Here is a 225415-nt window from a genome sequence, read left to right as displayed (position 1 = left end):
GTGCTCGGGCAGGCGGCATCCGCGGCATCCGTACTGCTCGCCGCCGGTGCACCCGGCAAGCGGCTCGCGCTTCCGAACGCTCGCGTGCTCATGCACCAGCCGGCGATGGGCGAGGCAGGCCACGGCCAGGCATCCGACATCGAGATCCAGGCCAAAGAGATCCTGCGCATGCGCACGTGGCTCGAGGAGACCATGGCCAAGCACACCGGCAAGCCGGTCGAGCAGGTCAACAAGGACATCGACCGCGACAACATCCTCTCAGCGCAGGAAGCGCTCGAGTACGGCATCGTCGACCAGGTGCTCACAACGCGCAAGCGCGCCTGAGCCTCTGTCTCCATGCCGAGACCCCGTCTTCGCGTCGACACCCCGTCGTAGTAACCGAACTACGACGGGGTCTCGGTGAGAGGACGGGGTCTCGACGTTCGTGCGCGTGCGCGCATGTGGGTGGAGACGCCGTCTGACTGCTCATGTGAGCACACAGATGCGCGCGCGCGTGCTCGTGCGTACGCTGGTGGAGACGAAAGGGGGATGCCGTGGACGAAGATCTGCTCACCGTGCGAGTTGCCGAGCTCTACTACGACGAAGCCAAGACGCAGGACGAGATCGGCGCCCTCCTCAAGGTCTCGCGCTGGAAGGTCGGCCGCCTGCTCACACAGGCGCGCGAGAAGGGCATCGTGCGGATCGAGATCGTGCACCCGCGCGCCCGCCGCCTCGGCCTGGAACGAGAGCTCGTCGAGCGGTTCCGTCTTTCGGATGCCGTGGTCGTCCCCGTTCCCGACGACGACGGAGCGGTGCTCGAACGCGTGGCTCAGGCCGCGGCCGACCACCTCGCAGCCGTCCGCCCCGTGCCGCGCACGCTCGGGGTCAGCTGGGGTCGCACCCTCACCGCCGTGGCCGATGCGCTGCCAGAAGGCTGGGCGACAGGCGTCGGCGTCGTTCAGCTCAACGGCGGCGTCAGCCTGAATCGCCGATCAGGGGGAGCGGCGAGCCTCGCGATGACCATCGCGCAGCGCGCCGGAGGCCAGGCGACTCTGCTGCCGAGTCCCGCCATCCTCGAGCGCGTCGAGACGAAGCAGGCGATCGAAGCCGATCGCACCGTAGCCGGCATCCTGGATCGGGCAGCCCACGCGCAGACCTACCTGTACTCCGCCGGCCCTGCCGACGCGTCGTCGGCCCATGTCGAGAACGGGTACCTGAAGCCCGCCGACGTGGAGGAGCTCGCCCGTCGCGGTGCCGTCGGTGACGTGCTCGGCCGTTACATCGATGCGGACGGCAACATCGTCGACCCGCAGCTCGACGCCCGGACGGTCGGAGTGAGCCTTGACCACCTGCGCACAGCTGAACAGGCCATTTTCGTCACCGCGGGGAGCGCCAAACACGACATCGCGCGTACAGTCGTGACCAGCGGCCTGTGCAGCGTTCTGGTGACCGATGAGACCACAGCCCGAGCATTGTTGGAGGAACGATGACGACCACAGAACTGACCCGCCGCACCGCGGTGGACGTGCTGGGCGGTGAGCCAGACGACGCCACGCTCAGGCGCTTCCTGCACGGCCTTCCCGGCGTCGACGCGACCGGACTCGAGCAGCGTGCAGCAGGCCTCGGCACCCGCTCGATCAAGACCACATCCAAGGCGTGGGCGATCGACAAGATCATCTCGCTGATCGACCTCACGACGCTCGAGGGCGCCGACACCCCCGGCAAGGTGCGCTCGCTGGTCGCGAAGGCCAAGACGCCGGATGCCGCCGACCCGTCGACCCCGCTCGTCGCTGCCGTCTGCGTCTACGGCGACATGGTCGGCCACGCCGTCGAGGCGCTCGGTGCTCTGCATGGCGACCCCGACGATGGCAGGATCTCGGTCGCGGCCGTGGCCACGGCCTTCCCGAGCGGACGCTCGTCGCTCGCCATCAAGCTTGCCGACACCGCAGAGGCCGTCGCCGCCGGTGCGGATGAGATCGACATGGTGATCGACCGCGGCGCATTCCTCTCCGGCCGCTACGGCCTCGTTTTCGACCAGATCGCCGCCGTCAAGGAGGCATGCCGCCGCGAGGACGGCACGTACGCATCGCTCAAGGTGATCCTCGAGACCGGAGAGCTGAACACGTACGACAACATCAAGCGGGCATCGTGGCTCGGCATCCTGGCAGGGGGCGACTTCATCAAGACGTCCACCGGAAAGGTGCAGCCCGCGGCAACGCTGCCGACGACGCTGCTCATGCTCGAGACCGTGCGCGACTGGTACCGCGGTACTGGCGAGAAGATCGGCGTGAAGCCGGCCGGTGGCATCCGCACCTCGAAGGACGCCATCAAATACGTCGTCACGGTCGCCGAGACCGCGGGGGAGGAGTGGCTGCAGCCGCACCTGTTCCGCTTCGGGGCGTCGAGCCTCCTCAACGACGTGCTCCTGCAGCGTCAGAAGCTCACGACCGGCCACTACTCCGGCCCCGACTACGTCACGATCGACTGAGGGAAACAGAAACATGTCATTCCTGGAATACGCTCCGGCGCCTGAATCCAAGGCGATCCTGAACCTGCGTGACAGCTACGGTCTGTTCATCGACGGCGAGTTCGTCGATGGCTCGGGCAAGAGCTTCACCACCATCTCGCCTGCCGACGAGTCGCACATCGCCGAGATCGCCGGCGCCTCTGACGACGACATCGACCGCGCCGTCACAGCCGCCCGCCGCGCCTACGACAAGGTGTGGTCGAAGATGAGCGGCCGCGATCGGGGCAAGTACCTGTTCCGCATCGCCCGTCTCGTGCAGGAGCGCGCTCGTGAGCTCGCCGTCGCAGAGAGCCTCGACAACGGCAAGCCGATCAAGGAGAGCCGCGACGTCGACGTTCCGCTCGTCGCATCCTGGTTCTTCTACTACGCCGGATGGGCCGACAAGCTCGACTACGCCGGCCTCGGTGCGAACCCGCGTGCACACGGCGTCGCCGGGCAGATCATCCCGTGGAACTTCCCGCTTCTGATGCTGGCGTGGAAGATCGCTCCCGCCCTCGCGGCGGGCAACACGGTGGTGCTGAAGCCCGCCGAGACCACGCCGCTCACGGCGCTGATCTTCGCCGAGATCCTGCAGCAGGCAGACCTTCCGGCCGGCGTCGTGAACATCGTCACGGGCGCAGGTGCCACCGGCGCGACGCTCGTGCGTCACCCCGAGGTCGACAAGGTCGCCTTCACCGGCTCGACCGGCGTCGGCCGCGACATCGCCAAGGCGGTCGCCGGTACGAACAAGAAGGTCACGCTCGAGCTCGGCGGCAAGGCGGCGAACATCGTCTTCGACGACGCGCCGATCGACCAGGCCGTCGAGGGCATCGTCAACGGCATCTTCTTCAACCAGGGCCACGTGTGCTGTGCAGGCAGCCGTCTGCTCGTGCAGGAGTCGATCCACGACGAGGTCATCGATCGGCTGAAGACCCGCCTGTCGACGCTGCGCCTGGGCAACCCGCTCGACAAGAACACCGACATCGGCGCGATCAACTCCGCCGCCCAGCTCGCACGCATCCGCGAACTCAGCGACATCGGCGAGGCCGAGGGTGCAGAGCGCTGGACCGCGGACTGCGCGATCCCCGACAAGGGCTTCTGGTTCGCCCCGACGATCTTCACCGGCGTCGAGGCATCCCACCGCATCGCCCGCGACGAGGTCTTCGGGCCCGTGCTGTCGGTGCTCACCTTCCGCACTCCGGCCGAGGCGATCGCCAAGGCGAACAACACCCCGTACGGGCTGTCCGCCGGCATCTGGACCGACAAGGGCTCGCGCATCCTCGCCGTCGCCGACCGGCTTCGCGCCGGCGTCGTCTGGGCGAACACCTTCAACCGATTCGACCCCGCCAGCCCGTTCGGCGGCTACAAGGAGTCCGGATACGGCCGCGAGGGCGGCCGCCACGGCCTGACCGCCTACCTCAAGGGAGCCGCAGCATGAGCAAGCGACTGACTGTTCCGAAGACCTACAAGCTCGCGATCGGCGGGGCCTTCCCTCGGAGCGAGTCCGGCCGCACCTACGAGGTGCTCTCCGCCAAGGGGGCGTTCCTCGCGAACGCCGCGAAGGGCTCCCGCAAGGACGCTCGGGATGCCGTCGTGGCAGCGCGCGCGGCCGTCAAGGGCTGGTCCGGCGCCACCGCGTACAACCGCGGCCAGGTGCTCTACCGCGTCGCCGAGGTTCTCGAGGGGCGTCGTGCGCAGTTCATCGACGAGATCACCGCTCAGGAGGGCGTCTCGGCCGCGGCAGCAGCGTCGCAGGTCGACGAGGCGATCGACCTGTGGGTCTGGTACGCGGGCTGGTGCGACAAGTACGCGCAGGTCGCCGGGAATGCCAACCCGGTCGCCGGTCCGTACTTCAACATCTCCGTCCCGGAGCCCACCGGTGTCGTCGCGATCGTCGCGCCGCAGGACTCGGCGCTGCTCGGGCTCGTCTCCGTCGTCGCCCCAGCGCTGGTGGCTGGCAACACCGTGGTAGTTGTTGCCAGCGAGAGGTACCCGCTGTCTGCCATCAGTCTCGCCGAGGTGCTCGCGACCAGCGATGTGCCAGGGGGAGTGGTGAACGTGCTCACCGGATCGCCTGCCGAGATCACGCCGTGGCTGGCTTCGCACGCCGACGTCAACGCCATCGACCTCGCCGGTGCCGGATCTCTGGAGTGGATCGACCTGCAGATCGCGGCGGCCGACACGCTCAAGCGCGTGCTGACGCCCGGGGACGTCACCGCGTCGCCAGAGCGCATCGCGGCGTTCACCGAGACGAAGACGGTCTGGCACCCGAAGAGCATGATCTGATCGAACGGATCTGATCCGACCGCGCCCAATGCGGCTGAGTGTCCGAGGGAGAGGTTAGGCTCGAATATGTCTCTCGGACACTCCAAGGAGGATGCGCATGGCCAGAATCGGTGAAAGCGCTGACCTGTTCAAATGCTCGTTCTGCGGGAAGAGCCAGAAGCAGGTGCAGCAGCTCATCGCCGGCCCCGGCGTGTACATCTGCGATGAGTGCGTAGAGCTGTGCAACGAGATCATCGAAGAGCGCATGGCGGAGTCGTCCGCCGATGGCGTCGCGGATTTCGAACTGCCCAAGCCGCGTGAGATCTATGCCTTCCTCGAGGAATACGTCGTCGGGCAGGAACAGGCCAAGCGCTCGCTGTCGGTGGCCGTGTACAACCACTACAAGCGCGTTCGCGCGCACGGCACGCTGCAGCTCGCTGAGCAGAAGGCCGAAGAGGTCGAGATCGCCAAGAGCAACATCCTGATGATCGGCCCGACCGGCTGCGGCAAGACGTACCTCGCGCAGACGCTCGCGAAGCGCCTGAACGTCCCGTTCGCAGTTGCGGATGCCACGGCGCTGACCGAAGCCGGCTACGTCGGCGAAGACGTGGAGAACATCCTCCTCAAGCTCATCCAGGCCGCTGACTACGACGTGAAGCGTGCCGAGCAGGGCATCATCTACATCGACGAGATCGACAAGATCGCCCGCAAGTCGGAGAACCCATCGATCACCCGCGACGTCTCTGGCGAGGGTGTGCAGCAGGCGCTGCTGAAGATCATCGAGGGCACGGTGGCCTCGGTGCCTCCACAGGGCGGTCGCAAGCACCCGCACCAGGAGTTCCTGCAGATCGACACGTCGAACGTCTTGTTCATCGTCGCCGGCGCCTTCGCGGGCCTTGAGGACATCGTCTCGTCGCGTGTCGGCAAGCACGGTGTCGGTTTCGGCGCGCCGCTGCACGACAAGACGAAGGATCTCGACCTGTTCAGCGAGGTGCTGCCAGAAGACCTGCACAAGTTCGGCCTGATCCCCGAGTTCATCGGTCGCCTGCCCGTCGTCGCCTCCGTCACGCCGCTCGACCAGGACGCGCTGATCGACATCCTCACTGGTCCCCGCAACGCGCTGGTCAAGCAGTACCAGCGCATGTTCGAACTCGACGGTGTGGAGCTCGACTTCGAAGAGGACGCGCTGCGGTCCATCGCCGACCTCGCAGTCGAGCGCAAGACCGGTGCCCGCGGCCTCCGAGCGATCCTCGAGGACGTCCTCGGGCCGATCATGTTCGAGATCCCCTCCGCGGAGGACGTCAAGAAGGTCGTCGTCACCCGCGCCTCGGTCGACGAAGGCGCCCCGCCAACGGTCGTGATGGAGCGCAAGCGCAAGAGCGCCTGACGTGCGTCCCGCTCCGTGGACGGTCAGCGACAGTGAGATCATCGTGGCAGACCGCTGGATCCGATTGCGCGCCGACACGTGTACGGATGCCGCGGGTCGGACGATCGCGCCGTACTACGTGCTCGAACCGGGGGACTGGATCTCCGTCCTCGCGCTGACTCCTGAGGGTGAGGCGATCGTCGTCGAGGAGTACCGGCACGGTGCCGGCGTCGTCGCAATCGGTACGATCGGCGGAGCGGTCGAACCCGGGGAGACTCCGGTGGATGCGGCAGCGAGAGAGCTCCGCGAGGAGACCGGTTGTCAGGCAAGCGAGATCCTCGACCTCGGAGCGACCTGGGCGAACTTCGGCAACCACTCCAATCGCGTGCACCACTTCCTGGCGCTCGACTGCGTTCGTGTGGCAGACCAGTCGCTCGACCCGAGCGAAATGATCGCTGTGCATGTGATGCCGGTCGAGGGGCTCGGCGAGCACCTGTCGCAGAGCTTCCACCAGCTAACCTGGTACAAAGCGCTCGCGCGCCTCTGAGCACGCCTGACCCGCGCCGGCACGACGCAGAATGACACGAATCTCGCAGCGAATTGTGAGATCTCTGCGAAGTTCGCGCTTTCCCGCGAAGTTCGAGCGGCGCGTCAGCCGAGCCCGCGGCGCTTGAGCAGGGGAGTGATCTCGGCATCCCGCCCGCGGAAGTCGCGGTAAGCCTCCAGGGGGTCCTTCGACCCGCCCACGCCCAGCAGCCGAGCACGGAACCGGTCGCCGTTCTCACGCGTCAGTCCGCCGTTCTCACGGAACCACTCGACGGTGTCGGCGTCGAGCACCTCGCTCCAGATGTACGAGTAGTAACCCGCGCTGTACCCGCCGGAGAACACGTGGGCGAAGTAGGTCGACGAGTAGCGCGTCGGCACCGCGGGGTTGTCCAGCCCGATCTCAGCCAGCGCCTCGGTCTCGAACGCGACGACATCGGTCACGGCATCCGATGCTCCGATCCGATGCCACGCCTGATCCAGCCATGCCGCAGCCAGGTACTCGCTGGTGTCATGCCCTTGGTTGAAGGTCTCGGTCCCGCGCAGCCGCTCGACGATCGCGGCGTCCAGCGGCTCGCCGGTCTCGAAGTGGCGGGCGTAGTTGTCGAGGACTTCGGCCCACAGGATCCACATCTCGTTGACCTGGCTGGGGAACTCGACGAAGTCGCGGAACACGTTCGTCCCGGCGAAGTGCGGGTAGTTCACCGTGGCGAACAGGCCGTGCAGCGCGTGACCGAACTCATGGAACAGAGTGGTGACCTCGTCCAGCGTCAGCAGCGTCGGCTGGCCGTCTCCGGGGCGCGCGACGTTGAGATTATTCACCACGACGGGAGCCGTGCCGCGCAGCGCCGACTGGCTGACGATCGGGTTCATCCACGCGCCACCGCGCTTGGAGTCGCGGGTGTACAGGTCGAGCACGTACAGTCCGAGTGCCGAGCCGCCAGGGTTGAAGACCTCGAAGACGCGAGCGCCGGGGTGATAGGCCACGAGGTCGTCGCGCTCGGTGAACGTCACGCCGTACAGCTGCGTGGCGGCGTAGAAGACTCCGTCCTGCAGTACGCGCTCAGCCTCGAACCACGGGCGCAGTGCCGCGGTGTCGATGTCGTACGTCGCTGAACGCACCTTCTCGGTGTAGAACGCCCAATCGTGCGCCTCGAGTGCGAACGGCTCCGCCTCGGTGTCGTCGATGATCGCCTGGAGGGCCGCCTGCTCCGCGCGAGCGTTGGATGCCGCGGCCGGAGCGAGACGGTGGAGAAGATCCGCGACGGCTTCCGGAGTGCCCGCGGTCTCATCGGCGGTCACGTACGCCGCGTGCGACGAGTAGCCCAGAAGAGCCGCGCGCTCGGCGCGCAGGGACACGATCTCGGTCAGCACGGTGCGATTGTCGTTGCTGTTCCCGCGCGTCGCGCGCGAGCGGGACGCCTCCATGATGCGTCGACGGCTCTCGCGGTTCGTGAGAGAGGCGAGATACGGATGCCCCGTGAACAGCGGCAGCGTGATGAGGAAGCCGGTCTGATGACCGCGATCGGCCGCGGCGCGAGCTGCGGCTGACAGCTCCCCGTCGGCGAGGCCATCGAGGTCCTCTGCGGTCTCGAAGTACACGGCCAGGTCGTTGGTGTCGGCCAGGAGGTTCTTCTCGAAGGCCGTGGTGAGCGTGGAGAGCTTCTGGTTCAGGGCCGTGAGTCGCGACTTCGCGTCGTCGTCGAGCCCAGCGCCTGCGTGGGTCATCTCGCGGAAGTGGCGCTCGACGAGGTACCGGCTCTCCGGATCGAGGGAGAGGTCGCCGAGCTGCTCATGCACGGTCTTGACCCGCCAGTACAGCTGGGCGTCGAGTCGGATCGCATCGTCGTGCGCGGCCATGAGCGGCGCGAGCTCTTCGTCGATCTCCTGTATCTCGGTCGTGGCATCCGCGGAGCTCACCGTGTAGAAGGCGTGCGCGACGCGATCGAGCATCGCACCTGCCTGTTCGAGCGGAACCACCGTGTTCTCGAACGTCGGCATCGACCTCACCCTGGTGACCGCGGAGATCTCGGCCAGGTGCTCCTCGAACGCGAGCTGGAACGCCGGAATGTAGTGCTCGGGGCGTATCGCCGCGTAGTCGGGAAGTGCGTAGGGGAGAGCGGAGGGCGAGAGGAGCGGGTTCGCGGCTTCGGTCATCCCCCGAGCCTAGGGCCGGCTTCTGAAGTTCACAAAGAAACACTTGCAAAGAAAGCTTTGCAACGATATCTTTGCACTATGACCGAGAACGAGAAGGCCGCCGCGAGAGAACGTCGCGTTCTGGATGCCGGGGCACTGCGTGCCCTGTCGCACCCGCTGCGCGTGCGGATCTTCGACATCCTCGCGAATGAAGGGCCTCAGACGGCAAGCACCCTCGCCGAGATCCTCGGGGAGTCTTCTGGCGCCACGAGCTATCACCTCAGGGCTTTGGCCCGGCAGGACCTGATTCGAGAGGTCGAGGGGGAGCGCAGCGGGCGCGAGCGCTGGTGGGAGCGGCCTGAGGGCGGCATCGTCTACGACTCGCGCGCAGTGCAGGGGTCACCAGCCGGCGAGGCTGCTCTGCAGGTCGCCGTCGCCGAGATCCACCGTCGGCGCCACGAAGAGCTCATGGAGTACTTCAGCGGGCGCATCGACAAGGAGCCGGAGGAATGGGCTGACGCCAGTTCATCGATGACGAGCGGCATCAGCATGACGGCCGAGCAGACCACAGCTCTGATCGAGAAGCTCGAGGCCGTGATCGATGAGGCCGCAGACACTTACCGCGGCCAGAAGGGGGAGGGCGTCCGCCGCATCAGCGTGCGCGCCGATGTCTTCCCCCTCGCCAACCACACGAACACGAAGGAGACCGCATCATGAGCGCAGTTGCCATCACGCGCACGTATGCCGTACCGCGCGGCGCGACAGCACTCGAGCGCTGGTCGATCAGGATCGCGGGAGCCGTCACCCGTTGGGCGACGGCACGCGCCGAACGTCGGCTGGATCGCCATGAAGCCATGCTCGCCGCCATCCAGGCCGAGCAGACGCAGAAGGCAGATCCGCGTGCGGCGGACCGGATGCTGGCGCAGATGGGCGCGCCGCGGCGCTGAGTCAGTCCTGGAACTCTCGGGCGATGACCTCGCCCGCGGCGTCCTGCAGGACTTCCCAACCGGCATCCAGCTCGGCGATGGGGCGGCCCTCGAGCCAGGTCAGCGTCCAGTAGCCCTCGACGCCGCGACTCTCGACCTCCGCGATCGCAGGCAGCAGCGCGGCGGGGACGGATGCCGGAGCATCCGCTCCCGCCGCCCAGCGCGTACCCAGCTGCATCAGTTCTCCTCCACCGGGGCCAGCACGATCTCCGTGACGGCGAACTCGTCGCCCTCCACGATCTCGAGCTCCGCGATGCGGCCGACCGCGCTGAGGTCACCGGCGGCCGCGCGAAGCGTCTCGAGCGAGTCAGCAGGGACCGCGATGACGGCACGTGAGACCGGAGTCTTCTGCGATGCCTTCGCCTCGGTCTTCGCGCGGCGGATGCCGATCAGGGCGGCGCTGGCTGTGGAGAGCACAGCCGGGTCTCCGCCGGCGAGCGAGCCGGCCTCTGGCCAGGCGGCCGTGTGGATCGAGCCCTCCTCGAACCAGCTCCAGGCCTCTTCGGTCGCGAACGAGACGACGGGTGCGAGCAGACGCAGCAGCGTCGACAGAGCGATCCGCAGGGCGAGGGCCGCCGACGGTTGTCCGACGTCCGTCTGGTCGTACGCGCGTTCCTTGACGAGCTCCAGATAGTCGTCGCAGAAGGTCCAGAAGAAGGACTCGGTGACCTCCAGCGCGCGGGCGTGGTCGAACGCGTCGAACGCCTTCGTCGCCTCGGCCACGACCCCGTCCAGGGCGGTGAGCATCGACGCATCCAGAGCATGCGTCACCTGCGCGCCCTCGGGCACGGGGAACGACAGCACGAACTTCGCGGCGTTGAGGATCTTGATCGCCAGGCGGCGACCGATCTTCATCTGCGTCGGGTTCTGCGGATCGAACGCGGCATCCACGCCGAGACGGCTGGAGGCTGCCCAGTAGCGCACCGCATCCGAACCGTGCTTCTCGAGGATGTCGGCCGGGGTCACCACGTTGCCCTTGGACTTCGACATCTTCTTGCGGTCGGGGTCGACGATGAAGCCGGACACGGAGGCGTGCTTCCACGGCGACCGCGCGTCCTCGAGGGTCGACCGGAGCATCGTCGAGAAGAGCCAGGTGCGGATGATGTCCTGACCCTGTGGGCGCACGTCGAAGGGGGCGACGAGGTTCCACAGCTCCTCATCGCGCTGCCAGCCACCGGCCAGCTGCGGGGTGAGCGACGACGTCGCCCAGGTGTCGAGAATGTCGACCTCGGCCTCGAAGCCGCCTGCGACGCCACGTTGGTCCTCGGTGTACCCGGCCGGCACGTCGATGGTCGGATCGATCGGCAGCTGCTCGGGCGAAGCCATCAGAACGCGGTCGAAGTCGCGCTCACCGTTCTCGTCGAGTCCGTACCAGACCGGGATCGGAACGCCGAAGAAGCGCTGACGCGACACGAGCCAATCGCCGGTGAGGCCGCCGACCCAGTTCTCGTAGCGCACGCGCATGAAGTCGGGGTGCCACTGCAGCTCACGGCCGTGAGCGATGAGCTGATCGCGCAGATCCTCGTCACGGGCGCCGTTGCGGATGTACCACTGGCGCGTCGAGACGATCTCGAGCGGGCGATCGCCCTTCTCGAAGAACTTCACCGCGTGGTTGAACGGCTTCGAGACCTCGAGCAGCTCGCCGGACTCCTCGAGCAGCTCCACAATGCGCTTCTTGGCGCTGAAGACGGTCTTGCCTGCGAGCTCTGCATAGGCGGTCCTCCCCGCCTCCGACTCGATCGCCTCTGGGGCATCGGCCACGACGCGACCGTCGAGGCCCAGGATCGTCCTGATCGGCAGGTCGAGCTCGCGCCACCAGACCATATCCGTGACGTCGCCGAACGTGCAGACCATGGCGATGCCGGAGCCCTTGTCCTGCTGGGCGAGGTGGTGGGCGCGCACGGGCACCTCGACGTCGAACAACGGCGTACGGACGGTCTGACCGAAGTACGGCTGGTAGCGCTCGTCGTCGGGGTGTGCCACGAGCGCGACGCAGGCTGCGAGCAGCTCGGGGCGGGTCGTCTCGATGTGGATGTCACCGGATCCATCGGTCTTGTGGAACGCGATGCGGTGGTACGCGGCCTGCTGGTCGCGGTCCTCGAGCTCTGCCTGGGCGATCGCCGAGCGGAAGTCCACGTCCCACAGGGTCGGTGCCAGCGCCTGGTACGCCTCGCCGCGCTCGTGGTTGCGGATGAAGCCGAGCTGGCTCTGCCGGATGGTCTCGTCCGAGATGGTGCGGTAGGTCTGGGTCCAGTCGACGCTCAGACCCATCTGGCGGAAGACGTCCTCGAACTGCTTCTCGTCCTCGATGGTGAGGCGCTCGCAGAGCTCGATGAAGTTGCGGCGGCTGATGGGCTGCTGGTCTGCGGCTTTCAGGCTCTTCGCGTCGCCCTGGAAGGGAGGGGTGAACTCGGCGTCGTAGGGGAGCGTCGGGTCGACGCGCACACCGTAGTAGTTCTGCACGCGGCGCTCCGTCGGCAGGCCGTTGTCGTCCCAGCCGATCGGGTAGAAGACGCTCTTGCCGCGCATGCGCTCGTAGCGCGCCTTGACGTCGGTGTGCGTGTACGAGAACACGTGGCCGATGTGCAGAGATCCGGATGCCGTCGGCGGAGGCGTGTCGATCGAGTACACACCCTCACGACCGAGCTCGGCTGCGCGCAGGCGATCGAACAAGTACGTGCCCTGCTCGGCCCAGACGCCGTCCCACTTCGCTTCGAGACCTTCGAGGACCGGCTTGTCGGGAATCTGGTTCGGTGCGGACGCAGCCATGAAGGTCTCCTTGAGCGATGTATGCGGCACGGTGTGTACGTGCCTGAGTGTGTGGGATGTGCTCAACAGTCTACCGATCCGCCTTCTTCACCGCGTGATCCGTAAATCGACCGCGTCCAATAACCACCGGTAGACTGGACGGACCCCCTTTCACCTTCCTGAGGACTCGCATGCCCACTTCGCTCGTGCGCCGTATTCTGCCCGTGACCGCCTTCGTCGCGGCATCCGTCCTGCTGCTCAGCGCATGCGCCGGCTCAGCGGGCGACTCCGCCGACGGCGATGGCACGGGCGAGGTCGTGTGGGCGATCGAGGGCGCGAACCTCGCCGCCGGTCACATGGACCCGCAGACCAGTCAGCTCGACGTCTCCGGCATGGTGCAGCGCGCGGTGCTCGACTCGCTCGTGTTCCAGGAGGCGGACGGCTCGTTCTCGCCGTGGCTCGCGAAGAGCTGGGAGGTATCGCCCGACAGCACGACGTACATGTTCGAGCTGCGCGACGACGTGACCTTCCACGATGGCGAGCCGTTCAATGCCGAGGCTGTGAAGGCGAACTTCGACCGGATCGTCGCCCCCGAGACCGCCTCCAAGCAGGCCGCCAGCATGCTCGGCGCCGACTTCTACGAGGGCACCACCGTGAAGGACGAGTACACCGTCGAAGTGCAGTTCAGCCAGCCGTACTCGCCGTTCCTGCAAGCCGCGAGCACCGCGAATCTCGGCTTCTACTCGCCGAAGGTGCTGGAGGAGTCGGCGGACCAGCTCGCAGCCGGCGGCCCGGACATCAACGTCGGCACCGGACCTTTCGAGCTCACCGAGTACACGCCGGATCAGGAGCTCGTGTACACCCGCAACCCCGACTACACGTGGGGTCCGGACGGTGCGGCTGCTGCGAAGTTCGAGACGCTGCGCGTCGAGCTCCTGCCCGAGGCATCCGTGCGCGCCGGCGTCGTGGAGAGCGGCGAGGCGGACCTCGCCAGCAACATCCCGCCGAACCTCGCCGTCGACATGCCGGACACGCTCACCGTCGACTCCGTCGAATACCCGGGGCTCCCGTACTCGCTGTACCTGAACGAGAAGTACGGCGTCTTCTCCGACGAGAAGGTGCGGCAGGCGTTCGCCCGCGGCATCGACATCGACGCGGCGGTGGAGGAGATCTACTTCGGGCAGTTCCCACGGGCATGGAGCATCCTGGGCTCCACCACACCCGGCTACGACGCCTCGCTCGAGGACTCCTGGCCGTTCGATCAGGATGCCGCGAACGCGCTGCTCGATGAGGCCGGTTGGACCGACCGCGACAGCGACGGCATCCGGATGAAGGACGGCAAGCGCCTCTCGGTGCGCTGGATCGCCTGGACCCCGGTGCCCGACGACAAGGCGGCCCTCGGCAACGCCATCCAGTCCGACCTCGCTCAGATCGGTTTCGAGGTCAAGCGCGAGGTGCTCGAGCCCGGCGCGTACAACGCGCAGTACGAGCCGAAGACCTTCGATCTCACGGACTGGGGCTTCTCCGGCGTCGACGCGGATCTGCTGCGCAGTCACCTGCACACCGATGGCTTCCAGAACGCCTCGCAGGTCTCCGACCCGCAGATCGATGCGCTGCTGGAGGAGGGAATCTCCACCAGCGACGTCGACGCGCGGGCCGCGATCTACCAGCAGCTGCAGGAGTGGAATGCGCAATACACTGCGATCGTGCCGCTCTACAGCCCGTCGCTGATCACCGCCTCGAACGACACGATCTCAGGGCTCGAGTACGACCTGTACGGTCGCCCGCTGTTCTATGAGGTCTCGGTCGGCTGATCCGGTCGTGAAACCGCTTCTCGTCCGGATCGCGGGGCTCGCGGCATCCGTCGTCATCGTCCTGTGGGGAGCCGCGACGCTGGCTTTCCTCGCGTTCCGGGTGATCCCCGGCGACCCGGTGTCGGTGATGCTCGGGCCGCAGGCTCAGGTGAGTGAGGCGGTCAAAGACGGCATCCGCGCCGAGTTGGGGCTCGACCGTCCGCCGTTCGAGCAGTATCTCTCGTATCTCGGCCAGCTCGTGCAGGGAAACCTCGGCGAGTCCTACCAGCTCCGGATGCCGGTGGGCGAGGTCATCGGGCGACAACTGGGCTCGACGCTGCAGCTCACGGCGCTGGCGCTGGGCATCGCCGTCGTGCTCGCCCTCGCCGTCGCGCTGTTCGTCCGTGGACGGGTGGGGCGCGGCGTGGTGGCCGGACTCGAGCTCATCGTGCTGTCGTCTCCCGTGTTCTGGATCGGACTCCTGCTGCTCAGCGTGTTCGCGTTCGGTCTCGGGTGGTTCCCGGTGTCCGGCACGCGCAACCCCGCGACGATCGTGCTGCCGGCGGCGACTCTCGCGCTGCCCGTCGCCGCCCTCCTCGGGCAGGTGCTGCGCGATGGCATCGAGGCTGCGGAGCGTCAGCCGTTCGCGACGACGGTGCGGGCGCGCGGAGCCGGTCAGGTACGACTGACGGCTCACCACACCCTGCGGCACGGGGCGGCCGGTGCTCTGACGCTGACCGCCTACCTGGTCGGGTCCCTGCTCGGCGGCGCCGTGCTCGTCGAGACCGTGTTCGCGCGGCCTGGGCTCGGGCGTGTGACGCTCGCGGCGATCTCCGACCGAGACCTGCCCGTGATCACCGGGATCATCCTGTTCAGCGCACTCGTCTTCGTCATCGTCAATGTGATCGTCGAGCTGCTGCATCCGGTGCTCGATCCCCGTCAGCGGCGCGCCGCACCCGCTGCGCCGGAGCTGCGCCGATGAGCATCGCACGTCGCATATTGTTCTGGGCAGCGTTCCTCCTCCTGGCGGTGGTCGCCGCGATGGCGCTCGTGCCGGGCATCATCGCCCCGGCCGACCCGCTGCAGACCGATGTGCGGGCGGCGCTGCAGGCTCCGAGCGCCGCGCACTGGTTCGGAACGGATCAGAGCGGTCGCGACGTGTTCGCCCGTGTCGTGCACGGGGCTGCGCGCTCGGTCGGGATCGGCCTGCTCGCAACCGGCCTCGCGCTGATCGTCGGCCTGATTCTGGGGTCGTTGTCGGGGATCGCTCCGCGCCCCGTCGACGCTGTCGCCATGCGCGTCAACGACGTGCTGATGGCGTTCCCGGAATTCCTCGTCGCCTTGGTGGTGGTCGCGATCCTCGGCCCCGGTCCTGGGAAGGTCGCTGTGGCGGTGACGATCGCAGCCGTCCCCGTGTACGTGCGGTTCGCGCGGGTGCAAACGCGCACGCTCGCGCTCGCCGAGCACGTCGAAGCCGCGCGCATCCTCGGAGTGCCGAGAGCGCAGGCGTTCACCCGGCACGTGATCCCCGGCGTGCTGGGATCGCTCAGTGTCCTCGCGACGATCGGCATCGGTTCGAGCATCCTCGCCGTGGCAGGGCTGAGCTTTCTGGGGCTCGGGCCCACCGAACCGGTTCCGGAGTGGGGACTCATGCTCTCCGGTGGGCGCAACGTGCTCGGCACCGCGTGGTGGATCGCCGTGTTCCCGGGGATCGCGATCACGCTCACGGTCATCGCCGCGACGATCGTCGGGCGCACCCTGCGGGCGCGGGCAGAGGGGCGGACGTCGTGAGTGCGCTCTTGGTGCAGGACCTGTCCATCTCGATCGGCGGCCGGATGCTCGTCGACGGGGTGTCGTTCGAGGTCTCGCCCGGGGAGTGCGTCGCGATCGTCGGCGAGTCGGGCGCCGGCAAGTCGCTGACGGCATCGGCGTTGCTGGGCCTTGCTCCTGGGCACGTTCGGGCGGCTGCGCTCACGGTGGACGGCGTCGACGTGCGTCGCTTCTCGGAGTCGCAGTGGCGTGGAGTCCGCGGCGATCGGATCGGCCTCGTGTCGCAGGACGCCCTGGTCTCGCTCGACCCGCTGCGGAGGGTCGGCGCGGAGGTCACTGAGCCGCTCGCCATTCACTCGCGACTGTCACGGGCCGCGCGCCGCGCGCGGGCGCTGGAGCTGTTGGAGGCGGTGGCGATGCCGTCACCAGCTGAACGTGCGGCGCAGTACCCGCACGAGTTGTCCGGGGGGCTCCGGCAGCGCGCTCTGATCGCTTCGGCGCTCGCGGGAGAACCCGCCGTACTCATCGCGGATGAGCCGACCACCGCCTTGGATGCCACCGTGCAGGCGCACGTGCTCGCTCTGCTGCGAGACATCGCGGATGCCGGTACCGCCGTGGTCTTCATCAGCCACGACTTCGCCGCGGTGCGCCGTGTCGCCGATCGTGTGCTCGTCATGCGCGATGGTCGCGTGATCGAGCAGGGAACGGTGGCGCAGGTGCTCGAAGAGCCGTCGGAGGACTACACGCGAGAGCTCATCGCCGCCACGGACCACGAGCCGCGCGGCGACCGGTTCGGTCTGGGCGAGGCCGTGCTCACCGGGATCGGGGTGTCGAAGTCGTTCGCGGGCGTCCCGGCTGTCGTGGATGCGTCATTCACCCTGCTGCAGGGGCAGACGCTCGGCATCGTCGGCGAGTCCGGCTCGGGCAAGACGACGCTCGCACGGATGATCGTCGGCGTAGAGCGACCGGATTCCGGTGCTCTCCGGTGGGCGGGGGAGCACCGCGTGCAGCTCGTGCATCAGAATCCGCTCGGGGCGTTCGACCCGCGGTGGACGATCGGCCGCTCGCTGCGCGAGGCCCTCGAGGCCGGACAGGTGCCGCGAGCTCAGCGTGCGGCGCGGGTGGCTGCACTGATGATCGAGGTGGGTCTCGCGCCGGAGCTCGCCAAGCGTCGCCCTTCCGAGCTCTCCGGCGGCCAGCGGCAGCGTGCGGCGGTCGCGCGGGCGCTCGCCGCCGAGCCGGATGTCCTGGTGCTCGACGAACCGGTGTCAGCCCTGGATCCGTCGGTGCGCGAGAAGGTGCTGCAGTTGCTCGGGCGTCTGCAGCGCGAGCGGGGGCTGACGATGATCTTCGTCTCGCACGATCTCGGTGTGGTCGCCGCGGTCTCCGATGACGTGCTCGTCATGCAGCACGGCGAGATCGTCGAGCAGGGGCCGGTCGCCGCTGTGTTCGCAGCTCCCCAGCATCCCTTCACCCAGGAGCTGCTCGCCGCCGGCCGCTAGGCCTCGCGTCAGTCCAGGATCTGGATTCCCAGCCCCGTGGCGATCACCGGCGCGAGCTGCTGCACCTGGAACGTCGTCAGCGTCGTTCCTCTGAGGCTGTTCGCATCGGTGAAGGCGATCGCATCCAGGCCGCGCAGGTCGACGTCGGTCGCTCGCAGCCCGCGAGGATCCACCTCATCGCTGCGGCAGCCCTCGAAGCCCACCCGCGTGAGCTCGGCCTGCGGCATGTCCAGAGTGCGGATCTGACAGCCGGCGATCAGCACGTCCGTCGCTTTCGCCCCGCCGACGTTGAGGTAGTCGACGCGCAGGTCGCGCAGCTCGAGCTCGTCGATGCGCGCGCCGCTGAGGTCGAGCGTGCCGATGCGTCCGCCGGTGATGCGGAGCCGGCGAAGGCTCGCCTTGCGCATGGGCATGGATGCCGCGCGCACGTCGCGGATGTCGACGTCGAGGAGCGTGGCTCCGGTCAGATCGAGCAGATCGACGTCCGCGGCGATCACGCACTGCTCGAGCGTCGAGTGGGCGAGGTCGGCGGTTCCTGCGAGCTCGAGGCGGGCGGCGATCAGGTCGGCCCCTCGTCGGGGATCAGCGCTCGCGAACTCATCCGGAAGGTCGGGAGGTGAGACCCGAGGGGCCGTGGGGGAGCCTGTGGTGCGAGCCATGTCTTCGAGCGTAACGGTTCGGGATGCTATATTGCTAGCATGCAAGCATCCGAGCCGAGAAAGGCGCAGTTCAACGTGTATCTGCCCGCCGACATCATCCGGGCGGTGAAGCACCGGGCGATCGATGAGGGCACGAGCCTGTCGGCGCTGGTCGAGGCGGCCCTGCGCGGTTACCTGGAGGAGCGGTCATGACTGTCGTTCAGCAGATCCTGTACACCGAGCAGCCTGAGCGGTGGTGGCCTCTCGCAAAGGCGCTCGGTTTCGTTGCACCGTTCGCTCCGACGCCGGAGTGGGGTGAGTTCCACGCCGACGGAGTTCTCGCGGTGCACGGCGCGACGCCGGAGCATCGCCCTGGAGGCGTCGACGTCCATCTCGTCGTCGCAGACCTGGATGCCGCAGCATCCGCCCTCGCGTCATTCGACGTCGAGCGCGCCGTGATGGACGGCGTGGGCGAGATGCTCATGGTGCGCGCAGCATCCGGCATCTCGATCACGGTGTCCGAGGGTGCTGTCCAGGCCGGAGTCGGCGCCATCGCCGTGCAGCCGATCTGGTTCCAGGAGGACCTCGCGGAGCCGCGGGCGATTCTGGAGGCACTCGGATTCCGCGCCGGGATCACATCTGATCGCCCTGGCTGGGTCGAGATGCTCGGCGACGGCGGATCCATCGGGCTGCATACCGGCGAGCCGCGTATCGGTCTGTCGTTCGAGGCGCGCGGTGATCTCGACGCGCTGGCCGCTCGCTTGCAGGATGCCGGATTCGAGGCATCCGTCGTCGATGAGGCGTTCGCGCGCACCATCCGCATCCCCGATCCCGATGGAGGGGACGAGATCTGGATCAACGGCGTCCAGGACGACCTGCACGGCTACCACCGGGAGGGCTGAGCTCGACGTACGACAGCAACTCGCAGGACAACCGTAAGTTCGCAGGAATACCGCTGAACTCTGCGAAATTCGTGGCGTTCTGCGAACTCACGTCCTGTGCCGACCTGTTCTGCACAGCAAGACCTCGTACCGGGCTTCGCACTATCCGCGTGTTCTCGGCACCTGGCAGGATGTGCGCGGTGGCACTCTCGGCGGATGCATCCACGATCAGAACAGGGAGTCGCTGAATGCGTCGGCGAGCTCGGCGGCGTCGCACGCGTCGCCGCACTGCACGACCGGGGGCATCGCCGTGCCGAGATCGAACGGGCTCTTCGTGATGGAGCCCTCACGCGGATCCGGCAGGGGTGGGTGGCGACGCCGGATGCTTCGCCTCAGCTCGTCTCAGCCGCGCAGCACGGTGTCGTGCTTTCGTGCGTGACCGCGGCCCGGCGCCTCGGGATCTGGGTGCGCGAGCAGAACCCGGGTGCGCACGTCGGCGCGACACCGGGCAGCGCGGGAGGGAAGCCGGAGAGCGTGCGCGTGCATTGGGCGAAGCCGCTCGTTCCTCGGCATCCGGATGCTCTTGTGGACCCGATCGAGAACGTGCTGGCGATCGTGGCAGAGTGCGCGCCGTTCGAGCAGGCGCTCGGAACATGGGAGTCCGCGCTCAACAAGGAGCTGGTCACCCTCGAAACCCTGGCGAACCTGCCGCTGCGACCGGCGGCGAGGCGTTTGCTCGCCGAAGCCCAGCCGTTCGCGGATGCGGGTCTGGAGACCTACTTGCGTCCTCGGCTGCGGTGGCTCCGCATTCAACTGACCATCCAGACATGGATCGCCGGTCATCGGGTCGACGCGCTCCTGGGCGCGCGGCTTGTGCTCCAGATCGACGGCAAGCACCACGTCGGTGCGCAGCGCAGTGAGGATATCCGGCACGACGCCGAGCTTCGCCTCATGGGCTACCACGTCATTCGCATCAGCTATCCGCAGATGATGTTCCAGTGGCCGCAGGTGCAGGATCTGATCATGAGGGCGGTCGCTCAGGGTCTGCATCGCGCAGTTCGACGCGCGTGAGGCATGACTGGCGCGAGGTCTCGCAGTGACGCAAGCGCTCACAGGGGCGCAGCACGTCGCAGCAATGCACTTTCTTCGCAGAGTCTCCGCGCAGATCTGCGAGATAGGTGCTGTTCTGCGAAGTTCCTGCCGGCGGGAGGATGCCGCGTACAATGGACGCACCAGCTTTGATCCGGCCATCACCGGGGAGCTCTCGGAAGAACGGCCGTGAGGCCCAGTAGAACCGAGCGGGGCAGGCCCGTCATCGCCGCAGTGAGAGTGGTTGTCGATCCCTGAGCATGTCGAAGGGTCGGCAGCACGCGAGGTGGTACCGCGGTCCTTGTGGAACAGAGGATCGTCCTTGCAAGCAGCATCCGCCCACGACACTGCGAGCTATAGATGACCTACCCCCGCAACACCTCCGCCTTCGGCCCAGCAGCCTCCCCGCGCTTCCCCGAGATCGAGCGCGAGGTCCTCGACTTCTGGAAGAGCGACGATACCTTCCGGGCATCCATCGCGCAGCGCGACGGTGCAGACGAGTGGGTCTTCTATGACGGCCCTCCGTTCGCCAACGGTCTGCCGCATTACGGCCACCTGCTCACCGGGTACGCCAAGGACCTGTTCCCGCGCTTCCAGACCATGCGCGGCAAGAAGGTCGATCGCGTCTTCGGGTGGGACACGCACGGCCTCCCGGCAGAGCTCGAGGCGATGAAGCAGCTCGGCATCACCGAGAAGAGCGAGATCGAAGACATGGGCATCGACGTCTTCAACGGCAAGGCCCGTGACTCCGTCCTCGCGTACACCGAGGACTGGAAGGACTACGTCACCCGCCAGGCGCGCTGGGTGGACTTCGACCGCGGCTACAAGACACTCGACCTCGGCTACATGGAGAGCGTCCTCTGGGCATTCAAGACCCTCTACGACAAGGGCCTCGCGTATGAGGGATACCGGGTGCTGCCGTACTGCTGGCGCGATGAGACCCCGCTCTCCGCCCATGAGCTGCGCATGGACGACGACGTCTACCAGGACCGGCAGGACCCGTCCGTCACCGTCACCTTCCCCCTCACCGGCGTGAAGGCAGAGACTCTCGGCCTCACCGCGGTGCGGGCTCTGGCCTGGACGACCACGCCGTGGACCCTCCCGACCAACCTCGCCCTCGTCGTAGGCCCCGACATCCAATACGTCGTGATCCCCGCCGGCCCGAACGGCGCCGCCGACATCATCCCCGGCGATGATGTCGCTGAAAGCGACGCGCATCGGTACCTGATCGCTCGTGACCTCGTCGGCGGCTACGCCAAGGACCTCGGTTACGAGTCGGCTGACGACGCGCTCGCCGCGGTCTCGGCATCCCACCGCGGAGCCGACCTCGAGGACGTCACCTACGACCGCCTCTTCGACTACTACGCCGACGCCGAGACGTGGGGCACCGAGAACGCCTGGCGCATCCTCGTCGACGACTACGTCACGACCACCGACGGCACCGGGATCGTCCACCAGGCTCCGGCCTACGGTGAGGACGACCAGCGCGTCACGAACGCGGCCGGCATCCCGACGATCCTCTCGCTCGACGACGGCGGCAAGTTCCTCTCCAGCGTCACGGACGTCGCCGGCCAGCTGTGGATGGACGCGAACCGTCCGCTCATCCGCCTCCTCAAGGAGAACGGGCGGATGCTGCGCGAGCAGAGCTACGTGCACTCGTACCCGCACTGCTGGCGCTGCCGGAACCCTCTGATCTACAAGGCCGTGTCGAGCTGGTTCATCCGCGTCACCGACATCAAGGACAAGATGCTCGCGAACAACGAGCAGATCACCTGGGTGCCGGAGAACGTCAAGGAGGGTCAGTTCGGCAGGTGGCTCGAGGGCGCCCGCGACTGGTCGATCAGCCGCAATCGCTACTGGGGCTCACCGATCCCGATCTGGAAGAGCGACGACCCCGAGTACCCGCGCGTCGACGCCTACGGCTCGCTGGAGGACCTCGAGCGCGACTTCGGCACGCTGCCGCGGAATCCCGAGGGCGAGATCGACCTGCACCGTCCGTACATCGACGATCTGACTCGGCCGAACCCGGACGACCCCACGGGCCAGAGCACGATGCGCCGCATCGAGGACGTCTTCGATGTGTGGTTCGACTCCGGCTCGATGCCGTACGCGCAGGTGCACTACCCGTTCGAGAACCAGGAGTGGTTCGACTCGCACTCGCCGGCGGACTTCATCGTCGAGTACATCGGCCAGACCCGCGGCTGGTTCTACGTCATGCACGTGCTCTCGACCGCGCTGTTCGACCGCCCGGCGTTCACGGGTGTCAGCTGCCACGGCATCGTGCTCGGCAACGATGGCTACAAGATGTCGAAGTCGCTGCGCAACTACCCCGATGTCTCCGAGGTCTTCGACCGCGACGGCTCTGACGCCATGCGCTGGTTCCTCATGTCGAGCTCGGTGCTCCGCGGCGGAAACCTCGCCGTCACGGAAGAGGGCATCCGAGCGGGCGTGCGCGAGTTCCTGCTGCCGCTGTGGAGCTCCTGGTACTTCTTCGCCACGTACGCGAACGCGTCCGGCGAAGGTGGGTACGAGGCGACCTGGCGCACCGACTCCACGGACGTGCTCGACCGGTACATCCTGTCCCGCCTCGGCGAGCTCGTGCGGGACGTGGCATCCGACCTCGAGGGCCTCGATTCCACGACGGCGGCCGCTCGCCTGCGCGACTTCGCCGAGGTGCTGACGAACTGGTACATCCGTCGCTCGCGTGACCGCTTCTGGGTGGGCGCAGAAGGCGGCACAGACGCCTTCGACACGCTCTACACGGTGCTCGAGACGCTGACCCGCGTGGCAGCGCCCCTCGTGCCGCTGGTCAGCGAGCGCATCTGGCAGGGCCTGACAGGTGGACGCAGCGTGCACCTGACCGACTGGCCGGATGCCGATGCGTTTCCTGCGGCGGACGACATCCGCGATGCGATGGATGCCGTCCGCGAGCTCTCCAGTGTCGGCAACGCGCTGCGCAAGAAGGAGAAGCTGCGCGTGCGCCTGCCGCTCGCGCGCTTCACGGTCGTCTCGCCCGTGGCCGACCAGCTCGGCCAGTTCGAGGACATCCTGCGCGACGAGCTCAACGTGAAGTCGGTCGAGCTCGCGCAGCTCACAGACACGACGGCGGCGGAGTACGGCATCAGCCACCGTCTCAGCGTCAACGCCCGCGCGGCAGGTCCGCGCCTCGGCAAGCAGGTGCAGCACGTGATCGCCGGCGCTCGCGCCGGCGTCTGGGAGGAACAGAACGGCGTGGTCGTCGTCGACGGCATCGCCCTCGAGCCGCAGGAGTACGACCTCGTGCTCGAGACCGCCGGGCGCCCAGAAGGCGAGGCTCTTGCTGTCGTGCCCGGTGGCGGGTTCGTGCTGCTGGACACGCAGACGACGCCGGAGCTCGAGGCCGAGGGCATGGCGCGAGATGCGATCCGCGTGGTGCAGGAGGCGCGCAAGAACGCCGGACTCGACGTGAGCGATCGCATCGTGCTCGCACTGAACGTCTCGACGGAGAACGCCGAGGCGCTGCAGGCCCACGCCGAGCTCATCGCGGGGGAGACCCTGGCGGTGGCGTTCGCCGTGCAGGCGACGGACGAGATGGACGACCTCGTGAAGGACGTCACGAGCCCCGACGACGGAGTGTTCCGCACCGGCGCCACCGCGCTCGGCTCTGACAAGGCCCCGATCATCGTCACGATCGACTCCAACCTCGAAGGAGTGAGCAATGTCTGACCGCGACCGCGCGGATGCCGTCTACGAGAACCTGCTCGAGCGGGCAGGGGAGCGGTGGGTGCAGCCTCGGAAGGAGCGCACCGCCCGCATCCTCGAGCTGCTCGACGACCCGCAGAAGACGTACCGCGTCGTCCACATCACCGGCACGAACGGCAAGACCTCGACGGCCCGTATCGTCGAGAGCCTGCTGCGCGCGCACGGGCTGCGCACCGGCCTGTTCACCAGCCCGCATCTCGAGCGCTTCACCGAGCGGATCATGATCGACGGCGAGCCCATCGCGGATGCCGCGATCGCCGACGCGTGGGACGAGATCGAGCCGTTCGTCGGGATCGTGGATGCCGAGCTCGAGAAGACGGGCGACGCACCGCTGACGTTCTTCGAACTGCTCACGGTGCTCGCGTTCGTCGCGGCATCGGATGCTCCGGTCGACGTCCTCGTGCTCGAAGTGGGCATGGGCGGTGCGTGGGACTCCACGAACACGGCCGACGGTGACGTAGCCGTGTTCGCCCCGATCGCGATCGACCACGCCGATCGTCTGGGCGACACGATCGAGAAGATCGCCGAGGTGAAGGCCGGCATCATCAAGGAGGGTGCCGCTGTCGTCTCCGCTCAGCAGCCGGTCGAGGCAGCCGAGGTGCTGCGCCGCGTCGCGAGCTCGAAGAACGCGACGATCGCATTCGAGGGCGACGAGTTCGGCCTCGCCGAGCAGAAGCTCGCCGTCGGAGGGCAGCTGCTGACGATCCGCGGGCTCGCCGGCAACTACGTCGAGGAGTACCTGCCGCTGTACGGCGCTCACCAGGGTCACAACGCCGCACTGGCGGTCGCCGCGGTCGAGTCGCTCATCGGCGCCGGCTCGCAGCGCATCGCCGACGACATCGTCACGGACGGACTCCAGGGCGCGACGTCCCCCGGGCGGCTGCAGCTGCTCGGCATCGCACCGACCGTCGTGGTCGACGCCGCCCACAATCCGCATGGGGCCAGGGCGCTCGCGCAGTCGCTCGACGACAGCTTCGATTTCGACGAGTGGGGTCTCGTGCTCGGCATCCTCGCCGACAAGGATGCCGCCGGCATCATCGCTCAGCTCGCGCCGGCCGCGGCCCACGTGTTCGCGACGGCGCCCGAGTCCGACCGTGCGAACGACGCCGACGCCATCGCCGATCTCGTCGAGAACGCCGGCTTCCGTGCGACCGTCCACCCGTCGCTCGCGGATGCCGCGGATGCCGCTCGCGAGTGGGCGGCATCGTCCGATCGGCGCGCGGTCGTGATAGCGGGCTCCGTCGTGCTCGCCGGTGAGGCGATCGCGCTGTCCGAGGAGGAGGACTGGAAGTCGGGGTGGCGCGCATGAGCGAAGCATCCGCGGCCCGTCACGCCCGTGCCCCTCGGACGCTCGTGCAGAAGCTCGCGCCCATCGTCCTCGGCTTCGAGGCGATCGTCGTCGTTCTCGCCGGGCTCACGATCTTCGGCCTGAAGTCCCTTCCGGAGGACATCCCGCAGTGGTGGGCGATCATCGGCGGCCTGATCGTCGCGGTCGCCATGATCGCGCTCGCCGGCCTCATCACAAAGCCATGGGCGATCCCGGCCGGGTGGGTGCTGCAGGCGATCGTCGCACTGTCCGCGATCTTCGTTCCGGCCATTCTGCTCGTCGTGCTGGTTTTCGGAGGCATGTGGGCGTATGCGACGATCGTGGGGGCCCGGGTGGATGCACGACGTCCATCCGATGCGAATCCGCACGGCCCAGCCACCGATCCACACACAGAGAGCGACTGACATGGCCACCGAAGAAACCCTCGTCCTCGTCAAGCCCGACGGCGTCGCCCGCGGCCTGACCGGCAGCATCCTCGCCCGCATCGAGGCGAAGGGATACGCGCTCGTCGACATCCGCCTCGTCGAGCCCGATCGCGACCGCCTCGCGGCTCACTACGCCGAGCACGAGGGCAAGCCGTTCTACGAGCCGCTGCTCGAGTTCATGATGTCCGGTCCGTCCGTGGCGATCCGCCTCGCCGGCAACCGCGTCATCGAGGGCTTCCGCTCGCTCGCCGGGACCACGGACCCGACCACGGCCGCCCCCGGAACGATCCGCGGCGACCTCGGTCGCGACTGGGGCCTCGCCGTCCAGCAGAACCTCGTGCACGGCTCGGACAGCCCCGAGTCCGCCGCACGGGAACTGGGTATCTGGTTCTCCTGACCCAGACATGCGAAACCCGCCGGTCCTTGTCGAGGCCGGCGGGTTTCGTCGTCTTCAGAAGAGGATCCGAGCCATCTCGCCGAGGAAGTCGATGCCCTTGAGCTGGGCCATCAGCACGATGATCGCGTAGGCGATGATCGTCGCCAGCGGCACCCAGGCCATCAGGCTCCCGGCGCGTGCCTGGACTTTCTCGGAGCTGCTGAACGTCCCGTTCCGGAACAGATGCACCACGGTCGCGAAGAAGGTGGGGATCGTGACGGCCCAGGTCACCATGCACCACGGGCACAGCACGATCAGGTCGTAGATGCTCTGTCCGATCAGCCAGCACACGAAGCCGAACGCGAAGAGGATGCCGGCGCCGAAAGCCGCCCAGAACCAGCGGGGGAAGCGCGCGCCGGCGAGCACAGCGACTCCCACCACGATCGGCGCCATCCAGCCGGTGAGTCCGATGATGGGGTTCGGGAATCCGAACGCCGAGCCCTGCCACGAGTTGAGGTTCGTCCCGCACTGGATGAATGCGCTGAGGTCGCAGCTGAGCGACGCATCGGGGTCGCCCAGCAGCACGAACTTCTCCAGAGTGAGCTGGAACGCCGCCCACCAGCCGACGACGCCGGCGATGATCAGCCAGACGGCGTAGAAGACGGGGCGGGTGCGCTGCTCGCTCATATCCGGATTATCTCAGCGTCCGCTATGGATGTGGCGTGAGCGGGCTCGTCAAAAGGCCACGAGTGCGCCGGATGCCACGAACTCGCCCACATGGTGCGATAATGGCGTGTGATGCACTACGCGGCCAGACCGCGGAACGCATCGACGCAGACTTCGGGGCCCAATGCCCCTCGCGATCAGAGCCATGAGCCGGTCGCAGACCGATTGAGTTCGCGGCACCCGCGGGTGCCGCACGAGATTTCGCGGCACTCAGTGCCCGCGCAGGGAGTACGCCAGAGATGGCCGATGAGACGAATGACAACAACACCCCTACCCTCGACGCGAATGAAGCGGTTCCGGTCGCACCGGAATCCGCTGATGCGCCGTCGGACGTGACGGCTCCGTCGGAGGCCCCGGCCGGAGCCGATGCTCCGGTCGAGGTGGACCGCGCGGCCGATTCCGCCCCCGACACGGATGATGCTGAGAAGCCCGAGGTATCCGAGGCGTCCGAGCAGTCCGAGCAGTCCGAGGAGTCCGAGGCGCCCGCCGAGCCCGAGGCGTCTGAGAAGCCTGAGGCGTCTGAGAAGCCTGCGGCGTCTGAGAAGCCTGCAAAGCCCGCACAACCGGCCGAGCCGGAGCCTCTGACTGCCGCCGGCCTCGGTCTGATCCCCGAGGTGTTCGTCTCCCGGGTGTCGACCCAGCTGCACTTCTACGCCCCCGAGATCACGCCGCTTCCGGCGCGACCGGGACGTGACCGCGATCGCGACGGCTCACGCGACAACGACCAGGACGATGCGCCGAACGCTCGTCGCGGACGCCGCCGCCGCGGCTCCGACTCCGACGAGCAGCGCGACGAACCGCGTCAGCGTCAGCGCGCGGTCGAGTACATCACCGAACCCAAGGCGATCAAGGGCTCAACGCGTCTCGAGGCCAAGAAGCAGCGCCGCCGCGACGGTCGCGATGCAGGGCGTCGTCGCCCCGTTGTGACCGAGGCGGAGTTCCTCGCCCGGCGCGAGTCCGTCGACCGCAAGATGATCGTTCGCTCCAAGAACGGCCGCACGCAGATCGGCGTCCTCGAGGATGCCGTGCTGGTCGAGCACTACGTCGCTCGCAACCAGGACGCCTCCCTGATCGGAAACGTCTACCTCGGCCGTGTGCAGAACGTGTTGCCGAGCATGGAAGCGGCGTTCGTCGACATCGGTCGCGGCCGCAACGCTGTTCTGTACTCCGGCGAGGTCGACTGGGACGGCGTCGAGACCGGCAACCAGCCCCGTCGCATCGAGCTGGCGCTGAAGCCCGGCGACCGCGTGCTCGTCCAGGTCACGAAGGATCCGGTCGGCCACAAGGGCGCCCGCCTCACCAGCCAGATCTCGCTCCCCGGCCGCTACCTCGTGTACGTGCCCGGCGGGTCGATGAACGGCATCAGCCGCAAGCTCCCCGACAACGAGCGCGCCCGACTGAAGCGCATCCTCAAGGAGGTGCTTCCCGAGTCGAGCGGCGTCATCGTGCGCACGGCGGCCGAGGGCGCCACCGAAGACCAGCTGACGCGCGACGTCCAGCGGCTCACCTCCCAGTGGGAACACATCCAGAAGCAGGTCGAGAGCCAGCAGGCGCCGGCCCTTCTGCACGCAGAGCCCGACCTGCTGGTCAAGATCGTCCGCGACGTCTTCAACGAGGACTTCACGAAGATGCTCATCCAGGGCGAGGAGTCGCAGCGGACGATCCGTGCGTACCTCGAGAGCGTCGCCCCCGACCTGCTCGAGCGCGTCGAGTCCTACGAGGACGACACCGACCCGTTCGATGCCTTCCGCATCACCGAGCAGATCGAGAAGGCTCTCGATCGCAAGGTCTGGCTGCCCTCCGGCGGTTCGCTCGTCATCGACCGCACCGAGGCGATGACCGTCGTCGACGTCAACACCGGCAAGTTCGTCGGTTCTGGTGGAAACCTCGAAGAGACCGTCACCAAGAACAACCTCGAGGCCGCTGAGGAGATCGTCCGCCAGCTGCGGCTGCGCGACATCGGCGGCATCATCGTCGTCGACTTCATCGACATGGTGCTCGAGTCCAACCGCGACCTCGTGCTGCGCCGTCTGGTGGAGTGCCTGAGCCGCGACCGCACGAAGCACCAGGTCGCCGAGGTCACCTCGCTCGGTCTTGTGCAGATGACCCGCAAGAAGCTCGGCCTCGGTCTTCTCGAGACCTTCAGCGAGGCGTGCGAGGTCTGCGCCGGGCGCGGCGTCATCGTGCACCACGATCCGGTCGTCAAGCACCGCTCGAACTCGGGCGGCGGTCAGTCGAACAACCGTCGTCAGCGCGGCGGAAACGGTCAGCAGAACCAGAGCCCGCAGCAGAACAGCGCCGTGGCGCACGGCATCCCCGAGGGGGCCAAGACGGCGCTTGCGCAGATCGCGGCGTCCACGCTCGCACCGACGACCGAGCCCGTCATCGAGGTGGCGACCGTCGTCGAGACCGAGCAGCCCACGGCGCAGGAGCGTCCGAAGAAGCCTCGCCGCAAGCGCGGCGGCGACCGGAACGCGCCCAAGACCGAGGCCGAGCAGTTGCTCGATTCGGTGCTGGATGCTCTGCCGGAGCCGAAGGCCCCCGGTCAGGGACGCAACCGCCGCCGCGTGACGACGGCCGCGCTCACGGGCACCCCGGTCTCGGTCAACGTCTCATCGTCGACGGTCGCGAGCGGGGACACGGAGTCCTGAGGCGATCAGCCTGCGCACCAGCTCCTTGCCGCCGACGTGCTCGGCGCCGGCGGCGATGAGTCGGGGCAGGGCGTCTTCCGGCACGTCGTAGTGGTCGAGGTCGAACCCTCGAGGCGGCAGGTCGTTCCGGAGCGCGAAGTCGTGCAGTTCGTCCAGGCTGTGATCGCTGACCAGGTGGGCCCAGAGGCGTCCGTGTGCGGGCCAGATGGGGTCGTCGATCAGTACGGTCACTCCGCGATCCTACGGCGGAGCGACACGGGTGCGGCTCGCTTTGCGAGAGCGTGGTCGATCCGGTAAAGTAGTCCCTTGGTGCGTGAGCTGAGTCGTCCCCAGGGGGCGACGAGCCGAGGCCTTGTGCTCGTACCCGTCAGACCTGCGACGAACGCAGGCACAGTCTTCCCGTGAGATTTCCGGAGCTTTCCGCTCCCCAACGAAACAGGTATCAAGTGGTTTACGCAGTAGTGCGCGCCGGTGGACGGCAGGAGAAGGTCGAGGTCGGCACGATCGTTCAGCTCGATCGTGTTCAGGCTGCCCAGGGCGAGAAGATCGAGCTGCCCGCAGTGCTCCTCGTCGACGGCGCCACGGTGACCACCGACGCCGACAAGCTGGCCAAGGTCAAGGTGACCGCCGAGGTCATCGGCAACCTCCGCGGCCCGAAGATCATCATCCAGAAGTACAAGAACAAGACCGGCTACAAGAAGCGTCAGGGCCACCGCCAGGAGCTCACGCGCGTCAAGATCACCGGCATCAAGTAAGCAGAAAAGGCTCAGGACATGGCACACAAAAAGGGCGCAAGCTCCACCCGTAACGGTCGTGACTCCAACGCTCAGCGACTTGGGGTCAAGCGTTTCGGTGGCCAGCAGGTCAACGCCGGCGAGATCATCGTCCGCCAGCGCGGCACGCACTTCCACCCCGGCGTGAACGTCGGCCGTGGCGGCGACGACACGCTGTTCGCTCTTGAGGCGGGCGCGGTGCAGTTCGGCGCGAAGGGCGGCCGCAAGGTCGTCAACATCGTCGCCGCTGCTCAGTAACAGCAGCACAGCAGACATCCGGTTCGGGGCGGGCTTCGGCTCGCCCCGTCCGCGTATCCAGGAGAAACAACATGGTCACGTTCGTCGACACGGTGACGCTGCATCTGCGCGCCGGCAAGGGCGGCAACGGCTGTGTCTCCGTTCACCGCGAGAAGTTCAAGCCGCTCGGCGGTCCTGATGGTGGCAACGGCGGTGACGGCGGCGACATCGTGCTCGTGGCCGACACGCAGACCGGCACGCTGCTCTCGTACCACCACTCGCCGCATCGCTCGTCGGGCAACGGCGGGTTCGGCATGGGCGACCACCGCTCCGGCTATGAGGGTGAAGCGCTCGAGCTTCCGGTTCCTGTCGGCACGGTCGTCAAGAACACCGACGGCGACGTGCTGATCGACATGGTCACGCCCGGCGAGAGGTTCGTCATCGCAGAGGGCGGTCGGGGAGGCCTCGGCAACGCTGCCCTGGCGAGCCCGAAGCGAAAGGCTCCCGGTTTCGCCCTGCTCGGCACTCCCGGCTACGAGGGCGACGTCGTCCTCGAGCTGAAGACCGTCGCGGACGTCGCGCTGGTGGGCTATCCGTCCGCCGGCAAGTCGAGTCTCATCGCCGCGATCTCGGCGGCTCGTCCGAAGATCGCCGACTATCCGTTCACGACGCTGCACCCGAACCTCGGTGTCGTTCAGCAGGGCGACTTCCGCTACACGGTCGCCGATGTTCCCGGCCTCATCGAGGGCGCCAGCGAGGGGCGCGGTCTCGGACTCGAGTTCCTGCGCCACGTGGAGCGCTGCTCCGCACTGCTGCACGTGCTCGACTGCGCGACTCTCGAGCCGGGCCGCGATCCGATCTCCGACCTCGACGTGATCCTCGCCGAGCTCGCAGCCTATGACGTGCCGGAGGGGCAGACGCCCCTGCTAGAGCGTCCTCAGCTCGTCGCGCTGAACAAGATCGATGTCCCGGAGGCGCGCGATCTCGCCGACCTGGTCCGCCCGGAGCTCGAGGCACGCGGCTTCCGCGTGTTCGAGATCTCGACCGTGTCGCACGAGGGGCTGCGTCCGCTGACCTTCGCCCTGGGCGAGATCGTCGACAAGCACCGTACGGAGGCCGCTGTCGAGGTGCCAGCCGAGCGCGTCGTCATCCGCCCCAGGGGTGCGCAGAAGCCGTTCACCATCCGTGTCGAGGGCGGCTCGTACGGCACGTACTACCGCATCCTCGGTGAGAAGCCCGTTCGGTGGGTGCAGCAGACCGACTTCCAGAACGAGGAGGCCGTCGGATATCTCGCCGACCGCCTCGAGCGTCTCGGAGTCGAGGACGAGCTGTTCCGCGTCGGGGCGACCCCCGGCGCCACCGTCGTCATCGGCGAGGGCGAGGGGCTCATCTTCGACTGGGAGCCCTCCATGCGCTCGGCCGCAGAACTCGCGACCGCGCCGCGCGGCACCGACCCGCGCCTGGCCCCCAACGCTCGACGCACCACTGGCGAGCGTCGCGAGCAGTACTACGAGCGGATGGACGCGAGAGCGGCCTTCCGCGCCGAGGAAGACCAGAAGCGCCGTGCGACGGCGGGGCAGGACTTCGACGGGGAAGACGCGTGACCGCGACGGCTCGCGCCGAGCTCGCGTCAGCCGCGCGCATCGTCGTCAAGGTCGGCTCCTCGTCGATCAGCGGCGAGTCCTCGTGGCGCATCCCGCTGATCGTGCACGCCCTCGCCGGCGCGCACGCTCGCGGATGCGAGATCGTGCTGGTGTCCTCGGGTGCGATCGCCACCGGCATCCCGTTCCTCGATCTGGATGCCAGGCCCACCGACCTCGCGACGCAGCAGGCCGCGGCTGCGGTCGGCCAGAACGTGCTCGTCTATCGCTACCAGGAGGCGCTGCGCCCGTTCCGCGTGACGGCCGGCCAGGTTCTCCTCACCACAGGCGACCTCGAGAACCCGACCTCGCGCAGCAACGCCCGCCGCGCGATGGAGCGACTGCTCGGACTGCGCATCCTCCCGATCGTCAACGAGAACGACACAGTCGCCACGCAGGAGATCCGGTTCGGCGACAACGACCGGCTCGCGGCGCTCGTCGCGCAGCTGATCGGAGCGGACGCCCTCGTGCTGTTGAGCGACATCGAGTGTCTGTACACCAAGCCGCCCACTGACCCCTCTGCGGAGCCGATCGACGTCATCGCCGCCGATGCGGATCTCGCCGGGCTGGAGTTCGGTGCGACTGTCGTCAACAGCGTCGGCACCGGGGGAGCGGCGACCAAGGTGTCCGCCGCTCGACTTGCCGCAGCATCCGGAATCGGGGTGCTCGTCACCAGCGCCGATCTCGTGGACCGCGCGCTGCAGGGTGACGAGATCGGCACCTGGTTCGAGCCCGCTGTCATCTCGCCCGCCTGACCGCACCGGTCTCGTAAGCTGAGCGGATGACCACCGCATCGCCTCAGGACCGTCTCGCGCGCGCCAAGGAGGCGTCGCGCGCCACCGCCCGTCTCACGAGCGACGAGAAGGCCAGAGCGCTCGAAGCCATCGCGAGTGCCGTCGAGGGGAACGCGGCGGCGATCATCGCCGCCAACGCCCGCGACATCGACGAAGGACGTGCGAACGGGATCGGCGAGTCGCTGATCGATCGGCTGCGCCTGGATGCGAAGCGCGTGAGCGCTCTGTCCTCGGCTGTGCGGCAGATCGCTGCGCTTCCCGACCCCGTCGGGCAGGTCATCGGCGGACACCGGATGCCGAACGGTGTGAACCTCCAGCAGGTGCGGGTGCCGTTCGGGGTCGTGGGTGCGATCTACGAGGCACGCCCCAACGTCACAGTCGACATCGCCGCGCTCGCGCTGCGCTCCGGCAACGCGATCGTGCTGCGCGGCGGGAGCGCCGCCCGCGAGTCCAACACGGTGCTCGTCCAGGTCATGCGCGATGCGCTGGAGAGTGTCGACGTCACCCCGGAGGCGATCCAGACCGTCGACGAGTTCGGACGCGACGGCGCGAAGGCGCTCATGCACGGGCGCGGGTTCGTCGACGTCCTCGTCCCTCGGGGCAGTGCAGCGCTCATCGAGACGGTCGTCACCGAATCGACCGTGCCGGTCATCGAGACCGGAGCGGGGAACGTGCACATCGTGCTCGACGAATCCGCACCGGACGACTGGGCGCGCGAGATCGTCGTCAATGCCAAGGTGCAGCGTCCGAGCGTGTGCAACGCCGTCGAGACGGTGCTCGTGCTGCGTCAGGCTGCTCCCCGGCTCGTACCCCTCGTGGCCAGCGCCCTGCAGAGCGAGGGGGTGGCTGTGCACGGCGACGACATGGTCGCAGGGCTCATGAGCAATGTCATCCCGGCGACCGAGGAGGACTGGGCGACCGAGTACCTCAGCCTCGACGTGGCGATGAAGGTCGTCGACACCCTCGATGATGCTCTCGCGCACATCCGGAAGTACAGCACCGGCCACACCGAGTCGATCATCACGACCGATTCGCGCAACGCGGAACGGTTCCTCGCCGAGGTCGATTCGGCTGTCGTCATGGCGAACGCGTCGACGAGATTCACCGACGGCGCCGAGTTCGGCTTCGGCGCGGAGGTGGGCATCTCCACTCAGAAGCTGCACGCCCGCGGTCCGATGGGGCTTTCCGAGCTGACCAGCACGAAGTGGCTCGCGCGTGGGGCGGGGCAGACGCGCGCCTGAGCGATAGGATGGGTGAGCCTCTTCTCGCACCCGGTCACGAAACGGAGACAGGATGAACCTCGTCGCACAGATTGCGATGGCAGCCGCTGAAACGGAGCACCACGGAAACGTGGCCCTGGAGACCCTCATCTTCGGGCTCATCGCCGCTGGGCTGTTCGCCGTCCTCGGTCTCGTCACGTTCTCGTACCGTCACGTCGCCAACCGGCACTCCGCCAAGGCCGAGGCCTGGGCTCAGAAGCACGGCGCCGACGCCCACGGGGCAGGGCACGGCCACTAAGGCGCATGGAGAAGACGACCACGCGTGCCCCCCGCATCGGAGTGATGGGCGGGACGTTCGATCCGGTCCACAACGGGCACCTGGTCGCGGCAAGCGAAGTCGCGCACTCCTTCGATCTGGACGAGGTCGTCTTCGTTCCCACCGGGCGACCCTGGCAGAAGGCGAACGTCACCCCGAGCGAGCACCGCTACCTGATGACCGTGGTGGCCACGGCTTCGAACCCGCAGTTCACCGTCAGCCGGGTCGACATCGACCGCGAAGGCCCCACATACACGATCGACACCCTTCGAGACCTGAAGAAGGAGCGCCCTGGAGCTGAGCTGTTCTTCATCACCGGTGCGGATGCCGTAGCGCAAATTCTCAGTTGGAGGGACCATGATGAACTGTGGGAGTTGGCCCACTTCGTCGCGGTCTCCCGCCCAGGACATGTTCTGAGCACCGACGGCCTCCCGAGCGACAACGTCAGCCAGCTCGAGGTCCCCGCGCTGTCGATCTCATCCACCGCGTGCCGTGAGCGCGTGCATGACGATCAACCCGTGTGGTACCTCGTTCCCGACGGAGTCGTTCAATATATCGCGAAGCATCATCTGTATCGGAGCAAGGCATGAGCACATCGGATCAGCAGGGCAACCAGCCGCTGACCCGCAAGCAGCTGCGGGAGATCCGCCTCACCGGCGCGACGCCGGTGATCGGAGAAGACGAAGCCGCCGCAGACGCTGCGAAGAAGACGCCCCCGACCCCTGCCGCCCCTCTTGCCCGTCCGGCCGAACCTGCCGAGGTCGCCCCGGCTCCGGCCGACGTCGACATCGATGAGGACTCGGGAGCGCCGCTGACCCGTCGTCAGGTTCGTGCGCTCGAGCGCATGCGGACGGCATCCGTGCCCGTCATCGAGCCGGACGCCGAATCCGAGGATCAGAAGGACGAGGATCAGAAGGACGAGGCGGCGTCCGCCGACGCGGACGACGAGGTCGACTCCGAGGACGTCCCCGTGCCCGTCTCCGCCGCGGCGACCGACGAGGTCGTCTCGGGCATCCCGGTGTTCAGCACCGCCCGTGACGAGGATGCGCAGAGCGCCCGGTCCTTCGACGACGACGGCGACGACGACAACGACGACGATGACGCGGAAGGCCACGAGGACGGCGTCGATGAAGAGGTCGCCGAGCGGCCCATCGTCAGCCCGACGTTCGGCGAGCAGGTGCTCGGCGAGCAGACCGAGGTCCCATCGTTCGCCCCGTCGTTCGACGAGCTGATCACGTCGGACTCCGGCGGGTCGCACCGCGCGCCGAACACCCTGATCTTCACCCATCCGGGCGGAGGCTCCCTCTCCGGCCCTGTCGCGTCGACGGGCGAAGTGCTCATCACCGGCACCTACGAGCTCCCTGAAGGACTGGGCTCGCGGGGTCACGCGCGCGGCACCACCGACGGCAAGGACATCGATGCGGTGCTCATCGATGGTGAGCTGCCGCCGGCTTCCTCGCCGACACCCATCGCGGCGAGCTCTGCCGTAAGCACGATTCGCCCCGCGGGCGAAGTCATTCGCCCTCCCGCACCGGAGAAGGGCAACAAGCTCATGCTGACCTTGGCGATCACGGCGGGCGGGCTCGCGCTCGCCCTGGCTGTGGCGCTCATCGCAGCCTTCACCCTGAATGTGTTCGGATGATGCAATCACCTGAGAATGCCCAGACCATGCTGCAGATCGCAGCCGAAGCCGCCGTGTCCAAGGGCGGTGAAGACCTCATCGCGCTCAACGTCTCTGAACCGCTGCCGCTGGTCGACATCTTCCTGCTGGTCACCGGCAACAGCGAGCGCAATGTCGCCGCGATCGCCGACGAGATCGAGGATCGACTCATCGAGGCGGGCCACAAGCGCGTGCGTCGGGAGGGCCGTGCCGAGGCGCGCTGGGTCCTGATGGACTTCGGCGACCTGATCGTGCACGTCTTCCACGGCGAAGAGCGTGTGTACTACGGCCTGGAGCGGCTCTGGAAGGACTGCCCCGTCGTCCCGATCGAGCTCACCGAGGCCGCAGAGCGTCCCTGATGCCTGTGCATCTGATCACCGGAGCCGGCTCCGGCATCGGTGCAGCGCTCGCCCGGCGCCTCCACGACCGCGGTGATCAGCTCGTACTGCTGGCACGCGATGCCAGTCGGGCGCGGGACTTCACAGCTCATTACCCGGGTGCATCGACGCTGGTCGGCGATCTCGCACAGCCGGGGCGCCTGTCATGGGCGTTCTCGAAGCAGCACCTCCCTGAGCGGATCGACACACTCGTGCACGTCGCGGGCATCGTCGACCTCGGGCGGGTCGCCGACCTTTCGCCGACCGTGTGGGAGCAGCAGCTCGCCGTGAACCTGGTGGCTCCGGCAGAGCTCACCCGTCTGCTGCTGCCGGTGATCCGCGTCTCCCGAGGCCAGGTGCTGTTCGTCAATTCCGGCGCCGGACTGCGCGCCAACGCCGAATGGGGCGCGTACGCGGCATCCAAGCACGGCCTGAAGGCTCTCGCCGACGCCCTGCGCGCCGAAGAGGCGGGGAACGGTGTGCGCGTGACCTCGGTGTTCCCTGGGCGCACGGCGACGCCGATGCAGCAGAAGGTGCATCACCAGGAGGGCGCGGAGTACGTCGCCGACCGGTTCATCGACCCCGCGTCCGTCGCGACGACGATCCTCACGGCCATCGACTTGCCGCGCGACGCGCAGATCACCGACCTGTCGGTGCGACCGGGCGTCTGAACAGGTTCACCCGCGCAGCTGGTACCGCAACTCCGGTCTGCCGACGCCACCGTAGGTCGGGGAGCTCGCCGCGAGACCAGACTCCACGAGTCGCTCAAGATACCGGCGGGCGCTGACCCGTGACATCCCGAGCGCCTCGGCGAGCTCTGTCGCCGACAGCGGGCGCGCGTGGCTCTCCATGGTCTCGGCGACCCGTTGCAGCGTGACCCGGGAGACGCCCTTGCGGTTACTCGCCAGGGCGACGGCATCCCGCCGCATGAGCGCATCGACGGTGACCTGGTCGAGTTCGCCGGTGTCGCCCACCTCAGCATCCCGGGCAAGGACCCGGCGCACGTCGTCGAGCCGTTCGTGCAGCGTCTGCATCGGGAACGGCTTGACGACGTAGTGGTGAACTCCGTGCGCGCGTGCGCGCCGGACGGTCTCCAGGTCGCGGGCAGCCGTGACGGCGATGACCTCGACGTGCGCTCCGGCCGCGCGCAGCCGCCGCAGCACGTCGATTCCGGACACGTCCGGAAGGTACACGTCCAGCAGCATGACCTCGGGACGCAGCTCCGAGACCGCACGCAGCGCGTCGCCACCGGTCGGGGCGACGCCGACGACCTCGAAGTGCGGATGCCGCTCCACGAAGCCGCGCGTCACATGGGCGACGGCGAAGTCGTCTTCGACGATGAGCGTGCGCAGACGGCTCATGCGGTGACTTCCGCGAGTTCGGCGACCGGCAGGCGGATGGCGAACCGCGCTCCGCCGATCGCAGCAGGGGAGAGTTCGATGCTGCCGCCGCGCCGTTCGACGATGCGTGCGACAAGGGTGAGTCCGTACCCGCGCTGGCGGTCGCGGCTCTTCGTCGAGAAGCCCAGGCGGAACACATCTCCCCGGTTCTCGATCGGGACACCAGGGCCGTCGTCCTCGACGCAGATCACGGTGTCACTGCGCGCATCCCGCTCGATCGCCACGACGACGTGACCGCCTCGGCCGGCGGCATCCAGAGCATTGTCGATCAGGTTGCCGACGACCGTGCTGAGGTCGCCGTCAGCGGGGCCGGCAGGCAGACTCGCGTCCGAGATGTCGAGCCCGACACCGAGTTCGCGCGCACGGGCTCGCTTGGCGAGCAGGATCGCGGCAAGCTCGATGTCCTGGACCGCGTCCGGAGCATCCAGCCGGCTGAGGGCCCCACCGTCTCCCGCTCGCTCGATCACGCGACGGGCGGCATCGAACTCTTCGAGCTCGATCAGCCCGCCGATCGTGTGCAGGGTGTTCGAGAACTCATGCTGCTGCGCGCGGAGCCCCTCTGTGAGGCTCTGCGCGCCGGCGAGATCGCGCAGCGCGTGGTCGAGCTCGGTGCGATCCATCAGCGTGACGACGGTGCCGACCCTGCGCTTCTGCACGCGCACCGCCGCCGCTCTGGCGACGAGCACTCGCTCGCCGGAGAGCACGAGGCGCTGCGGAGTGGATTCGTCGACGTGAGAATCGGCGATCAGCATGGTGAGGTCGTCGAGCAGTTCGGATGCGGGCTTGCCGATCGCCTCGGCGGGGGAGTCGAGTCCGAGCAGGCGTGCGGCCGAGTCGTTGCACAGTGAGATGTCGCCGCGCTCGTCGAGGGCGAGCATGCCCTCGCGGATGCCGTGCAGAGTAGCCTCGCGCGTCTCCAACAGGCTCCGGATCTCATCCGGCTCGAGGCCGTAGATGCGGCGGCGCACGATGCGAGCGACACCGGTGGCGGCGATCACGCCGACAACCGTCGCAGCTCCCAGCGCGAGCAGGAATCCGGTGATGTCGCCGAGGAAGTCCTCGCGCAGCGCCGACTCGAGAATGCCGACGGAAACCTGCCCCATCACAGCACCGGAGCTGTCGAAGACGGGCACCTTGACGCGCCACGACTCGCCGAGGGTGCCGGTCTGCGTGCCGACGTACATGGCACCGGAGAGGGCGACGCTGGGGTCCGTCGACACCGGCTCGCCGATGCGGTCAGGATTCGGGTGCGAGTATCGGATCCCCTTGTCGTCGGTCACGACGACGTAGGCGACGTTCGACGCATCGCGGATCAGCTCGGCGATCGGCTGAATGGTCTTCGCCGGATCGGCGTCGTCATACGCTTCGATGATCGTCGGCAGTTGGGCGACCGACTGGGCCACGCCGATCATGCGCTCCTGTGATGCCTCGCGGATCTGCCGCTCCTGCATGAGCATCGCGGCGAGGCCGACGGTGAGGACGACGGCGAGCACGATGAACACCTGCAGCAGCACCAGCTGCGTGCGGAGCGTCATCGCTTTCACCACGTTCCCCATGATATTCGAGCGCAGAGCGGGCGATCAGGGTACGAAATGACCAAAACCTCCGGTACTGAACTCAACCGGTCTGCGGATTCGGGTGCGTCATAGGCTCACGACACCCGCACCCCGGCATCGACGCCGGAACGAGAACTCGAGGAGGAGTTCATGACACAGCACATCCGTACCCGAGGCCGCCTGGCCGCCGCAGCCGCGCTCGGCATCGCAGCCCTGACCTTGGCCGCCTGCAGCGGAGCATCGGCTCCCGCCGGCGACAGCGGAGACGGCGAGGCAGCCGCGAGCATCAAGAGCGTCGCCGTCGTCGCCCCGGCCGATCCCGGTGGAGGATGGGACCAGACCGCACGCGCGTTCGCGCAGGCGCTCAGCGATGAATCCCTCGTCTCGTCGGCACCCGTGACGAACATCGGCGGTGCCGGAGGCACCGTCGGACTCGCCTCGCTCGCGACCGAGACCGACCCGAACACGCTCATGATCACCGGCAGCGTGATGGTCGGCGCCGTCGAGACGAACGCGTCGGACGTGCGCGTCGACGACATGACCCCCATCGCCAAGCTCACTGAGGAGCCGCTGGTCCTCGTCGTCCCCAAGGACAGTCCGTATGACACGATCGACGACTTCGTCGCCGACTGGGTCGACAGGGGCGCTGACATCGCCGTAACCGGCGGTTCGGCCGGCGGCATCGACCACATCCTCGCGGCGCTTCTGCTCACGGATGCCGGCGTCGACGCGGCTGACGTGCCGAAGAAGCTCAACTACATCGCCAACTCGGGCGGTGGCGAGGCGCTCACCCTGCTCCTCGGCGGTCAGGTGCAGGCCGGCATCTCCGGCGTCGGCGAGTTCGCGCAGCAGGTGGAAGCCGGCGACCTGAAGGCGCTGGCGGTTTCGTCCGGCGAACCCGCGCTGCTGCTGCCCGACGTGCCCACGCTCAACGATGAGGGGATCGATCTCGTCGTCACCAACTGGCGCGGACTGATCGCACCGGGCGGCATCTCGGATGCCGAGAAGAAGGCGTTGGAGGAACTGGTCACCTCCGTGCACGACAGCAAGACGTGGACAGGCATCCTCGACAAGAACGGCTGGACCGACGCATTCCTCGTCGGCGACGAGTTCTCGAGCTTCCTCGACGGTGACATCACCACCACGCAGGAGACGCTGAAGACGATCGGTCTCGTCGAATGACAGATCAGTCCATCGCGGGGGCGCAGGCATCAGCCGGAGCCCCCCGGTCGCGCAAGATCGGCGAGCTCGTCTTCGTCGGGGTGATCCTCGTCTTCTCGGTGGTCGCGCTGGTGATGACCGGTTTCATCCGTGAGCCGCTCGGCTCATCGAACGTGCTCGGCGCGCGCGTGGTGCCCTACGCCGTTACCGGTCTGATGCTGCTGTCGTCGCTCGGCGCGCTCATCGCCGTGCTGCGCGGCGACGTCGGAGCACCCGATGAGGGCGAGGACATAGACGACGAGGCGAAGACCTCGTGGAAGACAGTCGTGCTGCTGGCGCTGTCGTTCGCGTCGCTGATCATCGTGATCCCGCTCGCCGGCTGGCCGGTCGCGGTCGTCGTCCTGTTCACCGGCGCATCGCTCGCGCTCGGGTCGACGAGCTGGTGGCGCGCGCTGCTGCTCGGCCTCGGGCTCGGTGTGCTCACGCAGCTGCTGTTCGGCACGCTGCTCGGTCTGTCGCTGCCGGTCTGCGGCACAGTCCTCCCGGGTCTGATCGGGGCATCGGGGGTGTTCGGTGGATAGCCTGCAACTTCTCATGGAGGGATTCGCGACCGCGCTGCAGCCGCAGTATCTACTGTTCGCGTTCGTCGGAGTCCTCCTCGGCACTGCCGTCGGCGTGCTGCCCGGCATCGGTCCCGCCATGACCGTGGCACTGCTGCTGCCGCTGACGTACACGCTCGACGTGACCAGTGCGATCATCATGTTCGCCGGCATCTACTACGGCGGTATGTACGGCGGATCGACCACGTCGATCCTGTTGAACACACCGGGGGAGTCCGCGTCGATAGTCACAGCGCTCGAGGGCAACAAGATGGCCCGGATGGGGCGTGCAACGGCCGCCCTCGCCACCGCGGCCATCGGCTCGTTCATCGCGGGCACCATAGCCACCGCGCTGCTCACGCTGTTCGCCCCGATCATCGCCGACTTCGCCGTGACCCTTGGGCCCGGCGACTACTTCGCGCTCATGATCGTCGCCTTCCTCACGGTCGGCGCCCTGCTCGGTGCGAGCCCCATCCGCGGCATCGTCTCGCTATCGATCGGCCTGTTCCTCGGGCTCGTCGGCACGGACACGCTCACCGGCCAGTCCCGCTTCACGTTCAGCATCCCGAACCTCGGCGACGGCATCGATGTCGTCATCGTCGCCGTCGGACTCTTCGCCGTCGGCGAGGCCCTCTACGTCGGCTCACGCCTGCGCACCGGCGCACTGCCGATCATCCCGGTGTCGGGAAACTGGCGCTCCTGGATGAAGAAGAGCGACTGGAAGCGCTCATGGAAGCCGTGGCTGCGCGGCACGGCGATCGGATTCCCGATCGGATCGATCCCGGCTGGCGGCGCGGATGTCGCGACATTCCTGTCGTATGCGGCCGAGAAGCGCCTCGCGAAGGACCCGTACCGCAAGCAGTTCGGCAAGGGCGCGATCGAGGGCGTGGCGGGACCGGAGGCGGCGAACAACGCCGCAGCGGCCGGCGTGCTGGTTCCTCTGCTGACGCTCGGACTGCCGACCACGGCGACCGCGGCGATCATCATCTCGGCGTTCCAGACCTACGGCATCCGCCCTGGACCGCTGCTGTTCGACAGCCAGCCGGCACTGGTGTGGGCGCTCATCGCGAGCCTGTACATCGGCAACGTCGTGCTGATCATCCTCAACCTGCCGCTGGTGGGCATGTGGGCGAAGGTGCTGCAGATCCCACGGCCGTATCTGTACGCCGGGATCCTCGTGTTCGCGGGGCTCGGCGCGTACGCGGCGAACTTCACGGTCTTCGACATCGGCGTACTGCTGCTGCTCGGGGTGATCGGGTTCTTCATGCGCCGGCACGGATATCCGGTCTCGCCGATGGTCGTCGGCGCGATCCTCGGGCCGATGGCGGAGGAGCAACTGCGTAAGGCCATGGCGATCAGCCAGGGCAACCCGCTGTACCTCGTGCACAGCCCGGTCTCGATCGTGATCTATTCGGCCATGATCGTCATCATCGTGCTCGGTGTCTGGCTCAAGCACCGCCAGGCGCGGTTCGAGGCGGACCTGGCCGAGATCGACACCGCGACCCTCCGGACCGTGGACGAGGAGATCGCCGAGCAGTTGCGCGATCGCTGAGGTCGCGACAGCCGGCTCCGCTCAGACGGAGCGGCGCACCGTCAGAAGGAAGACACTGTCTTCTCGCGCGAGGACGCTGTGCCGCTCCGGAGGGATCGGGATGAGGTCGCCGACGGCGAGCTCCCATGAGCGGCCCTGACCGGTCAGACGCAGGTGTCCGCCGAGCACCTGCAGCGTCGCCTCCGGCGGGCTGTCGTGCTCCGGAAGTTCGGCCTCCTCGAGCAGGGCCATCGCGGTCTGCCGCAGCACCGCATCCCGGCCGCCGTAGACGGTTTCGGCCGCTCGTCGAGACGAGGACTCGCGTGCTTCGGCGAGCAGCTTCGTCTGGAGTTCTTCGAGATTCGTTCGCGTGGGCGCGGACCCGGTCATGACCTGCTCCTATCGCTGGATGCTCCCGCCATCCTCGCATCCCCGGCCCAGAACGCAACAGGGCGGCACCCGGCCACCCGGATGCCGCCCTGTTGTCGGGCGTCAGATGATTTGACGCCCCTCCTTCTTGGCCTCACGGGCGTCCTTGGTGAACGCGCGGATGATCACGGCGAGCACGCCGATGACGACCACTGGCCACACCAGCACGTATGCGGTCATGAGGATGATCTCCATCACTTCTCCTTTCCGGTGAAGGCGGCATCGGCGGTGCGCACGACGCCTTCGGCCGCGCTGATGACCTCGGTCTCGGCGGTGTCGAAGTCGCCGGTGCGGTGCCGGATCACCGAGAAGTCGAACCGCTTGTCCTTATTGAACATGGTGATCGCGACGCACACGATCGTGCTCACCGCGTAGGCGACCAGCGAGCCCGACAGCACCGGATAGGTGTGCAGGAATCCGATCGCGAACGGCGCCGATGTAACAGATGCCACGGCGCCGACGACGACGGCGACCCGCAGCCCGAAGAAGCCGAACGACATGAGCCCGAGCACCACACCGATGCCGATCACCGAGAAGACATCGCTGACGATGCCCAGTCCGCCCGACAGGTCGACCCATTCGAAGCGCACCGGCAGGAATGCCGCAAGGGCTGCGACGACCGCGACGCTGAACGCCGCATTCGTCACCCGGTTCCAGTAGAAGCTCGCGATCACCGGGAAGACCAGGGCGCCCCACAGAGCACCGACGAACACCAGCAGGTCGAGGATGTTGAACTGCATCGACGCGAAACCGAGAGCTGCGGCGGTCGCCCCGACCATCGTCAGGCGTCCGACGAGCAGCATCGTCTTCGGGTTGGCGTTCTTCTTGCCGGCGATGTTCTGGCCGTAGATGTCGGCCATCATGATCGACGACAGTGCGGTCATGTCAGCATCCGCCGTCGATGACAGCGAACCGATGATCATGACGAAGAAGACGCAGATCAGGATCGGGCTGAGGTAGGTCGCGGCCATCTGCGGGATGAGGTTGTTGACATCGCCGCCCATGGGCTCGATGCCGGCGTACAGGGCGATGACGCCCAGCATCCCGACACCGATGATCGTCGCGCCGTACCCGATCGTCGCCGTGACGAAGGTCTTCTTGATCAGGTCCTCGCGGACGGCGAACAGGCGCTGCGCGATGGTCTGGTTGCCGATCGCGTAGGCGAGCACGGCCGCGATGTACGGCGCTCCCTGGTTGAAGAACGCGTCGGAGGAGAAGAAGTCGCCCTGCTGCGGGGTGAGGTTCTTCGCACCTTCGACGAACAGGTCGGGGCCGCCAGCGGCGAAGAAGATCACCGGGATGATGATCGCCACCGCGCCCAGCATGGCCAGAACCTGCGCGAAGTCGGTCAGCACCGAGGCGCGGAAGCCCGACCAGAGGGTGTACGCGAGCACACCGATCGCGATTGCGACGATGCCCTGCGTGAACGTGAACGGCGACAGCATCGAGATCAGCGCCCCGCCGGCGATGAGGTTGGAGGTCAGGCTGATGAGGCTGCCGAGCACGTTGGAGCCGGCGAGCATGAGCTGGCTCGAGCGGCCGTGCCTGGCGAACATCACCTCGGCGATCGTGTGCGCCTTGGGTGCGACCTTGCGGATGCGCCGGCCGAAGGGGTAGATCAACAGGATCATCAGTGCGCCCCACAGCCCGTAGTGGATCGGGCCGGAGATGCCGTACGTGTAGCCGGATGTCGCCGATGCGTACATCGAGGATGCCCAGATCCAGGTCGCCGTCATGGATGCGGCTGAGATGCCGAAGCCGATCTTGCCGCCGCCGGTCATGTAGCCGTCGGCATTCTCCTTCTTGCGGGAGATGCGAATAGACATGTACAGGCTGCCGCCGAAGAAGATCAGCATGAGCAGGACCGTCACTGGCCCTGAGAGTGTTTGGAGGTCGCCCACCGGATGGTTCTCACTTTCTCGTCGTGATGCGGCTGGAGCCGCCGGTCGAAGGAGAAAGTGCTCGCTAAGTGGGGGAGGGAACGCGGGGGAAGTAGATGGACATCGGGCGATCTGAAGCTGTCAGCATGGCGAACGAACCTGGATCACTGAGGCGCATGACAGCGCACAGACGAGAGATCCGGGGTGCGGCTCCTTTCGGTTCGGTCGCGTTCGGCACGCCTGACGTCGGCGCATCCTCAGCGGGATTCGAGGGATTGCGATCGCGCGCAGTCGGGCGCGCGGCTCGCGAGAGCGCACAATGCGCTCGATGCTCATTCATGCACGAGCATGTTCTCCACCATAGCAAACTCCCAGCGAACTCCCCGGGGAGTGCCGGTCAGGAGAACAGCACGATGAGGTAGACGGCGAACAACGCCAGGTGCGCCCCGCCATGCATCGCGGTCACGCGCCGGGCAGCGAACGTGGCGACGGACAGCAGCAGCGTCCCTCCGAGCAGCAGCAGATCGGCCGGCGTCTCGGCGAGGATCACGCCCTTGCCGGTCGCGGCCCCGATGACGAGCACAGCGGGGATCGTGAGGCCGACGGTCGAGACCAGGGCGCCGTGGCAGAGATTGACGACACGCTGGACCTCGCCGCCGAGCGCAGCCCGGATCGCCGTGATCGACTCGGGCAGGAACACGATCGCGGCGATGAGCACACCGGCCAGAGCCGGGGGAGCGCCGAGCCGACCCAGCCCGTCATCGAGGAGAGCTGCCATGTCGTGCGAGAGCAGCACGATCGGGATGACGGTGACGACGAGCAGGGCGAGACGGACGACCACTTCGGTGCGGTGCGTGCGGAGTGTGTCGCGGATGCTGTGCGCCGAGGCATGCGGGTCGGTCGCGCGCTCGATGCGCACCCGCTCGTCGACCTCGGTGAAGTCGGATGCCTGCGCGCCCATCTGACGGAACAGGAAGAAGCCGTAGAGCACGAGCGTGAGGATCACGACGGGGATCGCCTGCGCAGCGGTGTACGCGCCGTCCTGGCCGATCAGGACGGGGAAGCCGAACGCGACGGCGACGAGGACGACGAGCATCGCCAGGTATGCCGAGGTGCCGGTTCGGTTGTGCGCCATGCCGCGGTGCCGGATTCCGCCCATGAGCAGGGCGAGCCCGATCACGAGGTTCAGGATGATCATCGACACCGCCATGACCGAGTCGCGCGCGATCGTGGGATGCTCGCCGGGGCCGAGCATGACGGCGGAGATGAGCACCACCTCGATGAGCACGATCGACAGCGTCAGCACCAGGGAGCCATACGGGTCGCCGAGGCGGTGCGCGAGCGCCTCGGCCTGCTTCACGACGCCGAATGCGCACACGAGGATCACGGCGACGATGACGACGAGGGCCACGACCAGCACCGGCGCGGGAACGGGGGCTGCGAGCAGTGGATGAGCGAGCAGCAGGATGCCGAACGCTCCCCAGCCGAGCGCGATCCTGACGATGTCGGATGCGGCGACGAATGCTCTCGGGCTTCGCGTGGTTGTCATGACCGGGACTCCTTGCGGGGCCGTCCCCTGGTGCGAAGTCCGGTGAGGGTCGTCCCCCGCGGTGTGATCGATTCTAGCCGAGGGGGCTGATCGGCAGTCCTAGACTGACCATTCATGGGAACCATCGCATCTCGCGCATTCGGACCACTGGGGCTCGTCCGGATGTCGGGCCGGGACTCGCGAGAGGCTCATCGCGCGGCGAGTCCGCTGGAGCTCTTCTTCGACCTGGTCTTCGTCGTCGCCGTCTCGCAGGCTTCGCAGGGTCTGCACCACGGCATCGCGGAGGGCGAAGCGGGCGCAGCTGTGCTCGGGTACGGCATGATCTTCTTCGCCATCTGGTGGGCGTGGATGAACTTCACCTGGTTCGCTTCGGCGTTCGACGTCGACGACTGGCTGTACCGGCTGACGACGATCGTGCAGATGGGCGGCGTGCTGGTGCTCGCCACCGGAGTGCAATCGGCGATGGCAGAAGGAGAATGGGCCGTCGTCACCTGGGGATACGTGATCATGCGGCTCGCGATGGTCGCGCAATGGGCGCGCCTCGCGATCTCCGACCCTGAGCAGCGTTCGGTCGCGATCCGCTACGCGCTGGGCATCGTCGCCGTGCAGCTGCTCTGGCTCGCGCGACTCCTGTTCTCGGCCGACGTGCAGTTCTGGAGCTTCTGGCCGGCCGCCATCCTCGAGATGCTGATCCCGGTGTGGGCGGAGCGGGCGCGGAACACGCCGTGGCATCCGCATCACATCGCGGAGCGCTACGGATGCTTCACGCTGATCGTCCTCGGCGAGAGTCTGCTCGCCTCGAGCAATGCCGTGATCCCCGCGCTGGGTGCCGGCGAGCACACCGCGGCGCTGGTCGGCCTCGCCGTCGCCGGCATCGTGATCGCGGCAGGGATGTGGTGGGTCTACTTCAGTCGCGAGCAGGGCGAACGGCTCGGCGCGTCGCCGCGAGCCTTCGCCTTCGGTTACGCGCACTACTTCGTCTTCGCCTCAGCCGGTGCGGTGTCTGCCGGCATCGAAGTCGAACTCGACCTGCTCGAAGACGCTCATGGCGTGTCTACCGCATCTTCGGCGCTGGCGTTCACCCTGCCGGTAGCGGTGTTCCTGGTCGCGATCTGGCTCGTCATGCTGCGCGGCCGGATCTCAGAGCCCGCGTCGGCGATATTCCTGATCGCGGCTGCGCTGGTTCTCGCCTGCGGCGTTCTGCCGGTGCTCACGGTCGCAGGCACCGCCGTGTGTCTGGTCATCGCTGTGGTGACGCTCGAGTGGGACCGGCTGAGATGAGAAGAAGCCCTCGGCGTGTGCCGAGGGCTTCGCTTGGTGGACCTGAGGGGACTCGAACCCCTGACCCCCTGCATGCCATGCAGGTGCGCTACCAGCTGCGCCACAGGCCCATCTCGCTTCCCCGGGTGAGTGGGGCAACTTGAAAAGAATACAACACCGTCAGCGGTGCGCGCGAATCGGTGCGCCGCCGGGCGAGTTAGTGGGAACACTTCCGCAGATGCATGCGTTGTGATGGACATGGAGATCAGGGAGAGCATCGTCATCGGCGCAGGCCAGGCAGGGCTCTCGACCTCCTTCCACCTCAGGCGACTCGGAATCGACCATCTAGTCCTGGACGCGAACGACAGGCCGGGCGGCGCGTGGCAGCACCGGTGGGACGCGCTGACCATGGACGATGTCCACGGCGTGGCGGAGCTGCCGGACGCCCACGCGCCCGCTCGGGATCAGAAGCGCGCGAACGTGGTGGTGCCGGCATCCTTCGCCGACTACGAACGAGAGCACGACCTGCCCGTCATCCGCCCGGTGCACGTCGACCGCGTGCGCGACGACGACGGCATCCTCGTCGTCCAGGCGGGGGAGCGGGAGTGGCGCGCGCGGACGATCGTGAACGCGACGGGCACCTGGACGCAGCCGTTCCTGCCGCACTACCCGGGGATGGAGACGTTCCTCGGGGAGCAGCTGCACACCGTCGACTATCCGGGCCCTGAGCACTTCCGCGGCAAGCGAGTCCTGGTGGTGGGCGGCGGCGCCTCCGCGGTCCAGTTCCTCGGCGCGCTCGCACCGATCACCGACACGCTGTGGGCCACCCGTCGTGAGCCGATCTGGCGCGACGACGACTTCACCCCCGAAGCCGGCGCCGCAGCCGTCGCGCTCGTCGAGCAGCGCGTCGCACAGGGCCTTCCGCCGCAGAGCGTGGTCGGAGTCACCGGGCTCATGCTGCGACCGCAGGAGCGTGAAGCGCAGCGGCTCGGGGCGTACGCCGACCGGCGGCCGATGTTCCAGCGCATCGAACCAGACGGTGTCCGGTGGGCCGACGGATCGTTCGAGCGCGTCGACGTCATCCTGTGGGCCACAGGGTTCCGACCGGCGATCGCCCATCTCGGTCCCTTGCATCTGCGCAGTGACGCCGGCGGCATCCAGCTCGACCGTGCCGGGCGCGGCACGACCGCCGTGAAGGATCCGCGCATCCAACTCGTCGGGTACGGCCCATCGGCGAGCACGATCGGTGCCAACAGGGCAGGGCGAACGGCCGCCATCGGTGTTCAGCGCGCCCTGCAGGCCGTCTCCGATGGCCGTGCCGTGACCGTCTCGGCGGGTTAGCCTGGAGGCATGTCCCGTGTCATCGTCTTCGGCGGCCACGGCCGCATCGCCCTCCTGCTCGCACCGATCCTCGTCGCCAGAGGCGATGAGGTCACCTCGGTGATCCGCAACCCCGAACACGTGGCCGAAGTCGAGCAGACCGGAGCGACCGCGCTGGTCGCCGACGTCGAACAGCTGGGCACCGCCGCGATCGCCGAGCTCATCCGCGGTCACGACGCCGCGGTGTGGTCGGCCGGAGCGGGCGGAGGGTTGCCGGAGCGCACGTACGCCGTCGATCGCGATGCCGCGATCCGGTCGATGGATGCCGCGGCATCCGCCGATGTGAAGCGCTACATCATGGTGTCGTGGCTCGGCTCGACCGCGGATCACGGTGTGCCGGAGAGCGATTCCTTCTTCGCGTACGCCGACGCGAAGTGGGCAGCAGACGAGCACCTGCGCGGCACCGACCTGGACGGCACGATCCTCGGCCCCGGCACGCTCACCTTTGACGAGCCCACCGGACTCATCGACCTCGAGGCACCCGACCGCGGCCGCGTGTCGCGCGCCGACGTCGCAGCGGTCATCGCCGCTGCTCTGGTCGAACCCCTCACCATCGGGCGCACCGTCCGCTTCGGAAACGGCACGGCCGACAGCGCCGAACCGATCTCCGTCGCCCTCGCGCGCTGACCGCCATGCGCCGGTGGATGCTGCTGGCCGTCGCGACGCTGATCTGCGGTGCGCTGGGCGGCGGCGCCGTGGGCGGCAGCGCGTCTTCGACGCACGCACCGTCCGTTCGACCCGTGAACGCCGCCCTCGCCGCGGCGCAGCCGGTCGTCAGCGGCCCGGCCGCCGAAGCGGCGCGTCTGGTCGGGGAGATGACCACGGCCGAACAGGCCGCGAGCATCGTGATGGGGCACATCCCTACCGTCGATCCTGCGGCCCTGGCCGACTACATGAGCGCGACGAGCATCGGCGGGTTCATCCTCATGGGAGCGAACGTGCCGGCCACCGAGGCCGGTCTGCGTGCCGTGACAGCAGCCCTCGCCTCCGAGGCGGACGTTCCCCCGCTGATCGCCATCGATCAGGAGGGCGGTGACGTCTCGCGCCTTCCCTGGGACGATGGCGCATCGTCCAGCACCCTCAAGTCGCGTCCGACCGCCGAGACCTCGGCGGCGTTCGCAGCGCGCGCCGCGCTGGTCGCCCGCGCCGGAGCGAGCGTGAACTTCGGCGTCATCGCCGACACCACCGGCGACGCGTCCTCGTTCATCTACCGACGCTCACTCGGCGCCGATCCCGCGTCGGCGGCCGATCGAGTCTCCGCCGCCGTCGCTGCCGAGGAGCCGATGGTAGCCTCTACGCTCAAGCACTTCCCGGGGCACGGTGCGGCTCCGGGCGATTCGCACCAGCTGATCCCGAGCACCGGGAAGTCGCTGGACGAGTGGCGTCGCACGGATGCCGTGCCGTTCGAAGCCGGCATCGACGCCGGCGCGCGGCTCCTCATGTTCGGGCACCTCTCCTACACAGCGGTCGATCAGAAGCCGGCTTCGCTCTCGCAGCGCTGGCACGAGATAGCCCGCGACGATCTCGGCTTCAACGGGGTGATCGTCACCGACGACCTCGGGATGCTGATCTCCACCGGCATCCCGGAATACGCGGACCCCGTCGCCAATGCCGTCGCAGCCGTCGCAGCGGGAAGCGACCTCGTGCTCATGGTGGCTCACTCCACGCCTCAGACCGCGGCACAGATCACTGGCGGGATCGCGGAAGCGGTCGAGCAGGGCTCACTCCCGGATGATCGGCTTCAGGATGCCGCGGAGCGCGTCATGACGCTCAGGCTCGAGCTTGCGGCATCCGCTGCCGTGTGGGCGCCCTGCGGCGACTGCGAACCGGTGTCCTGACCCCGATCCCCACCCAGCCACGCGTCGAGCATCCGCTCGCGGAGCGCCGTCCCGCGCTCTGCGAACTCGCGCTGGCGGCGCACGTACTCGCTCTTTCCTTCTGGCGTCTCGATGGGGACGGGCACGACGTCCCAGTCAGACAGGTCGTACGGCGCTGCTTCCATGTCGAGCAGCCGGATGTCGCCGGCGAGCTCGAACGCGTCCAGCAGCAGGTCACCGGGGATGAGCGGGCCGAGCTTCATCGCCCACTTGTACAGGTCCATGCCGGCGTGCAGACAGCCGGGCTGCTCGAGCGCCGGCTGATCCGCGCGGGTCAGCGGCGTGCGGTTGCGCGGCACGGCGTCCGGTGTGAAGAATCGGAACGCATCGAAATGCGTGCAGCGCAGATCGTGCGACTCGACGACGGCATCGGTGCCGGACTGGCCGAGGCGGAGCGGAGCGGGATGCCGGTGCTCATCCTCGCGGTAGACCATCGCCCATTCGTGCAGGCCGAAGCACCCGAACTGGCCGGGGCGTGCGGCGGTGCGGCGCAGCATCCGCTCGATCAGATCGGCGAGCGGCGCCTTCTCGCGCGCGAACGCCTCGGCGTCCGGGGCGACGGAATCACGGTCGGCCCCTATCGCGTACCAGCGCCAGCCCCCTCGCTCCGGAGCATCCAGAAGCTCGACGCCCGCGCCCGGATGCCAGCGCCGCAGCTGCGACGGCGAATACGAGTAATAAGTGAACAGGAAATCCCAGACCGGGTGCTTCTCGCCACGCGCGGCCCGAGCGCGGTGGGCAGCGGTGAGCGCGTCGGCGCGCTCCTGGTGGGCGCGCTCGCGCTCTGACCAGGTCGATCGATCAAGGCTCGTCATTCCAGCTCGTCACTTCACGTCTGTCGATGCAGGATGCCGACGTCGGTGAGCCGCTCGCGGAGACCTGCGCCGTCGGAGGCCGCGACCCACGGTGCTGTGTCCTCCGAGTGGTCATCCGAGGTCGCGCGTCCACCGGCGAGCATCGCCTCGGTGGTGGAGAGCTGCCTGATCGCGACGCCGGCGACGGAGGCAGGGTGGTCGATCATGAACTCGGTGTAGATCGCCTCGTCGTGCTGGCCGTCGTCGCCGATGAGCAGCCACTTCACCCGGGGGAACTCCTCGGCGAGGCGGCGCAGGTTGGTGAGCTTGTGCTCGCGTCCGCTCCGGAACCAGCGCTCGTGCGTCGGACCCCAATCGGTGAGCAGCATCGATCCCAGTGGGAACAGGTGCCTGCCCATGAACCGGCTGAGCGTCGGAGCGACGTTCCAGGCCCCGGTGGACAGGTAGATCATCGGAGCGCCCGGATGCTGTCTCATCAGCTGCTCGAGCAGCACCGCCATGCCGGGCACGGGGATGCGGGCGTGCTCGTCGACCACGAAGGAGTTCCAGGCGGCGATGAACGGGCGGGGGAGCGCGGTGACCATCACGGTGTCGTCGACGTCCGACAGCACGCCGAACTCGACGTCGTCTGCGACGATGAACGCCGTCGCCTCGACGGGCTCCTGCCCTTCGACGGACATCGTGAAGCGCTGCCACCCGGCTGCGAGCTCGGCGTCGATGACGGTGTCCACCACGCCGCCTCGATCCGCGATCACCTCGTGGGTGCGCCCGGCGATCACGATGGTGACCTTGGCGAAGCCCACAGGGATGCCGACGAAGCTTCGCCATCCGCGCACCGACTCGTACTCGCCATCCGCTCCGCGGCGCCGCGGCGGCACGATCAGCACCCGGCCGAGCACGCGGACCCAGCCCGTGCCCCCGTAGCCGGCGAACGGCAGGACCGTGGCGGTGCGTCCTCGGCGGCGCGCGCGGCTCTCCCGCCACACGTGCAGGCGGTGCTCGAGGCGCGCGAACCAGTGGATCCGGGGCTTCTTGGCGGTGTCTTCAGACATCGCCTTCAGTCTTTCATGTCGGAGGTGGGAGTCTCGTCGGTCTCGGCCGCGCGCATGTGGCGCGCTTCCCACTTCTCGAGCAGCTTCTTTCCGAGGAGCACCAGCAGGGCGAACACCACGATCACGCCGACGAACACGTAGCCCGCGAAGTGCACGCGGTCGACGAGTTCGCGGAAACCGCCGGCAGCGAGAGACGTGACGCTCACGTAGGCGGCGGCCCACAGGAGGCACGCCGGCGCCGTCCAGGCGAGGAAGCGGCGGTAGGAGTAGCTGCTCATGCCCACGGTGAGGGGGACGAGCGAGTGGAGCACCGGCAGGAAGCGGGAGAGGAAGATCGCGAGCCCGCCGCGGCGCTCCAGGTACAGTTCGGCACGCGTCCAGTTCGCCTCGCCGATCCTCCGGCCGGCCCAGGACCGGCGGATACGAGGGCCGAGCCAACGGCCGAGCCAGAATCCGATGCTCTCGCCGATCAGTGCGCCGACGACCACGGCGACGACCATAGCGATGGCTTCGACCGGACCGTCGACGCCCATGGACGCGATGATGACGATCGTGTCGCCGGGGACGATGAGGCCGATGAGGATGCTGGTCTCGAGCATGACGGCGAGCCCGGCGATGAGAGTGCGGGCGATCGGATCCACCGCCTGCACGGCGTCCAGGATCCACAGCAGGAAGTCGTCCACGCAGACGAGAATACGCACCCTACGCTGAGATCGTGCTCCGTGAACGGTTCGACCTGCAGCAGCGCTTCCGCGCGCTCGCGGCCGAGCATGCGAACGTTTTCTGGTTGGATGCCGGTGCCGGAGCCGCGGAGGGGTGGAGCTTTCTCGGTACGGGGCTTCCGGATGCCGGGGGACCGGGGCATGTGCGGCTCGATGTCACGGTTGCCTCTGATGACGGACCACCGTTCCGCAACGGCTGGATCGGCTGGCTCGACTATGAGTCGGGGGCGCAGCGGGCCGGGGCACCCGCTGCTGCGTCAGAGGGCGGGCCGGCATGGCTCCGCGTCACCTCGGCCGTCGCCGTGGATCACTCCAGCGGTGCCGTGTGGCAGTTGCAGGATGCGGAGTCCGAGTGGCTTCGACTCCCCGGGTCGGTGAGCGAGCGAAGCGAGACGAAACGCGTTGAGCGAGCGGAGCGAGTCGAAACGTTCACGCCGACCGCAACGGCATCCGCCCGTCACACGCCGGACGAGTACGCGGACCTGATCGAACGCTGCCGGCACGCCATCCGCGCCGGCGACGCATACCAACTGTGTCTGACGACGCGATTCGATGTACCGGGCGCCCACGACCCCGTCGACGCGTACATCCGCCTGCGCGAAACGACACCTGCACACCATGGCGGCTTCGTGCGGATCGGAGGACGGGCGCTGCTGAGCGCGAGCCCGGAGACGTTCCTCCACGCCTCGGGCGGAGTGATCCGCACTCGTCCCATCAAGGGCACTCGTCCTCGGGGCGCAGATGCGGCATCGGACGCCGCGCTCGCGGCCGAACTCCTCGCGAGCCCCAAGGAGCGCGCAGAGAACGTCATGATCGTCGACCTCATGCGCAACGACCTGTCGCAGGTGTGCCGGCCGGGATCCATCCATGTCGACGCGCTCTGGGCGGTCGAGTCCTATCCCGCGGTCCACCAGCTCGTGAGCACGGTGAGAGGGGTGGCCGTCGAGGGTCTCACGACGGAGGCGCTGTGGGATGCCGCCTTCCCCGCAGGCAGCATGACAGGAGCGCCGAAGCTGTCGGCCATGACGCTGCTGCACGCCTTCGAGGCCGGCGGGCCGAGGGGGATCTACAGCGGTTGCTTCGGCTACGTCGGCGCCGACGGCGCCGTGGATCTGGCGATGGTGATCCGCAGCATCGTTGTCGACGACGCCCATGCTGTCGTCGGCGCCGGCGGCGGCATCACCTGGGGATCGATCGCGGCCGATGAGATCGACGAGGTCGCGACCAAGGCCAGGGCGCCCCTCGCGGCGCTGGGTGCGGAGCTTCCGGAGGCCTGGCGCCGCAGGCGATCCGATATCCTGGAAGTTCCTGACTTTCCCTGAGATTGGCCATTCGTTGTCTGAATTCTCCGCTGCCTCCGCCGAGCCCGTCGACGAGTCGTCGACGCCGCACGCCATCCAAGCCAAGTGGCAGAAGTACTGGGCCGACAATGACACCTTCCTCGCGGGGGGAGCGGACGACCGTCGACCGCGCAAGTTCGTGCTGGCGATGTTCCCGTACCCGTCCGGCGACCTGCACATGGGCCACGCCGAGAACTACCTGTACTCCGACATCGTGGCGCGCTTCTGGCGTCACCGCGGCCACAACGTCCTGAACCCGATCGGGTGGGACTCGTTCGGTCTGCCGGCCGAGAACGCGGCCATCCGCCGTGGCGCCGACCCGCGCGAGTGGACCTACCAGAACATCGATCAGCAGAAGACGGGCTTCAAAGCGTACGGCGTCTCGTTCGACTGGACGCGTGAGCTGCACACGTCCGACCCCGAGTACTACCGGTGGAACCAGTGGCTCTTCCTGCAGCTGCACGATCGAGGGCTCGCCTACCGCAAGAAGAGTCCGGTCAACTGGTGCCCCAACGACCAGACGGTGCTCGCGAACGAGCAGGTCGTCGACGGGCGCTGCGAGCGCTGCGGCGCCGAGGTCATCAAGAAGAAGCTGACCCAGTGGTACTTCAAGATCACGGAGTACGCCGACCGTCTGCTCGATGACCTCAATCAGCTCGAGGGTCGCTGGCCGCACAAGGTGCTGCAGATGCAGCGCAACTGGATCGGCCGTTCGATCGGCGCCGACGTGGACTTCCGCATCGAAGGCCGCGACGAGCCGGTGACCGTTTTCACGACGAGGCCCGACACGCTGCACGGCGCGACGTTCTTCGTCGTCGCCCCCGATGCAGACCTGGCTTCAGAACTCGTGGCCGACGCGTCCGATGAGGTGCAGGAGCGTTTCCGGAGCTACCTCGCCGACGTCCAGAAGACCACCGACATCGACCGGCAGTCGACTGATCGCCCGAAGACCGGCGTATTCCTGGAGCGCTTCGCAGTCAACCCGGTCAACGGCGAGAAGCTGCCGATCTGGGCTGCCGACTACGTGCTCGCCGACTACGGCCACGGCGCCGTCATGGCGGTGCCGGCGCACGACCAGCGCGACCTCGACTTCGCGCGCGCCTTCGACCTGCCGGTCAAGGTCGTCGTCGACACGACTGCTCCCATCACCGGCGCGATGCCCGTGATCGACGTCGACGAGGACGGCGTGCCGATCGAGCCCGCTGAGGCTCTCGACGAGCAGCACCCGGCATCCACCGGTGTCGCCCTGTCCGGCGAGGGCCGGATGATCAACTCCGGCGATCTGAACGGCCTGTCCAAGCGCAACGCCATCGCGCGCGCCATCGAGCAGCTCACCGCTGCAGGCACCGGCCGCGCGGCGAAGAACTACCGTCTGCGCGACTGGCTGATCTCGCGTCAGCGCTTCTGGGGCACGCCGATCCCGATGCTGCACCATGAGGACGGCGCCGTGACCCCCGTCCCCGCCGACCAGCTGCCCGTGAAGCTGCCGAGCGTCGAGGGACTGGACCTGTCGCCGAAGGGCTCATCGCCGCTCGGAGCAGCCGAGTCGTGGGTGCGCACCGTCGATCCGGCGTCCGGTGAGCCGGTGCTGCGCGACGCGGACACGATGGACACGTTCGTCGACAGCTCGTGGTACTTCCTGCGCTTCCTGTCTCCGAACAGCGAGGAGTTCGCGTTCGACCCGGCCGAGGCGTCGCGCTGGGCTCCCGTCGACAGCTACATCGGCGGCGTCGAGCACGCGATCCTGCACCTGCTTTACGCGCGATTCATCACGAAGGTGCTCTTCGACATGGGGCTGATCGACTTCACCGAGCCGTTCAGCAGCCTGATCAACCAGGGCATGGTGATCCTCGACGGCGCGAAGATGTCCAAGAGCAAGGGCAATCTCGTGCTGTTCCAGGAGGAACTCGACAAGTACGGCGCCGACGCGCTGCGTGTCGGACTCGCCTTCGCCGGCCCTGTGGAGGACGACAAGGACTGGGCGGACGTGTCGACCACTGGCGCGCAGAAGTTCCTCGCCCGCGCGCTGCGCCTGAGCCACGAGGTGTCCAGCCCGGTCGACGTGCTGTTCAAGGACGGCGATGCCGCGCTGCGCCGCGGCACGCACAAGCTGCTTGCCGAAGCGCCAGCGCTCGTAGAGCAGACGAAGTTCAACGTGCTCGTCGCACGCCTCATGGAACTGGTGAACCTCACGCGCAAGACCGTGGACACGGGCGCCGGCGCTGGAGACCCCGCCGTCCGGGAGGCCGTGGAGACCGTCGCCGTCATGCTCGACCTCATCGCCCCGCACACGGCGGAGGAGATGTGGGAGACGCTCGGTCACGAGCCGTCCGTCGGTCTGGTCACGTGGCGTCAGGCGGATCCAGCGCTGCTCGTCGAGGACACCATCACCGCTGTCGCACAGGTGAACGGCAAGGTGCGGGCACAGCTCGAGGTGCCGGCCAAGATCACCGCCGACGAGCTCGAGGCGCTGGCTCGCGCCGATGAGCGCGTCATCCGGTCGATCGGCGACAAGGAGATCGTCAAGGTGATCGTCCGCGCGCCGAAGCTGGTGAACTTCGCCGTCAAGGGCTGAGGGCCCTGCAGCGGAGCCGCTCTGCACATCCGGCACGAACCACGGGTTCTTCACCGAACCGGCTGTTCACGGCATCCGACGATTCCTGACCCGTCCTAGCGTTGCGGGGTGCCAGCGACTGAAACCGCGTCCGCTCCACGTGCGCGTCTGCGGCTGAGCATCGGCGCGGCCGTCGTGCTCGGCCTCGTCGTGCTGTCGGGTGCCGTGGGGCTCGGGATCATGCGCGGGCAGGCGCAGCCGACGCAGACCGTGCAGATCGACGCATCCGACGGCGAGGTCACCGCGGGCGGCGAGCTGTACGTGCACGTGCTCGGGCAGGTTTCGCATCCAGGATTGTACGTACTCGAGCCCGATGCCAGGGTCGTCGATGCGCTTGCAGCTGCCGGAGGCACGCTCGACGACGCCGATCTTCAGGCGGTGAACCTCGCGCGTCTGCTCAGCGACGGCGAACAGCTCGTCGTCCCGGTGGCCGGAGCAGTCGAGGACGGAGGCGGATCGGAACCCGTCGGCGATGGACTCATCGACCTCAACAATGCCGACCAGGCCGCGTTGGAGACGCTGCCGCGCATCGGGCCAGCCATAGCCCAGCGCATCATCGACTGGCGGGAGACGAACGGACGGTTCGGTTCCGTCGATGACCTGCTCGCCGTGCCGGGGATCGGCGAGAAGCTTCTGGCAGGCTTGCGCGATCTGGTGCGGGTGTGAACGGCGCGACGCGGGTGCGCGACCTGCGGCTGGTGCCGCTCGCCCTCTTCGTGTGGGGTGTCGCCCTGGTCTGCGTGTTCGTGCCGCAGGCGTCCTGGTGGTGCGCCGGTCTCGCGCTGGTCGGCGGGCTGTGGACGCTGTTTCTGATGTTCCGGCGGGGGCGAACGCGGGCACGCGGCGGCCTCGGGGCGGTCATCGTGCTGGGCATGGCCGCAGCCGCGATGACAGCGGGCTTCGCCGTGCCGCAGCGAGACGCTGCAGCAGAACTCGACGGACGCGTGATCGAGATGATCGGCGAGATCACCTCGTCGGCCTCGGTAGGCAGCGACGGCCGACTGTGGTTCGACGTGCAATCCGTCAGGGCGGGCGCGCTGGGGTCACCGGAGTCGCTCGCTGTGCCGATGCGGGTCGGGGTCGAACCGGAGCCGGGGTTCGACCTGGGAGCGGTCATCCGCGTCACCGGGGATGCGATGGCGACGGATGCGGGCGAGCGGGCTGCCGCGGTCGTGTTCGGGATGCGGGTGGAGATCCTGCAGCAGGCTCAGGGTGTCTTCGGCATCGCCGCGCGGGTGCGTGAGGACTTCGTGGAGCGCGCGACGCGGCTGCCCGAACCGGGCGCCGGCCTGTTGCCGGGGCTCGCCGTCGGCGACACGCGTGCGGTGTCGGAAGAGCTCGGCGCGGCGATGCTCACGAGCGGGCTGAGTCACCTCACCGCCGTCTCCGGGGCGAACTGCGCGATCGTCGTCGGTGCCGTGTTCTGGCTGGTGGGACTGTGCGGCGGCGGACGAGGATCGCGCGTCGTGCTCGCGCTGACTGCTCTGACCGCGTTCGTGGTGCTCGTGACACCGGAGCCGAGCGTGATCCGCGCTTCGGTGATGGCGGCTCTGGCGATGCTGACGCTGCTGTGCGGCAGACCGAGTGCCGGCATCAGCGTGCTGTGCCTTGCCGTGACAGGCATCCTCGTCTCGGATCCGTGGCTCGCGACGACGCCGGGCTTCGCGCTCTCCGCGGCAGCCACCGCTGCGCTCATCGTTCTCGCCCCGCCGCTCGCGCGCGGGATGTCGCGGTGGATGCCGCAGCCCCTCGCTCTCGCCGTCGGGATCCCCGTGGCGGCGCAGCTCGCATGCGGACCGATCATCGCCCTGTTCGCCGAGCAGCAATCGATCATCGGCATCCCGGCGAACATGCTCGCCGACCCCGCCGCTCCCATCGCGACCGTGGTCGGTCTGCTCGCCTGTCTCGCGGCGCCCATTCCTCCGCTCGCGGATCTGTTCGCGGCATCCGCCTGGCTCCCAGCGGCCTGGATCGCGACGACCGCGACCGTGTCGGCCGCCGTCCCCGGCGGTACCGCCCTCGTCGTCCCCGGTATCGGCGCTGCGCTCCTGGTGGCCGTGCTGAGCACGGCGATCGGCGTCGTGCTCGCCGGCCCCACCCCGTTCCAGGGGGCAGTCGGGCGCTGGTCGCGGCCGGCGTCGTTCGTCGTTCTCGTCATCGCCGGCGGACTGCTCGGTGCGCGGTTGCTGCTCACCGGGCCTCTGGTGGGAACCACGGTGCCGGATGACTGGTCGATCGCAGCGTGCGACGTCGGACAGGGGGATGGCCTCGTCGTGCGCTCGGAGGGTCGGATCGCGCTGATCGACACCGGCATGGAACCGGAGCCGATTCGATCGTGCCTCAGTGCGCTGGGAATCGAGCGCATCGACCTGCTGATCCTCACGCACTTCGACGCCGATCACGTCGGCGCCGCCGGGGCGCTCGTCGGGCGGGTCGACGCCGTGCTGCACGGCCCCGTCTCGGCACCGGATGAAACACGGCTGCTCGACGAGCTGCATCGCGGCGGGGCGGAGGTCATCGGCGCATCCACCGGCATGCAGGGGTCCCTCGGCAGAGCGCGATGGCGCGTGCTGTGGCCGAGACCGAACTCGGCCGCGCTCCCCGCCGGCAACGACGCCAGTGTCGTCGTGGAGTTCGACGGCGGGGGCGTGCCCCGATCGCTCTTCCTCGGCGATCTGTCCGCAGTTCCGCAGCGGATGCTGGCACAGCAGCTGCGCGGCGCTTACGCGGTGGTGAAGGTGGCGCACCACGGGAGTGCCGACCAGGACCCTGCCCTGTATGCGCAGATCCGAGCGCGCATCGCGATCTTCAGCGCCGGCATCGACAACGACTACGGTCACCCGCGGCAGGAGACGATCGCCCTGACAGAAGCCGCAGGAGCGTTGAGCCTGCGCACGGACCTGCAGGGACGCATCCTGATCGGGCTCGATGACGATGAGCTCGTCGTCTGGACCGAGCGTGCAGACGCCCCCGCCGAGACGGCCGATGTCGACGACCCCGAGTAGGCTCGTATCCATGGCCGCTCCTCGTACCTCATCCCGTGGCGGCGCCGCACGGGGAGGCGCCAAGGCCACCAAGATCCCGCAGGTGCCATGGCGAGAGCCGCGACCCGCTCCGATCGTGCTCGTCTCCGGCCCGGAGGAGGTCTGCGCTGAGCGCGCCATCGCCGGCATCCGCGACTATCTGCGGGCGGAGGACCCGGCACTCGAGGTCAGCGACGTGCGCGCCGACGACTACGCGCCGGGCACGCTGCTGGCGCTGACCTCGCCCTCGTTGTTCGGCGAGCCGCGCCTGGTGCGGGTGGCGGGCGTCGAGCGCTGCACGGATGCTTTCATCCAGGAGGCAGTGTCCTACCTCGATCATCCGCAGGAGGGCGCGACGGTCATCCTCCGCCACACCGGTGCGAGCGTCCGCGGCAAGAAGCTGCTCGACGCCCTCCGATCCGGAACAGGCGGTGGCATCGAGATCGCGTGCCCGACGATCAAGCGGGACGGCGACCGCGTGGACTTCGCCGCGGGGGAGTTCGCAGCCGCCCGTCGCCGCATCGCGCCGAACGCTCTCCGTGCCCTGGTCTCAGCATTCGCCGATGATCTCACCGAGCTCGCCGCCGCCTGCCAGCAGCTCATCCGCGATGTCGAGGGCGACATCTCCGAAGACACCGTCACGAAGTACTACGGCGGCCGGGTCGAGATCTCAGCTTTCGTCGTCGCGGACACGGCGATCGCCGGTCGTTACGGCGAGGCGCTCGTCGCTCTGCGGCACGCGCTCGACTCCGGTGCCGACCCCGTGCCCATGGTCGCGGCATTCGCGATGAAGCTGCGCACGATGGCGCGAGTCGCAGGGCAGCGCGAACCGAGCCGCAGTCTCGCGCAGCGCCTGGGCATGAAGGATTGGCAGGTCGACCGCGCGCGCCGCGATCTCAGCGGTTGGAACGAGCGGTCCCTCGGGCTCGCCATCCAGGCGACCGCCAGGGCGGACGCCGAGGTCAAGGGTGCCGCGCGTGATCCGATCTTCGCGCTCGAGCGCATGGTCACCGTGATCGCGACCCGCGCTCCCTTCGGGGAGTGACCTCCCGCACAGCATCCTGGGCCGACGGACCGCCGCTTAGGCTGGCGGTATGCGACTCCTTCTGATCCGGCACGGCCAGACCCCCAGCAACGTGATCGGAGCCCTCGACACCGCACGCCCTGGTGCGGGCCTCAGCGCCCTCGGTCAGGCACAGGCCGCGGCGATTCCGCGAGTCCTCGAGAGCGAGCGGATCGACGGGCTGTACGCCTCCGTGCTGACACGGACTCAGCTCACAGGTCGGCCTCTCGCCAGGGCCCGTGGCCTCGACATCCGAGTCCGCGAGGGGCTCGAGGAGATCTCGGCGGGCGACTTCGAGATGCGCAACGACGCGGAGGCCGTCCAGGCGTACGTCACGGCGGGGTGGAGTTGGATCCGGGGTGATCTCGCGCACGCGGTCTCCGGCGGCGAGACGGGGCACGATTTCTTCGCCCGCTACGACGCGGCGATCGCGGAGATCGCAGAGCAGCACGAGACGGCTGCTGTCGTCAGCCACGGTGCGGCGATCCGTGTCTGGGCGGCACGGACAGCCGCGAACGTCGATGATGAGACCGCCGCGCACCGGCGACTGCACAACACCGGCATGTGCGTTCTCGAGGGCGACCCGGACAGCGGCTGGGAGCTGCGCGAGTGGCGCGAAGACCCTCTCGGAGGCATCGACCTCGAAGACCAGCTCGCCCACGACGTCACCGGCGAGCCGGAAGAGGCCGAAGCGGTGATCGAGTCGCAGTCCTAGGAAACACTGGAGGCCCGCCCCGCGAACGGGACGGGCCTCCAGGGATGACTTCAGCTCAGAGAGCGGCGACCTGCTTGGCGATCGAGGACTTGCGGTTCGCAGCCTGGTTCTCGTGGATGACGCCCTTGCTGACGGCCTTGTCGAGCTTCTTCGAGGTGACCTTCAGCGAAGCCTCTGCGGCGGCCTTGTCGCCGTTGGCGATGGCCTCGCGAGTGCTGCGGACGAGGGTCTTGAGCTCGGACTTCACAGCCTTGTTGCGGATGCGAGCCTTCTCGTTGGTCTTGTTGCGCTTGATCTGCGACTTGATGTTTGCCACGCGTGGAAGCTTTCGTTCAGTGATGGATGGGAAGTGTCGTGGGCAGGAAGAGGGCTGCCGTCCGACGGTCGTGAGGGACGAACCCACACGCAAGCCAAGAATCGAGTCTACCAGGTCTGCGCGCGATCCATTGCGCGTCGCTCGCGCTGGGCGATTCGGATGCGGCAAGCTGGGCGTACCCGAGCGAAGGAGCTCCGAATGGCGGATGCGTCGACCCTGAGTCCCCGTGTGCCCCCTGGGGTGCGATGGTCAGCCGCCACGGCGGCGTTTCAGATCGAAGGCGCCCGCGCAGCGGATGGCCGCGGCCGCTCGATCTGGGACGACTTCGTCGAGACCGCAGGGCGGATCCGAGACGGTTCGACGGCCGAACCAGGGCCGGACAGCTATCACCGCAGCGACGAGGACATCGCCCTGCTGCGCGATCTCGGAGTCGATCGGTACCGGTTCTCGATCTCGTGGGTGCGGGTGCAGCCGGACGGCGTCGGACCGGCCTCCGCGCCCGGCCTCGCGTACTACGACCGCCTGGTCGACGGTCTGCTGGAGGCCGGGATCACGCCGTTCCCGACGCTCTACCACTGGGATCTGCCCGTCGACCTCGAGGTGCAGGGCGGTTGGCTCGTACGCGACACAGCCGAACGTTTCGCAGCCTACGTCGATGTCGTCGCAGCGAGCCTCGGCGATCGGGTGAAGAACTGGTACACGATCAACGAACCCGTCTCGACGACGCTGCAGGGCTACGCGATCGGAGCGCTCGCGCCGGGTCGGCAGCTGCTGTTCGACTCCCTCCCCACCGTGCACCACCAGCTGCTCGCACACGGCCGCGCCGTCGCCGCTCTCCGCGCACGAGGAGCCGAGTCAGTGGGCATCGTGAACAACCACACCGAGGTGCGCCCGGCATCGGAGTCGGACGCGGATCTCACGGCAGCGCACGTGTACGACCTCATCCACAACCGTCTGTTCGCAGATCCGGTTCTCACGGGGGAGTACCCCGATCTCTCAGCGCTCGGCGTCCGGATGCCGATCGGAGACGGCGATATGGACGCCATCGCCACGGCATCGGACTTCTACGGGGTGAACTACTACAACCCGACCACGATCGCCGCCGCACCCGAAGGGTCGCCGGTGCCGTTCGCACAGGTCGCGACGCCCGGACTCGAGCACACCGGCTTCGGCGAGCTGTGGCCGATCGCACCCGAGGGTCTCACCGCGTTCCTCGTCGACGCCGGACAGCGGTACGGCGATGCGTTGCCGCCGATCATCATCGGTGAGAACGGCGCCTCGTTCCCCGAACCCGATCAGGTCGACGGCCCGCTCGACGATGACCGGCGGATCGCCTATCTCGCCAGGCACATCGATGCCGTGGGGGATGCCGTCGCTCAGGGTGTCGACGTCGAGGAGTACACGGTGTGGAGCCTGCTCGACAACTTCGAATGGGCAGACGGCTTCACGCAGCGGTTCGGGCTCGTGCACGTCGATCACGCGAGCTCCCGACGCACGCCGAAAGCGTCGTTCGGCTGGTACCGCGACCTGATCGCGGGTGCCCGGTGAACGCCCTCGCGCCGCGCGGCGGACGCGTGGACGGACTCTGGCTGACGCTGTTCGGCGTGGCCTGGCTCGCCGTCTGGACGGTGCAGCTCACGCCGGTGCAGCTTCTGCTGCCTCTGCAGCTGGACACGCCTGGCGGGCCGAGTGACTGGATCACCGGAGTCATCTGGTCCGGACTCATCCTCTCGATCGGAGGCCTGGCCGGTGTGATCGCCGGCCCGCTGGCCGGGATGCTGTCCGACCGGACGACGTCGCGCTGGGGGAGGCGGCGCCCGTGGGCGATCGGGGGAACGATGCTGACCGCCGCCTCTCTTCTGCTGACCGGCGCGGCGAGTGACCCGGTTGGCGTCGGTGCAGCCTGGATCGGCGTGTCCGTCGGCATCGCCGTGCTCTCAGCGGCGTTGACGGCGATGATCGCCGATCAGGTGTTCGCGCAGCGCGGCACGGCATCTGCGCTGGTCAGTTCGGCGCAGGCCGTCGGCATCGTCGTAGGCGTCGGCGCCGTCGTTCTGCTCGGCCTCGGCATCGGCGCGAGCTATGTGGCGCTGGCGGGCTTCATCCTCGTCATCGGCGTCGGCACCGCGCTGATCCTGCCCGATCCGCAACCCGCAGTGCGGGTTGCGTCCGCCCACGCTGGCGCGGAGCGACCGACATGGCGACACCGGCTCGGCGCCCTGCAGGACAGGGACTTCGGATGGGTGCTCGCCAGCCGCCTGACGGTGAACCTCGGAAACGCCCTGGGAACGGCGCTGCTGTTGTTCTTCCTGCTCTACGGCGTCGGCTCTCCGGCCGAGAGCGCCGAGGACGACCTGCTGGTGCTCATCGTGATCTACACGATCTTCGTGGTGGTGGCATCCCTCATCGCCGGAGCGATCTCGGACCGCACGGGCAGACGCAAGTCCATCGTCATCATCGCCGCGCTCATCCAGGCGCTGTCGGCGGTCATGATCCTGGTGTCTCCCACGTTCATCGGCACCGCGATCGCCGCCGCCGTCATGGGCGTCGGGTACGGCGCCTACATGGCGGTGAGCCTGGCGTTCGCGACGGATCTGCTGCCGCGTCCTGAGCACCACGCCCGCGACCTGGGAGTCGTGAACGTCTCGGCGAGCCTCGGTCAGCTGCTCGGGCCGCTGCTCGGTGCGGGCCTTGTCGCACTCGTCGGCGGATTCTGGCTGCTGTTCCTGGCAGCCGGTGTGCTGTCGGTGCTCGGTGCGATCATGACGGTCGCGGTGCGTCCTGCACGGGCGCCTTCTGATCCAGCGTCGCGATCGCCACATCCAACAGAGCGTTGAACACGCGGGGCCGCATGGCCGTGACGAGGTGTGAGGTCCGTGGCACCACGATGAGCTCGGAGTGCGGGGCGAGCCGACGGAACAGGCGCTCCTGCATCCGCAGCTGATCGAACTGACCGTTGATCCACCACACCGGCATCGTCAGGCGCTCAAGGTCCGCGGCCAGGTCCAGTGCGCCCAGACTCCCGAGAGCGATGTCCTGGGCATCCAGCGCGTAACCGCCTGCCGCGAAGTCCGGCCGCGTCGCCTCGGGGATCGTCGCCCGGAGCACGCGGTTGGTGAGCCACATGCCACGGTCCGGCAGGGAGTCGAATGCACGCGCGAGCGTGCGATAGGTGGCAAGGCCCGCACCGCGGGGGAACGCCGTGCACGATGCGCCGATGAACGCGGACACCGGGGGAGCGGCCTCCGATCCGGCGTACGCCACAGACACCAGGCCGCCCATGGAGTGCCCTGCGAGCAGCACGGGGCCTCGCGTCGCGGCATCCCGCACCGCATCGTCGATGGTCGTGAACGCGCCGTCCAACGTGAAGGTCTCGGCCATGCGCGAGCCGTGTCCTGGCAGATCCACCGCTTCCGCAGAGATGTCCCGTTCGGCGAGGTGGGCGAGTTGCGAACGCCACATGGTGCGCGACGTGCGGATGCCGTGCACGAGGACGACCTGGACGTTCATGGTCACAGCATACGAAGAAGCGGGGCCGCAGGAAGAACCTGCGACCCCGCCTCTTCTGTCAGAAGTGCTTACTTCTCCCAGCCCACGTTCTCCACCGGCTGGACGCCGAAGCCGTCCAGGCCCACGTAGGGCTCAGGGGTGAGGTTCGCAAGACCGGTCTTGACTGCCGAGATCGACGGACCGTTGTAGAGCGGGATGAGGCCCCACTCCTGGAAGATCTCCGCCTCGAGCTTCATGGCCGCAGCCGTCTGCTCGTCAGCGGTCGGCAGGGACTCGACCTCATCGTGGATGCGCTGGTCGGTCTCCTCGTTCTGAACACCCGAGAGGTTCAGGCCCATGTCCATGCAGTACAGCTGGCAGAACCAGGCGGCACCGAACGGGTCGGACGAGGTGAAGCGCAGCGACGAGACGTCCCAGTTCTTCGAGGTGTAGTCGGCCGAGAAGTCGGTCGACGGGCGGATGTCGATCTGAAGGTCGATGCCGACCTCCTTCATCTGCGCCTGCAGAGCCTTCGCGAGCGCCTCAGCGGTCGCGTCGTCGCTCCACACGGGGTAGACGACGGAGAGCTTCTCGCCGTCCTTCTCGCGGACACCGTCCTCGCCCTCGGCCCAGCCGGCGTCATCGAGAAGCTTCTTGGCTGCGTCGGGGTCGTACTTCCAGCCGGCCTCTTCCAGCGCGTTGGAGTAACCGGGCTGGAACGGGAACAGCGTGAGGGACCCTGCGGGCTCCTCTTCATAGTCCAGACCGTTCCAGGCGATCTCCTTCTGCTGGTCGATGTTGATCGCCTTGAAGAACGCCTCGCGGACCTTGACGTCCGAGAACTGCGGCTTGTCGGCGTCGACCTGGATCAGCGTGTTCGCGGTCTGCGTGGCACGGTAGATCGTGATGTCATCCATGTCCTTGACCTGCTCGAGGCGGTCCTTGGTGTTGACACCGACCATGTCGATCTCGTCAGCCTTGAAGGCGTTGATGGAAGCAGCGGCGTCCATACCCTGGAAGGAGACCTTGTCGAGCAGCGGCTCGTTGCCCCACCACTCCTCGTTCGGGACGAACGAGATGTAGTCGGAGTTCGCGTCGAACTCGTCGACCTTGTACGGACCGGCGCCCCACTCGGGGTGCGGGTTGTCGATCATGGCCGTGTTGAAGGTCTCGGGGTCGGCCAGGGCGGGGTGGATGATGCCCGTGAGGAACGGCATCTCCGGCCATGCGAACTCGCCGTCGAACGTCACGATCGCCGTCTTGGCGGAGTCGCCCTGCTCGACCGAGGTGATGGCCTTGTAGCCGTCGGTCGCGTTCGGGTTGAACGCCTCGTCGGTGCCGTTGTTGGCCTTCCACGTGGCCTCGATGGCGGTCCAATCCATGTCGGTGCCATCGTTCCAGTGCGCCTCATCCGTGAAGGTGAAGGTGATCTGGGTGTTGCCGTCGACCGTGTCGATCTTCCACTCGTCGAGGTACGCGTCGTTCTTGTACGGCGTTCCATCGGCTTCCTGCAACAGGATCTGCGGGGTGTACCACGCCGCGACGCGGGCAGTGTCAGCAGAACCGTCTCCGTTGAACGCGTTCAGCTGCTCCGGGATCTCGTTGATCGGGAAGCGAACCTCTCCGCCCGTCTGGAGCGCGTCGCGCTCCTGCGGGTTGTAGTCCGCCGCCTTGGTCTCGACGGGCTCATTGCCGCTGTCACCGTTGTCGTCTCCGGTGCCAGCTGCACAGCCCGCGAGGGCAAGTGCGAGGGCTCCGCTGAACGCGATCGCCCCCATCAGCTTGTGCTGCTTCATGGTGCTCCTTTCGCCTTTCGGCGTGTCATAAGGCGAGAATAGTTCGCACGGTCGCCGAAATGGCCTGCGCAGAGTGAATCGCGCCTAACTGTTATCGGACGGTGACCGAGCGTTACTGGCCGTTAACAATCTCAGTGCGCGACGGGCTCGGCCTGCATCGTGTCGGCGTTGAAGATCAGTCGCTCGCGGCTGCGTTCGATGTCGGGATCGGGCACCGGGATGGCCGAAAGCAGGGCCTGGGTGTACGGATGCTTCGGATTCTCGAAGATCTCGTCCACATCGCCGTGCTCGACGAAGTCGCCCAGGTACATGACTGCGACGCGATCGGCGATGTGCCGGATCACGGACAGATCGTGCGCGACGAACAGGTAGGAAAGGCCCAGCTTGACCTTCAGCTCGTCGAGAAGGTTGATCACGCCGGCCTGGATCGACACATCGAGAGCAGAGACCGGCTCGTCGAGCACGATGATCTTCGGGTTGGTCGACAGGGCGCGGGCGATGCCGATGCGCTGGCGCTGACCACCGGAGAACGCACCGGGGAAGCGATCGATGTGCGCCGGGTTGAGGCCGACGATGTCCATCAGCTCCTTGACGCGGCGGTGGACCTCGTCCTTCGGCGTGCCGATGGCGCGCAGCGGCTCGGCGATCACATCGGCGACGGTCATACGAGGGTCGAGGGCGCCCATCGGGTCCTGGAACACGATCTGGATGTCGCGTCGCACCTGTCGCTCGATCTTCCGGCTGGTGATGTCGTTCACGCTGGTGCCGTTGATGATGATGTCGCCGTCGTTCTGCTTGACCAGATCCATGATCTGCAGCAGGGTCGTGGTCTTGCCCGAACCGGACTCCCCGACGATCGCCATCGTCTCGCCTTCGCGGACATCGAAAGTGACGTTCTTGACAGCGTGGACCTCGCCCACCTTGCGCTTGAGGAACGCGCCCTTGAGAAGCGGGAACGACTTGTTCAGGTTGCGCACGTCGAGGGTGACCGGACGCTGCTCGCGCGGCGTGCGGGTCAGAGCGCTCTCGGGTGCCTCGCGGACCGGGTACACCGGCAGACCGCCGATGATGCCGCCGTCGGTGATCTCGTCTGCACGGATGCACGCCACCTGGTGTGCGGCGCCTGTGCCGGTGGCGACCTCGACGAGGTCGGGCTCGCGGGTTCGGCACGCGTCGATCGCGATCGGGCAGCGGTCGGCGAACGGGCAGGCGTCGGGGAGATTGATCAGCAGGGGAGGGTTGCCCTTGATCGGGACCAGCGGCTCCTTCTCGACCGTGTCGACGCGAGGGATGGCGCCGAGCAGACCGATCGAGTACGGCATCCGCGTGTGATGGAACAGCTCGCCGACCGGCGCGTGCTCGATCGGCTTGCCCGCGTACATCACCATGACGTCGTCCGCCATGCGCGCCACCACGCCCATGTCGTGGGTGATCATGATGGTCGCGGCGCCCGTCTCCTGCTGCGCCTTCTCGATCAGATCGAGGATCTGCGCCTGGATGGTGACGTCGAGAGCCGTGGTCGGCTCGTCGGCGATGATGAGCTTCGGATTGTTCGCCATCGCGATGGCGATGACCACGCGCTGGCGCATACCGCCGGAGAACTCGTGCGGGAAGCCCTTCATGCGCTTCTCCGGCTGCGGGATGCCGACGAGCGTCAGCAGCTCGATCGAGCGATCCCAGGCCTGCTTCTTGGTGAGGCCGCGGTGCACGGTGAGCGCCTCGATCAGCTGATCGCCGATCGTGAACACCGGGGTGAGCGAGGTCAGCGGGTCCTGGAAGATCATCGCGAGGCCGTTGCCGCGGATGACCGACATCTGCTTGTCCGACTTGCCCAGGAGCTCCTGGCCGTCGTAGATGATCGAGCCTGTGACCTTGGCGTTCTCATCGAGGAGGCCCATGATCGCGAGCGAGGTCACGGACTTTCCGGATCCGGACTCGCCGACGATGCCGAGGGTCTTTCCCTCTTCGAGGTCGAACGAGACGCCGCGGACGGCATCCACTCGTCCTGCTTCCGAGGCGAAGCTGACCTTGAGATCGCGAACCGAGATGATGGCGCTCATGCGCGGCCTCCTGCAGCAGAGGTGGGATCGAGGGCGTCGCGCAGACCGTCGGACACGAGTGCCATCGAGACGGTGAGCAGCGTCAGCGCCGCAGCGGGGAAGTAGAAGAGCCAGGGTGCGCTCGTGATGGTGTTCGCGCCGGAGCCGATCAGCGAGCCGAGCGACACATCGGGGATCTTCACACCGAAGCCGATGAACGACAGCCCCGTCTCGGCCATCACGGCCCCGACGATGCCGAGCGTGAAGTTGATGACCAGCAGAGAGCCGATGTTCGGGATCAGGTGGCGGAGCACGATCTTGAAGCCTCCCACGCCCATGTAGCGCGAAGCGTGCACGTACTCGCGCTCGCGCAGGGAGAGCGCGGTGGTCCACACGACGCGGGCCGGGAAGTACCAGCCCGTCACGAAGATCATGATCAGTGCGATCACTCGCCAGTCACCACCGGAGCGGTTGGAGAGCAGCGAGAGGATGAGGAAGCTGGGGACCACCATCATGAAGTGGATCACCAGGAGGGTGATCTTCTCGGTGCGGCCGCCGAAGTACGCGGCGGCCGTGCCGATGATCGCCGAGAGGATCGTCGTTCCCAGCGAGACCGAGACGGCGATCATGAGCGAGCGCTGCAGGCCGATGGCGACCTGGGCGAACGTGTCGTTGCCCGAGGCCGTCGTGCCGAACCAGTGCTCCGCCGACGGCGGACTTCCCAGGTTCAGGAAGTCGAGCTCGATGTGGTCGTACTTCGCGATGAGCGGTCCGACGATCGCGAAGACCACGAGCAGCAGGAAGATGATGATGCCGCCGACGGCGGGCTTGTTGCGCATGAAGCGCCGGGTGTACAGCGTCCACTTCGACAGCGGCTTGCCGCCCGAGGTCTTCTCGGGCGCGGGGTCTGCGACGGTGACGGTGGGGTCGATCATCTCACTCATGCTCAGCTCACCCTCACTCGCGGGTCGAGGACCACGACGATGATGTCGGAAAGGATCGCGCCGATGGCGACCATGACGGCGCTGAACGCGGCGACAGCCACCACACCGTTGATATCGCTCTTGACGATCGTCTCGATGAAGTACTTGCCCATGCCGTTCCAGGCGAAGATCGTCTCGGTCAGGATCGCGCCGGTGAAGATTCCGGGGATGCTGAACGCGACCTGGGTCGCCACCGGGATGAGCGACGTGCGCAGCGCGTGCTTGCGGATGGCCTGCTGCTTGGTCAGGCCCTTCGCGCGTGCGGTGCGCACGTAGTCGGCGTTGATGTTGTCCAGCAGCAGGGTGCGCTGCAGGAAGTGCGTGCCGGCGTAGCCGGTGATCACCAGCGCGATGGTCGGCAGCGTGACGTGCTGAAGCTTGTCTATGAGGACCGGGAAGAAGCCCTCCACCCCCTTGCTCGAGGAGCCGGTGACGAAGAAGATGCGCGCGTCGAACAGATCGTTGATCGCGATCGCCAGCAGAACGAGGCCGAGGGCCGCGACGATGACGTTGATGTTCATCGTGATGATCGAGGTCGCCTGGCCGATGCGGTCGGCGAGCTTGTACTGGCGGGATGCGGTGTAGACGCCGAGCGCGATGCCGAGCACGGTCATGATCACCGTGGCGCCGAGCACGAGCTCTGCGCTGACCCACATGCGGTAGCCGATCTGCTCGTTGATCGAGCCGCCGGTGGGGCTCACGCCCCAGTCCCAGCGGAAGAGGATGGAGCTGAACCAGTTCCACCATCGCTCCCAGATCGGGACGGTGTCACTGAGGTTGCGTGGCTTCAGGAGGTTGACGATCTGCTCTTCGCTGAGCGGAGGGCGTCGACCGACGAAGTTGTTCCGGGGGTTGAGGAAGCCCCAAGCCAGGAAGAACGTGATGTTGGTCGCCACCACGATCATCAGCAGCCAGCCGAGGAATCGGCGCAGGAGATACTTGATCAAGGGTGATGTCTTTCTCTTTGCAGGCGCGCTCGGGATCGGCCGACGCAACGCTGAGTCGGATGTATTCAAACACCTCAGACTCGATTGTGCGAATGATCCTGCCGGCGACTGGCACGGAGTCGGGTTGCAACTGACACTCGGTTTCGCCGATCTGTGCAGGGCAACCTCGCGAGACTATCACCGGTTTTCCACGAATCGAGCATCAGGGTCCCCTGACCGTAGACTGCAGGAGACATGTCTCCACGCGCTCTCACTCCGCTCTCGCCTGCCGCGACGCCGCCGGCTCAGATTCGGAATTTCTGCATCATCGCCCACATCGATCACGGCAAGTCGACCCTCGCGGACCGCATGCTTCAGATCACCGGGGTGGTGTCCGACCGCGACATGCGCGCCCAGTACCTCGACCGGATGGACATCGAGCGCGAGCGCGGCATCACGATCAAGAGCCAGGCCGTTCGGATGCCGTGGGCAGCCGATGGCGAGACGTTCGCGCTGAACATGATCGACACACCCGGCCACGTCGACTTCACCTACGAGGTCTCGCGCTCTCTCGCCGCCTGCGAGGGAGCGATCCTCCTGGTGGACGCGGCGCAGGGGATCGAGGCGCAGACGCTCGCGAACCTCTACCTCGCACTCGAGAACGACCTCCACATCATCCCGGTGCTGAACAAGATCGACCTCCCTGCCGCCGACCCCGACCGTTTCGCCAAGGAGCTCGCAGACCTCATCGGCGGCAAGCCGGAGGACGTGCTCCGCGTGTCGGGCAAGACCGGCGTCGGCGTCGAGGAACTGCTCGACCGCATCATCCAGGACATCCCGGCACCGGTGGGGGACGCCGATGCTCCGGCGCGTGCGATGATCTTCGACTCGGTCTACGACGCGTACCGCGGTGTTGTGACCTACGTGCGCATGATCGACGGCAACCTCTCGCCGCGAGAGCGCATCCAGATGATGTCGACCCACGCGAACCACGAGCTTCTGGAGATCGGGGTGTCCAGCCCTGAGCCGATCCCGTCGAAGGGACTCGGCGTCGGCGAGGTGGGCTATCTCATCACCGGTGTGAAGGACGTCCGCCAGTCGAAGGTCGGCGACACCGTGACGACGAGCCGCGACGGCGCGACTGAGGCACTTGCCGGCTACACGGACCCGAAGCCCATGGTGTTCTCGGGCATCTATCCGATCGACGGCAGCGACTACGCGGAGCTGCGCGAGGCGCTCGACAAGCTGAAGCTGTCCGACGCCTCGCTGCAGTACGAGCCGGAGACCTCGGTGGCGCTCGGCTTCGGCTTCCGCTGCGGGTTCCTGGGACTGCTGCACCTCGAGATCATCACCGAGCGGCTCAGCCGCGAGTTCGGCCTCGACCTCATCACCACCGCGCCGAGCGTGATCTACGAGGTCACGACCGACACGGGTGAGGCCGTCACCGTCACGAACCCGAGCGAGTACCCGGACGGGCGAGTCGCTTCGGTCTCGGAGCCGATGGTGAAGACCGCGATCCTGCTGCCCAAGGACTATGTCGGCACCGTGATGGAACTGTGCCAGTCGCGTCGCGGGTCGCTGCTCGGGATGGAGTACTTCTCCGAGGAGCGCGTCGAGCTGCGGTACATGATGCCTCTGGGCGAGATCGTGTTCGACTTCTTCGACCACCTGAAGTCCAAGACGCAGGGCTACGCGAGCCTCGACTACGAGCCCGCGGGTCAGCAGGCTGCTGATCTGGTGAAGGTGGACGTCCTGCTGCAGGGCGACAAGGTCGACGCGTTCAGCGCGATCGTGCACCGCGACAAGGCCTACGCGTACGGCACTCTGATGACCGAGCGGCTGCGCAAGCTCATCCCTCGGCAGAACTTCGAGGTGCCGATCCAGGCCGCCATCGGCGCTCGGATCATCGCCCGCGAGACCATCCGCGCGCTCCGCAAGGACGTGCTCGCCAAGTGCTACGGCGGTGACATCAGCCGTAAGCGGAAGCTCCTCGAGAAGCAGAAGGAGGGCAAGAAGCGGATGAAGATGGTCGGTCGCGTCGAGGTCCCTCAGGAGGCGTTCATCGCAGCGCTCTCGGGCGACGTCGACGGCAAGGACAAGAAGTAGGGCGCGCCCCGTCCGGGGCGGCGTTCAGGTAACGCAAGTAGTCTGGATCTCATGCGGCGCGGGACTTTCCGAGACGACACGGTCGACTATGCGGCCGTCGGGGCAACGCATGCCCCTGACCTGATGCAGTATCCGCCGGAGCGCAGCATCCCGGCCGAGGAGACCTGGCGACTGGGCAGCGGCGAGGAGCGATTCCGCACCGCCGGCGACGCCCTCCTGTCGTGGACGGCGCAGCGTGCGGCGGGCCTGTCGGTCGAAGACGTGCGACCCGCGTCGGGTCCGGCCTACTCCGGTGTCGACTTCGACGCCGAGGGGAATCCGATCGCCCCCAGCAGGCGCGAAGTCGAACAGCGCTTCGACGCCGAGGGCACACCGTTCGCCGGCCCTGGCATGACCCTGCATCTGCGCGGCAGGATCTCCGGAATGCGCGCCGACGCGGAGCTGCGGGTGATCTCGGTCACGGAGGAAGCACGACGCATCGGCCTCGTGCTCGGAACCGTCGGCGGTTCGGTCGTGAGCGGCGAAGAGCTGTTCGACATCGCGTGGCATGAGGACACGGACGAGGTCTGGTTCACCGTTCGCGCCTTCGACGCGCCGAACTCCGTGACATACCGATTCCTGCCCTGGCTCATCAAGCGGCGCCGCAAGGAGCTGTTCGCACGCTATCTGCGTGCGATCTCTCCGCTGTACGCGACTCCGCTCTGATGGCCGGACCACTTCCGATCGGGGATCCGGCGCCGGTCGACGGCCGACTTCCGGTGGACCTCCCCGTCGACGCGAGCGTGCCGTTCTCGGCTTACCTGCATGTGCCGTTCTGCCGGGTCCGCTGCGGATACTGCGACTTCAACACCTACACGTCCAGTGAGCTGCGAGGAGCTCGGCAGGACGATTACGCGGATACTCTCGCAGCCGAGATCGAGCTCGCACATCGGGTGCTCGGGGAGGCCGGTGCGCTGCGCCCCATGGACACGGTGTTCTTCGGCGGCGGGACGCCGACTCTTCTGCCCCCGGGGGACCTCGCTCGGATGCTTGATGCCGCAGTCTCGGCGTTCGGCATCGCCCAGGGCGCAGAGGTGACGGTCGAGGCGAATCCCGACACGGTGACGCCGGCAGTCGCCAGGACGCTGGCGGATGCCGGTGTCACGCGGCTCTCGGTCGGGATGCAGTCGGCCGTGCCGCACGTGCTCGCCGCGCTCGACCGCACTCACCAGCCGGGCAACGTGCGCACGGCGGTGGATGCCGCGAAGGATGCTGGTCTCGCCGTCAGCGTGGACCTCATCTACGGGGCGCCCGGCGAGTCGCTCGCTGACTGGGAGGCGTCGTTGGATGCCGCGACCGGGCTCGAGTCCGATCACATCTCGGCGTACGCGCTCATCATCGAGGACGGCACCAAGCTCGCCAGGCAGATCCGCCGCGGCGAGGTGCCGGCGCCGGACGACGATCTGCAGGCGGACATGTACGAGCTGGCCGACGAGCGGCTGGCAGCCGCCGGGTTCGACTGGTACGAGGTCAGCAACTGGGCGCGCACCGTCGACCAGCGCTCGCGCCACAACCTGGCGTACTGGCGGGGGAGCGACTGGTGGGGCTTCGGTCCTGGTGCCCACAGCCACGTCGCAGGACTCCGCTGGTGGAACGTCAAGCACCCCGCGGCATATGCTCAGCGGCTCGCGGCATCCGAATCACCTGCGGCGGGCACGGAGCGGCCCGACGCCGAGTCGCACCTGCTGGAGCGCGTGCTGCTGGAGACACGACTCTCGGACGGCATGGCGATCGTCGATCTCCCGGAGGCGAATCGCACACGCGTGGCCGGCCTCATCGCCGACGGTCTCGTGGATGCGGGCGCGGCCATCTCGGGCCGGATCCGGTTGACCCTGAAGGGGCGGCTTCTCGCCGACGCCGTCGTCCGTGAGCTCACCGATTAGGTCAGCGAGTAGAATTGGCACTCGAAAGCTTCGAGTGCCAGCAGAGAGGAGTGCATGATGGTCAGCGAACGTGGGCTTCAAGTGCTCCGCGCGATCGTGCAGGACTACGTCGAGACGCACGAGCCCGTCGGCAGCAAGTCGATCGTCGACAGGCACTCCTTCGGCGTCTCGGCCGCGACCATCCGCAATGACATGGCGCTCCTCGAGGACGAGGAGCTCATCACGGCGCCGCACACGTCATCCGGTCGTGTGCCGACGGACAAGGGCTATCGCGTCTTCGTCAACCATCTCGCGCAGCTGCGGCCGCTCTCCGGCGCGCAGCGCAGTGCGATCGAGTCCTTCCTCGCCGATCCAGCCGATCTCGACGACCTCATGGTGCGAACCGTCCGGGTGCTCACACAGCTGACGGGGCAGGTCGCGCTCGCCCAGTACCCGTCGTTCGCGAGGGCGAACCTCACGCACATCGAACTCGTCCAGCTCGCCCCGAACCGCGTTCTCGTCGTGCTCGTCACCGACGCCGGCGGAGTCTCCCAGCGGATCGCCGTCCTGCCCGTCGACATCGACGACACGGATGTCGCCCTGCTCCGAGCCCGGCTGTCGGCGCTTCTGACCGGACAGACGGTTCGCGAGGCGACCGATCGGGTGCAGGCGCTCCTCGACGGGCCGGATGGCACAGCCACAGACAAGGCGATCCGACAGCTCGCCGGCATCATCGGCGAGGAGCTCGCCGAGTTCCGGCAGGAGCGTCTGGTGATGGCGGGCGCTGCGACTCTCGCCCGCCGGGAGCAGGACTTCCGCGGCAGCATCCATCCTCTGCTCGAGGCGATCGAGGAACAGGTGACGCTGCTGCGTCTCATGAGCGAGATGGTGACGGACGAACACGGACTGGCGGCCAGCATCGGCGCCGAGAACGAGGCGTTCGGCCTGCCGGAGGCATCCATCGTCGCCAGCAACTACCTGGCCCCAGGCGGCACCGCACGCGTCGGCGTGATGGGGCCGACGCGCATGGACTACCCGAGCAATCTCGCGGCAGCGCGGGCAGTGGCCCGCTACCTGTCACGACTGCTCGACGAAGACGAGGCGAGCCGCTGACCGGCTCCCGACAGAAGCACGCACACGCAGGAAGGTGATTGTGGCGGACCACTATGAGGTCCTCGGAGTGTCACGTGACGCATCGACGGACGAGATCAAGAAGGCGTACCGCAAGCTCGCACGCCAACTCCACCCCGATGTGAACCCGGGCGAGGACGCGGCCGAACGGTTCAAGCTCGTGACGCACGCCTATGACGTGCTCAGCGACGACGATTCCCGTCGTCGCTACGACATGGGCGGTGGAGACGGCGCAGCCGGCGGCGACTTCGGAGGATTCGGTGGCTTCGGCGACATCTTCGAGACGTTCTTCGGAGCCGCCCAAGGCGGCGGCCGCGGTGGTCGTCCGCGTTCGCGCAGAGAACGAGGACAGGACGCCCTGGTCCGCGTCACACTGGACCTGGGCGACGTCGTCTTCGGCGCCCACCGCGACATCGAGGTCGACACAGCTGTGCTGTGTCAGACGTGTCAGGGATCGTGCACGCAGCCGGGCACTCAGCCGGTGACGTGCGACATCTGCGGCGGCACAGGGCACGTGCAGCGTCAGGTTCGCAGCCTTCTCGGCAACGTCGTGACCTCGCAGCCGTGCGGCAGCTGCCAGGGCTACGGCACGGTCATCCCGCACCCCTGCGGCACATGCAACGGCCAGGGCCGGGTGCGCTCGCGCCGCACCGTCTCGCTCGACATCCCCGCGGGCGTCGAGACCGGACTCCGTCTGCAGCTGCCCGGATCGGGCGAGGTCGGTCAGGCCGGCGGCCCGAACGGCGACCTCTACGTCGAGGTGACGGTCTCACCGCATGCGGCGTTCAGCCGTGACGGCGACGACCTGCTCGCGACGCTCGAGGTGTCGATGGCTGATGCGATCCTCGGCACCGAGACGGCGATCGACGGACTGGACGGCAAGGTCGATCTGGAGATCCGACCCGGCGTGCAGTCCGGGGACGTGCTGACGATCAAGGGCCGCGGCATCACGCCGCTGCGCGGGAATCAGCGCGGAGACCTGCGGGTCGGGGTGCAGGTCGTCACGCCGACGAAGCTCGATTCGGCGCAGCGCGCGCTCATCGAGGACTTCGCAAAGAAGCAGAAGGCGCCCGATCCGCAGCTCGCCCAGTTCCAGCAGGGACTGTTCTCGAAGCTGCGCGATCGCTTCAAGCACTGACCGTCTCGCACTGACCGTCCCGGCCGATCGGAGTTCCTGTGGCACTGCACTTCCTCGTCGAGAGCTGCTCTGACGCCGCGGTCGGCGACATCGTCGAACTCGTCGGCGCCGAGGCGAAGCACGCGGCGGTGGTGCGACGTGTGCGCGTGGGGGAGTCCGTCACGCTCGGCGACGGTCGCGGCGTCTGGCTCGAGGGCGAGGTGCGGGATGCATCCCCGTCCCGCGTCGAGGTCGCGATCACGTCGCGCTCCGCGGCGGATGAGCCGGCTGTTCGGCTCGTCCTCGTCCAGGCGCTCGCGAAGGGCGAACGCGACGAGCTCGCCGTGCAGGCGGCGTGCGAGCTCGGGGTCGACGAGATCGTGCCGTGGCAGGCGTCCAGGAGCGTGTCTCGCTGGGAGGGTCCCAAGGCAGTCAAAGGCCGGGAACGCTGGGCGACTATCGTGCGGGAGGCGGCGAAGCAGGCGCACCGCACCTGGGTCCCCTCCGTCTCAGAGCCCGTGTCGACGGCGCAGCTGATCGCCCGTGCCGGCGACCAGCGGATGCTGGTGCTCGACCCCTCCGCGACGAATCGGCTGTCGGCGGTCACGGCCCAGGGCGATGCGGCACAGGACGATGCAGCACAGGACTTCCTGCTCATCGTGGGTCCGGAGGGCGGCATCAGTCCCGAGGAGCTCGTCAAGTTCGAGGAGGCGGGCGCCGAGCGGGTCCGGCTCGGCGACACCGTGCTGCGCACCTCGACTGCCGGTCCCGCAGCCATCGCCGTTCTCTCCGTGGCCCTCGGCCGCTGGTAGCGCGTTCGAGCGGATCCCCCGGCCGGGGCTGCACACGCTCGCCTAGAATGAGAGCATGACCGAACCCTCGATCTTCACTCGTATCCGCAACGGCGAGATCCCCGGTGAGATCGTGATCGACACCGGGACGGTCTTCGCGATCCGCGACATCGATCCGCAGGCTCCGCTGCACATGCTCGTCATCCCCAAGACCGAGCAGTACCGCGACGTCACGGAGCTCGCCGCCGGCGATCCTGGGCTGCTGGCCGAGATGGTGGCCGTCGCGAAGCAGATCGCCGATGAGCACGCGAACGGCGAGTATCGTCTGATCTTCAACAACGGACCCAGCGTCGCGCAGTCCGTCTTCCACGTGCACGCCCATGTGCTCGGCAATCTCGAGGAGAACAAGCTAGTTGGCTTCTGACGATTCGAACACCCCTTCCGCGACGGAGCGCATCTACGTCGACGGCATCGCCATGGTGCAGCTGCTCGGTCCGCAGGATCGACTGCTCCGCATGCTCGAGAAGCAGCATCCGGACGTGCAGGTCCTCGTGCGGGGGAACGAGATCACGCTGACCGGCGAGCCGGCGCTCGTCGCCGACGCGAAGGCGCTCGTCGACGAACTCATCACGATCACCCGCGAAGGCGCCGACCTCGTGCCCTCCGATGTCGAGACGTCGGCCCGGATGCTCCGTCACGAGGGCGGCCCCCGCCCGAGCGAGGTCCTCGGCGAGGCGATCCTGTCGACCCGTGGCAAGGTGATCCGCCCCAAGACCGCAGGCCAGAAGGAGTACGTCGACGCGATCGAGGAGAACACGATCGTCTTCGGCATCGGCCCCGCCGGCACCGGGAAGACGTACCTGGCTATGGCGAAGGCCGTCCAGGCGCTGCAGCGCAAAGAGGTCAACCGCATCATCCTCACGCGCCCCGCCGTCGAGGCCGGAGAACGACTGGGGTTCCTGCCGGGGACGCTCACGGACAAGATCGACCCGTATCTGCGACCGCTGTACGACGCGCTCAACGAGATGATGGACCCCGACATCGTCCCACGTCTGATGGCGACCGGCACCATCGAGGTCGCCCCGCTGGCCTACATGCGCGGGCGAACGCTGAACGACTCGTTCGTCGTGCTCGACGAGGCGCAGAACACCACGCCTGAGCAGATGAAGATGTTCCTGACACGTCTCGGCTTCGGCACGAAGATGGTCGTGACCGGCGACATCACGCAGGTCGATCTGCCGCAGGGCGCATCCGGCCTCCGGCTCGTGACTCGCGTGCTGAATGACATCGACGACATCCACTTCACGCGTCTCACCAGCGATGATGTCGTGCGCCACTCTCTCGTCGGCCGGATCGTCGACGCCTACAGCGAGTACGACGAGCAGCGCACCGCCGCACGCCACGAACGCGAGCAGGCGGCCGAGTTCGCGAATCGCGCCGAGCGGCGCGCAGGCCAGCGACCAGGTCCCCGCGATCGCATGCCCAGACGAGGACACTCATCATGATCGAGATCAACAACGAGTCCGCCATCGCCGTCGACGAGACGGTGCTCCAGCGTCTCACCGACTTCAACCTCGCTCAGCTGCACGTCAGTCCGGATGCCGAGGTCGCGATCGTCCTCGTCGACGAGGGCGCCATGGAGGCGCTGCACGTGCAGTGGATGGACGAACCGGGTCCGACGGACGTGCTCAGCTTCCCGATGGACGAGCTGCGTCCAGGCACCGAAGACCGCCCGACCGCTCCTGGACTGCTGGGCGACATCGTGCTGTGCCCGCAGGTGGCCGAGACGCAGGCGCAGGCCGCCGGACACTCGCTCATGGACGAGCTCATCCTTCTCACGACCCACGGGCTGCTGCACCTGCTCGGCTTCGATCACGTCGAACCCGAAGAGGAGCGTGAGATGTTCGGATTGCAGAAGGAGCTGATCGGCGGCTTCGCTCGCGCTGAACGCGACCGATGACCGAGATCCTCCTGCTGATCGTCGCCGTCCTGCTGGTGGCCTTCGGTGGCCTCATGGCTGCCATCGACGCCGCGTACAGCGTGACCTCGCGCGCCGACCTCGCCGACATGGCCCTCGACGGCCGCAACGCCACAGCACTCGGCCGCATCGCCGACGACCTGGACGCTCACGTCAACGCGGTGTCGTTCATCCGCGTCCTCGTCGAGGTGACGGCCGCCGTGCTCGTGACGGTCGCCTTCACGCTGCTGTTCGAGAACATCTGGTGGGCGATGCTCGCCGCGGCCGTCCTCATGACCGGCATCACGTTCGTGCTCGTCGGTGCCAGTCCGCGGGCATTCGGCCGACAGCGCTCCGAGAGCATGATCCGCGGCACGGCATCCGTCGTCCGCGGATTGCGGATCATCCTCGGCCCTCTCGCGCAGGGCCTCGTCGTGCTCGGAAACAAGGTCACCCCGGGAACGGGTCGCAGTTCGTTCACCAGCGAGGACCAGCTCCTCAGCATGGTGGACGAGGCGGCATCCAACGACCTGATCGAAGAGGACGACCGCGATCTCATCCACTCGGTGTTCGATTTCACCGACCAGTTCGTACGCGCCGTCATGGTGCCCCGCACGGAGATGGTGACGGTGGATGCCGAGGCCACGACGGATCAGGCGATGGCCCTCTTCCTGGGACGCGGCGTCTCACGCGTGCCCGTCGTCGACGACGAGGCGGATGACGTCGTCGGCGTGCTGTATCTGAAGGACCTCGTCCAGTTCGCGTACCGCGACGAGCTCGCGTGGCGGACGGCATCCATCCGTCCGATCGCGCGACCCGCCACGTTCGTCCCCGAATCGATGCGCGCCGAGACTCTGCTGCAGCAGATGAAGCGGGACGCCGTGCACGTCTGCCTCGTCATCGACGAGCACGGCGGGATCTCGGGTCTGGTGACGCTGGAGGATCTGATCGAGGAGCTCGTCGGAGAGATCTCGGACGAGTACGACCACGCCGCAGCCGAGGTCGTCGAACTGGGGGAGGGCCGCTATCGCGTCAGCGCCCGGCTGTCGCTCGACGACGTCGGCGACCTGTTCGGCATCGTGCTCGAGGATGAGGACGTCGACTCGATCGGCGGCCTCCTCGGCAAGGCCGTCGACCAGATCCCGCAGCCGGGCGTCACGGCGACGATCGACGGGCTCGTCCTCACCGGCGGGGCTTCCCGCGGTCGAGGCAGAGGAATCGCGACCGTGTTCGTCGAACGCGCGGCAGCACCAGAGGAGACCGAAGATGACTGAGACCTTCCGCAGCGGATTCGCGACGTTCGTCGGGCGCCCCAACGTCGGCAAGTCCACGCTGACGAACGCCCTCGTCGGCGAGAAGATCGCCATCACGAGCGAGAAGCCGCAGACGACCAGGCGTGCGATCCGCGGCATCCTGAATCGCCCAGCAGGGCAACTCGTCATCGTCGACACCCCCGGCATCCACAAGCCGCGCACACTGCTCGGCGAGCGCCTCAACGACCTCGTCGAGCAGGTGCTCGGCGACGTCGACGTGATCGGGTTCTGCGTCCCCGCGACCGAGAAGATCGGACCGGGCGACCGGCGCATCGCCGCGTCCCTGGACGGCTACGGGCGGGCGAAGAAGATCGCGATCGTCACGAAGACCGACATCGCCGAGCGCGACCAGATCACCGAGCGGCTGATCGAGGTCGATGCGCTGCGCGAGGACTGGGCCGCCGTCATCCCGCTGTCGGCGCTCACCCGTGAGCAGCTCGACGTCCTGACCGACGAGATGCTGACCCTCATGCCCGAGGGCCCTGCGCTGTATCCGGACGGCGTCGTCACCGACGAGTCGGTCGAGGATCGTATCGCCGAGATGATCCGCGAAGCAGCCCTCGACGGCGTGCGCGACGAGCTGCCGCACTCGATCGCCGTGGTCGTCGACGACGTGTCTGCGCGCGAGGACAGCGACCTCACCGATGTGCACGCGTCGATCGTCGTCGAACGCGACAGTCAGAAGGCGATCATCATCGGACGTAAGGGCTCCCGACTGGCCGACGTCGGAAAGCGGGCACGCGTCGGCATCGAGGAGCTGCTGGGAACCCGCGTCTTCCTCGGGCTGCACGTGAAGGTCGCGAAGGAATGGCAGCGCGATCCCAAGCAGCTCGGCCGTCTCGGGTTCTGAGCCGGAGCCGATCATGGCGAAGCACTGGATCGCGACGTCCTGGGGAAGCCCCGACGATTGGGAGTTCGTGGACTACGAGCCGGCGGCACCCGGGTCGGGTGAGATAACGATCCGGGTCCACGCAGCCGGTGTGAATCCAGCGGATGCGAAGCACGTCGCCGCCCCGCGCGGCGGAGTCGAGCTGCCTGTCCCGATCGGGTACGAGGTGTCCGGCATCGTCAGCGCGGTCGGACCGGATACGGAGATCGGCTCAGGAGCCGTTCGGGTCGGCGATGAGGTGCTGGCGTTCCGCATCCGTGGAGGTTATGCCGACGAGGTGACCATCCCGGCCGAGAAGGCGTTCCACAAGCCGGCCGGCCTGACGCATCCCGAGGCGGCCAACCTGCTGCTCGCCGGCACCACGGCCGCACAGATGCTGGCGGTCACCCGCGCCGCCCCCGGTGAGACGATCCTGCTCCACGGCGCCTCGGGTGCCGTTGGCGTCAGCGTCCTGCAGCAGGCGGCGCTGCGCGGTATCCGCGTCATCGGCACGGCGAGCGAGGCCCGATCGGGCGAGGTTCGTCGGTACGGCGGCATCCCGGTCGTCTACGGCGACGGCCTGGTGGACCGGGTGCGCGCGCTCACGGACGAACCGATCGCCGCGGCACTCGACGCGGTCGGCACCGACGAGGCGGTGGACGTCTCGCTGGAGCTCGTGGACGACCGAACGCGCATCGTGACGATCGCCGCAGCAGGCAGGGCGCGAGCGGAAGGGTTCGAATGGATCGTCGGGTCGCAGCCGGAGAGCACGCGGTTCCGAGACGCGGCACGTGCGGGGCTCATCGACCTCGCTGCGCGCGGCCTGCTGGTCGTACCGTTGGCACGGACCTACCCCCTCGAACAGGCGCCTGAAGCCCTGGCGTTCCTCGCAACGGGGCATCCCGGCGGCAAGATCGCGCTCGTTCCCTGATCCGGCTCAGCGCCTGATCCGGCTCAGCCACTGATCTCGTGCAACGCGGAGCGGAAGACCACCACATCCGCCCCGTAGTCCTCAGCCGCAGCGGACTGCAGCGTGCCGTCATCCCAGACGACATCCACCCACAGCCGGCCATTCTCGGGGAACGAGCCCAGATACTGGCTGCCGTCGTCGCCGAGCACCGCGGGCAGACCGTCCTGGATGGCGATCAACTCGGATTCGGGGATCGCACCCGGCTCTCCGCCCACCGGATCGTCCGAAGCGATCGGGTCGTACAGCGCGAGGAGCAGCGGAGGCTGCGTCATCGTGAAGGTGCGGCCGTCGTAGGTGCCGGTGACGGCGTATGCGCCCCACCGGACGTCGCCGCTGCTCTCGCTGCCGTCGACGCCGTCCCAGGACCAGCCGACGATCGGCACACCGGAGCACTGCGGGGGATAGGACTCGGCCACAGCGCCCAGGCACAGCTCGATCGTTCCGGCGACGTCCATCACCGTCCCGGTGCCGCGCACCTCGCCCACTGGCGGCGCCGGCACGGCCGTCGCCAAGGCCGGCTCGGACGTGCTGTCGCTGGTCGGCGGCGCCTCGCCCGGCCCGCTCGCGCAGGCGCTCAGAGCGAGCAATCCGACAAGGGATGCGGCGGCCACGACAGCGTGAATGCGCATTCTGCTCATACTGAACAGTGTCCGTCGACGGCGAAGTGTCTCAACTCCGTGTGCGCGGTGCGATCCGATCCTGTTACGATCAGTCCATGCCATTCGGCGGACTGCTTCTTCTTAGCTGCCGCGACGAGTCCTCAAACTAGGGCCTTCCTCGTCGCGGCGCTTGTGCTGGCCCGTCCATCTTGACGAAGAGAAGAAGCCCATCATGCAGAACTCCCAGCGCCCGTCCGCAATGCCGATCCACAAGTACCGGCCGTTCCACGAGCAGATCACCGTCGACCTCCCCGACCGCACCTGGCCGGCAGGCCGCATCACCGAGGCGCCCCGCTGGTGCGCTGTCGACCTGCGCGACGGCAACCAGGCCCTCATCGACCCGATGTCCCCCGAGCGCAAGCGCGTCATGTTCGAGCTGCTCGTCAGCATGGGCTACAAGGAGATCGAGGTCGGTTTCCCGTCCGCCAGCCAGACCGACTTCGACTTCGTGCGCCAGCTGATCGAAGAGAACCTCATCCCGGACGACGTCACCATTCAGGTGCTGACGCAGGCGCGCGAGCACCTTATCGAGCGCACCTACGAAGCGATCGCGGGTGCCAAGCAGGCCATCGTGCACCTGTACAACTCGACCAGCATCCTGCAGCGCGATGTCGTGTTCCGCACCGACAAGCAGGGCATCATCGACATCGCGCTCGAGGGCGCTCGGCTGTGCAAGCAGTACGAGAAGACCGTCCCGGACACCGAGGTGTACTACGAGTACTCGCCCGAGTCCTACACCGGGACCGAGCTGGAGTTCGCGCTCGACATCTGCAACCAGGTGATCGAGGTGTTCCAGCCGACGCCCGACCGCAAGGTCATCATCAACCTGCCTGCGACGGTCGAGATGGCATCGCCGAACGTGTACGCCGACTCGATCGAGTGGATGAGCCGTCACCTGGCGCATCGCGAGAACATCATCCTGTCGCTGCACCCGCACAACGACCGCGGCACGGCCGTGGCGGCTGCGGAGCTCGGCTACCTGGCTGGGGCCGACCGCATCGAGGGATGCCTGTTCGGCAACGGCGAGCGCACCGGCAACGTCGACCTGGTCGCCCTGGGCATCAACATGTTCACCCAGGGCATCGACCCGCAGATCGACTTCAGCGACATCGATCAGGTCAAGCGCACGGTCGAGTACTGCAACCAGCTCCCCGTCCCTGAGCGCAGCCCGTGGGCCGGCGACCTGGTGTTCACCGCGTTCAGCGGATCGCATCAGGACGCCATCAAGAAGGGCTTCGAGGCCATGGATGCCCGCGCGGAGGCCGAGGGCAAGACCGTCGACGAGATCGAGTGGGCGGTTCCCTACCTGCCGGTCGACCCGAAGGACCTGGGCCGCTCGTACGAGGCCGTCATCCGCGTGAACTCGCAGTCGGGCAAGGGCGGTGTCGCGTACCTGCTGAAGACGGACCACGCGATCGACCTGCCCCGCAAGCTCCAGATCGAATTCTCGGGCGTCGTGCAGTCGAAGACCGACAGCGAAGGCGGAGAGGTCACGAGCGATCAGATCTGGTCGATCTTCCACGACGAGTACCTGCCTGCCGACGACGTCGACGCCAAGTGGGGACGGTTCGAGCTGCTGGCCACGCAGACGCGCAGCGACATGTCGGGCGAGGTCGTGCTCGATGCGGTGGTGCGCGACGGCGACTCGCGTCACGAGGTGACAGCTCAGGGCAACGGCCCGGTGGCGGCGTTCGTCGAGGTGCTGCGCAGCCAGGGCTTCGACATCACGGTGTACGACTACGTCGAGCACGCGCTCAGCGCGGGCGGCGACGCGCAGGCAGCGGCCTACGTCGAACTGCAGGTCGACGACCAGCGGCTGTGGGGCGTCGGCATCGACGGCGACATCTCGACCGCGAGTCTCAAGGCGATCGTGTCGGGCGTGAACCGCGCCATCCGCACCCGGGAGCAGCAGCTCGCGGCCGTGTGAGAGCCGGTTCGCCGCGGCGCGAGGGATAATCGAAGGGTGCCCACCTATCGAGACGAAGCGGTGATCCTGCGCACCCACAAGCTCGGTGAGGCGGATCGCATCGTGACCATGCTCTCGCGCCGCAACGGCAAGATCCGTGCGGTGGCGAAGGGGGTGCGGCGCACATCGTCGAAGTTCGGCTCCCGGCTCGAGCCGTTCATGGTGGCGGACGTGCAGTTGTACCAGGGGCGTTCGCTCGACATCGTTCAACAGGCGGAATCGCTCGGCGCCTACGGCAGTGAGATCGCCGCTCACTACGACCGGTTCACGTCGGCGAGTGCCATGGTCGAGACGGCGGATCGCCTGAACGACGCCGAGGCGACGCCAGAGCAGTACCTGCTGCTCGTCGGCGGTCTGCGCGCGCTGTCGCGGGGCGAGCACGCTGCGCGCAGCATCCTGGATTCCTACCTGCTGCGGGTCATGGCGCTGTCGGGCTGGGCGCCGTCCCTCGACGACTGCGCTCGATGCGCGGCACCAGGGCCGCACAAGAACTTCGTCGTGCAGCTCGGCGGTCTCGTGTGCGTGAACTGCGCGCCTGCCGGCAGCCCCAGGGTGGCTGAGCCGACGCTCGATCTGCTGCGTTCGCTGATCCGCGGCGAATGGGATGCCGTGGATGCCGCCTCCGAGTCGGACACGGCGGCCGCGTCAGGACTCATCTCGGCGTACACGCAGTTCCATCTGGAGCGCGGCATCCGATCCCTCGCACACGTCTCCGGCCCTGATCGAGAGGGAGTCCGTTGACCCCGAAGCCCTATACCCACAAGGATGCCGTCGCCTATCGTCCGCTGGACTGGACTGGCCTCTACCCGCCGACATTCCCCAAGGTGCCGGAGCATGTCGCGATCGTCATGGACGGCAACGGGCGCTGGGCGAACCGCCGAGGGCTCACGCGCATCCAGGGACACAAGGCGGGCGAAGAGGTGCTGCTCGACGTGGTCGCCGGCGCCATCCAAGCCGGCGTCAAGCATCTGTCTGTGTACGCGTTCTCGACCGAGAACTGGGCGCGCTCGCCCGAAGAGGTCCGCTTCCTCATGGGCTACAACCGCGACGTGCTGCATCGCCGCCGCGATCAGCTCAACGAGTGGGGGGTGCGCGTGCGGTGGGCCGGACGCAAGCCGCGACTGTGGGGCTCCGTCATCAAGGAGCTGCAGTACGCCGAGAAGCTCACCGCGGGCAACGACGTCCTGACGCTGACCATGTGCGTGAACTACGGCGGCCGGGTCGAGCTCGTCGATGCCGTGCGCTCCCTTGCCGGTGAGGTCGCCGCCGGGAGGCTGAAGCCCAACGCGATCAGCGAGAAGATGATCCGCCGGAACCTCTACGTGCCAGACATGCCAGACGTCGACCTGTTCCTGCGCTCGTCGGGGGAGCAGCGCACCTCGAACTTCCTGCTGTGGCAGTCCGCGTACGCCGAGATGGTGTTCCTCGACACCCTGTGGCCTGACTTCTCACGTGAGGAGCTCTGGCGCGCGATCGAGATCTATCTGTCGCGCGATCGCCGCTTCGGCGGCGCCGTGGATGCCCCGGACTCGGCCTGATTCTTCAACCAGCGCCTCGTCTCGCGCGGATGCCGCATCCGGACGATGGTGAGGTGCGGGAACTCGGCTTCGATCGTCGGCATCCGCTCGTCCCACTTGCGGCGCGTCTTCGTCTGCCACTGGAGGATGGTCTCCTCCTGATCCTTCGCGAACCATTTCCAGATCGGCTTCTCGACGTTGCCGTTGTACATCTCGGTGCGCAGGATGCTGCGGCTGAACGTGCGGCGCAGCAGTCGCGTCCGCACGACCGGCCACGGGTAGTCCAGCCAGATCGCGAGTTGCGCCCGCGGCGTCATGATCTCGTCGGTGCCCTTGCTGGTGTACTGCCATTCGGTGACCCAGCGGTCCGTGGCGGCGAAGGCGCGCACGTCGTCGAGGAACTCGGGGCGCGGCGTCCAGTTCGGGCCGTGGTGCAGGGCGTCGATCTCGTGATGGACGAGATCCCACTGCTCGGCGACGCGCCGCGCGAGGGTGGTCTTGCCCGAGCCGGTGACCCCGGCGATCAGCACCCGCTGGGGCCGGAACGGCAGCGGATCGACGGCACTGAGCATCCGAAGATGCTATCAACGGAATACGTCGCACCCCGGCGAGCGTTGCACCCTGTGTGAGCGAACCTATTTCCATCGACATCTGGTCCGACATCGCCTGCCCGTGGTGCTACATCGGCAAGCGCAATCTTGAAGCCGGCCTCGCGGCCACAGCATCCGATGATGACGCCCCGAAGGTCAACATCACGTTCCACTCCTTCGAGCTCTCGCCCGATACTCCGGTCGACTTCCATGGTGATGAGGTCGACTTCCTCGCCGGGCACAAGGGCATGCCCCGCGAGCAGGTCACCGAGATGCTCGACAACGTCACGAACGTGGCGAAGAACGCAGGTCTCGAGTACCGCTTCGACCTGCTCCAGCACACCAACACGGTGAAGGCTCACGAGCTCCTCCACCACGCCAAGGCCGAAGGGCTGCAGCACGAGATGGAGGAGCGGCTGATGTCCGCCTATTTCACCGAGGGCAAGCACGTCGGCCGCGTCGACGACCTCGTCGAGCTCGCCGCCGAGGTCGGCCTGGATGCCGATGCCACCCGCGATGCGCTCAACGCGGAGAAGTACCTGCCAGACGTCCGCCAGGATCAGGCGCAGGCTCGCGCCTACGGCATCCAAGGTGTGCCGTTCTTCGTCGTCGACGGTCAGTACGGCATTTCCGGAGCCCAGCCGCCGGAGGCGTTCGCGAACGTGCTCCGCGACCTGTGGGCAAAGCGGGGCGAGTCCGAGTCGGCAGAAGCTGTGTCAGCGGAGGCGTAACTCCTGCCGCAGGGCCCGCGCGGCTGAAGCGCAGGAAACCTAGCGGACCAGGGCGCCCTCGATCGCCTCGACGATCTCGGGGGCGTCCGGCTTCTGCTTCGGGCGGAAGCGCTTGACCGAACCGTCGGGCAGCACGAGGAACTTCTCGAAGTTCCACTCCACACGACCGGCCTTGCCGTGCCCGTCAGTCGTCTGCTTGAGCTGCTTGTACAGTTCGACGGCGTTGCGGCCGTTCACGCGGACCTTGTCGTTGATCGGGAACGTCACGCCGTAGGTCGTGGAGCAGAACTCCTGGATCTGCTCCATCGATCCGGGCTCCTGACCCATGAACTGGTTGCACGGGAATCCGACGACGCTGAACCCGCGATCGCCGTACGTGCGCTGCAGTTGCTCGAGTTGCTCGTACTGGGGCGTGAGGCCGCACTTGGAGGCCACGTTGACCACGAGTACGACGTCCGCGCCGAGGTCATCCAGGGTCTTGTCAGATCCGTCAGCATCCGTGAAGGGGATCTGGCGTACGTTGCGCTCGGAAACAGGGGATTCGGTCATATCCACAGACTACGTCCGCCATGCGGCGCCGGGCGCCGTGAGGATGGGAGAATGGTATGGACATGACTATTGCCGCAGCCCCCGCCCGCGCCTTGCAGATCGGCCCGATCGAACTCGACGTGCCGGTCGTCCTCGCACCCATGGCGGGCATCACGAACACGGCGTTCCGTCGATTGTGCCGCGAATACGGCGCGGGTCTGTACGTCAGCGAGATGATCACCTCGCGCGCACTCGTCGAGCGCAACGAGACGACCATGCGCCTGATCCGCCACCACGAGTCAGAGACTCCTCGCTCGATCCAGCTCTACGGCGTCGACCCGAAGACCATCGCCGAGGCCGTCCGCATCATCGTCGCCGAAGACCACGCCGACCACATCGACCTGAATTTCGGCTGCCCCGTCCCCAAGGTCACCCGCAAGGGCGGGGGAGCAGCCCTGCCGTGGAAGACGAGCCTCTTCGCGGACATCGTCGACCAGGCGGTCAAGGCCGCGGGCCCTCTGCCGTTGACCGTGAAGATGCGCAAGGGCATCGACCCCGATCACCTCACCTTCCTCGACGCCGGTCGTGCCGCTGAAGATGCCGGCGCCGCCGCTGTCGCGCTGCACGCCAGAACCGCGAGCGAGTTCTACTCCGGCCACGCCGACTGGAACGCCATCGGCGAGCTCAAGCAGGCCGTCACCAGCATCCCCGTGCTCGGCAACGGCGACATCTGGTCGGCCGACGACGCGGTGCGGATGATGGACGAGACCGACTGCGACGGCGTCGTCGTCGGCCGTGGATGCCTCGGCCGCCCCTGGCTCTTCGGCGACCTGGCTACGGCCTTCGGCGCCGAGGCCCGCCCCGTCGACGCGACCCTGGGGTTCGTCGCCGATGCGTTCCGCCGGCACGCCGAGCTGCTCGTCGACTTCTTCGACGACGAAGACCACGGATGCCGCGACATCCGCAAGCACGTCGCCTGGTACTTCAAGGGCTACCCGGTCGGCAGCGACATCCGCACCGGGCTCGCGACGGCGCAGAGCCTCGCGCACATCGATGAGCTGCTCGGTCAGCTCGACCGCGATGCGCCCTACCCCGGCGCTGACGCCGAGGGTCAGCGCGGCCGCGCCGGCAGACCGAAGCGTCCTTCGCTGCCGGACAAGTGGCTGGAATCGCGTGACGTGGCCGCGGACATCGGGGAGATGCTGCGAGGAGCGGAGATCGAGAACAGTGGCGGCTGACGTGCGCGCGGACGGCTACGAGCCCCGCGACGCCGACCGATACTTCACCCAGACCCACCGTTCCGAACGCGACGACTTCGCGCGCGACCGCGCCAGAGTGCTGCATTCGGCTGCGCTGCGTCGCCTCGCGGCGAAGACCCAGGTGCTCAGCCCCGCCAGCACTGCGGACTTCGCCCGCAACCGCCTGACGCACTCGCTCGAGGTCGCCCAGGTCGGGCGTGAGCTCGCGGTCGCGCTCGGCGTCTCCGCCGACGTCGTGGACACGGCGTGCCTCAGCCACGATCTCGGCCACCCGCCGTTCGGCCATAACGGCGAACGTGCCCTGAACGAGTGGGCCGAGCCGATCGGGGGGTTCGAGGGCAACGCGCAGTCGCTGCGCATCCTCACGCGTCTCGAGGCGAAGGTCCTCGACGACGACGGTCACTCCGTCGGACTCAACCTCACGCGCGCCAGCCTCGATGCCACGTGCAAGTATCCGTGGACGGTCGACAGCCCGGTGCCAGACCCAGGTGGCCGCCTGAAGTTCGGCGTCTACCCGGAGGACGAAGCGGTGTTCCGCTGGATGCGCGAAGGAGCCCCTGGCCGCCTGCGCTGCATCGAGGCGGAGATCATGGATCTCTCGGATGACATCGGCTACTCGGTGCACGACTTCGAGGACGCCATCGTCAACGGCTACCTCGACGTCGCCCAGCTGTCCGATCCGGCAGAGCATCATGCGCTGGTGAATCGCATCCAGCAGTGGGTCGGCTACGACTTCACCCGCGAAGAGCTGGCCGACGCGCTGTACCGCCTGACCCGCCAGCCGATGTGGCTGAAGTCGTTCGATCGCTCGCGGCAGGATCTCGCGCGCCTGAAGAACCTCACGAGCGACCTCATCGGGCGCTTCGCCCGCGCCGCCGTCACCGCGACTCGCGATGCGTACAGCGGTCCGTCCCTCGCGCGTTACAACGCGCACGTGGTCGTGCCCCGCGTCGTCGAGGCCGAGATCGCCGTGCTCAAGGGCATCATGGGGCAGGCGATCGTCACGATCGAGGCCCGCAAGGGCGTGTACAAGGAGCAGCGCAGGGTGCTCACTCGACTCGCCGAAGCCCTGTGGTCGACGGATGCTCTGTGGAACGCCGGCGCGGACGTCCTCGAGCCCGCCTTCGCCGCCGATTTCGTCGCTGCGGAGTCGGATGCCGAACGCGCCAGAGTCGTCGTCGATCAGATCGCGAGCCTCACCGACCAGACGGCCCTGGACTGGCACAGCCGACTCGTCGGCGACATCGACCCGGCAGAAGTGGGCATCTGGACGCCGCGCACCGCGCGCACCGGTGCCAGACCGCACCCGCACGCGTCTGTGCGGCTGACCGAAGGCGCGCACTGATGCCCCGCATCCGCCAGGCCGACGTCGACGAGGTCAAATCCCGCACCAACATCGCGGACATCGTGGGCGAACGCGTCGCGTTGAAGTCCGCAGGCGTCGGATCGATGAAGGGGCTGTGCCCGTTCCACGACGAGAAGAGCCCGAGCTTCCACGTCCGACCGCAGGTCGGTTACTACCACTGCTTCGGCTGCGGTGAATCCGGCGACGTCTACTCGTTCCTGCGCGCGATGGACCACGTGAGCTTCACAGAGGCCGTCGAGCGCCTCGCCGGTCGCCTGGGCTACGCGCTGCACTACGAAGACGGGGGAGCCGCGCCCGAGACCAGTGGCCGCAGCCGCCTGTACGCCGCGAACACGGCCGCCGCCGAGTTCTTCCGCGGTCAGCTCCTCAGCGGCGAGGCCGAGACGGGGCGCCGGTTCCTCGGCGAACGCGGTTTCGATGCTGGGGCGGCGGCGCACTTCGGCGTCGGCTACGCTCCGCGCGGCTGGGACGCGATGATGAAGGCGCTCACCGCGCAGGGCTTCACCCGTGATGAGCTTCTCGCCGCCGGACTCGTGTCGCAGGGGCAGCGCGGCGTCTACGATCGGTTCCGCGGTCGCCTGGTGTGGCCGATCCGCGACGTCACAGGACAGACCATCGGGTTCGGCGCCCGCAAGCTGTACGACGACGATCAGGGGCCGAAGTACCTGAACACCCCTGAGACGATCATCTACAAGAAGGCCCAGGTTCTCTACGGCCTCGATCTCGCCAAGCGCGACATCTCACGCGGCGACCCTCGCCGCGTCGTCGTGGTCGAGGGATACACAGACGTCATGGCCTGCCACCTTGCCGGCGTCACCACGGCCATCGCGACCTGCGGCACGGCGTTCGGATCCGAGCACATCAAGGTGCTGCGCCGGGTGATGGGCGACGACTCGAGCTCCGGCGAGGTCGTCTTCACCTTCGACGGTGACGAAGCCGGTCAGAAGGCGGCCCTCCGCGCGTTCAGTGAGGACGACCGGTTTAACGCTCAGACCTTCGTGGCCGTCGCCCCTGATGGTCTCGACCCGTGCGACCTGCGTCTTCAGCGAGGAGATGCCGCAGTGCGCGGCCTCATGGGCGCAAAGGTGCCGATGTTCGAGTTCGCCATCGATCGCAAGCTCGCCGCTTTCGACCTCGCAACCGTCGAGGGACAGGTCGGCGCGCTGCGCGCAGCCGCCCCGATCGTCGCCGAGATCCGCGATCGGCTGCTTCGCCCAGGGTACGAGCGCGTACTCGCCCGTCGTCTGGGCATGGATCCGACCGAGGTGCACGCCGAGGTCGAGCGCGCGGCCAGAGGTGCGAGCACCGCGAAGCCGAAGCAGGATGCGGCACCGCAGCAGCCGGAGAGATCAGCCGTGCCCGCTGTGACACTCGCCAGCCTCCCGAGGACCGCCGACGTCGCCGCCGAGCGCGGCATCATCATGGGAGCGCTGCAGTACGGTCACCAAGTCGACCAGGCGATGCTGTCGCGTGCGCTGGGAGCGCCCTTCCGGCATCCGGCGCTCGAGGCGATCCGCGAGACGATCGCCGCCGTCCCCGACCGCACACGTGTCGGGTGGGCGATGGATGCCGTAAACGCCGTCCGAGAGCCGTACCGATCGCTGGCGGGGGAGCTGCTCATGAGCCCGTTCCCCGCCAAGGACGAGGCGGGAGCCGTCGCTTCGACGGCTGATCTCTCGCGGCGCATGATCGTCCGAGGACTCGAGCGTGAGAAGCAGGAGCTCCTCGGGGCGATCCAGCGCGTCCCTGCCGACTCCGACGGCGGGCGCGCCCTGCGGGTCCGACTGCGCGACATCGACGCCGAGCGTCAGCGCTTCGCCGAGTCGTAGGAGAGGATGGGGGAATGTCTCGCAGACACGACTCCGCCTTCCTCATCGACTGCTCCGATCTCGTGATCGATCGAATCGGACACAGCGCCCCCACGCGTGCGGTCGACGGCGTGACGTTCGCGCTGCCGTCAGGAGAGCTGATCTGTGTCGCCGGCCCGACAGGTTCCGGCAAGTCGACTCTGGTGGCTGCGCTGGCTGGCTCCACTGATCCGTCGGTTCGGATCGTCGGCGGCACGGCCGAGGTGTGCGGCGTGAATGTGCGCAAACCAGGTCGGCGGCACCGCGAGCTGACCTACCTGACCGGGTACATCCCGCAGGGTGCCGGGGCGAACCTGCCGCCGACGCTCACCGTCAGCGACGCGATCGCTGAACCCATCCTGATCCGTGAGAAGCGGGTCAACAGCAGGGCGCTGTCCATTCGCATCGCGACGCTGCTCGACGAGCTGCATCTGCCGCTCGGCGCTGCCGCGAAGTTCCCCTACGAGCTGAGCGCGGGCATGCGCCAGCGCGTCGCGATCGCCAGGGCGTTCGTGCTCGAGCCGAAGGTGCTGATCGCGGACGAGCCGCTCGCCAACCTCGACCTCGAGGTGCGGCCGGTGGTGTTCGACGCGATCACCCGTCGTCGCAAGGAGCAGGGGATGGGCGCGCTGCTCGTGACGAACGACGCGGCGTTCATCCGCGAGCTCAATGCCGAGACACTCATGCTCAAGGGCGGTCACGTCGTCGCGCGAGGCGTCGGCAAGGATCTTCTCTGGGTGCCGAACGCGGAAGCGGAATCGCGCGGACGCTGACCCGCGGATGACACGCCCGGCGGGGACGCCCGATGTCACGTGCACCGTTCGGAGTTTGCTAAGCTAGTGGGGTTGCGCCGCACAGCGGGGCACATTCCTCGGTAGCTCAATTGGCAGAGCAGCCGGCTGTTAACCGGCAGGTTCTTGGTTCGAGTCCAAGCCGGGGAGCCAATGCAGAAGGCCCCGTCGTCATGACGGGGCCTTCTGCATTCCCGCTACCGCTCACGCGGGCGGAGGCGCGTGTCTCAGAGACCGGTGCCCGCGAGCGAGCCGGTGACCTCGAGCTGTGTCTGGCCGGTCGTGTCGGCGGGGTCGGGCTGATAGATGACGCACTGCACGAGGCGATCGTTCGCCTGGGTCCACGTCGCCTCGGTCGGGGTGATCCACCAGAAGTCGAGGGCCGAATCCGCCCACTCTGTCCCCACGAACTCGCCGAAGGCGGGGATGCACTGGGCCTCGACCTCGGCCTGGATCTCGTCGTCGCTGGGGAGGTCGCCGTCCGCGAGCTCGAACTCGTAGAACACCTCATCGGTGTGCGGCTCGGAGCAGGGGACCACGTCGGCGTCCGTGATCTCGCCGCTCGAGTCGGAAGCGGGCATGCAGTCGCCGACCTTCAGCGAGAAGATGTCGATGTTCGCGCCCTCGGTGACGTTGCCGTCATCGTCGCGCTGCGCGTCGTTGCCGCCGCCCAGGATGCCGCTGAGAGCGCTGCAGCCGGTGAGCGCCAGGCTCAGAGCCAAGGCAGAGCCTGCGAGCGCCAGTGTGCGCTTCGTGCCCGTCTTCATGTTGGTGTTCCCCTCCGGAAGGTGTGAAAGGCGAACCTGTGAATCGCCCGTGCACAGCCTATCCCTCGAGGTCATCCACCCCAGGCACCCAACTGGCCCCAGGGCGCCCCCAGCCGCGCTTGCGTGCGATCTTCTGCACGGTCTTCCAGTCGCCGTCGTCGAGCCGGTCGATGTAGAGGATCCCGTCGAGGTGGTCGAACTCGTGCTGCATGATCCGCGCGCGCCACCCGTCGACCTCGATGCGCACGTCGGCGCCGTCCAGGTCGACCCCGGTCACGAGTGCCCGCTCGGCCCTGCGCAGGGCGAAACGCTCCCCGGGGAAGGACAGGCACCCCTCCGACTCCTCCTCCGGGTCGGGGGAACCAGGTTCGGGCGGCGACATCCACAGCACCGGGTTGATGATCACACCGCGCCACGGGTTGTCGTCGTCATCGACGTACGAGTAGGTGTAGATGCGCAGCGGTTCACCGACCTGCGGGGCGGCGAGGCCCACACCGGGGGCGGCATCCATCGTCTCGAACATGTCGGCGACGAGCGTCCGGATCTCGTCCGTGATCTCTTCGACAGGGGAGGCGGGGGAGTGCAGGACGGGATCGCCCATGATGCGAATCGGAAGAACAGCCACGCCACAACCCTACTGGCCGCGCGGTGGCGGGTAAGGTTCTACTGTGAGCGCGGGGGTATGGATGTCTGTTGACGAGGTCAGCGATCAGCTGGTCGGGGCATTCCAGAACCCGGCGCTGCTGCTCGGCATCCCGCTCGCCCTCGCCGGAGCCGTGTTCATGTCGCTCGGCGCCCAGTACCAGCACAGGGGCGTCACCAAAGTCGAGCGTCTGAGCGGCGCAGACGGAGCGACCGGACTCACGTGGCATCAGATCAGGGCGCTGCTCACGCGTCCCTCCTGGATCCTGGGGACCCTGATGCTGGGTCTCGCGATCATCTGTCAGCTGTCGGCTCTCGCCATCGCACCCCTGATCGTCGTCCAGCCCCTCGGCGCGATCGCTCTGGTGATGACGACCCTCCTCAACGCCCGCGTCTCAGGACACGCGCCCACCAGGCGATCCCTCACCTCGATCTTGGCCTGCGTCGGCGGCATCTTCCTCTTCGTCTTCCTCGCCGCCATCTTCGCCACGGAGAAGGACGTCACGACCGAGAACCTGTTCGTGATCCTCACGACGCTGCTCGTGGTGATCATCATCCTCGGCGCGTGCTGGTTGATCCTGCGGCACCGCATGCGGGCGCTGTTCTACGTGATCGGCGCCGGGGTCCTCTACGGTTTCGTCGCCACGCTCGCCAAGGTGATCATCAAGCGGCTGCAGGCCGAGAACTTCGACTGGCTGACCCTCGTCTGCGTCATCGCCCTGATCGCCGCGGCCGCCGTGGGCGCGTACTTCGTGCAGACCGCCTACAGCTCGGGCCCCCCTGATCTCGTCATCGCCGGTCTCACCGTCGTGGATCCGATCGTCGCGGTCGTCATCGGCATCGTCGTGCTCGGCGAGGCGGCAGCCGCGCCGGTGTGGGCGCTGGTCGCCTTCGTGGCGATCGGAGCCGTGGCGGTGTGGGGTGTCGTCGGGCTCGCCCGCTACCACCCGCAGGTGCTCAGTGAGAGCCAGGAGCTCGGGATCGCACGCGGCAGCGACGGTCAGGCGATGCCCGACGGCAAGCCGGCCTCAGAGCGCGATCAGTAGCTCTGGTCGATGAGGTCCTCCGGGACCTCTGCGGCTGCGGCCTCGTCGACGAAGAACACCGTGCGCTTGCGTCCCTTGGCGCCTGCCGCCGGCACGTTGGTGTAGCTGGCGCCGGCCAGCGCGAGGCCGAGGGCCGAGGCCTTGTCGGCCCCGGTGAGCACCAGCCACACGCGCTTCGACGTATTGATCACCGGACGAGTGAGCGTGATCCGCTCCGCCGGAGGCTTCGGGGAGTCGCGAACAGGGAGCACAGCGGCATCCGCCACCGTGACCTCGATCCGGTCGGGGAAGAGCGAGGCGACATGTCCATCGGCGCCGACGCCGAGGAAGCACACGGCGAACGACGGCCACGGGTCGTCGTCGGTGCCGAAGCGCGCGAGCTCCGCGGCGTATGCGACGGCCGCCTCATCGAGCGTGAGTCCGCCGTCGGCGGCTGCCATCTCGTGGATGTTCTCGGCGGGCACGTCGATGCGGTCGAGCAGAGCACGACGGGCCTGCAGTGCGTTCCGATCGTCGTCACCGGCGGGGACGAAGCGCTCATCGCCCCACCAGAAGTGCACCAGCGACCAGTCGATCAACGGGGTCTTCGGATGCTGGGCGATGGCCTGCAGCACCGTTCCGCTCATCGAGCCGCCCGTGAGCGCCACGTGCGCGATGCGCCCGTTGCGTGTGCGCGCCTTGACACGGGTGAGGAATCGGTCGGCGACACGGTCGGCCACGGCTGCCGAGGTCGACTCGATGACGACGACTTTGTCGGCGAGAGCTGGTTCCATGCGCCTTACGCTACCGTCTCGGGCGGACCGAGCTGCTCCCACCCCTCGGTGATGACGCGGCCGTAGAGCACGTCGGGGTCGAGCCGGCGAAGCTCTTCCGCCAGGCACTCCCGCAGCGTTCGCCGAGGCAGCACCAGATCGTGATCCGGCTGATCGGGCTGGGTGAGCACGGCGACCCCGGGCTCAGGACGCTCGAGCAGGATGTCGCCGCTGGCGCGGGACAATCTCACCGATTTGATGCCGTCTGCCCAGTGGGCGGGATCCTCGTACGACCAGCGCACCGGCACCTTCAGTGCCAGCCGCAGCCAGGCTGCCAGCAGCGCCGTCGAGGGGGACTCGGCTGCACCGCGCACCTCGACGGCGGAGACCGTCTCGAAGGGCGGTTGATCGAGGACGGCGGCGAGCTGCTCGCGCCAGTGCGTCAGACGCGTCCAGGCGAGGTCCGTGTCGCCGGGCGCATGGGTGCGCCCGCGCAGATCCAAGCGGTCGCGGACGTCGGGGGTGGTCGCGGCATCCGTGATACGACGTTGGGCGATGCGGCCGAGGGGGGATGCCGCGGGGTCGGTCGGCGCTTGGTCCGGCCACCATGCGACGACAGGGGCGTCGGGCAGCAGCAGGCCCGTGATCAGGCTCTCCTCGTTGCTCGCGGCATCCCCGTGCGCCTGGAGGACGACGACCTCACTGGCACCGGCATCCCCGCCGATGCGGATCTGGGCGTCCAAGCGAGCCTCGCCCTCACCCGTGGTGAGGACGATGACGCGCATCGGGTGCTCCCGAGAGGCGTCGTTGGCCGCGTCGATCGCGGCCTCCGCGACACCGTTGCGGGCCGAGATCACGAGGGTGAGCACGCGGCCGAGCGCGACGGCGCCGCCCTCTTCGCGCACCTTGACGAGCTGCTTGGCGACCTGACTGACGGTCGTGTCGGGAAGGTCGATGATCACGGTCGTCTCCAGACTCGTCCGTCGCGGGCCAACAGGTCGTCGGCGGATGCCGGGCCCCAGGAACCGGGTGCGTACTGCTCGAGCGGGCCCCCCTGGGCCGCCCAGTACTTCTCGACGGGGTCGAGGATCTTCCAGCTGAGCTCCACCTCTTCATGGCGGGGGAACAGCGGCGGGTCGCCGAGCAGAACGTCGAGGATCAGGCGCTCGTAGGCCTCGGGGCTGGCCTCGGTGAAGGCGTGCCCGTAGCCGAAGTCCATCGTGACATCGCGCACGTTCGTGCCCGTGCCGGGGACCTTCGAGCCGAAGCGGATCGTGACGCCCTCATCGGGCTGCACGCGGATCACGAGAGCGTTCTGCCCGAGCTCGGACGCGTTGCCGCGCCCGAACAGATGCTCCGGTGCGCGCTGGAACACCACGGCGATCTCCGTGACGCGGCGTCCGAGCCGCTTGCCGCTGCGCAGGTAGAACGGGACCCCGGCCCAGCGACGGTTCGCGATCTCGAGCTTGATGGCGGCGTAGGTCTCCGTGATGGATTCCGGGTTCATCCCGTCCTCCTCGAGGAAGCCGCAGACCTCCTGACCGCCCTGCCAGCCGCCGTCGTACTGTCCGCGCGCTGTGGCGAGAGACAGGTCCTCCGGGAGCTTGACGGCGGCGAGTACCTTCTCCTTCTCAGCGCGCAGGTTCTCGGCCGAGAGGCTGATCGGCTCCTCCATCGCGGTGAGCGCGAGGAGCTGCAGCAGGTGATTCTGGATGACATCGCGCGCAGCGCCGATGCCGTCGTAGTAGCCGGCACGCCCGCCGACGCCGATGTCCTCGGCCATCGTGATCTGCACGTGGTCGACGAAATTGCGGTTCCAGATCGGCTCGTACAGAGCGTTCGCGAAGCGCAGCGCCAGGATGTTCTGGACCGTCTCCTTGCCCAGGTAATGGTCGATGCGGAAGATCGAGTCCGCAGGGAACGCGACCTCCAGCGCTTCGTTCAGCGCACGCGCCGAATCCAGGTCGTGTCCGAACGGCTTCTCGATGACCACACGACGCCACTGGTCGTCCCCGCGGTCCTCGCCGACGAGGCCGGACTCCTTGAGCTGCTTCGCGACCAGCGGGAAGGCCTTCGGCGGGATCGACAGGTAGTACGCGTGGTTGCCCATGGTGCCGCGTTCGACGTCGAGTTTCTCGACGGTCTCACGGAGCTTGCGGAACGACTCGGGGTTGTCGAATTCGCCCGAGACGAACCGGATGCCCTGCAGGAGCTGCTTCCAGGTGTCTTCGCGGAACTCGGTGCGAGCGTGCTCCTTGACCGCTTCGTACACGACCTGCGCGAAGTCCTGGTCCTCCCAGTCGCGTCGCGCGAACCCGACCAGCGCGAACCCAGGGGGCAGCAGCCCCCGGTTCGCGAGGTCGTAGACCGCTGGCATGAGCTTCTTGCGGGACAAGTCTCCTGTCACGCCGAAGATCACCAGAGCGCTGGGACCTGCGATTCGGTTCAGGCGACGATCATCGGGGTCACGCAGCGGGTTGTGACCGCGTGAAACGGGAACAGTCATCAGTGCGATGTACTCCTGTTGGGGTGGCTGGTGTCCGAGAGAGTTCGGACTACTTCTGAGCTGCTTCGAACAGCGCGAGCACGTCGGCGGAATCGTCCGTGATCGTGAGCGACACGACCGGACGCCCGTGCTCGGCCAGCACGGCGGCATCTCCGGCGGCCTGCGCCTGGATGAGTTGGCCGAACGTGAACGGCCGGTCGGGGATCTCGAGATCCACGTCGGTGCGCTCCAGGATCTGCAGGTAGACACCCTGCGCAGGGCCGCCCTTGTGATACTGGCCGGTCGAGTGCAGGAAGCGCGGCCCCCAGCCGAACGTGGTGGGCCGACCGGAGTCGGCCGCCACGAGCTCGCGGAGCCCCTGGAGCTGCGGCAGTTCGAGCCGGTTGACGTATGCCTGGATGGAGACGTAGCCGTCTTCGGGGAGCTGCGCCCACAGGGCGTCCATGACGGCTTCGATGTTGCCGGACGCGGCGAGAGCGGGGTCGGTGACCCGAACCTCGATCCCGTCCTGCACGAAGGCCGGCTCGGTCGGCTCCGGGCGCTGGTCGAGCAGTCCACGCGCTGCGACCTTCGCCGACTCGACGTCCGGCTGGTCGAACGGGTCGATGCCGAGCAGGTAGCCGGCGATGGCCGTGGCGTACTCCCAGACGATGAGGTTCGCACCCAGCGAGCCGCTGACGAGGATCTCGCCCTCGTGACGCTCGCGGAGGTGGAACTCGGCTGCGTCATCGACGAGGCGGACGATCTGCAGGTCAGCGGGGATGGCCTCCAGCTCGGGGGAGACCGGCAGCAGGACGACGGGCAGGATGCCGGTGCCCTCCTTGCCCGTGGACTCGGCGATCAGCTGCTCGATCCAGTCGGGAAGGCCGACGATGTGGGTGCCGTCGGTGACGAGGCCGAGCTTGTCGCGTCGCGGTTCGGTGGCAGCGATCGCCGCGGCGAGACGGAGCGCGGGGTTGTCGGCCCTGTCGGCCGCGACCTGCAGGAGAGTGGCCTCCGCCTCGTCGAGCAGCTCGGCGATGTCGACGCCGGCGAGGCCGGACGGGACGAGTCCGAACGCGGTCAGTGCCGAGTAGCGGCCGCCGACGTTCGGGTCGGCGTTGAAGACGCGGTAGCCGGCCTCACGAGCCGACGTGTCCAGCGGCGAGTCGGGGTCGGTCACGACGACGATGCGCTCGACCGGGTCGATGCCGATGTCGCGGAACGCTGCCTCGAACGTGCGGCGCTGCGAGTCGGTCTCGACCGTCGAACCGGACTTCGAGGAGACAACGAGCACGGTTGCCGCCAGCTCGTCGTCCAGCGCGGCGAGCACCTGACCGGGAGCGGTCGAGTCGAGGATCGTCAGCGGTACACCGGCCGTCTGCGCGATGACCTCCGGCGCGAGGGACGATCCGCCCATGCCGGCCAGCACGACACGGGTGACGCCCGTGGCGCGCAGGTCGTCGCGCAGGGCGAGGATCTCGTCGACGAGCGGGCGCGAGACGGAGACCGCCTCGACCCACCCCAGACGCTTCGCGGCCTCTTCTTCGGCTGCGGGGCCCCACAGCGTGGAGTCGAACGCCGTGATGCGCGACGCGATGAGGTCGCCGACAAGCTGCGGCACGACCGCCTCGATCGCGGCCTTGGCCGCGCCTGAGGCGTGGATCGAGAACGTCATCGCTGGGCCTCGAGCCCCTCGGAGACCTGAGTCAGGAGGTCGTGCCACGAGTCGATGAACTTGGCCACGCCTTCGTCCTCGAGCACCTGGGTGACATCGGCGAAATCGACGCCGACCTTCTCGAGCCCGGCGAAGACCTCGCGAGCCTCCTCGTAGCCGCCTGTGATCGTGTCGCCGGCGATGACGCCGTGATCGAAGGTGGCCTCGAGCGTCTTCTCGGGCATCGTGTTCACCACGCCCTGTGCGACGAGCTCGGTCACGTAGAGGGTGTCGGGCAGTGCGGGGTCCTTGACGCCCGTCGATGCCCACAGCGGACGCTGCAGGTTCGCGCCGGCGTCGAGCAGAGCCTTCGCACGGTCACCGGCGAACGTCTTCTCGAAGAGCTCGTACGCGAGACGCGCGTTCGCGAGTCCGGCCTTGCTCTTGAGCGCGAGCGCCTCGTCGGTGCCGATCGCGCTCAGGCGCTTGTCGGTCTCGGTGTCTACACGCGACACGAAGAACGAGGCGACGGACTGGATCGTCGACAGATCGATGCCCGCGTCCTTCGCGGTCTCGAGCCCGGTCAGGTAGGCGTCGATGACGTCCGCGTAGCGCTCGAGGCTGAAGATCAGCGTCACGTTGACGCTGATGCCGGCCCCGATCGCCTGGGCGATCGCGGGGAGACCCGCCTTGGTGGCGGGGATCTTGACCAGCAGGTTCGGGCGATCGACCTTGGCCCACAGCTGCTTGGCCTGAGCGACGGTTCCGTCGGTGTCGTGCGCGAGGTCGGGGGAGACCTCGATCGAGACGCGGCCGTCGACATGACCCGATGCCTCCCACACAGGGCGGAACACGTCGAGCGCGGCAGCGACGTCCTGCGTGGTCGCCGCGAAGACGGCGTCCTCGGCGCTGGCGCCGGATGCTGCGAGCTCAGTGACCTGAGCGTCGTACGACGTGTCATCGGGGTTGGTGATGGCGTTCGCGAAGATCGTCGGGTTCGTGGTGACACCGGTGACGTTGCGCGATTCGATCAGTTCGGCGAGGTTGCCCGAGTCGATGCGGGTGCGGGACAGGTCGTCGAGCCAGATGCTGACGCCGGCGTCGTGAAGCTGAGAGGTGGGGGTGCTCATGCGTTCTCGTTCTCCTTGATGGTCTCGCGAGCCGCCTCGACGACGGCGTCGGCGGTGATGCCGAACTTCTGGAAGAGGGTCTTGTAGTCGGCGGAGGCGCCGAAGTGGTCGATCGCGACCGAGCGTCCCTTGTCTCCGACGATTGCGCGCCACGTGAGGGCTGAGCCGGCCTCGACGGAGACGCGAGCGGTGACGTCCTGCGGGAGGACGGACTCGCGGTACGCGGCATCCTGCTCGTCGAACCACTCCAGTGACGGAGCCGAGACGACCCGGGCGTTCACGCCCTCGGCCGCGAGCGTCTCGCGCGCCGCGACGGCGAGCTGCACCTCGGACCCGGTGGCGATGAGGATGACGTCTGGCGTGCCGTTCGGTGCCTCGGCGAGCACGTACGCGCCCTTGGTGGCGTTCTCGGCGGAGGCGAACGTGTCGCCGGTTGCCACATCATCACCGCGCTCGAATACCGGGATGTTCTGGCGAGTCAGGGCGATACCTGCGGGGCCGGCGTGACGGCGGAGCAGCTCGAGCCACACGACCGAGGTCTCGTTCGCGTCTGCGGGGCGCACGACCGTGAAGTTCGGGATGGCGCGCAGCGTCGCGAGCTGCTCGATCGGCTGGTGCGTGGGGCCGTCCTCGCCGAGAGCGACGGAGTCGTGCGTCCAGACGAAGATGCTCGGGATGTTCATCAGGGCGGCCAGACGCACGGCAGGGCGCATGTAGTCGCTGAAGATCAGGAACGTGCCGCCGAAGGCGCGGGTCGGTCCGTGCAGGACGATGCCGTTGATGATCGCGCCCATGGCGTGCTCGCGGATGCCGAAGTGCAGCACGCGGCCGTACGGGTTTCCGGACCACTCGTGGGTCGACCACTCGCTCGGGATGAACGAGGCGGCGTCCTTGATCGTGGTGAGGTTCGACTCGGCGAGGTCGGCCGAGCCGCCCCAGAGCTCAGGAAGCTCGGCGGCGAGGGCGTTGATGACCTGGCCGGATGCAGCGCGCGTCGAGACTTCCTTGCCCGATTCGAAAGCGGGGAGGGCGTCGACGATGCCATCGGGGAGCTCATGCGCCTCGACGCGGTCGAGCAGTGCCTTTCGCTCCGGGTTCGCGGCCGCCCAGGCGTCGAACGACTTCTGCCATGCGGCGCGCTCCTCGGCAGCGCGGTCGGCGAGGTTCCGGGTGTGCGCGATGATGTCGTCGGCGACCGCGAAGCTCTGCTCGGGGTCGAAGCCGAGAACCTTCTTGGTCGCGGCGAGCTCGTCGGCACCGAGGGCGGACCCGTGGATCTTGCCGGAGTTCTGCTTGCCGGGCGACGGCCAGCCGATGATCGTCTTCAGGACGATGAGCGACGGCTTGTCGGTCTCGCCCTTGGCGGCCTCGATCGCGGCGTTCAGCTCGGCGACGTCCTCGACGTACTCGCCCGTCTTCTTCCAGTCGACCGTCTGCACGTGCCAGCCGTAGGCCTCGTAGCGCTTCGCGACATCCTCGGTGAAGGCGACGTTGGTGTCGTCCTCGATCGAGATCTGGTTCGAGTCGTAGATCGCGATGAGGTTGCCCAGCTGCTGGTGGCCGGCGAGCGAGCCGGCCTCGCTGGTGACGCCCTCCTGCAGGTCGCCGTCACCGGCGATCACGTAGACGAAGTGGTCGAACGGGCTCGTGCCGGCAGCGGCCTCTGGATCGAACAGGCCGCGCTCGTAGCGCGCGGCGTATGCGAAGCCGACAGCGGAGGCGAGGCCCTGACCCAGCGGGCCGGTCGTGATCTCGACGCCCTTGGTGTGCCCGTACTCGGGGTGGCCAGGGGTCAGCGAGCCCCAAGTGCGCAGCGACTTCAGATCGTCGAGCTCCAATCCGAACCCGCCCAGGTACAGCTGCACGTACTGCGTCAGGGACGAGTGCCCTGCGGACAGGATGAAGCGGTCGCGACCCAGCCAGTCGGTGTCGGTCGGGTCGTGGCGCAGCACGCGCTGGTAGAGGAGGTAGGCCGCTGGGGCGAGGCTCATGGCCGTCCCCGGGTGACCATTGCCGACCTTCTCGACGGCATCCGCCGCAAGAATCCGCGCAGTGTCCACCGCGCGTCGATCGATCTCGTCCCACTGCAGTTCGGTCACGGTCATGCCCTTTCCAACAACCTTTTAGGGCGCCCGATTCCCTAGCGCATCCGCATCGTCACGGACAGGTGCACAGCGCCGGGCGCGCGAGTGGTTTCAGCTTAGACCCGCCACCGAGGTGCGCACGCGACGTTACGACACGGACGTCGCCGGCGCATGCTGTGCCCTGCACTAGACTGAAGGGGTTGTCGGAGTGTGCGCGGAGGAGGCGATCGATATCTCGACCATGTCGCAGACGACGGCGGTGAAGCGGCCGATCGGCCGTACGATCAAGGCCTATGTGTCGCTGACCAAGCCACGGGTGATGGAGCTCCTCCTCGTCTCCACCGTCCCCGTGATGTTCCTCGCGCAGGGCGGCATGCCCAACCTGTGGCTCGTGCTCGCGACCGTGCTCGGCGGCGCGATGAGCGCCGGCTCCGCCGCGTCGTTCAACATGTACCTCGATCGGGACATGGATGCGCACATGCATCGCACCGAGAACCGCCCCCTCGTCACCGGCGAGATCTCGCCGCGGGCCGCACTGATCTTCTCGTGGGTCCTCGCCGTGGCATCCACGGTGTGGCTGCTCGCGACCACGAACTGGCTGACGGCCGTGCTCTCGGTCTCGGCGATCTTCTTCTATGTCGTGATCTACACGATGATCCTGAAGCGCCGTACGGAGCAGAACATCATCTGGGGCGGGATCGCCGGATGCTTCCCCGTGGTCATCGGCTGGTCGGCCGTAACGGGTGACGTCGCCTGGCCGGCCGTCGTGCTGTTCGTGCTCGTCTTCCTCTGGACTCCGGCGCACTACTGGCCGCTGTCGATGAAGTACCGCGACGACTACTCGGGCGCCGACGTTCCGATGCTCGGCGTCACCCGCAACGCGTCGCAGGTGGGCCTGCAGGTCATCCTCTACGCCTGGGCCACGGTCGCTTGTTCGCTTCTTCTGATCCCGGTCGCCGGGATGGGTCTGGTGTACACGGCATCCGCTCTCGTCTTCGGCGGATGGTTCATCTACGAGTCGCACCGCCTGTACGACCAGGCGGTGCGAGGCTCGAAGCCGCGTCCGATGCGCGTGTTCCACGCGTCGATCAGTTACTTGACGCTGATCTTCCTCGCGGTCGCGATCGACCCGCTGCTGCCGTTCTGACCTTCCGACTCCTCGTCGGACGAGTCGGTCTCGGGCGACGCATCCGTCGTAGCCTCAGTCGTCTCGGCTGAGGTCTCGGTGGCCACATCGTCCTGAGCGGTCCATTCGATGGGCTCGACGACGACGGGCGCTGAGGCGGGCAGCAGACTCTTGACGGCGCCCAGCGCGAGGGTGAGCAGCACGCCGATGACCCCGGCGGCCAGGATCGCAGCTCCCGCGGTGATCCACGCCTGACCGACGTAGACCTCGACGTTCGTCGCTGTGCCGTCCAGCAGCGTCGTCTGCATGGTGGTCGTGTTGTCCCACACCAGCCAGCCGCCGAAAGCGACGGCGACGACGGACAGGACCAGGAGCAGCCAGTAAGGGATGCTGCGTGTGAGTGACGTCTTGTTCATGCGTGCCAGCATCCACAGACTTCTGATGCGGGCGTGATGTGCGCGCTATGCGCGGGCTGAACGCGGGGCTTGCTCACCCGGTGCATCCGACGCGATCGCCGCATCCGCGGCGACGGGACGCTTCATCTTGAGGACGGCGACCGTGTACGCGGCGGCCGACAGCGCCGCGAGCACCATGTGGATGCCGACGAGGAGCTCGGGGAGGCCCTCGCGCGCCTGCCAGACGCCGACGACGATCTGCACGAGCACGGCGAGGGTCAGGACGAGAAGCCACCGGCGGGGCTCGAGCCGCAGCACCCACGACGAGACCGTCAGGACCACGATGAGGGCCGCGAGGATGTACCCCGGCCAGGAGTGCACGTGCGCGAGCACTGTGGCGTCGAATCCGTCGCGGATGACGTTCGCATCACCCGAGTGCGGGCCGGATCCCGTGGTCAGCACGCCGAAGAAGATCGTCGCAGCCAGCGCGAGCCCTGTCACGTGGGAGAGGAGCGCGAACCACCGGGGCACGACGCTGACGCGTGCGCCGCCCGGCTCCTTCATCCTGACCAGGAACGCCGCGGTCACGCACACCAGGAGCAGCGACGAGGCGTAGTGGAACCCGACGATGAACGGGTTGAGGCCCGTCAGCACGGTGATCCCGCCGACGAACGCCTGCGCCACGACGCCGATGAGCACGATCCACGCCAGCAGGGCGAGGTCTCGGCGCTCCGGCGTGATGCGGAGTGAGTGCACGGCGCCGATCACCGTGGCGAGGATGAGCCCCAGCGAGAAGAAGGCGAACGGCTCGGTGGTCAAGAGCGAGGCGATGCCGAAGCAGATCGCCCCGGCGACGATGCCGCCGAGCGCGAACCACAGTGCGGCGACGAGGGAGCGACGGCCGCCGACCGCGTGCAGGACGAGCAGAAGGACGGCGATCGCGAGGAGACCCACGACCCCGGTCATGGTGCGGTTGCCGAACTCGATGATGCCGTGGATGCCCTGAACCTCATAGATCGGCACGAGCGACTCCGGCGTGCACAGCGGCCAGTCGGAGCAGCCGAGGCCCGAGCCGGTGAGGCGAACCGCGCCGCCCGTTCCGATGATGATGACCTCGGCGAGGAACGACAACCAGGCGAGCACCCGCAGCGGGCGCCCGAACGCCGGACGCGACCGGCCCTCATGCGTCGAAGCGGCGGGGTGTGCGATCGTGTCGGCCATGCGTCCTCCGGCCCACGCCCGAGCACGGGCGCACGGCCCGGTTGTCAGGGGGAACCTGTAGAATCGGAATGAAGTGATGCACGCGCTGTGCGCGAGGTGCACCACTGACAGTTTAGGCGCGAAGAACGCGTCCGTGATGAGGCCCACCAGCGGCACCGATCCCCATCCCAACCGATGGGGTCCGGCATGCCGGGGCGGATGACACCGTTGAGGCCCAGCAAGGAGAGTGTGATGTCGGATGTGCTGATCGACCGCCCGGAGCTCGAAAGTCTGGGGGTGTACGAATTCGGCTGGCACGATGAGGACGCGGCCGGAGCCATCGCGAAGCGCGGCCTCTCCGAGGACGTCGTCCGCGGGATCTCCGCGCTCAAGGACGAACCGGAGTGGATGCTGAAGACCCGTCTGAAGGGCCTGCAGCTGTTCGGTCGCAAGCCCATGCCCACCTGGGGCGCGGATCTCAGCGAGATCGACTTCGACAACATCAAGTACTTCGTGCGCTCGACGGAGAAGCAGGCTCAGTCGTGGGAGGACCTCCCCGCCGAGATCCGCGAGACGTACGAGAAGCTCGGCATCCCCGAGGCCGAGCGCCAGCGTCTCGTCGCCGGTGTCGCCGCGCAGTACGAGTCGGAGGTCGTCTACCACCAGATCCGTGAGGATCTGGAGGAACAGGGCGTCATCTTCATGGACACCGACACCGCCCTGCGCGAGCACCCGGAGTTCTTCGAGGAGTACTTCGGCTCTGTGATCCCGGCGGGCGACAACAAGTTCGCGGCGCTCAACACGGCCGTTTGGTCGGGCGGATCATTCGTCTACGTCCCGAAGGGCGTGCACGTCGAGATCCCGCTGCAGGCGTACTTCCGCATCAACACCGAGAACATGGGCCAGTTCGAGCGGACGCTGATCATCGCCGACGAGGACAGCTACGTCCACTACATCGAGGGCTGCACGGCCCCGATCTACAAGTCGGACTCGCTGCACTCGGCCGTCGTCGAGATCATCGTGAAGAAGAACGCCCGCGTTCGCTACACGACGATCCAGAACTGGTCGAACAACGTCTACAACCTCGTCACCAAGCGCGCGGTCGCCCACGAGGGCGCGACCATGGAGTGGGTCGATGGGAACATCGGCTCCAAGGTCACGATGAAGTACCCGTCGATTTACCTGATGGGCGAGCACGCCAAGGGCGAGACGCTCTCCGTCGCCTTCGCCGGCCCCGGCCAGCACCAGGACGCCGGAGCCAAGATGGTCCACATGGCGCCGTACACGCAGTCGTCGATCGTCTCGAAGTCGATCGCTCGGGGGGGCGGCCGCGCCGGTTACCGCGGCGAGGTCCGCGTCGATCCTGCGGCCCACCACTCCGCGAACTCGGTCGTCTGCGACGCACTGCTCGTCGACACGCAGTCGCGCTCCGACACGTATCCGTCGATCGACATCCGTGTCGACGACGTGCAGCTCGGCCACGAGGCCACGGTCTCGAAGGTCAGCGAGGAGCAGCTGTTCTACCTGATGTCGCGAGGCATGGAAGAGACCGAGGCGATGGCCATGATCGTGCGCGGCTTCATCGAGCCGATCGCGCGGGAGCTGCCGATGGAGTACGCCATGGAGTTGAACAAGCTCATTGAGATGGGCATGGAAGGATCGGTCGGCTAAATGGCGGCCCAGGTTACCGCGCCCGCAGAGGCGCAGCACACGAACGCGCACATCGACCCGGCCGCCCAGGTTCCGGGTGCCGGATTCGTTCCGGTCCAGACCCGCTCCGAGCGTCCGCGCTCGTTCGATCCGGCGGACTTCGGAACGCCGACCGGTCGAGAGGTCAACTGGAAGCACACCCCGGTCGCGCAGCTTTCCGAGCTGTTCACCACCGCCGAGCAGAACGACGGCGTCACCTACGACGTCGAGACCGGCGCGCAGTTCATCGGCGCGCCGCTCGCGGCCGGCGACGTCCCGCGCGGCGAGTTCTTCGTCCCGGAAGACGTCCTCTCGGCCGTGGCGTGGCAGGGTTCGGCTGAGGGAATGCACGTGCGCATCCCGCGTGATGAAGAGGTGGCGGAGCCGGTCCTCGTCACGATCACCGGGCAGGGCGCGGACAAGCGCGCCGACGCCCACATCGTGATCGAGGCGCTCGAGAACAGCTCGGCCACCGTCGTGCTGCGCCACCGCGGTTCGGCGCAGTACGCGCAGAACGTCGAGATCATCGCCCGCGCCGGCTCCCGGCTCACCGTCATCAGCGTTCAGCGCTGGGATGACGATGCTGTGCACGCAGCATCCCACCAGGCACGCGTCGACAAGGATGCGCTCGTCAAGCACTTCGTCATCAGCTTCGGCGGCGGCATCGTGCGTGTGAACCCCAACGTCGAACTCTCCGGCACCGGTTCGGAGGGGCGCATGTACGGACTCTCGTACGCCGACGCGGGGCAGCATCTGGAGAGCCAGGTCTATCTGCACCACAAGGGCGCGCACACGACCGGGGACGTGCTCTACAAGGGTGCGCTGCAGGGCGAGAGCGCCCGCAGCGTATGGATCGGCGATGTCCTCATCGGGCCCGACGCCACCGGTACCGACTCGTACGAGGCCAACCGCAACCTGGTGCTCACCGAGGGCGCACGCGCCGACTCGATCCCGAACCTCGAGATCAAGACCGGCGACATCCTCGGTGCGGGCCACGCCAGCGCCACCGGTCGTTTCGACGACGAGCAGTTGTTCTACCTGCAGGCCCGCGGCATCGGCGAAGAGGAAGCCCGTCGCCTCGTCGTGCTCGGCTTCCTCAGCGACGTCGTCCAGCGTCTCGGCATCCCCGCCCTCGAGGAGGAGCTGCTGGCCGCCATCGAGACCGAGCTCGCGGCGGTGACCGCGTGAGCGCCCAGCGCGCCTGCGGTCTGAGCGAACTCGAGCAGGACACCGCATTGCGGGTCGAGATCGACGGCGTCCCGATGGCCGTCGTCCTCGACTCGAACGGCGAGGTGCACGCCATCGGCGACACCTGCACGCACGGCGAGATCTCGCTGTCCGAAGGCTTCGTCGAGGGCGAGACGCTGGAATGCTGGGCCCACGGCTCGCAGTTCTCCCTGCTCACCGGCAAGCCCCTCAACCTCCCCGCTTTCGAGCCCGTCCCGGTCTACGTCGTCCAGATCGACGGCGACGACGTGCTCATCGACCCGACCGTCATTAAGGAAGTCTGAAATGTCTGTTCTTGAGATCCGCGACCTGCACGTCTCGGTCGAGACCGAGGCGGGGGCCACCCCGATCCTCAACGGAATCAACCTCACCATGAAGACCGGTGAGACGCACGCCATCATGGGCCCCAACGGCTCCGGCAAGTCGACGCTCGCGTACACGATCGCCGGCCACCCGAAGTACACCGTCACCGGCGGCACGATCACGTTCGACGGCGACGACGTCCTGGCGATGTCCGTCGACGAGCGCGCACGCGCGGGCCTCTTCCTCGCGATGCAGTACCCCGTCGAGATCCCCGGCGTGACCGTGACCAACTTCCTGCGCACCGCGAAGACGGCCCTGGACGGCGAGGCCCCCTCGATCCGCTCGTGGACCAAGGACGTCAAGTCCGCCATGACCAACCTGCGCATGGACCCGAAGTTCGCGCAGCGCAACGTCAACGAGGGCTTCTCCGGCGGCGAGAAGAAGCGCCACGAGATCCTGCAGCTCGAGGTGCTCAAGCCGAAGTTCGCGATCCTCGACGAGACCGACTCCGGTCTTGACGTCGACGCGCTGAAGATCGTCTCAGAGGGCGTCAACCGCGCCAAGGAGGCCACCGGCCTCGGTGTGCTTCTGATCACGCACTACACCCGCATCCTCCGCTACATCCGCCCCGACTTCGTGCACGTGGTCATCGCGGGCAAGATCGTCGAAGAGGGCGGCCCCGAGCTCGCCGACCGGCTCGAGGACGAGGGCTACGACCGCTTCCTCGACCCTGCCGCTCCTATCGAGGCGTAGGCTGATCGCATGACCACCGCGACTCTTGCCCCGGAGAAGTACGACGAGGTCACCGAAGCTCTGAAGGACGTGATGGATCCCGAGCTCGGGATCAACGTCGTCGACCTCGGACTCATCTACGACCTCGCCTGGGACGACGAGAACGACGCCCTCGTGATCCACATGACGCTCACCAGCGCCGGGTGCCCACTGACCGACGTTCTCGAGGAGCAGACGGCACAGGCGCTCGACTCGGTCGTCGACCGGTTCCGCATCAACTGGGTGTGGATGCCGCCGTGGGGTCCCGAGCGGATCACCGACGACGGACGCGACATGATGCGCGCCCTCGGCTTCGCCATCTGACGTGACCGAGCAGGTCTCGGCGCTTCCGCTGGAGCAGCTCAGAGAGCGCACCAGCGAGAAATGGCGGGAGTACCCGGCGGACGTGCTGCCGCTGTTCGTCGCGGAGACGGACTTTCCCCTCGCCCCGGCCATCACCGCGGCTCTCGAGCGTGCGGTCCGGACGGGAGACACCGGGTACGTCGCGTCGAAGACGCCGCTCGCTGCGGCCTTCACCGGTTTCGCGCAGCGCCGCTACGGCTGGTCGCCCGACCCCGCGCGGATGCGGACCACCGCCGACGTGAGCATGGGGATCGTCGAGATCCTCCGGCGTGTGACGGCTCCCGGTGATCGCGTGATCGTCACGACGCCGGTCTACCCACCGTTCTTCGACCTGGTCGAGGAGGCCGGTGCCGTCGTCGAACGCGTTCCGCTGCGCGACACCGGCAGTGCGTGGGGGCTCGACCTCGACGGCATCCGCTCGGCACTCGAGTCCGGCGCTCGAGCCGTGCTGCTGTGCAACCCCCACAATCCGACCGGAACCGTGCACTCCGCGGCATCGCTTTCCGCTCTCGCCGAGCTCGCTGCCGCACATGGCGCTGCGGTGGTCTCGGACGAGATCCACGCGCCGCTCGCCCAGCCGGGCACCGGCTTCACGCCGTTCCTGAACGTGTCCGACGCCGCGCGCGAGGTCGGCTACGCGATCGTCAGCGCCAGCAAGGCGTTCAACCTCGCCGGCCTGAAGTGCGCTCTGATGGTCACGGCATCCGACGACACCACGCGCCTCATTCGCGGCCTGCCCGTCGAGGTGGAATGGCGCACCGGCCAGTTCGGGATGCTGGCCGCCACTGCCGGGTTCTCACCGGAGAGCGATCCGTGGCTGGACGGCCTGCTCGTCACGCTCGATGAGAATCGGCGTCTCATCGCCGAACTGCTCGAAGAGCACCTCCCAGCCGCCCGCTACCGGATGCCGGATGCCGGGTACCTCGCGTGGATCGACCTGACCGATCTCGGCTGGGGAACGAACCCGTCCAGGCGCATCCTTCGCGAGGCCAAGGTCGCCCTGCACTTCGGGCCGGCATTCGGCGCTGAGGGCGCAGGGCACGTCCGCCTGAACTTCGGCACGAGTCCCGAGATCATCACCGAGGCGATCACCCGCATCGCCGCGCTGCCGCCCCTCGAGACGCGCGACGCATGAGCGTTCAGGCGTTCCCGTCGATCTGGGATCGGGAACGCATCTGGGTGACGATCGGCGCCGTCGCGCTGATCTTCCTCGCGGCGATCGAATCGCTGGCCGTGACCACCGTCATGCCGGTCGTCAGCGCTGCGCTGGACGGTCAGGCGCTCTACGCCGTGGCCTTCGCCGGAACCCTGGCGACCAGCGTCATCGGCATGGTCGCGTGCGGGGCGTGGTCGGACGCACGAGGGCCGCGTGGTCCGCTGTACGTCGCCGTGTCACTGTTCATCGCGGGTCTCCTGATCTCGGGCTTCGCGTTCACGATGGAGCAGTTCCTCGTCGGCCGGCTCGTACAGGGGCTCGGCGCCGGCGGCGAGACCGTCGCGCTGTACGTCGTCGTCGCCCGGCTGTACCCGCCGCAACTGCACGGACGCATCTTCGCGGCGTTCGCGGCAGCGTGGGTGGTTCCGGCGATGATCGGGCCGTTCCTGGCCGGCGCCGTCGCCGAGTTCCTCGACTGGCGGTGGGCGTTCCTCGGTGTGGCCGTCCTGACTGCGATCGCGTTCCTGATGATCGCCCTGCGGCTGAGGGCGCTCGACCTGGGCGGCGGAGATCCGTCAGGCGTCGTCGGCCTCACCAAGCGGCTGCTGCTGGCGGCCGTCGTCGCTGTCGCCGCGGTGGTCGTCGGGATCTCGGCCAAGGCGGCCCCCGAGGTCGGCTGGCCGATCGCCGTCGTCGCACTGGTGGCCATCGGGGTCGCGGTCACGCCGCTGCTGCCGAAGGGCGCGCTGCGCGCGGTTCGAGGTCTGCCGAGCGTCGTTCTCATGCGCGGTCTGGTCGCCGGCGCGTTCTTCGCCGCTGAGGCGTACATCCCTTACCTGCTCATCGTCGAGTTCGGCTTCACCTCGACCTGGGCCGGTATCGCCCTGATGCTCGCCGCCTTCGCGTGGGCAGGCGGCTCGGCGCTCCAGGGTCGGTACGGGGAGGTGCTGGGAAACCGGCGCATCGCGCTGATCAGTCTCGGACTCATCTTGATCGCGGTCGTCAGCGTTCTCTTCACCGCGCTGACCGCGGCGAGCCCCGCGATCGTCGTGGTCGGCTGGGGCTTCGCCGGCGGCGGCATGGGGCTGCTCTACCCGAGGCTGACCGTGCTGACCCTGGCGTACTCCGCACCGGGCAACGCCGGGTTCAATTCATCAGCTCTGTCCATCTCCGACGCGACGGGCTCTGCCGTGGCAGTCGCGCTGGCGGGCCTCGGCGTCGCGACGCTGGGCGGCGGCGCGGACGCGTTCCCGCTGGTCTTCGCGTTCTCGATCGCGGTCCTGCTGCTCGCCATGCTGCCAGGACTGCGGCTCGGCCACGGCGCTGAGCCGGCCTGAACCGCGCCGTCAGTTCTCCTGGAGCGCGCCAGGCGAAGGGCCGCCAGCATCAGCCCGACGGCGATCACGGCCGTGAGAGGCGTGGTTCCGAGGACGAGAAGGCCGGCGATGGCCGCGATGCCGACTGCGGCGGATGCCGCCAGGCGTGCGCTCGACCCGGTGTGATGGGGAGCCGTGCGCGATTCGACCCGCGCGAGTGCGATGGCGACGCCCGCGGTCAGGATGAAGACCACAGCCAGCCACAGCGGGCGCGTCATCCACCATCCGAGGCTGCTGGGCTGAGGGAGGGCGAGTCCGGTGACGATCGAGAGCACGGCGGATCCGCCTGCCATGGCGAGCAGGACCGGCATGTGCCAGAGGTAGATCGTCATCGCGCGCGGCGTGATGAAGGTGCGCAGGACGGTTCCGACGGGTGTGACGCTCCACGTGTTCAGGCGGTCTCGCATGAGCGACATCAGCATGGTGTGCGCAGCCCCTACGAGCAGCAGCGCGGTCGTCGGAGGGTTGATGTTCTCGATCAGATCGGTGGAGTGGATGCCGGCCGCGAAACTGAGCAGCAGCCCTCCGACGGCGGCGACACCGATGACCGCCCGCGTTCGGCGGCTGAGGGACGCGATCCGGCCGTCTGCGAGGAAGAAGCCGAGCTGCTGGAGGGCCAGCCACACGAAGGCGAGGTTGAGGATGCCGAACACCGCGTCGCCGGTCGTGATGCGCGCCGCATCCACGATCACGGCAGCGGCGACGAGCAGTCCGATCGTCCGCCACGGCGCGCGCTCGTGCGCTCGTGCGAGCGCCGGCAGCAGAACCTGGCAGAGCAGGAACACGGCGAGGAACCACAGCGGCTGTCCGAACCGGTAGCCGGCGATGCCGACCAGATCGTCGGGAACGCCCGAGATCAGCAGGGCGGTGAGCGCCGCGCCGACGATGGCGACCGTGAACACGGCGGGCAGCAGCAGCCGGTGGATGCGTGCGGACGCGAATGACGCGCCCGTTCCGCCGCGCCGCCGGCTTCGCGCGAACGACGTGTACCCGGCGAAGCCGCCGATGACGAAGAACAGCGGCATCACCTGCAGCACCCAGCTGAGCGGCGCGATCCACACCGACCCCTCGCTCGCGTTGACGAACAGGGGACCGGCGTCCGTGACGGTGACGCCGACCATGAGGGAGTGGATCACGACGACGCCGAGCACGCAGAGCGCGCGCACCAGATCGATGCCGGTATCGCGCACGGTCCGTGCCTCGTGCGGGGGTGTGACTCGCAGGTCCGCGATGGCCATGTTCTCCTCCTCGGTGGGTGTTCGAGGAGGTTATGGACGCGGTGCGGCGCGTCGCATCAACCCAGGGTGTCGACGTGGCCCCTACCTGGGTACGGTCAGGCGGGTCTCCTGTCAGACGGGATTCACGAGCCCTGTGTCGTAGGCGAAGATCACGGCCTGTACCCGGTCGCGGGCGCCGACCTTCGCGAGGATCTTGCCGACGTGCGTCTTGACGGTCTGCTCGGCGATGAACAGCGCGCCGGCGATCTCACTGTTCGATCGGCCCTGTCCGATGAGCACGAGCACCTCGCGTTCCCGCTCGGTGAGGTCGGCGAGCAGATGCGCGGATGCCGTGGTGCGCGGCTTCTGGGACGCGAACTGCGCGATCATCCGCCGGGTGACGCTCGGCGCGAGCAGTGCATCGCCCTCGGCGATCACGCGCACGGCATGCACGAGTTCGTCCGGCAGAGCGTCCTTCAGGAGGAATCCGCTGGCTCCGGCCCGCAGCGCGTCGTAGACGTAATCGTCGATGTCGAAGGTGGTGAGCATGAGGATGCGCGGCACCTTCGCGGCCGGATACGAGGGGCCGAGAATCCGCCGAGTGGCCTCGATGCCGTCCAGCTGCGGCATCCGCACATCCATGAGGATCACATCGGGATCGAGCCGCGCAGCGAGCGAGACGGCTTCCAGACCGTCCGCTGCCTGGCCGGTGACGATGATGCCCTCGTGGGCATCCAGGAGCGCGGCGAAGCCGGCGCGAACCATCGCCTGGTCATCGGCGATGAGGACTTCGATCGTCACTGGGGTCCTTCCGCTGCGGTGATCGGATGCCGCGGCATCCGCGCGATGACCGTCCAGAAGCCGTCGGCATCCGGTCCTGTCGTCACGCTTCCACCCAGTAGTGTCGCCCGCTCGCTCATGCCTCGCAGCCCGTGCCCGCCAGGGACGCCGGTGCCCTCCGGGTCGTAGCCGTTGCGGATCACAAGTTGAACGTCGGCGTCATCCGCCGTCAACGATACCGAGATCGGCGCCCCGGGTGCGTGGCGCACGGCATTGCTGAGCGCCTCCTGCGTGATCCGGTACACCGCCAGTTGCGTCGCGGTGGAGACGTCATCGCTGACGGCCTGACTGAGCGAGACGGCGGCACCAGCGCGCCGGGTGGTCTCCACTAGGACGGGGATGTCGTCGATGCCGCGCTGCGGCGCGAGCTCGGCGCTCTGGTCCTCTGTGCGCAGAACGCCGAGGACGCGGCGCATCTCGGTGAGTGCGCCCCTCGCCGACGCTGCGATGTCGTCGAACTCCGCGGCAGCCGGCTCCGGAAGATCGGGAACGCGATACCGTGCGGTCGACGCCTGAACCTGGATGAGCGACATGCTGTGCGCGACGACATCGTGCAGTTCGCGGGCGATGCGCGTGCGCTCCTCCACGAGCTCGCGCTTGGCCTGCTCCTGAGCGGTGTGGGCGCGTTCTCGCGTGAGCTCCTCGCCGAGCCGGAGGCGGCCGGCGAACAGCACGGCGACGAGGTACAGCCCACCGACGACCGAGCTCGTCACGATGAGGGAGTTGCCGCTGGGAACGGACGGCAGCATGATCGCGGCAGTGATGCCGGCAACGCTCCCCAGGGCGAACTGGATGAGACCGGGGCGCCATCCGTGCCGGAAGGTGACCGCTGACACCTGGACGGCGAAGGCGATCAGCATCGGGACGGACCACGGCCACGGCGCGCCGGCCGCGGCATCGCGCGAGATCATCAGCGGAATGAGCACCGCGGATGCCGTGAAGAGGATGATCGCGAGGTTCGGGTACCGCACGGACACCAGGGGAGCCCCCAGCGCGGCGAGCGCGAGGGCCATCGTTACGGCGACGGGGGATCCGTACGCTGCCGCGTGCAGCGGCACGAGCACGGAGTACAGCACGACCGCGATGGTCGCGAGGATCACCACGAGAGCGGAGGTGCGATCGCGCGGCCAGAGCTTCAGGCGCCGGGACGGCTTCTTCTGCCGTTCCTTCTTCGCTCGCATGGGAGTCATCTTGCCACCTCGACGCGATCGGCCTCGCGCACCTCGCTTCCGGCGACGGTGGCCTCGGCCGCCGTGATTCGGGCACGGCGCCGTCGTCGGATCGCGGTCGCCCGATCGATGATCAGACCGAGGATCAGTGCGACGGCGATGCCGCACACGGCGCTCAGCAGCGGCTGATCTTCGAGCCAGCGCCCGGCGAGCACGCCGATGCCCGCGCTGTACGCGGACCAGGTCACGGCCGCGACCGCACTGAGCGGCATGAAGCGGCGCCACGGGTACCCGAGTGCGCCGGCGGACATGTTCACGGCGACCCGGCCGACGGGGATGTAGCGCGCGCCGAGGATGAGCCCTGCGCCGCTGCGGGTCAGCGCCCGCCGGGCGAGATCGAAGGCGGCGGCGATGCGAGGACGCCGCATCCAGGCGAATCGTGTCGTGCCGACGGAGCGACCGATCGCATACGCGATGTTGTCGCCGATCATCGCGCCGATCGCGGCCACTGCGCACAGCAGCACGATGTTGGTGCTTCCCGTCGAGACCGCGACGGCGGCTGCGGCGACCAGCACGGTCTCGCTCGGAATCGGCGGGAAGAAGCCGTCGATGACGGCGGTCGCGAACATGACGAGATACAGCCAGGGAGAGGCTGCGGCCTGAAGGATGAGCTCGTTGATGACGTCCACGAGGAGAACCTACGTATCGGGTGGGTGCCGACACATCACTCTCAGGTATCGGCCGCGTCATACTCCAGAGTGGTCTTCGCGATGTCGGCGCATGCGTCTCTCACCGTCTTCGCATCGGTGGGCGACCTATACTGGGAGGCTGGTCCGGTGTCCTCGTGAACCGTGACTGCCTCCCCCTCCTTATGAATGGACGTCTGCTGTGCTTGCCGTGCACGACCTTGAGATCCGCGTGGGCGCACGCCTCCTGATGGAGAACGTGTCGTTCCGCGTCGCCGACGGCGACAAGATCGGCCTGGTCGGACGCAACGGCGCCGGCAAGACCACGCTCACCAAGGTGCTCGCCGGTGACGTGCTGCCCTCCGGTGGCAAGGTGACGAAGTCGGGCGAGCTCGGGTACCTGCCTCAGGACCCGCGTTCCGGTGACCCCGAGATGCTCGCGCGCACACGGATCCTGGATGCCCGCGGTCTCGGTTCGATCCAGCTCGGGATGTCGAAGGCCGCCGAGGACATGGCATCCACCGATAGCGCGGTCGCCGAGAAGGCGATGCGCAAGTTCGCGAACTTCACCGAGCGCTTCGAATCCCTCGGTGGCTACGCAGCCGAAGCGGAGGCGGCATCGATCGCCAACAACCTGTCGCTGCCCGACCGGATCCTCGACCAGCCGCTGAAGACCCTCTCCGGTGGTCAGCGCCGCCGCATCGAGCTCGCGCGCATCCTGTTCTCCGACGCGCAGACGATGATCCTCGACGAGCCGACCAACCACCTCGACGCCGACAGCGTCGTGTGGCTGCGCGAGTTCCTGAAGAACTACAAGGGCGGGCTGATCGTGATCAGCCACGACGTCGAGCTCGTCGGCGAGACCGTGAACCGGGTGTTCTACCTGGACGCGAACCGCCAGAACATCGACATCTACAACATGAACTGGAAGAACTACCTGCGTCAGCGGGTGGCCGACGAGGAGCGCCGCAAGAAGGAGCGCGCCAACGCCGAGAAGAAGGCGACCTCGCTGCAGCAGCAGGCCGCCCGGTTCGGGGCGAAGGCGTCGAAGGCCGCGGCCGCGCACCAGATGGTCGCCCGCGCCGAGAAGCTGCTCGCCGGCCTCGACGACGTGCGCGAGGTCGATCGCGTCGCGAAGCTCCGGTTCCCGAAGCCCGCCGCATGCGGCAAGACCCCGCTGATGGCTTCTGGTCTGTCGAAGTCCTACGGGTCGCTCGAGATCTTCACCGACGTGGATCTCGCGATCGACCGCGGTTCGAAGGTCGTCGTCCTCGGACTCAACGGTGCGGGAAAGACGACGCTGCTGCGCATGCTCGCCGGCGTCGACCAGCCCGACACGGGGCAGCTCGAGCCCGGTCACGGGCTGAAGGTCGGCTACTACGCGCAGGAGCACGAGAACCTCGACGTGGATCGCTCGGTGCTGCAGAACATGGTCTCCGCTGCCCCGCACATCACCGAGACCGAGGCGCGCCGTGTGCTCGGCTCGTTCCTGTTCACCGGCGACGACGTGCTGAAGCCCGCAGGAGTGCTCTCCGGTGGCGAGAAGACCCGCCTCTCGCTCGCGACGCTGGTCGTGTCGTCCGCGAACCTGCTTCTGCTCGACGAGCCGACTAACAACCTCGACCCCGCGTCGCGCGAGGAGATCCTCGATGCGCTCGCGCATTACGAGGGCGCTGTGGTGCTCGTCTCGCACGACCCGGGCGCCGTGCAGTCGCTGAACCCCGAGCGCGTCCTCATCCTGCCGGACGGCGTCGAGGACATCTGGAGCCAGGAGTACCAGGACCTCATCGAGCTCGCGTAGCCGCCGCCCTCGCACTTGCCGGCGAGAAATCACTTCCAGCTCGAGACAGCACATCCCAGATGGTGTCTCGCGGCGCAGATGGTTTCTCATGCGCGGTAGCGTCGAGGTATGGCGGATCATCAGCAACTGGCGAAGTCGTTCGAAGGCATCGGCGAGGAGTACGACCGGTATCGGCCGGGATTCCCGGATGCTGCGGCGGACGCGATCCTGCCGGAGCGGGTGGGCGCCGTGCTCGACCTCGGTGCGGGGACGGGCAAGTTCACCGAGCTGCTCGTGTCGCGCGCCGACCGGGTTGCGGCGGTCGAGCCCTCCGTCGCGATGCTCGACGTGCTGCGGGCCAAGCTCCCTGGTGTGGAAGCGCTCGCGGGCGGTGCCGAGAGCATCCCTCTGCCGGACGGGTCGATGGACGCCGTCACTGTCGCGCAGGCGTTCCACTGGTTCGATCGGGATGCCGCGTGCGCCGAGATCCGGCGCGTCCTCGTGCCCGGCGGAGTGCTGGGGCTGCTCTGGAACCACTCCGATCCGACATGCGCATGGGACCGCGCCTGCCATCGGGTCGCGCACCCCGCGGTGAGCGACGACGCCGATGCGACGACGTCAGCCGCGGCGGATGAGCTGCCTGGATTCGTGTTCGACCACCGCTCCGAGATCGCGTGGTCGGAACGAATCGCGCGGGGCGACTACGTCCGCCGGTGGCTCACGGTCAGCAGTTTCCTCGCGGCGGACGAAGCGACCAGGTCGAGCATGGTCACCGAGCTCGACCGCATCCTCGACGCCGACCCGGAGACGGCAGGACGTGACGAGTTCGTGCTGCCGATCGTGACGGACGTGTTCGTCTACAGGGCGGACGCCGGATGAGGATCTGGTCGGTGCATCCGCGCCACCTCGACCGCCAGGCGCTCATCGCGTGCTGGCGTGAGACGCTGCTCGCGCAGAAGGTCCTCTGCGGCGAGACCAGGGGATACACGCGGCATCCGCAGCTCGAGCGCTTCCAGGCGCAGCAGGACCCGGTGGCCTCGGTCGGTGCGTACCTCGAGGGTCTCGCCCTCGAGGCTGACGCCCGCGCCTACCGCTTCGACCGCAGCCGTATCCGCGTGGCGGAGGCGCGCGTGCAGCGGATCGACGTCACGGAAGGACAGCTCGTCCTGGAATGGAACCACCTGAGGACGAAGCTCGGCGTCCGCAGCCCCGACGTGCTCGCCCGCTGGCAGGGTGTCGCAACGCCCGATGCGCACCCGCTGTTCCACGTCATCGCCGGCCCGCCGGCGTCGTGGGAGCGCGCCGCTACTTGACGCCGAGGAAGCTGCGGTCCGTCAGGACGATGGGCCCCTCCTCGGTGATCGCGACCGTGTGCTCGGAGTGCGCGCCGCGCGAGCCGTCGGCGCTGCGGAGCGTCCAGCCGTCTTCATCGGTGCGCAGCTCGTCGGTCGTCGCGAGGAACCACGGCTCGAGCGCGAGCACGAGGCCGGCACGCAGCGGGAAGCCCCGACCGGGGCGGCCGTCGTTCGCGACGTGCGGGTCGCCGTGCATGGTGCGACCGACCCCGTGACCGCCGAAGTCGGTGTTGATCTCGTAGCCCTCGCCGTGCGCGATCGCGGCGATCGCGGCGGAGATGTCGCCGATGCGGTTGCCGACCGTGGCGGCCGCGATCGCGGCATCCAGGGCGCGCTCGGTCGTGTCGATGAGGCGCAGATCCTCATCGCGGGGGGAGCCGACGACGAACGAGACGGCGGAGTCGGCGACCCAGCCGTCGACCGCAACGGCGAAGTCCAGTGAGACGAGGTCGCCGTCGCGCAGCGTGTAGTCGTGGGGGAGCCCGTGCAGCACGGCATCGTTGATCGACGTGCAGATGACTTTGCCGAACGGGCCGTTGCCGAACGAGGGGGCGTAGTCGATGTAGCAGGACTCGGCCCCGGCCCTGCGGATCAGATCGTGCGCCTTGCGGTCGATCGTGAGCAGGTTGGTGCCGACCTTCGTCTCGTCGCGCAGCGTCGCCAGGGTCTCGGCGACGAAACGTCCCGCGGCTTTCATCTCTTCGATCTCGGCCGGGGTGCGCAGTTCGATCATGGTGTTCCTCTCGTCGCTTCCATTCTCGCCGATGATCGCGGTGCACCGCTCACAGCGAACACGCGACCTCTGCCGTGGTCCCACGCATACGATCGAGGCATGTGGTTGCGACGAGCCTTCTATCGCTGGATGTTCCCGGCCGTCGTCGTGCTGCCGCTGTGGCTCCTGGTCGGCTGGGGCATCTTCAACGCCGGCGGCTGGGCGTTCCTGTGGGTGCTCTTCATAGCCATCCCCTCGGTGTTCATCGGGCAGCTCGTCCTCACGCTGCTGCAGCGTGCGCGGCCGTCGGCCCGCGAGACGCGCGCGGCGTCGTGGTGGGACGTCCTCGGCTTCGGCGTCTGGCACCTGCTCACGATCGCGGTCGGATGCTACCCGCAGACCTGGTTCCCGCTGCTGCTGACCGGTGCGATCGTCGTCGCTCTGGCGCTCGTCTGGCTGATGCTGCGGCAGTTGTGGGGCGAGGCGACGACAGCGGGCGGCGTCCGCTTCCCGTCCGCTGTGACGCCGGACGCCACCACGAGCGCTCCCCGCGCTGCGCCGGTGGACGGCGATGTATTCATCATCCGGGAGAAGCCGGCCTCCGAGCGCTGAGGCTTCGTCCGCTCACGCGTTTTGGCCGGATGCTGCATCCGTGGCAGAATAGTTCTTTGTGCCGTGACCGACTCTGCCTCAGGGGAGTCCGCGTGCGCTTCATGCGCCGTTCAGCACACATACCTACGTATTCCTTTAATCCCATGCATCCGACCTGTGGCGAGTGCAGAGAGAGACGATCATGCAGATCCTGGACGCCGTCGACGCGGCTTCGCTCCGTTCCGACATTCCCGACTTCCGTCCCGGCGACACCGTCAAGGTGCACGTCAACATCACTGAGGGCAGCCGCTCCCGTATCCAGGTCTTCCAGGGCGTCGTGCTCGGTCGCCAGGGCGACGGCGTGCGCGAGACCTTCACGGTCCGCAAGATCAGCTTCCAGGTGGGCGTCGAGCGTACCTTCCCGGTGCACTCCCCGGTGATCGACCACATCGAGGTCGTCACTCGCGGTGACGTGCGTCGCGCGAAGCTCTACTACCTCCGCAACCTGCGCGGCAAGAAGGCGAAGATCAAGGAGAAGCGCGACAACTGATCGCGTTTTCCTCAAAGCACCCCGGGACACAGCGTCCCGGGGTGCTTTGTTTCATCCGGAGTGTGCGAACCTTGATGGTGCCGTCGGCGTGCGGTGCGAACACCCTGTGAAGGAATGCGATGACGACTGAATCCGCCTCGGACACCCCGCACAAGCCGCGGCGAGGATTCTGGGTCTTCCTTCGCGACGTCCTCGTGATCATCGTGATCGCGGCGCTCGTCTCCTTCCTGGTCAAGAGCTTCGTGGTCCGCTCGTTCTACATCCCGTCGGCGTCGATGGAGAAGACACTGCTGGTGAACGACCGCATCCTCGTGGATGAGCTGACGCCCCGCTGGACGGGCTACGAGCGCGGCGACGTCGTCGTCTTCGCGGATCCGGGAGGCTGGCTTCCGATCAAGCCTCAGGCGCCGCGGGGTCCCGTGGTGCTCGAGTGGGTCGACAGTCTGCTCACCCTCATCGGCCTGTCCTCGTCCGACAGCGAGGACCACCTCGTGAAGAGGCTCATCGGCCTCCCCGGTGACCACGTCGTCTGCTGCAACTCGCTCGGACAGATCACGATCAACGGCGCGCCCATCGACGAGCTGTCGTACCTGAACCTTCCAGAGGGCGACACCGAGGCGTCCAATGAGCCATTCGACGTCACGGTTCCGGATGAGTCGATCTGGGTGCTCGGCGACAACCGCGACCGCTCGCAGGACGCCCGTGCGCATCAGGATCTCCCGAGCGGAGGTTTCGTACCGCTCGACAACGTGGTGGGCAAAGCGTTCCTGACCACGTGGCCACTCGCTCGGATCGGCACGATCGACGGGCATCACAAGATCTTCAACGGCATCCCGGATCCGGAATGACCGTCATCGCCCCCAAACTCACCCTGGAGCGCAAGCTCCTCGCCGAGTACGACCTGATCATCTCGCTCGACGAGGTGGGACGCGGAGCCCTCGCCGGCCCGGTGGCCGTCGGCGCAGCCGTGATGGATGCCGCCGGAGCACGCCGACGCGTTCCGGAAGGTCTGCGCGATTCGAAGCTCGTGACCGAGAAGCGTCGGCCTGACGTGGCCGCCCGCGCAGCCGCGTGGGTGCAGGCATCAGCCGTCGGCTGGGCGAGCGCGACGGAGATCGACGAGGTCGGCATCATGCGGGCGCTGGGGCTCGCGGCATCCCGTGCGATCGACGCGGTCGTGGCGCAGGGCGCGACGCTCGACGGGGCTCTCGTGATCCTCGACGGCAATCACGACTACGTCTCGCGCGTGCACGCCGCCCCACTGCACGTGCGCTCGGTCATCAAGGGCGACCGCGACTGCGCTTCTGTCTCGGCGGCATCCGTGATCGCGAAGGTCGAGCGGGACACGTACATGGGCGCACTCCACGGCGATCACCCGGCGTACCAGTGGGACCGGAACAAGGGATACGCGAGCCTGGAGCACCGCGCGGCGATCCGTGAGACCGGGCTGTCGCCGTTCCACCGCGCGTCCTGGGCGATCGCGGACGCCCCGACTCTCTTCTGAACTCTCGGTCGCGTGTCTCGTCCTAGGATGGACTCATCATGGATGAAGAGGCATTCGACGACTACGACCGCGAACTCGAGCTCGCGCTGTTCCGCGAGTACCGCGATGTCGTCGGGCAGTTCCAGTACGTCGTCGAGACGGAACGCCGGTTCTACCTCGCCAATGAGGTGAACGTCGTCCGCCGCGACACCGAGCACGACTTCTACTTCGAGATCTCGATGGCCGACGTGTGGGTCTGGGACATCTACCGGGCCGATCGATTCGTCAAGGCCGTGCGGGTGCTGACGTTCAAGGATGTCAACGTCGAAGAGCTCCAGCGCCGTGAGTTCGAGCTGCCGGAGGAGCTGTCGCTCGACGGCAAGTGACTTCTGCGCACATTCGGGCTGAGTCCGAATGTTGTGCACAGGCCGTGGGTCTGCGGGGTCTGGGCGTCTTCCGCTGAGCGCAAGCTGTCGTCATGGCAGCGAAGGATGAACTCGGACGAGCCGGCGAAGACCGCGCCGCGAAGCACCTGAGCACGCGCGGGTATCGGATTCTGGACCGCAACTGGCGGTGCACGCAGGGCGAGATCGACATCGTCGCCGAGCGTGACGGCACGATCTGCATCGTCGAGGTGAAGACGAGACGCTCCGTGGCGTTCGGGCACCCGTTCGAAGCGGTGGACGATCGCAAGCGAGAACGCCTGTGGCGGCTCGCGTACGCGTGGTGCAGGGCGCACACGGAGCTGGCATCGAACCGGATGCTGCGCCTCGAGGTGATCGGCATAATCGGCGTCGATCCGGCCCTGGGGCAGCTCGAGCACCTGGTGGACCTGCGATGAAGACCGCGCGCACCTGGGCCGTCGCCCTGACCGGCGTCGACGGTCACCTGGTCGAGATCGAGGCGGACGTGTCGAATCAGACACCCGGCTTCAAGATCGTCGGCCTTCCTGACAAGGCTCTCGGTGAGGCGGCGCAGCGCGTGCACAACGCCGTGACGAACGCGGAGCTCGCGCTGACCCGACGTCGTCTCACCGTGAACCTGTCACCGGCGAGCCTGCCGAAGCACGGCAGTGGTTTCGACCTGGGGATCGCCATCTCGGCGGTCGCCACAGGGGGAGTGCTGGATGCCGCCTCCATCGCCCGCACCGTTCACATCGGCGAACTCGGGCTCGACGGGCGGGTGCGACCCGTGCCCGGCGTGCTCCCCGCCGTGTTCGCCGCGGCCCGAGCCGGATTCGATCGCGTGATCGTGCCGTTCGCCAATGAGGCAGAGGCGCGACTCGTGCCGGGGATGCAGGTGCGCGCAGCCACCACGCTCGCCGAGGTGGCGATGTGGCACGGCGCCGACATCTCCGTCGCCGAAGTCGAGCCGGTCGCAGGCGAGGCGCAGGCGCCTGCCGCTGCAGAACCGCTCGACCTCGCGGATGTCGTCGGTCAGGAGGAGGCGGTGCAGGCTCTGATCGCGGCCGCTGCCGGCGGCCACCACATGCTCATGAGCGGTCCGCCCGGTGCAGGCAAGACGATGCTCGCTCGGCGGTTGCCGGGGATTCTGCCGCCGCTGTCGGAAGAAGAGGCCCTCGAGGTCGCCGCCGTGCGGTCGCTGTCGGGTGCGGCAGTGAACATCCTCGACGATGTCCCACCGCTGGAGGCTCCGCATCACAGCGCCTCGGTGGCCGCATTGGTCGGCGGGGGTTCTCGAGCGGCGCGGCCGGGTGCGATCGTACGCGCACACCGCGGCATCCTGTTCCTGGACGAGGCGGCGGAGTTCACACGAGTCGCGCTGGACGCACTCCGCCAACCCCTCGAATCCGGGTCCATCGAGATCGACAGAGCGGGCTTCCACGTGCGATTCCCCGCACGATTCCAGCTCGTCCTCGCGACCAACCCGTGCCCGTGCGGCAACTACGGCGTCCGTGGGGCCGAATGCATCTGTCCGCCCATCGCCATCCGGAGGTACGCGTCTCGCCTCTCCGGACCGCTGCGCGACCGCATAGACATCGACCTCCAGGTCGCCAGGGTCGCGGCGTCGCGCGCGACGTCGGGGGAACGCGTCGGCATCGCGAGCGAGGCAGCCGCGGCTCAGGTCGCGACCGCTCGAGCGCGTGCTGCGCACCGTTTGGCCGAGACGCCATGGTCGCTCAACGCGGAGGTCGCCGGTGCCTGGCTGCGACAGGGGGACCGGCGGCTGCCGCCGGGCGTGCGAGCCCCGCTCGATCGAGCGCTCGAACGCGGACAGCTCACACTGCGCGGCTACGACCGCGTGCTGCGCCTGGCGTGGACGATGGCCGACCTGGCGGACGTCGACGCGCCCGGCGCCGATGAACTCGGTCGCGCGCTGTTCCTGAAGAGAGGGCTGATCGCATGATCGATGCACTGCTGAACGACCGCGAGATCCGCAGAGCCGCTGAGGCCGCACGTCCGGACGATGATCCATCGGAGACGCTCGCTCGTGTCGGGTGGAGCGTGCTGATCGAACCGGGCGACGGCGTCGCCGGCGCGCTGGTCGCCGAACTCGGCGCGCTCGAGGCGCTGAAGTTCGCCCTGGCGGGGGAGACGTTCGGTCTCGCAGAGAAGGCCATCCAGGAAGGGAGGAGACGGTGGGTGCCGAGAGCGCAGCCGCGCGCCGTCCGCGACGCGCTGCGCGGGGCGGCAGAGGTCGATGCACGGCTCCTGCTTCCCGGTGACCCGGACTGGCCGACGGCGCTCGACGACCTGGGCAGCCACGCGCCGACTCTGCTGTGGGTCAGAGGAGACCCGTCGCACCTGGTGGCACCCCACCGAGTCTCGATCGTCGGCGCGCGAGCCGCGACGGCGTACGGCGAGTCGATCGCGGCCGAACTCGCCGGTGATCTCGCAGCGACAGGAGCCGTCATCGTCTCGGGCGGAGCGTACGGGATCGACGGCGCCGCGCACAGGGCCGCGCTCGGAGCCGGCGGTACCACCGTCGCCTTCCTCGCCGGTGGCGTCGATCGCGCGTACCCGGTCGGTCACCAGCAGCTGTTCGATCGCGTGATGGCCTCGGGCGCCTTGGTGAGCGAACTACCGTGCGGCGCTGCGCCGACAAAGTTCCGCTTCCTCGGGCGCAACAGATTGATAGCGGCCCTCGGCGCGGCCACGGTCGTGGTCGAAGCGGGCTGGCGCAGCGGCTCGCTCAACACCGCTGGGCACGCGTCGACGCTCGCACGTCCGCTCGGCGCGGTGCCGGGGCCCGTGACCTCCGCGGCATCCGCTGGATGCCATCGACTGATGCGCGAGTACGACGCTCAGTGCGTGACGAACGCCGCAGAGGTCCGTGAGCTGATGGGCGCTGAAGTCGCGCAGGAGGTCTTCGAGGCGAGACCTGATTCGGACCACACCCGTCTGTGGGACGTCATGAGCGCGCGCACCCCGCGGACCCCGACGGAACTCGCCGCTCTCGCCGGTGTGTCGGTCGAACGGGCCAGGTCGGTGCTCGGAATCCTGGGGCTGGAAGGAAAGGTGGAACAGCTCCCGACTGGATGGGCGAGAATGTCAGCGAAGTCGCGGAACGGTGGGCGCTGAGCGCGATCGCGCGACTCCCGGTCTCTGGTCGAACCGGCGCTGCGGGCGGGGAGTCGATGAGCAGACTGACCGGTCATGGCGAGGCATCCGGGATGGGCGCGCGAAACGGGACATTCTGGATGCATGGAACTCGGGCTCGCGACTGAGGCGTTCGCCACGCATCTGGAGCAGGTGCGTCGCCTGTCTCCAGCGACCGTGCGGGCATACAGATCCGACCTGCGTGACCTGGCTGCATCCGCCGGCGACGCGGCGCTGAGCGAGGTCGACCTCGAGATGCTGCGCGAGTGGCTGTGGCGCGCGACGCAGCGCGGCGACGCCCGATCGACCCTTGCACGCCGCGCGGCCGCTGCCCGGTCCTTCTTCGCATGGGCGAAGGACGAAGAACTCATCAGTGCGGACCCCGCGCTCCGGCTGATCGCCCCCAAGCGCGGACGCACGCTTCCCGCAGTGGCATCCAAGGAGGGCATGCGCGATCTGCTCGACGCGCGCGCACACCTCGCGGCGCAGGGCGACCCGGAGGATCTGCGCGATCATGCGATCCTCGAGCTGCTGTACGGCTCCGGCATGCGCGTCTCGGAACTCTGCGGCCTCGACATCGACGACCTCGATCAGGAGCGGGCGACCGCCCGAGTGCTCGGCAAGGGATCGAAGGAGCGCGTCGTGCCCTTCGGGCGCCCCGCACACGACGCGATCGCCGCGTACATCACTCGTGGCCGCCCTGCACTGGCTGCCCGCGCGGCTTCGGGCTCCCCTGCGGTCTTCCTCGGGGCCAGGGGAGGGCGCATCGGTCCTCGTGCGATCTACACGCTGGTCGCAGCGGCGCTCGGCCCGATCATCGGAGCAGATGCGGTCGGCCCCCACGCGCTCCGCCATTCGGCCGCGACGCACCTGCTGGACGGCGGCGCCGATCTGCGCGCAGTGCAGGAGATCCTCGGCCACGCGAGTCTCGGGACGACCCAGATCTACACTCACGTCTCGGCGGAGCGGCTCACCGCGACCTACCGACTGGCGCATCCGCGAGCCTGAAGTCAGCGCGAGACGGACTCGCAGCACGGCAGCAGGACGGCCCGGGGGATGCCGCCGAACATCAGCATCGGGTTGATGTAGATGCCGTTGAGGCGCAGTCCGACGTGCAATGTGCCCGCGGCGGCGTGGCCGCCGGCGGCGACCGTCCCGATCTCATCGCCCGCGTGCACCGGCGCACCGGGGCTCAGATCGGACTCGAGCGGCTCGAACGTCGTCACGTATCCGCCGCCGTGATCGATCGTCAGCAGCGGCCGGTCCACCACCACCCCGCGGAACGCGACGACGCCGTCGGCAGGAGCGATCACGGCGGCGCCCGGATCCGCTGCGATGTCGACACCGCGGTGCCCTGCGCCGTACTCGTGCTCCGGCGCGCGGAACGGCTCCATGACCTCCCGTGCACCCGCCACCGGCCATTGCCATGCCGGATCCGGCGACGGAGGAGCCGCCGCAGCCGACCGAATCACGAGAAGTGCAGCCAGCACGCCGATGCAGGCGACAGCGGACGCTCTGCACATGATCCGGTTCGTGGACGGCATCCGACCATGCTCTGCTCTTCAGCGCCGGCGTGATCTCGCGCATCGCGCGAATGGTGGATGACCAGGCCAATCCCGCGTCGGTGCAGACGCAGTGGAGGGGGCCAGATCCTGTACACTTGAGGTCGCACCTCGATTCTCGGGGTGACTACGCGTGCCCAAAGCGATCGACGTCAGCACTGACGGACGTCGCGGCATCCACTCCCACAGGTCCTGCTCGCAAGAGCGGGTGGGGGTGAGCCGGGCACCAGGACTGCCGGTCATCCGATCGGCGAAACAACCTCAAGGGCGCGACAGCGCCAGAAACAGGAGACGACCATGGCTGTGGTCACCATCCGCCAGCTGCTCGACAGCGGCGTGCACTTCGGACACCAGACCCGTCGGTGGAACCCGAAGGTCAAGCGCTTCATCCTCACCGAGCGCAGCGGCATCCACATCATCGACCTCCAGCAGTCGCTGGGCTACATCGACTCGGCCTACGACTTCGTCAAGGAGACCGTCGCCCGCGGCGGCACGATCCTCTTCGTCGGCACCAAGAAGCAGGCGCAGGAGATCCTCGCGGAGCAGGCGACCCGCGTCGGTCAGCCGTACGTGAACCAGCGCTGGCTCGGTGGCCTCCTCACCAACTTCCAGACGATCGCGAAGCGTCTGTCCCGCATGAAGGAGCTCGAGGAGCTCGACTACGAGAACCCGGCTGCCTCGGGCTTCACCAAGAAGGAGCTGCTGCTCAAGAAGCGCGAGCTCGACAAGCTGCACAAGTCGCTGGGTGGTATCCGCAACCTCACCAAGACCCCGTCGGCTCTGTGGGTCGTCGACGCCAAGCGCGAGCACCTCGCCATCGACGAGGCGAAGAAGCTCGGCATCCCGGTGATCGGCATCCTCGACACCAACGCGGACCCGGACGACTTCCAGTATCCGATCCCCGGCAACGACGACGCGATCCGCTCCGTCTCGCTGCTCACCCGCATCATCGCGGATGCCGCCGCAGAGGGTCTGCAGCAGAAGCACAACCCGGAGTCGGGCGACGCTGAGCCGCTGGCCGAGTGGGAGAAGGAGCTTCTCGAGGCTCCCGCCGAGGACGCTCCGGCCGCCGAGGCCGCTGCTGACGAGGCTCCTGCTGCCGAGGCGGCTGCTGACGAGGCTCCCGCTGCTGAGGCAGCTGCCGAAGAGGCACCCGCTGCTGAGGCCGCGGCCGACGCCGACGCCAAGTAATTCCGCGTACACACACCTAAACGAGGCAAGGAGCCACTACACATGGCCAACTTCACCATCGCCGACATCAAGGCGCTGCGTGAGCAGCTCGGCACCGGAATGGTCGACACGAAGAAGGCACTCGAAGAGGCTGAGGGAGACCGCGAGAAGGCGGTTGAGATCCTTCGCCTGAAGGGTGCCAAGGGCAACGCCAAGCGCGCTGACCGCTCCACCAGCGAGGGCCTGGTCGTCTCGCGCGAGCAGGATGGCGCTGTGACGCTCATCGAGCTCGCCTGCGAGACCGACTTCGTCGCGAAGAACGAGCGCTTCATCGCGCTCGCCGACAAGGTCGTCGACGCCGTCGCTGCTGCGAAGGCGAACACGGTCGAGGACGCCCTCGCGGCTTCCGCCGGCAGCCAGACCGTCGGCGAGCTGATCTCCGACGAGGCGGCCATCATCGGCGAGAAGATCGAGCTGCGTCAGGTTCGCACCCTCACGGGTGACGCTGTCGAGGTGTACATGCACCGCACCAGCAAGGACCTGCCCCCGCAGATCGGTGTCGTCGTCGCCTACACGGGTGATGATGCAGCGACCGCTCGCAGCATCGCGCAGCACATCTCGTTCGCCAACCCGTCGTACCTCAGCCGCGAGGACGTTCCGGCTGAGGCCGTCGAGAAGGAGCGCGAGATCGTCACCGAGATCTCCCGCGGCGAGGGCAAGCCCGAGGCTGCTCTGCCGAAGATCGTCGAAGGCCGCGTCTCAGCGTTCATCAAGCAGGTCGCCCTGCTCGAGCAGGACTACGCCAAGGACAACAAGCTCTCTGTCGCCCAGGTGGCGAAGGACGCCGGTATCACCGTGACGGACTTCGCGCGCTTCAAGGTCGGCGCGTAGCAGTTGCGAAGGGGTTCGGATCCGCCAGGGTCCGAACCCCTTCTTCATGCCCAGAAGGCACTATCTTGAATCGGGACGAGAGGACATTTCACCCATGACTGAACGCACCGGACGCCGTCGCGTCCTTCTCAAGCTCTCCGGGGAGGCATTCGGCGGCGGGCAGCTCGGGGTGAATCCCGACGTCGTCGGCCAGATCGCTCGGGACATCGCCGCCGCGGTCGACCAGGTCGAGGTCGCGATCGTCGTCGGCGGAGGAAACTTCTTCCGCGGCGCCGAACTCAGCCAGCGCGGCATGGACCGCGGCCGTGCGGACTACATGGGCATGCTGGGCACCGTCATGAACGCCCTCGCTCTGCAGGACTTCCTGGAGCAGGCCGGCGCGCCCACTCGAGTGCAGTCCGCCATCTCGATGACCCAGGTCGCCGAGCCTTACATCCCGCTGCGCGCCGAGCGCCACATGGAGAAGGGCCGCGTCGTGATCTTCGGCGCCGGTGCCGGGCTTCCGTACTTCTCCACGGACACCGTCGCAGCTCAGCGCGCCCTGGAGATCGGCGCGCACGAGGTGCTCGTCGCCAAGAACGGCGTCGACGCCATCTACACCGCTGATCCCAACAAGGACGCCACCGCGACCCGGATCGACACGGTGACCTACCGTGACGCCCTGCAGCGCGGCCTCAAGGTCGTCGACTCCACCGCATTCAGCCTCTGCATGGACAACGGCATGGACATGCGGGTGTTCGGCATGGAGCCGGCCGGCAACGTCACCCGTGCTCTGCTCGGCGAGCCGATCGGCACGCTCGTCACGGCGTGACGCACCTTGCCAGGGTGTGGAGTCAACGCCCGGATAGAATTGCACGAACCCCCTGATGATAGGAGCCACCGTGATCGCGGACGTCCTCGCTGAAACCACCTCCCGCATGACTCGCGCCGTCGAGGCCGCGAAGGAGGATTTCGCCACCGTGCGCACCGGCCGCGCGAACCCGCAGATGTTCCAGAAGGTGATGGTCGACTACTACGGTTCGCCGACGCCACTGGCGCAGCTCGCATCGCTGGCCAACCCCGAGGCGCGATCGCTCATCATCACGCCGTACGACAAGTCCGCGCTCAAGGCCATCGAGCAGGCCATCCGCGACATGCCGAACCTCGGCGCGAACCCGACCAATGACGGCAATATCGTGCGGGTCACGATGCCGGAGCTCACCGAGGAGCGCCGCAAGGAGTACGTCAAGCTCGTGCGCAGCAAGGGCGAGGACGCGAAGGTTCGCGTCCGCGGCGTCCGGCGCAAGGCCAAAGACGAGCTCGACGCGCTCAAGGACGAGGTCGGTGAGGATGAGATCGCACGTGGTGAGAAGGAGCTCGATGGGCTCACTCGCCAGCACGTCGACCTGATCGATGACGCCCTCAAGCGCAAAGAGACTGAGCTCCTCGAGGTCTGAACAGGCATGAGCGATCCGATCGGAGACGCCGAGGGGCAGCCGCTCACCCGGCGAGAGGCCCGCGAAGCGGCGACGCCGAGCGCTGAGCCGACCTCGCCGTTGATCGACGAGACGGCGATCCCCCCTCGGCCGCCTCTGCCGAAGCCTGCGGACTTCGCCGCAGAGCCGGCGGCGGCGATGCGGGAGCAGCTCCGCCAGGCACGCGGTGACTTCGAGACGCACGTGCACCAGGCCAGGGAGCACCTTGACCAGGCCAACGAGCGCATCAAGGCTCGGACGGGGCGCGATCTCATCCTCGCCATCCTCGTCGGCCTCGCATTCGGCGCCGTGCTGCTGGGCTCGCTGCTGTTCATCAAAGAGCTCTTCGTCCTCATCGCGCTCGCTGTCGCGGTGCTCGGGATCTTCGAGTTCGCGCGCGCGCTGCGGACAGCAGGGCGGCGCATCGACATCGTCCCGCAGGTCGCTGCGGGCGTACTGATCGTCCTCGCCGGATTCTTCGCACCGGTCTGGCTGAGCTGGGTCACGCTGCTGTTCGCCGTCTCGTTCGTCGTCGTCTGGCGTCTCGTCACCCAGATGATGACCAAGGACGGTCGGACGTACGGCGATGTGCTGACGGACGCCGTGGTCGGTGGCTTCGTTCAGATCTACGTTCCGTTCCTCACGAGCCTGGCCCTGATGCTGCTGCGTCAGGAAGGCGGCCAGTGGTGGGTCCTCGCGTTCATCGCGGTCGCGGTCGCCTCGGACACCGGTGCGTATGCGGCCGGCGTCGCGATCGGCCGCCATCCGATGGCCCCGCGGATCAGCCCGAAGAAGACCTGGGAGGGCTTCGGCGGCGCCGTTCTCGCCGCGGCCGCGGTCGGAGTGCTGCTCGCCCTGTTCCTGCTCGACCTGCCCTGGTGGGCCGGTCTGATCTTCGGAATCGCGATCCTCATCTCCGCGACGGTGGGCGACCTGGGCGAGTCCATGATCAAGCGCGACATCGGCATCAAGGACATGAGTTCCTGGTTGCCCGGCCACGGCGGCCTGCTCGATCGGCTGGACAGCATCCTGCCGTCGACGGTTCCCGCCTTGACCCTCTACTTCCTTCTCTCCCCCTGGGCGGTGCTCGCATGACGACGTTGGATGCTGTGGACGACGGCGCGCGTGCTCAGCAGCCGTCGTTCCGAGTGGTGAAGGGTCGCGAGCGCGGATATCACCGGGCCGCTGTCGACACCTTCCTCTCGGCTGCTCGTGAGAGCTTCGAGAGCGAATCCGGTGAGCTCACGGCGGAGGAGATCCGCGTCGCATCCTTCCCCCTCGTCAAGGGCGGCTACGTCATCGGCGACGTCGATGCCGCTCTCGGACGCATCGAGGATGCGTTCGCGGCCCGCCGCCGCGACAAGGCGATCCGCGACGGACGCGCGGAGGAGTGGGTTCAGGACGCGCGCGACCAGGCGCAGACGATCCTGGATCACCTGGCCAGGACTCGTCGCCAGAAGTTCGCGCGCACCGGCTTCCTGGCGTTCGGCTACCGCGTCGATGAGGTCGACCACGTCGCAGCGCGAATCGTCCGGTTCCTCAGAGACGGTGACGAGCTCACCGTCGAGCAGCTCCGATCGGCGGCCTTCAGGATGCAGCGCCACGGGTACCGCGAAGAGCAGGTGGATGCTCTGCTGGACGCCACCGTCGACGTCATGTTGGCCGTCCGCTGAGCACTCTCATGGTGAACTCAGGTGACGCTGGCTAGAATGAACCCTATTGTGACTCCCGGTACTGAGATCGATCCCGTCAGCGGTGCCTCCGCGCAGGTCGCGTCGGCAGCCCCGAAGCTCCCGACTTCCGCCAAGCGACCCTGGACCCGCAGGCGCGGTGTCACCGGCGCCTTCGCCGCGTTCGGCGTCGTCGCGCTGGCCGCTGCCGTGGTCGCGCCGACCGGCATGGCTCTTGCTGAGCAGCCGGCACTAGACACCGAGACGCCGTTCTCGCTCGCGGTGCAGGACACGCAGAACCTCACCGTCAGCGTCTCCGGCGCGACGATCGCACCGGTGGACCGCGGCAGCTTCGACGTCTACGTCACCCCCAAGCCCACGCCGAAGCCTCAGCCGAAGGTCGCCTCGGCGCAGCAGTCCCAGGGCTCGTCGGCACCGGGCCCCGTCTTCTACACCGGCGGAGGCGCGCCTGCCGAATGGATGGCCGCGGCCGGCATCGCCTCCAGTGACTGGGGCTACGTCGACTACATCGTCTCCAAGGAGAGCGGCTGGAACCCCAACGCCACCAACGCCTCGTCCGGTGCGTGCGGGTTGGTGCAGGCTCTGCCGTGCAGCAAGGTGCCGGGCAACGGGTACGACCCCGTGGACAATCTGCGCTGGGGCAACGGATACGCGACGGGCCGCTACGGCAGCTGGGCGAACGCCTACGCCTTCTGGACCGCGAACCACTGGTGGTAATGCGCAGACATGCCTCGCTCGAATCGCAGGCGTCAGGAGCGTCCGAACGCTGACGACTCGTTCCAGCGCCTGCTGGCCGGGTGGAAGCGCACCGAGACGCGCCAGGGCCGTGAATGGACCGTGCAGCCGGTATCGGCCCAGCAGGCGGTCAAGGAGTACGTGTGCCCCGGCTGCCATCGCGTGATCCCGCCTGGGATTGCTCACCAGGTGGTCTGGCGGGCTGATGGTGTGCTTGGCGACGCCGCGGACCTCGCGGCCAGGCGGCACTGGCACGTGCACTGCTGGAAGGTGACATGAGCAGCCGGGTCAAGTCCGCTGCGCGGCCGTGACCCGGCGCGCATCAACGCTCGTTCATCCGGGGGATGAGCACCTGGCGGTAGATGATCAGGATGCTCGCGGCGACAGGGATCGCGATGAGCGCTCCGAGCAGGCCCAGCAGCGAACCGCCAGCGAGTGCTGCCACGACGACGACGGCACCGGGTACGGCGACCGCACGGCTCATGATGCGCGGTGAGATCACGTACGCCTCGATCTGCATGTAGATCAGATAGTAGATGGCGGCGGCCAGCGCGATCCCGGGCGACCCGAGGCCGGGGATGAGGCAGACGAGCACGATGATGGTCGAGCCGGTGAGCGTGCCGACCAGGGGGATCAGCGAGAAGAAGAAGGCGATCACCGCGAGCACCGCGGGGAACGGCGCCTGAATGATGCTCAGATAGATCGCGCTCAGGATGCCGTTGATCACGCCGAGCGTGACCTGGCCCATGACGTAGTAGCCGACCGAGTCGGTGATCTGCTCCGACAGGTCGACGAAACGCGGGCGCTTCGAGGCGGGCACCAGCTGGTACACGGCGCGCTTGAGCGACGGTGTCGAGGCGGTCAGGTAGATCGTGAGGATCAACACGATGAAAGCGCCGAACAGGCCCCCGAGCACCGAGACACCAGCGTTGATCACGCTGCCTGTGATGTCGCCCACGTTCGCGATCAGCCACTCCTGCGTCTCGGTCAGAACGCGTTCGATGTCGAGGTTGGGGAAGAGCCCGGTGATCCACTCCTCGGCATCGGACAGGAAGGTCGGCCCGCTCACGAGCCGGGTCACCTGCTCGATCAGCTGAGTCACCTGCGACACGATGACCGGCAGCACGATGAGGACGATCCCGGCGAAGACGCCCAGGACGAGGATCAGTGTGATGAGCACCGCCAGCCAGCGGGGAAGCTTGCGTCGCTCGAGGAACGAGATGACGGGATCCAGACCCAGGCTGATGAACAGCGCGGTGCCGACGTACAGCAGCACGGTGGACAGCGATTGGATGCTGCCGAGCAGCAGGATGCCGAGGCCGACGCCCAGCGTCGCCACAAGCGCGGTGCGGAACGGGTTGTGGAGTTTCATTCGCTCTCCTCGGGAAGACTGGTATCAGGCTAGTCGTCGAGGCCGGTGCGGATACGGCGACGTGCCGACGGCTCAGGCGGCTCTTACCCCCTCGTAGTCAACACTCAGCCTGTTTCGATAGTCTGAAACGTCGAGCGATGACTCGGACGCGGCGTCCGGGTTGCGTAAGGAGACTTTTTCGTGCGTTTCGTCTGGGCCGTCGTGGCCTTCGTCCTGGCCACGCTCCTCATCGGAGCAGGCATCGCTCAGCGAACCATTTTCATGGGCCCCTCCGCCCAGCAGGCCGAGCTGAGCGTCGAGGATTCCACGCCGTTCGTGCTCGTCGACGGTGCCGTGCTGCGCGAGAACCCGGGGCAGCAGACGCTGCTCGTCCGCGGTGACGGCGACATCTTCGCCGCCTATGGACGCACAGCCGATCTCGAGGCGTGGCTCGCGGACGCGACCTACACCTCGATCGGTCTTGATGCCGACGGCGATCCGAAGAGCACGGTCGTCGAGGCTTCGATCGTGCCGGAGGAGGGCGAGGATGCGCCGGAGGAGGGTGAGGACGCGCCGGAGGGCCGCAACCCCGCAGGATCCGACCTCTGGCTGGACTCCTTCAGCGAGCAGGATCAGCTGATCACCGACATGCAGCTCCCCGAGGGCATGAGCGTTCTCATCGCGAAGGACGGAACGGCGCCCGCGCCCGCCGACATCGTCGTGGCCTGGCCGCTCGATCGCTCGACGCCGCTGGTGGGGCCGCTGATCACCGCCGGAGGCATCGTCCTGCTCGTCGGCCTCGTCCTCTACGTGCTCGCCATCCGCCACCAGCGTCGGGGACGCGGCCCTCGCCGCAAGGGGCCGGGCCCGCTGCCAGCCACAGAGCCGATCGATCTCTCCGTTGCGCCGGCACCGGTGCGCGAAGCGCTGGAGGAGCCGGCTCGCTCCGGCGGCGCCGGAGCAGGAGCGGAGGGCGATACGGAGGACAAGCCCGCCAAGTCCGAGCGCCGGGCTCTCAGAAACCGTCGCCGTCTGCTGGCGCTGCCGGCACTGGGACTCGCCGGCGTGATGTTCGTCGGATGCTCGAGCGATTCCTGGCCGCAGTTCGACGCCGCGACGCCGACGCCCACCCCGACGCAGACCGTCATCACTCCCGAGAACCAGAAGCCCCCGGCGGTCACGGAGTCACAGGCATCCCGCATTCTGCAGAACATCTCGTCGACGCTCGAGCAGGCGGACGCCGACCTCGACATCGACCTCGCCGGCACGCGGCTGGAGGGCCTTGCCCTCGAAGCACGCCAGACCGACTACACGCTCCGCAAGGGCATCACCGACCGTCCTCTTCCGACCGTCATTCCGACTGAGGCGATCGAGGTGCTTCTGCCCCAAGCGACCGACGCCTGGCCGCGCACCGTGCTCGTGCTCAGCAAGAGCAAGAGCGACGACACGCTTCCGCCGTCGATCCTCACCATGACGCAGGCCGACCCGTGGTCGAACTACAAGGTGACGAACATCGCAGAGATGCAGGCGTCGACCGAGGTTCCGCAGCTCGCGCCGGCATGGCTCGGAACGAGCCTGATCACCGAGAACGCCGCGGCATTCCTGACACTCGCGCCCGACGAGCTCGCCGCGGCCTTCGCCGATGTGGTGGATGCCGGCGAGGAGAGCGAGTACTACGGATCCTTCGACGAGGTCGCCATCTCCCTGGCGGACGCGATCAAGGCGAGCCGCGCCGCCGTGACGAAGGGGCTCGCCGACAACGGTGCGGCGAAGACGTCCAAGACGGCTTTCGACATCGCGCCGAGCGAGCAGCCACCCGTCGCGCTGGCCACGCTCGACAGCGGTGCGATCGTCGCCGTCTCGCTGATCGACAGCGAGAAGATCACGCCGACCTCGAGCGACGCGGTCATCAAGTTCGACGACAATCCGGAGGCTCGGGTGCTCACCGGCGCCAAGGAGGCCTCCAAGGGCGTCAATACGACGTACAGCCTGCAGCTGTTCTTCTCCGTACCCAGCCAGGGCTCGACCGAGCAGGTTCGCCTGCTCGCCGTGCACCAGGACACCCTCGACGTGGAAGTGATCAAGTGAGCGACATCTCTGCTTCTGCTCTGCGCGGCGCCGTTGACCTCTCGTCTCTGCGCAACCGCCCCGCGGCTCCTGCGAACCCCGCATCGGCACCGGCCGATGACCGGGACCCGGCACAGGGCGGGGTCGTCGTCGACGTGACGGATGCGACCTTCGGTCAGATCCTCGAGCTGTCGCGGACGGTTCCTGTCGTCGTCGACCTGTGGGCCGAGTGGTGCGGGCCGTGCAAGCAGCTCAGTCCGATCCTCGAGAAGGTCGTCACCGAGCTGGGCGGGCGCATCGTGCTGGCCAAGGTCGACGTCGATGCGAACCCGCAGCTGGCCCAGAGCTTCCGAGCGCAGTCGATTCCGATGGTCGTGGCGCTCATCGCCGGGCAGCCGGTGCCGATGTTCACCGGTGCCGTGCCAGAGGAGCAGGTGCGTCAGGTGTTCGACCAGCTTCTGCAGGTGGCCGCTCAGAACGGTGTCACCGGCAGCGTCGGCGGCGATCAGCAACCGGCCGCTGACGCTGACGAGGAGCCGCAGGAGCCGCCGCTTCCGCCGTTGCACGCCGAGGCGTTCGCCGCGATCGAGCAGGGCGATTTCGCAGCGGCGATCTCCGCCTACGAGAAGGCGCTCGCAGAGAACCCGCGCGACGAGGACGCCCGTGCCGGGCTCGGACAGGTGCGCCTGCTCGACCGCGTGCAGGGTCTCGACCTGCAGGAGGCCCGCGCCGCAGCGGCAGCGGATCCGCGGGACATCCAGGCGCAGTTCGCCGTCGCCGACCTCGACATCTCCGGCGGACACGTCGACGACGCGTTCGGACGCCTGCTCGATCTGTTCGCCGTGCTGCCATCCGAGGAGCGGGTGCCAGTGCGTGAGCGTCTCGTCGAACTGTTCGGTCTGATCGGCGCGGATGACCCGCGGGTCTCCGCGGCCCGCAACAGGCTGTCGTCGCTGCTGTTCTGAGGAGCCTTCGCTACGACGAGGCGCGCTCCGGCCGATAGCGCAGCCACAGCGTCGACAGGGGTGGCAGAGTGACCCTGGCCCGTGGCGTGCCGTGATCACCGGACGTGTGCGCCGCGACCCGCCCGAAGTTGCCGATGCCGCCTCCTCCGTACTCGGCGGCATCCGTGTTCAAGATCTCCTCCCAGACTCCGGCGACGGGCAGGTCCAGATCGAGGTTCGGGCGCTCCACCCCGGCGAAGTTGCTGATCACGACCACGCGGCCGCCGTGGAGGTCCCGACGCTCGAAGGCGATCACGTTCGGATCCCAGACCGGTGCGCCCAGTCGGCGGAAACGTGTGCTGTCGTTGTCCCGCTCCCACAGCGGTGCGGTGCCGCGGTAGACGCCGTTCATCGCGCCGACGAAGCGCTGCAGCTGCGCATGCGACGGCTGCTCCAGCAGCCACCAGTCCAGCGGGCGGCTCTCGGACCATTCGGCCAGCTGACCGAACTCCTGCCCCATGAACAAGAGGTTCTTGCCCGGGTGCCCCCACATGTACGCGAGATATGCGCGAGCGTTCGCGAGCTTGTGGGTGTGGTCGCCCGGCATCTTCGAGAGCAGACTTCCCTTGCCGTGCACCACCTCGTCGTGGCTGATCGGCAGCAGATAGTTCTCCCCGAACGCGTACACGAAGGAGAAGGTCATCTCGCCCTCGTGGTGCGCGCGGTACATCGGGTCCCTGGCGATGTACTGCAGGGAATCGTTCATCCAGCCCATGTTCCACTTGAACCCGAAGCCGAGCCCCGCCTGGTCGGTGCGCGCGGTGACGCCGGGGAAGCTCGTCGACTCCTCGGCGATCATGATGATGCCGTGGTGGTTCCGGTAGGCGGTGGCGTTGACCTCCTGCAGGAAACGGATCGCCTCGAGGTTCTCCCGCCCACCGTGCACATTCGGCTCCCACTCGCCCTCCCGGCGGGAGTAATCGAGGTAGAGCATCGAGGCGACGGCATCCACGCGCAGGCCGTCGATGTGGAATTCCTCGAACCAGTACAGCGCGTTGGCGACGAGGAAACCGCGCACCTCGGGGCGCCCGTAGTCGAAGATCAGGGTGCCCCAGTCCTGATGCTCACCCCGTCGAGGGTCCGGATGCTCGTACAACGGCCGGCCGTCGAAGCGGGCCAGAGCGAACTCGTCCTTCGGGAAGTGGCCGGGCACCCAGTCCAGGATTACGCCGATGCCCGCCTGGTGCAGGCGATCGATCAGGTAGCGCAGGTCGTCAGGACCGCCGAATCGGGCGGTCGGCGCATAGTAGCCGGTGACCTGGTAGCCCCACGAGCCGCCGAACGGATGCTCGGCGAGCGGCATGAACTCGACGTGCGTGAAGCCGGTCTCCGTGACGTGCGCGATGAGCGGATCGGCGATCTCCCGGTATCCCAGGCCGCCGCGCCATGAGCCCAGGTGCACCTCGTAGATGCTCATGGGCTGCGCGACGGCGTGGGTCGCCGCGCGGCGCGTCATCCACGCCCCGTCCTTCCAGCTGTACGCCGAGAAGGGGACGATGGATGCCGTCTCCGGCGGCACCTGCGTGCGCTGCGCCATCGGGTCGGCCTTGAGCACCCACGATCCATCGGGGGTGAGGATCTCGTACTTGTAGACCGTCCCCGGCGACACGCCTGGGATGAACAGCTCCCACACCCCGCTGGAGCCCATCGAGCGCATGCTGTGGCCTGCGCCGTCCCAGCCGTTGTGCTCGCCGACGACCCGAACAGCCTTCGCGTTGGGAGCCCAGACGGCGAACGCGATCCCGATGTCGCCGTCCATCAGGTGCGCGTTGGCGCCGAGGACTTCCCAGAGCCGCTCGTGCCGGCCCTCGGCGATGAGATGAAGATCGAGCTCGCCGATGGACGGGACGTGCCGGTACGGGTCGCCCGAGGTCTGCTCCTGCCCGCCGTCGTAGACGGCCGCCAGGCGGTAGGGGACCGGTGCGCCCAGATGCGTGCCCTGCCATATGCCGTCAGAGGCATGATCGAGTTGAACGCGCGTGCCGTTCTTCAGGATCGCGACGACGGTGTCCGCGAAGGGCCGCCGAGCCCTGATGGTCGTCGAGGTGCGACCTGCCGCGTCGGTCTCCGCATGAGCCCCGAGGATGTCATGCGGCGCGTGATGGGAACCTGCGGCGACAGCGCCCCATTCGGCGCTGGTGATCCGGTCCGTGCTGCTCATGAGCGCGCCTTCACGTGGAGGATGTGCACCGGCTCGGCGAACGCATCGAGCCGGACGTAGTCGTGATCGGACCACGTCCAGGTCTCTCCGGTGATGAGATCCTCGACCTCGAAGGTCTCGCCGGGGTCGACGCCCCAGACGCGCGTGTTGAGATGCACGGTCGTCTCGCGCACCGAGTGCGGGTCGACGTTCGCGACGACGAGGACGGTGTCCGCGTCGCCCGTGGCCGTGAACGTGCCGTCGAGATGCTTCGAATACACGAGGATGCTGTCATCGTCGCTCCAGTGCACCGCGAGGTTCCGCAGCTGCCGCAGCGCAGGATGCGCTCGGCGGATCTCGTTCAGACGGCGCAGGTACGGGGCGAGGGAGTCGCCTGACGCCTCCGCGCCGACGAAGTCGCGCAGCTTGTACTCGTACTTCTCGTTGTCGATGTTCTCCTCCGAGCCCGGTCGTGCGACGTTCTCGAAGAGCTCGTACCCGGCGTACACACCGTACGTCGGTGCCGCCGTCGCGGCGATCGCCGCTCGCACCTTGTATGCGGCGCGGCCGCCGAACTGCAGATACTCGGTGAGGATGTCGGGCGTGTTCACGAAGAGGTTGGGACGCAGATAGTCGGCGGTCTCGGTCGCAAGCCCGGTGAGGAACTCCTCCAACTCGCGCTTGGTGTTGCGCCAGGTGAAATACGTGTAGCTCTGCTGGAACCCAGCGGCCGCAAGACTGCGCAGCGGAGCCGGGCGGGTGAAGGCCTCTGCGAGGAACACCACGTCGGGGTCCGTCGACATGACCTGCGCGATCAGCCACTCCCAGAACTGCAACGGCTTGGTGTGGGGGTTGTCCACGCGGAAGATCTTGACGCCCTGTGCGATCCAGTGCCTGACCACCCGCAGCACCTCCTCGCGCAGGCCCTCGGGGTCGCGGTCGAAGTTCAGCGGATAGATGTCCTGGTACTTCTTGGGCGGGTTCTCCGCATACGCGATCGTGCCGTCGGGGAGGGCGGTGAACCAATCGGGGTGCGACGAGACCCACGGGTGGTCGGGGGAGGCCTGCAGTGCGAGGTCCAGAGCGACTTCGATTCCCGCCTTGCGCGCCTCGCGGACGAAGAAGCGGAAATCCGCGAGCGTGCCGAGATCGGGGTGCACGGCGTCGTGACCGCCCTCGACCGCACCGATCGCCCACGGCGAACCTGGGTCGACCGGACTCGCTTTCAGGGTGTTGTTCGGACCCTTGCGGTGCGTGCGGCCGATCGGATGGATGGGAGGCAGGTAGAGCACGTCGAAACCCATGCCGGCGACGCGGGTGAGCTGCTTGGCTGCGCTGCGGAACGTGCCGCTCTTGATCGTGCCGTCCTTGGCGCGCTTGGCACCTTCGGAACGGGGGAAGAACTCGTACCAGGCCCCGACCCCAGCCGCCGCCCGCTCCACGACAAGCGTCAGTTCGGGTGTGTGCGCCGATAGAGACGCTGCGGGGCGAGCGCGGAACACGGCAGCGAGATCGGCATCCATCGCGACGCCCAGGGCGGTGACGGCATCCGCATCTTCCAGGACGGCGGCGGATCGCGCCAGAGATGAACGCTCGGTCGCCGGGCGGTTCTTGTCGGCCGCGGCCGCCGCCAGCAGGTCGCGACCGAGTGCCGCCATCACGGGAACGTCCACTCCGGCCGCGATCTTGACGGACGCGGCGTGCGCCCAGGTGGCGTAGTCGTCGGCGAACGCCTCGAAGCGGTAGCGCCAGAGGCCCTGCGCATCGAGGGCGACGTCCGCCGACCAGCGGTCGCTGCCATCGCCGAGAGCGACGAGGCGGTGCAGCGATTCCGCACCGTCCGGCGCTGTCAGGCGGACGTGGACGCCGATGCGATCGTGCCCCTCGCGGAAGGCCACGACGCTGAACGGAACGACCTCGCCGGCGAAGGCCTTGGCTGCGAAGCCGCCTGGTGCCGACGGCCGTGGATCCGTCAGCGGGATGCGTCCGGTTCGGGTCTCGGGGGGCGGCGTGGTCGCGCGCGCCCGCAGGGGGATCTCGGCGGAGCTTCGAAGCGCCGCGGGACGATTGCCGGAACGTGCTGCCACACCCTGAATGTACCCTGCCGGGCAGTTGCGGTGAACCCGCCTGCGGGGTGTGCCGTCGCTACTCGACGCGGAACAGGCGCATCGACGTTCCTGGCGTCGGGATCACGTCTCCCGGCGCGAACTCCCGGGCGTCATCGTTCGGCTGCTCGTCGGCGCTGGACCACAGTGAGACGAACTTCGTCGCGCCGTCGATCGTTGCGGGCAGCGTCACCTCGGTGGGTGACTCGGTGCCGTGCACGATCAGCAGGATCCGGTTGATCGGTTCATCGACGGGCGTGGATTCGGCGACGTACTGCAGCGTGCGGCTGCCCGGATCGGTCCACTGCGCCTCCTCCATCATCTCGCCGTTCTGGTTGTACCAGTCCATGACGGAAGCGTTCGGCGTGTGCACATCGCGCCGCGCGTAGCGACTCGGCCGCAGGGCGGCGTTCTCACGTCGCAGCTTCGTGAGGGCGGTGACGTGAGCGCGCAGATCCATCTGCCACGGCTCGTGCTCCCAGCTGAGCCAGGTCAGCATGGAGTCCTGCGCGTAGGCGTTGTTGTTGCCCCGCTGGGTGCGACCCGTCTCGTCGCCGGCGGTGATCATCGGGATGCCGGCGGACAGCAGCAGCGTGCCGAGCAGGTTGCGCATGGCCTTGCGGCGTGCGGCGTTGATCGCCGCATCGGAGGTCGGACCCTCTACGCCGTGGTTGAACGCGCGGTTCGTGTCGGCACCGTCGCGGTTGTCCTCGCCGTTGGCCTCGTTGTGCTTCACATCGTAAGTGACGAGATCGTGCAGCGTGAACCCGTCGTGCGCGGTGATGAAGTTGATCCCGGCGAGCGGCCCGCGCTCCTTGCTGAACGTGTTCGAGGATCCGGCGAGACGGGTGGCGAACCCGCCGATGCCGACCGGGGCGGAGGCGCGGCGGGCGTAGTCGATGTCGCTCAGCCAGAAGTTGCGCACACGGTCGCGGTAGCGGTCGTTCCACTCGTGCCAGCCCGGCGCGAAGTTGCCGGTCTGCCAGCCGCCGAGGCCGACGTCCCACGGTTCGGCGATGAGCTTGACGTCCTGCAGAGCCGGATCGTCGCGGATCGCGATGAGCAGCGGATGCTCGCGCGAGTACTCGTGCGCGGCATCCCTGCCGAGAGCTGCGGCGAGGTCGAAGCGGAACCCGTCGATCTGCATCTCATGCGCCCAGTAGCGCAACGAGTCCAGCACCAGCCGGGCGCCGGCATCCACCGCCGTGTTCAAGGTGTTCCCGACTCCTGTGGTGTCGATATAGGCGCCGTCGGGCTGCTGACGGTAGTAGTTCGCGTTGTCGATTCCGCGCAGACTCGAGCGGGGGCCTCCGATGCCCTCCTCCGAGGTGTGGTTGTAGACCACGTCGAGGATGACCTCGAGACCTGCCTCGTGCAGCAGCTTCACCATTCCCTTGAACTCGGCGAGCACGGCCTCCGGCCCCTGCTTCCGGGCGTCCTCGGTCGCATACGCGGTGTGCGGAGTGAAGAAATTGAGGGTGTTGTAACCCCAGTAGTTGGTGAGACCTCGTTCGAGGAGACGCGGCTCCGGCACGAACGCATGCACGGGCAGCAGTTCGATCGCAGTGATGCCGAGCGAGTGGAAGTGCTCGATCATCGCCGGGTGCGCGAGACCGGCGTAGGTGCCGTGCAGCGCCGGCGGCACGTCGGGATGCCGCTTGCTGATGCCCTTGAGATGAGCCTCGTAGATCACGGTGCTGTCGAGGGAGACGCCCGGCTTCTCGACACCGCCCCAGTCGAACCCGTCCTCGATGACCACGGAGCGCCAGTCCTCGTAGCCGGTGCCCTGCGCCAGGCCGCGTGCGTACGGGTCGAGCAGCAGGGTCTCGGGGTTGAACGTGTTTCCTGGGGCGTGCGGACCCCCGACGCGCAGGGCGTACCGGGTGCCGGGCTGCAGCAGCGCGGTCGTCACCTGCCAGACATCGTCGGACTGCCTCTCCAGCTCCACCTCGTCGGTGACCCAGTCGAGATCGGTCTCGTCGAAGACGACGAGCTCGATCGACGAGGCGTTCTGAGACCAGACGCGCAACGTCGCCGTGCCGTCGTGCAGACGCACGCCGAGGTTGTCGAGGGCAGCACCGCCGGGAGCTGTGAAGTCGGGCATGAGTCAAGAGTATGCGGGATGCGCTGGCGTCTCACTCGAAAGGACACTCGGTTCCAGGTGCCGACACAGCAGAAATGGGGGAGAGTTGAGGGATGCGCTTCTATCTCGACCATGCGGCGACGACCCCGCTGCGCTCGGAGGCGCGCGAAGCATGGCTCGCGGCATCCGACGTCATCGGCAACGCCTCCTCGACGCACGGCGCGGGTCAGGATGCTCGTCGCCTGCTCGAGGACTCACGGGAGCGCATCGCAGGGACGCTCGGATGCGATCCGATCGAGGTCGTGCTGACTTCCGGCGGGACGGAGTCGATCAACACGGCGCTTCACGGCCTCTGGGAATCGCGTTCCCCTGATGCCGGCGCCACGGGGTCCGACACGATCGTGCTCCCGGACGGCGAACACCACGCCACCATGGACACCGTCGCGGCGCTCGCAGCGGCCGGCGCCACCGTTCGGCAGGTACCGCTGACCGAGCTCGGACGCATCGAACCGGGCGCGTTCGCCGCGCAGCTGCCAGGGGCGGCCGTCGCCACCGCGCTGGTCGCGAACAACGAGGTCGGCACCGTGAACGACGCCGCGGCGCTGGCGGCAGCAGCCGCGGACGCCCGCGTGCCGCTGCACCTGGACGCCGTCGCAGCGCTCGGGCATCTGCCCCTGTCATTCCGCAGCCTGCGGGGGGATGCCGCGGCCGGAACAGGCCTCGTCGCGCTGAGCGTCGCAGGTCATAAGATCGGCGCCCCTGTCGGGATCGGCGCGCTCGTGGTCGACCGCACCGCGAAGATCGCTCCGCTCCTGCGCGGGGGAGCCCAGCAGCGGGGGCTTCGCGCCGGGACACAGGACGTACCGGGAGCTGCCGCCTTCGCTGCGGCTCTCGTCGCGGCCGAGCGCGAGCGCGAGGGTGAGGGCGTGCGACTGCGCGGACTCCGTGACCGTCTGATCGACGGCATCCGATCGGCCGTCCCTGAGGCGCGCCTGCTCGGCGATCCGATCGAGCGGCTGCCGGGCAACGCGCACTTCCTCTTCCCCGGCGCCGTCGGCGAGAGCCTGCTCTTCCTGCTCGATGTCGCAGGGGTCGCGGCATCCACCGGGTCGGCCTGTCAGGCGGGCGTCGCCGAGCCCTCGCACGTCGTCCTGGCGATGGGCGGCAGCGAGCGCGATGCGCGCAGCGTCCTACGATTCACGCTCGGCCGCACCTCCGCCGACGCCGACGTGGATGCCGTGCTGTCGGCGATCGCCGACGCGTATGCGCGTGCATCCGGGCAGCTGAACGCTCGCTGAGCCTGTCGAAGCGTGCGGATCGTAGACTGGACCCATGCGGATTCTTGCGGCCATGAGCGGTGGCGTGGATTCCGCCGTCGCGGCTGCACGTGCCGTGGAGGCGGGCCACGACGTCACCGGCGTCCACCTCGCCCTCTCCCGGGCCGGCGGAACGCTGCGCACGGGCAGCCGCGGGTGCTGCACGATCGAGGACGCCATGGACGCCCGGCGTGCCTCTGACATGCTCGGAATCCCGTTCTACGTCTGGGACTTCTCCGAGCGGTTCCGCGACGACGTGATCGACGATTTCATCGCCGAGTACCAGGCCGGTCGCACCCCGAACCCGTGCATGCGCTGCAACGAGAAGATCAAGTTCGCCGCCCTCCTGGAGCGCGCGATCGAGCTCGGTTTCGACGCCGTCTGCACCGGCCACTACGCGACGCTCGTGGACGGTGAGGGCGGTCTCGAGCTTCATCGCGCTTCGGACAACGCCAAGGACCAGTCCTACGTGCTCGGCGTCCTGACTGCCGAGCAGCTCGCGCACACGTACTTCCCGCTGGGCGAGACGCCGTCGAAGGCGCTCGTGCGTGCTGAGGCGGCCGAGCGCGGCCTCAGCGTCGCGCAGAAGCCCGACAGCCACGACATCTGCTTCATCCCCGACGGCGACACCCGCGGGTGGCTGGCCGAGAAGGTCGGTGCCGAGCAGGGCGAGATCCTCGATCGGAACGGCGACGTCGTCGGCTCGCACGACGGCGCGCATGCGTTCACCGTCGGACAGCGCCGCGGACTCAAGCTCGGCGTGCCGGCGCCCGACGGCAAACCTCGGTTCGTGCTCGAGGTGCGTCCTGTGTCCAACACGGTCGTCGTCGGCCCCAAGGAGGCACTCGCGATCGGCGAGATCTCGGGGGAGCGGCACTCGTGGGCCGGAGCTGCGCCGACCTCTGACTCATTCGACTGCGAGGTGCAGATCCGCGCGCATTCGGAGCCTGTGCCGGCGCATGCCACGGTCTCGTCCGACGGAGTGACGGTCGTCCCCGACGTGCCGCTGGACGGCGTCGCCCCTGGACAGACCGCCGTTCTCTATGTCGGCACCCGGGTGCTCGGCCAGTTCACGATCGACAAGACGGTGTCAGCGGTGCCGGTACCGGCCTGATCCCCGACTGGGATGTCCATCCCCACTCGTAGACTGTTCGGGTGCCGGAGAACATCTCGCTGGAAGACGCCCGCATCGAGGCCGAAGAGCTGACGACCCGCATCCTCGAAGCGAAGGACGCGTACTACGGGCGCGACACCTCGCTCGTCGACGATGCGACCTACGACGGGTGGATGCACCGGCTCGAAGAGCTCGAGCGCCTGCACCCCGAGCTGGCGGGGCAGGACTCGCCGACGCAGATGGTCGGGGCTGCGCAGGCCACGGGTCTTGCGACGATCGAGCACGCCGAGCGGATGCTGAGCCTCGACAACGTCTTCTCGATCGACGAACTGCGCGAGTGGGCGGCTAAGACGCAGACGTCGGCCGGCCGCGAGGTCGCCTGGCTCACGGAGCTGAAGATCGACGGCCTCGCCATCAACCTGCGCTATGAGAACGGCATCCTCACCTCGGCCGCCACGCGCGGCGACGGGCGGGTCGGCGAGATCGTCACCGAGAATGCCCTGCGGCTGCCGATGATCCCCGAGCGGCTCAGCGGCGAGGGGCATCCGGAGATCGTCGAGGTGCGCGGAGAGGTGTTCATCCCCGTCGCCGCGTTCAAGCGTCTGAACGCGGCTCAGGCCGACTTCCGCGACCGCGCCTACGCGGATGCCCTGGGACGCTGGGAGGCCCGCTCGGGCGCCAAACGGCCGTTCGACGAGGACAAGGCGCGCAGTGCGGCGGCCCGCCGATTCCCGGCGTTCGCGAACCCGCGCAACGCGGCCAGCGGCGGCCTGCGTCAGCAGATCGACAAGAAGGACGGGCTCGAGCTCGAGGCGGGCCTGCTGCGCATCGCGTCGCTCGACCTGTACGTGCACGGCATCGGCGCCTGGCCGAACCCTCCCGTGGCGGCGCAGAGCGAGGTGTACGAGCTCCTGGCCTCGTGGGGCCTGCCGACGAGCCCGCACTCGAAGGTGTGCGGCTCGATCGACGAGGTCACGGAGTTCGTGGCGCACTACGGCGAGCACCGGCACGACATCGAGCACGAGCTCGACGGCATCGTCGTCAAGGTGGATGAGCTGGCGCTGCACGACGAGCTGGGCATGACCAGCCGCGCGCCGCGATGGGCGATCGCGTACAAGTACCCGCCCGAGGAGGTGCAGACCACACTGCTCGACATCGTCGTCTCGGTCGGGCGAACCGGTCGTGCCACACCCTTTGCTGTCATGGCGCCCGCCCATGTGGCGGGATCCGTCGTGCGTCAGGCGACCCTGCACAACAAGGACGTCGTCAAGGCCAAGGGCGTGCTGATCGGCGACACCGTCGTGCTGCGCAAGGCCGGCGATGTCATCCCCGAGGTGCTGGGCCCGGTGGTCGAGCGCCGTGACGGCACCGAGCGCGAGTTCGTCATGCCCGAGAACTGCCCGGAGTGCGGCACGCCGCTGCGCCCCATGAAGGAGGGCGACATCGATCTGCGGTGCCCGAATGCGCGGTCGTGTCCTGCGCAGGTGCGCGGCCGCGTCGAGCACATCGGTTCGCGCGGGGCGCTCGACGTCGAGGCGCTCGGCGAGGTGACGGCGGCGGCACTGACACAGCCGAGTTCGCCGGCGGAACCGCCGCTGGATACCGAGGCGGGACTGTTCACGCTGACGCTCGATGAGCTCGTGCCGATCGAGGTCGTCGTGCGGGATGCCGAGACTGGGCTGCCGAAGGAGGACGACGACGGCATCGTCAAGACGCGTGCGCCGTTCCGCCGCAATTCCACCGCGGCCGAGAAGAAGCAGGGCGTCGACGGGCCGCAGCCCTCGTCGCAGGCGACCAAGCTGCTCGCCGAGCTCGAGAAGGCGAAGACCAAGGAGCTGTGGCGTCTCCTGGTGTCCTTGAACATCCGGCACGTCGGGCCGGTGGCCGCGCGGGCACTCGCGCAGTGGTTCGGGTCACTGGAGGCGATCCGTGCGGCGTCGCGGGAGGAGCTCGCCGCCGTCGAGGGCGTCGGCGGCATAATCGCCGACTCGTTGCTGGACTGGTTCGAGGTCGATTGGCACGTCGACATCGTCGAGCAGTGGGCAGCTGCCGGGGTACAGTGGGCGACGCCCGGGCACCCAGGGGCCGGCGCCGCCGTCGCCGAGGGCGGCGTGCTCGAAGGACTCACCGTCGTCGCGACAGGATCCCTGGACGGTTACACCCGCGACGGCGCGCAGGAGGCGATCATCCAGGCCGGCGGCAAAGCTGCCTCGAGCGTCTCGAAGAAGACGGATTTCGTCGCTGCAGGGCCAGGGGCGGGCTCCAAGCTCGGCAAGGCCGAGGAGCTGGGCATTCGCATTCTGGACGCCGCGCAGTTCCACATCCTCGTCACGCAGGGTCCCGACGCGCTCGACTCCTGACTTCGACTGCGAGAATTCCGTTGCACGCTGACAATGACGTCGGCAGCAGCATTCTCAGTGGACAATGCAACTCTCGCGGGGCGATTCTCGCGGGGAGGGGTCAGGCAGTCGCGTGGATCTCGAACGTGGTGGCAGAACCGGATGCCGTGCCCGACAGTGCGACCTCGTCGACGTGCGATCCCGCCGGGCCGTGAGCGATCGCGTCGAGGACGTCCTGGACAGCGGCATCCGGCCCATGCAGCTCAGCCTCGACGGCGCCGTCACGCAGATTGCGCACCCACCCGGTCACGGCGTGAGCGGTCGCAGCATCCCTCACGAACCACCGGAACCCGACGCCCTGCACGCGTCCGCGCACGACGACCCGCACTGACCTCATGCGTCCCAGCATGCCAGCGGCGAAAGCACGAGACGAGGTTTACGGCACGAGACGGGCGTTCAGAACGCTTGTCTCGTGCGGCAAACCTCGTCTCGCGGCGCGTTCAGCCCTTGTGACGGGGCTTGCGGAACGGCTTGTCGTCGCGTGACGGACGGTCGCGTCGCTCGTAGCCGCCGTCGCGCGGGACTCGTGCGCCACCGCCGCGGGGGCCGCGGTCGGCCTTGATCTCGATCGCACGCCCCGAGATGCGCGTGTCGCGCAGCTTCTCGAGCACGGACGAGTCCATGTTCGCCGGCAGCTCGACGATCGAGAAGTCGGGGTTGATCTTGATCGCGCCGAAGTCGTCGCGGCCCAGCCCGCCCTCGTTCGCCAGGGCGCCGACGATCTGACGCGGCTCGACCCGGTGACGACGGCCGACCTCGATGCGGTACGGCGCGTAGTCGCCGCGGCTCCGACGCTCACGGGGGTCTCGTGCCGGCCGATCCCGATCCCGCCCCTCGCGAGGGGGACGGTTGTCGCGCTCGACGGCGGCGGTCAGGGCATCGTTGGCGGGGTCGAGCAGGAGCGGGGTCTCGCCCTGCGCGACCACTGCCAGCGCGGCTGCGACATCGGCCTCCGGCACGTCGTGGTTGCGGACGTAGTGGGCGATGATGTCACGGAACTTCTCGATGCGATCCTGCTCGCCGAGCGCCGTGGTGATGGCGTCGTCGAAGCGGGCGAGGCGCGTGGTGTTCACGTCCTCCATCGTCGGCAGCTGCATCTGCGTCGGCTGCTGACGGGTCGCCTTCTCGATGTGCTTGAGCAGATAGCGCTCACGCGGAGTGATGAAGCTGATCGCGTCGCCGGTGCGGCCGGCGCGACCGGTGCGGCCGATGCGGTGCACGTAGGACTCGGTGTCGGTGGGGATATCGAAGTTGACGACGTGGCTGATGCGCTCCACATCCAGGCCCCGGGCGGCGACGTCGGTCGCGACGAGGATGTCGAGCTTGCCGTCCTTCAGCTGGTTGACGCTGCGCTCGCGCTGCACCTGCGGAACATCGCCGTTGATCGCCGCAGCCGAGTACCCGCGGGCGCGCAGCTTCTCTGCGAGAGTCTCGGTCTCGTTCTTGGTGCGGACGAACACGATCATGCCGTCGAAGTTCTCGACCTCGAGGATCCGGGTCAGAGCGTCGACCTTCTGCTGGTACGAGACGACGAGGTACCGCTGCGTGATGTTCTGGTTCGTCGTGGTCTTCGCGGTGATCGCGACTTCTTCAGGCGTGTTCAGGTACTGCTGCGCGAGGCGGCGGATCGCCGGCGGCATCGTCGCCGAGAACAGGGCGACCTGCTTCTCGGCCGGTGTCTGGGCGAGGATCTGCTCGACATCCTCGGCGAAGCCCATCTTCAGCATCTCGTCGGCCTCATCGAGGACGAGGTACTTCAGCTCCGACAGGTCGAGAGTGCCCTTGGCCTGGTGGTCCATGATGCGACCCGGCGTGCCGACGATGATGTGCACGCCGCGCCGCAGAGCGGACAGCTGCTGCCCGTAGCCCTGCCCGCCGTAGACGGGCAGCACGTGCACGCCCTTCATCTTCGCGGCATAGGACTCGAAGGCCTCGCACACCTGGAGCGCGAGCTCGCGGGTCGGCGCGAGCACGAGCGCCTGCGGCGTCTTCTGCGTGACGTCGAGGTTCTCGAGCACCGGCAGCGCGAAGGCAGCGGTCTTGCCCGTTCCCGTCTGCGCGGTGCCGAGCACGTCGCGCCCCTGAAGCAGGAGCGGAATCGTCGCCGCCTGGATAGGGGAGGGGGTCTCGTACCCGAGGTCGCGGATCGCCTTCAGGACGGGCCCGGTGATGCCGAGCTCCTCGAAACCGGGAGCGGTGGGTGGTTCTTCGGTGGGCGCGGTCAGCGATGCGTCTTCAGGGGTCACTACCTAAAGGTAGCGCCCCGGTGGTCTCGTTGTCTGTGAAGTCGCATCCTCACTCGGAGCCGGTCAGGGCGAGAATCCGCTCCTTGACCTGGCGGCGCAGCACTTTGCCGATGAGAGACTTCGGCAGCTCATCGACGACGAACAACCGTCGGGGGACCTTGTAGGGGGTCAGGATGCCGCGGGCGAAAGCACGGATCGCCTCCTCGTCCAGCTCGGCATCGGCTGCCAGCACGATCGCGGCGACGACCTCTTCGCCCGAGTGATCGCTCGGCATGCCGACGACGGCGACGTCGTCGATCGCCGGATGCTGACGCAGCACGTTCTCGACCTCGGTCGGGGAGACGTTGAAGCCGCCGGTGATGATCAGCTCCTTGATCCGGTCGACGATCCGCACGAACCCGGTGTCGTCGATCGTGACGATGTCGCCCGTGCGGTACCAGCCGTCGACGAACGCCTCCTCCGTCGCCTCCGGCTTGCCGTAGTAGCCCGAGAAGACCTGCGGGCCCCGCACGACCAGTTCGCCGGGGGAGCCGGACTCAACGTCCTTGGTCGGCTCGTCGGGGTCGACCACGCGGCATTCCGTGCCGGGCAGCGGTAGACCGACCGTCCCAGCGACGCGGTTGTCGGCCACCGGGTTCGCCATGAGGACGGGGGAGCATTCGCTCAGTCCGTAGCCCTCGACGAGGTAGCCGCCGCTGGCGGCCTCGAACGGCACGACGAGATCGTGCGGAAGCGCCATCGCGCCCGAGATCGCGACGTCGGTGCCGGCGAGCGAGACGCCCTTCGCCTTCGCGGCAGCGAGCAGCCGGTCGGCGATCGGCGGGACGAGCGGCAGGAACGTCGGCGGATGCTTCTTGACGACGTCGAGCACGAGGTCGGGGTCGAACTTCGGGAACAGCACGAGCCGTGCACCCATCGACATCGCGAAGGTGAGGCACAGGGTCAGTCCGTAGGCGTGGAACATCGGCAGCACCGCGTAGACGACGCACCCGTGGCCGCGCTGGATCGACGGCACCCATGCCCTCGCCTGCGCGGCGTTCGCGAGGAGATTGCGATGCGTGAGCGCGGCGCCCTTCGGAGTGCCCGTCGTACCGGAGGTGTACTGGATGATGGCGAGATCGTCGGTCGCCGGCTTCGGATGCGATGCGGGCAGCGGGTCGGATGCCACCACCTTCTCCCACGGAACGGTTCCGCGCACCTTCTCGGTGAGGGCCGCACGCGACTCGCGCGCCTTCGCGACCGGAAGCGTGAGTGCGACGCGGGTCAGGAACGGCATCGCTCGCGTGACGTCGACGGAGACGAGAGCGTTCACCGCGAGATCGCGGGGGAAGTCCTGGACGGTGCCGACGACCTTGTTCCAGACGATGGCGTGCTTGGCGCCGTGATCCTCGAACTGCTTGCGCAGCTCCCTCGGCGTGTACAGCGGGTTGTGCTCGACGACGACCGCGCCCAGTCGCAGGACCGCATAGAAGGCGACGATGTGCTGCGGGCAGTTCGGCAGAACGATGGCCACAGGGTCGCCGGATCGGACGCCGAGGGCGTGAAGGCCGGCGGCGGCCCGGTCGATCGCGTCCTGCAAGTGCGCGTACGTCGTCTCGCGGCCGAAGAACTCCAGCGCAGGAGCATCCGGATAGTCACGCGCCGACGCCTCGACGATGTCGATGAGCGACCCGGTGACAGCGGCGAGATCTTCTGGAACCCCGTCGGCGTAGCTGGAGATCCAAGGACGAGGGGGAACGTACGTCGTCATGGTGTCCAGCCTATTGCGATCACGGCAGGCCGCCCGCAGAGCGCCAACTAGAATGGACGGGTGTCTGAAATCACCCCTGATCTTGTGCGCCATCTCGGCGTGCTCGCGCGCATCCAGCTGAACGACGACGAGGTGACGCTGCTCACCGGGCAGCTCGACGCCATCGTCGACAACATCGCGAAGGTCTCGCAGGTCGCGACGCCGGACGTGGTGGCCACGAGCCACCCGATCCCGCTCGCGAACGTCTTCCGCCCCGATGAGGTCGGCGAGACGCTCACGCACGAGCAGGTGCTGCAGAACGCGCCGGATGCCGCGGACGGCCGTTTCCGCGTGACTGCGATCCTCGGAGAAGAACAATGAGCGATCTCATCCGACTGACCGCCGCCGAACTCGCCGACAAGCTCTCCGCGGGCGAGATCTCCAGCCGCGAGGCCACACGGGCGCACCTCGACCGCATCGCCGCCGTCGACGGCGACGTCCACGCCTTCCTGCACGTGAACGACGGAGCCCTGGCCGCAGCCGACGCGATCGACAACGCGCGCGCCGCGGGCGAGCAGCTCCACCCGCTCGCCGGTGTCCCGCTGGCGATCAAGGACGTCCTGGTCACCACCGACCAGCCCACCACCAGTGGCTCGAAGATCCTCGAGGGCTACATGTCGCCCTACGACGCGACCGTCGTCGCGCGCTCGCGCGCTGCCGGCCTCGTACCGCTCGGCAAGACGAACATGGACGAGTTCGCGATGGGCTCCTCCACCGAGCACTCGGCCTACGGCCCGACCCGCAACCCGTGGGACCTCGACCGCATCCCCGGTGGCTCCGGTGGGGGCTCCGCAGCCGCCGTCGCCGCTTTCGAGGCGCCGCTCGCGCTCGGCTCCGACACCGGCGGCTCGATCCGACAGCCCGCGCACGTCACGGGAACCGTCGGAGTCAAGCCCACATACGGCGGTGTCAGCCGCTACGGCGCGATCGCCCTGGCGTCGAGTCTCGACCAGGTCGGACCCGTCACTCGCACGGTGCTCGACTCCGGGCTTCTGCACGACGTCATCGCCGGGCACGACCCGCGGGACTCGACGTCGCTGACCGACGCATGGCCATCCTTCGCGGATGCCGCCCGTGAGGGCGCCAGCGGGGACGTGCTCAAGGGACTCAGGGTGGGCGTCATCAAGGAGCTGCCCGACTCCGGGTTCCAGCCCGGCGTCGCGGCATCCTTCCGCGCCTCCCTCGAACTGCTCGAGAAGCACGGCGCCGAGGTCGTCGAGATCTCCACGCCGCACTTCGAGTACGGCGTTGCGGCGTACTACCTGATCCTTCCCGCTGAGGCGTCGAGCAACCTGGCGAAGTTCGACTCCGTCCGATTCGGGCTGCGCGTCACGCCCGAGGGCGGCGCGACCGTCGAGGACGTCATGTCGGCGACGCGCGAGGCCGGGTTCGGCGATGAGGTCAAGCGCCGCATCATCCTCGGCACGTACGCGCTGTCGGCCGGGTACTACGACGCCTACTACGGCAGCGCGCAGAAGGTGCGCACGCTGATCCAGCAGGACTTCGACCGCGCGTTCGAGCAGGTCGATGTGATCGCGACGCCGTCGGCTCCGACCACGGCGTTCAAGATCGGCGAACGGATCGATGACCCGCTGCAGATGTACTTGAACGACGTCACGACGATCCCGGCGAACCTCGCCGGCGTCCCCGGCATCTCGATCCCGTCGGGGCTGGCTGACGACGACGGTCTGCCCGTCGGCATCCAGTTCCTCGCCCCCGCGCGTGAGGATGCTCGTCTGTACCGTGTCGGCGCCGCGCTCGAAACCGCACTCGTCGACTCGTGGGGAGCCCCGCTGCTCACCCGCGCACCGCAGCTCGCAGAAGGGAACCGCTGATGGCCGCGGCAAAGCTGATGGACTTCGACAAGGCACTGGAGCTGTTCGAGCCCGTGCTCGGCTTCGAGGTGCACGTCGAACTCAACACGAACACGAAGATGTTCTCCGCGGCGCCCAACCCCGCCAACGAGAAGTACCACGCTGCCGACCCGAACACGCTCATCGCGCCGGTCGATCTCGGTCTGCCCGGTGCGATGCCTGTCGTGAACGAGACGGCGATCCGCTCGTCGATCAGCCTCGGTCTCGCGTTGAACTGCTCGATCGCAGAGTCGAGCCGGTTCGCGCGCAAGAACTACTTCTACCCTGACCTCGGCAAGAACTACCAGATCTCCCAGTACGACGAGCCGATCGCCTACGAGGGCTCCGTCGTCGTCGAGCTCGAGGACGGCACGCTCGTGACCGTGCCGATCGAGCGCGCGCACATGGAGGAGGACGCGGGCAAGCTGACCCACATGGGCGGGGCGACCGGTCGCATCCAGGGCGCGGAGTACTCGCTCGTCGACTACAACCGTGCCGGGGTGCCGCTGGTCGAGATCGTCACCAAGACGATCTTCGGCACGGATCACCGCGCTCCCGAGGTGGCGAAGGCCTACGTCTCCACGATCCGCGACATCGTGCGCAGCCTCGGCATCTCCGAGGCGCGTCTCGAACGCGGAAACCTGCGCTGCGACGCGAACGTGTCGCTGCGTCCGCGCGTCGCCGAGGGCGAGGAGCCGGCTCCGCTCGGCACCCGCACCGAGACGAAGAACGTCAACTCCATGCGATCCGTCGAGCGCGCCGTGCGGTACGAGATCCAGCGTCAGGCGCAGATCCTCCACGATGGTGGAACGATCACGCAGGAGACCCGCCACTGGCACGAGGACACCGGGACGACCTCACCGGGGCGCCCCAAGTCGGACGCCGATGACTACCGGTACTTCCCTGAGCCTGACCTTCTTCCTGTGCAGCCGGCGGCCTCGCTCGTGGAGGAGCTGCGCGCGGCGCTCCCTGAGCAGCCGGTCACCCGTCGCCGTCGCCTCAAGGCCGACTGGGGCTTCACCGACCTGGAGTTCCAGGACGTCCGCAACGGCGGGCTCATCGACGAGGTCGAGGCCACGATCGCCGCTGGTGCTACGCCGGCTGCGGCACGCAAGTGGTGGACGGGCGAGATCTCCCGCCTCGCGAACGCGCAGGACAAGGATGCCGCCGAGCTGATCAGCCCCGAGAACGTCGCCGCGCTGCAGAAGCTCGTCGACGAGGGCACGCTCACCGACAAACTCGCCCGGCAGGTCCTCGAGGGCGTCATCGCCGGTGAGGGAACGCCGCAGGAGGTCGTCGACTCGCGCGGTCTGGCTGTCGTGTCGGACGACGGCGCGCTGATCGCCGCGATCGATGATGCTCTGGCTGCTCAGCCCGACGTCATGGCCAAGATCAAGGACGGCAAGGTGCAGGCGGCCGGTGCGATCATCGGCGCTGTGATGAAGGCCATGAAGGGTCAGGCGGATGCCGCCCGAGTGCGGGAACTCGTCCTGGAGCGTGCCGCGCAGTAGTTCTCAATGTCTGACCCCCAGAGGAGAATGGACACATGGGGCGCGGTGACGGACGTGGCCGCATCGTCTCGCCAGACGGTGCGGATGACACGGGTACGCGCATCCTCCACGTCGACATGGACGCGTTCTACGCGGCCGTCGAGGTCATGGATGACCCGTCCCTGCGGGGCCTGCCGCTGATCATCGGTGCGCCGGACGGCCGTTCGGTCGTCTCGAGCGCATCGTACGAGGCTCGTCGCTACGGGGTGCGAGCTGCCATGCCCGTCGGGCAGGCGATGCGCCTGTGCCCCACGGCGAGGATCGTGATGCCGCATTTCGATCGGTACCAGGCGGTGTCCAAGCAGGTCATGGCGGTGTTCGAGTCGATCACGCCCATGGTCGAACCGCTGTCGGTCGATGAGGCTTTCCTCGATGTACAGGGCGTTCGGCGATTGTGGGGGAGTCCTGGACAGATCGCGAAGCTCGTGCGCGAGCGAGTGAGTGCCGAAGTCGGCATCACCTGCAGCGTCGGGGTCGCCGCCACCAAGCACGTCGCGAAGATGGCCTCGACCATCTCGAAGCCCGACGGTCTGCTCATCGTCGCTGCAGCGGACACCCTGGACTTCCTGGCGCCGCGCTCGGTGCGGGCGATGTGGGGAGTAGGTCCCAAGGCTTCGGAGGCGCTCGAGGCACGAGGCATCCGGACCATCGGGGATATCAGGGACTCACCGCAGGAGATGCTCGATCGTGCGGTCGGCGCTGCACTCGGTGCACGCATCGCCCAGCTCGCTCGAGGCCAGGATGCCAGGGCCGTCGAGACCGAACGGGTCGAGAAGAGTGTGGGCCATGAAGAGACGTTCGAGACCGACGTCATCGACCGGGAGTTCCTGCGCGCCGAACTTCTGCGCCTCGCCGATCGCGTCGCGGTACGGCTCCGTCGCGCGGACTGGGAGTGCGCGACCGTGGCGATCAAGATCCGATTCGACGACTTCACCACTCTCAGTCGATCGCAGACGCTCGCCGAACCCACCTCGGTCGGTCAGCGCATCGGGGAGGCCGCACAGAGCCTGTACGAATCGATCGACCGGAGGGATCCGATTCGCCTCGTCGGAGTGCGCGCGGAGAAGCTCCGCCCTGCCGGCAGCTCGGCGTTCGCGCTCTGGGACGACGATGAGCACTGGCGCAAGGTCGAAGGCGCACTCGACGATGCACGCGCACGATTCGGCAGTGCCACGATCACCCGCGCCCGGCACGTCGGACGCGGAGACGGCCGAGGGGCCGTGCGTCACCCGAAGGATCACGGCGTCGATTGACCACGGCGCCGATTGAGCCCCCGAAGGAGACCGGCGCCCTGTACCGTTGAATCATGCCGAACATCGCACTGGACCTCGGAAAGCAGATCGCCTCCTTCGGCGTCAAGGCCGCCTACGGCGAGCCTCAGGATGTCGACGGTGTGAGCATCACGCCTGTCGCCCTGACCTGGGCCGGTTTCGGCGGTGGCGCCGACCAGGACGAGAACGGCGGCGGGGGCGGCGGAGGCGTGTCCATTCCGCTGGGCGTATACGTTCGACGTGAGGAAGGTCTGCGATTCGAGCCGAACATCGTGGCGCTGCTCGCGGTCGCCATCCCGTTCGTCTGGGTCGCCGGGCGGGCGCTGTCGCGCGTGATCCGTGCCCTCAAGAAGTAACGACCCGCTCGCGCAGGCGCTCCAGCGCGGTGCCGGCCAGGTCATCGAGGCCATCGTCGCGGTCGCAGCTTCGAACCCGGTCGTTCTCATCGACGGCAGGGCAGGCGCGGGAAAGACCACGCTTTCGCGCATGGTGGCCGCGAACTGGCCGCTGGCAGGTCGCCCGCAGCTGATCGCGCTCGATTCGCTCTATCCGGGCTGGGACGGCCTCGATGCCGGCGCCGAGCGTGCGCTCCATGACATCCTGCGGCCGCACGGGCGCGGGTTGCTCACCACGTGGCGACGCTGGGACTGGGAGCTGGAGGGCGAGGCTGAGGCGCACGCCGTGAACCCCGCGCTCGGCGTCATCCTCGAAGGCTGTGGCGCGATCAATCCGGCGACTGCCCGGCTGGCCGACGTGCGCGTGTGGGTGGAGTCACCAGAGGCGTCGCGCAAGCATCGTGCTCTTGAACGCGATGGCGAGGGGTTCCGTCCGCATTGGGACCGCTGGGCCGCGCAGGAGGACCGTCATCTGCGTCGGGACGATCCGAGGGAGCTCGCATCGGTGACGGTCGCCGTTCCCTGATCAGACGTCGTCAGGGATCTCATCCAGCGCATCGGCGATAGCGATGAGGCTGTCCAACCGGTACGCCAGCCAGTCGTAGACGCCGAAGCGCGCATCGTCGGGATCATGATCGTCATCCGCAGCCGTGACGCCGAGTCGAGTCGCGATGATGAGGCGCAGCGCCGTGAGAGTGCGCAACCAGGCGTCGATCTCCGCGCGCCTGATGGTGATCTCGATCTGGTCCGGCTGGTCCTCGTTCTCGCCCTCGTCATCCTCGCCCGGGTCGACGAACATCTCGAGCGCTCGGCGCACGACGGCGGCGTCTGCCGTGCGCCGATCGAGCAGATCGTCACGGGTCGCCGTCGCGAACTCGGCCGCCGCAGCGGGGTCATCCGGGTACGGCGCCGGGGTCAGCCTGTCGATCGCCGGATCCGGGGCCTCGTCGGCTGCCGCGATCACGCGGGTGAGTTCATCCACGAGCCCCGCCAGGTGGAGGCCTTCGATGAGGGCCATGCGGAACGAGATCTCGTCGACGTTCACAGCGGCGCCTTTCGCACGGTGGCCCACAATCCGTAGTCGTGCATCGCCTGGGCATGCATCTCCATGGTCTCGCGCGGGCCAGTGGCGACGATCGCGTGACCGTCGTGGTGGACGGCGAGCATGAGCGTCGTCGCGTGCTCGGCCGAGTAGCCGAAGTAGGTGCGGAACACCCGCACGACGTAGCTCATCAGGTTCACCGGGTCGTTCCAGACGACGACCTGCCACGGCTCCAACGGCGCGGCCTGCAGGTCGGTCGCCTGATCGAGGTCGGGTATGGCGATCGGGATGCTCACGCCCACCCCAGTTCGTGCAGCTGTTCGTCGTCGATTCCGAAGAAGTGCGCGATCTCGTGGACGAGGGTGGTGTGGACCTCATCGCGCAGCTCGTCCTCGTCGCGACAGCGGTCGAGGTGCGGCTCGCGGTAGACGACGATGCGGTCCGGCAGTTCGCCCATGCCGTAGTGGCCGCGCTCGGTCAGCGCGAGTCCGTCGTAGAGGCCGAGCAGATCGAGGCTGCCGTCCTCCGGGCGGTCCTCGACGACGAAGATGACGTTCTCGAGACCTTCGACCATCTCATCGGGCAGGCGATCGAGCTCGTCGACGACGAGCTCCTCGAAAGCGGCAGCATCCATCTCCATCGTCGACCAGCCTACGACCAGCGGGAAGTCAGTGGATGAACAGCAGAAGCGCAGCGACCAACAGGAACAGGCTGCCGAAGATGACGTTCAGGATCTTCACGCCGCGGCGTGTGCGGGTCAGCACCCGGAACGGTCGAGCGGCCGTCGCGAAGAATCCCCACATCACCACGACGTCCACCGCGATGACCGTTCCGATCAGGAGCGCGTACTGGGGGAGCGGCGGCTGATCGAGTCGGATGAACTGCGGCACGAATGCGAGGAAGAAGACGATCGCCTTCGGGTTGAGGACATTCACCCAGAAGCCGCGGCGGATCATCGAGAATCGGCCTTCGCGAGTCGGGGCGACGCCGTCGGATGCCGCCGGCTCCGGCACGCGTGCGAAGATCATGCGGAGTCCGAGGAACGCCAGGTAGGCGGCACCGCTGTACCGCACGATGTCGAACAGGATGGAGGAGCGCGAGACGAGAAGCCCGACACCGGCGGCCACGATGACGACGTGCACGATGAGCGCGAGCTGCTGGCCGATCACGCCCCAGACGGATCGTCGCCAGCCGTGTGCGAGAGCGTTGGACATCGTGTTGATGGCGCCGGCTCCCGGAGTGAAGCTGATGACGATGGAGGCCGTGAGCAGGGAGAGCCAGACCGTCAGTGACACAGAGTGATCCTAGTGATGGAGCTACGACGAAGGCTCGCACCGATCGATGCGAGCCTTCTGATGGGGTGGCTAACGGGGCTTGAACCCGCGACCCCCGCGACCACAACGCGGTGCTCTACCAACTGAGCTATAGCCACCATGTGCCCGCTGAGCGGACAACCACTCAAGTGTATTACACCTCTGAAGCGAACGATGACACCGTGCGATCGGCGATCGCGCGTGCCTCATCGCTGGTCGGTCCTGGTTCGGCGACGAACACGGCTTCGCGGTAATACTGGAGCTCGCGGATGGATTCGAGGATGTCGGCCAGCGCTCGGTGACCGCCGTCCTTCGCCGGTGCCTGGAAGAAGACCCGGGGGTACCAGCGTCGGGAGAGCTCCTTGATGCTCGAGACGTCGACGTTCCGGTAGTGCAGCCACTGGTCGATCTGCGGCATGTATTTGGCGAGGAACATGCGGTCGGTGCCGATCGTGTTGCCGGCCAGGGGAGCCTTGCGCTCCTGCGGCACGAATCGCTTGATGTAGGCGAGGGTCTGCGCTTCGGCTTCGGCCAGGCTCACTCCGAGCGGGATCTCTCCGATCAGTCCCGAACTCGTGTGCATGGCGGTCACGAACTCGCCCATGTTCGCGAGTGCCGCATCGCTCGGCTTGATCACGATCTGGAACCCGGGATCAACCGGACGCAGTTCGAAATCGGTGATCACGACAGCGATCTCGACGAGTTCGTCGATCGAGAGATCGAGTCCCGTCATCTCGCAATCGATCCAGACGAGGCGGTCGTTCTCGGACGCAGATACCATCCCCTCATTCTAGTGAGGGGACCGACATCGCCCCTGATACCGTAGAAGCGGCCCGCCTCCGTAGCTCAGAGGAAGAGCATCGGCTTTCTAATCCGTTGGTCGCAGGTTCGATTCCTGCCGGGGGCACTTCACCCGTTGCGTAGCGCCTGCACAGCGTCGTCGGCGCGCCAGAAGTCGCCGACGAGCCGGAAGGTGCCGGTCGCGAGGTGCAGTCGTTCTGCGCGGTAGCGGAGTCCCAGCGGGTCGGCCAGGATGCGTAGGTGACCGAGGACACGCCCTGTGGCATCCTGCACCCGCCAGAGGTGGTCGGATGCGCGCACCAGATGCTCACGCGCGGATGTCAGGTGCGGTGCGGCGTAGGGGATCTCGGGGACGGGAAGCTTCTGGGTGGTGGACATCGGTCTCTCCTTTCGATTCGAACATATGAGCGACCACCGACATTCGGGGCGTCGGCGACGACGCACTCGAACTGCACAGGCCGGGCGCGGCGCGGGTTCTCCACCGCCCCTGGGATCCGGCTCATCGCGCGTCGGTGTCCGGGGGCACTCTGAGGGGACCCGGGCTTGCTCCGGACCACCAAGGAGAAAGACATGAATGACACTGTGACGATCCTCGGCCGCGTCGGCGGCGACCCCAACCGCAGCGAGACGGCGGGCGGTGTGCCCGTCGTGAACTTTCGCGTCGCGAGTCCGCAGGGCTGGTACGACGCGAAGAGTCAGACGTTCATCGAAACCGGGACGAACTGGTACAACGTCTCGGCGTTCCGCCGGCTCGCCGAGCACGCGAAGGTGTCGCTGCGCTCGGGCGACGCGGTGATCGTGACCGGACGGCTCAAGCTGCGCGAGTGGGAAAGCGGAGGGAAGAAGGGGATGAGCGCCGACATCGACGCGGATGCACTGGGACACGATCTGCGCTGGGGCACGGCTGCCTTCGCGAAGGCGCCCACGGCGAACTCGTCGACTTCGACGCCGACGACTCCGGATGCTGCGTCCTCCACGCAGGATCAGGACACCGATGGGCTCGAGGACGACTTCGTCGAACCGTCGGCCGAAGATCGCGCCGAGGTGTGGAACGTGACGGTCTGAGCGCGGGCGCCGCACGAACGTGCGGCCGGGCTCGGTCGACCGGACGCGTACGTAGGATCGGAGTGTGTTTCGTCGACTCGCCGCCTCTCGTTCGCGCATCGCCCTGGCCGCACTGCTCGTGGCGGGATGCGGGGGGCTGGCCGCGTGCACGCCCGCCGTCGACGCGGGCCCGACGCCGGCCCCCACGCCGATAGCAACGGACACCGCTTCATCTGCTGCGACGCCAACGCCTAATGGCCCCGCACTGCATCCCAACGACTCCGCCGAGGCGAACCTGCCGCTGTTCGCGCAGGTGACGGGCGCGGTCTGGGCGAGCAGTGGCAGCTCGTCCGGCCGGGCGTATATCGATGCGCTCGTCGAGGCCGGCTTCGACAAGTCGGCCATGCAGGTCACGCAGGACGCGACGACGGTCGGAAACGCCGTGGAGAGCCTGCAGTTCTCCGTCCGCTGGGGCGAGAGCGAATGCCTGGTCGGACAGGTGGGCCCGTCGACGGGGAATCCGGTGACGAAGGTCATGGACCAACTGGCTGAGGGACGATGCCTGATCGGAGATACTCGCTCGATCGACTGGTGACCTACAGCCGGTAGGCTGGAGAGTCGATCCTCGACGCCTACACAAGGAGCGTTTTTCTGTGGCTGAGTACATCTACTCGATGGTTCGTGCGCGCAAGGCGGTGGGCGAGAAGCTCATCCTCGACGACGTGACGATGTCGTTCCTCCCCGGAGCGAAGATCGGCATGGTCGGCCCGAACGGTGCCGGAAAGTCGACGATCCTCAAGATCATGGCCGGTCTCGACACGCCCTCGAACGGCGAGGCGAAGCTGACACCGGGTTTCACCGTCGGCATCCTCATGCAGGAGCCGGAGCTCGACGAGTCGAAGACCGTGCTGGAGAACATCCAGGAGGGCGTCGCGATCAAGGCGAAGCTCGATCGCTTCAATGAGATCTCCGCGCAGATGGCCGACCCGGATGCCGACTTCGACACCCTGCTCGCCGAGATGGGCGTGCTGCAGGAGGAGATCGACGCCGCAGACGGCTGGGACCTCGACTCGCAGCTCGACCAGGCCATGGATGCGTTGCGCACCCCTCCGGGGGACGCTGCGATCGCACCCCTTTCCGGTGGTGAGAAGCGCCGCGTGGCACTCGCGAAGCTCCTGCTGCAGAAGCCCGACCTGCTGCTCCTCGACGAGCCCACCAACCACCTCGACGCCGAGAGCGTGCTCTGGCTCGAGCAGCACCTGCAGGCTTACAAGGGCGCCGTCATCGCCATCACCCACGACCGGTACTTCCTCGACAATGTCGCGGAGTGGATCGCCGAGGTCGACCGTGGCCGGCTCATCGGCTACGAGGGCAACTACTCGACCTACCTCGAGAAGAAAGCCGAGCGTCTGGACATTCAGGGCAAGAAGGATCAGAAGCTCGCCAAGCGTCTGAAGGACGAGCTCGAGTGGGTGCGCTCCAGTGCCAAGGGGCGCCAGACCAAGTCGAAGGCTCGCCTCGCACGCTACGAGGAGATGGCCGCAGAGGCGGAGCGCACGAGGAAACTCGACTTCGAGGAGATCCAGATCCCCGCTGGCCCGCGCCTGGGCAACGTCGTCATCGAGGCGAAGAAGCTCAAGAAGGGCTTCGGCGACCGCGTTCTCATCGACGGGCTGAGCTTCAGCCTGCCGCCGAACGGCATCGTCGGCATCATCGGCGCGAACGGCGTCGGCAAGACCACGCTGTTCAAGACGATCGTCGGTCTCGAGCCCCTCGACGGCGGAGATCTGAAGATCGGCGAGACCGTCAAGATCAGTTACGTCGACCAGTCGCGCGCGAACATCGACCCGAACAAGAACCTCTGGGAGGTCGTCTCCGACGGACTCGACTTCATCACCGTCGGCAAGACCGAGATCCCGTCTCGCGCCTACGTCTCGAAGTTCGGGTTCAAGGGGCCGGACCAGCAGAAGAAGGCCGGCGTCCTCTCCGGTGGAGAGCGCAACCGTCTGAACCTCGCGCTCACGCTCAAGGAGGGCGGCAACCTGCTGCTGCTCGACGAGCCGACCAACGATCTCGACATCGAGACGCTGAGTTCTCTTGAGAACGCACTGCTCGAGTTCCCCGGCTGCGCTGTGGTCATCACCCACGACCGGTGGTTCCTCGACCGCATCGCGACGCACATCCTCGCCTACGAGGGCACAGACGAGAACCCGGCGCAGTGGCACTGGTTCGAGGGCAACTTCGAGGCGTACGAGAAGAACAAGATCGAGCGCCTCGGTCCCGACGCGGCGAACCCGCACCGTTCGACGCACCGCAAGCTGACCCGTGACTGACGGAAAGCGCCTCCATCTCCCCATCCACCTGCGGTGGGGAGATCTGGACGCGTTCAATCACGTCAACAACACCTCGATGCTCAAGCTGCTCGAGGAGGCGCGCGTGCGCGCCTTCTGGAAGCCGGGGCCGGGGGAGGACGCGCCGGAGACGGCGGTGCTGGCATCTGGCATCGACCAGGGCGTCCTGACCCTCATCGCCAGGCAGGAGATCGAGTACTTCGCACCCGTGCCCTACCAGCGGCATCCGCTCGAAGTCCAGATGTGGTTCGGCAAGATCGGCGGTTCGAGCGTCGAGGTCTGCTACGAGGTGTACAACGACCCCTCGCACGATGAGCGCGTCCTGTACGCGCGTTCGACGGCCGTGCTCGTGCTCGTCGATGCGAGGACAGTGCGGCCGACCCGCGTGAGCGACGACATGCGCGAGGTCTGGGAGCCGTACGTCGGCGAACCGATCACGTACGCGCACCGCAGATAGAGCCGCGTTCGTCTCAGCCGACCTCGGGGACGCGGATCATGATCTCCTGGTTCACGTTGGCGACCAGCACGCCGTCGCGGGTGTAGATCCGCCCGGTTGCAAGACCGCGACCGCCGCGGGCGTTCGGCGACTTCTGCACGAACAGCATCCATTCGTCGACCCGCGCCGGACGGTGCCACCACATGGCGTGATCCAGGCTCGCCACCTTCAGACCGGGCGTCGTCCAGGCGACGCCGTGGGCTCTGAGGATCGATTCCTGGATGGTCATGTCGCTGAGATACGCAAGCGCCGCGCGGTGCAGGGTCTGGTCGTCCGGCATCTGGGCGCGCATGCGCATCCACACGGCCTGGTGGGCGGAGCGCTCACCGTCCGCTTCCACGTAGATCGGCGTCTGCACATGCCTGGTGTCGACGGGGCGTTCGGTGAGCAGGCGCAGGGCCGTCGTGCCTGCTCCGTCGACGAGGAGCTCGTCCGGGAGGAGATCCTCGGGCCGGGGGACGTCGGTCGGCATCGGCGCCGCATGCTCGAGACCGGGCGCCTCGTCCTGGAACGAGGCGATCATCGAGAAGATCGGCACACCGTTCTGATACGCCTGCGCGCGGCGGGTCGAGAACGAACGCCCGTCGTGGATGCGATCGACGGAGATCGTCACGCCCTGGGTGGAATCGCCGGGGCGCAGGAAGTACCCGTGCATCGAGTGCGCCGCTCGACCGTCCGGCAGCGTCCGCTCAGCCGCGAGCAGCGACTGGCCGAGCACCTGACCGCCGTAGATGCGCCCCGTCGGCATGCTGTGCGAGCGTCCGGTGAAGATGTCCTCGGTCGTTCGCGCCTGGCTCGCATCGAGATCGAGCACTTCGAGAAGTCGGTCGACGGATGCCTGAGCCTGTTCCTCTGCGGTCATCACCCCAGCTTAGGGAACCCGGGTAGTTTAGAACGTGTGCAGCCCCGCCTCGTCCTCGCCGATTCCGACACCGCGAGCGATGTGCTCACCTTTCTCGGACGGGCGAACCAGATCGCCGACGATGGCGTGCGTCTGCAGGCCTCCCGCGGCGTTCTCGCGCTGACCGCCGCTGCCCTCGCACCGCAGGGACTGTTCGATCAGACGCCGACGATTCTCGCGATGCGCGTCGTGCACGCCGACCCCGAGTTGGAGTGCGACATCGTCGTCGACGAACTCGCCCGCGATGACGATGAGCGGATGCTGCAGCTCCCCGACACCGCACGCTCTCCCGCCTGGGCGGGCATCGCTCCGCCCAGGGCCGGTTGGGCCCGCAGCGGTGAACTGGATGCCGCGACTGTCGCACAGCGGGCGCAGTGGGGCATCTCGGCCGTCGCACGGGGCGCGACCCCCGGTGCGGGCGAGGAAGCCGTTCGGGCGCTGCGCGCAGCGATCTGGGGTGAGCCGGACGAGGATCTCGGCGGCCTGCCGCGCGGTATCGCCTTCGCCGCGCACGCGTTCGGCTTCATCTCGGGCGAGGAGCAGGTTCCGGTCACCGTGTCAGGGCGGTGGACCCGACTCGCGTTCCGCCGTGGGCATGTGCTGTCGCGTGGTCCTGTCGCCAGCGGACTCACCGCAGTGCGGTCGACCGGCAGCGTCCCGTAGCGGGGACGCATCAGCGCGCTGCGGCGCGCCCGGCCTGACGTCCGGAGAACAGGCACCCGCCGAGGAACGTGCCCTCGAGCGCGCGGTACCCGTGCACGCCTCCGCCGCCGAAGCCGCTCGCCTCTCCGGCGGCGAACAGGCCGGGGATGACGGCCCCGTCGAGACCGAGTGCCCGGCCGTCGAGGTCGGTCTTGATGCCACCCAGCGACTTCCTGGTCAGCACGTGCAGCTTCACCGCGATCATCGGACCGGATGAAGCGTCCTGCAAGCGGTGCGGGGCCGCGGTTCGGATCAGCTTGTCGCCGCGGTAGCCGCGCATGGATCGGAGCATCCCGATCTGAGCATCCTTCGTGAAGTCGTTCTCCATCTCGCGGTCGCGGGCGATGACCTCACGCCGAACCAGGTCGATGTCGAGCAGGTCGCCGCCATCGTGCCGGCGCATCTGCTCGAGGAGGGACTCGAGGTCGTTCTCGACGATGAAGTCAGCGCCCTCGTCGAGGAACGACTGCACGGGGCCTGTCGGTCCCTTCGCCAGGCGCGACTTCAGCAGCAGCTTCACGTCCTTGCCGGTCAGGTCGGGATTCTGCTCGCTGCCCGAGAGCGCGAATTCCTTCTCGACGATCTGCCGTGAGGTCACGAACCACGAGTGGTCGTGCCCGGTCATGCGCAGATGCTCGAGCGTCCCCAGGGTGTCGAAGCCGGGGAAGAGCGGCACAGGGAGCCGCTTGCCCGTGGCATCCAGCCAGAGCGACGACGGGCCGGGCAGGATCCGGATGCCGTGCATCGGCCAGACCGGATCCCAGTTCTGGATGCCCTCGACGTAGTGCCACATGCGGTCGCCGTTGATCAGGTGCGCACCAGCGGCCTCCGAGACCGCGTGCATCGAGCCGTCGACGTACGCCGGGACCCCGGACAGCATATGCGCGGGCGGAGTGCCCAGGCGCTGCGGCCAGGCGGCGCGCACGAGATCGTGGTTCCCGCCGATGCCGCCGGAGGAGACGATCGTGGCTCCGGCCGAGATCTCGAACTCGCGGGCGACGTCGCGCGATGAAGCGATTCCGCGTGCGGTCGGGCTGTCCGCGAGCACGTCGCCGCGCGCACCGACGACGGCGCCGTCCGCGACCAGGAGCGCGGTCACACGGTGACGGGGAAGGATGGTCAGCGTGCCGGCATCCTCTGCACGGTGCACGGCCTCGTCGAACGGCGCGACGATGCCCGGTCCGGTACCCCAGGTGATGTGGAACCGTGGAACCGAGTTGCCCGGTCCGATGGCCCCATAGCCGCCGCGCTCGGCCCAGCCGACCACGGGGAAGAACCCGACTCCTCGCTCACGCAGCCACGCGCGCTTCTCGCCCGCTGCGAACTCCAGGTACGCCTGCGCCCACCGCCGGGGCCACTCGTCCTCGTCGCGGTCGAATCCGGCGTTGCCGAACCAGTCCTGTGCGGCGAGCTCCAGCGAGTCCTTGATTCCCATCCGGCGCTGCTCGGGCGAGTCCACGAAGAAGAGTCCGCCGAACGACCACCATGCCTGACCGCCGAGGTTCGACCGCGGCTCCTGGTCGATGAGGACCACACGTCGACCGGCGGCAGCCGCCTCAGAGGCGGCGACGAGACCCGCCAACCCCCATCCGATCACCAGGACATCTGCGGACAGGGGTGTGGTCGTCATGCGCTCTCCGTCGAATCCTGACTGGTGCTGCGGGTGTCGAGCGTCGGACGCGCACCAGGCGAGGCGGCTTCAGACGGCAGCGTATTCACCATGGCATACGCCGCACGCTCGAGGTAGTCCCAGAGAGTCGCGTCGTGCAGAGGCGACAGCTCCGCCTCGTCCAGAGCGGTGCGCATGCACCGCAGCCAGCGCTCCCGTGCGTCCGGATCGACGCGAAACGGAATGTGACGCATGCGCAGCCGAGGATGCCCTCGCCGTTCGCTGTACGTCCCGGGGCCGCCCCAGTACTGAACGAGGAACATCGTCAGGCGTTCGGCCGCGGGGCCGAGATCCTCCTCGGGATACATGGGCTTCAGGACGGGGTCCAGAGCCACCTCGCGGTAGAACCCGTCCACGATCCGCTGGAACGTGGCGTAGCCGCCGACCTCGTCGTAGAACGTCATCACGTCGTCTCCGGGGACTCAGGGTGCTCCGGAGAGGCCTTCGGACTCTTCTTGCGCCAGATGCCGCGGGCGACAGGGGGCACGCCGGTCACGGCGTTCGGCCGCGTCTTCGGCGGGTTGGCCCCGCGAACGCGACGCGCACCGGCGATCCCATCGGGGACGACGGATTCGAGCGAGGGCACGGCGAGATCGAGCTGCTGAACCGCGTCCTTCAGCCGCACTCGCAACTCGCGCGCCACGTCGTCCATGGCGTTCGCACGGGTCTTCATCACGACGCGGATGACAAGCGCCTCGCCGCTCATCGACTCCAGCCCCCAGACCTCCGGCCTCTCGATGATGCGCGTGCGCCACTTGGCGTCCTTCGCGAGCCCCTGGGCCGCCTCGAGCAGCGCCTCCTCGACGGCCGGTACATCCGCGTCCACCGGCACGCCGATGTCGACGATGGCCCGCGCCCACCCCTGTGACATGTTGCCGATGCGAGTGACCTCGCCGTTGCGGATGTACCAGAGCGTGCCGTTGACGTCGCGCACCTGTGTGATGCGCACTGCGACGTACTCGACGACCCCGGAGGCGAGACCCATGTCGACCATGTCGCCGATGCCGATCTGATCCTCGGCGACGATGAACAGGCCGTTGAGGACATCCTTGACGATGTTCTGAGCGCCGAAGCCGAGCCCTGCGCCGATGGCGGCGGTCAGGAGCGTCAGCGAGCCGACGAGGTCGGGGGCCAGCGTGTTGGTGATCAGCACGACGGCGACGATGCCGACCGTGACGTTGACGATGTTCTGCAGAATCGTCCCGAGCGTGCGGGTGCGCTGCACGAGCCGCATGTCCGACAGCGGCGAGCGTTCGAGCGCCTGCGTGTCCTGCACGTTCGCCTTGGACTTCGCACTGTCGACGATCCGGTGCACGATGCGGCGGATCACGAACCGCAGGGCGAAGGCGATGGCGACGCTGATCGCGATGATCAGTGCGACGCTGATGGCGTTGTTCCCCGCCGCGACCAACCAGGCGAGCGTGCTCTCCCAGAAATCCACCAGCCACGACGGCAGCTGCGGTGGAGCAGGAGAGGTCTCAAGAGGCGCGTTCAACACCCCTCAACTCTACTGATCGGGCTTCGCAGAACCCTGAATCACTCGGCGGCTTCGGCTCCTTCGGCGTCCCGTGCCTGTGCGGTCAGTGCGCGCTCCACGTCGGCGAGACCCTCGCCGACCAGGCGGCGCAGCGCCGGGGCGGCATCGGCGTTCGCCGACAACCACGAGCGCGTCGCATCGCGGAGCTCCGTGCTTGCGAGAGCGGTGGGGTAGAGGCCGACGATCAGATAGTTCGCGATCTGGTACGTGCGCGACTCCCACACCGGGACGAGCATGTCGAAGTAGTCCTGGACGAATCCGTCCAGAACTCCGGCGCTGTTCGGGTGCACGAATCCGAGCGCCGCCGAGCGGACGATCGTGTTGGGCAGATCGGCGTTGTCGACGAGCGACGCCCACGCGGTCCGCTTGTCGTCGACGTTCGGGAGGGCGGCGCGCGCCTGCGCCGCGAACTCGGCGCCCTTCGACGTGTTGTCCGCTGCCAGGGCGGCATCGATGGCCGCGGCATCCGTCGCACCGATCGAGGCCAATCCGACGAGCAGCTGCCACGACAGGTCGGTGTCGATCTCGAGACCGGGCAGGGTCTCCTCGCCGGAGCGGAGGCGGCCGATGACGCCGGCGTGCTCCGTGTTCACGAGCGAGGACGCGAACGCGGTGACGAACTGCAGCTGGCTGTCGCTGCCGGCCTGGGCGCCCTGCGCGAGCTCCCAGAGCCCGTCGGCGATCTTCAGACGGGCGGCATCCCGGGAGGCGGGAGCGACGTAGAGGGTCGCCGCCGTGCGCAGTTGGGCGAGCGTGGTGCGGACGGTCGTCGACTCGGTCTCGCGGGCGATGTTGCCGAGCACGAGGTCGATGTAGTCGGAGGCCGTGCTCTCGGCGTCGCGCGTCTGATCCCAGGCCGCACCCCAGATGAGGGAGCGGGCCAGCGGATCCGACACGTCGGCGAGATGGGCGATCGCCGTCTCCAGCGAGCGCTCGTCGAGACGGATCTTCGCATAGGCGAGGTCGTTGTCGTTGAGCAGCACGAGATCGGGGCGCTTCCGGCCCTGCAGCTCCGGCACCTCGGTCCGGTCGCCGTCCACGTCGATCTCGACGTAGTGGGTTCGGGCGAGCGCGCCGCCGTCGAGGCTGTAGAACCCGATGCCGAGGCGGTGGGGGCGGATCGTCGGGTAATCGGCCGGGGCGGTCTGCGTGATGGCGAACCGCGAGATCAGGCCGTCCGCGTCTTCCGCGATGACCGGCGAGAGCGTGTTGACGCCGGCGGTCTCGAGCCACTTCTTCGACCAGGTGGTCAGCTCGCGACCACTGGTCGCCTCGAGCTCGGTCAGCAGATCGCTGAGTTCGGTGTTGCCCCAGGCGTGCTTCTGGAAGTACTGGCCGACGCCGGCGAAGAACGCGTCGATGCCCACCCAGGCTGCGAGCTGCTTGAGCACCGAACCGCCCTTGGCGTACGTGATGCCGTCGAAGTTCACCTGCACGTCTTCGAGGTCGTTGATCTCAGCCGTGATGGGATGCGTCGAGGGGAGCTGGTCCTGGCGGTAGGCCCAGGTCTTCTCCATGGCGTTGAACGTGGTCCACGCCTCGGTCCATTCGGTGGCTTCCGCGGTGGCGATCGTCGACGCCCACTCGGCGAACGACTCGTTCAGCCACAGGTCGTTCCACCACTTCATGGTGACGAGGTCGCCGAACCACATGTGCGCGAGCTCGTGCAGGATCGTGACGACGCGACGCTCCTTGACGGCATCCGTCACCTTGCTTCGGAAGACGTACGTCTCGGTGAAGGTGACCGCACCGGCGTTCTCCATGGCGCCGGCGTTGAACTCCGGCACGAAGAGCTGGTCGTACTTCGCGAACGGGTACGGGACGCTGAACTTCTCCTCGTAGTAGGCGAAGCCCTCGCGGGTCTTGTCGAAGATGTAGTCCGCATCGAGGTGCGCCCACAGGCTCTTGCGGCCGTAGACGCCCAAGGGGATGACGCGGCCGTCGGCGCTGGTCAGCTCCGAGAACGTGGACTCGTACGGCCCGGCGATCAGCGCCGTGATGTACGAGGAGATCCGAGGAGTCGGCTCGAAGCCCCACGTCGCGGTGCTGCTCTCGTCGTGGTTGATCGGCTCGGGCGTCGGAGAGTTCGAGATGACCTTCCACGTGTCAGGAGCCGTGATCGTGAACTGGAAAGTCGCCTTGAGGTCGGGCTGCTCGAACACCGCGAAGACGCGGCGGGAATCCGGCACCTCGAACTGCGAGTACAAATACACCTCGCCGTCCACGGGATCGACGAAGCGGTGCAGACCCTCACCGGTGTTCGTGTACTGGCAGTCGGCGTCGACGACGAGGACGTTCTCATCCTGCAGGTCCGTCAGCGCGATGCGGGAGTCGGCGTAGACCTCGGCTGGGTCGAGCAGCTCGCCGTTGAGGGAGATCTCGCGCACATCGCGGGCGATGAGGTCGATGAAGGTGTAGCTTCCGGGCTTCGCGGTGAAGCGCACCACGCTGCGGGAGCCGAAGACCTCGGCGCCCTTCGTCAGGTCGAGTGAGATCTCGTAGGACTGAGTGTCGACGAGCTCGCGGCGCTCCTGCGCTTCGATACGGGTGAGGTTCTCTCCAGGCACAGCTGTTTCTCCCAGGGGTTCGGGGGGTGTCGCCACATGCCGACGCTGCTGGCGCCGACGGCAACCATGACAGCCTACGCCAGGTAGACAAGGATGCCGACGAGGATGCCGACGCACGGAAGATGGGAAGATGGAGGGGTGAGTGTGCCCGTTCAGAGTTCTGTCCTGTTCGCTTCCCCCGCCGCTTCGAGCGGTCCCGAATTCGTCGAGACTCCGGTGGCGTACGACGCGCTGGTGCTCGCGAGCTTCGGCGGCCCTGAGGGCCAGGACGACGTCATCCCGTTCCTGCGCAACGTGACCAGGGGACGTGGCATCCCGGACGAGCGTCTGGAAGAGGTCGCGCATCACTACCGCCACTTCGGAGGCGTGAGTCCGATCAACCAGCAGAACCGGGAATTGAAGGCTGCGCTGGAGGCGGAACTCGCGACGCGCGGCATCGACCTGCCCGTGTACTGGGGCAACCGCAACTGGGAGCCGTACCTCGAGGACGCTTTCACCGCCGCCGCGAACGACGGACACAAGACGCTCCTCGTAGTCGCCACGAGCGCGTACAGCTCCTACTCGAGCGATCGTCAGTACCGCGAGGACATCGCGCGCGCCATCACCGAGGCAGGTCTGCAGGATCGCGTCACGGCCGACAAGGTGCGGCTGTTCTTCGATCACCCTGGATTCGTCGCCCCCTTCCAGGAGGGCGTGGATGCCGCCGTGCAGACGTTCCTCGAGCAGGGGATCGCACCGGCTGACATCCACGTGCTGTTCTCGACGCACTCGATCCCGACAGCGGATGCGGAGCGCTCCGGCCCGCGCGACGTCGATTGGGGCGAGGGCGGCGCCTATGTCGCCCAGCACAAGGCCGTCGCCGCGAACATCATCGAGAACATCGCTGCAGTCGCCGGGCGAGCGCCCGTCGGAGGTGGCACCGTGCCCTGGCAGCTGGTGTTCCAGTCCCGCTCCGGCCCGCCGAGCCAACCCTGGCTCGAGCCCGACATCAACGACGTGATCGCTGAGCTGCCCGCCGCAGGTGCGAAGGCGATCGTCATCGTCCCGCTCGGCTTCGTCAGCGACCACATGGAGGTTCTGTGGGATCTCGACACCGAGGCCATGGAATCGGCCGATGAGGTGGGCATCCCCGCCGTGCGGACCGCGACGCCCGGCATCCACCCGGCTTTCGTCTCGGGGCTGATCGACCTCGTGCTCGAACGCGTCGATGGAACGCCGGCGGCTCAGCGTCCGCACCTCACCGCCCTCGGGCCGTGGTACGACGTGGCGCGTCCAGGGGACTGCGAGAACGTGCGTCTCGGGTTCAAGCCCGCAGCCGCGGGAATCGCGCCCTGACGGCGGCCCCGCCGCTTCTAGGATGGTGTCCATGCGCATCCACATCGCCACAGATCATGCTGGCCTCGACTTCTCCACGCAGCTTCAGGAGCACCTGAGTTCACTCGGTCACGACGTGATCGACCACGGCCCCGTCGAGTACGACGCTCTCGACGACTACCCGGCGTTCTGCATTCGCGCGGCGCAGGCCGTCGTCGTCGATCAGAGCGCCGGCGTGGCTGCGCTCGGCGTGGTCTTCGGCGGATCGGGAAACGGCGAGCAGATCGCCGCGAACAAGGTTCAGGGCATCAGGGCGGCACTGGTCTGGAACCTCTCGACCGCCGAGCTCGCCCGCGAGCACAACGATGCGAACGTCATCTCCATCGGCGCCAGGCAGCACAGCTTCGAGGAGGTCGTCTCCTTCATCGAGCGATTCATCGCGACGCCGTTCTCCGACGAGGAGCGACACGTCCGTCGCATCGGCCAGATCGCAGACTTCGAGCGCGACGGTTCGCTGCTGCCAGACCCGCGCGGCTGACATGCCTGAGGGACACTCCGTACACCGGATCGCGCGGCAGTTCGATCGGAACTTCATCGGCAAGACTCTGCTGGCCTCGAGCCCGCAGGGGCGCTTCGCTGAAGGAGCCGCGGTGCTCGACGGACGTCAAGCGGTGAGCGTCAAGGCCGTCGGCAAGCAGATGTTCCTCGAGACCGAGGGCGATGTCTGGCTGCGCGTGCACCTCGGCCTCTACGGTGCATGGGACTTCGCCGGCGAGATCCTGCTCGATCCGACGATCGCCTCGGCGAACGGACGGATGGGCCAGACGAATCAGCGCGGCACCGACCTGGACGCTGTCGTCTTCGACGACGCAGGCGAGAACTCCCTCGCATCGATCGGCGCGCCGCGCCGCACCCGCGTGCACGTGCGCATGTCCGAGCAGACGAAGGGCCTCGAGGACGAGGGCATGCAATGGCCTCCGCCCATCGTCGGTCAGGTGCGGCTGCGTCTGATGACGGACATCACCGCCGCCGACCTCCGCGGGCCGACGGCGTGCGAGCTGCAGACGCCGGACGAGATGCTGGCGAGCGTCGCGAAGCTCGGACCTGATCCGCTCGTCGGCGATCCGGCCGAGAACGAGGAGCGCTTCGTGCGCGCCGTGCGCAAGAAGGGCACGCCGATCGCTCTTCTGCTGATGGACCAGTCTGTAGCCGCCGGCATCGGCAACGTCTACCGCGCCGAAATGCTGTACCGAGCGCGCCTGAACCCGCACACGCCCGGCAAGCAGGTGCCGGAGGAGCTCGTGCGTGAACTCTGGCGGGACTGGGCAAGGCTGCTGCCGATCGGCGTCGAGACAGGTCAGATGATGACCATGGACGACCTGTCATCGGACGAGTACCGCGCGGCGATGGCCAGCCGGGACGACCGGCACTGGGTGTATCACCGTGCGGGTCTGCCGTGCCGCACCTGCGGAACGGAGATCGTGCTGGAAGAGCTCGGCGCGCGCAAGCTCTACTGGTGTCCGCGCTGCCAGGCGTGATTAGGTGGACTCCGTCCTCTGCACCGCAGCAATGACAGGAGCACCCATGGATCTCACCGGCCTTCAGACCGCTCTGGAAACCCTCTCGGGATGGATCTGGGGGCCGTGGCTCCTCATCCCGCTGCTGCTGGGCACGGGGCTTTATCTCACGATCAGGCTCGGCGGGCTGCAGTTCATCCGCCTCGGATCGGCGCTCCGGCTCGGCCTGTTCACCCGGAAGGATCCTGGCTCGGATGGCGACATCTCGCAGTTCCAGGCGCTGACGACCGCTCTCGCCGCCACCGTCGGCACCGGTAACATCGTGGGCGTCGCCACAGCCATCGGGATCGGCGGTCCCGGTGCCCTGTTCTGGATGTGGATCACAGGTCTCCTCGGCATGGCGTCGAAGTACTCCGAAGCCTTCCTCGGCGTGCGGTACCGCAAGACCGACGACGCAGGCGAGAAGTCGGGCGGCCCGCAGTACTACCTCGAGCGCGGCATCCCGAACCGCTTCGGCAAGTTCCTCGCGCTGTTCTTCGCCATCGCCGCGGTGTTCGCCTGCTTCGGGATCGGCAACATGACGCAGGGCAACTCCATCGCGACCAACATGGAGAACAGCTTCAGCGTGCCCACCTGGGTGACCGGCCTCGTGCTCACGGCGTTCGCCCTCGCCGTCCTGGTCGGCGGGATCAAGTCGATTGGTCGCGTGACCGCGGGTCTCGTCCCCGTCATGATCATCTTCTACGTGCTGGGCGCCCTCTACATCCTCATCGCGAACATCGGCGACGTGCCGGCGGCGTTCGGCCTGATCTTCACCGACGCGTTCACCGGGACGGCTCCGATCGGGGGCTTCGCCGGATCCGCGATCATCATCGCCGTGCAGTTCGGCGTCGCCCGCGGCATCTTCTCCAACGAGTCCGGCATGGGATCCGCTGCGATCGCAGCGGCGGCCGCCAAGACGAGCCATCCGGTCCGTCAGGGGCTGGTTTCGATGACGCAGACGTTCATCGACACGATCATCGTCGTGACGTGCACCGGCCTGGTCATCGTCACGACCGGGGTGTGGAACATGACCGATCCCGAGACCGGTGAGCAGATCAGTGCCGCCCTGATGACCGGCGAAGCGTTCTCCCACGGGCTTCCGGGGGAGTGGGGGCACTACATCGTCACGATCGGTCTGGTCCTGTTCGCAGGCTCGACGATCCTCGGATGGTCGTACTACGGCGAGCGCAACATCGAGCGCCTTCTCGGACGCCGAGCCGTCATGCCGTTCCGCGTCCTGTTCTCGCTCGTGGTGTTCATCGGCTGCACGGTGCAACTGGGTGTCGTGTGGGCATTCTCCGACGTCATGAACGGTCTGATGGCGTTGCCGAACCTCATCGGTCTGCTGGTGCTCTCGGGGCTCGTCGCCCGCGAGACGAAGAAGTATCTCGACAACGATCCGAAGCTGCGGGCGACGACCGACGAGGTGAACGCGTTCATGGCCGGGGACAAGGATTTCGAGGCCTGGAAGACGCAGGCGATCATTCTTCCCAAGAGGAACTGACCGGCCGCCGCGGATCTAGGCTTGGTGCATGCGCCAGAACCCCAGTTTCGCCATGACCGACGTCGCCGAGCTGCGGCGCGTCATCGCCGGGAATCCGTGGGCGACGCTCGTGGGGCGGGATGCCGACGGCGCGACCGCTTCGCACTACGCGATCCTGCTCGACCCCCACCGCGACGACCTCACGATCGTGGGGCACGTCGGCCGACCGGACGACCTCGTGCTGGGCCTCGGGCAGCCGGATCAGGAGCTCCTCGTCGTCTTCCAGGGACCGCACGGCTACATCTCTCCGGGCTGGTACGGCGACGTTCCGGCGGTGCCGACGTGGAACTACGTCGCCGTGCACCTGTCCGGTGTGCCGGAGATCCTGGATGCCGACGAGAATCTGAAGGTGCTGGAGCATCTCGTCGAGCATTTCGAGAACCGCTTTCCCTCGCCGCGCGGCATGTGGACGCCTCCCAACGACGAGACGTTCGTGCGTCGGCTCGAGTCGGGCACGATCGGATTCCGGCTCACGCCGACCCGCGTCGTCGCCAAGCGCAAGCTCAGCCAGAACAAACCCGATGACGTGGTCGAGAACGTGATCCTCGAGCTGTCGCGCGATGAGAAGTTCCCGAATCCGGCGCTCGTCGCCGAGATGCAGCGCGCGCACGACGCCCGGGTCGCAGCACGGGCGCAGAACGCGTGATCGGCGCGACGATCGCGGCGATCCGCAACGCCCGGATCGCGGGCCCCGGCCGTGAGTACCTGATGGATGACGTGCCGGTGGACATCCACGTCGCGCGAGGTCTGATCGTCGACATCGCTCCCGCCGGCGCGCTGCCGGTCGCCGGAGAGTCGATCGACGCGCAGGGAGCGTGGGTCGTGCCCGGACTGTGGGACAGTCACGTGCACACGCTGCAATGGGCGCTGATGTCCGAACGGGTCAGGCTTCACGAGACGACGTCGGCTGCAGAGGCTGCGGCGCGCATGGCGTCGGCTGAACCGCTTGCCGATGGCCGACGGGTCGGGACGGGGTTCCGCGACGCCCTGTGGCCGGACGCGCCCTCGCTCGAGGTTCTGGATGCCGCGACCGGCGCCGCGCCGACTTATCTGATCAACGCGGACGTGCACAGCGTCTGGCTGAACTCGGCGGCGCTGCGGCGGGAGGGCTTCACTTCTCCCGACGGGATGCTGCGCGAGCACGACGCCTTCGAGATCTCGAAGCGGGTCAACGCGGTCGAGCCGTCTCACGGGGACCGTGCTGTCACCGCCGCCGGCGCTGCCGCAGCGGCACGCGGGGTCACCGGGATCGTGGACTTCGACATGGCGTGGAATGCCGAGGCGTGGGCACGACGGGTCGAGGCCGGCTTCTCGTCGCAGCGGGTCGAGTTCGCGGTGTACCCGGCCGAACTCGAGCGCGCGATAGCCGCTGGGTTGCGCTCGGGCGATGCACTGGACGGCGGTTCCGGGCTGGTGCACGTCGGGCCGCTGAAGGTCATCACCGACGGCTCGTTGGGCACCCGCACCGCTGCGTGCACGCACCCGTACCCTGGCGACGATGCGGATCACGGGGTCCTGAACGTCTCTCCGCCTGAGCTCGTCGCGCTGCTCACGCGGGCGACCGGAGCCGGACTGTCGGCCGCGGTCCACGCGATCGGCGACCGTGCCGTGTCCTCAGCGCTGGACGCCGTGACGGCGACAGGGGCGACCGGCACCATCGAGCACGCACAGCTCGTCCGGCATGCGGACATCGCCCGGATCGCGCGGCTGGGGCTGGCAGCGAGCATCCAGCCGCAGCATGCGCTGGACGATCGCGACCTCGTCGACGGGTTCTGGGCGAACCAGACCGCCGTGGGGTATCCGATGGCCTCCCTTCTGCGCGCCGGCGTCGAACTGAGGCTCGGGTCGGATGCGCCGGTGGCACCGCTCGACCCGTGGCAGGCCATCGCCGCCGCCGTTCACCGCACCGACGACGGACGCGACGCCTGGCATGCCGAGGAGAGGCTGACTCTCGACGAGGCGTTCGCGGCGAGCGTGCGCAGTGCCGTGCGGCCGGGGGACCGTGCCGACTTGGTCGTGTGCGGCGCCGATCCGAGCGCAGCGGCGGAGAGCACGCTGCGCCGGATGCCGGTACTCGCGACGCTGCTCGGAGGGCGCGTGACGCACACCGCTTGATCGACCTCAACCTGAAGTTGAAGGTTTGAGTCCTGGCGTCGTCGGAATGTCCGTGGCCCTCGGTTGAATGGACTCATGACCACCTCAGTGATGACGTCACCAGAGCTGAACGCTCTGCTGAGTGATCTCGTCGGCACGGTGGCATCCGTCGACCAGACGATCAATCAGCTGCAGGCGGTGAAGTCGGCGATGCTCGCGACCGCCGCCCGTATCGCCGACGATGAGCCGTTCGATTCTGTCGACTCGCGGGAGATGGCGCATCGTGCCGTCGCAACCGAGCTCGCTGCCGTGTTGCGGGTGAGCGACCGCGTCGTCGAATCGCAGATGGGGGATGCCGCCCGTCTGGTCCAGGACTTCCCCGAAACGGCCGCGTCGTTCGGGGCCGGGCGCATCTCTCCGTCCCACGTGCGCATCATTCTTGAATCGGGGACGCCGATCGAGGCTGCCGAGGCGCGGGCTCGGTTCGAAGCGGCGGTCGTGCCGCGTGCCGAGGCCGAGTCACCGAATCGGCTGCGGCCCTTCGTGAGGCAGCTGGCCGAGCGATTCCGTGAGCGCTCCTTCACCGAGCGGCACCGTGAGGCGCGAGAGCAACGAGGGGTGTGGACGCGCGAACGCGAAGAGGGCATGGCGGAGCTCGTGCAATACGGTCCCAGCGCGATCATTCACGCAGAGCGCGATCGGCTGACGCAGATGGCTTCATCCGTGAAGACCGACAACGCGAGGATCGCCGGCGAGGGTCCGGTGGACGACTTCGCCGACCAGCGCACCACCGCTCAGCTCCGCTTCGATCTGCTCGCCGATCTCGTCCTCACAGGCACGCCGGCAGGACACAGCACAGAGGACGGACTTCTCGGGGAGATCGCGGCGCACATCGACGTGACCGTGCCTGTGCTGACACTGACGGACGACGATGACCACGCGGCACCGGGCCATCTCGAAGGCGTCGGACCTGTCGATCCGGCCACAGCGCGGATCCTGACGGGCAACGCGCCGGGCTTCGATCGCGTGCTGACCGACCCGGTGACGGGAACTGTTCTCGCGGTCGACCGGTATCGGCCGTCCGCCGAGATGCGGCGCTACCTGCGAGCGCGGGATCGCCGGTGCCGCTTCCCCGGATGCCGGATGCTGGCGCGGTTGTGCGACGACGATCACACCGTTGACCACGCCTACGGAGGACCGACCGACCTCGGCAACCTCGCCGACCTCTGCCGTCGACACCACACGACCAAGCACCATACGCCCTGGCGAGTGCGACAACTCGGCGGTGGGGATCTGGAGTGGACCAGCCCCACCGGCAGGATCTATGTCGATCGCCCACCGGGTGTCGCGACCCAAGTCGCATTCGAGGACGTCGCATTCGAGGAGGTCGACGAACACATCATCGAGCCCGCACCGTTCTGAGGGCTTCGGCGCCCGTACCGTGCTGACCTGAGCACGTTTCCGGCGCCCGCACGTAGCCTGGAGCGATGTTGAGCGATTCCGAGTTCGAGGCGGTCTACGGCCGCTGGGCGCCACGGACGCCTGCGGATGCTGCTCGCCTCTTCGACGGCTACCGCGGTGCCTGGTGGATCGCCGGTGGCTGGGCGCTGCAAACGTTCACCGGTGTCGAGCGGCATCACGAGGATCTCGATCCCAGCGTCCTGAGCATTGAGCTGCCTGCGCTGCGCAGTCATCTCACCGGGCGGCTGCATGTGTGGACGGCCGCGTCCGGCGCGCTCAAGCCGCTGCTCCCGCACGAACGACCGGAGGGCACCGCGCGGGAACTGCTGCCTGACGGGACGCACCAGCTCTGGACGCGTCGCAGTGCTGAGCACCCGTGGGAGTACGACATCCTCCTCTCGCCGGGAACAGCGGAGGACTGGATCTATCGGCGAGACCCGAGCGTCCGCATACCCATGAGCGAGGCGCTCTGGGACCGCGACGGCATCCGCTATCTCCAACCCGAGATCCAGCTCCTGTACAAGGCGAGGGGCCAGCGCCCGAAGGACGAAGCCGACTTCACAGCCACAGTGCCGTACCTGGATGAGCGCCGACGCTCGTGGCTGCGCGATGCGCTCGAGCGGACGATTCCCGGACACGACTGGACGCGCAGGCTCTGACTTCGGAGCCGCCGGGGCGGGGCGGTTTCACGGGTTACGTGATGCACCAGGTACCGTCGTAAGGTGACATCCGCTCCGCAGACTTCCTCATCCTCTCGTGCACAGCGTCGCCGCGACCGGTCTCCGGAGCACGCAGCGTCCAGCCGCTTCATCCCGCATGTCCAGGGTCTGCGTGCGATCGCCGTCCTGTTCGTCGTGCTCTACCACTTCTGGCCAGGTCGCCTCAGCGGCGGATACGTCGGCGTCGATATCTTCTTCGTGATCTCCGGCTTCCTGATCACCGCACACCTCGCGCGCGAGCTCACCTCGACCGGTACGGTCAACCTCGGCCAGTTCTGGGCACGCCGTGCCCGACGTCTGCTGCCGGCTTCGCTGCTCGTCCTGCTGTTCTGCGCGATCGCCGCCGCCTCGCCGCTGCTGACGCCGACGTCCGCCATGCCCGCCGAGGTGCGAGAGATCCTCGCCTCGACGTTCTACATCGAGAACTGGTATCTCGCCTTCAACTCCGCGGACTACCTGGCGTTGTCCGGCGACCCCACGACGGTGCAGCACTACTGGTCGCTGTCCCTGGAGGAGCAGTTCTACGTCCTCTGGCCGCTGATCATGCTGCTCGCGGCATGGATCGCAGTCAAGTTCTTCCGCGGATCGCGATTGCGCGCGGCCATCGTCGCCATCAGCGTCGTCTCCGTCGTCTCGTTCGTCTTCTGCGTCGTGTACACCATCACCGACCCCGCTCCCGCATACTTCGTGACGTTCGGACGCATGTGGCAGTTCGGTGTCGGCGCGCTCATCGCGCTCGTCCCGCGCCTGCGCGTGAGCAACGCCGTTATCAGCTTCGTCCTCGGATGGGCCGGCATCCTCGTCCTGCTCTACACGGCCTTCACCTTCGACGGTCAGACCATGTTCCCCGGATACATGGCGCTGCTGCCGACCCTGGGCGCGGCGGCGATCATCGCGGCATCCAACACCGAACGCTGGTGGTACCCGACGCGGCTGCTCTCGATCCGCCCTATGCGGTTCACCGGCGACATCTCTTACAGCCTCTACCTCTGGCACTGGCCGCTCATCATCATCGCGCCGTCCGTGCCGTTCTGGGGCCTGACGATCTACCACCGCGTCGCATTGCTTTGCATCTGCTTCGTGCTCGCCTGGCTTACCAAGCGCTTCGTGGAGGACCCGGTTCGATCCTGGAAGCCCCTGACCTCACGGCGTCCGCGCGCGACTCTCTGGGCGTCGCTGGGAGCGATGGTGCTCGTCGGTGCCGTTGCGGCCGGCGGCTGGGCCGTGAACGCGCCGACCTACCAGCAGGGCGTTCAAGCGATCCAGGACGTCCGGGAGGATCCGCCTGCCTGCTTCGGCGCGGCGAGTGTGCTGGACGACTCCTGCGTAGACGCTGCGCCGGAGACGATCCTGCCGGCGCCGGGATTCGCCGGCGCAGACAACCCGGACGAACCCCAGTGCTTCATCCAGCTCAACGACTCGCGTCCGGTGTCGTGCGAGTTCGGCTCCGAGGCCCCTGACGCGCCGCGCGTGGCACTGGTCGGCGACAGCCACGCCTATCAGCTGCTCACGACGTTCCAGGGCATCGCGGAGCGCGAGGGCTGGCACCTGACCACGTACTTCAAGGGCGCGTGCCCGTGGAACACCACACCACTGGCCACCGGCGGCTCTTTCGGCGCCGCGTGCGCGGACTGGCGCGCAGGCGTCGACAAGAAGCTCGCGGACAGCGACTTCGACGCGGTCTTCACCGCTGCGATCTCAAACACCCCGTACTCGGCGGCAGGTCACGACTCGTCGTTCGACGCCGCAGTGGCCGGATATCGCGAGGCCTGGTCGACCATGACCGATCGCGGCATCCCTGTCGTCACGGTCGTCGACAACCCCGGTTGGGAGACCGACCCGAACAAGTGCCTCCGCACGCGCGATCAGGCCGAGTGCGCCGGCGCTCGTTCCGACGTCCTCGTCGAGAACGACCCGCTGCGTGACGCCGCAGACGGGGCAGCAGGAGTCACGCTTCTCGACTTCACCGACGTGTTCTGCGACGACGACTCGTGCTTCCCCGTCGTGGGCGGCGCGAACGTGTATCGCGACCAGGACCACCTCACCGTGACGTTCACCGACTCGCTGGCACCCCAGTACACCGCGGCGCTGAAGGCTGCGATGGAGAACGGCGTGGGATGAGAAGTGGAAAGGGGAAGGGCACCAGGACGAATCCCGGTGCCCTTCCCCTTTGAGGCGCTGTTACTCGGCGATGTGTGCGAGCAGGAACCAGCGGTCCTTCTCGAGGCCCCGCATGATCTCGATCGCGACGTCCTGGCTGGTCAGGTCGACCTCGTCGAGGCCGTCGATGGCCGCCTTGGTGTCGACGAGGATCGCATCGATGTCCGCGATGACGTTGCGGATCAATTCTGCTGACTGCGTGAAGCCGGCGGGAACAGCGGACGATGCGCCCTTCTCGGCGACGGCCTTGACGCGGGCGTCGATCGGGAGACCGAGGGCGACGATGCGCTCCGCGGCCGTGTCGGCGAAGCCGCCGGCGTTCGCGACGACCGAGTCGAGGAGTTCATGGACGCCGATGAAGTTCGCGCCGCGGACGTGCCAGTGGGCCTGCTTTCCGCTGATCGTCAGCGCCTGCAGCCCGAGGACGACGGGGGAGAGGAACTGGGCCGCCGCTGCGGCAACGGTCGGGTCGCTGGCTGTGGTGGAAACGGTCTGCGCCTTGCTCATTTTTCTTCCTCCAGTACGGCTTTCGGATGCCTGATGGATATAACGGTACTCAGCCTCAGACATTCCGCAAGCAAGCTGAGGCTCGGCTTATCGCCCCGAAAATCCCCGGAATCACGCGGAAGTCAGGGTAGTCTCACCTCATGAGCATCTCGTCGTCGGCATCCGTACTCGCACTGTCCGGCAGGACTCCGAAGGTCGCGGATGACGCGTTCGTCGCGGACGGAGCGCGCATCGTCGGCGAGGTCGCGCTCGAGGCCGGTTCCAGCGTCTGGTACAACGCCGTCCTCCGTGGCGATTCGGCGGGCATCGTCGTCGGGCGGGGGAGCAACGTCCAGGACAATGTCTCGGTGCACGTCGACAGCGGCCACGGCGTTGTGATCGGCGAGAACGTCTCGATCGGGCACAACGCGGTCGTTCACGGCTGCACGATCGGAGACGGGTCCCTCATCGGAATGGGCTCGGTCATCCTCAGCGGCGCGGTCATCGGCAGCGGATGCCTGATCGCCGGCGGGGCCGTCGTCCTGGGTGGCACCGAGATCCCGGACGGCTCGCTCGTCGCCGGCGTGCCGGCGAAGGTCAGGCGGGAGCTGAGCGAGGATGAGCGGGCTGATCTCTTCCGCAACGCCGAGATCTACCATGAGCACCTGCGGACGCACGAGCAGGCGGTACCGCTCCGTTAGAGTGGAATCGCTAGGGGGCGGTGGCCAAGCTGGTCAAGGCAGCGGGCTCATAACCCGACGATCGTGGGTTCAAGTCCCACCCGCCCTACGGAACGTCCGCTACAGCGGACGTGCGGTGATGGCCTCGTTCCCGAGGTCCTTCCGCGCGGTGCGCAGACACTTCGTGCACAGCAGTTCGACCGTTCGCGGGTGATTCTCGCCGCACGTGCAGTCGATCGTCACGCGCCACTTCGCCCGGCGCCCGCAGGGCGCGTAGGCCTCCTCATCGCCGTGATCGCACTCGCACTCCACGGGCACGTCCTCGTCCCAGCCCAGAGCGAGGTCGGCGAACTCCAGGTCCATAGGAGCATTTTGCCGCATCACATCACGTTCCCGATATAGGAGTACTTCACGAACACCTCGGCGGCGATCCCGGATTCCTCGAGCACGCCCTGCAGCGCGTTCATCATGTAGTTCGAGTCCCACCCCATGTAGAGGAAGTTCTCCTCGTCGAGAGCATCCCACTGGCCCTTCCAGGCCCTCTCCGAGTAGATCGGTCCTCCGTGCGCAGCGCTGTACGCCAGGGCTGACGCCCGATCGTCCGTCCACGCCCGGCGGAACACGCGGTTGAACAGCGCGCGGACGTCCTTGATCTCCCAGTGCTCGCCGCGGTACTCGACATAGTCGAATTCGCGGTCCCAGCCGGCCGGCCACCCGCGGCGGCGAACGGCATCCAGCACCGGTGTCAGGCCGTCGTCGTCGATCTCGGGCAGCGCAGGTCGCGCCCAGATCCGGAGGAGGGATGCTGCGAGTCGCACCGTGCGCTCCGTGATCGCCGCCGTGCCCCACGCCGGGATGTCGACGAGTGCGCGGGTCTCATCGACCGCACTGCGTGCGTACGCGTCGGTCTGCTTGTCGGGGAACGAAGCTCCGAACACGCGCTCGGTCAGGTTCTGCTCGAGGAGCGTGAGGTTGCCGAGGGTCGGTGTCAGAGCACGGTGGCTGTTCTGCGCGTCCTCGGTGTACTCACTCCATCGGCGCGATCCGTCGCCGGACCATGCCTCAGAAGGCATGAGCGGCACGATGTGCTCGATGTCGAATCCGGAGGTGTCGTTCACGTTCTCGAGGCGTCCCAGCACGTAGGCGGCATGGGGGAGCTCGACGTACTTGAGCACGGCGCTCACGCGCTCGTCCGAGGGCGTGATGCGGGCGAACGCGCGCATGAGCGCCTCGCGCCCTTCCGCACGAGCGCGGCACAGACGCGCGATCATCCGCTCCGGCGGCAGGCCGACCAGCGCACGGCGCAGATAGAGCGCCTGCGTCCATTCGAGCGTTTCGATGAACTCATCGCGCGAGATCAGCCCGCGCGCGTGGTCGCTGTAGGCGCTCATCACGAGCGGGTAGGCCGCGCGACCGAACGTGTTGATGTATCCCAGTTGGGTGCGGATCTCCGCGTCCGTCTCGAGAGAAGGATCGAGCAGGATGCCGTAGATCTCGGCGTAGTGGCGCCAGACCTCGGCATCCGCCTGCAGATGCGCGACGTCGACGCTCGGGAACGAACGCCGGAATGCGGCGTAGACGCCGTGCTCGCCGTCCGCCGACACCTCCCTGCCGGTTGTCATGACGAGGTAGTGCCGCCAGAAGGCGCCGATCATCTCACCGGTGTGCTGTTCGATCGGCAACCAGAACCGCTCCTCCACATCGAGCTGCTCCGAGTGCGTGAGTCCCATGAGGATGTAGTTGTGGATCAGTTCGTGATCGCGCAGCGGCTCACCGGTGGAGTTCAGGCTCTCGAAGATCTGCTGGGCGTTCGCCTGTGCGCCGAGGGTGATCGAGACGTGCTCGAGCCGCTGCAGGCCGCGCCAGATGGCCGGCGCCTCGTCCGCGTGCACCTGGCTGCGGAAGAACGCGTAGTTGTCGTCGAAACGGGACTCTCGCTCGGCGTCATCCCGCCGGTCGAGGACGACGGACTCGTAGAGGTGCGCCCAGGCGTCGTGCGGCCGCAGCTTGGTTCGGGAAGGGTCATCGGCGCGGACGAGCACGCGTTCGAGGTCGGCGGCCATGTTCGGATCCATGTCGCGCACGGCGTGGTGGAGAGCCGCTACCAGCAGCATGATCGTCGTGATGCGCTGCTGGCCGTCGATGAGGATCAAGTCCGTCTCGGACGAGTCCTGAGCCGAGAGGATGGAGCCGATGAAGTGACGCTGACCGTCGTCTTCACCCGCGACCGCGCGCACGTCGGCGAGGAGCCGTTCGCACCCGCCGATATCCCAGCGGTACTGCCGCTGATAGACCGGGACGACGATCGCGGTGTCCGGGGCAGAGAGCCACTCGATGGTGCCTACGGCGTCAGCTTCGACATTGGTGGCGCTTGCCATGGTCTTCGGTTCAGCTCCTCACATCGACGGGGATCCGCCAATCCGATTCTAGTCCGGAGCAATTTTCCCGGCCGCGTCCCGGGAGAGAGGAACACTGCGCTGTTAGGCTTGCCTTATCAGGGCCTGTTAAAACGTGCTGGCCCCCGATGAAAGGACATGACTCAGATCATGGGATACATCAAGTCCGCAGCGCTCGAGGAAAAGGGCTTCGTCGTCCTCGACAGCTACAACCAGGAGCTCGACCCCCAGGAGTGGCTCGACATCGAGTACAACGACTGGAAGTCCTCCGGTGACACCCGATTCGCGCCGCTGGCCAGTGCCAAGGGCGAGATCGAGTGCAACGGCTTCTGGAACCACAAGCCGCCGCGCACCGACAAGGACGGCGTCTGGATCCCGGAGCAGACCGAGAAGGCGCCGAACCTCACCCGCCGCGCGCAGGAGCCGGGCGCCAACGTCGGCCGCTGCCGCGTCATCGAACTGCAGCCGACCCCCTACGGCGAGTGCCTCTACAACCTCCACCAGGACGACAACAACCGTCTGAACCCCGACGGCACCGGGTGGGTCGTCCGCGGATTCTTCAATCTCACCGACGACAAGGACAGCTTCTTCGTCCTCCGTGAGAACCGCACGGACCCGAGCATCGAGTACCGCATCGCTCTGCCTGCCGGCGCTCAGCTGATCGTCGACACGCAGCGTCTGTGGCACGCCGCCACGCACGTCGGCACGGAGCCGCGCTACTGCCTCATCACCTCGTGGACCTCCGGCCCGGAGCTCGACGCCTACATCGAGAAGTACAACGGCACCGACGACGTTCCCAATGTCGAGGTTCCGCAGGACGTTCTCGAGGCCGGCTATGCGGAGCAGGCCCGCAAGGATGCCGCCCGCGCCGCGTACTACGCGGCCAAGGGGCAGCAGGCGAAGCTCGCCATGAGCGAGGCCTGACCCGTACGGATGAGCCCCGGCTGCGGCCGGGGCTTTTCTGTGCGAATGACACGCTTGTGATTTCGCTCCGAGTGGGCGATAATCGCCGTATAACCGCATAGAAACGCCACTCTCGTTGACCAGGTCGTTGGGGAAGACGCACCTGATGAAACGGAGAGATCATGGCGACGGCTTACGCACGCGGAGTGGTGTACATCCACTCCGCACCTCGCGCGCTCTGCCCGCACCTCGAATGGGCGGTGGGACGCGCTATCGGTCGTGCGGTCAACTTCGACTGGGCTGAACAGCCCGTGCTCGAGGGCGCCCGCCGCGCCGAGTTCTACTGGGACGGCCCGGTGGGCACCGGTGCTGCTCTCGCGACGGCGATCCGCGGCTGGGAGCACCTCCGCTTCGAGGTCACCGAGGATCCGACGCCCCGCAGCGACGGCGGCCGCTGGCTGCATACTCCTGACCTCGGCATCCACTACGCACAGACCGACGCGGCCGGCAACATCGTCGTCGGTGAGGATCGCATCCGCTACGCGATGGAGATCGCCGCCGGCAGCGCCCTCGAGCTGCAGCGCGAACTCGACGTCGCCCTCGGGTCGGCCTGGGATGAAGAGCTCGAGCCGTTCCGCCACGCGAGCGACGACGCCAGCGTCGTTTGGCTGCACAAGGTGGGGTAGCTGGCGACCACAGACTCGGGGCGCGGAGAGGCGTCGGTATCGGAATCCGGTGATCACCCCGGAAGCTGAGAAAGCGAATCCCTCGCCCCGCACGATGAAGGCCTCGCCCCGCATATCGGGGACGAGGCCTTCATCGTTTCGCCGGTTCAGAGCGAGTGGATCACTCGGAACCGCTCGCAGAGCACTGGCATGTCCGGCGCGAATCCGCGCGGGTTCTCCGAGTGCTCCCGCCAGAACCGTTCGTGCGCCTCGCGCCAGTGCGCCAGCGTCCGGTCGCCTTCGCCCTCCGCATGAGCGTGCTCCGTCGACACCTCATCGAAGGGGACTGTCTCGAGGGACAGAGTCTCGATCACAGCGCGCGGCGCGCCCGAACCATCGAGGATGATGCTGAGCTCGCCTTCCTCCGGCAACGGGTCACCGGTGCCCTCGTAATCCCACAATGAGGATGCGGTGCCCGTCTTCGTTCCCGCGAGCACCAGAGCCAGCAGGCTGTCGGCATGCGCGGGTGTCGCCCCGAAGGCCCAGGCGAGAGGAGTGTGCTCCGGCAGGTCGGGATGAACCGCGCGCACCTGAGCCCAGTAGTCGGCGACGGCCGCGGAAACCGTCATCAGCCTTCGTAGTCGGCGAACGCCGCGACGGCGTTGTGGCCGCCGAAACCGAAGGAGTTGCTGATCGCGAGCTGCGGACCGTCACCCAGTGACTGCGGTTCGCCCGAGACCTTCAGCGGGATGGCCGGATCCTGGGTCGTGATGTTGATCGTCGGCGGAGCGATGCGGTCGCGGATCGCGAGCACGGTGAAGATCGCCTCCAGCGCGCCCGTGCCGCCGAGCAGGTGACCGGTGGATGCCTTGGTCGCCGACACGGGGACGTCGTGGACGCGGTCGCCCATGACATCATGCAGCGCGGTGTACTCGTTGGGGTCGCCGACCGGCGTCGACGTCGCGTGTGCGTTCACGTGCGTGATCTCGTCCGCCGTGCGCCCGGCCGACTCGAGCGCCAGCTTGACGGCGCGCACCGCGCCCTCGGGCGCGTTCGCGGTGATGTGGAAGGCGTCGGCCGTGACGCCGCCGCCGACGAGCTCGGCGTAGATCTTGGCGCCGCGGGCCTTGGCGTGCTCCTCGGTCTCGAGGATGAGCACTGCGGCTCCCTCGCCCATCACGAAGCCGTCGCGGTCCTCGGAGTAGGGGCGTGACGCGGTGGACGGATCGTCATTGCGGCGGGAGAGCGCCTGCATCGACGCGAACGAGGCGATCGTGATCGGGTGGATCGCGGACTCGGTGCCGCCGGCGATCACGACGTCGGCGAGGCCCGCCTTCAGGTGCTCGTAGGCGTTGACGAGCGATTCAGTGCTGGAGGCGCATGCCGAGGCGACAGTGCGCGCGAAGGCTCTGGCCTGGAAGTGGAGGGAGAGGTTGCCGGCGGCCGAATTCGGCATCAGCATCGGCACGGTCATGGGCATGACCCGTCGCGGGCCCTTCTCGCGGAGCGTGTCCCAGGCATCCAGCAGGGTCCACACACCGCCGATGCCGGTGGCGAAGTCCACGCCGAGACGGTCGGGGTCGACGTCAGGGGCACCCGCATCCTCCCAGGCCTCCATGGCCGCGATCATCGCGAACTGCGAAGACGGGTCCAGACGCTTGGCCACAGGCCGAGCCAGCACGGACTCCGGGCGGACGATGGCTTCAGCGGCGAAGGTGACGGGTAGGTCGTACTCGGCGACCCATTCGTGTTCGAGCGAGCGACCACCGGACATTCCCGCGAGCAGGTTGGTCCAGTTCTCGGGAGCCGTTCCGCCGATGGCGGACGTGGCGCCGATGCCGGTGACGACGATGCGCTTGGTCATGGGGTGTGGTTCCTTAGGTGAGGGGCAGGAGGATGCCACCCCATCGCGGGGTGGCATCCCTCAGGTGTTACTCCTGGCCGGCGACGATGAAGTTGACGGCATCCGCGACGGTCTTGAGGTTCTTGACCTCGTCGTCGGGGATGGTGACGCCGAACTTCTCCTCGGCGTTGACGACGATCGTCATCATCGAGATCGAGTCGATGTCGAGGTCGTCCGTGAAGGACTTCTCGAGAGCGACCTCGGAGCTGTCGATGCCGGTCTCGTCGGTGACGAGCTCGGCGAGGCCGGCGAGGACCTCATCGTTGGTGAAAGCCATGTGGATTTCCTCTTTCTTGCGGTTGTGTTCGGAACCGATGCCCAGTCTAGGGAACGGCATGCGGAGTTCAGGGGAGGACGACGACCTGTGCGGCGAAGACGAGGCCAGCGCCGAAGCCGATCTGCAGCGCGAGACCCCCGGAGAGCTCGGGGTGCTCCTGCAGCAGCCGGTGCGTCGCCAGCGGGATCGACGCCGCCGAGGTGTTGCCCGTGGTCTCGATGTCGCGCGCGATGATCGTGGACTCCGGCAGCTTCAGCTGCTTGGCAAACTCATCGATGATGCGCATGTTCGCCTGGTGGGGGATGAAGGCGGCGAGATCTGCGGCTTCGACACCGGCGACCTCGAGGGCTTCTCTGGCGACCTTCGCCATCTCCCACACCGCCCAGCGGAAGACGGAGGGGCCGTCCTGGCGCAGCGTCGGCCAGGGCACTTCTCCGTCACGGAACTGCGTCAGGTCACCGTTCATGGTGACGGCATCCGCTCGGGAGCCATCTGAACCCCAGACCACCGGCGCGATCGCCGGCGTGTCGCTCGGCCCGATCACGACGGCGCCTGCGCCGTCGCCGAGCAGGAAGGAGATGCTGCGGTCGGTGGGGTCCACGACGTCCGAGAGCTTCTCGGTGCCGATCACCAGGGCGTAGTGCGCGGCACCGGCGCGGATGAGCGCGTCGGCCTGCGCGATGCCGTAGGCGTAGCCGGCGCAGGCAGCATTGGAGTCGTAGGCGGCTGCCGGGTTCGCCCCGACCCGGTCGGCGACGATCGCCGCGGCCGACGGAGTCTGCTTCGGGTTGCTGATCGTCGCGACGATCACGAGATCGATGTCGGATGCCGCGACGCCGGACTTCTCGATCGCCTCTGCGCCGGCGATCGCGGCGAGGTCGATCGCAGACGTGCCCTTGTCGGCACGGACGCGGGTGACGATGCCGGTGCGCTGACGGATCCACTCATCGCTGGAGTCGATGGGACCGACCAGATCGTCGTTCGGCACGAAGTTCTCGCCGCGTGCGGCGCCGTACGAGAGGATGCGGGTGAACTGCGGGCCGGTGGCCTGCTTCAGCGTTGCGGTCATGCTGCTGCTCCGTTCAGCAGCTCGGCTGCTGCATCGAGGTCATCGGGTGTCTTCACGGCGACGACGGGTGTGCCGCGCAGTCCGCGCTTCGCGAGGCCCGTCAGGGCGCCGGCGGGTGCGAGCTCGATCATGCCGGTGATGCCGGCATCCGCGAACGATGCCATGCACAGGTCCCACCGAACAGGCGATGACACCTGGTTCACGATCAGCTCGAGTGCCCTGGTTCCGGAGGAGACGACGGAGCCGTCGCGATTCGTCCAGAGGGTCAGATCCGGTTCGCTCGGCGTGACGTCGGCGACAGCGGTGCGCAGCGCGTCGACGGCCGAGGCCATGTACGTGGTGTGGAAAGCACCCGCGACCTGCAGGGGGATCACCCTGGTGCCCTTCAGCGGCTCCTCGGCGAGGGAGGCGAGGGCCGGCAGGGCGCCCGCGGCCACGATCTGCCCGCCGCCGTTATGGTTGGCCGGGGTCAGCTCCAACTCGGCGAGTCGATCGAGCACGGCCTGCTCGTCGCCGCCCAGCACGGCGCTCATGCCGGTCGGGGTCTGCGCTGCGGCATCCGCCATCGCGCGCCCGCGGATGCCGACCAGCCGCATGGTCTCCTCTGCGGAGATCACTCCGGCCCCGACGATGGCCGCGAGCTCGCCGACCGAGTGCCCGGCGATCCCGTCGGAGCAGCGTCCGGCGCGCTCGACGAGAGCCTGCCAGGCGATCAGCGACGCCGCGACGATGAGCGGCTGCGCGATACGGGTGTCCCGGATCGTGTCGGCGTCCGATTCGGTGCCGTGCGAGATCAGATCGATCTCAGCGGCTTCGGAGTACCTGGCGAGGCTGTCGGCCACGCCATCGAGTTCGAGCCAGGGGGCCAGGAAGCCGGGAGTCTGAGAGCCCTGTCCGGGGCATGCGGCGACAATCACCTACCCAGTCTGCCAACGATCACGTCGAAACGGTGGATGTACCCTCACAAGATTCGCGGAATCGTTTGTGCGTGGCGTGCACCGTGGACGTCAGCGCGTGCGGCGAGCAGGAGTGCGACGCCGCACCGTCTCGGCTGTGCCGATGGATCCGAGGATAAGCGCCGTCTGCAGGATCAGCGCCTCGCGCGGGCCTGTGGCGTCCCAGCCGATGACCTCGCTCACGCGCTTGAGCCGGTAGCGGACCGTGTTCGGGTGGACGAACAGCTCGCGCGCTGTCGCCTCGAGAGAGCGGCCGTTGTCGAGGTAGCTCCACAGCGTCGTCACCAGGTCCGTTGAGTGCGCTTGAAGCGGACGGTAGATCCGGTCGATCAGCGTCTGCTTGGCGAGCGGGTCGCCGGCGAGAGCGCGCTCCGGCAGCAGATCGTCCGCCTCCACGGGGCGAGGAGCCGTGCGCCAGGCGCGGGCCACGGCGAAGCCCGCGAGCGCCGCGCGAGCGCTCTGCCCTGCGTCGACAAGAGCGGCGACAGGCGGGCCGAGCACGACGTAGCCCGGCCCGAACGAGGACTCGAGGCGCGTGGCGATCTCATTGAACGCCAGTTCGTCCTGCTCGTCCTCCTTGCCCGGCACGTGGGCGCGTCCGAGCACCAGCACGAGGCGGGAGCCCTGGACGCCGATCAGCACGTCGACCGCGAGCTTGCGCGCGGTGCGCCGGACGTGATCCACATCGAACTGCGGGGGAGTCGTGCCGACGAGCACGCACACCTCGCCGTGGCCGTGCCAGCCGAGCGCCGCGATGCGACTGGGCAGCTCCTCATCGGCCTCACCCGTGAGGATCGAGTCGACGACGAGGGCCTCGAGCCTGGCGTCCCACAGACCGCGCGCCTCGGCGGCACGCGCGTAGACGTCGGCCGCCGCGAATGCGACATCGCGCGAGTAGAGCAGGATCGCCTCGCGCAGGTACTCGCCCTTCCCTGCGACGCGCTCCTCGGTCACCTCGACCGTGACGCGGATGAGCTGGAGGGTCTGGGTGAGGCTGACGCTGCGCAGCAGTTCGCGGGGCGCCGCGGCGAAGATGTCGGCGGCGATCCACGGCGTCGAGGTGGGGTCGTCGTACCACTGGATGAAGGACGTGATGCCGGCCTGCGCCACCAGCCCGACCGCTGAGCGGCGGGCCGGTGGCATGTCGGCGTACCAGGGGAGCGTGTCCTCGAGGCGCTGTATCGTCGCCGTCGCAAGATCACCCGAGATGCGGCGCAGCCAGGCGAGCGTCGCCGCCTTGTCCATCGACGCCTGAGACGATGCGGTCACACGCGACTCAGCTCTCGCCGCCGGCGTTTCCGCTCGTACCGGCGTTCACGTTGTGCAGGTCGTACTTCGCGATCGCCTGAGCGATGACCGAGCGGTCGAGCTTGCCCTGATCGGCGAGACCCTGCAGGGCCCGGACGACCATCGACGGCCCGTCGATCTTGAAGAATCGACGAGCGGCCGCGCGCGTGTCGGCGAAGCCGAACCCGTCGGCACCGAGCGTGTAGAAGTCGCCTGGCACCCACTGGCGGATCTGGTCCTGCACGGCGTGCATGTAGTCGCTGGTGGCGATGAACGGGCCCTCCGCCGACTGCAGCTTCTGCGTCAGGTACGCGACCTGGGGCTCCTCTTCGGGGTGCAGGAAGTTGTGCTCGTCGGCGGCGAGGCCGTCACGGCGCAGCTCGTTCCAGCTGGTCACCGACCAGACATCGGCGACGACGCCCCAGTCCTTCGCGAGGAGATCCTGGGCTTCGATCGCCCACGGCACGCCGACGCCGGAGGCGAGCAGCTGCACGCGGGGTCCGTCGCCGGTTCCCTCAGCAACGCGGTGGATGCCCTTGAGGATGCCTTCGGCATCGACGTTCTCGGGCTCGGCGGGCTGCTTCAGCGGCTCGTTGTACACCGTCAGGTAGTACATGACGTCGGGGTCGGGGTGCGATCCGCCGTACATGCGCTCGATACCGGCCTGCACGATGTGCGAGACCTCGTAGCCGTAGGCAGGGTCGTAGCTGATCGTCGCAGGGTTGGTCGACGCGAGCAGCGGCGAGTGGCCGTCCGCGTGCTGCGTTCCCTCACCCGTGAGTGTCGTGCGTCCGGCGGTGGCGCCGATCACGAAGCCGCGGGCCATCTGGTCGGCAGCGGCCCAGAAGGCGTCGCCGGTGCGCTGGTAGCCGAACATCGAGTAGAAGATGTAGATCGGAATAAGCGGCTCGCCGTGCGTCGAGTAGGACGTCGCCGTGGCGGTGAAGGCTGCTGTGGCGCCGGCCTCGTTGATGCCGACGTGCATGATCTGGCCCTGCGGGCTCTCCTTGTACGCCAGGAGCAGCTCGCGGTCGACGGCCGTGTAGTTCTGGCCGTTCGGGTTGTAGATCTTCGCCGACGGGAAGTACGAGTCCATGCCGAAGGTGCGGGCCTCGTCCGGGATGATCGGGACGATCCGCTCGCCGAAGCCCTTGACCCGCAGCAGGTCCTTGAGCATGCGGACGAACGCCATCGTGGTGGCGACCTCCTGATTGCCCGAGCCCTTCTTGGGGAACGCGTAGTCCTTCTCCTCGGGGAGGGCGAGGTCGACGTGCTTCTTGCGGCGCTCGGGGAGGAACCCTCCGAGGTCACGGCGGCGCTCGAGCATGTACTGGATCGTCTCGTCCTGCGCGCCGGGGTGGAAGTACGGCGGCTGGTACGGGTTCTCCTCGAGCTGCGCGTCCGTGATCGGGATCTGCATGGTGTCGCGGAACAGCTTGAGGTCGTCCAGCGTCATCTTCTTCATCTGGTGCGTGGCGTTGCGTCCCTCGAAGTGGGGGCCGAGGCCGTAGCCCTTGACGGTCTTCGCGAGGATGACGGTCGGCTGGCCCTTGTGCTCCATCGCAGCCTTGTACGCCGCGTACACCTTGCGGTAGTCGTGGCCACCGCGGCGCAGCTTCCAGATCTGGTCGTCGGTGTAGTCCTTGACCAGGGCTGCGGTGCGCTCATCGCGGCCGAAGAAGTTCTCGCGCACGAACGCGCCGTTCTCGGCCTTGTACGTCTGGTAGTCGCCATCGGGGGTGACGTTCATCAGGTTGAGGAGCGCGCCCTCGGTGTCGCGGGCGAGCAGGTCGTCCCACTCGCGGCCCCAGACGACCTTGATGACGTTCCAGCCGGCGCCGCGGAAGTACGACTCGAGCTCCTGGATGATCTTGCCGTTGCCTCGCACAGGGCCGTCGAGCCGCTGCAGGTTGGCGTTGATCACGAAGGTGAGGTTGTCCAGACCCTCGTTGGCGGCGACCTGGAGCTGACCGCGCGACTCGACCTCGTCCATCTCGCCGTCGCCGAGGAAGGCCCAGACGTGCGAGTCGGCGACGTCCTTGATGCCGCGGTTGGCGAGATACTTGTTGGTCATCGCCTGGTAGATCGCGTTGATCGGGCCGAGACCCATCGACACGGTCGGGAACTGCCAGAACTCGCGCATCATGCGCGGGTGCGGGTAGGAGGGGAGGCCGTTCGGGGCGCCGGACTTCTCCTGGCGGAACGCGTCGAGCTGCGCCTCGGTCAGCCGGCCTTCGAGGAACGCGCGGGCGTACATGCCGGGGGAGGCGTGGCCCTGGTAGAAGATCTGGTCGCCGCCGGAGGGGTGGTCCTGCCCGCGGAAGAAGTGGTTGTGACCGACCTCGTAGAGCGACGCAGCCGAGGCGTAGGTCGAGATGTGGCCGCCGACTCCGATGCCGGGGCGCTGCGCGCGGTGCACGGTGATCGCTGCGTTCCAGCGGATCCAGTGGCGGTAGCGGCGCTCGAGCTCCTCGTCACCGGGGAACTCGGGCTCGTTCTCCGACGCGATGGTGTTGATGTAGTCCGTGGTCGGAACCATCGGCACATTCAGGTGCAGCTCCTTGGAGCGCTTGAGCATGCTGAGCATGATCTCCCGCCCGCGGCCGTGACCCTTGGCGTCGACGAGTTCGTCGAGCGACTGCTGCCATTCGCCGGTCTCTTCCGGATCGCTGTCGAGGGGGCCCTGGGAGTACGGATCCTGATCGTGGACGGTCACGTGGAACCTTTCGTCAAGCTGGCAGGTCTTGCCAATGAAACGGGAAGCGACGCGGGGGAGTCTTGTCGTCTCGGCACAACGCGCGCTGTATTCAGCCTAGCCGTCTTCGGAGGATGCGTCGCGCACCGGGCGCCCGCATACAATGGAGAGGTCAGGGCCTTTAGCTCAGCTGGTAGAGCGCCACGTTTACACCGTGGATGTCGTCGGTTCGATCCCGGCAGGGCCCACCTAGGAAACACTGGGATCTGCCGGACCTGGCCTCAGGCGGCGATCCATGCGCGGCCCCCCGGCGGCCCCCCGAGTAGTATCTCCCCCTCTGTCGGAGCGCCAAGTAGCGACCGTTGCTGCGGCGGCGGGCGCGCCGTAGCGATACATCACTGACACCCGTTTCTGTGATTCATCCTCGGTCTGTGCGTTGGCTGCATCGTCGTACGGTAAGGGTCAGCGCAGTGCCGTTAGGCGAGGTCGAGGTGACGGCGATTGTCCCGCCGTGTCGGGTGACGGTGTCCTGCACGAGCGCGAGGCCGATTCCGAATCCCGTGCGGGCGTTGCCGCCGCCGTCGACGGCGTCTGAGGAGCGGGCGAAGCGGTCGAAGATGCGATGTGGGTCGATCCCCTGGATGCCAGGTCCGTGGTCGATCACGGTGATTGCCACGGTCCGGCGGTCTGCTCGCGCGTTGAGCTCCACGATGCCGGGTGGTGAATGCTTGACGGCGTTGTCGAGGAGAGCGATGAGGCTGCGTCGAAGGCTCGCTTCGGGGATTTTGACGGAGACGTCCGGGGAGGTAGCTGTAGCGACAACCACGACGCCATGCTGTTCGGCGATCATGGTCATCGCTGACGCTGCGGACGCCATGGTGTCGTTGACGGAGGCTGTGGGGTCTGCGTCGACCGGTGTGATGTCGATGGAGTCGAGGAGGTCTGTGACGACCGCGTTGAGGTTGCGTGAATCGTCGCGCAGTTCGGTGATGATGTCGGCGTTCGGGTCGTTCGGGTCGGATGCGCGTTGAAGGACTTGGAGTCGGGCGTCGAGGATGGCGAGCGGTGTGCGGAGTTCGTGGGAGGCGTCGGCGACGAAGCGGCGCTGACGGTGGAGCGCATCGATGAGGGGTGTGACTGCTCGGCGAGTTGCGAAGAGCGCGATTGTCCCAGCGAGGACGATCGCGACGACGCCCACGAGGACCGCCCCGATGACGATGTCGACGCCTTCGATGTCGACCGTGGTCTCCTGCCCCCCGGGTGAGAACAGATGATCGGGCGGGATCTGACTGAACACGATGAGGAAGGCGGCGATCAGTACACCGATGACGAGGGCCGAGACGGTGATGGCGATCCAGATGCCGACGCGTCTCGCGGCAGCTCGGACGAGTCGTGCGTCCGAGTCGAGTGGCGATCGTTCGCGGCTCACAGTTGGCCCAGTCGATATCCGCGCCCGCGGACTGTGGTGACGATGTCGATGTCGGTCTTGCGTCGAAGGTAGTGCACGTATGTGTCGACGGTCCCCGGTGTGTCGGTGGGGGAGAATACCGATTCGAGGATGTCCTCGCGGCTGAAGGTCCGATCGGGATGGGCGGCGAGCAGTGTCAGCAACGTCGTCTCCCGGTCGGTGAGGATGGTTCTTCCGTCGTACGGGGAGTAGATGGCTCGCGAGTCCGGGTAGAACTCCCATCCGCCGATGCGGACGAACGGGCCCTCGCCGTTGGAGACGCGGCGGATTGCGCGCAGCCGGGCGAAGAGTTCGTCGAATTCGAACGGCTTGACCAGGTAGTCGTTGGCCCCGGCGTCCAGGCCGCGTACTTTGTCGTGCACGCTGCCGAGGGCTGTGAGGATGAGCATGGGGGTGGTGTTGTTGCCCTGTCGGAGGGTCTCGACGATGGAGATGCCGTCGATGGTCGGGAGGCGGCGGTCGATGATCATCGCGTCGTATCGCTGTTCCTGGGCATCGCTGAGGGCCTCTGAACCGTCATTGAAGAGGGTGACGTCGTACACCTCGTCGAGCACCCGCGCGATCAGCGGACCCAGCTGAGGGTCATCCTCCACGAGCAGGAGACGTGGTCGGTTGGCTGACGGCATCGCTGCTCCCTTCTCGATCACGAATCTCCTCTTTCCATCCCAGAATCCACCACACGGACCCGAGCACCCACCTCTTCGTCTCGCCGCCGCGGGCGCAAGAGGCGACTGTTCCTCATCAGCGCCCCGAGACACAAACACCACACAGAGACCAGCAGGAGCGACCCGAGCACGTCGGAGGGGTAGTGCGCTCCAAGGTACATGCGCGACCACGCCGTCGTCAGCGCGACCACGGCTGCGACCACGATTGCCGCTGCCCGATATCGCCACCCGGCGAGCATCACCACCGCGCTCAGCCCGAACGCGGTCGCGAAGGCCGTGTGTCCACTGGGATAGCTGAACGAGGTTGGCTCCACGAGCAGCGGATGCGCGAGCAGCGACATGTCCGGTCGGGGCCGCTGGATGATCACCTTGATGACGTCAGCGGCAGCCCACGGGATAGCGATCAGCAGAGCCATGCGCAAGGCGGTCAGCCACGACCGCCCGATCAGGCCCGCGATCACAACCGCCAGCACACCCACGAGGACCGCGAAACGTGGACCGAAGACAACGTCGATGGATTGGGCGATCGCATCGAAGACGGGGGCGTGGAAGCCGTTCACCGCGATCACGGCGTTCATCTCGGCGGCGGTGATGGACGGGCTGCCGCTGACGATCAGGCCAAGGGCTTCGATCGCGGCGAACATCGCGCCCGCGATGAGCCAGAGCGCGATCGGTGGAAGGCGTCGTACAGGGGTCATGCGTCCCACTTTCCTCAGCAACTGCTAAGAAACCTCTCAGAATGGTCGGCGCTGTCGGGCGACTCGGTTTCTTGGCGGTTTCTTACAGGCGACGGAGGAGCGTGAGGTTTGACGGGCACCCTGCCTGGAAAGGAACGAAGCCATGCTCACGAAGAAGAAGCTCATGATCGGCAGCGGGATCGGAGCGGCGGCGATAGCCATCGCGGTCGGCGGACTCGCACTGAGCCTCCCCGCTCAAGCCGCCACGCCCACGTCCCCGACGTCGTCCCACTCCACGACGGCTGACAACGACGGGGAGACCAACGATGACGGCCCCGGTGCCGCAGACACCGACGTCGAGACTAACGACGATGCTCCCGGTGCCACCGACTCCGACACCGAGACCGACGATGACGGTCCCGGTGCGACGGATGCGGAGACCAACGATGACGGCCCCGGTGCCGCAGACACCGACGTCGAGACCAATGACGATGGTGATGCTCCCACAGGGAACTGACGATCACTGAAGGAAGGGGCCGGGCGCGCATCGCGTCCGGCCCCTTCACCTTGTGCGGCGCGGCTCAGGCCGCCTCGGTCATTCGAGCGTGGCGAGCAGGGTCGACAGCGCGGTCTTCTCGGCTGCGGGGTCGGGTGTGTCTGCTCGCACCGCCGTCAGCGCTGTGTCGATCCGCCCGTCGATGTACATCCATCCCGTGTCATCGAGAGGTTGCAGCGTCGGCTGGGCATCATCCCATGCCTTCTCCAGATCCGTGATCCGCGCAGTGGCCGCCTTCTGCTTCCCTGCCTGGACCATTGAGAGCGTATCTGCCGTGATGGCGCGGAACTCAGCGACGGGCGGTGCCGGAAACTTTGCTGTGGCGGAGGTTCCTGGAGGCAGGGTGACCGATGTTGTCGGACCTTCGCCTTCGCTGGCGGGCGCTGCCGTGTGCGGCTGCGCGGATGCCCAGGCGAGAAGCGCAATCGTCAGCAGGGCCACGAGGGCGTAGAAGCCGAGGACGCGCCGCTCGCTCTTCTTCGTGGTGGGAGCCGCCAACGGTCTCGTCTCGATGACGTCTGCCCGGGTGAGGGTGAGATAGACCACCGTCGCGAGGATCGCGACCAGGAAGATCACGCTGGTGAGCGCGACGCCCAGGCCGAGCCCCTGCTGATCGGACGGTAGCCCGAACCAGTCGCCGAGGTTCGCGCCCAGCGGCCGCGTCAGGATGTAGGCGAGCCAGAACGCCAGGACCGCATTGCCACCCATCCGCCATCCCACGACGACGGCGGCGATCAGGCCCGCAGGCAACAGCACCGACACCCCGGGACCCCAGCCGGTGAGTTCCAGGATCCAGTCGCCCGCAGCCGTACCGAGCGCGAACGTCACCAGGATCGCCAGCCAGTAGAAAAGCTCCCGCGGTGTGGTCGTGATGCTGTGGATCGACAGCGTCCGCTGACTGAACCACCACACCCCGAACACGACAGCCAACAGTCCCGCGAACACTGCCGTGCTCACCGCGAGCGGAACCCCGAGGCTGTCGGTGAGGATGTCGGTGTAGAGGGTGCCCGTCACACTGACCACCACCACTGTCAGCCAGTACACGAACGGCACGTACCTTCGCAGCAGCAGTTGCCATCCGAGTATGACCGCGAACACCGCTGTGAAGATCAGCGCGGTGCTTTCGAGCCCCACGCCCAGCGACATGTTGATCCAGTCCGCGAAACTCTCGCCCACCGTGGTGCACAGGATCTTGATGATCCAGAACCACAGCGTGATCTCGGGAACCTTGCTCAGCATCTCGCGGCGCACCCGTGGCATGGCCGCTCTCATCGTTGTAGTCACGAAACGGACGCTACGAAGCCGCTTCTAAGACCCCTCTGAGAAACCGCGACGGATTCTGTCAAAAACGATGGTTGAGCGAGAGTGCTCAGATAGACCCTCACAGCGTGTTCTCCTGCTCATATCGGCGGATCGGTTCGCCGGTGACCCGATCGATGCGACTGAGTCGGTTGATACGGCAGCGCACCAGCACCGCATGAACAGTCGAGGCCGGGAGGCCGAGTTCTCCGGCGATCTGTGCCGGGCCGAGCCTGCGTCGCCACCGTGCTTTCACGATCCGTTTGACCAGCTCAGGAGGCGTCTTGGTAGGCATCGAACGCGGCCGGCTGGACCTGTCGATCATCCCCGCAGCCCCCTCGGCGCGAAACCTCGCCGCCCACTTGCGTGCCGTAAGCGGCGAGGTCATGAACATCTTCGCCGCGACAGTGGCAGACCAATGCTCTTCGACGATGAGCTTTGCCAGCCGCAAACGAGCGCGCGGGGTCAGAGCAGCGTTAGCGTGGGACACGAAGGCCTCCTGTGTTGTGTGAGCGGTTTCTAGACAGCTCCACTCTCGCAACCTGAGGCCTTCACCCCTCAGCAATCACGAGCGATTCACACAACAACGTCCCTGGACATCACACCTAGCGGACGGTGGCGCGTCCGGGTGAGGCCGGTCGTGACAAGGTCGCGGATCGTACGTTCGACCTGAAGCGCGATGCGGAGGCGTGGCAGGCTGCGCAGAAGCGGGCGCTGGACCTCGGGGAGTTCGTGGACCCGAAGAACGGCAAGGTCCTTCTCGGGGTCGCTCTCGATCAGTGGGTGGAGGCGCGCGCCGGTACGGTCGCGAGCAAGACGCTGAGCACCGAGAAGTATGCCGTGAAGCATCTGGGACCGCTGCGTAATCGCCCCCTGAACGCTGTGCGCTCTGCGGACTTGGATGCCCTATACGGGGTGCTGCTGCGGACGCAGGCGCGGTCCACCGTTTCCCGGTTCCGGAATATCGTCAGCGCGTTCTTTGGGTGGGCGGTCGATCAGAAGATGATCGGCACGAACCCCGCCCGGATGTCCCATGTCCAGAAGGGCACCGGGCAGGATACGAAGCGCGAGATTTGGCCCTTCACTCTGGCGGAGCTGCGCAAGGCGCACACCGACCTTCAGACGCTGACCTCGAAGTCGAACGCCGACATCCTCCTGGTGCTCGGCCTCACCGGTATCCGCTGGGGCGAGCTGTCGGCGCTGCGTGTACGTGACGTTCAGCAGCTTCCGTACCCGGCGCTCCGGGTGAGTAGGTCGAAGCCGGGCGGACAACCGGTGAGGACGGTCACCAAGGGCGGAAGCGCACGTACGGTGCCGCTTCCCTCAGAGGTCTGGGACATCGTCCAGCCGCTGCTAGACGCCGGCAAACCGGACGCACCGCTCTTCCCCTCGGCTACCGGCTCTAATCGCTCAGGACGTAACTGGACGCGCGACAGTCACTACTCGAAGGTCAGCGGCGGGCGGCGTGTTCACGACCTTCGCCACACGGCGGCTACGCTCTGGCTCCAGAACGGCGTGGACCTGAAGACGGCTCAGACCTGGCTTGGCCACAGCACCGCGAAGCTGACCGCTGACACGTACTCCCACTTCATGGGATCGGACGCTGACACGTCGGCTCTCGCAAGGATGAATGCCGTCCTCGGCGCGGCCCCCCAGCGGCCCCCCAGGGTGACGAACCTGCAAGACGGATAGCTCTGTGCAACGCCTGCAACGCGTGAGACCGGCGGAGTCCGGCATCCGGTCGGCTTTACACCGTGGATGTCGTCGGTTCGATCCCGGCAGGGCCCACTCGGACTCGATCAGGCGTCGTCGGACGCCACTCGGATGAGCACCTTGCCGATCACGCCGCTCTCCACCGCATCGTGCGCCGCCGCTGTCTCGTCGAGCGAGAACCAGGTCAACGGCAGCCCGGCATCCGCGCCGACGGGAAGAGCGCCGTCCTCGAGCGCCGCGGTGATGTCATCGGCGGCGGCAGCGATCGCCGCATCGCCGACGGTGTACAGGAGGAGTCCCTGCCAGCGGGCGTTCTTCGCGAAGCTCGCCATGATGGGTGCAGTGAACGACTCGCCCTTGTCGTTCGCGTAGAACGCGATCGAGCCGTGGTTGGCCAGAACCGTGACGTCGAGCTCGGCGTTCATCGCGGGGGAGACCTCCACGATCTGGTCGACGCCGTCGGGCGCCGCAGCCAGGATGCGCTCGGCCAGGCGGTCATCCGGATACCGGAAGACGTGATGCGCGCCTGCCGCACGCGCCAGACGCTCTTTGTCATCGCTGCTGACGGTGGAGAGCACCGTGGCTCCCGCCCACACGGCGAGCTGGATGGCGGCGTGTCCGACGGCGCCGGCGCCGCCGTGGACGAGCACGGTCCGGCCTGTCAGGCTTCCGGACGACAGGCGCGACGGGCCGAACTCGTGGACGGTCAGGGCGCGGTGCGCCGTCATCGCTGGGACGCCGAGGCTCGCAGCGACGTCGAAGTCGATCCCCACCGGGAGGCGGACCACTCTGGTGGCTGGAACGACTGTGAACTCCTGAGCGGTGCCGGTCGGACGCTGATGCGCGGCGAGGAACAGCCAGACGCGGTCTCCGACGCTGAACTCCGTGACGCCGTCGCCGACGGCATCCACGATTCCCGCACCGTCCTGGTTCGGGACGACCTCGTCGAACGGCATCGGCGCTCCGGAGGATGCGCGCGCCTTCCAGTCCGTGGGGTTGACGCCGGAGACGCGGATCCGCACCCGGACCTCGTTCGCCCCCGGCTCCGCCGCTTCGCGCTCGGTCAGCGTGAGCGTCGCGGAGTCGCCCTTGGTCGTGTAGACGATTGCTCTCATGTGGGATGCAAGCCGTACCGGTGCAGGACTATTCCGTCGCTGCCGGAGTCCACCCTGACGCATCGCGGATCGCGCGCTGAATGCGCCTGCTGATCTCGAGAAGCTGCTTCCTCTGGGCCGATGTCAGCGGATCGAGCACGAGCCGGCGCACTGTGCGGACATGACCGGGCGTGGCTTGCTCGACCCGGGCCAGGCCGGGCCCGGTGAGGATCGCGAGCGTGTACCTGCCGTCGCTCGGATCCGGCATCCGCTGCATCCAGCCGCGCTTCTCCAGGCGTGCGGCCGCGCGCGACAGGCGGGACAGCGAGCTGTTCGCGTAGCCGGCGAGCACGCTCATCCGGAGCCTGTGGTCCGGAGCATCGGCCAGGGCGTACAGGATGCCGTACTCGAAGTGCGTCACGTCGGAGTCGACCTGCAGCTGAGCGTCGAGTGCGGCCGGCAGCCATTCCAGGACCGTCGCCAGCGAAGACCACGTCTCGAGGTCATCGCCGGTGAGCGTCGCGCGAGAAGTCGGATCCGTCATGTGAGCAGACTAAGGCACTTTCCCAGTCAAGTGATATTGATAGGGTGACACTTGACTGAGCAAGTGAACGGAGAGTCATGGAATTGCAACTGAACGGACGGCGCGCGTTCGTGAGCGGGTCGACGCAGGGGATCGGATTCGCGATCGCGCAGGGTCTCCTCGCCGAAGGAGCATCCGTGGTGATCAACGGGCGAGACCGCGACAGGGTCGACCGCGCGCTCCGCGAGCTGAACGCAGGCGATCCCGATGTGCCGGTCTCGGGGATCGTCGCGGACGTCGCAGATCCGCGGCAGATGCAGCAGATGCTCGTCGAACTCGGCGAGGTCGACATCCTGGTCAACAACGTCGGGCTCTTCGAGCTGGCGGCGTTCGGCGATATCGACGACGAGGACTGGCAGCGCTACTTCGATGTCAACGTCATGAGCGGCGTGCGGCTGTCTCGCGATCTGCTGCCGCGGATGCTCGATCGCGGATGGGGGCGCATCATCTTCATCGGCACGGAGTCCGGTGTCAACGTCCCCGCAGACATGGTGCACTACGGGGTGACGAAAGCCGCGGCACTGGCTCTGAGCAACGGTCTCGCCAAGCTCACCCGCGGCACAGGGGTCACGGTGAACACGATCCTGGGCGGTCCGACGTACTCCGATGGCGTCGCTGACACGGTCGTTGCACTCTCGGCGGCGCAGGATGTTCCTGAGGATGCGATGAAGGCCGCGATCATCGGGCAGAACACGACGTCTCTGCTGCAGAGATTCATCGAGCCGGAGGAGGTCGCCAGCCTCGCGCTCTACCTGGCGAGTCCGCTCTCATCCGCCACGAACGGCGCCGCGCTGCGCGCCGACGGCGGGGTCCTCACCGCGGTGCTCTGAGCGCACCGAGGTGAGGAGCGTCGCGGCTCAGGACTCCTCGTGGGTGCGGGGGTCTCCGTCGAACATGCGCCCGTCCGAGCGGCCGAGAGCGCTGATCGCCTCGACCTCCGCGTCGTCGAGGACGACGGATGCCGCGTCGAGGTTCGCCGTCTGGTGCTCGAGCGACGACGCCTTCGGGATGGCCACCACTTCGCGAGCCACGTGCCAGGCAAGCACGGCCTGAGCCGGGCTGATGCCGTGTGCGGCAGCGACCTCGACGATCACCGGCTCGGCGAGGAGCGCCTTCGCCCTGGCGATCGGGCTCCAGGCCTCTGTGATGATGCCGTGCTCGCGGTGGTACGCGATCTGCTCGGCCTGCGGGTAGTACGGGTGGACCTCGATCTGGTTCACGACCGGCCGCACACCGGTCTCGCGCTCGATGCGCTCCAGGTGTTCGGGGAGGAAGTTCGACACGCCGATCTGGCGGACGATGCCGCGCTCCTGCGCGTCGACGAGCGCAGCCCAGGCCTGCACGTACTCGTCCTGACTCGGGTTCGGCCAGTGGATGAGGTGCAGATCGGTCGCGTCGACCCCGAGGCGGAAGCGGCTCTCCTCGATGCTCGTCCTGGCCTTGTCGGTCGGGTGGTGCCGACCAGGGAGCTTCGTGGTCACGATCACCGCTGAGCGATCGGTCGCGGCGTCCGCGACGCCACGGCCGACGGCACCCTCGTTCTCATAGTTGAACGCCGAATCGACCAGGCGGTAGCCGGCGTCGATCCCTGCGGCGATCGCGGCGGCACCCGCCTCGCCGTTGAGGCGGTACGTGCCGAGTCCGATCGCGGGGAGGGTGAAACCGTTGTGCGCAGTGCGGACGGGAAGAGCTGTCATCCTTCCAGCGTACGGGCTCTGCAACTGGTGCAGGCATGATTGACGCATGCGCTGCCCCTGCACCTCCGGAGACACCTACGAAGCGTGCTGCGGCCCGATTCTGGACGGCACGATCGCCGCGCCGACGGCCCAGCGACTCATGCGCTCGCGATTCACCGCGTTCGCGACCGGCGATGCCGCATACCTTCTGCGGTCGTGGCATCCATCGACCAGGCCCGCCGAGCTGGAGCTCGACCCCGAGACCCGCTGGATCAGGCTCGACATCATCGAGACCACCGCCGGCGGGCCGTTCGACTCGGACGGCGTCGTCGCGTTCGAGGCGTTCTACCGAGAAGGCGCCACTCGCGGATCGATGCGGGAGCGCAGCCGGTTCGTCCGCGAGAACGCCGGCGGGAAGAGGGCGTGGATGTACGTGAGCGGTACATTGGAATCGTGAACGCCAGCCCCGAGCACCAGCGCATCCTTCTCGACGTCGCAGACCTCGATCGACGCCTTCAGCAGGCCGAGCGACAGCGAACCACTCCCGCCCAGGGCGCGCGCATCAACGAGCTCGCCAAGGAACGCCAGGAACAGCTCCGTGAGCTGACCGCGCTCACAGGCACGCGTGACGACATCCGCACCGAGCTGACCAGACTCGAGTCCGACGTCAAGGTCACCGAGCAGCGCAGGACAAGGGATGCCGACCGCCTCGCGAACGCCACGAACCCCAAAGACGCCCAGGCCCTCGAGCACGAGCTCGCCAGCCTCGCCCGGCGCATCAGCGATCTCGAGGACGCCGAGCTCGAGGTCATGGGTCGTCTTGAGGACTCCGAGGCTGCAGTCGCCACGCAGCAGGCACTCATCGACACGACGACCGCCGAGGGGCAGCAGCTCACGGCTGAGGCGAAGGCGCAGATCGCCGCGGCGACCACCGAGATCGAGCACCTCACGCGCGATCGCGATGCCGTGACCGCCGACGTCCCTGCCGACCTGCTCGCGGAGTACACGCGTCGCGCTTCGCGCGGCATCGGCGTCGGACTGCTGCGCCGCGGCACGTGCGAGGGCTGCCGCATGATGCTCTCCGGCACGCACCTCAACGAGGTCCGGCAGGCCGCACCGGATGCCGTCATCTCGTGCCCCGAGTGCGGTGCGATCCTCGTGCGTACCGACGAATCAGGGCTGTGAGCACCAGGCCGGCAGCCGATTCCCGGATCCTGCTGGCCGAGATCGGCTCGGCCGTCATCGCGGTGCGCCTCGCGCCAGACGGCGCTGCGCTCGAGACGACGGACGTCCCGGCAGCACAGGTCGCCGAGTGGGTCGGACGGGTCGAGGTGCGAGAGCACCCCCGGTGGGTGATCCGCAGCGCGCGGGAGCTCTATCCGCCGCTTCTGATGGCGGGCGTCCAGCTCACGAAAACGCACGATCTGCTGCTGTGCCACGCGATCCTCCGCGACACCGACGTGGTCGCGCGCCCGCTCGCACCCTCGCCTGAATGGCTGCCGCACGAGCCGGCGGCCGGCGAACCCGCGCTGTTCGACGCCGACGATCGGAGCACACCGGAATCCGTCGACGAGCTCCTCGAGCAGTACCAGGCGCAGCAGCGGGTCATCGACTCCGACCGCACAGGGCGGCTCGCGCTGCTGTGCGCCGCCGAATCCGCAGGTGGACTCGTCGCCGAGGAGATGCGGGCCGGCGGGCTTCCATGGGATGCGGCCGAGCACGAACGCATTCTGACCGAGGTGCTCGGTGCCCGCCCGTCCGGCGGCGGGATGCCGGCGCACATGGCCACTCACGCCGACGCCGTGCGGTTCCACCTCGGTGATCCGGGCCTCCACCTCGACAGCCACGTCAAGCTTCTCCGTGCCCTGCATCGGGTCGGTGTCAACGTCGAGTCGACCAGCCAGTGGGAGATCAGCGAGATCTCGCACCCGGTCATCGCACCTCTGCTCGCCTACAAGAAGCTCTCGCGGCTCATGAGCGCGAACGGCTGGGCGTGGCTGACGGAGTGGGTGCGAGAGGGGCGGTTCCGTCCCGTGTACATCCCCGGTGGCGTCGTCACGGGGCGATGGGCATCCTCGGGAGGGGGAGCGCTGCAGGTGCCCCGGATGCTGCGACCGGCCGTGCGCGCAGACCCAGGGTGGATGCTCGTCGTCGCCGACGTGGCCCAGCTCGAACCGCGGATGCTGGCTGCGATGGCATCGGACAAGTCCATGGCCGAGGCGGCGAGGGGTCAGGACCTCTACGCCGGGGTCGTCGCGTCCGGTGCGGTGGCTACGCGTGAGGAGGCGAAGTACGCGGTGCTCGGGGCGATGTACGGGGCCACCACGGGTGACAGCGGCCGTCTCGTGCCCCGCCTGCGCAAGGTGTATCCGCGGGCGATGCATCGTGTCGACGAGGCTGCTCGCCTGGGCGAGGACGGTGGAGTGGTCTCGACCTGGCTCGGCCGGTCATCTCCCAAGCCGGACGCCGACTGGCGGGCTCAACAGGCCGCGGCGACGGGAGCGGACGTCGACCCCGCCGACGTCAAGCGCGCACGGGCCAGAGCACGCGACCGCGGACGCTTCACGCGCAATTTCGTCGTCCAGGGGACCGCCGCCGAGTGGGCGCTCATCTGGCTCGCCGAGATCCGTCATCGTCTGCGACAGCTTCCGGAGGCGGAGACACCGGCACCGGCATCCGGTCCGTTCGCCCGGCACGCGCATCTGGCGTTCTTCCTGCACGACGAGGTGATCCTGCATGTGCCGGCGGAGCAGGCGGATGCCGCGGCATCCGCCGTGCGCGAGGCGGCGGCGGTCGCGACGCGCCGCCTGTTCGGGACGTTCCCGATCGATGTGCCGCTCGACCTCCGCATCGTGCACACGGCCGAGAAATAGAGCGCCGAGAAGTAGACTGAACGTGCGAATGGGGCGGCTGGACGGTCGCGTTGCGGGCGACCGCACCGAGGAACGTCCGGGCTCCGCAGGGCAGGACGGTGGGTAACGCCCACCCGGAGTGATCCGCGAGAAAGTGCCACAGAGAGCAGACCGCCGCACGTGCTTCGGCGCGTGGGGTAAGGGTGAAAGGGTGGAGTAAGAGACCACCGGGGGCCGTGGTGACACGGCCTGCCAGGTAAACCTCGTCCGGAGCAAGGTCAGACAGAGGATGATGACGCGGCTCGCCGAGTCCTCGGGTAGACCGCTGGAGCGGCACGGCAACGTGTCGCCGAGAGAGATGGCCGTCGAAGGGAGTCCTCGAGAGAGGCCCCGGAACAGAACCCGGCGTACAGGCCGCCCCATTCGCACCACGACGGGCTCAGCAACCGACTGGTCGCTGAGCCCGTCGACCTGTCAGTCGGCCGCGAGCGACGCCGCGCCGATGATGCCGGACGAGTTGCGGTGGATGGCTGGAATGATCGGGGTGTCGAGCTCGAGCAGCGGGATGAACTTCTCCGGGTGCTTCGATACGCCGCCGCCGACGACGAGCAGGTCGGGGCTGAACAGGAACTCGACGAGCTTGTAGAACACCTGCAGGCGAGCCGACCAGTCCTCCCAACTGAGGTTCTCGCGCTCCATCGCCGAGTACGCGCACCACTTCTCGATCGACGCGTCACCGATCGTGGTGCCGTCGTAGAGCAGGTGGCCGAGCTCGGTGTTCGGCAGCAGGACGCCGTCGTAGAGGAATGCGGAGCCGATGCCGGTGCCGAGCGTGGTCATGATCGTGAGCCCGTCGGTGTCGCGGGCCGCTCCGTGGCGCGACTCCGCGATGCCGGCGGCATCCGCGTCGTTGACGAAGGTGATGTCGCGGCCGAGGCCGTCCTCGAAGAACTTCTCGGCCTCGAAGCCGACCCACTCCTTCGAGACGTTGGCAGCCGAGAGGGTGCGACCGCGCTTGACGATGGCGGGGAACGCCACTCCGAGCGGAAGGTCGGAGTCGCGGACGCCGAGGGTATCGAGCACTTCGTGCACGGCCTTCAGCACGTCTTCAGGCGACGCGCCCTTCGGGGTGTCGACGCGGATGCGATCCGACTCGAGCGTGCCCTTCTTGAGGTTGACGATTCCTGCCTTGATGCCTGTGCCGCCGATGTCGACGCCGATCGCTTTTGCCATGCGCAATAGCCTAGCGAGAGCGGGTGTCGCCATTAGGATCGTGACAAAGCCTTTACGAAGGGATACGCCATGTCTCGGGGAGAAGATTCGTACATGTCAAGCGGCGAGCGCAAGTACTGGTACAACACGACCTCGGGCGAGGTCGAGTACGGGTACATCTCGCCGTCCGTCGATCGTGTCGGGCCCTTCGACACCGCCGAGGCGGCCTCGAACGCGTTGCAGACGCTGCGTGAGCGCTCGGAGGCCTGGGCGGTCGAGGAGCGGATCGACGACGACTGGCGCAGGGCCAGTGACGTGGATGGGAAGTAGCGGCCTCATATGAGCATGGACAAGCAGCGGGACTTCGTGCTCCGCACAATCGAGGAGCGCGGCGTCAAGTTCGTCCGACTCTGGTTCACCGACGTCATCGGAACACTCAAGTCCGTCGCGATCGCCCCTGCCGAGGTCGAGGGCGCCTTCGCCGAGGGCATCGGCTTCGACGGCTCGGCGATCGAGGGACTCACCCGCACGTACGAGTCCGATCTGCTCGCCCAGCCCGACCCCACGACATTCCAGATCCTGCCGTGGCGCGGCGAGATCGATCCGACGGCCCGCATGTTCTGCGACCTGACCACGCCCGACGGCCAGCCGGCCGTCGCCGACCCGCGCAACGTGCTCAAGCGCACGCTCGCGAAGGCCGCGGATGCCGGGTTCACGTTCTACACGCACCCCGAGATCGAGTTCTACTTGCTGAAGTCGTCTGTGATCGGGCCCGAGGGGCCGGTACCGGTCGACTCGGCCGGGTACTTCGACAACGTGCCGGGCGGCACGGCGCACGATTTCCGTCGGCGCTCGGTGCGGATGCTCGAGGATCTGGGCATCTCCGTCGAGTACAGTCACCACGAGGGCGGCCCCGGTCAGAACGAGATCGACCTCCGCTACGCCGATGCGCTGACGACGGCGGACAACGTCATGACGTTCCGCACGGTCGTCAAGGAGGTCGCGATCGAGCAGGGCGTGTACGCCACGTTCATGCCGAAGCCGATGAGCGATCAACCAGGCAGCGGCATGCACACGCACATGTCTCTGTTCGAGGGCGACCAGAACGCGTTCTGGGAAGAGGGGGCCAAGTACCAGCTCTCCAAGGTCGGCCGTCACTTCATCGCCGGCCTCCTGCGGCACGCCCACGAGATCTCCGCCGTCACCAACCAGTTCGTGAACTCGTACAAGCGGCTGTGGGGCGGCGACGAGGCGCCGAGCTTCGTCACGTGGGGGCACGCGAATCGGTCCGCCCTCGTCCGCGTGCCGATGTACAAGCCGAACAAGAGCCAGTCGTCCCGCGTCGAGTACCGGGCACTGGACTCGGCGGCGAACCCGTACCTCGCCTACGCCCTCCTGCTGGCCGCGGGCCTGAAGGGCATCGAGAACGAGTACGAGCTGCCCGCAGAGGCCGAGAACAACGTGTGGTCGCTGAGCGATGCCGAGCGCCGCGCGCTCGGATACTCGTCGCTGCCGGCCAGCCTCGACCACGCGCTCGAGTTCATGGAGGGGTCAGAGCTCGTCGCCGAGACCCTGGGCGAGCAGGTCTTCAACTACGTGCTGCTGAACAAGCGCAAGGAGTGGGAGGCGTACCGGGGTCAGGTCACGCCGTTCGAGTTGAAGAGCAACCTCGAGCTGCTCTGATCGGATGGCTCGATCAGAATCTGCCCTGTCGCGGTCGGCGCTGGCGCGACTCGGGTTCACGGGTCTGAGCACGGGAGCCGCGGACGTCGACGAGCTCTCATCGCTGCTCGGGATCGACGGTGCCGAGCTCCTGGACGGCGCGGTCGCTGCTGATCCTGACGCGGCCGTCGAGCGGATGCTGCGGATCGCGAGACGTGATGCGACCGTGCTCCGCTCGCTCCTCGGTGACAGGGAGACCCGCACGATCGTGTGGCGCGTGCTCGGCGCTTCCAACGGACTGGCCGACTTCTTCTACCGCCATCCGGCGGAGCTCGCGATCCTCGCCGACATCGGCCCGCTGGTCCCCAGCGCACCGACGCTCCGAGAGCGGATGCTCTCAGCCGTCGAGGCTGTGGACGGCGTGGCGAGCTCCGGGGGCGAGGAGGCATGGGTGGCCCTGCGGATCGCCTACCGACGCTCGCTCGCCGAGATCGCCGCGATCGATCTGACGACCCCCGAGCCGGCATCGCGGATCGCCGCGATCTCCGCGGCGCTCGCCGATGCGGCCGGGGCCGCGCTCGAGGCGTCCCTCGCGGTCGCGCGGGCCCGCGTGTCTTCGTCCTTCCCCGCCGAGGACGTCGCGTCGGCCCGACTGGCGATCATCGGCATGGGCAAGTCCGGGGCGCGAGAGCTCAACTACGTCAGCGACGTCGACGTCATCTTCGTCGGCGGCACGGCCGATGAGGAGAAGCTCGACGAAGGGCGTGCGATAGACATCGCCACCCGGCTCGCACGGGAGACGATCCAGGGCATCTCCGGCATCGAGGTGGAGCCCGCGTTGTGGGAGGTCGACGCGAACCTGCGCCCGGAGGGCAAGCAGGGAGCGCTTGTGCGCTCGCTGGGCTCGCATCTGGCCTACTACGACCGCTGGGCGAAGAGCTGGGAGTTCCAGGCGCTGCTGAAGGCGCGCCCCATCGCCGGCGATGAGGCGCTCGGCACGGCGTACCTCGAGGCCGTGCAGCCGAAGATCTGGTCCAGCGCCGCTCGGGAGAACTTCGTGGACAGCGTCCAGCGCATGCGCGAGCGCGTGACGGAGCACGTCGACCCCGAGGACGCGCCGTACCAGCTCAAACTCGGCGTCGGGGGACTCCGCGACATCGAGTTCACCGTGCAGCTGCTGCAGCTCGTGCACGGTCTCACCGATCCGAGTCTCCGCACCCGCGGCACGCTGGAGAGCCTCGATGCGCTCGTCGCCGGCGGCTACATCGGACGTGCGGATGCCGCAGCCTTCGCCGCCGACTACCGCACGCTGCGCCTCATGGAGCATCGCCTGCAGCTGAAGGACCTGTCCCGCACCCACCTCATGCCGCGGACCCAGGATGGCCAGCGCGAGCTGGCAAGGGCGAGCGGCCTGGCCGACTCCGCCGAGGGCGTCTGGGGCCTCTGGGAGCGCGTGCGGCGGGAGGTGCGCGACATCCACACACGGCTGTTCTACCGGCCCCTGCTGAGCGCCGTGGCAGGCCTCCCGGAGGAGGAGCGGACGCTGTCCACCGAGCAGGCGCACGACCGCCTCTCCGCGATCGGGTTCCGCGACCCGGCCGGCGCACTGCGTCACATCGGTGCGCTCACATCCGGCATCAGCCGCAAGGTCACCATCCAGCGTCACCTCATGCCCATCATGGTCCGCTGGTTCGCCGACGGCAGCGACCCGGACTACGGACTGCTCGCCTTCCGCCGGATCAGCGAGCGCCTCGGCGACACGTCCTGGTTCCTGCGGATGCTGCGCGACTCGTCCGGCGCGGCGGAAAGCCTGACGATGCTGCTGTCGTCGTCGCGCTACATCGGCGAGCTCCTCGAGGGCATCCCCGAATCCGTGGCCTGGCTCGATCGAGCCGAGCGCCTGCGCCCTCGGAGCCCTGACCAGCTCGACGAGGAGGCCAGGGCGATCCAGACCAGGCACGGCTCCGTCGGCTCCGCCCTGAAGGCGGTGCGGGCGCTCCGCCGTCGCGAACTGCTGCGAACCGCCATGGGCGGCGTGCTCGACGTCGTCACGATCGAGGAGGTCGCCGCATCGCTCACCGCGATCACGGATGCGACGATCCAAGCGGCGCTCCGCGCCGTTCGCCGCGAGGTCGTGCCCCCCGAGGACGAAGCGTTCGAGTTCGCGATCATCGGCATGGGCCGGTTCGGCGGCGCCGAGCTCGGGTTCGGATCGGACGCCGACATCCTGTACGTCTACGACCCGGGCGGCATAGACCCGGATCGGGCGCAGCAGCTGGCGCGCCAGATCGTCGCCGGGCTGCGCGAGCACCTGACCGACAACAAGGTGCCGCTGGATCTGGATGCGGACCTCCGCCCAGAGGGCCGAAACGGCGCCGTGGTGCGCTCTCTGACCGCGTACACCGAGTACTACCGGCGCTGGTCGGTCTCCTGGGAGGCGCAGGCGCTGCTGCGAGCTCGGGGCGTCGCCGGGACCACGAGGCTCCTCGAGCGGTTCATGGCGATGGCGGACAGCATCCGCTACCCGGAAGAGGTCGATGAACAGGGCCTGCGCGAGATCAAGCGGATCAAGGCGCGCGTCGAAGGGGAGCGGCTGCCGCAGGGAGCCGATCCGCACCGTCATCTGAAGCTGGGTCCAGGCGGGCTCAGCGACGTGGAGTGGCTCGTGCAGCTCATCCAGTTGCAGCACGCGCACCGGGTGCCGGGGCTCCGGACGACGTCGACGCTGGATGCTCTGCAGGCAGCCGTGGACGCCGATCTCGTGGAAGCCGACGATGCTGAACTGCTGCATGATGCCTGGCGGCTCGCGAGCAGGCTCCGCTCGGCGATCACGCTGCGCACCGGGAAGACCAGCGACGAGCTGCCATGGGATCGACGGGAGCTCGACGCGCTGGGGCGCCTCCTCGGGTATCCGGAGCGCTCAGCGAGCGCCGTCGAGGAGGACTACCTCGGAACGACACGCCGCGCACGGCGCGTGTTCGAGCAGCTGTTCTACGGTTGACGTCATGACTGCGACTTCGTACGGCATCATCTGGAACCCGTCCAAGATCGACGGGGACGTTCTGCGGCCTTCCGTGGAGGAGCACCTGGCTGCTGACGCTGCCGACGCAGACGTGCGGTGGTGGGAGACCACGGCCGACGACCCCGGCCGTGGGATGGCGCTGGAGGCCGTCGAGGCCGGCTGCACGACGGTGATCGCCGTCGGCGGCGACGGCACCGTCCGTGCGGTCGCTGAGGCTCTCGCGGGGACGGACGTCGCGCTCGGCATCGTTCCGCAGGGCACGGGCAATCTGCTCGCCCGCAACCTCGAGGTGCCGCTGGACAACGTCCCCGCAGCTCTGCGACGGATCAACGAGGGGGAGTCACGGCGCATCGACCTCGGGTGGGTGCGCATCGACGACGACGAGCGCGCGTTCGCGGTGATGGTCGGGTTCGGCGTCGATGCGCAGATGCTCGTGGAGACCGATGACGACCTGAAGGCTCGAGCCGGATGGCTCGCCTACGTCGAGGCGATGGGTCGGGCGATGGCCGGTACCGAGATGACCGACATCACCGTCGCCCTCGATGACGAGGAGCCGAGGGAACTCCGCGGTCACACGATGCTCATCGGCAACTGCGGCATGGTGCAGGGCGGTCTGCGGCTGCTTCCGGACGCGAAGCTCGACGACGGACTGCTCGACCTGCTGCTGGTGAGCGCCGACGGCGCCGTGCAGTGGCTGGACACCGTGCGGTCGGTGGTGTGGGAGAACGGCATACGGCGGCTGCTCACCCGCGGTGAGAAGGCGGTGAGCACGGACTCGACGCGGTTCCATTCCGCCGAGCGCGTGCGGGTCGAGCTCGCGAGTCCCCTCGAGTTCGAGGTGGACGGCGAGGAGGTCGGCACCGTGTCATCGTTCGAGGTGCGCGTTCAGGCCGGCGCGCTGCGCGTGCTCTGAGCGCCGCTCAGTCCGCGGGACGGGTGAGGTGGTCGAGCACCAGCTCGCCCGTCGCGTTCGTCGCGTGCATCATCTCCTCAAGGCGCTGAGGATCGATCGCCGGAGCCTCCTCGTCGTCGAACGAGAACAGCAGGGGCACTGAAGGGTGGATCCACGCAGTCATGCGCTTGTCGGGGCCGCCGTCGATCGGTGACCACGTCATCATGAAGCTCTCCTGGCGACGCAGCTTCGTCGCGATGATCACCTTGAGATGAGCAAGGGTCTCGTCCTCGATGTGGATGGGACCCGCGGTGTTGTCGTACTTCAGTCTTCCCATGTTGAAAGGGTATCCCGAGCCCTGCTGACGAGGGAACGCCGGCCCTCACCTTGGGTGAGGGCCGGCGTCACTCTCGGCGTTCGAGGATCAGACCCCGAAGTACAGCTCGTACTCGAACGGGTGCGGGCGCTGGGCGATCGGCAGGATCTCGTTCTCGATCTTGTAGGAGATCCAGGTCTCGATGAGCTCCTCGGTGAACACACCGCCCTCGAGGAGGAACTGGTGGTCATCGCGCAGCGCGTCGAGCGAGTCCAGCAGCGAGTTGGGCACCTGCGGGATGTTCTTCGCCTCCTCAGGCGGCAGCTCGTAGAGGTCCTTGTCGACCGGCTCGTGCGGCTCGATGCGGTTCTTGATGCCGTCCAGGCCAGCCATCAGCTGCGCTGCGAAGGCCAGGTACGGGTTTCCGGAGGCGTCGGGAGCGCGGAACTCGATGCGCTTGGCCTTCGGGTTGGAGCCCGTGATCGGGATGCGGATCGCGGCAGAGCGGTTGCCGGCCGAGTAGACGAGGTTGACGGGGGCCTCGAAGCCCTTGACCAGGCGGTGGTAGCTGTTCAGCGTCGGGTTCGTGAACGCGAGCACAGCGGGGGCGTGCTTGAGCAGGCCGCCGATGTACCAGCGGGCGATGTCGCTGAGCTGGCCGTAGCCGGCCTCGTCGTAGAACAGCGGCTTGCCGTCGTTCCACAGGGACTGGTGGGTGTGCATGCCGGAGCCGTTGTCGCCGTAGAGCGGCTTGGGCATGAAGGTCGCGACCTTGCCCCACTCCTCGCAGGTGTTCTTGACGATGTACTTGAACTTCAGGATGTCGTCCGCCGAGTGCACCATGGTGTCGAAGCGGTAGTTGATCTCCTGCTGGCCGGCGGTTCCGACCTCGTGGTGCGAGCGCTCGAGCACGAAGCCGGCGTCGATCAGTCGCAGGGTGATGTCGTCGCGGAGGTCGGCCGTCTTGTCGACGGGGGAGACGGGGAAGTAGCCGCCCTTGTACGGGGTCTTGTTGGCGAGGTTTCCGCCTTCCTCCTCGCGGCCGGTGTTCCACGCGGCCTCCTCGGAGTCGACCTTGTAGAAGCTCTCGCCGGATGTGACCGAGTAGCGCACGTCGTCGAAGATGTAGAACTCCGCCTCGGGGGCGAAGAATGCGGTGTCGGCGATGCCGGTCGACGCCAGGTACTTCTCGGCCTTCTTGGCGACCTGACGCGGGTCCTTCGAGTAGATCTCGCCGGTGCGCGGGTTGTAGATGTCGAAGATCATCACGAGGGTGCTCGCCTCGCGGAACGGGTCGACGTACGCCGTCGTCACGTCGGGGATGAGCTGCATGTCGGACTCGTGGATGCTGGCGAACCCTCGGATGGAGGATCCGTCGAAGAGCTGCCCATCGGTGAAGAACGCCTCGTCAACGGTCGATGCGGGGATGTTGAAGTGCTGCTGCACCCCCGGCAGATCGGTGAAACGGATGTCAAGGAACTTGACGTCGTTCTCCTTGATGTAGCTCAGCACCTCGGACGAATCGGTGAACATGTATCACTCCTGGATGACGCGGATCGGGGCCTTGAGGCCTTCCTGAACAGTAGGGCGAGGGGATTTCCCTCCCGTGTCCGCTTTGTTTCCGCCATGTTACAGACCGCCGGTAGGATCGAGTTGTGGCAGACGCGGTGAACACCTATCCAGGAGAGCGCCTCGGCTACCCCGCGGCGGGGCCGGGCAGCACTGCCCGTGTCGGTCGTCGGATCGGCGCTCTGGCCATCGACTGGGCCGCCGCCGTCGTGCTCTCGATCGCGTTCTTCCAATACGACTCGCTGGCCACACTGGTGATCTTCGTCGTCGTGCAGATCCTCTTCATCCCGACGATCGGCGGAAGCCCCGGTCATCGCATCCTCGGCATGCGCGTCGTCCAGGTCAACGGCGCCTGGGTCGGCCTGTGGCGACCCATCGTGCGCACCGTGCTGCTCGCCGTGGTGATCCCCGCCGTCATCTGGGATCCCGACCAGCGAGGCCTCCACGACAAGGCTGCGGGCACGGCGCTGATCAGGGCCTGAACGGTCTCTGAGCCTGTCGAAGGTCAGCCGCGCCCGCGATTGCGGCGGCGCGTCTCCTTCGGTGCTCGTCCCCCCAGGAACGAGCGGGCAGGATCCACGATGAAGCCTCGTCGCAGCGCCTCGCGACCGATCAGCATCCGGAAGCCCATCTCATCCCTGTTGCTCAGCGTCACCTCCGACACCACGAGCTGGTCGACGAGACGGATCGCCAGCAGCACGACAAGTCGCTGCTGCGTATGGCCCGACGAACTGCGCACCTCGCGCCGATCATGGACCGGGCACTCGACGATCGTGGCATCCGCGTCGGTGTCCTGCCACGGGTTGACCCTGAACCGCACCCACGCCTCGTCCTCGCGGTCGAATTCGACGACGTCGAAGGCGTGCAGCGAAGACGTGCGGGCACCGGTGTCGATCTTGGCCTTGATCCAGTCCACACCGGCATCGGGCAGGCTCACCCATTCACGCCACCCCGTAAGAGTGTTTGAATGAGATGTCCTAACCACGCGATACATCTTGGCAGGAAAACTACGTGAAGCTCGCCGTTCTCTCCCGTGCCCCTCAGGCGTATTCGACCCAGCGGCTGCGTGCTGCAGCGATTCAGCGCGGACACGACGTGAAGGTGCTCAACACTCTGAAGTTCGCGATCGATCTCACAGCCGATGAGCCCGATCTGCACTTCCGGGGCAGACCGCTCAGCGACTACGACGCGATCCTGCCCAGGATCGGCAGTTCGATCACCTACTTCGGCACCGCCGTTGTGCGTCAGTTCGAGCAGATGGACGTCTACACGCCCAATACGGCCAACGGCATCTCCAGCGCGCGCGACAAGCTGCGCGCGAGCCAGATCCTGTCGCGACACAACATCGCGATGCCGGCGACCGCGTTCGTGCGCAACCGGGCGGACGTCCGCCCGGCGATCGAACGGGTCGGCGGAGCACCGGTCGTCATCAAGCTCCTCGAGGGCACGCAGGGCATCGGCGTGATCCTCGCGCCCCAGGTCAAGGTGGCTGAGGCCATCATCGAGACGCTGCATTCGACGAAGCAGAACGTGCTCATCCAGAAGTTCATCTCCGAGAGCCGTGGACGCGACATCCGCGCTCTCGTCGTCGGCGACCGCGTCGTCGCAGCCATGCGACGCGTCGCCGCCGGGGATGAGTTCCGCTCGAACGTGCACCGCGGCGGCAGCGTCGAGCCGGTGCAGCTCGACCCGGCGTACGAGGAGGTCGCCGTCCGCTCCGCGCAGATCATGGGCCTGCGCGTCGCCGGTGTCGACATGCTCGAGGGCGATGACGGACCGCTGGTGATGGAGGTGAACTCGTCACCGGGGCTGCAGGGCATCGAGCAGGCGACGAAGCTCGACGTCGCGGGCGCGATCATCGACTACATCGCCGGGCAGGTCTCCTTCCCCGAGATCGACGTCCGCCAGCGGCTGACCGTCTCCACGGGCTACGGGGTCGCCGAGCTGAGTGTGCACAGCGCCGTGGAGCTCGTCGGAAAGACCCTGGGGGAGTCGGGCCTCTGGGAGCGCGACATCACCGTTCTGACGCTGCACCGCGGTGTGAGCGTCATCCCCAACCCTCGTAAGCACGTCGTGCTCGAAGCCGACGATCGTCTGCTGTGCTTCGGCAAGCTGGACGAGATGCGGTCGATGATCCCCGAGCGCCGGCGCCGACGGGCGAAGGTGCGCAGGCTCCCCAAGCAGCCCTTGAACTGACCGCTAGCGCGGACGCTGGGCGCGGACCTTCGTCGGGTCGATGCCCTTGGGGATCGGCAGTGAGCTCACGGACTGCGAGACGGAGTCGATGCGACGGATGACTGCGGCCATCGTCGTCTTGTCGATGGCGGTGGGAAGCTTCTTGATCGTCTTCGAGAGGTCGGCGATCGTGACGTCGTCGTCGCCGTGACCGACGTAGTAGACGTTGACGGGAACGCCGTTGGCGACGCGCTGAGCCTTGGAGCGCTCCTCGTTGATGAGCCGGGTGAGGCGTCCTCGTGCGCCTTCGCCCACGACGACGATCCCACCGCGACCGATCGCGCGGTAGACGGCCTCCTGCGTCTTCGGGTTTATGCCGACCGGGGTCTCGGAGGCCTGCCACTTGCGTCCGAGGCTCGTGCTGAGGATGTGACCCGTCGCGCCGGGCATGCCGTCGATCTTCTTGTACATCGCCGTCGTCGACAGGCGGGTCATGAGGAAGAGCGAGCCGAGCACGCCGAGCATGAGACCCGTGACGGCCCAGAGGATGAGCGACCAGATCTGGAACGGCGGGATCAGGTAGCCGACGACGAGCCCGATGAGGATGCCGCCGATGAGGATCCCGATCTGCGCCCAGGGCAGCCACGGGTAGACCTCACGTGTGAACCGGAAGAGGGACTTGATCTGGGAGAAGAACCCAGGACGCTTTTCGGGTTCGGGAGCACGCTTAGCCATGCGTACCAGGATACCGAGTCCGGCGCGCCCCGATGCGCGCGTTCGCGGGCGGCGCACTCGCTCTGCACATCGATGCCGCGTCGCAGGCTGTGCACATTCGCGTCCGACGCAGCGCGGGCGATGGCGTCAGTGCGGTTCGATGATGCGATGACTGAGATGGATGCCGATGTCGATCGCGGTGCTCTGGTGCCGGGAGCCCACCGTCTGATCCGTGCTGTCGGCAGTGCGGAGGGCCCGTTCAGCGGCGCGTTGGTCGGCCACGATGACGGGGTCGCGGTCTGCATCGACGTCGCCGACCTCGTCGACTGGCGTGGATGGGCGCACTCCGGGGATGAGCACGTGTGCGGCGTTCTCGACGTGCGACGACGCGCAGACGGGCACGATGCCCTCCTGCCGTGGTGCACGCAACAGGTGGAGACGTTCCTCGGACGACGGCGGGCCGCGGACGAACCGCTGTCGGCCGGAGAGCTGGGCACGCTTGTCGTGAGTCTGCTCCGCGGCATCCGTGAGCTCGGCGACAGCGCGTCGGACGACTGCGGCCAGTGGTGGCTCACGGGCGACGGGCGGCCGCTGTTCGTGATCGGCGACGGCGGGAGCGCACGTGCCCACACCGCCGGCCTCATCGGCCGGATCCTCGATCACACATCCGATCGCCCGACGTTGAGGGTGCTCGAGGAGATCGCCTCGGCGCTCAGGGAGCGACGGCACCATACCGACGACGATGCGCGCTGGGAGCAGGAGCTGCTCACGATCGCCGCCCCGCGCGCACTGCGTCTGGATGTGTTCGCCCCGGAGAGAGCCGCCGATCTCGCCTCGCGTCGCTCGGCTCGTGTGACCCCGGATGCTGTGTCGCGAGTGCGTACGCGCCGGTCGGCCGAGCGGGCGGAGTCGAACCCCCGCTGGGCAGCGCTGCGAGCAGCGCCCACAGCGGTCGTCGCGCGGGTCATGGCGTTGCGCGACAGGAGTGAACGGG

Annotated in this window: 214 protein-coding genes, 6 tRNA genes, 1 other RNA gene and 3 pseudogenes (1 of these 224 cut by a window edge); 141 read left to right on the top strand and 83 right to left on the bottom strand. The window is 67.7% G+C overall.

All coding sequences use genetic code 11. The features are described from left to right. The 7 genes from LQZ87_RS08145 to LQZ87_RS08115 all read left to right on the top strand — a co-directional run. Positions 1–324: the 3' portion of an ATP-dependent Clp protease proteolytic subunit gene (locus LQZ87_RS08145; protein WP_230102965.1), read on the top strand. Its footprint begins 318 nt before the window's first position; the window shows 324 of its 642 coding nt (coding positions 319–642); the start codon falls outside the window, past its left edge; the stop codon is at positions 322–324. A 209-nt stretch (positions 325–533) separates the two neighbouring features. Then, positions 534–1469, top strand: a complete 936-nt coding sequence (locus LQZ87_RS08140; protein ID WP_230102964.1) for a sugar-binding domain-containing protein — start codon at positions 534–536, stop codon at positions 1467–1469. Continuing rightward, the gene (deoC, locus tag LQZ87_RS08135; RefSeq protein ID WP_230102963.1) at positions 1466–2467 is read left to right on the top strand and encodes a deoxyribose-phosphate aldolase; all 1002 of its coding nucleotides are present in this window, start codon (positions 1466–1468) and stop codon (positions 2465–2467) included. The genes LQZ87_RS08140 and deoC overlap by 4 nt, the downstream gene beginning before the upstream one ends. Positions 2468–2480: 13 nt before the next feature. After that, the gene (locus LQZ87_RS08130) at positions 2481–3923 is read left to right on the top strand and encodes an aldehyde dehydrogenase family protein (protein WP_230102962.1); all 1443 of its coding nucleotides are present in this window, start codon (positions 2481–2483) and stop codon (positions 3921–3923) included. Further along, on the top strand, positions 3920–4771 hold the full coding sequence (locus LQZ87_RS08125) for an aldehyde dehydrogenase family protein (RefSeq protein WP_230102961.1): 852 nt from the start codon (positions 3920–3922) through the stop codon (positions 4769–4771). Before LQZ87_RS08130 ends, LQZ87_RS08125 begins: the two co-directional genes overlap by 4 nt. Before the next feature lie 97 nt (positions 4772–4868). Beyond that, positions 4869–6137 (top strand): ATP-dependent Clp protease ATP-binding subunit ClpX, encoded by a 1269-nt coding sequence (gene clpX / locus LQZ87_RS08120; RefSeq protein WP_230102960.1) that lies wholly within the window; start codon positions 4869–4871, stop codon positions 6135–6137. 1 nt (position 6138) lies between these two features. Next, complete coding sequence (locus LQZ87_RS08115; protein ID WP_230102959.1) at positions 6139–6663, top strand: NUDIX hydrolase; 525 nt, start codon at positions 6139–6141, stop codon at positions 6661–6663. A gap of 104 nt (positions 6664–6767) precedes the next feature. On the opposite strand, the gene LQZ87_RS08110 is transcribed toward LQZ87_RS08115, so the two are convergent. Next, the gene (locus LQZ87_RS08110; RefSeq protein WP_230102958.1) at positions 6768–8816 is read right to left on the bottom strand and encodes a M3 family metallopeptidase; all 2049 of its coding nucleotides are present in this window, start codon (positions 8814–8816) and stop codon (positions 6768–6770) included. Between the two features lie 78 nt (positions 8817–8894). Between LQZ87_RS08110 and LQZ87_RS08105 the strand changes: the two genes are divergently transcribed. Together LQZ87_RS08105 and LQZ87_RS08100 are read left to right on the top strand one after the other, a co-directional pair. After that, complete coding sequence (locus tag LQZ87_RS08105) at positions 8895–9512, top strand: helix-turn-helix domain-containing protein (protein WP_230102957.1); 618 nt, start codon at positions 8895–8897, stop codon at positions 9510–9512. Continuing rightward, complete coding sequence (locus LQZ87_RS08100; RefSeq protein ID WP_230102956.1) at positions 9509–9742, top strand: hypothetical protein; 234 nt, start codon at positions 9509–9511, stop codon at positions 9740–9742. Before LQZ87_RS08105 ends, LQZ87_RS08100 begins: the two co-directional genes overlap by 4 nt. Position 9743: 1 nt before the next feature. Here LQZ87_RS08100 and LQZ87_RS08095 read toward each other — a convergent pair whose 3' ends face one another. Both LQZ87_RS08095 and valS read right to left on the bottom strand, forming a co-directional pair. Continuing rightward, positions 9744–9959, bottom strand: coding sequence for a hypothetical protein (locus tag LQZ87_RS08095; RefSeq protein ID WP_230102955.1), 216 nt, complete (start codon positions 9957–9959; stop codon positions 9744–9746). Continuing rightward, a complete protein-coding gene (valS, locus tag LQZ87_RS08090; RefSeq protein WP_230102954.1) occupies positions 9959–12550 on the bottom strand; it encodes a valine--tRNA ligase in 2592 nt (863 codons plus the stop codon). Before valS ends, LQZ87_RS08095 begins: the two co-directional genes overlap by 1 nt. Positions 12551–12720: 170 nt before the next feature. Between valS and LQZ87_RS08085 the strand changes: the two genes are divergently transcribed. Genes LQZ87_RS08085 through LQZ87_RS08070 form a run of 4 tightly spaced genes read left to right on the top strand, consistent with a single transcriptional unit; the run spans position 12721 to position 17594 of the window. Further along, positions 12721–14343, top strand: a complete 1623-nt coding sequence (locus LQZ87_RS08085; protein ID WP_230102953.1) for an ABC transporter substrate-binding protein — start codon at positions 12721–12723, stop codon at positions 14341–14343. Between the two features lie 7 nt (positions 14344–14350). Beyond that, positions 14351–15304 (top strand): ABC transporter permease, encoded by a 954-nt coding sequence (locus LQZ87_RS08080; protein WP_230102952.1) that lies wholly within the window; start codon positions 14351–14353, stop codon positions 15302–15304. Then, positions 15301–16113, top strand: coding sequence for an ABC transporter permease (locus LQZ87_RS08075; RefSeq protein WP_230102951.1), 813 nt, complete (start codon positions 15301–15303; stop codon positions 16111–16113). The genes LQZ87_RS08080 and LQZ87_RS08075 overlap by 4 nt, the downstream gene beginning before the upstream one ends. Then, positions 16110–17594, top strand: a complete 1485-nt coding sequence (locus tag LQZ87_RS08070) for an ABC transporter ATP-binding protein (protein ID WP_230102950.1) — start codon at positions 16110–16112, stop codon at positions 17592–17594. The genes LQZ87_RS08075 and LQZ87_RS08070 overlap by 4 nt, the downstream gene beginning before the upstream one ends. Positions 17595–17602: 8 nt before the next feature. Here the strand turns inward: LQZ87_RS08070 and LQZ87_RS08065 are convergent, their stop codons facing one another. Next, positions 17603–18253 carry a pentapeptide repeat-containing protein gene (locus tag LQZ87_RS08065; protein WP_230102949.1) on the bottom strand — a complete coding sequence of 217 codons (651 nt, stop codon included), beginning with the start codon at positions 18251–18253 and terminating at the stop codon, positions 17603–17605. Between the two features lie 39 nt (positions 18254–18292). Here LQZ87_RS08065 and LQZ87_RS08060 point away from each other — a divergent pair, with 39 nt between their 5' ends. The 7 genes from LQZ87_RS08060 to ndk all read left to right on the top strand — a co-directional run bounded on the left by LQZ87_RS08060 (position 18293) and on the right by ndk (position 26092). Next, on the top strand, positions 18293–18445 hold the full coding sequence (locus tag LQZ87_RS08060) for a CopG family transcriptional regulator (RefSeq protein ID WP_230102948.1): 153 nt from the start codon (positions 18293–18295) through the stop codon (positions 18443–18445). Continuing rightward, positions 18442–19134 carry a hypothetical protein gene (locus LQZ87_RS08055; RefSeq protein ID WP_230102947.1) on the top strand — a complete coding sequence of 231 codons (693 nt, stop codon included), beginning with the start codon at positions 18442–18444 and terminating at the stop codon, positions 19132–19134. The genes LQZ87_RS08060 and LQZ87_RS08055 overlap by 4 nt, the downstream gene beginning before the upstream one ends. A 195-nt stretch (positions 19135–19329) precedes the next feature. Continuing rightward, entirely contained in the window at positions 19330–20184 is an 855-nt protein-coding gene (locus tag LQZ87_RS08050) for a DUF559 domain-containing protein (RefSeq protein WP_230102946.1), read from the top strand. Between the two features lie 378 nt (positions 20185–20562). Next, positions 20563–23907, top strand: a complete 3345-nt coding sequence (ileS, locus tag LQZ87_RS08045; RefSeq protein ID WP_230102945.1) for an isoleucine--tRNA ligase — start codon at positions 20563–20565, stop codon at positions 23905–23907. Further along, on the top strand, positions 23900–25252 hold the full coding sequence (locus LQZ87_RS08040; RefSeq protein ID WP_230102944.1) for a folylpolyglutamate synthase/dihydrofolate synthase family protein: 1353 nt from the start codon (positions 23900–23902) through the stop codon (positions 25250–25252). The genes ileS and LQZ87_RS08040 overlap by 8 nt, the downstream gene beginning before the upstream one ends. Then, positions 25249–25674 (top strand): DUF4233 domain-containing protein, encoded by a 426-nt coding sequence (locus tag LQZ87_RS08035; RefSeq protein WP_230102943.1) that lies wholly within the window; start codon positions 25249–25251, stop codon positions 25672–25674. The genes LQZ87_RS08040 and LQZ87_RS08035 overlap by 4 nt, the downstream gene beginning before the upstream one ends. A gap of 1 nt (position 25675) precedes the next feature. Beyond that, positions 25676–26092 carry a nucleoside-diphosphate kinase gene (ndk, locus tag LQZ87_RS08030; RefSeq protein ID WP_230102942.1) on the top strand — a complete coding sequence of 139 codons (417 nt, stop codon included), beginning with the start codon at positions 25676–25678 and terminating at the stop codon, positions 26090–26092. A 54-nt stretch (positions 26093–26146) separates the two neighbouring features. On the opposite strand, the gene LQZ87_RS08025 is transcribed toward ndk, so the two are convergent. Then, positions 26147–26758, bottom strand: a complete 612-nt coding sequence (locus LQZ87_RS08025; protein ID WP_230102941.1) for a vitamin K epoxide reductase family protein — start codon at positions 26756–26758, stop codon at positions 26147–26149. A 278-nt stretch (positions 26759–27036) separates the two neighbouring features. Between LQZ87_RS08025 and LQZ87_RS08020 the strand changes: the two genes are divergently transcribed. After that, the gene (locus LQZ87_RS08020; protein WP_230102940.1) at positions 27037–29448 is read left to right on the top strand and encodes an Rne/Rng family ribonuclease; all 2412 of its coding nucleotides are present in this window, start codon (positions 27037–27039) and stop codon (positions 29446–29448) included. Here LQZ87_RS08020 and LQZ87_RS08015 read toward each other — a convergent pair. After that, on the bottom strand, positions 29410–29679 hold the full coding sequence (locus LQZ87_RS08015; RefSeq protein ID WP_230102939.1) for a DUF4031 domain-containing protein: 270 nt from the start codon (positions 29677–29679) through the stop codon (positions 29410–29412). The two genes, LQZ87_RS08020 and LQZ87_RS08015, sit on opposite strands and share 39 nt — an antisense overlap. A gap of 215 nt (positions 29680–29894) precedes the next feature. Between LQZ87_RS08015 and rplU the strand changes: the two genes are divergently transcribed. The 10 genes from rplU (at position 29895) to LQZ87_RS07965 (ending at position 37136) form a co-directional block, all read left to right on the top strand. Next, positions 29895–30203: a 50S ribosomal protein L21 gene (gene rplU, locus LQZ87_RS08010; RefSeq protein ID WP_194419833.1), complete on the top strand. Its 309-nt coding sequence runs from the start codon at positions 29895–29897 to the stop codon at positions 30201–30203. Between the two features lie 18 nt (positions 30204–30221). Beyond that, positions 30222–30479, top strand: coding sequence for a 50S ribosomal protein L27 (rpmA, locus tag LQZ87_RS08005; protein ID WP_230102938.1), 258 nt, complete (start codon positions 30222–30224; stop codon positions 30477–30479). A 71-nt stretch (positions 30480–30550) separates the two neighbouring features. Next, positions 30551–32062, top strand: a complete 1512-nt coding sequence (gene obgE, locus LQZ87_RS08000; RefSeq protein ID WP_230102937.1) for a GTPase ObgE — start codon at positions 30551–30553, stop codon at positions 32060–32062. Continuing rightward, a complete protein-coding gene (gene proB / locus LQZ87_RS07995) occupies positions 32059–32853 on the top strand; it encodes a glutamate 5-kinase (protein ID WP_230102936.1) in 795 nt (264 codons plus the stop codon). The genes obgE and proB overlap by 4 nt, the downstream gene beginning before the upstream one ends. 26 nt (positions 32854–32879) lie before the next feature. Then, complete coding sequence (locus LQZ87_RS07990) at positions 32880–34133, top strand: glutamate-5-semialdehyde dehydrogenase (protein ID WP_230102935.1); 1254 nt, start codon at positions 32880–32882, stop codon at positions 34131–34133. A gap of 52 nt (positions 34134–34185) precedes the next feature. Continuing rightward, positions 34186–34410, top strand: coding sequence for a hypothetical protein (locus LQZ87_RS07985; RefSeq protein ID WP_230102934.1), 225 nt, complete (start codon positions 34186–34188; stop codon positions 34408–34410). A gap of 5 nt (positions 34411–34415) precedes the next feature. Next, on the top strand, positions 34416–35018 hold the full coding sequence (nadD, locus tag LQZ87_RS07980) for a nicotinate-nucleotide adenylyltransferase (RefSeq protein WP_230102933.1): 603 nt from the start codon (positions 34416–34418) through the stop codon (positions 35016–35018). Next, positions 35015–36070, top strand: coding sequence for a hypothetical protein (locus LQZ87_RS07975; protein WP_230102932.1), 1056 nt, complete (start codon positions 35015–35017; stop codon positions 36068–36070). The genes nadD and LQZ87_RS07975 overlap by 4 nt, the downstream gene beginning before the upstream one ends. After that, complete coding sequence (gene rsfS / locus LQZ87_RS07970; protein ID WP_230103130.1) at positions 36070–36447, top strand: ribosome silencing factor; 378 nt, start codon at positions 36070–36072, stop codon at positions 36445–36447. Before LQZ87_RS07975 ends, rsfS begins: the two co-directional genes overlap by 1 nt. Next, entirely contained in the window at positions 36447–37136 is a 690-nt protein-coding gene (locus tag LQZ87_RS07965) for an SDR family oxidoreductase (RefSeq protein WP_230102931.1), read from the top strand. The genes rsfS and LQZ87_RS07965 overlap by 1 nt, the downstream gene beginning before the upstream one ends. A gap of 6 nt (positions 37137–37142) precedes the next feature. On the opposite strand, the gene LQZ87_RS07960 is transcribed toward LQZ87_RS07965, so the two are convergent. Together LQZ87_RS07960 and LQZ87_RS07955 are read right to left on the bottom strand one after the other, a co-directional pair. Beyond that, positions 37143–37826, bottom strand: coding sequence for a response regulator (locus LQZ87_RS07960; RefSeq protein ID WP_230102930.1), 684 nt, complete (start codon positions 37824–37826; stop codon positions 37143–37145). After that, positions 37823–39421, bottom strand: coding sequence for a sensor histidine kinase (locus tag LQZ87_RS07955; RefSeq protein WP_230102929.1), 1599 nt, complete (start codon positions 39419–39421; stop codon positions 37823–37825). Before LQZ87_RS07955 ends, LQZ87_RS07960 begins: the two co-directional genes overlap by 4 nt. A gap of 150 nt (positions 39422–39571) precedes the next feature. Between LQZ87_RS07955 and LQZ87_RS07950 the strand changes: the two genes are divergently transcribed. The 3 genes from LQZ87_RS07950 to LQZ87_RS07940 are packed head-to-tail and all read left to right on the top strand — an operon-like array spanning position 39572 to position 42733. Further along, positions 39572–40603: a tripartite tricarboxylate transporter substrate binding protein gene (locus LQZ87_RS07950; RefSeq protein ID WP_230102928.1), complete on the top strand. Its 1032-nt coding sequence runs from the start codon at positions 39572–39574 to the stop codon at positions 40601–40603. Beyond that, complete coding sequence (locus LQZ87_RS07945; RefSeq protein WP_230102927.1) at positions 40600–41163, top strand: tripartite tricarboxylate transporter TctB family protein; 564 nt, start codon at positions 40600–40602, stop codon at positions 41161–41163. The genes LQZ87_RS07950 and LQZ87_RS07945 overlap by 4 nt, the downstream gene beginning before the upstream one ends. A 13-nt stretch (positions 41164–41176) precedes the next feature. Continuing rightward, the gene (locus LQZ87_RS07940) at positions 41177–42733 is read left to right on the top strand and encodes a tripartite tricarboxylate transporter permease (RefSeq protein WP_230102926.1); all 1557 of its coding nucleotides are present in this window, start codon (positions 41177–41179) and stop codon (positions 42731–42733) included. A gap of 21 nt (positions 42734–42754) precedes the next feature. Here LQZ87_RS07940 and LQZ87_RS07935 read toward each other — a convergent pair whose 3' ends face one another. From LQZ87_RS07935 to LQZ87_RS07920, 4 genes are all read right to left on the bottom strand, one after another. Next, positions 42755–43102, bottom strand: a complete 348-nt coding sequence (locus tag LQZ87_RS07935) for a cupin domain-containing protein (RefSeq protein ID WP_230102925.1) — start codon at positions 43100–43102, stop codon at positions 42755–42757. A 102-nt stretch (positions 43103–43204) separates the two neighbouring features. After that, complete coding sequence (locus LQZ87_RS07930) at positions 43205–43336, bottom strand: putative transporter small subunit (RefSeq protein WP_230102924.1); 132 nt, start codon at positions 43334–43336, stop codon at positions 43205–43207. Continuing rightward, positions 43336–44997, bottom strand: coding sequence for a sodium:solute symporter family protein (locus tag LQZ87_RS07925; protein WP_230103129.1), 1662 nt, complete (start codon positions 44995–44997; stop codon positions 43336–43338). Before LQZ87_RS07925 ends, LQZ87_RS07930 begins: the two co-directional genes overlap by 1 nt. Before the next feature lie 421 nt (positions 44998–45418). After that, positions 45419–46570, bottom strand: coding sequence for a calcium:proton antiporter (locus LQZ87_RS07920; RefSeq protein WP_230102923.1), 1152 nt, complete (start codon positions 46568–46570; stop codon positions 45419–45421). Between the two features lie 114 nt (positions 46571–46684). Between LQZ87_RS07920 and LQZ87_RS07915 the strand changes: the two genes are divergently transcribed. Continuing rightward, entirely contained in the window at positions 46685–47851 is a 1167-nt protein-coding gene (locus LQZ87_RS07915; RefSeq protein ID WP_230102922.1) for a low temperature requirement protein A, read from the top strand. Positions 47852–47885: 34 nt separating this feature from the next. Here LQZ87_RS07915 and LQZ87_RS07910 read toward each other — a convergent pair. Further along, positions 47886–47961: transfer RNA gene (locus LQZ87_RS07910), tRNA-Ala, on the bottom strand. Positions 47962–48088: 127 nt separating this feature from the next. Here LQZ87_RS07910 and LQZ87_RS07905 point away from each other — a divergent pair. From LQZ87_RS07905 to LQZ87_RS07895, 3 genes are read left to right on the top strand one after another with little or no spacing between them, the layout of a single operon-like run. After that, positions 48089–49171, top strand: coding sequence for an NAD(P)-binding domain-containing protein (locus tag LQZ87_RS07905; protein ID WP_230103128.1), 1083 nt, complete (start codon positions 48089–48091; stop codon positions 49169–49171). Between the two features lie 9 nt (positions 49172–49180). After that, positions 49181–49837, top strand: a complete 657-nt coding sequence (locus LQZ87_RS07900; protein WP_230102921.1) for an NAD(P)H-binding protein — start codon at positions 49181–49183, stop codon at positions 49835–49837. A 5-nt stretch (positions 49838–49842) separates the two neighbouring features. Further along, positions 49843–51048 carry a glycoside hydrolase family 3 N-terminal domain-containing protein gene (locus LQZ87_RS07895; protein WP_230102920.1) on the top strand — a complete coding sequence of 402 codons (1206 nt, stop codon included), beginning with the start codon at positions 49843–49845 and terminating at the stop codon, positions 51046–51048. Here the strand turns inward: LQZ87_RS07895 and LQZ87_RS07890 are convergent. From LQZ87_RS07890 to LQZ87_RS07880, 3 genes are read right to left on the bottom strand one after another with little or no spacing between them, the layout of a single operon-like run. Beyond that, positions 50952–51902: a 3-methyladenine DNA glycosylase gene (locus LQZ87_RS07890; RefSeq protein ID WP_230102919.1), complete on the bottom strand. Its 951-nt coding sequence runs from the start codon at positions 51900–51902 to the stop codon at positions 50952–50954. The two genes, LQZ87_RS07895 and LQZ87_RS07890, sit on opposite strands and share 97 nt — an antisense overlap. 14 nt (positions 51903–51916) lie before the next feature. Then, a complete protein-coding gene (locus LQZ87_RS07885; RefSeq protein WP_230102918.1) occupies positions 51917–52954 on the bottom strand; it encodes a phosphatase domain-containing protein in 1038 nt (345 codons plus the stop codon). A gap of 5 nt (positions 52955–52959) precedes the next feature. Then, on the bottom strand, positions 52960–53637 hold the full coding sequence (locus LQZ87_RS07880) for a DedA family protein (protein WP_230102917.1): 678 nt from the start codon (positions 53635–53637) through the stop codon (positions 52960–52962). Between the two features lie 32 nt (positions 53638–53669). Between LQZ87_RS07880 and LQZ87_RS07875 the strand changes: the two genes are divergently transcribed. The 6 genes from LQZ87_RS07875 to LQZ87_RS07850 all read left to right on the top strand — a co-directional run bounded on the left by LQZ87_RS07875 (position 53670) and on the right by LQZ87_RS07850 (position 62431). Then, complete coding sequence (locus tag LQZ87_RS07875) at positions 53670–54998, top strand: anthranilate synthase component I family protein (RefSeq protein ID WP_230102916.1); 1329 nt, start codon at positions 53670–53672, stop codon at positions 54996–54998. Between the two features lie 13 nt (positions 54999–55011). Beyond that, positions 55012–57591 carry a leucine--tRNA ligase gene (gene leuS, locus LQZ87_RS07870; RefSeq protein WP_230102915.1) on the top strand — a complete coding sequence of 860 codons (2580 nt, stop codon included), beginning with the start codon at positions 55012–55014 and terminating at the stop codon, positions 57589–57591. Between the two features lie 108 nt (positions 57592–57699). After that, the gene (locus tag LQZ87_RS07865) at positions 57700–58296 is read left to right on the top strand and encodes a ComEA family DNA-binding protein (protein ID WP_230102914.1); all 597 of its coding nucleotides are present in this window, start codon (positions 57700–57702) and stop codon (positions 58294–58296) included. Further along, positions 58293–60635: a ComEC/Rec2 family competence protein gene (locus tag LQZ87_RS07860; RefSeq protein ID WP_230102913.1), complete on the top strand. Its 2343-nt coding sequence runs from the start codon at positions 58293–58295 to the stop codon at positions 60633–60635. The genes LQZ87_RS07865 and LQZ87_RS07860 overlap by 4 nt, the downstream gene beginning before the upstream one ends. 10 nt (positions 60636–60645) lie before the next feature. Beyond that, positions 60646–61698 (top strand): DNA polymerase III subunit delta, encoded by a 1053-nt coding sequence (gene holA, locus LQZ87_RS07855; RefSeq protein WP_230102912.1) that lies wholly within the window; start codon positions 60646–60648, stop codon positions 61696–61698. 49 nt (positions 61699–61747) lie between these two features. Further along, positions 61748–62431 (top strand): histidine phosphatase family protein, encoded by a 684-nt coding sequence (locus LQZ87_RS07850; protein WP_230102911.1) that lies wholly within the window; start codon positions 61748–61750, stop codon positions 62429–62431. A gap of 55 nt (positions 62432–62486) precedes the next feature. Here LQZ87_RS07850 and rpsT read toward each other — a convergent pair whose 3' ends face one another. Next, entirely contained in the window at positions 62487–62747 is a 261-nt protein-coding gene (gene rpsT / locus LQZ87_RS07845; protein WP_230102910.1) for a 30S ribosomal protein S20, read from the bottom strand. A 198-nt stretch (positions 62748–62945) separates the two neighbouring features. Between rpsT and LQZ87_RS07840 the strand changes: the two genes are divergently transcribed. Further along, complete coding sequence (locus LQZ87_RS07840) at positions 62946–64295, top strand: GH1 family beta-glucosidase (RefSeq protein WP_230102909.1); 1350 nt, start codon at positions 62946–62948, stop codon at positions 64293–64295. Next, positions 64292–65584 carry an MFS transporter gene (locus LQZ87_RS07835; RefSeq protein WP_230102908.1) on the top strand — a complete coding sequence of 431 codons (1293 nt, stop codon included), beginning with the start codon at positions 64292–64294 and terminating at the stop codon, positions 65582–65584. Before LQZ87_RS07840 ends, LQZ87_RS07835 begins: the two co-directional genes overlap by 4 nt. Here LQZ87_RS07835 and LQZ87_RS07830 read toward each other — a convergent pair. From LQZ87_RS07830 to LQZ87_RS07810, 5 genes are all read right to left on the bottom strand, one after another. Next, a complete protein-coding gene (locus tag LQZ87_RS07830) occupies positions 65508–66257 on the bottom strand; it encodes an alpha/beta hydrolase (protein WP_230102907.1) in 750 nt (249 codons plus the stop codon). The two genes, LQZ87_RS07835 and LQZ87_RS07830, sit on opposite strands and share 77 nt — an antisense overlap. Positions 66258–66325: 68 nt before the next feature. Next, a complete protein-coding gene (locus LQZ87_RS07825) occupies positions 66326–68032 on the bottom strand; it encodes an ABC transporter family substrate-binding protein (RefSeq protein WP_230102906.1) in 1707 nt (568 codons plus the stop codon). 131 nt (positions 68033–68163) lie between these two features. Then, the gene (locus LQZ87_RS07820; protein WP_230102905.1) at positions 68164–70092 is read right to left on the bottom strand and encodes an ABC transporter ATP-binding protein; all 1929 of its coding nucleotides are present in this window, start codon (positions 70090–70092) and stop codon (positions 68164–68166) included. Further along, a complete protein-coding gene (locus tag LQZ87_RS07815) occupies positions 70089–71015 on the bottom strand; it encodes an ABC transporter permease (RefSeq protein ID WP_230102904.1) in 927 nt (308 codons plus the stop codon). The genes LQZ87_RS07820 and LQZ87_RS07815 overlap by 4 nt, the downstream gene beginning before the upstream one ends. A gap of 2 nt (positions 71016–71017) precedes the next feature. Beyond that, complete coding sequence (locus LQZ87_RS07810) at positions 71018–72001, bottom strand: ABC transporter permease (RefSeq protein WP_230102903.1); 984 nt, start codon at positions 71999–72001, stop codon at positions 71018–71020. Between the two features lie 234 nt (positions 72002–72235). On the opposite strand from LQZ87_RS07810, the gene lepA reads away from it, so the two are divergent. Genes lepA through LQZ87_RS07750 form a run of 12 tightly spaced genes read left to right on the top strand, consistent with a single transcriptional unit; the run spans position 72236 to position 84095 of the window. Then, on the top strand, positions 72236–74086 hold the full coding sequence (gene lepA, locus LQZ87_RS07805) for a translation elongation factor 4 (RefSeq protein ID WP_230102902.1): 1851 nt from the start codon (positions 72236–72238) through the stop codon (positions 74084–74086). Between the two features lie 51 nt (positions 74087–74137). Further along, positions 74138–74791 (top strand): DUF1990 family protein, encoded by a 654-nt coding sequence (locus LQZ87_RS07800; RefSeq protein ID WP_230102901.1) that lies wholly within the window; start codon positions 74138–74140, stop codon positions 74789–74791. Continuing rightward, positions 74791–76008, top strand: coding sequence for a radical SAM family heme chaperone HemW (hemW, locus tag LQZ87_RS07795; protein ID WP_230102900.1), 1218 nt, complete (start codon positions 74791–74793; stop codon positions 76006–76008). Before LQZ87_RS07800 ends, hemW begins: the two co-directional genes overlap by 1 nt. Positions 76009–76065: 57 nt before the next feature. Then, complete coding sequence (gene hrcA / locus LQZ87_RS07790) at positions 76066–77100, top strand: heat-inducible transcriptional repressor HrcA (protein WP_230102899.1); 1035 nt, start codon at positions 76066–76068, stop codon at positions 77098–77100. A 40-nt stretch (positions 77101–77140) separates the two neighbouring features. Then, positions 77141–78256 (top strand): molecular chaperone DnaJ, encoded by a 1116-nt coding sequence (dnaJ, locus tag LQZ87_RS07785; protein ID WP_290368256.1) that lies wholly within the window; start codon positions 77141–77143, stop codon positions 78254–78256. 38 nt (positions 78257–78294) lie between these two features. Beyond that, positions 78295–79047 (top strand): 16S rRNA (uracil(1498)-N(3))-methyltransferase, encoded by a 753-nt coding sequence (locus tag LQZ87_RS07780; protein ID WP_230102897.1) that lies wholly within the window; start codon positions 78295–78297, stop codon positions 79045–79047. Positions 79048–79102: 55 nt separating this feature from the next. Next, positions 79103–79450, top strand: coding sequence for an HIT domain-containing protein (locus LQZ87_RS07775; RefSeq protein ID WP_230102896.1), 348 nt, complete (start codon positions 79103–79105; stop codon positions 79448–79450). Positions 79451–79502: 52 nt separating this feature from the next. Further along, on the top strand, positions 79503–80531 hold the full coding sequence (locus tag LQZ87_RS07770) for a PhoH family protein (protein ID WP_230103127.1): 1029 nt from the start codon (positions 79503–79505) through the stop codon (positions 80529–80531). Next, positions 80525–80986 (top strand): rRNA maturation RNase YbeY, encoded by a 462-nt coding sequence (gene ybeY / locus LQZ87_RS07765; RefSeq protein ID WP_230103126.1) that lies wholly within the window; start codon positions 80525–80527, stop codon positions 80984–80986. Before LQZ87_RS07770 ends, ybeY begins: the two co-directional genes overlap by 7 nt. Next, positions 80983–82257, top strand: coding sequence for a hemolysin family protein (locus LQZ87_RS07760; RefSeq protein WP_230102895.1), 1275 nt, complete (start codon positions 80983–80985; stop codon positions 82255–82257). The genes ybeY and LQZ87_RS07760 overlap by 4 nt, the downstream gene beginning before the upstream one ends. Next, positions 82250–83146 (top strand): GTPase Era, encoded by an 897-nt coding sequence (gene era, locus LQZ87_RS07755; protein WP_230102894.1) that lies wholly within the window; start codon positions 82250–82252, stop codon positions 83144–83146. Before LQZ87_RS07760 ends, era begins: the two co-directional genes overlap by 8 nt. A 13-nt stretch (positions 83147–83159) precedes the next feature. Then, the gene (locus tag LQZ87_RS07750; protein WP_230102893.1) at positions 83160–84095 is read left to right on the top strand and encodes an NADP-dependent oxidoreductase; all 936 of its coding nucleotides are present in this window, start codon (positions 83160–83162) and stop codon (positions 84093–84095) included. Between the two features lie 23 nt (positions 84096–84118). Here the strand turns inward: LQZ87_RS07750 and LQZ87_RS07745 are convergent, their stop codons facing one another. Continuing rightward, the gene (locus tag LQZ87_RS07745) at positions 84119–84763 is read right to left on the bottom strand and encodes a hypothetical protein (RefSeq protein ID WP_230102892.1); all 645 of its coding nucleotides are present in this window, start codon (positions 84761–84763) and stop codon (positions 84119–84121) included. A 202-nt stretch (positions 84764–84965) separates the two neighbouring features. Between LQZ87_RS07745 and leuA the strand changes: the two genes are divergently transcribed. The 3 genes from leuA to LQZ87_RS07730 are packed head-to-tail and all read left to right on the top strand — an operon-like array spanning position 84966 to position 88297. After that, complete coding sequence (gene leuA, locus LQZ87_RS07740; RefSeq protein ID WP_230102891.1) at positions 84966–86720, top strand: 2-isopropylmalate synthase; 1755 nt, start codon at positions 84966–84968, stop codon at positions 86718–86720. A gap of 36 nt (positions 86721–86756) precedes the next feature. Further along, positions 86757–87500: a DNA repair protein RecO gene (recO, locus tag LQZ87_RS07735; RefSeq protein WP_230102890.1), complete on the top strand. Its 744-nt coding sequence runs from the start codon at positions 86757–86759 to the stop codon at positions 87498–87500. Next, entirely contained in the window at positions 87497–88297 is an 801-nt protein-coding gene (locus tag LQZ87_RS07730) for an isoprenyl transferase (RefSeq protein ID WP_230102889.1), read from the top strand. The genes recO and LQZ87_RS07730 overlap by 4 nt, the downstream gene beginning before the upstream one ends. Here LQZ87_RS07730 and LQZ87_RS07725 read toward each other — a convergent pair. Continuing rightward, positions 88240–88848, bottom strand: a complete 609-nt coding sequence (locus tag LQZ87_RS07725; protein ID WP_230102888.1) for an AAA family ATPase — start codon at positions 88846–88848, stop codon at positions 88240–88242. The genes LQZ87_RS07730 and LQZ87_RS07725 overlap by 58 nt on opposite strands. Positions 88849–88901: 53 nt before the next feature. Here LQZ87_RS07725 and LQZ87_RS07720 point away from each other — a divergent pair, with 53 nt between their 5' ends. Next, positions 88902–89597: a DsbA family oxidoreductase gene (locus LQZ87_RS07720; protein WP_230102887.1), complete on the top strand. Its 696-nt coding sequence runs from the start codon at positions 88902–88904 to the stop codon at positions 89595–89597. A 39-nt stretch (positions 89598–89636) separates the two neighbouring features. On the opposite strand, the gene LQZ87_RS07715 is transcribed toward LQZ87_RS07720, so the two are convergent. Further along, positions 89637–90146 (bottom strand): glutathione peroxidase, encoded by a 510-nt coding sequence (locus LQZ87_RS07715; RefSeq protein ID WP_230102886.1) that lies wholly within the window; start codon positions 90144–90146, stop codon positions 89637–89639. A gap of 62 nt (positions 90147–90208) precedes the next feature. Between LQZ87_RS07715 and dusB the strand changes: the two genes are divergently transcribed. From dusB to LQZ87_RS07690, 5 genes are all read left to right on the top strand, one after another. Beyond that, complete coding sequence (dusB, locus tag LQZ87_RS07710) at positions 90209–91363, top strand: tRNA dihydrouridine synthase DusB (RefSeq protein WP_230102885.1); 1155 nt, start codon at positions 90209–90211, stop codon at positions 91361–91363. After that, positions 91353–92729 carry a deoxyguanosinetriphosphate triphosphohydrolase gene (locus LQZ87_RS07705; RefSeq protein ID WP_230102884.1) on the top strand — a complete coding sequence of 459 codons (1377 nt, stop codon included), beginning with the start codon at positions 91353–91355 and terminating at the stop codon, positions 92727–92729. The genes dusB and LQZ87_RS07705 overlap by 11 nt, the downstream gene beginning before the upstream one ends. Then, positions 92729–94579 carry a DNA primase gene (gene dnaG, locus LQZ87_RS07700; protein WP_230102883.1) on the top strand — a complete coding sequence of 617 codons (1851 nt, stop codon included), beginning with the start codon at positions 92729–92731 and terminating at the stop codon, positions 94577–94579. Before LQZ87_RS07705 ends, dnaG begins: the two co-directional genes overlap by 1 nt. A 14-nt stretch (positions 94580–94593) precedes the next feature. Further along, positions 94594–95370: an ATP-binding cassette domain-containing protein gene (locus LQZ87_RS07695; protein WP_230102882.1), complete on the top strand. Its 777-nt coding sequence runs from the start codon at positions 94594–94596 to the stop codon at positions 95368–95370. 95 nt (positions 95371–95465) lie between these two features. Then, positions 95466–95541, top strand: a tRNA-Asn gene (locus tag LQZ87_RS07690). A gap of 74 nt (positions 95542–95615) precedes the next feature. Here the strand turns inward: LQZ87_RS07690 and LQZ87_RS07685 are convergent. Further along, the gene (locus tag LQZ87_RS07685) at positions 95616–96155 is read right to left on the bottom strand and encodes a septum formation family protein (RefSeq protein WP_230102881.1); all 540 of its coding nucleotides are present in this window, start codon (positions 96153–96155) and stop codon (positions 95616–95618) included. A 58-nt stretch (positions 96156–96213) separates the two neighbouring features. Further along, on the bottom strand, positions 96214–96780 hold the full coding sequence (gene def / locus LQZ87_RS07680; protein ID WP_230102880.1) for a peptide deformylase: 567 nt from the start codon (positions 96778–96780) through the stop codon (positions 96214–96216). Between the two features lie 61 nt (positions 96781–96841). Here def and LQZ87_RS07675 point away from each other — a divergent pair, with 61 nt between their 5' ends. Then, positions 96842–97843, top strand: coding sequence for a DMT family transporter (locus LQZ87_RS07675; RefSeq protein WP_230102879.1), 1002 nt, complete (start codon positions 96842–96844; stop codon positions 97841–97843). On the opposite strand, the gene pgl is transcribed toward LQZ87_RS07675, so the two are convergent. From pgl to tkt, 6 genes are read right to left on the bottom strand one after another with little or no spacing between them, the layout of a single operon-like run. Continuing rightward, positions 97837–98616: a 6-phosphogluconolactonase gene (gene pgl / locus LQZ87_RS07670; RefSeq protein ID WP_230102878.1), complete on the bottom strand. Its 780-nt coding sequence runs from the start codon at positions 98614–98616 to the stop codon at positions 97837–97839. The genes LQZ87_RS07675 and pgl overlap by 7 nt on opposite strands. A gap of 5 nt (positions 98617–98621) precedes the next feature. Continuing rightward, positions 98622–99557 (bottom strand): glucose-6-phosphate dehydrogenase assembly protein OpcA, encoded by a 936-nt coding sequence (locus LQZ87_RS07665; RefSeq protein ID WP_230102877.1) that lies wholly within the window; start codon positions 99555–99557, stop codon positions 98622–98624. Continuing rightward, positions 99554–101101 carry a glucose-6-phosphate dehydrogenase gene (zwf, locus tag LQZ87_RS07660; protein WP_230102876.1) on the bottom strand — a complete coding sequence of 516 codons (1548 nt, stop codon included), beginning with the start codon at positions 101099–101101 and terminating at the stop codon, positions 99554–99556. Before zwf ends, LQZ87_RS07665 begins: the two co-directional genes overlap by 4 nt. Positions 101102–101150: 49 nt before the next feature. After that, entirely contained in the window at positions 101151–102758 is a 1608-nt protein-coding gene (locus LQZ87_RS07655) for a glucose-6-phosphate isomerase (protein WP_230102875.1), read from the bottom strand. Continuing rightward, positions 102755–103867: a transaldolase gene (gene tal, locus LQZ87_RS07650; RefSeq protein WP_230102874.1), complete on the bottom strand. Its 1113-nt coding sequence runs from the start codon at positions 103865–103867 to the stop codon at positions 102755–102757. Before tal ends, LQZ87_RS07655 begins: the two co-directional genes overlap by 4 nt. Further along, positions 103864–105966 (bottom strand): transketolase, encoded by a 2103-nt coding sequence (gene tkt, locus LQZ87_RS07645; protein ID WP_230103125.1) that lies wholly within the window; start codon positions 105964–105966, stop codon positions 103864–103866. Before tkt ends, tal begins: the two co-directional genes overlap by 4 nt. 226 nt (positions 105967–106192) lie before the next feature. Between tkt and LQZ87_RS07640 the strand changes: the two genes are divergently transcribed. Beyond that, positions 106193–107098 carry a heme o synthase gene (locus tag LQZ87_RS07640; RefSeq protein ID WP_230103124.1) on the top strand — a complete coding sequence of 302 codons (906 nt, stop codon included), beginning with the start codon at positions 106193–106195 and terminating at the stop codon, positions 107096–107098. Here LQZ87_RS07640 and LQZ87_RS07635 read toward each other — a convergent pair. Next, positions 107044–107493 (bottom strand): hypothetical protein, encoded by a 450-nt coding sequence (locus tag LQZ87_RS07635; RefSeq protein ID WP_230102873.1) that lies wholly within the window; start codon positions 107491–107493, stop codon positions 107044–107046. The two genes, LQZ87_RS07640 and LQZ87_RS07635, sit on opposite strands and share 55 nt — an antisense overlap. A 45-nt stretch (positions 107494–107538) precedes the next feature. Next, positions 107539–108693: a COX15/CtaA family protein gene (locus LQZ87_RS07630; protein ID WP_230102872.1), complete on the bottom strand. Its 1155-nt coding sequence runs from the start codon at positions 108691–108693 to the stop codon at positions 107539–107541. A gap of 231 nt (positions 108694–108924) precedes the next feature. On the opposite strand from LQZ87_RS07630, the gene sufB reads away from it, so the two are divergent. From sufB to LQZ87_RS07595, 7 genes are read left to right on the top strand one after another with little or no spacing between them, the layout of a single operon-like run. Next, the gene (sufB, locus tag LQZ87_RS07625) at positions 108925–110343 is read left to right on the top strand and encodes a Fe-S cluster assembly protein SufB (RefSeq protein WP_230102871.1); all 1419 of its coding nucleotides are present in this window, start codon (positions 108925–108927) and stop codon (positions 110341–110343) included. Continuing rightward, a complete protein-coding gene (sufD, locus tag LQZ87_RS07620; protein ID WP_230102870.1) occupies positions 110344–111549 on the top strand; it encodes a Fe-S cluster assembly protein SufD in 1206 nt (401 codons plus the stop codon). After that, the gene (locus LQZ87_RS07615) at positions 111546–111872 is read left to right on the top strand and encodes a non-heme iron oxygenase ferredoxin subunit (RefSeq protein WP_230102869.1); all 327 of its coding nucleotides are present in this window, start codon (positions 111546–111548) and stop codon (positions 111870–111872) included. Before sufD ends, LQZ87_RS07615 begins: the two co-directional genes overlap by 4 nt. Before the next feature lies 1 nt (position 111873). Then, on the top strand, positions 111874–112644 hold the full coding sequence (sufC, locus tag LQZ87_RS07610) for a Fe-S cluster assembly ATPase SufC (protein WP_230102868.1): 771 nt from the start codon (positions 111874–111876) through the stop codon (positions 112642–112644). Between the two features lie 9 nt (positions 112645–112653). Further along, a complete protein-coding gene (locus LQZ87_RS07605; RefSeq protein WP_230102867.1) occupies positions 112654–112986 on the top strand; it encodes a metal-sulfur cluster assembly factor in 333 nt (110 codons plus the stop codon). 1 nt (position 112987) lies between these two features. After that, positions 112988–114160: an aminotransferase class I/II-fold pyridoxal phosphate-dependent enzyme gene (locus tag LQZ87_RS07600; RefSeq protein WP_230102866.1), complete on the top strand. Its 1173-nt coding sequence runs from the start codon at positions 112988–112990 to the stop codon at positions 114158–114160. Beyond that, positions 114157–115518, top strand: a complete 1362-nt coding sequence (locus LQZ87_RS07595; RefSeq protein WP_230102865.1) for an MFS transporter — start codon at positions 114157–114159, stop codon at positions 115516–115518. Before LQZ87_RS07600 ends, LQZ87_RS07595 begins: the two co-directional genes overlap by 4 nt. A 203-nt stretch (positions 115519–115721) precedes the next feature. Here the strand turns inward: LQZ87_RS07595 and LQZ87_RS07590 are convergent. From LQZ87_RS07590 to LQZ87_RS07575, 4 genes and pseudogenes are all read right to left on the bottom strand, one after another. After that, positions 115722–116795 (bottom strand): annotated as a pseudogene (locus tag LQZ87_RS07590) (acyltransferase); the annotation flags it as partial. A gap of 111 nt (positions 116796–116906) precedes the next feature. Next, positions 116907–117575 carry a response regulator transcription factor gene (locus tag LQZ87_RS07585; protein ID WP_230102864.1) on the bottom strand — a complete coding sequence of 223 codons (669 nt, stop codon included), beginning with the start codon at positions 117573–117575 and terminating at the stop codon, positions 116907–116909. Next, positions 117572–118804 carry a sensor histidine kinase gene (locus LQZ87_RS07580; protein WP_230102863.1) on the bottom strand — a complete coding sequence of 411 codons (1233 nt, stop codon included), beginning with the start codon at positions 118802–118804 and terminating at the stop codon, positions 117572–117574. The genes LQZ87_RS07585 and LQZ87_RS07580 overlap by 4 nt, the downstream gene beginning before the upstream one ends. Continuing rightward, on the bottom strand, positions 118801–119472 hold the full coding sequence (locus LQZ87_RS07575; protein WP_230102862.1) for a DedA family protein: 672 nt from the start codon (positions 119470–119472) through the stop codon (positions 118801–118803). Before LQZ87_RS07575 ends, LQZ87_RS07580 begins: the two co-directional genes overlap by 4 nt. A gap of 199 nt (positions 119473–119671) precedes the next feature. On the opposite strand from LQZ87_RS07575, the gene LQZ87_RS07570 reads away from it, so the two are divergent. The 3 genes from LQZ87_RS07570 to LQZ87_RS07560 all read left to right on the top strand — a co-directional run bounded on the left by LQZ87_RS07570 (position 119672) and on the right by LQZ87_RS07560 (position 122562). Beyond that, positions 119672–121270 (top strand): ABC-F family ATP-binding cassette domain-containing protein, encoded by a 1599-nt coding sequence (locus tag LQZ87_RS07570; protein ID WP_290368255.1) that lies wholly within the window; start codon positions 119672–119674, stop codon positions 121268–121270. Positions 121271–121378: 108 nt separating this feature from the next. Further along, positions 121379–122128, top strand: a complete 750-nt coding sequence (locus LQZ87_RS07565; protein ID WP_230102861.1) for a methyltransferase domain-containing protein — start codon at positions 121379–121381, stop codon at positions 122126–122128. Then, positions 122125–122562: a pyrimidine dimer DNA glycosylase/endonuclease V gene (locus LQZ87_RS07560; RefSeq protein WP_230102860.1), complete on the top strand. Its 438-nt coding sequence runs from the start codon at positions 122125–122127 to the stop codon at positions 122560–122562. The genes LQZ87_RS07565 and LQZ87_RS07560 overlap by 4 nt, the downstream gene beginning before the upstream one ends. Here the strand turns inward: LQZ87_RS07560 and map are convergent. Then, positions 122555–123337 (bottom strand): type I methionyl aminopeptidase, encoded by a 783-nt coding sequence (gene map / locus LQZ87_RS07555; protein WP_230102859.1) that lies wholly within the window; start codon positions 123335–123337, stop codon positions 122555–122557. The genes LQZ87_RS07560 and map overlap by 8 nt on opposite strands. Positions 123338–123436: 99 nt before the next feature. Here map and LQZ87_RS07550 point away from each other — a divergent pair, with 99 nt between their 5' ends. From LQZ87_RS07550 to LQZ87_RS07510, 9 genes are all read left to right on the top strand, one after another. After that, the gene (locus LQZ87_RS07550; protein ID WP_230102858.1) at positions 123437–123928 is read left to right on the top strand and encodes an MFS transporter permease; all 492 of its coding nucleotides are present in this window, start codon (positions 123437–123439) and stop codon (positions 123926–123928) included. Between the two features lie 181 nt (positions 123929–124109). Then, positions 124110–124457, top strand: coding sequence for a 50S ribosomal protein L19 (gene rplS / locus LQZ87_RS07545; RefSeq protein ID WP_230102857.1), 348 nt, complete (start codon positions 124110–124112; stop codon positions 124455–124457). Between the two features lie 119 nt (positions 124458–124576). Beyond that, positions 124577–125305: a signal peptidase I gene (gene lepB, locus LQZ87_RS07540; RefSeq protein WP_230102856.1), complete on the top strand. Its 729-nt coding sequence runs from the start codon at positions 124577–124579 to the stop codon at positions 125303–125305. Next, the gene (locus LQZ87_RS07535) at positions 125302–125961 is read left to right on the top strand and encodes a ribonuclease HII (RefSeq protein ID WP_230102855.1); all 660 of its coding nucleotides are present in this window, start codon (positions 125302–125304) and stop codon (positions 125959–125961) included. The genes lepB and LQZ87_RS07535 overlap by 4 nt, the downstream gene beginning before the upstream one ends. A gap of 38 nt (positions 125962–125999) precedes the next feature. After that, positions 126000–126326 carry a DUF2469 family protein gene (locus tag LQZ87_RS07530; protein WP_194419738.1) on the top strand — a complete coding sequence of 109 codons (327 nt, stop codon included), beginning with the start codon at positions 126000–126002 and terminating at the stop codon, positions 126324–126326. Positions 126327–126418: 92 nt separating this feature from the next. Next, entirely contained in the window at positions 126419–126781 is a 363-nt protein-coding gene (locus tag LQZ87_RS07525) for a YraN family protein (RefSeq protein WP_230102854.1), read from the top strand. Next, entirely contained in the window at positions 126778–128307 is a 1530-nt protein-coding gene (locus LQZ87_RS07520; RefSeq protein ID WP_230102853.1) for a YifB family Mg chelatase-like AAA ATPase, read from the top strand. Before LQZ87_RS07525 ends, LQZ87_RS07520 begins: the two co-directional genes overlap by 4 nt. Beyond that, positions 128304–129482 (top strand): DNA-processing protein DprA, encoded by a 1179-nt coding sequence (dprA, locus tag LQZ87_RS07515; RefSeq protein ID WP_230102852.1) that lies wholly within the window; start codon positions 128304–128306, stop codon positions 129480–129482. The genes LQZ87_RS07520 and dprA overlap by 4 nt, the downstream gene beginning before the upstream one ends. A 123-nt stretch (positions 129483–129605) precedes the next feature. Further along, the gene (locus LQZ87_RS07510) at positions 129606–130508 is read left to right on the top strand and encodes a tyrosine recombinase (RefSeq protein WP_230102851.1); all 903 of its coding nucleotides are present in this window, start codon (positions 129606–129608) and stop codon (positions 130506–130508) included. A 2-nt stretch (positions 130509–130510) separates the two neighbouring features. Here the strand turns inward: LQZ87_RS07510 and LQZ87_RS07505 are convergent, their stop codons facing one another. Beyond that, positions 130511–131044 carry a M23 family metallopeptidase gene (locus tag LQZ87_RS07505; protein ID WP_230102850.1) on the bottom strand — a complete coding sequence of 178 codons (534 nt, stop codon included), beginning with the start codon at positions 131042–131044 and terminating at the stop codon, positions 130511–130513. Between the two features lie 315 nt (positions 131045–131359). Here LQZ87_RS07505 and rpsB point away from each other — a divergent pair, with 315 nt between their 5' ends. From rpsB to LQZ87_RS07465, 8 genes are all read left to right on the top strand, one after another. Next, positions 131360–132253, top strand: coding sequence for a 30S ribosomal protein S2 (gene rpsB, locus LQZ87_RS07500; protein ID WP_230102849.1), 894 nt, complete (start codon positions 131360–131362; stop codon positions 132251–132253). A 42-nt stretch (positions 132254–132295) separates the two neighbouring features. Further along, positions 132296–133123: a translation elongation factor Ts gene (tsf, locus tag LQZ87_RS07495; RefSeq protein ID WP_230102848.1), complete on the top strand. Its 828-nt coding sequence runs from the start codon at positions 132296–132298 to the stop codon at positions 133121–133123. Between the two features lie 94 nt (positions 133124–133217). After that, the gene (gene pyrH, locus LQZ87_RS07490; protein ID WP_230102847.1) at positions 133218–133934 is read left to right on the top strand and encodes a UMP kinase; all 717 of its coding nucleotides are present in this window, start codon (positions 133218–133220) and stop codon (positions 133932–133934) included. Positions 133935–134004: 70 nt separating this feature from the next. After that, positions 134005–134559 (top strand): ribosome recycling factor, encoded by a 555-nt coding sequence (gene frr, locus LQZ87_RS07485; RefSeq protein WP_230102846.1) that lies wholly within the window; start codon positions 134005–134007, stop codon positions 134557–134559. A gap of 6 nt (positions 134560–134565) precedes the next feature. Further along, positions 134566–135672 (top strand): phosphatidate cytidylyltransferase, encoded by a 1107-nt coding sequence (locus LQZ87_RS07480; RefSeq protein ID WP_230102845.1) that lies wholly within the window; start codon positions 134566–134568, stop codon positions 135670–135672. Beyond that, positions 135669–136250 (top strand): DivIVA domain-containing protein, encoded by a 582-nt coding sequence (locus LQZ87_RS07475; protein ID WP_230102844.1) that lies wholly within the window; start codon positions 135669–135671, stop codon positions 136248–136250. The genes LQZ87_RS07480 and LQZ87_RS07475 overlap by 4 nt, the downstream gene beginning before the upstream one ends. Positions 136251–136298: 48 nt before the next feature. Beyond that, complete coding sequence (locus LQZ87_RS07470; RefSeq protein ID WP_230102843.1) at positions 136299–136985, top strand: transglycosylase SLT domain-containing protein; 687 nt, start codon at positions 136299–136301, stop codon at positions 136983–136985. 9 nt (positions 136986–136994) lie between these two features. Then, positions 136995–137282, top strand: coding sequence for a hypothetical protein (locus LQZ87_RS07465; RefSeq protein WP_230102842.1), 288 nt, complete (start codon positions 136995–136997; stop codon positions 137280–137282). Positions 137283–137325: 43 nt separating this feature from the next. On the opposite strand, the gene LQZ87_RS07460 is transcribed toward LQZ87_RS07465, so the two are convergent. Beyond that, positions 137326–138375, bottom strand: coding sequence for an AI-2E family transporter (locus tag LQZ87_RS07460; protein WP_230102841.1), 1050 nt, complete (start codon positions 138373–138375; stop codon positions 137326–137328). Between the two features lie 180 nt (positions 138376–138555). Between LQZ87_RS07460 and LQZ87_RS07455 the strand changes: the two genes are divergently transcribed. Continuing rightward, on the top strand, positions 138556–140442 hold the full coding sequence (locus tag LQZ87_RS07455) for a glycosyl transferase (protein WP_230102840.1): 1887 nt from the start codon (positions 138556–138558) through the stop codon (positions 140440–140442). After that, positions 140439–141386: a tetratricopeptide repeat protein gene (locus LQZ87_RS07450; protein WP_230102839.1), complete on the top strand. Its 948-nt coding sequence runs from the start codon at positions 140439–140441 to the stop codon at positions 141384–141386. Before LQZ87_RS07455 ends, LQZ87_RS07450 begins: the two co-directional genes overlap by 4 nt. Positions 141387–141396: 10 nt before the next feature. On the opposite strand, the gene glgB is transcribed toward LQZ87_RS07450, so the two are convergent. Genes glgB through glgX form a run of 3 tightly spaced genes read right to left on the bottom strand, consistent with a single transcriptional unit; the run spans position 141397 to position 147774 of the window. Continuing rightward, positions 141397–143586, bottom strand: a complete 2190-nt coding sequence (gene glgB / locus LQZ87_RS07445; RefSeq protein WP_230102838.1) for a 1,4-alpha-glucan branching protein GlgB — start codon at positions 143584–143586, stop codon at positions 141397–141399. Beyond that, complete coding sequence (locus tag LQZ87_RS07440; protein WP_230102837.1) at positions 143583–145652, bottom strand: alpha-1,4-glucan--maltose-1-phosphate maltosyltransferase; 2070 nt, start codon at positions 145650–145652, stop codon at positions 143583–143585. Before LQZ87_RS07440 ends, glgB begins: the two co-directional genes overlap by 4 nt. Positions 145653–145710: 58 nt before the next feature. Continuing rightward, positions 145711–147774, bottom strand: a complete 2064-nt coding sequence (gene glgX / locus LQZ87_RS07435) for a glycogen debranching protein GlgX (protein WP_230102836.1) — start codon at positions 147772–147774, stop codon at positions 145711–145713. A 92-nt stretch (positions 147775–147866) separates the two neighbouring features. Between glgX and LQZ87_RS07430 the strand changes: the two genes are divergently transcribed. Genes LQZ87_RS07430 through ligA form a run of 3 tightly spaced genes read left to right on the top strand, consistent with a single transcriptional unit; the run spans position 147867 to position 152543 of the window. Beyond that, a complete protein-coding gene (locus tag LQZ87_RS07430) occupies positions 147867–149051 on the top strand; it encodes a cysteine desulfurase family protein (protein ID WP_230102835.1) in 1185 nt (394 codons plus the stop codon). Positions 149052–149085: 34 nt separating this feature from the next. After that, complete coding sequence (mnmA, locus tag LQZ87_RS07425; RefSeq protein ID WP_230102834.1) at positions 149086–150183, top strand: tRNA 2-thiouridine(34) synthase MnmA; 1098 nt, start codon at positions 149086–149088, stop codon at positions 150181–150183. Between the two features lie 41 nt (positions 150184–150224). Beyond that, positions 150225–152543, top strand: coding sequence for an NAD-dependent DNA ligase LigA (gene ligA, locus LQZ87_RS07420; RefSeq protein ID WP_230102833.1), 2319 nt, complete (start codon positions 150225–150227; stop codon positions 152541–152543). A 100-nt stretch (positions 152544–152643) separates the two neighbouring features. Here ligA and LQZ87_RS07415 read toward each other — a convergent pair whose 3' ends face one another. The 3 genes from LQZ87_RS07415 to LQZ87_RS07405 form a co-directional block, all read right to left on the bottom strand. Then, positions 152644–152919, bottom strand: a complete 276-nt coding sequence (locus tag LQZ87_RS07415; RefSeq protein ID WP_230102832.1) for an acylphosphatase — start codon at positions 152917–152919, stop codon at positions 152644–152646. 103 nt (positions 152920–153022) lie between these two features. Beyond that, a complete protein-coding gene (locus LQZ87_RS07410) occupies positions 153023–154828 on the bottom strand; it encodes a DEAD/DEAH box helicase (RefSeq protein ID WP_230102831.1) in 1806 nt (601 codons plus the stop codon). 49 nt (positions 154829–154877) lie between these two features. Next, positions 154878–156578, bottom strand: coding sequence for a long-chain-fatty-acid--CoA ligase (locus LQZ87_RS07405; protein ID WP_230102830.1), 1701 nt, complete (start codon positions 156576–156578; stop codon positions 154878–154880). 60 nt (positions 156579–156638) lie between these two features. On the opposite strand from LQZ87_RS07405, the gene gatC reads away from it, so the two are divergent. The 6 genes from gatC to LQZ87_RS07375 are packed head-to-tail and all read left to right on the top strand — an operon-like array spanning position 156639 to position 162212. Further along, positions 156639–156938, top strand: a complete 300-nt coding sequence (gene gatC / locus LQZ87_RS07400) for an Asp-tRNA(Asn)/Glu-tRNA(Gln) amidotransferase subunit GatC (RefSeq protein WP_230102829.1) — start codon at positions 156639–156641, stop codon at positions 156936–156938. Continuing rightward, the gene (gene gatA / locus LQZ87_RS07395; RefSeq protein ID WP_230102828.1) at positions 156935–158452 is read left to right on the top strand and encodes an Asp-tRNA(Asn)/Glu-tRNA(Gln) amidotransferase subunit GatA; all 1518 of its coding nucleotides are present in this window, start codon (positions 156935–156937) and stop codon (positions 158450–158452) included. Before gatC ends, gatA begins: the two co-directional genes overlap by 4 nt. Next, complete coding sequence (gene gatB, locus LQZ87_RS07390; protein ID WP_230102827.1) at positions 158452–159981, top strand: Asp-tRNA(Asn)/Glu-tRNA(Gln) amidotransferase subunit GatB; 1530 nt, start codon at positions 158452–158454, stop codon at positions 159979–159981. The genes gatA and gatB overlap by 1 nt, the downstream gene beginning before the upstream one ends. 35 nt (positions 159982–160016) lie before the next feature. After that, positions 160017–161273, top strand: coding sequence for a DNA polymerase IV (dinB, locus tag LQZ87_RS07385; protein ID WP_230102826.1), 1257 nt, complete (start codon positions 160017–160019; stop codon positions 161271–161273). Positions 161274–161326: 53 nt separating this feature from the next. After that, complete coding sequence (locus LQZ87_RS07380; protein ID WP_230102825.1) at positions 161327–161647, top strand: hypothetical protein; 321 nt, start codon at positions 161327–161329, stop codon at positions 161645–161647. Further along, positions 161631–162212 (top strand): hypothetical protein, encoded by a 582-nt coding sequence (locus tag LQZ87_RS07375; RefSeq protein WP_230102824.1) that lies wholly within the window; start codon positions 161631–161633, stop codon positions 162210–162212. The genes LQZ87_RS07380 and LQZ87_RS07375 overlap by 17 nt, the downstream gene beginning before the upstream one ends. On the opposite strand, the gene LQZ87_RS07370 is transcribed toward LQZ87_RS07375, so the two are convergent. The 6 genes from LQZ87_RS07370 to orn all read right to left on the bottom strand — a co-directional run bounded on the left by LQZ87_RS07370 (position 162213) and on the right by orn (position 164822). Beyond that, a complete protein-coding gene (locus LQZ87_RS07370; protein WP_230102823.1) occupies positions 162213–162731 on the bottom strand; it encodes a DUF2017 family protein in 519 nt (172 codons plus the stop codon). Next, entirely contained in the window at positions 162728–163018 is a 291-nt protein-coding gene (gene clpS, locus LQZ87_RS07365; RefSeq protein WP_230103122.1) for an ATP-dependent Clp protease adapter ClpS, read from the bottom strand. The genes LQZ87_RS07370 and clpS overlap by 4 nt, the downstream gene beginning before the upstream one ends. Positions 163019–163020: 2 nt before the next feature. Next, positions 163021–163368 (bottom strand): metallopeptidase family protein, encoded by a 348-nt coding sequence (locus LQZ87_RS07360; protein WP_230102822.1) that lies wholly within the window; start codon positions 163366–163368, stop codon positions 163021–163023. Positions 163369–163396: 28 nt separating this feature from the next. Continuing rightward, positions 163397–164023 carry a LysE family transporter gene (locus LQZ87_RS07355; protein WP_230102821.1) on the bottom strand — a complete coding sequence of 209 codons (627 nt, stop codon included), beginning with the start codon at positions 164021–164023 and terminating at the stop codon, positions 163397–163399. Positions 164024–164084: 61 nt separating this feature from the next. Continuing rightward, positions 164085–164160 (bottom strand) — tRNA-His (locus tag LQZ87_RS07350). A gap of 35 nt (positions 164161–164195) precedes the next feature. Further along, a complete protein-coding gene (gene orn / locus LQZ87_RS07345) occupies positions 164196–164822 on the bottom strand; it encodes an oligoribonuclease (RefSeq protein ID WP_230102820.1) in 627 nt (208 codons plus the stop codon). A gap of 54 nt (positions 164823–164876) precedes the next feature. Here orn and LQZ87_RS07340 point away from each other — a divergent pair. Beyond that, a tRNA-Arg gene (locus LQZ87_RS07340) sits at positions 164877–164948 on the top strand. A gap of 2 nt (positions 164949–164950) precedes the next feature. On the opposite strand, the gene LQZ87_RS07335 is transcribed toward LQZ87_RS07340, so the two are convergent. Continuing rightward, positions 164951–165220: a hypothetical protein gene (locus tag LQZ87_RS07335; protein WP_230102819.1), complete on the bottom strand. Its 270-nt coding sequence runs from the start codon at positions 165218–165220 to the stop codon at positions 164951–164953. A gap of 192 nt (positions 165221–165412) precedes the next feature. Between LQZ87_RS07335 and LQZ87_RS07330 the strand changes: the two genes are divergently transcribed. From LQZ87_RS07330 to LQZ87_RS07315, 4 genes are all read left to right on the top strand, one after another. Next, positions 165413–165907, top strand: coding sequence for a single-stranded DNA-binding protein (locus LQZ87_RS07330; RefSeq protein WP_230102818.1), 495 nt, complete (start codon positions 165413–165415; stop codon positions 165905–165907). A gap of 64 nt (positions 165908–165971) precedes the next feature. Beyond that, a complete protein-coding gene (locus LQZ87_RS07325; protein WP_230102817.1) occupies positions 165972–166481 on the top strand; it encodes a hypothetical protein in 510 nt (169 codons plus the stop codon). A 58-nt stretch (positions 166482–166539) separates the two neighbouring features. After that, positions 166540–168219 (top strand): energy-dependent translational throttle protein EttA, encoded by a 1680-nt coding sequence (gene ettA / locus LQZ87_RS07320; RefSeq protein WP_230102816.1) that lies wholly within the window; start codon positions 166540–166542, stop codon positions 168217–168219. Beyond that, positions 168212–168694 (top strand): thioesterase family protein, encoded by a 483-nt coding sequence (locus LQZ87_RS07315; protein WP_230102815.1) that lies wholly within the window; start codon positions 168212–168214, stop codon positions 168692–168694. The genes ettA and LQZ87_RS07315 overlap by 8 nt, the downstream gene beginning before the upstream one ends. Before the next feature lie 13 nt (positions 168695–168707). Here LQZ87_RS07315 and LQZ87_RS07310 read toward each other — a convergent pair whose 3' ends face one another. After that, positions 168708–169595: an acyl-CoA thioesterase II gene (locus tag LQZ87_RS07310; protein WP_230102814.1), complete on the bottom strand. Its 888-nt coding sequence runs from the start codon at positions 169593–169595 to the stop codon at positions 168708–168710. Positions 169596–169631: 36 nt separating this feature from the next. Between LQZ87_RS07310 and LQZ87_RS07305 the strand changes: the two genes are divergently transcribed. After that, positions 169632–170297, top strand: coding sequence for a hypothetical protein (locus LQZ87_RS07305; protein ID WP_230102813.1), 666 nt, complete (start codon positions 169632–169634; stop codon positions 170295–170297). Positions 170298–170307: 10 nt separating this feature from the next. Here the strand turns inward: LQZ87_RS07305 and LQZ87_RS07300 are convergent, their stop codons facing one another. The 4 genes from LQZ87_RS07300 to pepN all read right to left on the bottom strand — a co-directional run bounded on the left by LQZ87_RS07300 (position 170308) and on the right by pepN (position 176109). Continuing rightward, positions 170308–171966, bottom strand: coding sequence for an FAD-binding dehydrogenase (locus LQZ87_RS07300; protein ID WP_230102812.1), 1659 nt, complete (start codon positions 171964–171966; stop codon positions 170308–170310). Beyond that, the gene (locus tag LQZ87_RS07295) at positions 171963–172409 is read right to left on the bottom strand and encodes a globin (protein ID WP_230102811.1); all 447 of its coding nucleotides are present in this window, start codon (positions 172407–172409) and stop codon (positions 171963–171965) included. The genes LQZ87_RS07300 and LQZ87_RS07295 overlap by 4 nt, the downstream gene beginning before the upstream one ends. Beyond that, positions 172409–173461 (bottom strand): mechanosensitive ion channel domain-containing protein, encoded by a 1053-nt coding sequence (locus LQZ87_RS07290; protein WP_230103121.1) that lies wholly within the window; start codon positions 173459–173461, stop codon positions 172409–172411. The genes LQZ87_RS07295 and LQZ87_RS07290 overlap by 1 nt, the downstream gene beginning before the upstream one ends. Positions 173462–173541: 80 nt before the next feature. Continuing rightward, entirely contained in the window at positions 173542–176109 is a 2568-nt protein-coding gene (gene pepN / locus LQZ87_RS07285) for an aminopeptidase N (protein ID WP_230102810.1), read from the bottom strand. A gap of 144 nt (positions 176110–176253) precedes the next feature. Here pepN and LQZ87_RS07280 point away from each other — a divergent pair, with 144 nt between their 5' ends. From LQZ87_RS07280 to LQZ87_RS07240, 9 genes are all read left to right on the top strand, one after another. After that, positions 176254–177444, top strand: coding sequence for a ferrochelatase (locus LQZ87_RS07280; RefSeq protein ID WP_230102809.1), 1191 nt, complete (start codon positions 176254–176256; stop codon positions 177442–177444). A gap of 31 nt (positions 177445–177475) precedes the next feature. Beyond that, complete coding sequence (locus tag LQZ87_RS07275; protein ID WP_230102808.1) at positions 177476–177961, top strand: ribose-5-phosphate isomerase; 486 nt, start codon at positions 177476–177478, stop codon at positions 177959–177961. Position 177962: 1 nt separating this feature from the next. Then, positions 177963–178961 (top strand): DNA-formamidopyrimidine glycosylase family protein, encoded by a 999-nt coding sequence (locus tag LQZ87_RS07270; protein WP_230102807.1) that lies wholly within the window; start codon positions 177963–177965, stop codon positions 178959–178961. A gap of 46 nt (positions 178962–179007) precedes the next feature. Further along, complete coding sequence (locus LQZ87_RS07265) at positions 179008–180486, top strand: sodium:alanine symporter family protein (RefSeq protein WP_230102806.1); 1479 nt, start codon at positions 179008–179010, stop codon at positions 180484–180486. Positions 180487–180514: 28 nt separating this feature from the next. Then, positions 180515–181171 carry an FMN-binding negative transcriptional regulator gene (locus LQZ87_RS07260; protein ID WP_230102805.1) on the top strand — a complete coding sequence of 219 codons (657 nt, stop codon included), beginning with the start codon at positions 180515–180517 and terminating at the stop codon, positions 181169–181171. 62 nt (positions 181172–181233) lie between these two features. Further along, positions 181234–182640, top strand: a complete 1407-nt coding sequence (locus tag LQZ87_RS07255; protein WP_230103120.1) for an amidohydrolase family protein — start codon at positions 181234–181236, stop codon at positions 182638–182640. A 75-nt stretch (positions 182641–182715) separates the two neighbouring features. Next, a complete protein-coding gene (locus LQZ87_RS07250; protein WP_230102804.1) occupies positions 182716–184041 on the top strand; it encodes an HNH endonuclease signature motif containing protein in 1326 nt (441 codons plus the stop codon). Positions 184042–184106: 65 nt separating this feature from the next. Continuing rightward, complete coding sequence (locus LQZ87_RS07245) at positions 184107–184739, top strand: hypothetical protein (RefSeq protein ID WP_230102803.1); 633 nt, start codon at positions 184107–184109, stop codon at positions 184737–184739. Between the two features lie 63 nt (positions 184740–184802). Next, the gene (locus tag LQZ87_RS07240) at positions 184803–186920 is read left to right on the top strand and encodes an acyltransferase family protein (protein ID WP_230102802.1); all 2118 of its coding nucleotides are present in this window, start codon (positions 184803–184805) and stop codon (positions 186918–186920) included. Positions 186921–186980: 60 nt separating this feature from the next. Here LQZ87_RS07240 and LQZ87_RS07235 read toward each other — a convergent pair whose 3' ends face one another. Beyond that, entirely contained in the window at positions 186981–187466 is a 486-nt protein-coding gene (locus tag LQZ87_RS07235) for a DNA starvation/stationary phase protection protein (protein WP_230102801.1), read from the bottom strand. Positions 187467–187606: 140 nt separating this feature from the next. Here LQZ87_RS07235 and LQZ87_RS07230 point away from each other — a divergent pair, with 140 nt between their 5' ends. Both LQZ87_RS07230 and LQZ87_RS07225 read left to right on the top strand, forming a co-directional pair. Beyond that, on the top strand, positions 187607–188146 hold the full coding sequence (locus LQZ87_RS07230; RefSeq protein WP_230102800.1) for a gamma carbonic anhydrase family protein: 540 nt from the start codon (positions 187607–187609) through the stop codon (positions 188144–188146). A 14-nt stretch (positions 188147–188160) separates the two neighbouring features. Continuing rightward, positions 188161–188234 (top strand) — tRNA-Ile (locus tag LQZ87_RS07225). Between the two features lie 11 nt (positions 188235–188245). On the opposite strand, the gene LQZ87_RS07220 is transcribed toward LQZ87_RS07225, so the two are convergent. After that, positions 188246–188488 carry a hypothetical protein gene (locus LQZ87_RS07220; protein WP_230102799.1) on the bottom strand — a complete coding sequence of 81 codons (243 nt, stop codon included), beginning with the start codon at positions 188486–188488 and terminating at the stop codon, positions 188246–188248. A 17-nt stretch (positions 188489–188505) separates the two neighbouring features. After that, positions 188506–190503 carry a DUF262 domain-containing protein gene (locus tag LQZ87_RS07215; RefSeq protein WP_230102798.1) on the bottom strand — a complete coding sequence of 666 codons (1998 nt, stop codon included), beginning with the start codon at positions 190501–190503 and terminating at the stop codon, positions 188506–188508. A 168-nt stretch (positions 190504–190671) separates the two neighbouring features. Between LQZ87_RS07215 and LQZ87_RS07210 the strand changes: the two genes are divergently transcribed. Both LQZ87_RS07210 and LQZ87_RS07205 read left to right on the top strand, forming a co-directional pair. Then, positions 190672–191445, top strand: a complete 774-nt coding sequence (locus LQZ87_RS07210) for a hypothetical protein (protein ID WP_325471977.1) — start codon at positions 190672–190674, stop codon at positions 191443–191445. Between the two features lie 161 nt (positions 191446–191606). Beyond that, positions 191607–192110: a DUF3145 domain-containing protein gene (locus LQZ87_RS07205; RefSeq protein ID WP_230102796.1), complete on the top strand. Its 504-nt coding sequence runs from the start codon at positions 191607–191609 to the stop codon at positions 192108–192110. 146 nt (positions 192111–192256) lie between these two features. Here the strand turns inward: LQZ87_RS07205 and LQZ87_RS07200 are convergent, their stop codons facing one another. The 7 genes from LQZ87_RS07200 to aceE form a co-directional block, all read right to left on the bottom strand. Next, complete coding sequence (locus tag LQZ87_RS07200; RefSeq protein ID WP_230102795.1) at positions 192257–192718, bottom strand: ASCH domain-containing protein; 462 nt, start codon at positions 192716–192718, stop codon at positions 192257–192259. Then, entirely contained in the window at positions 192718–193953 is a 1236-nt protein-coding gene (locus tag LQZ87_RS07195) for a beta-ketoacyl-[acyl-carrier-protein] synthase family protein (RefSeq protein WP_230102794.1), read from the bottom strand. Before LQZ87_RS07195 ends, LQZ87_RS07200 begins: the two co-directional genes overlap by 1 nt. 67 nt (positions 193954–194020) lie before the next feature. Continuing rightward, the gene (locus tag LQZ87_RS07190) at positions 194021–194269 is read right to left on the bottom strand and encodes an acyl carrier protein (protein ID WP_147038765.1); all 249 of its coding nucleotides are present in this window, start codon (positions 194267–194269) and stop codon (positions 194021–194023) included. Between the two features lie 67 nt (positions 194270–194336). Further along, positions 194337–195338 carry a beta-ketoacyl-ACP synthase III gene (locus LQZ87_RS07185; RefSeq protein ID WP_230102793.1) on the bottom strand — a complete coding sequence of 334 codons (1002 nt, stop codon included), beginning with the start codon at positions 195336–195338 and terminating at the stop codon, positions 194337–194339. Further along, on the bottom strand, positions 195335–196255 hold the full coding sequence (locus LQZ87_RS07180; protein ID WP_230102792.1) for an ACP S-malonyltransferase: 921 nt from the start codon (positions 196253–196255) through the stop codon (positions 195335–195337). Before LQZ87_RS07180 ends, LQZ87_RS07185 begins: the two co-directional genes overlap by 4 nt. 90 nt (positions 196256–196345) lie before the next feature. After that, a complete protein-coding gene (locus tag LQZ87_RS07175) occupies positions 196346–197539 on the bottom strand; it encodes a PucR family transcriptional regulator (protein WP_230103119.1) in 1194 nt (397 codons plus the stop codon). 31 nt (positions 197540–197570) lie between these two features. After that, positions 197571–200297 (bottom strand): pyruvate dehydrogenase (acetyl-transferring), homodimeric type, encoded by a 2727-nt coding sequence (gene aceE / locus LQZ87_RS07170; RefSeq protein WP_230102791.1) that lies wholly within the window; start codon positions 200295–200297, stop codon positions 197571–197573. A gap of 154 nt (positions 200298–200451) precedes the next feature. On the opposite strand from aceE, the gene LQZ87_RS07165 reads away from it, so the two are divergent. Then, a tRNA-Val gene (locus LQZ87_RS07165) sits at positions 200452–200524 on the top strand. 170 nt (positions 200525–200694) lie between these two features. Here LQZ87_RS07165 and LQZ87_RS07160 read toward each other — a convergent pair. The 3 genes from LQZ87_RS07160 to LQZ87_RS07150 are packed head-to-tail and all read right to left on the bottom strand — an operon-like array spanning position 200695 to position 203107. Further along, on the bottom strand, positions 200695–201705 hold the full coding sequence (locus LQZ87_RS07160) for a HAMP domain-containing sensor histidine kinase (protein ID WP_230102790.1): 1011 nt from the start codon (positions 201703–201705) through the stop codon (positions 200695–200697). Continuing rightward, complete coding sequence (locus LQZ87_RS07155; RefSeq protein WP_325471972.1) at positions 201702–202391, bottom strand: response regulator transcription factor; 690 nt, start codon at positions 202389–202391, stop codon at positions 201702–201704. Before LQZ87_RS07155 ends, LQZ87_RS07160 begins: the two co-directional genes overlap by 4 nt. Further along, positions 202388–203107: a phosphatase PAP2 family protein gene (locus LQZ87_RS07150; protein ID WP_230102789.1), complete on the bottom strand. Its 720-nt coding sequence runs from the start codon at positions 203105–203107 to the stop codon at positions 202388–202390. Before LQZ87_RS07150 ends, LQZ87_RS07155 begins: the two co-directional genes overlap by 4 nt. A 142-nt stretch (positions 203108–203249) precedes the next feature. Here LQZ87_RS07150 and LQZ87_RS07145 point away from each other — a divergent pair, with 142 nt between their 5' ends. After that, positions 203250–203603 (top strand): hypothetical protein, encoded by a 354-nt coding sequence (locus tag LQZ87_RS07145; RefSeq protein WP_230102788.1) that lies wholly within the window; start codon positions 203250–203252, stop codon positions 203601–203603. Between the two features lie 78 nt (positions 203604–203681). Here LQZ87_RS07145 and LQZ87_RS07140 read toward each other — a convergent pair whose 3' ends face one another. Both LQZ87_RS07140 and LQZ87_RS07135 read right to left on the bottom strand, forming a co-directional pair. After that, on the bottom strand, positions 203682–204926 hold the full coding sequence (locus LQZ87_RS07140; protein WP_230102787.1) for a hypothetical protein: 1245 nt from the start codon (positions 204924–204926) through the stop codon (positions 203682–203684). A 115-nt stretch (positions 204927–205041) separates the two neighbouring features. Then, positions 205042–205431: pseudogene (locus LQZ87_RS07135) on the bottom strand (leucine zipper domain-containing protein); the annotation flags it as partial. A 242-nt stretch (positions 205432–205673) separates the two neighbouring features. Here LQZ87_RS07135 and LQZ87_RS07130 point away from each other — a divergent pair. Further along, a complete protein-coding gene (locus LQZ87_RS07130) occupies positions 205674–206633 on the top strand; it encodes a site-specific integrase (RefSeq protein WP_230102786.1) in 960 nt (319 codons plus the stop codon). Positions 206634–206740: 107 nt separating this feature from the next. Here LQZ87_RS07130 and LQZ87_RS07125 read toward each other — a convergent pair whose 3' ends face one another. Continuing rightward, positions 206741–207769, bottom strand: a complete 1029-nt coding sequence (locus tag LQZ87_RS07125) for an NADPH:quinone reductase (protein ID WP_230102785.1) — start codon at positions 207767–207769, stop codon at positions 206741–206743. Between the two features lie 28 nt (positions 207770–207797). Next, the gene (locus LQZ87_RS07120) at positions 207798–208292 is read right to left on the bottom strand and encodes a MarR family transcriptional regulator (RefSeq protein ID WP_230102784.1); all 495 of its coding nucleotides are present in this window, start codon (positions 208290–208292) and stop codon (positions 207798–207800) included. 77 nt (positions 208293–208369) lie between these two features. Between LQZ87_RS07120 and LQZ87_RS07115 the strand changes: the two genes are divergently transcribed. Continuing rightward, the gene (locus LQZ87_RS07115) at positions 208370–209161 is read left to right on the top strand and encodes an SDR family oxidoreductase (protein ID WP_230102783.1); all 792 of its coding nucleotides are present in this window, start codon (positions 208370–208372) and stop codon (positions 209159–209161) included. Positions 209162–209188: 27 nt separating this feature from the next. Here the strand turns inward: LQZ87_RS07115 and LQZ87_RS07110 are convergent, their stop codons facing one another. After that, positions 209189–210028, bottom strand: a complete 840-nt coding sequence (locus tag LQZ87_RS07110) for an aldo/keto reductase (protein WP_230102782.1) — start codon at positions 210026–210028, stop codon at positions 209189–209191. A gap of 46 nt (positions 210029–210074) precedes the next feature. Here LQZ87_RS07110 and LQZ87_RS07105 point away from each other — a divergent pair, with 46 nt between their 5' ends. The 4 genes from LQZ87_RS07105 to rnpB all read left to right on the top strand — a co-directional run bounded on the left by LQZ87_RS07105 (position 210075) and on the right by rnpB (position 213285). Further along, entirely contained in the window at positions 210075–210464 is a 390-nt protein-coding gene (locus tag LQZ87_RS07105) for a YchJ family protein (RefSeq protein ID WP_230102781.1), read from the top strand. Next, entirely contained in the window at positions 210461–211192 is a 732-nt protein-coding gene (locus LQZ87_RS07100; protein WP_230102780.1) for a C4-type zinc ribbon domain-containing protein, read from the top strand. The genes LQZ87_RS07105 and LQZ87_RS07100 overlap by 4 nt, the downstream gene beginning before the upstream one ends. Beyond that, positions 211189–212880, top strand: a complete 1692-nt coding sequence (locus tag LQZ87_RS07095; RefSeq protein WP_230102779.1) for a bifunctional 3'-5' exonuclease/DNA polymerase — start codon at positions 211189–211191, stop codon at positions 212878–212880. The genes LQZ87_RS07100 and LQZ87_RS07095 overlap by 4 nt, the downstream gene beginning before the upstream one ends. 29 nt (positions 212881–212909) lie before the next feature. Then, positions 212910–213285, top strand: an RNA gene (gene rnpB / locus LQZ87_RS07090) — RNase P RNA component class A. Positions 213286–213333: 48 nt separating this feature from the next. Here the strand turns inward: rnpB and ppgK are convergent. Continuing rightward, the gene (gene ppgK / locus LQZ87_RS07085) at positions 213334–214092 is read right to left on the bottom strand and encodes a polyphosphate--glucose phosphotransferase (RefSeq protein WP_230102778.1); all 759 of its coding nucleotides are present in this window, start codon (positions 214090–214092) and stop codon (positions 213334–213336) included. Positions 214093–214185: 93 nt separating this feature from the next. Between ppgK and LQZ87_RS07080 the strand changes: the two genes are divergently transcribed. From LQZ87_RS07080 to LQZ87_RS07065, 4 genes are read left to right on the top strand one after another with little or no spacing between them, the layout of a single operon-like run. After that, a complete protein-coding gene (locus LQZ87_RS07080; protein WP_230102777.1) occupies positions 214186–214401 on the top strand; it encodes an SPOR domain-containing protein in 216 nt (71 codons plus the stop codon). Positions 214402–214416: 15 nt separating this feature from the next. Continuing rightward, entirely contained in the window at positions 214417–215754 is a 1338-nt protein-coding gene (locus LQZ87_RS07075; protein WP_230103117.1) for a glutamine synthetase family protein, read from the top strand. 4 nt (positions 215755–215758) lie between these two features. Then, entirely contained in the window at positions 215759–218734 is a 2976-nt protein-coding gene (locus LQZ87_RS07070) for a bifunctional [glutamine synthetase] adenylyltransferase/[glutamine synthetase]-adenylyl-L-tyrosine phosphorylase (RefSeq protein ID WP_230102776.1), read from the top strand. 4 nt (positions 218735–218738) lie between these two features. Beyond that, a complete protein-coding gene (locus LQZ87_RS07065) occupies positions 218739–219668 on the top strand; it encodes a diacylglycerol kinase family protein (protein WP_230102775.1) in 930 nt (309 codons plus the stop codon). Positions 219669–219675: 7 nt separating this feature from the next. On the opposite strand, the gene LQZ87_RS07060 is transcribed toward LQZ87_RS07065, so the two are convergent. Further along, positions 219676–219984, bottom strand: coding sequence for a hypothetical protein (locus tag LQZ87_RS07060; RefSeq protein WP_230102774.1), 309 nt, complete (start codon positions 219982–219984; stop codon positions 219676–219678). Between the two features lie 87 nt (positions 219985–220071). After that, the gene (gene glnA, locus LQZ87_RS07055) at positions 220072–221496 is read right to left on the bottom strand and encodes a type I glutamate--ammonia ligase (RefSeq protein WP_230102773.1); all 1425 of its coding nucleotides are present in this window, start codon (positions 221494–221496) and stop codon (positions 220072–220074) included. A gap of 122 nt (positions 221497–221618) precedes the next feature. Between glnA and LQZ87_RS07050 the strand changes: the two genes are divergently transcribed. Continuing rightward, entirely contained in the window at positions 221619–222014 is a 396-nt protein-coding gene (locus LQZ87_RS07050; protein WP_230102772.1) for an RDD family protein, read from the top strand. A 23-nt stretch (positions 222015–222037) separates the two neighbouring features. On the opposite strand, the gene LQZ87_RS07045 is transcribed toward LQZ87_RS07050, so the two are convergent. Then, positions 222038–222526 carry a RimK/LysX family protein gene (locus LQZ87_RS07045; protein ID WP_230102771.1) on the bottom strand — a complete coding sequence of 163 codons (489 nt, stop codon included), beginning with the start codon at positions 222524–222526 and terminating at the stop codon, positions 222038–222040. A 17-nt stretch (positions 222527–222543) separates the two neighbouring features. Here LQZ87_RS07045 and LQZ87_RS07040 point away from each other — a divergent pair, with 17 nt between their 5' ends. Continuing rightward, on the top strand, positions 222544–223728 hold the full coding sequence (locus LQZ87_RS07040; protein WP_230102770.1) for a RimK family alpha-L-glutamate ligase: 1185 nt from the start codon (positions 222544–222546) through the stop codon (positions 223726–223728). A 3-nt stretch (positions 223729–223731) separates the two neighbouring features. On the opposite strand, the gene LQZ87_RS07035 is transcribed toward LQZ87_RS07040, so the two are convergent. Then, a complete protein-coding gene (locus LQZ87_RS07035; RefSeq protein WP_230102769.1) occupies positions 223732–224442 on the bottom strand; it encodes a DUF4191 family protein in 711 nt (236 codons plus the stop codon). A 147-nt stretch (positions 224443–224589) separates the two neighbouring features. Between LQZ87_RS07035 and LQZ87_RS07030 the strand changes: the two are divergent. Beyond that, positions 224590–225415, top strand: a pseudogene (locus LQZ87_RS07030) (hypothetical protein); the annotation flags it as partial.

Source organism: Microbacterium sp. Bi121, from assembly GCF_918698005.1.
Classification (GTDB): Bacteria; Actinomycetota; Actinomycetes; order Actinomycetales; family Microbacteriaceae; genus Microbacterium.
This window is presented reverse-complemented; position numbering and strand designations above follow the sequence as displayed.

Coding starts and splice junctions, on each gene's coding strand:
- deoC (WP_230102963.1), top strand. CDS start 1,466: ATGACGACCACAGAACTGACCCGCCGCACCGCGGTGGACGTGCTGGGC.
- LQZ87_RS08130 (WP_230102962.1), top strand. CDS start 2,481: ATGTCATTCCTGGAATACGCTCCGGCGCCTGAATCCAAGGCGATCCTG.
- LQZ87_RS08125 (WP_230102961.1), top strand. CDS start 3,920: ATGAGCAAGCGACTGACTGTTCCGAAGACCTACAAGCTCGCGATCGGC.
- clpX (WP_230102960.1), top strand. CDS start 4,869: ATGGCCAGAATCGGTGAAAGCGCTGACCTGTTCAAATGCTCGTTCTGC.
- LQZ87_RS08110 (WP_230102958.1), bottom strand. CDS start 8,816: ATGACCGAAGCCGCGAACCCGCTCCTCTCGCCCTCCGCTCTCCCCTAC.
- LQZ87_RS08105 (WP_230102957.1), top strand. CDS start 8,895: ATGACCGAGAACGAGAAGGCCGCCGCGAGAGAACGTCGCGTTCTGGAT.
- LQZ87_RS08100 (WP_230102956.1), top strand. CDS start 9,509: ATGAGCGCAGTTGCCATCACGCGCACGTATGCCGTACCGCGCGGCGCG.
- LQZ87_RS08095 (WP_230102955.1), bottom strand. CDS start 9,959: ATGCAGCTGGGTACGCGCTGGGCGGCGGGAGCGGATGCTCCGGCATCC.
- valS (WP_230102954.1), bottom strand. CDS start 12,550: ATGGCTGCGTCCGCACCGAACCAGATTCCCGACAAGCCGGTCCTCGAA.
- LQZ87_RS08085 (WP_230102953.1), top strand. CDS start 12,721: ATGCCCACTTCGCTCGTGCGCCGTATTCTGCCCGTGACCGCCTTCGTC.
- LQZ87_RS08075 (WP_230102951.1), top strand. CDS start 15,301: ATGAGCATCGCACGTCGCATATTGTTCTGGGCAGCGTTCCTCCTCCTG.
- LQZ87_RS08065 (WP_230102949.1), bottom strand. CDS start 18,253: ATGGCTCGCACCACAGGCTCCCCCACGGCCCCTCGGGTCTCACCTCCC.
- LQZ87_RS08060 (WP_230102948.1), top strand. CDS start 18,293: ATGCAAGCATCCGAGCCGAGAAAGGCGCAGTTCAACGTGTATCTGCCC.
- LQZ87_RS08055 (WP_230102947.1), top strand. CDS start 18,442: ATGACTGTCGTTCAGCAGATCCTGTACACCGAGCAGCCTGAGCGGTGG.
- LQZ87_RS08050 (WP_230102946.1), top strand. CDS start 19,330: ATGCATCCACGATCAGAACAGGGAGTCGCTGAATGCGTCGGCGAGCTC.
- ileS (WP_230102945.1), top strand. CDS start 20,563: ATGACCTACCCCCGCAACACCTCCGCCTTCGGCCCAGCAGCCTCCCCG.
- LQZ87_RS08040 (WP_230102944.1), top strand. CDS start 23,900: ATGTCTGACCGCGACCGCGCGGATGCCGTCTACGAGAACCTGCTCGAG.
- LQZ87_RS08035 (WP_230102943.1), top strand. CDS start 25,249: ATGAGCGAAGCATCCGCGGCCCGTCACGCCCGTGCCCCTCGGACGCTC.
- ndk (WP_230102942.1), top strand. CDS start 25,676: ATGGCCACCGAAGAAACCCTCGTCCTCGTCAAGCCCGACGGCGTCGCC.
- LQZ87_RS08025 (WP_230102941.1), bottom strand. CDS start 26,758: ATGAGCGAGCAGCGCACCCGCCCCGTCTTCTACGCCGTCTGGCTGATC.
- LQZ87_RS08020 (WP_230102940.1), top strand. CDS start 27,037: ATGGCCGATGAGACGAATGACAACAACACCCCTACCCTCGACGCGAAT.
- rpmA (WP_230102938.1), top strand. CDS start 30,222: ATGGCACACAAAAAGGGCGCAAGCTCCACCCGTAACGGTCGTGACTCC.
- obgE (WP_230102937.1), top strand. CDS start 30,551: ATGGTCACGTTCGTCGACACGGTGACGCTGCATCTGCGCGCCGGCAAG.
- LQZ87_RS07990 (WP_230102935.1), top strand. CDS start 32,880: ATGACCACCGCATCGCCTCAGGACCGTCTCGCGCGCGCCAAGGAGGCG.
- LQZ87_RS07985 (WP_230102934.1), top strand. CDS start 34,186: ATGAACCTCGTCGCACAGATTGCGATGGCAGCCGCTGAAACGGAGCAC.
- nadD (WP_230102933.1), top strand. CDS start 34,416: ATGGAGAAGACGACCACGCGTGCCCCCCGCATCGGAGTGATGGGCGGG.
- LQZ87_RS07975 (WP_230102932.1), top strand. CDS start 35,015: ATGAGCACATCGGATCAGCAGGGCAACCAGCCGCTGACCCGCAAGCAG.
- rsfS (WP_230103130.1), top strand. CDS start 36,070: ATGCAATCACCTGAGAATGCCCAGACCATGCTGCAGATCGCAGCCGAA.
- LQZ87_RS07965 (WP_230102931.1), top strand. CDS start 36,447: ATGCCTGTGCATCTGATCACCGGAGCCGGCTCCGGCATCGGTGCAGCG.
- LQZ87_RS07960 (WP_230102930.1), bottom strand. CDS start 37,826: ATGAGCCGTCTGCGCACGCTCATCGTCGAAGACGACTTCGCCGTCGCC.
- LQZ87_RS07955 (WP_230102929.1), bottom strand. CDS start 39,421: ATGGGGAACGTGGTGAAAGCGATGACGCTCCGCACGCAGCTGGTGCTG.
- LQZ87_RS07950 (WP_230102928.1), top strand. CDS start 39,572: ATGACACAGCACATCCGTACCCGAGGCCGCCTGGCCGCCGCAGCCGCG.
- LQZ87_RS07945 (WP_230102927.1), top strand. CDS start 40,600: ATGACAGATCAGTCCATCGCGGGGGCGCAGGCATCAGCCGGAGCCCCC.
- LQZ87_RS07940 (WP_230102926.1), top strand. CDS start 41,177: ATGGAGGGATTCGCGACCGCGCTGCAGCCGCAGTATCTACTGTTCGCG.
- LQZ87_RS07935 (WP_230102925.1), bottom strand. CDS start 43,102: ATGACCGGGTCCGCGCCCACGCGAACGAATCTCGAAGAACTCCAGACG.
- LQZ87_RS07930 (WP_230102924.1), bottom strand. CDS start 43,336: ATGGAGATCATCCTCATGACCGCATACGTGCTGGTGTGGCCAGTGGTC.
- LQZ87_RS07925 (WP_230103129.1), bottom strand. CDS start 44,997: ATGCTGATCTTCTTCGGCGGCAGCCTGTACATGTCTATTCGCATCTCC.
- LQZ87_RS07920 (WP_230102923.1), bottom strand. CDS start 46,570: ATGACAACCACGCGAAGCCCGAGAGCATTCGTCGCCGCATCCGACATC.
- LQZ87_RS07915 (WP_230102922.1), top strand. CDS start 46,685: ATGGGAACCATCGCATCTCGCGCATTCGGACCACTGGGGCTCGTCCGG.
- LQZ87_RS07905 (WP_230103128.1), top strand. CDS start 48,089: ATGGAGATCAGGGAGAGCATCGTCATCGGCGCAGGCCAGGCAGGGCTC.
- LQZ87_RS07900 (WP_230102921.1), top strand. CDS start 49,181: ATGTCCCGTGTCATCGTCTTCGGCGGCCACGGCCGCATCGCCCTCCTG.
- LQZ87_RS07895 (WP_230102920.1), top strand. CDS start 49,843: ATGCGCCGGTGGATGCTGCTGGCCGTCGCGACGCTGATCTGCGGTGCG.
- LQZ87_RS07890 (WP_230102919.1), bottom strand. CDS start 51,902: ATGACGAGCCTTGATCGATCGACCTGGTCAGAGCGCGAGCGCGCCCAC.
- LQZ87_RS07885 (WP_230102918.1), bottom strand. CDS start 52,954: ATGTCTGAAGACACCGCCAAGAAGCCCCGGATCCACTGGTTCGCGCGC.
- holA (WP_230102912.1), top strand. CDS start 60,646: ATGGCCGCTCCTCGTACCTCATCCCGTGGCGGCGCCGCACGGGGAGGC.
- LQZ87_RS07850 (WP_230102911.1), top strand. CDS start 61,748: ATGCGACTCCTTCTGATCCGGCACGGCCAGACCCCCAGCAACGTGATC.
- LQZ87_RS07840 (WP_230102909.1), top strand. CDS start 62,946: ATGGCGGATGCGTCGACCCTGAGTCCCCGTGTGCCCCCTGGGGTGCGA.
- LQZ87_RS07830 (WP_230102907.1), bottom strand. CDS start 66,257: ATGAACGTCCAGGTCGTCCTCGTGCACGGCATCCGCACGTCGCGCACC.
- LQZ87_RS07825 (WP_230102906.1), bottom strand. CDS start 68,032: ATGAAGCAGCACAAGCTGATGGGGGCGATCGCGTTCAGCGGAGCCCTC.
- LQZ87_RS07820 (WP_230102905.1), bottom strand. CDS start 70,092: ATGAGCGCCATCATCTCGGTTCGCGATCTCAAGGTCAGCTTCGCCTCG.
- LQZ87_RS07815 (WP_230102904.1), bottom strand. CDS start 71,015: ATGAGTGAGATGATCGACCCCACCGTCACCGTCGCAGACCCCGCGCCC.
- lepA (WP_230102902.1), top strand. CDS start 72,236: ATGTCTCCACGCGCTCTCACTCCGCTCTCGCCTGCCGCGACGCCGCCG.
- LQZ87_RS07800 (WP_230102901.1), top strand. CDS start 74,138: ATGCGGCGCGGGACTTTCCGAGACGACACGGTCGACTATGCGGCCGTC.
- hemW (WP_230102900.1), top strand. CDS start 74,791: ATGGCCGGACCACTTCCGATCGGGGATCCGGCGCCGGTCGACGGCCGA.
- hrcA (WP_230102899.1), top strand. CDS start 76,066: ATGGTCAGCGAACGTGGGCTTCAAGTGCTCCGCGCGATCGTGCAGGAC.
- LQZ87_RS07775 (WP_230102896.1), top strand. CDS start 79,103: ATGACCGAACCCTCGATCTTCACTCGTATCCGCAACGGCGAGATCCCC.
- LQZ87_RS07770 (WP_230103127.1), top strand. CDS start 79,503: ATGGTGCAGCTGCTCGGTCCGCAGGATCGACTGCTCCGCATGCTCGAG.
- LQZ87_RS07760 (WP_230102895.1), top strand. CDS start 80,983: ATGACCGAGATCCTCCTGCTGATCGTCGCCGTCCTGCTGGTGGCCTTC.
- era (WP_230102894.1), top strand. CDS start 82,250: ATGACTGAGACCTTCCGCAGCGGATTCGCGACGTTCGTCGGGCGCCCC.
- LQZ87_RS07750 (WP_230102893.1), top strand. CDS start 83,160: ATGGCGAAGCACTGGATCGCGACGTCCTGGGGAAGCCCCGACGATTGG.
- LQZ87_RS07745 (WP_230102892.1), bottom strand. CDS start 84,763: ATGCGCATTCACGCTGTCGTGGCCGCCGCATCCCTTGTCGGATTGCTC.
- leuA (WP_230102891.1), top strand. CDS start 84,966: ATGCAGAACTCCCAGCGCCCGTCCGCAATGCCGATCCACAAGTACCGG.
- LQZ87_RS07725 (WP_230102888.1), bottom strand. CDS start 88,848: ATGCTCAGTGCCGTCGATCCGCTGCCGTTCCGGCCCCAGCGGGTGCTG.
- LQZ87_RS07715 (WP_230102886.1), bottom strand. CDS start 90,146: ATGACCGAATCCCCTGTTTCCGAGCGCAACGTACGCCAGATCCCCTTC.
- dusB (WP_230102885.1), top strand. CDS start 90,209: ATGACTATTGCCGCAGCCCCCGCCCGCGCCTTGCAGATCGGCCCGATC.
- dnaG (WP_230102883.1), top strand. CDS start 92,729: ATGCCCCGCATCCGCCAGGCCGACGTCGACGAGGTCAAATCCCGCACC.
- LQZ87_RS07695 (WP_230102882.1), top strand. CDS start 94,594: ATGTCTCGCAGACACGACTCCGCCTTCCTCATCGACTGCTCCGATCTC.
- LQZ87_RS07685 (WP_230102881.1), bottom strand. CDS start 96,155: ATGAAGACGGGCACGAAGCGCACACTGGCGCTCGCAGGCTCTGCCTTG.
- LQZ87_RS07675 (WP_230102879.1), top strand. CDS start 96,842: ATGTCTGTTGACGAGGTCAGCGATCAGCTGGTCGGGGCATTCCAGAAC.
- pgl (WP_230102878.1), bottom strand. CDS start 98,616: ATGGAACCAGCTCTCGCCGACAAAGTCGTCGTCATCGAGTCGACCTCG.
- zwf (WP_230102876.1), bottom strand. CDS start 101,101: ATGACTGTTCCCGTTTCACGCGGTCACAACCCGCTGCGTGACCCCGAT.
- LQZ87_RS07655 (WP_230102875.1), bottom strand. CDS start 102,758: ATGACGTTCTCGATCCACGCCTCAGGCGCGGCCAAGGCCGCGATCGAG.
- tal (WP_230102874.1), bottom strand. CDS start 103,867: ATGAGCACCCCCACCTCTCAGCTTCACGACGCCGGCGTCAGCATCTGG.
- LQZ87_RS07640 (WP_230103124.1), top strand. CDS start 106,193: ATGTCGCAGACGACGGCGGTGAAGCGGCCGATCGGCCGTACGATCAAG.
- LQZ87_RS07635 (WP_230102873.1), bottom strand. CDS start 107,493: ATGAACAAGACGTCACTCACACGCAGCATCCCTTACTGGCTGCTCCTG.
- LQZ87_RS07630 (WP_230102872.1), bottom strand. CDS start 108,693: ATGGCCGACACGATCGCACACCCCGCCGCTTCGACGCATGAGGGCCGG.
- sufB (WP_230102871.1), top strand. CDS start 108,925: ATGTCGGATGTGCTGATCGACCGCCCGGAGCTCGAAAGTCTGGGGGTG.
- sufD (WP_230102870.1), top strand. CDS start 110,344: ATGGCGGCCCAGGTTACCGCGCCCGCAGAGGCGCAGCACACGAACGCG.
- sufC (WP_230102868.1), top strand. CDS start 111,874: ATGTCTGTTCTTGAGATCCGCGACCTGCACGTCTCGGTCGAGACCGAG.
- LQZ87_RS07605 (WP_230102867.1), top strand. CDS start 112,654: ATGACCACCGCGACTCTTGCCCCGGAGAAGTACGACGAGGTCACCGAA.
- LQZ87_RS07595 (WP_230102865.1), top strand. CDS start 114,157: ATGAGCGTTCAGGCGTTCCCGTCGATCTGGGATCGGGAACGCATCTGG.
- LQZ87_RS07580 (WP_230102863.1), bottom strand. CDS start 118,804: ATGACTCCCATGCGAGCGAAGAAGGAACGGCAGAAGAAGCCGTCCCGG.
- LQZ87_RS07565 (WP_230102861.1), top strand. CDS start 121,379: ATGGCGGATCATCAGCAACTGGCGAAGTCGTTCGAAGGCATCGGCGAG.
- LQZ87_RS07560 (WP_230102860.1), top strand. CDS start 122,125: ATGAGGATCTGGTCGGTGCATCCGCGCCACCTCGACCGCCAGGCGCTC.
- map (WP_230102859.1), bottom strand. CDS start 123,337: ATGATCGAACTGCGCACCCCGGCCGAGATCGAAGAGATGAAAGCCGCG.
- LQZ87_RS07550 (WP_230102858.1), top strand. CDS start 123,437: ATGTGGTTGCGACGAGCCTTCTATCGCTGGATGTTCCCGGCCGTCGTC.
- rplS (WP_230102857.1), top strand. CDS start 124,110: ATGCAGATCCTGGACGCCGTCGACGCGGCTTCGCTCCGTTCCGACATT.
- lepB (WP_230102856.1), top strand. CDS start 124,577: ATGACGACTGAATCCGCCTCGGACACCCCGCACAAGCCGCGGCGAGGA.
- LQZ87_RS07535 (WP_230102855.1), top strand. CDS start 125,302: ATGACCGTCATCGCCCCCAAACTCACCCTGGAGCGCAAGCTCCTCGCC.
- LQZ87_RS07530 (WP_194419738.1), top strand. CDS start 126,000: ATGGATGAAGAGGCATTCGACGACTACGACCGCGAACTCGAGCTCGCG.
- LQZ87_RS07525 (WP_230102854.1), top strand. CDS start 126,419: ATGGCAGCGAAGGATGAACTCGGACGAGCCGGCGAAGACCGCGCCGCG.
- LQZ87_RS07520 (WP_230102853.1), top strand. CDS start 126,778: ATGAAGACCGCGCGCACCTGGGCCGTCGCCCTGACCGGCGTCGACGGT.
- dprA (WP_230102852.1), top strand. CDS start 128,304: ATGATCGATGCACTGCTGAACGACCGCGAGATCCGCAGAGCCGCTGAG.
- LQZ87_RS07510 (WP_230102851.1), top strand. CDS start 129,606: ATGGAACTCGGGCTCGCGACTGAGGCGTTCGCCACGCATCTGGAGCAG.
- LQZ87_RS07505 (WP_230102850.1), bottom strand. CDS start 131,044: ATGCCGTCCACGAACCGGATCATGTGCAGAGCGTCCGCTGTCGCCTGC.
- rpsB (WP_230102849.1), top strand. CDS start 131,360: ATGGCTGTGGTCACCATCCGCCAGCTGCTCGACAGCGGCGTGCACTTC.
- tsf (WP_230102848.1), top strand. CDS start 132,296: ATGGCCAACTTCACCATCGCCGACATCAAGGCGCTGCGTGAGCAGCTC.
- pyrH (WP_230102847.1), top strand. CDS start 133,218: ATGACTGAACGCACCGGACGCCGTCGCGTCCTTCTCAAGCTCTCCGGG.
- LQZ87_RS07480 (WP_230102845.1), top strand. CDS start 134,566: ATGAGCGATCCGATCGGAGACGCCGAGGGGCAGCCGCTCACCCGGCGA.
- LQZ87_RS07475 (WP_230102844.1), top strand. CDS start 135,669: ATGACGACGTTGGATGCTGTGGACGACGGCGCGCGTGCTCAGCAGCCG.
- LQZ87_RS07465 (WP_230102842.1), top strand. CDS start 136,995: ATGCCTCGCTCGAATCGCAGGCGTCAGGAGCGTCCGAACGCTGACGAC.
- LQZ87_RS07460 (WP_230102841.1), bottom strand. CDS start 138,375: ATGAAACTCCACAACCCGTTCCGCACCGCGCTTGTGGCGACGCTGGGC.
- glgB (WP_230102838.1), bottom strand. CDS start 143,586: ATGAGCAGCACGGACCGGATCACCAGCGCCGAATGGGGCGCTGTCGCC.
- glgX (WP_230102836.1), bottom strand. CDS start 147,774: ATGCCCGACTTCACAGCTCCCGGCGGTGCTGCCCTCGACAACCTCGGC.
- LQZ87_RS07430 (WP_230102835.1), top strand. CDS start 147,867: ATGCGCTTCTATCTCGACCATGCGGCGACGACCCCGCTGCGCTCGGAG.
- mnmA (WP_230102834.1), top strand. CDS start 149,086: ATGCGGATTCTTGCGGCCATGAGCGGTGGCGTGGATTCCGCCGTCGCG.
- LQZ87_RS07415 (WP_230102832.1), bottom strand. CDS start 152,919: ATGAGGTCAGTGCGGGTCGTCGTGCGCGGACGCGTGCAGGGCGTCGGG.
- LQZ87_RS07405 (WP_230102830.1), bottom strand. CDS start 156,578: ATGACGACGTACGTTCCCCCTCGTCCTTGGATCTCCAGCTACGCCGAC.
- gatA (WP_230102828.1), top strand. CDS start 156,935: ATGAGCGATCTCATCCGACTGACCGCCGCCGAACTCGCCGACAAGCTC.
- gatB (WP_230102827.1), top strand. CDS start 158,452: ATGGCCGCGGCAAAGCTGATGGACTTCGACAAGGCACTGGAGCTGTTC.
- dinB (WP_230102826.1), top strand. CDS start 160,017: ATGGGGCGCGGTGACGGACGTGGCCGCATCGTCTCGCCAGACGGTGCG.
- LQZ87_RS07380 (WP_230102825.1), top strand. CDS start 161,327: ATGCCGAACATCGCACTGGACCTCGGAAAGCAGATCGCCTCCTTCGGC.
- LQZ87_RS07360 (WP_230102822.1), bottom strand. CDS start 163,368: ATGGAGATGGATGCTGCCGCTTTCGAGGAGCTCGTCGTCGACGAGCTC.
- orn (WP_230102820.1), bottom strand. CDS start 164,822: ATGGTATCTGCGTCCGAGAACGACCGCCTCGTCTGGATCGATTGCGAG.
- LQZ87_RS07335 (WP_230102819.1), bottom strand. CDS start 165,220: ATGTCCACCACCCAGAAGCTTCCCGTCCCCGAGATCCCCTACGCCGCA.
- LQZ87_RS07330 (WP_230102818.1), top strand. CDS start 165,413: ATGAATGACACTGTGACGATCCTCGGCCGCGTCGGCGGCGACCCCAAC.
- LQZ87_RS07310 (WP_230102814.1), bottom strand. CDS start 169,595: ATGACCGCAGAGGAACAGGCTCAGGCATCCGTCGACCGACTTCTCGAA.
- LQZ87_RS07300 (WP_230102812.1), bottom strand. CDS start 171,966: ATGACGACCACACCCCTGTCCGCAGATGTCCTGGTGATCGGATGGGGG.
- LQZ87_RS07295 (WP_230102811.1), bottom strand. CDS start 172,409: ATGACGTTCTACGACGAGGTCGGCGGCTACGCCACGTTCCAGCGGATC.
- LQZ87_RS07275 (WP_230102808.1), top strand. CDS start 177,476: ATGCGCATCCACATCGCCACAGATCATGCTGGCCTCGACTTCTCCACG.
- LQZ87_RS07270 (WP_230102807.1), top strand. CDS start 177,963: ATGCCTGAGGGACACTCCGTACACCGGATCGCGCGGCAGTTCGATCGG.
- LQZ87_RS07265 (WP_230102806.1), top strand. CDS start 179,008: ATGGATCTCACCGGCCTTCAGACCGCTCTGGAAACCCTCTCGGGATGG.
- LQZ87_RS07260 (WP_230102805.1), top strand. CDS start 180,515: ATGCGCCAGAACCCCAGTTTCGCCATGACCGACGTCGCCGAGCTGCGG.
- LQZ87_RS07255 (WP_230103120.1), top strand. CDS start 181,234: ATGGATGACGTGCCGGTGGACATCCACGTCGCGCGAGGTCTGATCGTC.
- LQZ87_RS07250 (WP_230102804.1), top strand. CDS start 182,716: ATGACCACCTCAGTGATGACGTCACCAGAGCTGAACGCTCTGCTGAGT.
- LQZ87_RS07245 (WP_230102803.1), top strand. CDS start 184,107: ATGTTGAGCGATTCCGAGTTCGAGGCGGTCTACGGCCGCTGGGCGCCA.
- LQZ87_RS07235 (WP_230102801.1), bottom strand. CDS start 187,466: ATGAGCAAGGCGCAGACCGTTTCCACCACAGCCAGCGACCCGACCGTT.
- LQZ87_RS07230 (WP_230102800.1), top strand. CDS start 187,607: ATGAGCATCTCGTCGTCGGCATCCGTACTCGCACTGTCCGGCAGGACT.
- LQZ87_RS07220 (WP_230102799.1), bottom strand. CDS start 188,488: ATGGACCTGGAGTTCGCCGACCTCGCTCTGGGCTGGGACGAGGACGTG.
- LQZ87_RS07215 (WP_230102798.1), bottom strand. CDS start 190,503: ATGGCAAGCGCCACCAATGTCGAAGCTGACGCCGTAGGCACCATCGAG.
- LQZ87_RS07210 (WP_325471977.1), top strand. CDS start 190,672: ATGGGATACATCAAGTCCGCAGCGCTCGAGGAAAAGGGCTTCGTCGTC.
- LQZ87_RS07205 (WP_230102796.1), top strand. CDS start 191,607: ATGGCGACGGCTTACGCACGCGGAGTGGTGTACATCCACTCCGCACCT.
- LQZ87_RS07200 (WP_230102795.1), bottom strand. CDS start 192,718: ATGACGGTTTCCGCGGCCGTCGCCGACTACTGGGCTCAGGTGCGCGCG.
- LQZ87_RS07195 (WP_230102794.1), bottom strand. CDS start 193,953: ATGACCAAGCGCATCGTCGTCACCGGCATCGGCGCCACGTCCGCCATC.
- LQZ87_RS07190 (WP_147038765.1), bottom strand. CDS start 194,269: ATGGCTTTCACCAACGATGAGGTCCTCGCCGGCCTCGCCGAGCTCGTC.
- LQZ87_RS07185 (WP_230102793.1), bottom strand. CDS start 195,338: ATGACCGCAACGCTGAAGCAGGCCACCGGCCCGCAGTTCACCCGCATC.
- LQZ87_RS07175 (WP_230103119.1), bottom strand. CDS start 197,539: ATGGACAAGGCGGCGACGCTCGCCTGGCTGCGCCGCATCTCGGGTGAT.
- LQZ87_RS07150 (WP_230102789.1), bottom strand. CDS start 203,107: ATGACCCCTGTACGACGCCTTCCACCGATCGCGCTCTGGCTCATCGCG.
- LQZ87_RS07145 (WP_230102788.1), top strand. CDS start 203,250: ATGCTCACGAAGAAGAAGCTCATGATCGGCAGCGGGATCGGAGCGGCG.
- LQZ87_RS07125 (WP_230102785.1), bottom strand. CDS start 207,769: ATGAGAGCAATCGTCTACACGACCAAGGGCGACTCCGCGACGCTCACG.
- LQZ87_RS07120 (WP_230102784.1), bottom strand. CDS start 208,292: ATGACGGATCCGACTTCTCGCGCGACGCTCACCGGCGATGACCTCGAG.
- LQZ87_RS07115 (WP_230102783.1), top strand. CDS start 208,370: ATGGAATTGCAACTGAACGGACGGCGCGCGTTCGTGAGCGGGTCGACG.
- LQZ87_RS07110 (WP_230102782.1), bottom strand. CDS start 210,028: ATGACAGCTCTTCCCGTCCGCACTGCGCACAACGGTTTCACCCTCCCC.
- LQZ87_RS07105 (WP_230102781.1), top strand. CDS start 210,075: ATGCGCTGCCCCTGCACCTCCGGAGACACCTACGAAGCGTGCTGCGGC.
- ppgK (WP_230102778.1), bottom strand. CDS start 214,092: ATGGCAAAAGCGATCGGCGTCGACATCGGCGGCACAGGCATCAAGGCA.
- LQZ87_RS07080 (WP_230102777.1), top strand. CDS start 214,186: ATGTCAAGCGGCGAGCGCAAGTACTGGTACAACACGACCTCGGGCGAG.
- LQZ87_RS07075 (WP_230103117.1), top strand. CDS start 214,417: ATGGACAAGCAGCGGGACTTCGTGCTCCGCACAATCGAGGAGCGCGGC.
- LQZ87_RS07070 (WP_230102776.1), top strand. CDS start 215,759: ATGGCTCGATCAGAATCTGCCCTGTCGCGGTCGGCGCTGGCGCGACTC.
- LQZ87_RS07065 (WP_230102775.1), top strand. CDS start 218,739: ATGACTGCGACTTCGTACGGCATCATCTGGAACCCGTCCAAGATCGAC.
- LQZ87_RS07060 (WP_230102774.1), bottom strand. CDS start 219,984: ATGGGAAGACTGAAGTACGACAACACCGCGGGTCCCATCCACATCGAG.
- glnA (WP_230102773.1), bottom strand. CDS start 221,496: ATGTTCACCGATTCGTCCGAGGTGCTGAGCTACATCAAGGAGAACGAC.
- LQZ87_RS07045 (WP_230102771.1), bottom strand. CDS start 222,526: ATGTATCGCGTGGTTAGGACATCTCATTCAAACACTCTTACGGGGTGG.
- LQZ87_RS07035 (WP_230102769.1), bottom strand. CDS start 224,442: ATGGCTAAGCGTGCTCCCGAACCCGAAAAGCGTCCTGGGTTCTTCTCC.